We start from the raw sequence: 226,509 nt of genomic DNA, 5'->3' as shown, positions 1-226,509 counted from the left end.
TCAAGCACGGCGAGGGTCGCTTCCGCCACACCATCGCGTCCCAGCTCAAGGCCGCGTTGCTCCGCCTGTCACCGCGTGCGAAGTGGACCGCAGCAGGACGACGAGCCGCCGAGGTGCTCAGCTCGTTCGCTGTCTCCGTCAACTCCGAGGGAACCTGGTCACTCGGCTGGGATGTCCCCGCCGCAGAGGGCCTTGCCGATCACGGCGATCTGGGCATGGACCTCGCGGATGTCCTGGTGGCGGTCGGAGAAGCAGCCGCCGAGCAGGGCGAGGGCATCGTCCTGCTCATCGACGAGGTCCAGTTCCTCGATTCGACGCAGCTCGAGGCGCTCATCCAGGCGATCCACAAGACCGTTCAGCGGAGCCTCCCGGTCACGTTCGTCGGCGCGGGTCTCCCTCAGATCGCAGAACTCGTCGGAGACGCGAAGTCGTACGCCGAGCGGCTCTTCAAGTTCCCCCGTATCGACTCGCTCGACGACGAGGATGCCAGAGCCGCCCTCACCGAGCCGGCCGCCACGGAGGGCGCGGTGTACGCGGATGACGCCGTCGACCTCGCCGTCGAGATCACGCGCGGCTACCCGTACTTCATCCAGGAGCTCGGTTACCAGGTATGGACGATCGCGAAGAGCGGCCGGATCTGGAGAGAGGATGTCGAGTTGGCGAGGGACGCCTACGAGGCGAAGCTGGACAGCTCGTTCTTCCGCGTCCGCCTCGACCGCGCCACGCCCCTGCAGACCGCCTACATGCGGGCGATGGCTGAGCTGGGGCCGGCGCCGCAGAAAGCCGGCGATGTCGCCCTGCTGATGAGCCGGACCTCGACGCAACTCGGACCGACTCGCGCGGAACTCATCGAGATGGGCCTCCTCTACACCCCTGAGCACGGCTACGCGGCCTTCACTGTGCCCGACTTCGACCGCTTCATGAAGCGAGCCGTCCCCACGCTCGAGGTGCCCGCCGTCGGCGCGCGACGTCAGCGGCGCCCCTCCGTCTGAGCACGCCGCCTCGATCCATCCGTCGAAGACGGCCCGTTCGAGCACGAGAGCACGGTGCTTTCGTGACGGATCGATCCCACCGACAGGGTGACGAGGCGCCGCGCGAGAAGCCGCCCTACGCCGGCGCCCCGATCGTCGAGTCCTCGTAGTCCTCCGTCAGCCCGTGGGGCGTCTTCTCCCACTTGTGCGGGCTGAAGACGATCTGCCAGGCCGCACGCCAGGCCGAGATCGAGTGCAGCACCCAGTAGACGGGGTTCAGCACCGCGAAGGCCGCGACCCGCCAGTTGTAGCGCTTCCACGCCGCGATCCCCGACACCACGATCATCAGAGCGTTCGAGAACAGCATGTTCGTGGTGCCCGCGACGATCAGCCACTCCGGGATGTCGAGACCGAGGAACTGCACGCCGATGTAGGTGATGATCGTGAAGCCCAGCACCAGCGGGTACAGGAGGAACGCCACCGGCGTCCCCATGATCAGCGCGACCAGGCTCAGCGTGCCGAGGATCCCGTTGACGCGGAACCAGCGCACGGGGTGCCGCGTGTTCACGCCCGCGGTCATCATGTAGCCCTTGATCCAGCGGGTGCGCTGCTTGATCCACGCGGGGACCTCGGCGCACGCCTCCTCCCAGGTGTTCGAGTCGACGACGCCCACGCGGTAGCCGTGCGCGGCCACGCGGAGGCCGAGGTCGGCGTCCTCCGTGACGTTGTACGGGTCCCAGGCGCCGAGCTCGCGCAGCACGCGCGTCTCGAAGTGGTTGGAGGTGCCTCCGAGCGGGATCGGCAGGTGCGACTGGTCGAGGCCGGGCAGCATCGCGCCGAACCAGTGCGCGTACTCGACCGCGAACATCCGGGTCAGCACGTTGTAGTCGGCGTTGAAGTAGCTCAGCGCGCCCTGCAGGCACACCAGCTGCTTCTGCGACGGGTCCACGTGCCGGCGCTCGAACTCGTCCTCGCGGAACAGCCGCACGCACTTGCGCAGCTGGTCGGGGTCGGGCCGGTCCTCGGCGTCGTAGATCACGACGAACTCGCCGCGGGCGAAGCTGAGGCCGTAGTTGCACGCGCGCGGCTTGGTCTGCGGGCCGCCCGGCGGCACGATCACCATGCGCACGTACTCGGGCGGGTTCATCCGCCGCACCGCGCCGATCGTCTCGTCGTCGTCGGCCTCGAGCAGCACGAGCACCTCGAGCTTGGCCTTGGGGTAGTCGAGCGCGCCGAGGTTCACCAGCAGCTTGCTGATGATGTTGGCCTCCTTGTAGGCCGGGACGAGGATCGTGTAGATCGGCAGCTCGTCGTCGGTCATGCGCGGAGGCGACACCGCGAGACCGCGGCGGCCGCGCTCGAGCGCCACCTCCTCCTCCCATGCCGTGACCGAGCTCTTGTTGAGCGGCGCGCGGAGCCCTGCCAGGGCCTTGAAGGCGATGTTCATCAGGAACAGCAGATTCGCGGCGGCGAGCACGATCACGAAGGTGATGCTCGGCGCGAGCACGACCCCCACGATCACCACGGCGGCCAGCACGAGCGGGGTGACGACCTGCCAGCGCCGCAGCCCCGACTTGGCCGACTCGTCGCCGCTCTCGACGGCGAGCGCGTCGGCGGCACCGAACAGCAGCGCGGCGCGGCAGGCGTTCTCGACCGCCATGAAGATGTCCCAGTCGGTGGTCGTGCGCACCGTGATCCGGGAGACACCCATCAGCTCGCGCGCGCGCGCCAGCACCGTCTCGGTCGGCGGCACCGAGGTGGCGATCACGCCGGTGCCGTCCTCGAGCACCCGCCAGGGCACCCAGCCCTCGTCGACGAGGGTGATCGGGCCGATGCGCGCGAGGGTCTTCGCCTCCGGGGGCTCCTCGACCAGGTCGACCATCGGGGCGTCCCACTGCTCGGCGAGCGCCGCGTACATCTCGCGCCGGGTGACGGCTCCGTCGATGATGAGGTGCCGGCCGAGCAGGCCGCCCTCGCGGGCCTGGCGGCGCAGCGCCTCGTCGAGCTGCTCCCGGCTGATGAGCCCGCGGTCGAGGAGGATCTCGCCCACGCGTGCCGTCGTCGTCGCCATGCTCAGCCTCCGAGCCGCTCGTAGATCACGTAGATGCCCTGCGAGAACACGGGCCGGTAGCGGGTGTCGAACGAGGAGTCGCGCGTGATCGCGTCGTAGACGAGGTCGGCGACGCCGGTCTCGGAGAGCTCGGGGGCGTCGGCGGTGGTCACGAACACCCACTTCGCGTGCGTGTAGGGCGCGGCGAGGGCCTCGTCGAAGAGCTCGCCGGCCGAGCGGTTGTAGTACTCCGAGAGCGGGATGCCGATCTCGGGCAGCAGCGCGTTGCCGGCGGCGCTCTCGTCGATCAGGACTCCTCCGCCGTCGTAGTTCTCACCGAGGAAGCGCGCGGCGGCGGTCGCGCCCGACGCCTCCTTGAGTCCGACGTAGCCGCTCGCCTCGGCGATCACCGCGTTGCGGTCGAGGTCCTGCGCCCACCACGCGGTCTGCGCGCCGAGCAGCACGAGCACGAGACCCAGGGCACCGGCGCCCACCCGCGGGAGGCGCCGCAGCGCGTCGACGAGCACCGCCGCGAGCACCGCGAGGAACGGCAGCACCGACAGCGCGTAGCGGTTGTTCCACCAGTTCGTCGGCAGGGTCTGGTCGTTGTTCATGTGGGTCTGGCCGAGGTAGAGGCTGAGGAGCGAGAAGGCGTACGAGACGATCATCAGCCAGATCACGAGGGCGTCGTCCGAGATCCCGCGGCGCCAGGCGAGCACGAGCGCTCCGGCGATCCCGAGGGCGACCGTGACGAGCCCCGAGGTCTCGAGCACCGCCCAGTTGTACGACCACAGCGTCAGGCCGGCGTTGCCCTGGTAGGCCAGCAGCCCCGCGTCGGCGACCGCCTTCTGCAGGTTCGCGGCCGAGTACTGCCCGTTCATGAACTCGAGCGGATTGCTGTAGACCGCGAAGTTGTAGACCAGCCACCAGACGATCGAGACCAGCGGCAGCACCCCGAACGCGCTCGCCATCTTGATCGCGTACCGGAGCGACCTCTTGCGGCGCCACGCGACGATCAGCACCACGAGCGTGCCGCCGAACACGAGCACCCAGCCCTCGTAGCGCGAGAGCGTCGCGGCGGCGGCGGGCAGGCCGCAGAACACCATCATCTCGCCGGCCATCAGCGTGCGGCGGCTGGTCACCCAGTGCGAGAGCCCCGCGAAGCAGCCGACCATCGTGACGATGAGCACCGGCTCCGTCATCGCGGTGGAGAACGCGTAGAGCACCCCGGGGTTCGCGATCACCAGCAGCACGGCGGTGATGCGCCCCGCGCGGAGGTGACCTACGCGCGCCGAGATCCGGTAGACGCCGCAGGCGGTGCCGGCCAGGCAGATCATGCCGAGCAGGCCCGCCGCCCAGCCGGTGTGCCACAGCCAGAGCGACTGCACGAACGGGATGAGGATGAGGCTCGGGACGGGCAGCCAGACCGTGCCGAGCTGCGTGAATCCGGGCGCCTTCGAGTCGAAGATGCGCCGCGAGATCGCGAGGTGGCTCTGCGTGTCGGCGTAGGCGAGGTTGATGCCGGAGGAGGTGGTCACCAGGCACGCGGCGAAGCCCACCAGGAGCGACACCACCAGCACGACGACCGTGCCGGGCACCTGCCGGCCGGTGACAGGCTGCCCGAGCCGGTCCCAGGCGCGCAGCCACCACCGGCGGGCCGCGGGCGGCGCGACCGGAGTGGCGGCGATCGTGCTGGTCACGGCGTGCTCAGTCGGAGGAGGCGGGGCGCGCCGGCGGAGTAGCCGAGGGGTCGGCCGCGTGCTGGCCGTGCGGTGCGGAGTCCGGCTCCTGGGTGGCGCGCTCCTGCGCGTCGACGTAGGCCGCGACCCGGCGTGCCCGGCGACGGCGGGCGATCCAGCCGAGCAGGATGAGCAGCCCGATGACGACGACCGCGACGACGAACCAGATCGCGTACGACGAGTAGTCGTCCTTGACCTCGTCCTGCGGCGTGATCTCGTTGCTGTCGATCTGCACGGGCTCGGTCGCCACCGCGCCGGTCACGGCGAGGTTGCCCGAGAGCGAGGTCCAGCCCTCCTCGGCGGCGAACGCGCCGATCGAGGCCTGCAGGGCGGAGGAGGCGGTCGCGTCGCCGTCGGGGCTCCAGCCGCCGAGCAGCACGAGATCGCGGCCCTCGGTCGTGAAGGCCTCGAGGGCCGCGTAGGGCGCCTCGGTGCCGACTCCGTAGCTCAGGCTCGAGGAGTCGATCGCGGTGAACTCGGCCAGGCGCAGCGGGGTCCGCAGCGCCTCCGCCTCCTCGGCGCCGGCCGCGACGACGAGGCCCGAGCGGTCGGAGTCGACGAAGTCGTCGAGGCCGACGACCGAGACGGCGAGCGGGGTGGAGTCGACCCGCTGCAGGGCGGCCACGAGGTCGCCCGCGCTGCGGAGTGCGTCGGCGCCGGTCGCCGACTCGCCGAAGGCCACGGCGAGCTCGCCGCCGAAGGCCTGCGGGAAGCGGCCGAAGCCGGGCTCGGCCGACTCGCCGCGGACCCCGGTGACGGTGGAGGAGGCTCCGTCGACGAAGAACTCGATCGGCACGGAGTCGGCCGAGCCGATGCAGAGCCCGTCGCTGTCGCGGACCGCCGAGAGGCGCACCGACAGGCCGTTCGAGGATCCGAGCTGGCCGGTCGGGACCGACAGCTCCATGTCGACGGCGGTGTCGGCGCCGAGGACGCTCGAGCCGATCAGGAAGTCGTTCCAGTAGACGTTGGCCGTCGCCGTGATGCCCTCGGGGATCGCGGAGTGCGTGCCGACCAGCTCGAGGTCGACCGCGGAGACGGGGCCGCCGAACGCCGACTGCGTGATGGTCGTGTAGCTCGCCGCCGCTCCGGTGCTGCCCAGCGCGAGGCGGTCGGCGCCGAAGTCGGCAAGGGTGTGCTCGAGCGAGCTCGACGGCACGACCTTCTGCGCGAGGCCGGTCGTGCTGGCGCTCGAGGCGAGCCCGCGGTACTCGCTGCCGAGCGCGGCTCCGGCGGCGGCGAGGTCGCCCGAGGCGCCGGTGAGCGTCAGGACCGGCGTTCCGCCTTCGTCGCTGATCGACGTGACGACGTCGCCGTCCGCCGCTTCGAAGCGCACGATGCGGCCCTGAGCGGCGTCGAGATCGACGATCCCCTCGGTCGCGCCGTCCTCCGCCACGGTGATCGCGACACCGGAGGAGGGGTAGCGCGCGGCCAGGGAGGCGGCGGCCGACAGCCCCGCGGCGCGCAGGGAGTCGTCGGCGGCGTCGGGCACGACGATCGAGACGTCGGTGACCGAGTCGCCGAAGAAGTCGGCGACCGTGGTGGGCGCCGCGGCGACGCCGTCGCCGACGATCCCGACGTCGGAGACGGTGAGCGAGCGGCCCTGCACCTCGCAGAGAGCGCCGGCCGAGCCGGTCGCCCCGGTGAGCTGGAAGCCGATCGCGAGGACGCCGTCGACCGCGTCGCCCGGCTGGAGCGGGACGTCGAGCCGGGTCGCGGTCGCCGCGTCGATCGTCTGCACGGTGCGACCCGACACGATGACCGCGAGCGAGCCGCTCAGCGGCTCGAGCGCCTGGAGCGTGGCGAGCACGCGGGTGGGGGTGACGCCGTCGGCGACCGGGAGGGTCAGGTACTCGAGCCCGGCACCGGCGGTGACGGTGAGGGTCGAGGGGCTGGCGGCGGCCTGCACGACGGCTCCGGTCGCCGGGTCGACGAAGTCGGCCGCGGAGGCGCTCGACGCGGCGCCGAACACGAGGACGGCGCAGAGCGCGGGGGCGGCGACGGCCGCGAGAGCACGCCGGTGCAGGGAAGGAGAGGGCATGGAGCGACGATCCGATCGGCATACGGGAGAACGGGACGGCCGTCACTCGAGGATGGAGTCGAACGGTCGTGCCCGGGCCTCGGCGCGAGCCGTGGAATCGGCTCCGACGCCCCGTTCTGGCGTCAGTCTAGGGAGTGCAGGGCGACCGAGCCGGTCGTCAGCAATCGGTGCTCCGCCCCCGTCCGAGTGTCAGGACGACCGAAGACGTACCCCTGCACATCGGTGACTCCGAGCCCGCGGAGGAGGGCGATCGTCTCGAGGTCCTCGGCCCCCTCGACGATGACGCGCACCCCCGTGGCCACCGCGTACGACTGCAGTGCCCGGACGAGCTCGCGCTTGCGGACCTCGGTCGCGAGCCCGGTGATCAGGGCCCGGTCGAGCTTCACGATGTCGAGCGGGAAGGTCGCCACCGACGCCGCGGAGGAGCCCAGCGCGCCGTAGTCGTCGAGCGCGATCAGCACTCCTCGGTCGCGCAGGCTCTGAGCGTGCCGTCGCAGGTCGTCGGTCGCCGTGTCGAGGGTGCGCTCGTTGAGCTCGATGCAGAGCTGCACCCCGGGGAAGCGCCCGGGCATCTCCGCCAGGTGATCGCCGAGCCGCTCGGGCGCCAGCTGCTCGAGGTCGACGTTGACCGTCATGCACTCGATGCCGACCCCGGTGTCGCGGAAGCTCTCGGCCGCGGCCATCGCCTTCTCGACGACTTGCACGGTGAGGTCGTCGAGGAGGTCGAGCTCGCGGACCTTCTCGATGAGGTCGGGCGGGGCGATCCGGCCGACGACCGGATCCTCGAGCCGCACCAGCGCCTCGAACGCCCAGATGCGGTTGCTCGCGAGCTCGACGATCGGCTGGTAGGCGACGTCGAGGGTGCGGTCGCGGACGGCTCGCGACGCCGCCTCCCGCACCGGATCGGCGACGACCGAGGTGACGTCGATGGCGCTCGCGCGCTCGCGGCCGGAGCGGCCCCTCCCCCGCTTGAGCGCGAGCATGCTGCGATCGGCCTCGATCACGATCGTCGACGGATCGAGCTCCTCGTGCGCCGAGAACGCGACTCCGACGCTGACCACCGGCGCCAGCGTGTCACCGCCGACCGTCGCGGTCGCGCTGACCGTCTCGACCAGCGCCTCCGCGCGCCGGCGCGCATCCGCCGCCGAGCGAAGACCCCGCAGGATCAGCACGAACTCGTCCCCGCCGATGCGGGCCGCGAAGCCGCCCTCGGCGGTGGACTCGGCCAGCCGCTGACCCACCAGGCGGAGCATCTTGTCGCCGACGTGGTGCCCGCGTCCGTCGTTCAGGTCCTTGAAGTCGTCGAGGTCCATGAAGAGCACGGCGATGCCCTCGAACGGCCGGCGGTCGCGGTTGTAGGTCGCGAGGGCCGACTGGAACGCCCGCTGGTTCGGCAGACCCGTGAGCGGGTCGCGGTCGACGTAGCGGCGCAGCGACTCCACGTCGTCGCGGGCGCCGAGCGTGTCGGTGCCCATGTGCGCGAGGGCGTCGAGGATCTGCTCGTCCTCGGTGCTGAACGGCACCGGGCTGAGGCGCTTCGAGGCGACGACGTAGCGGGTGCGGCCGCCGGGCACCAGCATCACCGAGCCGATCTCGCTGCCCGAGGCCGGCTCGTCGCGCACCTCGATCCGGTCGGCCTCGATCGACGTCCGCGCGTGGGCGACGAGGGCGCCCTCGGCCTGCGAGACCCCGCCCCACGGCAGCTCGAGCGCCGCGTCCAGGACGCCGGCGAGCCGCCTCCGCACCCGCCGCACCTCGATCCGCTTCGCCACGCTGAAGACCAGCGCGCTCACGACGAGCAGCAGGAGGGGGCTCTGCTCGATCGCCGGGTCGCCCGCCATCGCCGGGACCACCACGCTGTCGAGGAACCAGACGGCGGTGCCGAGCACCCAGAGCAGCGCGATCATCAGAGCGACCCGGCGCGGCACGAGCGCGCTCGTCCCGACCTCCCAGTCCAGGCCCCAGCGCCCGCGCTGGCGGAGGACGTCGACGAGCAGGATGACCAGGACGAACACGACGGTCGCCGGCAGCAGCGCGAGCGGTTCGCCGATCGGGCCCCGGAGCAGATCGAACACGTGCAGGTGGGCGTCCGCGGCGAGCGCCCCGAGACCCGTGATGTAGAACGCGATCGGGACGCTGCGGGTCTGCACCAGCTGGACGACGAGCGACGCCGCCGTCCACACTCCGAGCAGGCGCAGCGGATCCACGCCCGGCTGCACGACGACCAGCAGCGTCACCGTCAGCCCCACCACGGGCATCCCGGAGCGACGGCCGAGCGGGATCCGGAGCGCGGCGGTGAGCGCGACGGCCACGCCGAACGCGACGACGAACGCCCAGCTGAGCGGCGGCGTGATGATCAGCAGGCGGGCCGAGTTCGCGATCAGCGCGAGTGCGAACGCCCCGAGCAGCCCGGCGATCACGACGTCGAGGGGCCGGAGCCCGTGGGTGCGCTGCATGGGGGCATGCTAGGGCCTGCCGAACGCGATTCCACCTGCTCCGCTCGGCCCGATCTGCGGCGTCTCGGGCTCGATCGACCTCGGGCGGCGGCCGATGCCGACATTCTGTGCAGCGCGAACGCCCCTGTCCTAGGGTCTGTACAGGTCGGGTGCGGACGCATAGTGAGGCCATGCCCCTTCTCTCCGTCGCCGCTGCCGAGCTCACTCGCCGCGGCCTCTTCGCCGCCCCCCTCGGCGCCACCCTCGCCACCGCCGATCCCGACGCCCCCGTCCTGCACTCCGAGATCGCCGCGCCCAGCGGGGTCGCGGGGCTCGACGCCTCCGGTCTCGTGCCCGTCGCGCAGCTCCCCGAGGCGGTGCGCACCGACTCCGGCGAGCGCCCCGTCGCCAAGGGCGAGCTCGTCTACAACGTGCAGGACTACGGTGCGACCGGCGACGGCAGCACCGACGACCTGCCCGCGATCGACGCGGCGATCGACGCCGCCCTCGCCACCTACGGCGGCGTCGTCTACTTCCCCCGCGGCATCTACCGCATCGCCGGATCGATCGGCCGTGCCAGCGGGCTCTCGAGCATCGCGTTCCGGGGGGCGGGCGAGCTGTCGACGCGCATCCGCTCACTGACGAACGCGCCGGTGGTCACCGGGGCCTTCTCGGCCTGCCGCTTCGACAACCTGATCCTCGACGCGAACGGTCTGGGCGGCGCGTGCGTCTCGGCGCACCTCGACAAGACCGTGCTCGACTCGCTGCAGCTCTACGGCTGGACCGACTACGGCATGCGCCTGAACGACGGCACCTTCGGCGACCTCGGGCTGCTCAACCGCATCCAGCGCTGCAGCATCGACCAGTGCACGGGCACCGGCATCTGGACGGGCTACCGGATGATCGACTCCTGGATCGTCGAGAACAACATCGGCGCCTCCTACGCCGACCTCTCGATCGAGGGCGGGCCGATCCGCATCCTGGGCAACCACCTCGACGGCTCGCCGCAGATCAACATCGAGCTGCGCGGCAACCGGCGCGTGACGATCGCGAACAACATCATGGAGGGGGCGCGGCGCCAGTCCCTCGTCTACACGATGCCGCCGTGGCTGACGGAGGATCTGGCGCAGATCCAGATCGTCGGCAACGCGATCAGCAACGGAGGCAAGGCCGCCGCGAACACGTACCCCGCGATCGCGATCACCGGCGTCTCCTCGGCGGCGCGCACCGTGGGCTTCAGCATCACCGGCAACATCTTCGCCTGCGAGGACGCGGGCGCCGGCTGGACGCACTGCGTCGAGGCCGTGAACGCGCGCGCCGTCTCGGTGCTGGGCAACCAGTGGGCGACCGGGCACATGAACGCGAAGCCCGTGCGCGCGGTGGGCAGCACGGCGTACGAGGTGATCGGCAACCACGGCGACAACGCGGTACGGACCACCTGAGCGCGGCCACCTGAGCCGTCGCGGCCAGAATCGAGGGGTGCCCCTCCTCGTCTCCTCCGCCGGCCCGCGCCGTGGCTGACGCCCGCGGCGGCGTCGCCTCGCTCGAGCGCCACCAGATCGCCTGGTACCTCGGTGCAATCGCGGCGGGGCTGGCGCTCGGGCTCCTCCTGCCCGGGGCGGCGCGGCTCGACGTCGCGATCACCCCGGTGCTGGGGCTGCTGCTCTACGCCACGTTCCTCGCGGTGCCGTTCGGCTCGGTGCTGCGCGCGTTCCGCGACGGGCGCTTCCTGAGCGCCGTGCTGCTGGTGAACTTCGTCGTGGTGCCGGTCGTCGCCCTCGCCCTGTCGCGGTTCGTCGCCGAGGAGCCGGCGCTGGTCTTCGGGGTTCTGCTGGTGCTCCTCACGCCGTGCGTCGACTACGTGATCGTCTTCAGCGGTCTCGCGGGCGGGGCGGCGGCGCGGCTGCTGGCGGCCGCGCCCCTCCTGAACCTGGTGCAGATCCTGCTGCTGCCCGTCCTCCTCCGCGTGATGCTGGGAGCGGAGGCGGTGGCCGCGGTCGAGATCGGCCCGTTCGCCGAGGCGTTCCTGCTGCTCATCGTCCTGCCGCTCGTGGCGGCGGCGGCGACCCAGGCGCTCGCGGCGCGGACGGCGGTGGGGCGGCGGATCGAGGGCGCCGTGCAGGCGGCGATGGTGCCGCTGATGGTGGCGACGCTCCTCACCGTCGTGGCGTCGCAGGCGGGCGCGGTCGGAGCCGCGCTGCCCCGACTCGGGGTGCTGGTGGCCGTCTACGCCGCCTTCGTCGTGGTGATGACGGCGATCGGAGTCGCAGCGGGGCGGATCGCGCGCCTCGACGTCCCGGCGCGGCGGGCGCTGCTGTTCAGCGGGGTCACCCGCAACTCGCTGGTGGTGCTCCCGCTCGCGCTCGCCCTGCCTCCGGCGCTGGCGCTCGCTCCGGTGGTCGTGGTGACGCAGACCCTCGTCGAGCTCGTCGCAATGGTGGCGCTGGTGCGCCTGGTGCCGCGCCTCGTGCGGTGACCCCCCGGCGGGCGGTCGCCCCGATCAGCGCCGCGGCGCGGGGCGCGCGACCAGCACCAGCAGGCCGGCGACGGCGATCGAGGCGGCGACCACCGCCTCCGTCCACGGGGTCGTGTCGTACGACTGGTAGTTCATGATCATCGGAGCGATGGCGAAGGCGGCCAGCAGGTAGCCGGGCAGCGTGGCGCCGAGCAGGAACACGGCGGCGACCGCCGCGAACGGTGACTCGGTGGCCCAGAGCAGTGCCAGAGCGACGAGCGCGACGGCCGGGATCGTGCTGAGCACCAGCTGCAGCCCGACGTTCTGCAGGGGCGTCGGAGCACCGAGGACGCCCGAGACGAGGGCGTGCAGCCCGAGCAGGCCGAACGAGACCGCGACGAGGAGCGCCAGGAGACCCGCGACGCGGCCCCGCGGGGTGAACGCGCGATGGGCGGCGAGCACTCCGAGCGCGAGCAGGATCGTGCCGATCCCGTGGAGCTGTGCCGCCGACCCGACGTTCTCCCACGGGTCGGCGGGGAAGGAGTAGTCGAAGCGGTGGTCCTCGATCGTGCTGTCCTCGCGGGCCGAGCCGTCGGCCGCGACCACCCAGCGCTCGATCGAGGCGAGGAGCTGGAGCACGGCGGAGGCGAGGAGCAGCCCGGCCGCGCCGAGCGCCCAGCGCCGGCGCAGGGCGAGGGGTCGAACGGCGACGCTCGTCATGCGGCCAGGCTACGGGCGGGCCGCCGGAGCGGCGGTGAACACCCGGCGAACGCGCGACAGCTCGCGCCCGTGGTGTGCCACGGTGTCGGCATGACCCGACTCGACGCCTCCGCGACCGCTCACGTCGACGCGATGGCGCACCCCCGGCGCGAGCAGATCGAGGCTGTGCGGGAGGCGGTGCTCGCCGCCGACGACCGGCTCGTCGAGTCGGTGAAGTGGAACGCGCCGAGCTATTCGATCGGCGCGCACCTGGTGACCCTGCGCCTCCGGCCCGGCGACCGCGTCGAGGTCATCCTGCACCGCGGAGTCGCGCCTCGCGCCGACGCCGTCGCGCCCGTGCTCGACGACCCCCGCCTCGACTGGCGCGCCCCCGACCGCGCCGTGCGAGCCCTCGCACCCGAGGAGGACCCGCGCCTGCTGACCCCCCTCGTGCACCAGTGGCTCGCCGCGGTCGCCCCGCGTGCCGAGGGAACCCCTGACCGTCGAGACGGCCAGGAGTAGCGGGCCCCCTCGACGGTTCGGGGTTCCCTCGACGACCGGGCGCCGGCGCCGCGCCCGATAGCGTCGAGCGGTGAGCACCCGCACCCTCGACCGCAGCATCCTGCGCCTGGCCGTCCCCGCCCTCGGCTCGCTGGTCGCCGAGCCGCTGTTCCTGCTCACCGACTCGGCCCTGGTCGGGCACCTCGGCGCGGTGCCGCTCGCGGGCCTCGCCCTCGGCGGCGCGGTGCTGCAGACGATCGTCGGGCTGATGGTGTTCCTCGCCTACAGCACGACGCCCCGGGTCGGCCGCGCGCTCGGCGAGGGCGACGAGCGCCGGGCGGTGGCCGCCGGGATCGACGGCGGCTGGCTCGCGCTCGCCATCGGCGCGGCGATCGCGGTGGTCGGTGCGATCCTCAGCCCGGTGCTCATCGGGCTCTTCGGCGCGGAGCCGGCGGTGGCCGAGGCCGGGGTGCGCTACCTGTCGGTCAGCATGGCCGGGATCCCCGCGATGCTCGGCGTCTTCGCCCTCACCGGGCTGCTGCGCGGGTTCCAGGACACCCGGACGCCGCTGGTCATCGCGGCCGGCGGCTTCGCGCTCAACGCCGGCCTGAACGCTGTGCTGATCTACCCCGCCGGCCTGGGGATAACCGGGTCGGCCCTGGGGACAGTGGTGGCGCAGTGGGCGATGTTCGCGGCCTACGCGGGAGTCGCCGTGCGGCTCGCCCGGCGGGTCGGCGCGCCCCTGCGGCCGCACCTCGCGGGGCTCCGCTCCTCCGCCGGCTCGGGCGGCTGGATGCTCCTGCGCACGGCGAGTCTGCGGGCGGCCATCCTGCTCGCGGTCGCCGTCGCCTCGGGGCTCGGGGCCGAGGAGCTCGGCGCGTTCCAGGTCGCGATGACGGTCTTCTCGACCGTCGCCTTCGCGCTCGACGCGGTCGCGATCGCCGCCCAGGCGCTGCTCGGCCGACTCCTCGGTGCCGGGGCTCGCGACGAGGCCCGCGCGGTCACGAAACGCTGTGTGACCTGGGGAATCGGTGCCGGAGTGGTGCTCGGCGCGGTTGTAACCCTCTCGAGCGGTTACCTGCCGTTCGTCTTCTCCAGCGATCCGGAGGTGCTCCGCCTGCTGCCCGCGGCCCTCGCGGTCGTCGGCCTCACGGCTCCGCTCGGCGGCTACGTCTTCGTCCTCGACGGGGTCCTGATCGGCGCGGGGGACGGCCGCTACCTCGCCCTCAGCGGCCTCGTGAACCTCGCGATCTTCGCTCCCCTGGCCCTTCTCGCGCCCTCCGCACCCGCGGAATGGCGCCTCCTGGCCCTGTGGATCGCCTTCGCGCTGGGCTACCTGGGCGCCCGCGCGCTGACCCTCGGACTCCGCGTCCGCAGCGACGTCTGGCTCCGCTGACCCGTCGAACAGAGTTTCGAACAGGCTGTGGACAGACCTGTGGATAACTTCCCGACCAGCTTCGGTGGATCGGCCTTCTGCCCGGGCGCTCTGACGGACGTGGATCTCGATACGCCCGCTGCGCGGGCTACTCGATCAGCGAGCGAAAAGGCCCCCCGCCATCAGCCTGCTGGTCGAGTAGCCGCCGCAGGCGGCGTATCGAGACCCACCCGCTTCGGTGGATCGGCCTTCTGCCCTGGCCTTCTGGCGGACGTGGATCTCGATACGCCCGCTGCGCGGGCTACTCGATCAGCGAGTGGAAGGCCCCCCGCCATCAGCATGCTGGTCGAGCCCGCAGCCGCCGCAGGCGGCGTATCGAGACCCACCCGCTTCGGTGGATCGGCCTTCTGCCCTGGCCTTCTGGCGGACGTGAATCTCGATACGCCCGCTGCGCGGGCTACTCGATCAGCGAGTGAAAGGCCCCCCCGCCATCAGCCTGCTGGTCGAGTAGCCGCCGCAGGCGGCGTATCGAGACCCACCTCCCTACGAAGACCCCCCGCCGCCCCCTCGCGGCCCCGCGCTCGTGTTCCCGCGGTGGAACACCGCACGGAAGCGCACCTCGTCCGCCGCCTCGCCCGCGAGCAGCGCGATCACGGAGCGCCCGGCGGCCCGCCCCTTGTCGACGGCCGGCTGCACCATGGTCGTCAGGTCGTACTCCGCGGCGAGCCCCGGAACCTGCACCCCGTCGAACCCGAGCACCGAGACGTCCTCCGGCACCCGCAGCCCGAGCTGCTCGGCGGCCAGGATGACCCCGGCGGCGAGGAGGTCGCTCTGCGCGATGACCGCGGTCGGCGGCTCCTCCGCACCGAGCAGCACCCGCCCCGCCGCCACGCCCTCATCCACGGTGCTGGCGGCCGCGGCCACCACCTCGACCTCGGCGAAGACGTCGTGAACGCCCGCCAGGCGGTCGACGGCCGTGACGCTCGAGCTCGAGCGCCAGTCCTCCGGGATCGGGCCGCGCCGCCGATCCTTGGCGAACGGCAGGGCGACGGAGGCGACGCGCTCGTGGCCCAGCGCGCGCACGTGCTCGGCGAGGGTGCGGCTGGCCTCGCGGTTGTCGAGCGACACCACGGCCGCACCGAGCTCGGTGAAGCCCTCGACGACGACGACCGGCACGCCGCGCCGCCGCAGGATCGCCAGCGAGTCGTCGACCGACGGGCTGCAGCCGACGAGGATCATCGCGTCCACCGGCGCGGTCGACAGCAGCCCCGCGCCCTCCTCGGTCTCGGTCAGGAGGAGGATGCCGGCGCCCGCCGCACCCAGCACGTCGGCGATGCCGTCGAGCATCGCGATCTTGATCGGGTCGCGGAACGCGTGCAGCAGCCGCTCGTCGACGACGACGCCGACGATGCCCGAGGTGCCCTTCCGGAGCGAGCGCGCCCGCGGGTCGGGTCCGCCGTAGTCGAGCTCGGCCGCCGCCCGGAGCACCCGCTCCTTGGTCGCGGCCGACACCGGCCCGGCTCCGCTGAACACGAGCGACGCGGTCGACGCCGACACTCCGGCGTGCGCCGCGACCCGCGCGAGAGTAGGGCGCGCGGGTCGGGTCCGCCGCGCCTCCGGGCCGCTCGACTCCACCTTGCTCGACTCCACGCTGCTCCTCGACGGGTAGGCGGCCGGCGTCTCCTTGACCGGCCCAGGGGGTTCCGGATAGCTTAGACCGACCCGGCTCGAATCGATTCGACAACGGGTCGCTCCGTCTTGCGGGGACCGGGACAGCACCGGGCCCGGCCCGCTCCCAGGAACACCGGTCATGACCTCCACCGCCGCCCTCACCCGCCCCCAGCTCGTCGCCTGGCGCAACGCCGTCTTCACGATCTTCGTGCTGAGCGGAGTGTCGATCGCGACCTGGGTCTCGCGCACGCCCGCGATCCGCGACGAGCTCGAGCTGTCGACGGCGGGCGTCGGCGTGCTCATCCTCGCGATGTCGATCGGCGCGATCGTCGGCCTCACCTTGTCGACCGCGATCATGGCGCTGATCGGAGCACGCCGCGGCATGGTCGCCGGCCTGACGATCTGCGCATCCGGCCTCGCGATCCTCGGCGTCGCCGCCGACTCGCTCGGCGCGCTCCCCGTCGCCTTCGCGGGGATGGCGCTGCTCGGCTTCGGCAACGGCGCGGTCGACGTGATGATGAACGTCGAGGGCGCCGCGAACGAGGCGGCCTTCGGCAAGACCCTGCTGCCCCTCTTCCACGCCTTCTTCAGCCTCGGGACCGTGCTGGGCGCGCTCCTCGGCGCCGCCGCCTCCGCCCTCGGCATCCCCGTCGCCGTGCACCTCGTCACGATCGCCGTGGTCGTGGTCGCGACCGCCTTCCTGGCGATCCGCTTCGTGCCGGTCCGCGACGCCGATGTCGCCCCCGACGCCGTCAGGGCGCCGGTGCGCGAGCGCGTCGCCGACTCGATCGGCGTCTGGCGCGACACCCGCCTCGTCCTCATCGGCCTGATCATGCTCGGCATGGCGTTCGCGGAGGGATCGGCCAACGACTGGCTGACCCTCGCGATGGTCGACGGCCACGGCGCCGACATGACCACCGCCGCCGTCGTCTTCGGCGTCTTCGTCGCCGCGATGACGGTCGGCCGCGTGATCGGCGGCCCGGTGCTCGACCGCTTCGGCCGCGTGCCCGTGCTGCGCGGCTCCGCGATCCTCGCCGTCGTCGGCATCCTGCTCTTCATCCTCGCTCCGGTCGACGCCCTCGTGATCGTCGGAGCCGTCGCCTGGGGACTGGGCTGCTCGCTCGGCTTCCCGGTCGGCATGTCGGCGGCGGCGGAGGGGCCCCACTCGGCCGCGCGGGTCAGCGCCGTCGCGACGCTCGGCTACGTCGCCTTCCTCGTCGGGCCTCCCGCGATCGGCTTCCTCGGTCAGGAGTTCGGCATCCTGAACGCCCTGTTCCTGGTGCTCGCTCTCGTCGCCGTGGCGGGGGTCGCCTCGCCCGCCGCGCGCAGCCGTCGGATCCGCGACACGGCGCCCGCATGAGCGACCCCGGACTCGAGCCCTGCCGCGTCGCCCTCGTCACTGGCGCCAACCACGGCATCGGCGCCGCGATCGCCGAGCGCCTCGCAGCCGACGGACTCGCTGTGCTGGTGGCCTACCTCGCCGAGGAGATCCCGGCGCACGAGCCCGAGCGCCAGCGCATCGCCCACCGGGCCGACGGCGAGCGGGTCGCCGAGCGGATCCGCGCCACCGGCGGCCGCGCGCGGGCCGTGTCCGCCGATCTGCGCGACGCCGCCTCCGCCGCCCTGCTGTTCGACGCGGCGGAGGAGTCGCTCGGCCCGGTCGACGTGCTCGTCAACAACGCCACCGGCTCCCTGATCGACACCTTCCGCGCCCGCGACGCCGACTGGATGGGGCGGCCGCAGCGCCGGGTCACCGCCGACAGCATCGACCGCCAGTTCTCGGTCGACGCCCGAGCGGGTGCGCTGCTGATCGCCGAGTTCGCCGAGCGCTTCGAGCGCCGCGGGGCCCACGGCGGACGGATCGTGTCGCTCACGTCCGGGGGCGAGCGCGGCTTCCCCGGCGAGGTGTCGTACGGCGCCGCGAAGGCGGCCCTGGTCGACTACACGATGTCGGCCTCCCTCGAGCTCGGCCCGCTCGGGATCACTGCGAACGCCCTGCACCCCCCGGTCACCGACACGGGCTGGGTGACCGACGACGTCCGCTCCGCGGTCGACGCCGACGACCGCTTCTTCGACGTCGCCCGCCCCGACGAGGTCGGCGACCTCGCCTCCTTCCTCGTCTCCCCCGCCGGCCGCCGCGTCACCGGCAACGTCATCCGCATGGCCTGACGCCCGCCCCCGGGATCACCTCCGGCTCGCAGAACCACCTCCGGCTCGCAGAAACGCGTTCGGCTCGCAGAAACCCGCGATTCCCGCGAGCCGAACGCGAATCCGCGAGCCCGACATCCCCCGCGCACCGGGACCGCGCCGCCAATAGGCTCCTAGGCACAGCGGAGGGGGACGCAGTGCGATTCGAGGCGCGTGACGGAGCGACCCTCCACGTCGACGAGCACGGCACCGCCGACGGCCCACCGCTGATCGCCGTCCCCGGCGGGCCCGGCCGGCACCCCGACTACCTCGGAGCCTTCGCCCCCGTCGCCGCCGCCCGCCGCATCCTCGTGCTCCACCCCCGCGGCGTCGGCCTGTCGGCCTCGACACCCGCGAGCTCGTTCGCCGCCCTCGCCGACGACCTCGAGGATCTCCGCGCGCACCTCGGCGTCGACTCCGTCGATCTGATCGCGCACGCCACCGGATGCCGCTCCGCGCTGGTCTACGCGGCCCGCGCCCCCGAGCGGATCGCGCACCTGCTGCTGATCGCCCCCGGGACGGCCTGGCTCGGCATCGACGGCGACGACCGCGTCGCCATCGCCCGGCGCCGTCGCCGTGAGGAGTGGACCGAGGCGGCGATCGACGCGCTCGTGTCCGGCGACACGGAGCGCGATCCGGACCGCCGCCTCGCGCTCGTGCGCCGCGCCGCTCCCCTCGGCTGGTCGACCTGGGACGATGGCGCCCGCGCCCACGAGAGCGCCGCGCGCTGGTACCCGGAGGCGTTCGCAGCCTTCCCCGCCACGATCGACGCCCCAGCGCTCCGCCGCGCACTCGCGCAGGTCGCCTGCCCGGTCGTCGTCCTCGGCGGCGAGGACGACGCGCTGGCCGGCTCGACGCCGCTCGGGGAGCTCGCCGCGCTCTTCCCGCACGGCAGCCTCGCCTGGATCGAGTCGTGCGGGCACTACCCCTGGGTCGAGTCGCCGGCCGAGTTCGCGATCGCCCTCCGCGCCTCCCTGGCCGACGCTCCCCCGTCGCCTCCCCTCGGCCGACGCCGGTCGACACCCGGCCAGGAGTGACGCGGCGTCTATCCTCGACGAGTGCGCCTCGTCATCGCGCGCTGCTCGGTCGACTACTCCGGCCGCCTCAGCGCCCACCTCCCCCTCGCCACCCGCCTGCTGCTGGTCAAGGCCGACGGCAGCGTCCTCGTGCACTCCGACGGCGGCTCGTACAAGCCGCTCAACTGGATGAGCCCGCCCTGCACGCTGATCACCGGCGAGCCCGACGATGCGGCGAAGGAGGCGGGTGTCGTCGAGCAGTGGACGGTCGCGCACAAGAAGACCGGCGATGCGCTGATCGTCTCGATCCACGAAGTCCTCCACGATTCCGCTCACGAGCTGGGCATCGATCCCGGGCTCGTGAAAGACGGAGTGGAGGCGCATCTGCAGCGCCTTCTCGCCGAGCAGATCGACCTTCTCGGCGAGGGGCACACCCTGGTCCGCCGCGAGTACATGACGGCGATCGGACCGGTCGACATCCTCGCTCGGGATTCCCGTGGCGCCGCTGTCGCCGTCGAGATCAAGCGCCGCGGAGAGATCGACGGAGTCGAGCAGCTCACCCGCTATCTCGAATTGATGAACAGGGATCCGCATCTCTCGCCGGTCACCGGAGTCTTCGCCGCACAGGAGATCAAGCCCCAGGCGCGGACTCTCGCTCAGGATCGCGGAATCCGCTGCGTGGTCCTCGATTACGACACCATGCGCGGCGTCGACGACTCGCACACGCGACTGTTCTGATCCCCCGCTGATCGGGCGTATGGAGATCCACCCGCGTCAGAAGGCCAGGGCAGAAGCCTCATCTGCACAAGTCGATGGGTCTCGATACGCCCCTGCGGGGCTACTCGACCAGCGATCTTGCGCTTTCTCTCGGAGAAGAGTCCTCCCGCGGGCGGCTCCGTCCTCGCTGATCGAGTAGCCCGCGCAGCGGGCGTATCGAGATCCACGTCCGCCAGAAGGCCGGGGCAGAAGCTGATCTGCTGACGCTGGTGGGTCTCGATACGCCCCTGCGGGGCTACTCGACCAGCATGCGGGGCGGCAGACGGGCGTGCTCTTCTCGCACCGCTCGAACGAGACGCGTCTGGCAGACGAAAGGCCCCCGCGAGAGATATCGACGGGGGCCCTCTGCGAAGCGGGAGAGGCGGCCTACTTGTGGGCCGCCTGGTACGCGGCCTGGACCTCGGCGGGGATGCGGCCGCGGTCGGAGACCTGGTGTCCGTTGGCGTTGGCCCACTCGCGGACGGCCTTGAGCTGCTTGGGGTCGCTCTTGGACGCGGTCGCGACGGAGGAGGCGGCAGCGGGGCGCGATCCGACGCGGCGAGCGCTCGAGACGAACTTCTCGAGGGCCGAGTGCAGCGCGGCGATGTTGTCGGGGCCCAGGTCGATCTCGTAGTTGGCTCCGTCGACGCTGAATCGAACGGTTCCGCCTTCTCCCGAATCGATAGGGGTGCCATCGATGTCGTCGACGAGCGTGATCTTCTGTGCCACTTTTTCCTCCAGTGTGTGTCGGATCCGAGTCGCGTCGGATCCGGCGTGTATCGGATCCGGTGCATTCTCGGATCCGGTGTCTTCTTCTGACCGGGTGCATTCCGGACCCCGGTGTGTTCTCAGGCTCGATGTGCATCCGGATCCGATGTGCGACTGTCCGCGAGTATCGGACAGGCTCGTATCGAAGGGGATCGAACCCGAAAGGGAACGGACCCGCGGATCCGACCGTGATGAGCATCGGATCGATGAAGACGTTACCCCTTCTTCTGTCGATCGTCACGCTTATCGGCATCCTCCGACGTCTTTCAGTGCATTCGAAGGGTGGATATCCATGACAATGCCTCTCGAGACGGCCTGATTCTCGGAGGTCGCCGTCAACCGTCGATTACCGCGCTCATTCGAGCGGCATGAGATGCGACCCCCGATAGCGTGGAGTCATGACTCCGAGAGGCGGACCCCCCGCACGTCCCCTGAGGCCGGGCCCCGCCCGCAATGCCCCCGCGAGGGAGGCGCTCGAGGCGCTGGTCGCCGAGCCGACCCGCGAGGGAGTGACGCGCCTGCTCGACGCGTGCCTCGCCGGCTCGCTCGTCGTCGACGTGACCGGATCGCAGCCGGGCGGCGTCCCGCACGTGCGCACCGTCGCCACCACCACCGGCGAGCAGGTGCTGCCCCTCTTCACCTCGACCGACGAGGTGCGCGCCGCCGTCCCCCGGCAGCAGCACCCGCGCGTCCAGATGCTGGTGCTGCCCGGACGCGACGCCTTCGCCCTCATCGACACCGCCGACTTCGTGGCCGTCCAGCTCGATCCGGGCTCCCTCGCGCAGGTCATCACGCGCTCGTTCATCGAGGACGCCCTGCGCGCCGAGCCCTGACACGCCGCCGACATCGAACGCCCGTAGAGTGTCAGCCCGGCGGAGCAGCGTCGGAGTCACCGCGTCCCTCGAGGTCAGGAGCCCGCCATGTCCGACACCACTCTCGCGCCCGCCGGCCACGACGGCACCGCGGCGAAGACCTGGTCGTGCATCCTCTTCGACCTCGACGGCACGATCACCGACTCGGCGCCCGGCATCACCGGCACGCTCGTCGACACCTTCGTCGAGCTCGGCCGCCCGGTGCCCCTGCCCGTCGAGCTGCTCACCTACGTCGGACCGCCCCTGCTCGACGCCTTCCGCGAGCTCGGCGGCATGAGCGTCGACGAGGCGCAGGCCGCTCTCGCCGTCTACCGCCGCCGCTACAACGCGGGCGGACTCTTCGACTCGAGCGTCTACCCCGGCGTCCCCGAGATCCTCGCGCGCATCGCCGAGGCGGGCATCCCGCTCTCGCTCGCCACGTCGAAGCCGGAGTCGGCGGCCATCCGCGTCCTCGAGCACTACGGACTCGCGCAGTACTTCACGATCATCTGCGGCGCATCGGAGGACGAGGTGCGCAGCGCGAAGGCCGATGTCGTCGAGGAGGCGCTGCGCCGCCTCCGCGCGCTCGACGTCGATCTCTCGTCGCCCGTGATGGTCGGCGATCGCGAGCACGACGTGCACGGCGCCGCCGCGCACGGCATCCCGACGATCATGGTCGAGTGGGGCTACGGCTCCCCTGTCGAGGCCGTCGGCACCATCGCCCTGGTCTCCGAGCCCCGCGAGCTCGAGAACCTCCTCCTGCCGTGAGCCCCGTACGATGAGGGCATGACTGGTCTGGGCGTCGTCCTCTCGTTCGTGCTCTTCCTCGGCGGGATCCTCGTTCTCGGCAACTCGTTCCTGCTGCCCGACATCGCCGGCTTCCTCTTCTTCGGCGGGATCCTGATGATCTCGGCGTCGCTCGCGCTCGCCTTCCACGTCCTGCCGAAGTCGCAGTAGCTCCGCTCAGCCGAGCGTGCTCGCGTCGAGGTTGATGACCGAGCCGATGTAGACCGCGGTGCCGGCTCCCGCGATCGTCGGATTCATCCGCAGGAGCTGCTGCACCGGGATGCCGAAGCGCTGGGCGATGTCGAAGAACGTGTCGCCCTGCACCACCGTGTAGCCGACGATCTCGCCCGCGCCGTCGCGCGTCGGCTCGCCGCCCGCGCCGGGCACCGCTCCGTTGTCGACCGCGTAGGCCGTCTCGGGGATCTCGGGCACGGGGTTCGGAGTGATCGTGACGGTCACCTCGGGGACCGGCACGAAGACGGTCGCGGTCGACTGCGGCAGCGCGGCGGTGACGGTCGGGTCGGGTGTCGGCGTCGCCGTGGCGAAGACGGTGACCGTGACCGTCGGAGTCGGGCTGGGCGCGGAGCAGCCGGCCAGTGCCGCGGTGACGGCGAGGGCGACGGCGGCGCCTCCGAGTGCTCTGGTGCGCATGGCGTGCCTCTCGCGGCGCCGACCCCAGCGCACCCGTCCACCTTAGGAGATCCGGCCCCGGGTCTATCGTCGGAGTCGTGACCCCGCAGGAGCTCGAGAACCTCGCGCATCTGCGGCGCGCCCGCGACCTGATCGACCGCGAGTACGCCCGTCCACTCGACGTGCCGACGATGGCGGCGCGGGCTCTGATGTCCCCGTCGCACTTCGCGCGGTGCTTCCGGGCGGCCTACGGCGAGACTCCGTACAGCTACCTGATGACGCGGCGCATCGAGCGGGCGATGGCCCTGCTGCGCGCCGGGGCGAGCGTCACGGACGCGTGCCTGGCGGTCGGCTGCACGTCGCTCGGCTCGTTCAGCGCGCGGTTCACCGAGATCGTGGGCCGCTCCCCCTCGGCCTACCGCGACGGCCCGCACGACGCCGTCGAGGCGATGCCCGCCTGCATAGCGCGCTTCCGGACGCGACCGCTGCGCGCGGCCGCGGCGCCCGCGCGCTGACACGACTACCTGCAGTGCATGCCCTCCATGCCCTCCTCGCTGATCGAGTAGCCCGCGCAACGGGCGTATCGAGATCCACGTCCGTCAGCAGGCCGGCACAGACGCCTGACCTGCTGACGCCGGTGGGTCTCGATACGCCCCCTGCGGGGCTGCGGGCTCGACCAGCATGCATTGCGCCTTCCCCCCCTCCGCATCGAGCAGGACCGGAGAAGCGGCGCGTCGGACGCGCGGCATAGAGTCGCCGCCATGAGCATCGAGTTGCAGTACGTGAACATCACCGTCACCGACGTCGACGAGTCGATCGCCTTCTACGGCGACGCCCTCGGCCTGGACGTCGTCATGGACGTGGCGAACGGAGGCTTCCGCTGGGTCACTCTCGGCAGCGACGCGCAGCCGGGCCTCGGCCTCACGCTCTCCGTCCCGCACGCCGGGCGCTCGCAGGCCGACGGCGACGCCCTCCAGGAGCTCCTGACGAAGGGCGTGCTGCCCATGCTGGTCTTCCGCGCGAGCGACCTCGACGCGACCTTCGAGTCGGTGCGCGCCTCCGGAGCAGAGGTGCTGCAGGAGCCGATCGAGCAGAGCTGGGGCCCGCGGGACTGCGCGTTCCGCGACCCGTCCGGCAACATGGTCCGCGTCTCGCAGGCCTAGGCGCGCGGCTCGGGCAGGATCCGCAGGCCCCCGCCGCCGTTCGCCGCGTCCATCAGGGCCTCGACCCAGGTCGGGTTGATGGTCGGCTGGCGGCTGCCGGCGAAGTGGAACTGCAGCGCGATGTTCGGGTTCATCCAGAAGGAGTGCCGCCCCCGCGCGCCCTCGGGCATCGAGTCGAGGGTCAGGCTGAAGCGCTCGTCGCGCCGGAACTTCGCGTAGACGACGATCTGGAGGTGGGCGAGGGTCCGGTCCTCGATCTCGATCACGGCCGGCGGAGTGCCGTAGAGGAATTGACCCATGGGGCCAGCCTATATCTAGTCCGACTCTTTACTAGCTTGTCTAGCTAATTCTCGGTCTCGGATGCTTCCTCGGCGTCGATCTCGTCGACCGCCGAGCTCATCCGACGGAGGAAGTTCACCACGGCCTCGGCCTCGCGCGCGTCGAGGTCCTCCGCGATCTCGAGCATCCGCCGATGCATCTGCTTGAGCGTCGCACGCACCTCCTGGTCGCTGTCGGGCGTCGCCTCGACGACGATGCCGCGGCGATCGGTCGGATGCGGCTTCCGGACGAGGTGGCCGCTGCGCACGAGCCGGTCGATCAGCACGGTGGTCGACGCCGACGAGATCGAGAGGTGCGTCGCGAGGTCCTTCGCGCTGACGACGACTCCGCCGCGCTGCTGACGCAGCAGGAACTGGACCGCGATCAGGTCGGTCTCGCCCATCGCCATCTTCTCGCGGGTCCGGCGCCGCATCGAGATCTCGGACACCCGGTAGGTGCGCATCGCGCTGAGCACCTCGACAGCGCGCCGCGTGGACGACTCGTCGGGATACCAGTACCCCGCGCCGCTCCTGGCCGTGGTGTCGCTCATCCGCTCATCCTAGACGCGAGGCCGATCCGGGACGCGGGCGGGGGCGCGCCGCCTACCCTGGAGCGGTGACCGCCACTCTCGTCGCCAAGGGCCTCTCCGGAGGCTATGCGCACCGCACCCTGTTCGACGGACTCGACCTCACGGTCGCTCCGGGAGACGTCGTCGGCGTGGTCGGCGCCAACGGAGCGGGCAAGTCGACGCTCCTGCGCATCCTCGCCGGCGAGATCCCTCCGCTCGAGGGCACCGTCGTGCTCGCGCCGGGCGACGCCTTCGTCGGCTGGCTGCCCCAGGAGCACGAGCGCCGCGACGGCGAGACGGTGGCCGGCTACATCGCCCGCCGCACCGGCTGCGCGGAGGCCTCGGCCGAGCTCGACACCGCCGCCTCCGCCCTCGCCGAGCCGGACCCCGACGGGAGCATCGCCGACCGCTACGCGCTCGCGCTCGACCGCTGGCTCGCGAGCGGCGCGGCCGACCTCGACGAGCGGACGCCGGTCGTGCTCGCCGACCTGGGGCTCGCCTTCGGGGAGCCGGGCGTCTCGGCCTCCTCGACCATGACCTCGCTGTCGGGCGGCCAGGCGGCGCGCGTCGGCCTCGCCGCACTGCTGCTCTCGCGCTTCGACATCGTGCTGCTCGACGAGCCGACCAACGACCTCGATCTCGACGGGCTCGAGCGGCTCGAGGCGTTCGTCCGGGGGCTGCGCGGCGGAGTGGTCCTCGTCAGCCACGACCGCGAGTTCCTGGCGCGCAGTGTGACCCGGGTGCTCGAGCTCGAGCTCGCCCAGGGCACGAACTCGGTCTACGGAGGCGGCTACGACGCGTTCCTCGAGGAGCGCGAGACCGCGCGGCGTCAGCGGCGCGAGAAGTACGAGGAGTTCGCCGACACCAAGGCCGACCTCGTGTCGCGCGCGCGGACCCAGCGCGAGTGGTCGAGCCAGGGCGTGCGCAACGCGATGAAGAAGTCGCCCGACAACGACAAGATCCGCCGCAAGGCCTCGATGGAGTCGAGCGAGAAGCAGGGCCAGAAGGTGCGCCAGATGGAGAGCCGCATCGCGCGCCTCGAGGAGGTCGAGGAGCCGCGCAAGGAGTGGCAGCTCGCCTTCACGATCGGCTCGGCCCCGCGCTCGAGCTCGGTGGTGTCGACGCTCAACGGCGCGGTCGCACGGCGGGGCACGTTCACCCTCGGTCCGGTGTCGCTGCAGGTCGACGCGGGCGACCGCATCGGCATCACGGGGCCCAACGGCGCCGGCAAGTCGACGCTGCTCTCGCTGCTGCTGGGGCGGTCGGTCCCGGAGGAGGGTGGCGCGTCGCTCGGCGCGAGCGTCGCGATCGGCGAGATCGACCAGGCCCGCGCGATGCTCGCCTCCGACGTGCCGCTCGCCGACGCGTTCGAGGCGCTCGTGCCCGAGTGGCCGACCGCCGAGGTGCGGACCCTGCTGGCGAAGTTCGGGCTGAAGGCCGACCACGTGTCGAGGCGGGTCGGCGAGCTGTCGCCGGGCGAGCGGACGCGGGCGGCGCTGGCGCTGCTGCAGGCGCGCGGCACGAACCTCCTGGTGCTCGACGAGCCGACGAACCACCTCGACCTGGCCGCGATCGAGCAGCTCGAGCAGGCGCTCGAGGCGTACGAGGGGACGCTGCTGCTGGTCACCCACGACCGGCGCATGCTGGAGACGGTGCAGCTCACCCGCCAGTGGCGCGTGGCCGACGGCCTGGTGACGGAGGCGTAGCCCGCCGATTCCGCAGAAGTCGTCGTACTCGAGTGCCGAGCACGACGACTAGTGGAGACTCGCGCGGCGACCGGGCGCCTTCAGAGCGACGCGGCGCGCGACTCCAGCAGGGCGCGGGTGCGGTCGTTGCCGGCGAGGGAGGCGGCCGTCGCGAACTCGGCGCGCGCCTCCGCCCGCCGCCCGAGACGCAGCAGCAGCTCGCCCCGCACGCTCGGGAGCAGGTGCGAGCCCCGCAGCGCCCCCTCCGACCCGAGGCGGTCGACGATCAGCAGCGCGGAGGCGGGACCGGTCGCCATCGACACGGCCACCGCGCGGTTGAGCTCGACGACCGGGCTCGGCGCCACCCGCCCGAGGACCTCGTAGAGCAGCACGATCCGCTCCCAGTCGGTCTCGGCGACACTCGGCGCGACCGCGTGGCACTCGGCGATCGCCGCCTGCAGTCCGTAGGCGCCGCGTCCCCGGCCCACGCGATCCGCACGGAGGAGAGCCGCACGGCCGCGAGAGATCTGCGCGCGATCCCACCGGGTGCGGTCCTGATCCTCGAGCAGCACGGGCGACCCGTCGGCCGCGGTGCGCGCCGCGAATCGCGACGCCTGCAGCTCCATCAGCGCCACGAGCCCCAGCACCTCGGGCTCGCGCGGCAGGAGCCCCGCCAGCACGCGCCCCAGCCGCAGCGCCTCGTTCGCGACCTCGGTCCGGAGCCAGCGATCACCGGAGGTGGCGGCGTACCCCTCCGTGAAGATCAGGTAGACGACGCCGAGCACCGCGTCGAGCCGCGCCCTCCACTCCGACGGCTCCGGCACCTCGAACGGCACGCCGGCCGCCGCCAGCGACTTCTTGGCCCGGACGATGCGCTGCTGCACCGTCGCGACCGGGACGAGGAACATCCGGGCGATGACGTCGGTGCCGAGTCCACCGACGAGGCGCAGCGTGAGGGCGATGCTCGCCTCCCTCGACAGCACCGGGTGGCAGGCCGTGAAGACCAGTCGCAGGACGTCGTCGTCGATCGGCTCCCAGGTGTCGTCGACGCCCTCCTCGAGATCGCGGGCGAGGAGGCGGTAGCGGTCGTCGAGCGCGGCGCGGCGCCGCCAGCCGTCGATCGCGCGGCGCTTCGCGACGGTCGTCAGCCAGGCCCCGGGACTCCGCGGCACCCCCGACTCCGGCCACTGCTGCAGCGCCTCGACGAGCGCCTCCTGGGCGAGGTCCTCGGCCTGGCCGACATCACCCGTGGCCCTGGCGAGCGTCGCCACGATGCGGGCGCTCTCGATGCGCCACACCGCGGCGACGCTCGCCCGGATGTCGTCCATCTCAGTCGCGGGCGGCCTGCTCCTCGCGCCAGCCCGCCTCCTTCTGCACGAACTCGTTGTCGGCGAAGTCGGCGAAGTCGCTCTCGTCGGTCACGCGGCGCACCTCGAGCTTGTTGCCGGGGACGAGCGGGCAGCGCAGCGCCCACTCCTTCGCCTCCTCCTTCGAGGAGACCTGGATCATCCAGAAGCCGTTGAACAGCTCGTGGGTCTCGCCGTAGGGGCCGTCGGTGACGGCGGGCGGCTCCGAGGCGAAGTCGACGACGAAGCCAGTGGTCGCGACGTCGTCGGCGAGGCCGTCGCCCGCGAGCAGGATGCCGGCCTTCATCATCGACTCGTTGTACTCGCCCATCCTCGTGATGATCTCGTCGAAGGGGATGGCCGCGTAGGCCTCCTTGGCGGCGTCGGTCGCGCGCATGATCAGCATGTACTTCATGGGGTTCTCCGTCTGCTCAGTGGGGCGCTCTCTGCGCCCTCCTACTCTGGCGTCGAACGGCGCAGGCGGATATCGACACCGGTGCGGACATCCGGCGCGCGAGTTCGGCTTCTCGGCTCGAGACCCACCAGCGTGCGAGCGATCGATCCGTCGAAGACGCACCGTGTCACGGGTCGTTCGTGACGGATGGACGTGACCTCAGGCGCGTGGCCCTCCCTCGCTGATCGAGTAGCCCGCGCAGCGGGCGTATCGAGATCCACGTCCTTCAGAAGGCCGGGGCAGAAGACTGGGCTGCTGAAGCTGGTGGGTCTCGATACGCCCCTGCGGGGCTACTCGACCAGCATCGGGCGCCTACTTCTTGGCGCGCACCGGGCGCGCGGCGCGTGCCGCGCTGTTGCGCGCGATGGCGGCGCGGACGAGCGCGGTGAGCGCCTCCTCGTCCAGCGCGTCGCCCTCGGCGAACTCGACCGAGCGGCGCTGGTTGCCGCCCAGCTCGCCGTTGAAGATCCCGGCGGGATCGGGCAGCGACGCCCCGTACATGAAGCCGAGCTTCACCTTGGTCTTGAAGATGTTGCCGACGACGAGGATCCCGTCGAACTCCCAGACGGGCGCCCCCATCCACTTCCACTCCTCGACGATGCCCGGATCGGCCGCGAGGATGACGCGCCGCGCCTCGGCGAGGAGCGTTCCGCGCCAGTCCGGGTGCTTCGCGATCAGCGCGTCGATCTCTTCGGGAGGCGTCAGCGCGTCAGGACTCTCGTCGGTCGTCATGGGCTCAGGTCTACCGCATCCGCCCGCTCGCCCGCCGCCCCGAACGACGACCGCCGCACCTTGCCCGCGTCGCTGCGCAGCGGCTCCCGCACCATCCGCAGCGCGCGGAGGCGGCGCTCGCGCCCCAGCCGCGCGTTCGCCGACGCGAGCAGCTCGCCACCGTCGACCACGGCGTCCCCGACGTCGACCACCGCCTCGATCGCCCGCCCCAGATCGTCGTCGGGCACGCCGAACGCGACCGCACCGCGCACGAGAGGGTGCGCCTCCAGTACCCGCTCGACCTCGATCGGGTACACGTTGACCCCGCCGCGCAGGATCAGGTCGTCGGCGCGGTCGAGCACCCACAAGTACCCGTCGGCGTCCACGCGGCCGACGTCGCCGAGCGTGTCCCAGCCGTCGGAGGTGCGCGACGAGGCTCCCCCGAGGTAGCGGTAGGCGGGGTCCCCGCGGTGCATCCAGATCCGCCCCGTCTCGCCGACGGCCGCCTCCGATCCGTCGTCGCGCAGGATCCGCAGCGTGGTCCCGCCGATCGGCCGCCCGACGCTGCCGGGGCGCTCCAGCCACTCCTCGCCGCGGATCATCGTGAGCCCGTTCGACTCGCTGCCCGCGTACACCTCGACCACCCGCGACGCCCCGAGCCAGTCGATCAGCGCCCGCTTGTCCTCGGGCGGGCACGGGGCACCGAGGTGGAGCACCAGCTCGAGCGACGAGACATCGCAGTCCGCGCGGTCGCAGAGCAGCAGCCGCCGGATCGTCGTGGGCACGAGCAGCGTCCACGTCACGCGGTGCCGGGCGATCGCCTCGAGCACCCGTCGCCCGTCGAAGCGCGGCAGGATCACCAGCGTCTGCCCCGTCATCAGCCCGCGGAAGGCGTAGGTGAAGGTCGCCGAGTGCATCAGCGGTCCGGCCACGAGCTGCACCCCCGCGAGCGGCAGGAACGCGGCGACCGGCGCCTCCGGATCGAGCAGCGCCGGCCCGCTCGCGAGCACGACCTTCGGCCGTCCGGTGCTGCCGGAGGAGGCGGGTGCCTTCCACGACGCGGCCCAGCGGTCGTCGAGGGGCTCGTCCGACCCCTCCGGCCGCCAGTCGCCCGGGCGCCACGGCACGGTCGCGGAGGCGGCGCCGACCACCAGCGCCGGCGCCGCCACCTGCTCGACCGCGGCGCGCTCCTCCGCTGACAGCTCGGTCGAGACGGGCTGCGGAGTCGCGCCCGCCTTCCAGATCGCGGCGCAGACGACGATCGCGTCGAGCGAGTTGGGGAGCGACACCGTGACGAGGTCGTCGGTCCCGACCCCGAGCTCGCGGTAGGCGCGGGCGAGACGGTTGCTCGCGCGGTCGAGCTCGCGGGCCGTGAGCGATCCCTCGTCGGCGATCGCGACGATCCGGTCGGGGTCCTCGGAGGCGAGGCCGGAGAGGATGCGCGAGATCGAGCGTCGGGTCACCGGGCCGCCAGCTCCTCGTAGAACCGCACGTGCGCCGCCGCCACGTCGTCCCACGAGTGCGAGAACGCCAGCGCACGCCCTGCGGCACCACCGGCCCCGCCGTCGAGCGCCGCCTCGAGAGCGTCCGCGAACGACTCCGGATCGCCGCCGTACCGGACCGCGTCGCCGAACACCTCGCGGATCACCGGCAGCTCCCTCGCCACCACCGGCACCCCCGCGGCGAGCGCCTCCATCGCCGCGAGTCCGAAGCCCTCCTTGACCGAGACGAAGCCGAGGGCCGAGGCGCCGGCCACGAGCGGGGCGAGCCGCTCCTCCGGGATCGTCCCGAGGATCGTCGGTGACATCCGCAGCGACGAGACCCGCCGATCGAACTCGGCCCGGTACTCCCGGTAGTCGAACAGCGTCTCGCCCCCGCCGAGCACCAGCGCCACCTCGCGCCCGCGCGACCGCAGCAGCGCCCATGCCTCCAGCAGCTCGATGCTGCCCTTGCGCGGCTCGATGCCGCCCAGCGCCAGCACGTACGGCCCGAGCTCGTCGCGCCAGGCCGCGGTCAGCGGGTCGGAGGCGGCGGCCGCGAACCGGGCCGCGTCGACTCCGTTCGGGATCACGGTCGCGTCGCGACCCCAGCCCGCCCGCACGTCGGAGGCGACCGCCGCGGAGACGCAGAGCAGCGCCCGCGGCAGCCGCACGGCCCGGTCGTGGCAGTCGCGCAGCTGCGGCGTCGTGAAGTCGTCCAGGTGGTGCACCGTCCGCACCGGCGCGAGGCCCGCGGCGAGCGCCGCGTTCGCCGAGATGCAGTCCTGCGCGTGCACGAGCCCGCTCTCCCCGCGCAGGGCGAGAGCCATCGCGTCGATCGAGCGCACGATCCTGTCGCCCACCGACTCCTCGTCGACGGAGACGAAGGGCACCACCCGCACGGTCACCGCCGGGTCGACCCCGCGGAAGAAGGAGGCGTCACCGCCCCGGGCGAGCGTCCACACGGTCACGTCGTGGCCGGCCCGCGCGAGGGCCTCGGCCAGCGCCAGCGTGTGCACGACCCCGCCGCGGGGCCGGGTCGAGTAGGTGAGCAGGGCGACGCGCATCAGACCCGGTACGCGTGCTCCGCGCGATCGCGGAGGTGGTTCATCGTGCGGCGGGCCCGGGCAACGGAAGCCGAGATGTCGGCCGGGGCCAGCGCGAGCCCGCCCTTCGCCCAGGTCTTCGCGATGATCTCGCCGGCCGGGTCGACGACCTTCGCCTGCCCGAGGAAGCGCAGCCCGCCGAGCACACCCGTCTGGTTCGACGAGACGAGGTAGACCTGGTTCTCGGCGGCGCGAGCGCAGTCGTAGAGGTCGAACAGGTGCGCCTGGCGGTCGTTGCGGATCCGGTCGGAGCGATCGGTGACGCTCGCGGGCCACGCGCTCAGGCAGGCCAGCACCTCGGCCCCGTCGAGGGCGAGCGAGCGCGCCGACTCGGGGAAGGTCTTGTCGAAGTCGATCAGCATGCCCAGGCGGCCGACGGGCGAGTCGAAGGAGGCGAACGACGAGCCGGGCAGGTACGCCTCCGATTCACCCAGCGGCAGGTGCACCTTGCGATGCGTGCCGATCACGCGGCCGCCCTGCACGCAGACGGCCGTGTTGTAGCGGAGGTCGCGACCGCCCTCGAGCGCGCGCTCGGAGATGCCGAAGCAGACCGTCATGTCGCCCGCGAGCCCCGCCACCGCAGCGACCTCCGGCCCGTCGAGCTCGACGCTCGGCGGCAGGTCGTCGGGGCCGGGATGACGCATGTCGAGCAGGTAGCCGCCCAGGGTCGCGTCGGGCAGCACCAGCAGGTCGACGGAGCGCTCCCGCGCCTGCGCGATCATGCCCGGGAGCTTGGCGAGGGTGCGGTCGAGGTCGCGACCGAAGTGCGCCGCGACCGCCCCCATCACCGTCTCCGCCATGCGCCGAGGCTACCCGGCGAGGTCCGACTCGAGACGCCGTCCGACCCGCACGCGGCGGATCTCCGACGCGAGGTGCTCGGCATCCCGCGCGATCGCCTCGAAGCGCCCCGAGCCCCAGGTGTGCAGCCACGGCAGCCCCAGGAACGAGAGCCCCGGAGTGCTCGTCACCCCGCGCTGGTGGGTCGGGTGCCCGGCGCCGTCGAAGACGCCGATCTCGACCCAGCGGTAGTCGGAGCGGAAGCCGACCGCCCAGATCACGCTCGTGATCCCCGCTGCGGCGAGGTCCACCGACTCCACCTCCGCGGAGGGGCGCCAGACAGGCTCGTAGCGCGCCTCGAGCGGGGCGTCGATCCCACGGGCCGCGATGAAGCGGTCGATGTCGTCCTTGATCGACTCGGCGACCGAGTCGGCGTAGTCGAGCGACGCCTCCGCCGTGGGGGCGAAGCGGAGAGTCGACCCCTCGACCGAGGCGAGCCGGCCGTAGAGATGCATGCCGTCGCGGGCGAACGCGCGGAGGTCGATGTCGCGACCGCCTCCGCGCCCCGTCACGTAGTGGTTGGTCGACTCGCGCTTGGTGAGCCCGCCGACCTGCGCGTGCACGGGGATGTCGTAGACGCCCATGTCCTGCAGCCACGCGACGCAGTCGCGCCCCCGGTAGAAGCGGGCGACGCGGGGAGCGCTGCCGAGGGCGAGGTGCACGTCGCGGCCGGCGAGGAAGAGGTCCTCGGCGATCTGCGCACCCGACTGCCCGGAGCCGACGACGAGCACGCCGCCCGGAGGCAGCGCCTCGGCCGAGCGGTAGTCGGCCGAGTGCAGCTGCACGACGTCGAGCGGGAGGCGCGACGCGACGGCCGGAAGCACCGGACGGTGGTAGCCGCCGGTCGCGATGACGACCTGGTCGGCCGTGATGCTGCCGGCGCTCGTGACCAGCTCGAAGCCTCCTCCGGCCCGCTCGCGCAGTCGGGAGACCTCGGTGTGCTCGGCGATCGGGGCGTCGAACGTGGCGGCGTAGCGCCGCACCCACGCGTGCACCTCGTCGCGGGTCATGAAGCCGTCGGGGTCGGGGCCGTCGTAGGGGTAGCCCGGGAGCCGGCACTGCCAGTTCGGAGTGACCAGGGTGAACGCGTCCCAGCGGCGGTCGATCCAGTCGTGGCCGATGGTGTCGCGCTCGAGGACGAGGTGGTCGACCCCGTCGTCGGTGAGGTGGCGGCTGAGCGAGAGGCCGGCCTGGCCGCCTCCGACGACCGCGACCTCGACGTGCATCCCGGGCGCGATCACGGTCGCACCGGATCCATCGCCAGCACCCGCACCGTGCCGCCGTCGAAGCGCCGCGCGGTCTCGACGATCTCGCTCCGCTGCTGCATCGCCGAGGTGCAGGCGAAGCCGAACTTCTCCTGCACCCGGGCGGAGGCGATGTCGAGCGCTTCGCTCGAGCGGGCCACGAAGTCCTCGACCGGGTACTGACCGCCGGCCGCGAGGAAGTCGTGCATCACCAGGCTCGGCGAGTAGCAGCGCTCCTCCGTGCCGTCGGGCCAGCGGACGTGGAAGGTCATCTCAGGCATCGATCAGCCCTCCCGTCCACTCACGGGCCAGGTCGTAGGCGTCGGGCCGGCGGTCGCGGAGGTGGAACATCCCGCCGCGCATCGCCTCGAACGTGCCGCGCACATCGATGTCGGCGACGGCCATTCCGGCGCCGAGCAGGGTGGTGGCGAGGATGTTCCCGCCCGGATCCACGACCTTCGCGTTGCCCACGTAGCGGAGCGATCCGAAGGTGCCCGACTGGTTCGACGCCAGCCAGAACACCTGGTTGTCGAGCGCCCGGGCGATGTCGAACTGGTTGAAGCGGTACGTCCAGCGGTCGTCCTGCAGGTTCTCGGCGGTCGCCGTGCGCGCGGCCGGCCAGGCCGAGAGAGAGGCGATGATCTCGGCGCCGTCCAGCGCCATCGAGCGCGCCGCCTCCGGGAAGGCCTTGTCGTAGCAGATCTGCAGCCCGACCCGGCCGACGGGGGTGTCGAAGGTGCCGTAGCCCGGGCCCGCCGAGTACGACATGTGCTCGCCCAGCGGCTGGTGCACCTTGCGGTAGCTGCCGTAGACCTGCCCGCCGTCGAGCAGAGCGGCCGCGTTGTAGCGAGTCTCGCCGTCGTCGTCGAGCTCGCAGAAGCCGATCGCGACCATCAGATCGCCCACGATCTCCTGCACCCGGGCGAGCTCGGGCCCGTCGACTCGGATCGCCGGCGGCAGCGAGCGCGACGTGGTCTTCACCGTGTCGCCGTGATTGCCGAGGGACGAGAGGTAGCCGCCGATCGCGGCCTCGGGGAGGACGAGGAACTCGACTCCCCGCTCCCGCGCCTCCTCGGCGAGCTGGGCGATGAGCGCGTAGTTCTGATCGAGATCGCGGGTGAAGTTCGCCGCGACCGAGCCGACGCGAGTCATCGGGCTACAGGTTGTAGGTCGAGTTGATGATCGCGCCCTTGCGGGCGTAGTGGATCAGCGCGTCCTGCACGTCGAGCGGGTGGCAGGGGATGCAGCCCTCGATCAGGTCCTCCTCGCGCAGGCCGTGCAGCGCCATGCCGAAGCGGCAGACGAATACGCGGTTGCCCTCGTTGATGAAGGTCTCGATGGCGTTGTTCAGGTTCTGCTCGCCCGGGAACCCGGAGTCGCCGACCGTCGGGAAGCCGCGGGTCGCCATCGCGTTGATCGTGCCGGGGCCGTAGAAGTACAGCGCCGACTCGTAGCCCTTGCGCGCGGCGCGGGTGGCCTGCAGCACGGCGACGAAGCTGACGGAGGACTCGTGGGCGATGCCGTGCACGAGGGTCAGGTACGACTCCCCCTCCTCGGCCTGGTAGTCGGGGAACACCTTGGTCGAGCCGTAGAGGTTGCTGCCCTTGGGGAGCGACGGGTGCGCGATCTCGCCGCGCGACTTCTCGATGTTGGCGCTGACCTGGTCTTCGATCTCCTGCGAGACGGACATGTGGTTCCTCCTGTTTCCGGGTCTTTCCGGGTCGCCGATGAGACGGCGGGCGAGTGTGCGGGCTCCGGCGGGAGGCGCTGAGACGACGCGAAGAACGTCCGCCGGATGGAGCGGTGGTGCGGAGTGGAACGTCACCAGTCAACGGGCGGTGTGTTTCGGTGTGGTTTCGTCCGGAAGAAGCTCGTGTGACGCCGGTTCCGTAACCAGACCGCGTTCCGCTCGACATCGAGCCGAAACACGGCGTGCCTTGAATGGGAGGCGAGACGAACGCATCGACATCCCGGCCGCATCCCCCGCGGCCCGTCAGGCCGGCCACCGCCGCGCCATCAAGGAGTCAGCCGTGACCGATCTCACCCTCCGCACCCGCGTCGACATCGCCCTGCAGGGCATCCGCGTCGAGGCCCCCGTCCACCGCGAGGCAGGCGCCGGCCCGAGCGACGACGGGCACGTGATGCTCGGCGGCCTCGGTGCCGCCATCCCCATCAACCCGACGAGCCCCTACGTCGTGCGCGGCGACCGCCTGCTGCTCGAGGGCGCCGACATCGGCCTCGACGTCACTCCGGTGCGCCGCCCCCGCTTCTACGACCTCGAGACCGCCGACGGCGTCTCGTACGAGAAGATCGCCCGGCTGCACGGCCGCGACATCCTCGCGACCACCGTCGTGCAGACCTGCATGCGCTACGACGAGGCCGAGCGCTGCCGGTTCTGCGCGATCGAGGCCTCGCTCGAGGCCGGCTCGACCATCGCGGTGAAGACCCCGGCGCAGCTCGCCGAGGTCGCCGAGGCGGCGGCCCGCCTCGACGGGATCAGCCAGATGGTGATGACCACCGGCACGTCCAAGGGGCGCGACCGGGGAGCGACCCACCTCGCCCGCTGCGTGCGCGCGGTGCTCGAGGCGGTGCCGGGCCTGCCGATCCAGGTGCAGTGCGAGCCTCCGTCGGACGTCTCGGCACTGCAGGCCCTGAAGGACGCTGGCGCGGTGTCGATCGGCATCCACGTCGAGTCGATGGACGACGAGGTGCGCCGTCGCTGGACCCCCGGCAAGGCGCGCGTCACCCTCGACGAGTACCGCTGGGCGTGGCGCGAGGCGGTGCGGATCTTCGGCCGCAACCAGGTCTCGACCTACCTCCTGGTCGGCCTCGGCGAGGATCCCGACGAGCTCGTCGCGAGCGCGCAGGAGCTGATCGAGATGGGCGTCTACCCGTTCGTGGTCCCGTTCCGGCCGCTGCGCGGGACGCTCGCGACCGAGGTCGACCACGTGCTGCCTCCGGCCGGCTCGCTGCTCGAGTCGGTGAGCGCGCGGGTCGCCTCGCTGCTCATCGCCGCCGGGATGCTGAGCACCGGGCAGTCGGCCGGATGCGCGGCCTGCGGGGCGTGCGGAGTGCTCAAGACGGCCGGCGCCTGATGCAGCTGTCGATCCTCGAGGGGGTGCGGCGCGCGCCGGCCTTCACCGTGATGCGGGCGGAGGAGCGCGAGCTCGCCGCGTACCGTGCGCTGCGGCGCGAGGTCTTCGTGGCCGAGCAGGGGCTCTTCGCGGGGAGCGACGCCGACGACATCGATGACGACCCGCGGGCGATCGTGCTCGTCGCGGTGACCGCCGAGGGTGCGGTGCTGGGAGGCGTGCGGCTCGCGCCGGTCGCATCGGGCCGCGATCTCGGCTGGTGGACCGGCAGCAGGCTGGTGGTGTCGCGGGAGGCGCGCGGCGGTGCGGGGATCGGCGCGGCTCTCGTGCGTGCGGCCTGCGCCGAGGCGGAGGCGCGAGGCGTCCTGCGCTTCGAGGCGTCGGTGCAGGAGCGCAACGAGGTGCTCTTCCGCCGGCTCGGCTGGGAGCGGATCGGGGCGCTGACCGTCGCCGGCACTCCGCACGTGCAGATGCGCTGGCCGCTCGACCGGCTCGATCGCGCGGCGCGGGCGGCGAAGTCGGCGCTCGGCTCCCTCCTGGCGCCGTTCGCGGCCGGTGGCGGCCTCGGCGGCCCGGGCTTCGTCGGCGACGACGGCGCACCCGTGCCCGGCACCGACATGGTGGCGGTCTGCGACGCGATCATCCCCTCGATGGTCGAGCGGCACCCGGAGTGGGCGGGCTGGTGCTCCGTGCTGGTGAACGTGAACGACCTCACCGCGATGGGCGCGACCGGCGTCGGGCTGCTCGACGCGATCGGCGCCCGCGACGCGGCCTTCGCCGCGCGGATGGTCAGCGGCATCCGCGACGCGGCCGAGGCCTGGGGGCTGCGGGTGCTCGGCGGTCACACTCAGCTCGGGGTCCCCGCGGCGCTGAGCGTCACGGGGCTCGGGCGCACGACGGCGCCGGTGCCCGGGGCGGCGGCGCTCGGCGACGAGCTCTCGGTGACGGCCGACCTCGCCGGCGGCTGGCGACCGGGCTTCGCGGGAGCGCAGTGGGACTCGACCTCGGGGCGCGGCGGCGAGGAGCTGCGGGGGATGGCCGCCTCCGTGGGTCTCGCGCGGCCCCGGGCCGCGAAGGACGTCAGCATGGCCGGGCTCGTCGGCACGGTCGGCATGCTCGCCGAGGCGTCGGGCGGAGGCGCGGTGCTCGACATCGCCGCGATCCCGGCCCCGCCGTCGGCGGGCCTCGGCGATTGGCTCGCCTGCTTCCCCGGCTTCGCGATGATCACCGCCGACCGCCCCGGCGAGGGCCGGATGCACACCCCGCACACGACGACCGCCGCCGTCGGCCGCGTCGTCCCCTCGCCCGGCGTCCGCCTCCGCTGGCCCGACGGCGCCGAGACCGTCGCCGTCGCCGGCCCCGTCACCGGCCTCGGCGCCGCCTGACCCCCTCCCCTCCGAGGGAACCGGTTCTCGCCGAGACACCGCATTCTCAGCGGTGTCTCGCGCAGAACCGGTTCCCCCGGCGAGACCGCGCAACCCCGCGACAGCTCCGGGCCGATGCGCGCAGAGTGAGCATCGAGCCCGCTGACCGCGGGCGGCATCGACGGAAGGAAGACCCCATGGTGGATCTCGGAGGCCTGGCAGACAAGGCCAAGAACCTGGCGAACAGCGACAAGGGCGAGGACGTGACCGACAAGGGTCTCGACGCGGCCGGAGACGCCGCCGGGAAGGCGACCGGCGGAAAGTTCGACGACAAGATCGACGGAGCCGAGCGCGCGGCGGACGGACGCATCGGCAACGAGTGAGCCCCCTCGGGGGAACCGGTTCTCGCCCGGACACCGCCTGCTGAGCGGCGTCAGGGGCAGAACCGGTTCCCCCGCGGGCTAGGCCAGCGCGTCCAGCAGCGCGAGCACGACCGCGGCCGAGCGGTCGGCCGCGTCGTCGACGTGCGCCTCGAACTCGCCCGGCGCGCACAGGTCCGAGATGCCGCGCACCGAGACGAACCGCAGCCCGTGCACGTGTGCCGTCTGCGCGAGCGAGACCGACTCCATGTCGGTCGCGAGCGCTCCGGAGAAGTGACCGCGCACCCGCTCGACGTGATCGCCCGAGACGAAGGTGTCGCTCGACACGATCAGCCCGCGGCGGACGACGACCTCGGGCACCGAGACGTCGGTGGCGAGCGCCGCGGCATCGCCGGAGTAGCGCTCGGGCATCCCCGGCACCTGCCCCATCGCGTAGCCGAAGGCCCGCGCGTCGGCGTCCGTCTGCACGTACTCCTCGCCGATCACCACGTCGCCGACGCGCACCTCGGCGCCCAGCCCCCCGGCCGAGCCGGCGCTGATCACCAGCGGCTCGTCGCCGAGCGTGCGGAGGATCGCCGCCGTCAGCCCGCCCGCCGCGTTGATGAGGCCGACACCCGTGCGCACCAGCACCACGTCGTGGCCGCCCAGCTCGAGGTCCCACTGCAGCGCGTTGCCGACGCTGCGCGGCTCGGAGGCGGCGGTCGCCTTCGCGAGGAAGGGCTCCGCCTCCTCGTCCATCGCGACCAGGATGATCGCCTCGCTCACGCGGTCACCGTCTCCCACTCATCGCGGCGCGAGAGGAAGGTGCGCGCCGCCTCCTGAGCGCCCTCGAGCGAGTGGTTCGCTCCCCAGCCGCACTGCGTGTCGTTGGCCGCGGGCACTTCGTCGGCCTCGGTGATGTCGCGGAGGGTGTCCTCGACGAGCGAGAGCACCTCGGCGAGCTCGGGCTCGCCCTGCAGGATCAGGTAGAAGCCGGTCTGGCAGCCCATCGGCGAGAAGTCGATGACCTTGTCGGAGTGGTTGCGCGACTTCTCGGCGAAGAGGTGCTCGAGCGAGTGCACGGTCGGCATCTCGAGGTGGGAGGCGTTGGGCTGGGTGAAGCGCACGTCGTACTTGACGAGGTGGTCACCCGCCGGGAGCGTCTTGGCGTCGGCGAGGCGCACGTACGGCGCGGCGACGGTGCGGTGATCCAGGTTGAACGACTCGACGTTCATGCGCGGCTGTTCCACGGTGCTCTCCTTGTTCGGCGGTGCCCCCATCATCCTCCGCCCGCCTGCCCGCTGCTCGAACAGCGCCGGAGGCGGCGTATCGAGTGGCGAGGGTGAACTCGGCGCGCATCGCCCTCCATGCTGGTCGAGTAGCCCCGAAGGGGCGTATCGAGACACACCAGCGTCAGCAGATCAGCCTTCTGCCCTGGCCTTCCGACGGACGTGGATCTCGATACGCCCGCTTCGCGGGCTACTCGATCAGCGAGAGAAAGGAGCCCGCGCTCACTCTCCCGGCACGAACCGGTACCCCATCCCCGCCTCCGTCAGCAGGAACCGCGGGTGCGCCGGGTCGGGCTCGAGCTTCTTGCGCAGCTGCGCGAGGTACAGCCGCAGGTACCCGGTGTCGGTGACGTGCGCCGGCCCCCAGATCTCGTCGAGCAGCGAGCGCCGGGTCACGAGCTTGCCCGCGTTCCGCACCAGGATCTCGAGCACCTGCCACTCCGTCGGCGTCAGTCGCACGGAGGCGCCGGCCCGCGTCGCGCTCTTCGCCACGAGGTCGACGGTCACCTCCCCGATCACCACGAGCGGCTCGCCGTCGGCCGGCTGCACGCGCCGCGACAGCGCCCGGATGCGCGCCAGCACCTCGTCCATCGAGAACGGCTTCGTCACGTAGTCGTCGGCTCCGGCGTCGAGCGCGCCGACCTTGTCGGCCGCCCCCGTCCGCCCCGACACCACCAGGATCGGCGCGCTCGTCCAGCCGCGCAGCGCGTGGATCACCTCGACCCCGTCGAGCCGCGGCATGCCCAGATCGATCATGTAGAGGTCGGGATGCTCGTCGATGGCGCGGTTGATCGCCTCCGTGCCGTCGCCGGCCGTCACCACCTCGTAGCCGCGCGCGGTCAGCGTGATCCGCAGCGCGCGGAGGATCTGCGGGTCGTCGTCGGCGATCAGGATCTTCATGCGGCTCCTCCCGAAGCGTCTGCGACACCGGAAGCCGAAGCGATCGGCAGCTCCACCACCATGGTCAGCCCGCCGCCCGGGGTGTCCTCGGTCTCGAGCGTCCCGCCCATCCCCTCGGTGAACCCCTTCGACAGCGCGAGCCCGAGCCCCAGCCCGGTGGTGTTGTCGTCGTCCCCCAGCCGCTGGAACGGCACGAAGATCTCCTCCCGCCGCGCAGGTGCCACCCCCGGCCCGTGGTCGACGATGCGGATCTGCGCGGTGCGGCCGAAGGCGCTGGTCGACACCCGCACCCGCGTTCCCGGAGGCGAGTAGCGCACCGCGTTCGCGAGCAGGTTCACCACCACCCGCTGCAGCAGCACGGCGTCGGCGAGCACCGGCGGGCCGTCGAGGTCGAGATCGAGGTCGACCTCGCCCGGTCCGAGCCCCAGCTCGTCGAGCGCGGGCAGCACGACGTCCGCCGCGTCGAGCGGCGCGAGGGCCACGGCGAGCGCCCCCGCCTCGAGCCGCGTCACGTCGAGCAGGTCCGTGACGAGCGCGGCGAGGGTCACCAGGCTCTCGTCGGCGGTCGCGAGCAGCTCCTCGCGGTCGCGGTCGCTCCACTCGACGTCCCTCGAGCGCAATCCGCTGACCGCCGCCGTGGCCGCCGCGAGGGGCCGCCGCAGATCGTGGCTGACCGCCGACAGCAGGGCGCTGCGCACCCGGTCGGTCTCGGCGAGCGGAGCCAGCGAGCTGGCCGTCTCGGTGAGTGCTTCGTTCTCGAGCACCGAGTCGAGCTGCGCCGCGACGACCTGCAGCAGGCGCCGCTCGCTGCCCTCGAGCTGGCGTCCGTGCAGCTCGAGCACCGCGTTCGCGCCGACCGCGATCCGCACGGGCTCCGCCTCCGGAACCGGCTCGCCGTCGACCGCGACCACCGCGCCGTCGCGCAGCAGCCTCACCCCGGTGAGCCCGAACGCCTCGCGCGAGATCTCGAGGATCGCCTGCAGCGCCCCCTGCCCGCGGATGACGCCGCCCGCGATCGTCGCGAGCAGCTCCGACTCCGCACCCGATCGCTTCGCCGCCCGGGAGCGCCGCGCCGCGCGGTCGACCACCGCGCTCACCAGCGCCGCGTTCAGCACGTAGAGCACGAGCGCGAGCGCGTGCAGCGGCTCGTCGACGGTGATCGTGTAGAGCGGATCGACGAAGAAGAAGTCGAGCGTCAGACCCGAGAGCACGGCCGCGAACAACGCGGGCCAGACGCCGCCGACCAGCGCGACGAGCACCACGAGCAGCTGGTACGAGAGCACATCGCTCGTGATCGATTCGTCGCTCCGGAGGCTCGACAGCAGCCAGGTGACCAGGGGGCCGCCCACGAGCGCCAGCGCCGTGCCGGCGAGCTTGCGGCGGAGGGTCAGCGCGCCGTCGAGCCGCGGCAGCACCGCGCTGCGCCCGGCCGCCGAGTGGCTGACGATGTGCACGTCGATGTTGCCGGACTCGCGGATCACCGTCGCGCCGATGCCCGGCGTGAGCGCCGAGGCGAGGCGGCTGCGGCGGCTGACGCCCAGCACCAGCTGCGTCGCGTTCACCGACCGCGCGAACTCGACGAGGGTGCGCGGCACGTCCTCTCCGACGACCTGGTGGTAGCTGCCGCCGAGCGACTCGACGAGCGCGCGCTGCGCCTCGAGCACGTGCGGGCGCGGGGTCCGCAGCCCGTCGGGCGTGACCACGTGCACGGCGAGCAGATCGCCACCGGAGGCTCGCGCGGCGATCCGCGCACCGCGGCGCAGCAGGGTCTCGCCCTCGGGCCCTCCGGTGAGCGTCACGACCACGCGCTCGCGCGCCTCCCAGGTGCTGTCGATGCCGTGCTCGACGCGGTAGTCGCGGAGCGCGCTGTCGACCTCGTCGGCGAGCCAGAGCAGGGCGAGCTCGCGGAGCGCTGTCAGGTTGCCGAGGCGGAAGTAGTTCGAGAGCGCGGCGTCGATGCGCTCGGGCGGATAGACCCGGCCGTCGGCGAGGCGGTCGCGGAGCGCCTGCGGGGCGAGGTCGACGACCTCGATCTGGTCGGCCGCCCGGAGCACCGCATCCGGGATCGTCTCGCGCTGGGGCGCCCCGGTGATCGCCTGCACGACGTCGTTGAGCGACTCGATGTGCTGGATGTTGACGGTCGAGAAGACCGTGATCCCGGCGTCGAGGAGCGCTCGCACGTCCTCCCAGCGCTTCTCGTGCACCGACCCCGGGGCGTTGGTGTGGGCGAGCTCGTCGACCAGCGCGACCTCGGGGCGGCGGGCGAGCACCGCCTCCAGATCCATCTCGTCGAGCACGACCCCGCGGTGCTCGACCGTGCGCCGCGGGATCACCTCGAGCCCCTCGACCATGGCGGCCGTGGCCGCACGGCCGTGCGTCTCGACGACGGCGACCACGACGTCCCGGCCCTCGGCGGCGAGCCGGCGGCCCTCCTCGAGCATCGTGTAGGTCTTGCCGACGCCGGGCGCGGCCCCGAGCAGCACGCGCAGGCGGCCCTTCGTCATGCTCCGGCCCCCACTTTCGGCTCGCGGGATCGGCTCCGGCTCGCAGGATCGCGGCGTTCCGACGAGCCGAACGCGATTCTACGAGCCGGAGGTGCTCCGAGGGCTGCGCTCACAGCCGCGCGAGCGCCAGGTTCAGCTCGAGCACGTTCACCGTCTCGTCGCCGAGGACGCCGAGGTCGCGGCCCTGCACCGACTCGGCGACGAGCGCGCGCACGCTCTCCTCGGGCAGTCCGCGCGCCTCGGCGACGCGGGCGACCTGCAGCTCGGCGTAGGCCGGGCTGATGTGCGGGTCGAGCCCCGAGGCGGAGGCGGTCAGCGCGTCGGCGGGCAACTCGGCCGGGTCGACCCCGTTGAAGTCCGCGATCGCCGCCCGGCGCTCCTCGATCGAGGCGACGAGGTCGGGGTTCGAGGGCCCGAGGTTCGAGCCGCTGGACGCGCTCGCGTCGTAGCCGTCGCCGGCCGCGGAGGGCCGCGACTGGAACCACTCCGGCAGCGGGTTCCCATCGGCGTCCGTGAAGGACTGGCCGATGAGGGAGGAGCCGACGGGCGAGCCGTCGACGGTGAGCATCGAGCCGTTCGCCTGGGAGGCGAACGCGACCTGCCCGAGGCCGGTGACGGCGAGCGGGTAGACGACTCCGAGGGCGACGGTGAGCACGAGCATCGCGCGCAGCGCGACTCCGTACTGGCGGAGGCCCGAGCGGGTGGGATTCATGGGGGTTCTGCTTTCCGAGGAGGGTCTAGAAGCCGGGGAGGAGGGCGACGACGAGGTCGATCAGCTTGATCCCGATGAAGGGCGCGATCACGCCTCCCAGCCCGTAGACGAGGAGGTTGCGGCTGAGGATCTTCGAGGCGCTCAGCGCCCGATAGGCGACGCCGCGCAGGGCCAGCGGGATGAGCACGACGATCACCAGCGCGTTGAACACGATCGCCGAGAGGATCGCGGAGGACGGCGAGTGCAGCTGCATCACGTTCAGCACCGCGAGGCCCGGGAACACACCGGCGAACATCGCCGGGATGATGGCGAAGTACTTCGCCACGTCGTTCGCGATCGAGAACGTGGTGAGCGCCCCGCGGGTGATCAGCAGCTGCTTGCCGATGCGCACGATGTCGATGAGCTTCGTCGGGTCGGAGTCGAGGTCGACCATGTTGCCGGCCTCCTTCGCGGCCGACGTGCCCGTGTTCATCGCCACGCCGACGTCGGCCTGCGCGAGCGCGGGGGCGTCGTTGGTGCCGTCTCCGGTCATCGCGACGAGGTTGCCGCCCTCCTGCTCCTTGCGGATGTAGGCGAGCTTCTGCTCGGGCGTGGCCTCGGCGAGGTAGTCGTCGACCCCGGCCTCCGCGGCGATCGCGCGAGCCGTGAGCGGGTTGTCGCCCGTGATCATCACGGTCCGGATGCCCATCGCGCGCAGGTCGGCGAAGCGCTCCTTGAGCCCCTCCTTCACCACGTCCTTCAGGTGCACGACGCCGAGGATCCGGCCGGCGCCCGACGCATCCTTCACGGCGACGACCAGCGGCGTGCCTCCGCTCTCGGAGATGCGGTGCACCTGCTCGTCGAGCTCGGCGGTCGCGCGCGCGTCGGCCTGGAGCCAGGCGGTCACGGCCGAGCCGGCGCCCTTGCGGATCTGCGAGCCGTCGGCGAGGTCGAGCCCGCTCATCCGGGTCTGCGCGGTGAACGGGACGACGACGGCGTCACCGGTCTCGGGCCGCAGCCCCGCGAGGTCCACGATCGACTTCCCCTCGGGAGTCGGGTCGCTGAGCGAGGAGGCGGCGGCCGCTCGCAGCAGCTCGCCGCGGTCGGTGCCGCCCACGGTCACGAACTCGGTCGCGCGCCGGTTGCCGTAGGTGATCGTGCCGGTCTTGTCGAGCAGAAGCGTGGTCACGTCGCCCGCCGCCTCGACCGCGCGACCCGACATCGCGAGCACGTTGCGCTGCACTAGCCGGTCCATGCCGGCGATGCCGATCGCCGAGAGCAGCGCGCCGATCGTGGTCGGGATGAGGCAGACGAGCAGGGCGACCAGCACCGGCACGCTGACCGGAGCCGCTGCGTACGAGGCGATCGGGTTGAGCGTCAGCACGACCACGACGAACACGATCGAGAGACTCGCGAGCAGGATGTTCAGCGCGATCTCGTTCGGCGTCTTCTGCCGCGACGCTCCCTCGACCAGGCCGATCATCCGGTCGACGAAGGTCTCGCCCGGCTTCGACGTGATCCTCACGATGATGCGGTCCGACAGCACCCGCGTGCCGCCGGTGACGGCGCTGCGGTCGCCGCCCGACTCGCGCACGACCGGCGCCGACTCTCCGGTGATCGCCGACTCGTCGACGGAGGCGATGCCCCAGACGATGTCGCCGTCACCGGGCACGAGGTCGCCGGCCTCGACGACCACGTGATCGCCGAGCTGCAGATCGGCCGAGGAGACCTCGCGGACCTGCGCGTGCATCGCGGCTCCGTCGCCGGCCCGGTACTCGAGCAGACGGCGGGCCTTGGTGCTGGTGCGGGTCTGCCGCAGGCTGTCGGCCTGCGCCTTGCCTCGCCCCTCCGCCACCGACTCAGCCAGGTTGGCGAAGAGCACGGTCAGCCAGAGCCAGATCGCGATGCCCCAGGTGAACGACGCCGGAACGGGCGCGCCGCCCGACTCCTGCGCCCCGCCGAGGAACGGCTCGGCGATCGCGAGCAGCGTGGTGAGCGCCGCACCGACCTCGACGAGGAACATCACGGGGTTCTTCACCATCAGGCGCGGGTCGAGCTTGCGGAACGCGCCGGGGAGCGCCGCGGTGACCTGCTCGAGGCTGAACGCCGAGGCGCCCCGCCTCGGGGCCCGCACGGGAGCCGGGCTTTCGAGTGTGCTGGTCATGGGGGTTACTGGAGTCCTTCTGCGAGGGGTCCGAGTGCGAGCACGGGGAAGTAGGTGAGTGCGGTGACGATCACGGTGACGCCGACCAGCAGGCCGACGAACTGCGGCCGGTGGGTGGGCAGCGTGCCCGCGGTCGACGGAGTGGTGCCCTGCCTGGCGAGCGAGCCGGCGAGCGCCAGCACCATCACGATCGGCAGGAAGCGGCCGAGCAGCATCGCGACTCCGAGGGCCGTGTTGAACCACGGGGTGTTGGCGGTGAGCCCCGCGAACGCCGAGCCGTTGTTGTTCGCGGCCGAGGTGAAGGCGTAGAGCACCTCCGAGAGGCCGTGCAGCCCCGGGTTCCAGATCGAGGTGCTCTCGACGTCGGCCCGCACGGCGGGGATCGCGAAGCTCAGCGCGGTCCCGGCGAGGACGAGGGTCGGCGTGATCAGGATGTAGAGGCTCGCGAGCTTGATCTCGTAGGGGCCGAGCTTCTTGCCCAGGTACTCCGGGGTGCGCCCGACGAGCAGCCCGCCGATGAACACGGCGAGGATCGCCAGCACGAGCATCCCGTAGAGGCCGGAGCCGACGCCGCCCGGGGCGACCTCGCCGAGCATCATGTTGAGCATCGGCAGCATGCCGCCGAGCGCGGTGTAGGAGTCGTGCATCGAGTTGACCGCGCCGGTCGAGGTCAGCGTGCTGGTCGCCCCGAACAGGGCCGAGCCGGCGATGCCGAAGCGCGTCTCCTTGCCCTCCATCGCGCCGCCCGCGGCCTGCGGAGCCGCACCGCTGCCCGCGAGCTCGAGGAGCGTGAGCGCCGTCAGCGAGACGACGAAGATCGTGGCCATCGCCGCGACGATCGCGTAGCCCTGCTTCGCGTTGCCGACCATCCGGCCGAAGGTGCGCGGCAGCGAGAACGGGATCGCCAGCATCAGGATCACCTGCAGCGCGCTGGTCCACGCCGTGGGGTTCTCGAACGGATGCGCCGAGTTGGCGTTGAAGAAGCCGCCGCCGTTGGTGCCGACCATCTTGATCGCCTCCTGCGACGCGACCGGACCGCCGGGGATGCTCTGCGTGCCGCCCGTGATCGTGGTGACGTCGGTGAATCCGCCGAAGTTCTGGATCACCCCGCCGGCCAGGAGGAGGACCGCCGAGATCACGGAGAGGGGGAGCAGCAGGCGGAGCGTCCCGCGGGTGAGGTCGACCCAGAAGTTGCCGATCGAGGCGCTGTTCCGGCGGGCGAAGCCGCGCACCAGCGCGATCGCGACGGCGATGCCGACTCCCGCCGAGACGAAGTTCTGCACGGCGAGGCCGAGCAGCTGCACCGAGTAGCCCATCGTCACATCGGGCGAGTACGACTGCCAGTTCGTGTTGGTGACGAACGAGACCGCCGTGTTGAACGACAGCCCCTCGGGGATCGCGGGGAACCCGAGCGAGTAGGGCAGAAGTGCCTGGGCGCGCTGCAGCGCGTAGACGAGGAGCACGCCGATGAGCGAGAACGCGAGCACCCCGCGGAGGTAGGCGCTCCAGCTCTGCTCGGCACGCGGGTCGACGCCGATGACGCGGTAGAAGCCGCGCTCGACGGCGAGATCTCTGGTCGTCGTGTAGATGTGCGCCATGTAGTCGCCGAGCGGGCGGTGGAGGAGGACGAGGATCAGGGCGACGGAGGCGACCTGCAGGATCGCGAGGAAGGTGTCCATCAGAAGCGCTCCGGCTTCACGAGGGCTGCGACGAGGTACCCGATCGCGCCGATCGCGAGGATCGCGGCGAGGGAGTCGAAGACGATCATTCGACGTCCTCGCTGATCGCCGCGCGAGGGCCGGAAGCGCGCGGCGTGGGCGCGAGCTTCTCGACCCCCTTGGCGATGACGCCGACGAGCGCGAAGACGGCGAGGACGCCGATCACGTAGACAAGGTCGAGCACGAGAACTCCATCCGGGGGCGGAGGACGCCCTCGAGTGCGGAGGCGTCCGACCGGCCCACGGCGAGTGCGGGGCCGGCACGAGTCCTGATGCAACACCCGCCGCCGGCGCCGCGGAGGGGTCCTAACGCCTTCCATACGCGTCGCCCGTCGTCCCTCACGGTCTCCTCACGGAGACGCGTCCGCGCGCGCGGCGACCGCCTGCTCCGAGCCGATCGATCCGTCGAGGACGGGCCGTCCGCGTCGCTGACACGGGCCATCTGCGACGGATCGATCGCCTCGACCACCCCGCTCAGCGCGCCGGCGGCTGATCAGGGCGTGGAGCGAGCCGACCGCGCAGGCTGCGGGCGCCCTATCCTCCTGCCATGAGTGTGACCGCCGGCTCCACGCGCGTCGTCCGTCCGGCCCCTCGGTCGCAGACCGATCGACTCGTGGTTCCCGATGCCCTGCGGGGCATCGCCATCGTCGCCATGCTCATCGCGCACGCGATGCCCCTCGTACCGAGTCTGCGGACGGGAGCGATCGGCTTCGTCGCGGGGAACGTCAACGACCTCGCCTCGCCGCTCTTCGCCCTCGTGATGGGGATGTCGGCCGCACTGGTCCTCGCCCGGCCCGGCGCCTCCGGCCGTCGGGTCGTGCTGCAGAACCTCGTCCGCGCGGCGATCCTCATCGGACTCGGACTGTGGCTGAGCACCTGGGCGACGTGGATCGCGATCGTCCTGGCCTTCCTCGGCGTCACGCTCGCGATCGGGACGCCGATCCTCCTCCTCCGCTCCCGCGTCGTCGCCGCGATCGCGGTGGTGATCGTCGTGGTCGGCGCACCGCTGAACGCCGCCGTCGCCGCCGCGGCCGATCCGCTGGTCCTGTACTCGCCGACCCCGGCGGGCTACGCGCTCAACTGGCTCTTCACCGGGCCGAACTACCGCGTGACGAACCTGCTGCCCTTCTTCCTCCTCGGCGCGCTGCTGCTGCGCCACGGCTTCCGGCGCGACCGCCTCCTCGCCGTGCTCGCCGTCGTCGCCGTGCTCGCCTATCCGATGCGACCGCTCCTCGAGCGGGTGACGGGCATCGACTCCGTCTCAGGGAGCCACCTCGACACCCTGCACGACCTCGGGCTCGTCCTCGCCGTCTACGTGGCCGTCGTCCTGCTCACGACCGTCCGAGCCGCCCCCCGCGCCGCGATCGAGGCCGGCCTCGTGCCCTTCCGCGCGGTCGGGTCGCTCTCCCTCTCGGTCTACGTGCTGCAGGTCGCCGTCGTCGCCGCACTGGCGGGCGCCGGCTACGGATATGCGGTGGACACACCCTGGGCCTTCGCCGTGCTGGTGCTCGGGGTCTGGCTCGCGGGAGTGCTGTGGTGGCGCTTCTGCGGTACCGGTCCGATCGAGTGGGTGACCGGCAGGCTCACCCGGCTCCTCGTGCGGTGATCGGTGCTCGACCCGGGTCCTCGGGCACGATGCAGGACGGGGCGGTGAGCGGAGGCCGCGCGGCGCGCCGGGCGACGCTCAGCGCGGACGGTGCAGGTGGCGCAGCTCGGTGCGGGAGCTGACGCCGAGCTTGCGGTAGACGGTGCGGAGCTGGGTCTTGACCGTGTTGACGCTCACCCCGAGAGCGGCGGCGATCTCGCTGGTGCTCTCGCCGGCGGCGGCGTGCTCGGCGACGGCCCGCTCGCGACGGCTCAGCGCCGTCCCCGTCGCGCGCTCGAAGCCCTCGCTGACGATCGTGAGGCGCTCGGACACGTCCGCGGCACCCAGCTCATCGAAGAGCACCGCGACCTCGCTCCGGAGCTCGGCGGGGAGGAACGCGAACGGGTAGTAGTAGCGGTGAGCGTGAGCGATTCCCACCGCCTCGGACAGGAGCTCGGAGCGCTGCGCGGCGTCGCTCGTGGCGATCGCGGTCGCGATCAGCGATGTGACGAGCACGCGGGGTCGGGAGCGGTCCACGCCCAGCAGGGGGGCGGCGAGCTGCAGCGCGGCGCGCGATCGGCCGGCGCGCGCGAGCCGCGCCGCGTGGACGGCGGCGGGGAACTGGCGGAGGAAGTGGGCGGACGCCGTGGGGCGGTCCGTGGTGTCCGGCCGCCCGAGCTCCTCCGCTCGCGCCGAGAAGAGCAGCCGCGAGATCCGGATGTACGCGACGTTGACGGAGTCGGTCCTCTGGGCCTGCGGGAGATCGGCGACGAAGGTGTCCAGCTCGTTGCGGAGCATCCGCGCGGCGTGCGGGTCTCTGATCGCGGTCGCGCTGGTGAAGAAGTACGCCGCCCAGTGCAGCGACCTCGCGAAGCTGCCGACCCCGTCGAAGAAGTCCGCGGTGGAGGGGAGCAGCTGGGCGGTCCGGACCAGCGAGGTCGCGAAGCGCGCCTGGACCGAGAAGTCGGGCTCCCACCAGTCGCCGGGGCGCTCGGGAGGTCGCTTGTCGAGCCAGGTCTGCGCGCTGGCGATGCGGCCGTGGAGAGCGTGCAGGTAGGCGATCGCGCCGGCGGAGGCACGCTGCATCATCCTGTGCCCGACACTGGCCGCCCAGTCCCAGCTCTCGACGTAGTCGAGGACGGCGGCGTCGAGCTCGCCCGCGTGCTCGAGAGCGAGACCCCACTGGTAGTGGAACTCCGCCAGGGCCCCCGCGAGCGGCGAATCGGACTCGAGCGGCTGCCGGCGACGGAGCTCGTGCGCCGCCGTCACCAGGCGCACGACGTCCGCGCCCGCGCCGGCGAAGCGCGCGGCGGCGATCCGAGCGGTCAGGAGGGCGAGGCGGTCGATGGCGTCGCCCCGGGTCGCCTCGGTGAGGACCAGCCGGTACCCGGCGGAGAGGTCGGGGCCGCCGAGCATCCGCAGGACGTACTCCCGCCCGAACCGCAGCCGGGGATGGCCGTCCAGGATCGGATCGGGGAGCGTCTCAAGGACTGCGAGGAGCTCCCGAGGAGCGTCCTGCAGCAGCTCGACCCAGGAGCGGCCGAGGATCTCGACCACCGTGTCCCACTGCTCGGCGGAGGCGGCCGCTCGCAGGCGGTCCTTCGCGAGGAGGTCGACCGGTTCCATCGACCCAGTGTCACCCGAGGAGGGCTCAGCTGTCTCGCCCCCAAGGTGCCGGATGCAGGGAGATGCGGCACGGGGAGGCGCGGCAACGGACCGGACGATGCTGGAGCCGGCCGGCGCCGTGGAGCTACCCTGGCGGCGTGCGCTCGCGGACCCGCCGCGGACGCCGGAGACTCCGACCCTCCGCCCGACGCGATCACAACCGTCGACGCCCACGGCGCCTCCGCCCGAGACCCCGCGAACGGAGAAGCCCGTGGCCGACTTCAACGAGATGATCATCGACGAGTTCCGCGCGAACGGCGGCACCGTGACGACGGCCGGCTTCGGCCGCAGCCTCGTCCTCGTGCACCACGCCGGCGCCCGCTCGGGCGAGGAGCGCGTCGCCCCGCTGATGGCGATCCGCACCTCCGACGACGTCTGGCTGATCGCCGCCTCCGCCGCCGGCGCCCCGAAGCACCCCGCCTGGTTCCACAACCTCATCGCGCACCCCGACACCGAGATCGAGACCCCCGACGACGGCCTCGTGCCCGTGCGCGCCCGCGTCCTGGAGGGCGACGAGCGCGACGCCGGCTGGGCGCGCTTCACCTCCGCCTCCGACGGATTCAAGGACTACGAGCGCAGGACCACCCGCGTGATCCCCGTGGTCGAGCTCACCCGCCGCTGACGCTTCCCGCTCGGCCGCAGGGCACCGCCGACGGATCCGTGCCGAACCGGCGTCGCGCGCCTCAGCGGAACGGGACCGGCACCGCGTCCGGAGTCGACCAGCGCAGCGCGATCCGCTCGCGGAACCCGCCGCGGCGCAGCTCCGTCTCGAGCGCGTCGATGACGAGGGGGAGCAGCGTCCGCCGCTCCACGAGCACGTCGAGCACCATCGCGGCACCTTCGGTCACGAGCACCGACCCCACCTCGGGCACGACAGCGATCCACTGACGTGCGCTCACCTGCACGTTCCGATGCCCCCGGAGGCGCCGCAGCAGCTCGGAGGAGACACGCGCGTCGAGCGCAGACACATCGGCACGGAGGGCGATCATGCGCCCATGGTCGCCGCCCCCGGCGTCCCCGCGGTGAACGCCCGCCCCTCTCCCGATGTCCCGGAGCCGTCCTCCACGAGACACCCCTGGCAGCGAGGGAACCCCGGACCATCGAGGGGGCCCGCCGTACCGGGCGGCTCCGACGGTCCGGGGTTCCCTCACCCGGCCGCAGGGCAGCTCCGCGAACGACGAAGCCCCCGACCGGATGTCCGATCGGGGGCTGTCGTCTGCTTCTGAGAAGCACTGGTGCGCGAGGGGGGAGTTGAACCCCCACGCCCTTTCGGGCACACGGACCTGAACCGTGCGCGTCTGCCTATTCCGCCACTCGCGCTCACCACGGCACCGAAGCACCGACGAGAAAGACTAGCACCCCGGCGCGCCCAGCCCCGCATCTCCGGCTCGCAGAACCGCGTTCGGCTCGTCAGAACCCTCGATTCCCGAGAGCCGAACCGGTTTCCACGAGCCGAACAGGCCCCCGACCCCCGAGCACGTCCAGACCCGCCCGCCACCCACGCACACCCGAATCCACCCCGAGGAGCCCGCATCCAGAGCATCCCAGTAACATGCCCGTAGCCGTGCGCGGCACAGACCAGAGGGGCGCACCGACTCCCCGATCCGATCGTGACCGCCGCGAGGCGATGAACCGGAAGAAGACCGTGGGCATACTGGACAACTTCGAGAAGGGGCTCGAGCGCGTCGTCAACGGCGCTTTCGCGAAGACCTTCAAGTCGGGGCTGCAGCCGGTCGAGCTCGCGTCGGCTCTCCGGAGGGAGCTCGACACCACCGCCGCGATCGTCAGCCGCGACCGCATCCTCGTGCCGAACAGCCTCACCCTGCGCATGTCCACCGCCGACCTCGACCGCATGGAGCGGATGGGCTCGACCCTCATCGACGAGCTCACGACCGTCGCGACCGAGCACGCCAAGAAGCAGGGCTTCCGCTTCTCCGGCCCCATCGACATCTCCCTCGCCGCCGACGCCTCGCTCAGCGACGGGATGGTCGAGGTCGACTCCCGGAGCGTCAAGGGCACCGTCGCCTACTCCCCCGTCCTCGACATCGACGGCAAGCGCTACCCGCTCACCAAGTCGCGCACCGTGATCGGGCGCGGCAGCGACGCCGACATCACCGTCGACGACTCCGGCACCTCGCGCAAGCACGTCGAGATCCTCTGGGACGGCTCGCGCGCCCAGGTGCACGACCTCGGCTCGACCAACGGCTCCAAGCTCGACGGCAAGCCCGTCACCCAGGCCCCGCTCTCGCCCGAGCAGACCATCTCGATCGGACGCACGCGGATCGTCTTCCGCATCGTCCAGGGCGGCGCACCCGCGCGCGCCCCCCGCGCGTCCGGTCACGCCGGGCGCTCCTCCGACGGATTCTGGGACGACCGGCTATGAGCGAGCTCACCCTGTTCGTGCTGCGCATCGCGTTCCTCGCGCTGCTGTGGTTCTTCGTGTTCGGCATCGTCTACGCGCTGCGCTCCGACCTGTTCGGTCAGCGGGTGCGCAAGCTGCCCGCCGGCGCCGCTGCACCGGCCGGGCAGAGCGACGCGCCGTTCGTCACCGCGGCTCAGCCCGTCGTCGCTCCCGCCCAGCCGGCTCCGGCACCCGCTGCCCCCTCCGCGAGGCGCACCCGCGAGGCGCAGGCCGAGCGCACCGATTCCGGAGGCGTCGCGACGGTCCACACGGCGCAGCGCCTCGTGATCACCTCGGGCCCCAAGCGCGGCACCGAGCTCGAGCTCAACGGCGAGCCGCTCACGATCGGCCGCTCCTCCGAGTCGACCCTCGTGATCCGCGACGACTACACGTCGACCCATCACGCGCGCCTCCTGATCTGGAACGACGAGTGGATGATCCAGGATCTCGACTCGACCAACGGCACCTATCTCGACGGCCGCCGCGTGGGCGCGCCCACCAAGGTGCCGCTGAACACCCCCGTCAAGGTCGGCACGACGACCTTCGAGCTGCGGCGGTCGTAGGGCGTGTCTTCCACCCGTGAGGGCACCGCGGCCGACGGTGCGGTGCGCGAGAGCGCCGCCGTCTCGCACGTCGGCCGCATCCGCTCCAACAACCAGGACTCGGGCTACGCCGGGCGGCAGCTCTTCGTCGTCGCCGACGGCATGGGCGGTCACGCGGGAGGCGACGTCGCCTCCTCGATCGCCATCAAGCGCATCGCCGAGGCAGACCGGCGCTACGCCTCCACCTACGAGGCCGAAGCCGAGCTCAAGCGCACCCTCCTCGCCGCCAATACGATGCTGGCCGACGCCGTCGTCGACCACCCCGAGCTCACCGGCATGGGCACCACCGTCAGCGCGATCGTCCGCGTCGGCGAGTCCGTCGCCATCGCGCACATCGGCGACTCCAGGATCTACGTCCTCCGCGAGGGAAAGCTCGAGCAGGTCACCACCGACCACACCTTCGTGCAGCGCCTCGTCGACTCGGGCCGCATCACCGAGGAGGAGGCGATGACGCACCCCCGCCGCTCCGTCCTCATGCGGGTCCTCGGCGATGTGCACACCAACCCCGAGATCGACACGCTCACGCTCGAGACCGAGCCGAACGACCGCTGGCTGATCTGCTCCGACGGCCTCTCGGGCGTCGTCCCGCACGACGAGATCCAGAAGGAGCTCTCGCGCGACGAGTCGGCGCAGCAGGTCGCCGACCGCCTGATCCGCGACAGCCTCTCGCACGGGGCTCCCGACAACGTGACCGTCGTGATCCTCGACGTCCCCGGCGCGAACGACACCGCGCGGGTGCTCGAGCCGACTCCCGAGCCCGTGATCGTCGGGTCCGCCGCCGCGCCGACGCCCCTCAGCACCGACGACTCGCAGACCCGGATCCGCATCCCCGGTCTCCGCCTGCACACCCGCGCCCCCGCGGCGCAGGGCCCCACCCACTTCGAGCCCGCCTCCGAGGACTACCTCGACGAGCTCATCGAGGAGGACCGCCGGCGCCACCTCCGCCGGCGGATCACCTGGCTCGTCGGGCTCTCGCTGGTGCTGATCGCCGGATTCCTCGGCGTCCTGCTCGCCTACGACTGGACCCAGTCGCGCTTCTACGTCGGCACCGACGGCGACACCGTGATCATCTACCAGGGCATCCAGCAGTCGGTCGGCCCGCTCTCGCTCTCCTCGGTCAAGGAGGACACCGGGATCCCGGTCGACTCCCTCCGCGAGTACGACGTCGAGCAGCTCGAGCAGACCATCAGCGCCGACTCGTACGCGGGCGCGGTCGACATCGTCGAGCGCCTGACGGATGCGAACGGAGCACCGTGACCGCCGCCGCGACGACCGACGCTCCGAAGCGCGAGCGCCCCCGCTTCCTCAAGCAGCGCCTGCGCAACCTCGAGCTGCTCCTCCTGATCGGCGCGTGCCTGATCGACGCGTCCGCGATCCTCCTGGTGCAGCTCGGCGCCCTCGGAGCGATCGACACCACCCTCGTCTCGCTGGGCGCGGGGCTCTCGGCGCTGGTGCTGATCGTGCACGTGGTGCTGCGCTTCGCGGCTCCGGATGCGGATCCCTTCCTCCTCCCGATCGCCACGGTCCTCAACGGCCTCGGCGTGGCCGAGATCTACCGCATCGACATCGCCGACGGCGCGACAGGCTGGGAGTCGGTGGCCGTCCGCCAGATCATCTGGAGCGCCCTGGCGATCGTGGCGGCGATCACGGTGCTGCTCGTCATCCGCAATCACCGGATCCTGTTCCGCTACACCTACGTCGCGGGGTTCGCCGCGATCGTGCTGCTCCTGCTGCCGCTCCTGCCGTTCATCGGCAAGGAGGTCAGCGGCGCCCGCGTCTGGATCGGCATCGGCGACTTCTTCAGCTTCCAGCCCGGTGAGATCGCGAAGATCGCCCTCGCGGTCTTCTTCTCGGGCTACCTCGTGCGCAACCGCGACTCGCTCTCGATGGTCGGGAAGACCTTCCTCAAGATGCGCTTCCCGCGCCTGCGCGACCTCGGACCGATCCTCGTGGTCTGGGCCGTCTCGATGGCGGTCATCGTCTTCCAGCGCGACCTCGGCACGGCGCTGCTCTACTTCGGCCTGTTCCTGGTGATGCTCTACGTCGCCACGGGCCGCACCAGCTGGGTGCTGATCGGCGTCGGCCTCTTCCTCGGCGGCGCGATCCTCGCCAGTCAGACCCTCGGCTACGTCGGCAACCGCTTCGCCAACTGGCTCGACGCCTTCTCCTCCGACCGCTACGGCGCCGATCCAGGAGGCAGCTACCAGCTCGTGCAGGGCCTGTTCGGCCTCGCGCACGGCGGGCTCCTCGGCACCGGCCTCGGGCAGGGCATGCCCGACATCACTCCCGTGCCGCAGTCGGACTACATCATCGCCAGCCTCGGCGAGGAGCTCGGTCTCGCCGGTCTCTTCGCGATCTTCGGCCTCTACCTGCTCCTGGTGTCCCGCGGCTTCCGGATCGGCTTCGCCGGGCAGGACGACTTCGGCCGTCTGCTCGGCGTCGGGCTGTCGTTCGTCATCGCCCTGCAGTGCTTCATCGTGATCGGAGGCGTCACCCGCGTCATCCCGCTCACCGGCCTCACGACGCCGTTCCTCGCGGCCGGCGGCTCGTCCCTGGTCGCCAACTGGATGATCGTCGCCGTGCTGCTCCGCCTGTCCGACACAGTCCGCAATCAGCCCCGTCTGGTGGTGTGACCCGCGATGAATCGAGAACTCAAGCGCGTCAGCCTCGTCGTCCTGACGATGTTCGTCGCCCTCTTCCTGTCGACGACCACCATCCAGGTGCTGCAGGCCGACACCCTGTCCGAGGACTCCCGCAACACCCGCACCCTCTACGAGAGCTTCTCGACCGAGCGCGGCGCCATCCTCGTGGGCGGCCAGCCGATCGCCTCCTCGACGCCGTCCGACGACCTCTACAAGTTCCAGCGCCAGTACGCGAACGGGCCGCTCTACTCGGCCGTCACCGGCTACTTCACGCTCAACCAGGGCACCACCGGCATCGAGCGCTCGCTCAACGACTACCTGTCGGGCACCTCGAACTCGCAGTTCTTCGACGAGATCGACAACCTCGTCTCGGGGCAGGACCCGAAGGGCGCCTCCGTCGAGCTCTCGATCGACCCGGTCGCCCAGCAGGCGGCCTTCGACGCCCTCGGCGACGACACCGGAGCCGTCGTCGTGACCGAGCCGGCGACCGGCCGCATCCTCGCGATGGTCTCCAAGCCCACGTTCGACCCCTCCGCGCTGGCCTCGCACGACACCGACGACGTGCTCGCGGCCTACGCCGCCCTCAACGACGACGCGTCGGAGCCCCTCGTGAACCGCGCCATCGGCGGCTCGCTCAACCCGCCCGGCTCCGTCTTCAAGCTCGTCGTCGCCTCGGCCGCCCTCGAGTCGGGCCGGTTCACCCCCGACTCCAGCTTCCCCAACCTTCAGGCCTACACGCTGCCCGGCACGAGCACGCAGGTCACGAACTCCGGAGGCGGTCTCTGCGGTTCGGGAGACACCGTCACGCTCGCGACGGCCGTCTCGCTCTCGTGCAACGTGCCCATGGCCGAGATGGGCGTCCAGCTGGGCGCCGACGCCATCCGCGGGCAGGCCGAGAAGTTCGGCTTCGACACCGAGCTCGAGATCCCGATGTCGGTCGAGGCGAGCACCTACCCCGAGACGACGGACGACGCCCAGACCGCGCTCACCGCCTTCGGCCAGTACGAGGTGCGGGCGACTCCGCTGCAGATCGCCATGGTCTCGGCCGCGATCGCGAACGGCGGCGAGGTGATGCAGCCGAACCTGGTCGACGTCATCCGCTCGCAGGATCTCAGCGTGCTGCAGCAGTTCGAGGAGAAGTCCCTCGGGCGGGCCGTGAGCCAGCAGACGGCGGACGCCGTGAAGGCCATGATGGTCGCCAGCGTCGAGGGCGGTGCGGCGACGAATGCAACAATAGGGGGCGTCACAGTGGCCGGTAAGACCGGTACCGCCGAGAACGGCGGGGACGACCCGTACACCCTCTGGTTCACCGGATTCGCGCCTGCGGACGACCCGCAGTACGCCATCACCGTCCTCGTCGAGGACGGCGGGGGGCTCGGCCAGACCGGGTACGGCAACCTGATCGCCGCACCCATCGCACAACAGGTACTAGAGGCGGTGCTGAACAAATGAGACCCACTACAGGGCTCACCTTCGGGGGACGCTACGAGCTGCAGTCCCGGATCGCCATCGGCGGCATGGGAGAGGTGTGGCAGGCGACCGATCTCGTGATCGGCCGCACCATCGCGATCAAGATCCTGAAGGACGAGTACCTCGGCGACCCGGGCTTCCTCGAGCGCTTCCGCGCCGAGGCCCGCCACGCCGCACTGGTCAACCACGAGGGCATCGCCAACGTCTACGACTACGGCGAGGAGGACGGCTCCGCCTACCTCGTGATGGAGCTGGTGCCCGGAGAGGCGCTGTCGACCGTCCTCGAGCGCGAGCGGGTCCTCTCGACCGACAAGGTGCTCGACATCGTCGCGCAGACCGCGCTGGCGCTGCACGCCGCGCACGCCGCCGGGCTCGTCCACCGCGATGTGAAGCCGGGGAACCTGCTGATCACGCCCGACGGCCGGGTCAAGATCACCGACTTCGGCATCGCCCGCATCGCCGACCAGGTCCCGCTGACGGCGACCGGCCAGGTGATGGGCACGGTTCAGTACCTGTCCCCGGAGCAGGCGAGCGGCCAGCCCGCCTCCCCCGCCACCGACATCTACTCGCTGGGCATCGTCGCGTACGAGTGCCTGGCCGGGCGCCGCCCCTTCACGGGCGAGTCGCAGGTCGCCATCGCGATGGCCCAGATCAACGACACCCCGCCCGAGCTGCCGGTCACGGTCGCCGAGCCGGTGCGCAACCTCGTCTACTCCTGCATCGCCAAGAAGCCGGCCGACCGCCCCGCGACCGCGGCCCACCTCGCGCGGGCCGCGCAGGCCCTCCGCTCGGGCGACGTGCGGGGCGCCGCCGTCGCCGTGCCCGCCGTGCTCGGAGACCTGCCGTCCACGCAGGCGACCACGGTGCTCCCGTCGGCGGGCGGCACCACCCAGGCGACGACCGTGCTCCCCTCGAACGCGACGACGGCGATGGGCGCGGGCGCTCTCGGCGCCGGAGCCCTCGCCGGAATCGACGAGCCGCAGGACGTCGTCGACGAGCCGCGCAAGCGCAGCCCGTGGACCTGGCCCCTCATCGCCCTGATCGTCATCCTCGCGGTGGTGATCGCCGGCACGATCTTCGCGTTGACCACCGGTGAGAGCACCGAGGCCCAGCCGACGCCGACCGTCTCGCAGACCCCCGTCCCGTCCGAGACGCCGACGCCCACTCCGACTCCGACGCCCACTCCCACCGCGAGCACCGTCGTCATCACCGAGAGCGACTACGTCGGCCGTCCGTTCGACGAGGTCGAGGCCGAGCTCGAGGCCCTGGGCATGGGAGTCTCGAGCGCCGACGGTCCGAGCGCCCCCGCGGAGGATCAGGTGGGACTCGTCCAGAAGGTCAACCCGACCGCCAACGTCCCGAAGGGGACGACCATCACGGTCACGGTCTACACCGCCGTCGCCACCCCCGACGCCCCGACCGCCGTCCCGACGGTGACTCCGGCGGCCGCGAGCATCGACGCGGGCGACACCTTCAACGTCACCTGGAGCAACTACAACCAGTGCCCGAGCGGCACCTCGGTGACCGGCTACCGCGTCACCGCGACCGGTGAGGGCGCCGCGGTCACGAGCACCAACCCCTCGAACTCGACCACCGCCGCCATCCAGGCCGGCCCCGCCGCGGGCACCATCGACGTCACCTACACCGTGATCTGCGGCGAGACGGAGTCGGCCGCCTCGCCGACCCTCACCGTCACCGTCGTCGCTCCCGCCCCCACCCCGACGCCGTCGGCCACGTCGAGCACTCCCACCTCGACCGGCACCCCCGACGAGTAGCCGGCGGCATGCCGCCCGAGCAACGGGCGACCACCATGCCGCCCGAGCAACGGGCGACAAGCATGCTGGTCGAGTAGCCCGCGCAGCGGGCGTATCGAGACCCACCTCCCTCCTGGACCCCGCCCTGCACCACTCCCCCGCCGCGCCCCCGGCGGATCCGCCGGGCCCCGAATGTACACTTGCCGTGGCTCCCCGGGGGGGTCGGGCCGAACGGATGGACAGGGGAGCGTGCGCGTGACGGATGAGGGTCGCCTGATCGCTGGTCGCTACCAGGTCGGGCCCCGGCTCGGTCGCGGCGGGATGTCCGAGGTCTACCTCGGCACCGACACGCGTCTCGGCCGCACGGTCGCGATCAAGGAGCTGAAGCTCTCGCTCTCGTCCGACTCCGCGTTCCGGCTGCGGTTCCGCCAGGAGGCGCAGGCCGCGTCGCGCATGTCGCATCCGACCATCGTCCGGGTCTTCGACGCCGGCGAAGAGGTGACGATCGACGACAACGGCTCCGAGAGCCGCCGTCCGTTCATCGTGATGGAGCACATCGAGGGCCGCCTGCTCAAGGACATCATCGCGGAGGGTCCGGTGGATCTCGACGAGGCAGTCCGCATCACCGAGGGCATCCTCACCGCCCTCGAGTACTCGCACCGCGCCGGAGTCGTGCACCGCGACATCAAGCCCGGCAACATCATGATCACTCCGTCGGGGCAGGTGAAGGTGATGGACTTCGGCATCGCCCGCGCCGTCTCCGACTCGGCCGCGACCGTCGCGCAGACGACCGCCATCCTGGGCACCGCGGCCTACTTCTCCCCCGAGCAGGCGAAGGGCGAGCAGGTCGACGCCCGCAGCGACCTGTACTCGGCGGGCATCGTCCTCTTCGAGCTCCTCACCGGCCGCGCACCGTTCCGCGGAGACACTCCGGTCGCCGTCGCCTACCAGCACGTCAGCGAGACCCCGCCCGCCCCCAGCTCGATCAACCCCGCGGTCACGCCCGCGCTCGACGCCGTCGTCGCGCGCGCGCTGTCGAAGGACCGCTACGAGCGGTTCCAGGGTGCCGCCGAGTTCCGCGACGACCTGGCCGACGCCGCGGCGGGCCGCCTGCCCGACCACCGTCCGATCGACGAGCTGACCACCTCGCTCTTCGCGGCGCGCAGCCAGGGTGGGATGAACGACTCCGAGCTCGCCCTGCGCCAGCTCGCCGAGGACAACTCGATCGTGCGCACGCAGCGCCGGCCGCCGGTGCTCTGGATCTGGTCGTCGATCGTCGTGCTCGCCGTCATCGTGGCCGCGCTCGTGATCTGGGTGCTCACGCTCCAGCCGACGACGACCCTCCCGTCGCAGTCGCGCGAGGTCCCGGCGCTCGTCGACACCAGCTACGACAGCGCTCAGTCGACGCTCACGGCACTCGACCTCGTGCCCAGCCAGCTCACCGAGTACAGCGACTCGGTGCCCGCGGGCGAGGTGACGCGCACCGACCCCGGCTCGGGGACGATCGTCGCCCCCGACACCGTCATCCGCGTCTACGTGTCGCAGGGCCCCCAGCCCGTGGCCGTCCCCGGCACGGCGGGGACCGCGCTCAGCGACGCGATCGCCACGCTGACCGGAGTCGGTCTCGTCGAGGGCTCGCAGACCCGGCAGAACTCGCCGACGGTGCCCGCTGACATCGTGATCTCGACCACTCCGAGCGCCGGGCAGGAGGCGGCCCCCGGATCGCCCGTCGACCTGGTCGTCTCCTCCGGCTCCGTGACCCTGCCCGACCTGGTCGGCCAGTCGTTGAGCAGCGCGCTGGCGACCCTCGAGGGCGAGCAGCTGCAGCTCGAGGGCGTCGAGGCGCCCGACGAGACCTGCGACTCGGTGCGCGCGAATCCGCCCATCACGTCCCAGTCGCTCCCGCCGGGAGACGTGCCGCAGGGCTCGACGATCACTCTCGGGTACTGCGCGGGCTGACCGCCCGCTGCCGGCCGAGGGTCGTCAGGCGCGTCGGACGGTGCCGGCGGGGCTCGTCAGGCGCGTCGTGCGTCCGAGAGAGCCGGCGCCAGGCGCAGCACGTTGTCGTGCGCCACGGACTCGCCGGGCAGCGCGGCGCGGCTGCGGATGTCGCTCGGGGTCATGCCCTCGCGGCGCTTCAGCGCCCTCCGCAGGTGATCGGCCGACGAGAAACCCGAGGCCCCCGCGATCGTCTCGAGCGAGATCTCGCGGGGCCGACGGCGCAGCAGCTCGACCGCACTCGCCACCCGTGCGCGCTCGATCTCGCTCGCCACGGTGGTACCCGCGTCCTCGAACAGCCGCTGGAGCGAGCGCGTCGACACGTTGACGGCGTCGGCCACCGCCTCCGGGGTGCAGCGCGGGGTGCGGTGCGTCCGATCGATGACGGTCCGCGCGCGCCCGAGGGTCGCCGCGCGGACGCTGGTCGTGCCCGGCTGCGTGCCGACGGCCGTGAGGTAGGCGCTCACCAGCATCTGCTTCACGACGTGCGCGAAGCCGCCGATCTCCGATTCGCTCGGGAGTCCGGCTCCCGCATCGGCGGCCATTGCGAAGGCGGTCGTGAAGGCGAAGGCCGCCCGGGTCGAGCGCGCATCGGGATCGAGCGCGTACAGGCCCGACTCCGTGTCGAAGCCGTAGCGGCGCATCTCCTCGCGGCGGATCGAGAGCTGCAGCAGGGTGACCGGAGTGGTCGCCTCCGTCGTGAAGGTCGTCGCTCCGGGCTGGTACGAGATGGATCCCGGGCGCAGGAGCACCGTCCGCTCCGGTGCGACCATCCGCACGAAGCCGTCGATGAGGAACACGAAGTTCAGCACGGACGTGTCATCGGCGCCCCAGGTGCCGCGCAGGATCCGCAGCGGCGAGACCGAGACGACCGTCGCGCTGAGCTCGCTCGAGGCGAAGCCCGATCCGCTCATGCGCGGGACGGTACCCGGCTTGACGACGATCCTCGGACCGAGAGTCTCGAGCTCCCGTAATCCCGAGTACGACCAGGAAATCGAGTCCACCATGTGATCTCCCGAAAAGTCTGTGTATGCGGTCAGCCCCCTGCCGACGCCCTCTGATTATGCAGGGAGAGAGCGCTCTCCTCTCCGCCACATGTCCGTCAGATCGCGACACCAGCTTGGGGGGCATCATGACGGTTCGGATGTGTGCGGCCGCGATTCGACGCTGATTCGGACCCTGATGCCCACCACCCATAGCGCTCCGGTGGCGAGATCCGCATCAACCCTGACGCAGATATCCTACCCCCGTTCGAGTCACGTGGCGCAAGCGATCGACTCGACCTGCTGGTCGCGAATAGCCGGGCGATGAGAATCGCGTTCGCACCGGAATCGTCCCGCGATGAGCAGAACCGCTCGATGTGGATCCCCTCCAGCGCGAGTGGCCTCAATGCGTCGACTCAGACCGCGGAGACCTCGGCGAGCCAGTTGCCGAGCAGCAGTCGGCCGCCCTCCGAGAGCACCGACTCGGGGTGGAACTGCACGCCGACCACCGGCGCCGTCCGATGCCGGAGTCCCATCACGACCCCGTCGGCGGTGGCAGCGGTCACCTCGAGCTCGGCGGGCAGAGACGATCGCTCGACCGCGAGCGAGTGGTACCGCATCGCCGAGAACCCGGAGGCCATGCCCGCGAAGAGCGGATCGCCCTGGTGCAGGACGGCCGACGTGCGGCCGTGGAACAGCTCCGGTGCCTCCGACACGGTGCCACCGAGCGCGTGCGCGATGACCTGGTGACCGAGGCAGACGCCGAGCAGCGGACGACCCCGCTCCACAGCGTGGTGCACGAGGCCCACCGAGCCGGCGACGTCGCCGGGTCTCCCCGGCCCCGGCGACAGGAGCACCGCGTCGACCCGCTCGGCACGCACGGCGTCGCCCGGTGCGAGGTCGGCCGCCTCCACGACCTCGACCTCGGCGCCCAGCTCGCGCAGGTATGCGACCAGCGTGAAGACGAAGCTGTCGTAGTGGTCGACCACGAGGATCCGGGTCATCCCGCTCGCCGTCACTCCTGGACGGTGACGTTCTGGTCGAGCACGATCGACTGCACCCAGGGGAACACCCACTCGGCCAGCGCAACGAGCACGAGCACGAGCAGCACGAGCACGAGGAGCAGCCGGACCCACCAGGGACCGGGGAGGACACGCCACAGCGCCGCGTACACGATCAGCCCTCCTCGGCCAGCGAGGCCGCGATCTCGGCCGGAGCGCCGGCCGATCGGGGCTGCCACGACTCGAAGACGCCGTAGGCGATGATGCGCTCGGCCGTCGAGTAGAGCGGGTTGCAGCTCGTCAGCGTGATGAGCCGATCGGTCGGAGCGACGTCGGACGCCCACGGCACCGGGTCGATGACCTGCACATCGGACGGCTGCACGTACTCGAGGTTGCGGAACCGGTAGGTGTACCAGCCGTCGGCCGTCTCGATGTAGATGGCGTCGCCCAGCTGGAGCTCGTCGATGAGGTGCATCCCGCCCCCGTAGGCGCTGCGGTGGGCGGCGAGCGCGAAGTTGCCCGCTTCGCCCGGCATCTGCGTGCCCGGGTAGTGGCCGATGCTGCCCTCGTCGAGGACGTTGGCCGCGTCGATCCCCTCGGCGATCGTGCGCACCCAGCCCTCGCCGTACCGGGGGATGTAGAGGTTGCCGAAGGAAGTGTCGATCGCGGCCGCGGAGGCGACGACCGGGGCTCCGAAGTCGACCGGCGCCGCCTCGGCCGGCGCGCTCGGCGCGGGCACGGGATCCGCGGCGGCCCAGCCGTCGCGCAGCTCCGCCGCCTCGGAGGTCTGCTGACCGGCGATCACGGCGTCGTTCCACCACAGCTGCCAGCCGAGGAAGAGGAGCACCAGGACGCCCGCCGTCATGAGCAGTTCGCCGACGACGCCGAAGAACGAGAGGCGACGACGCGGACGGGCGCTCCTGCGCCGCGCGCGCGGGCGGAGAGGAGCCGCCTCGGGCTGCTGGTCGGACATGCGATGAGTCTAGGCGGGCGTCGTGAACCCCCGGTCGGGCCGGACGGGCCTGTGGACAGCTCTCCACAGGTCCCCCTCAGGGCCCGCGCTCCCGGTCCGCGGCCCCGGGCCGGTACAGTGGTCGGCATGGCACGAGCGACGAAGAGCCCGAAGCCCGAGCGCGACGAGGCCCGGACCGGAGAGCCGACCCCCAACCCGGTCTGGTTCAAGCCGGTGATGTTCGGCTTCATGCTGCTCGGCCTCGCCTGGATCATCGTCTTCTACGTGAGCCAGGGTGTGCTGCCGATCCCCGATCTCGGCAACCTCAACATCCTGATCGGCTTCGGGATCGCCTTCATCGGCTTCCTGATGACGACCCGCTGGCGCTGACCCCGCCTCCCGCGTGAACGACGCCCCGTCCGGCCCGCCGACGGGGCGTTCGTCGTCCGTGGCGCGACTCCGCGCGGCCGGCTGCGTCTTCGCGGAGGAGGAGGCGGAGCTGCTCGGGGAGGCGGCCCCCTCCCCCGAGGTGCTCGATGCGCTCCTGCGCCGGCGGGAGGCCGGTGAGCCGCTCGAGCAGATCCTCGGCTGGGTCGCCTTCCGGGGCCTGCGCATCCCCGTCGCGCCCGGCGTCTTCGTGCCGCGGGTGCGGACCGAGTTCGTCGTCGACACGGCCCTCTCGGTCCTGCCGGGCCCGACGGCGGAGGTGCTCGACCTCTGCTGCGGCGCCGGGGCCATCGGCCGGTCGCTGCTGGAGGAGCGCCCGGGCCTCCTCCTCCGCGCGGCCGACCTCTCCCCCGCTGCGGTCGCCTGCGCCCGCCGCACCCTCGGCGATCTCGCACCGGTGCACCAGGGCGACCTCTTCGACGCCCTGCCCGACTCCGATCGGCATCGCCTCGACCTCGTGGTCGTGAACGCCCCCTACGTCCCGACCGATGCCATCGCGCTCATGCCTCCCGAGGCGCGCCTGCACGAGCCGGCGGAGTCCCTCGACGGCGGCCCGGACGGGCTCGCCCTGCACCGCAGGATCGCGTGGGAGTCGCTCGACTGGCTGGCTCCGCGGGGCGGCGTCGTCATCGAGACCAGTCGCGAGCAGGCGGAGGCGAGCGCCGATGCCTTCGCCTCCGTCGGCTTCACCACCGGGATCCGGTGGGACGACGATCGCGACGCCACCGTCGTGGTCGCCCTGCTCGAGCGAACTACACGCGTGTAATTATCCCCAGGTGTGGAATCTCCTGTGGAGAACTCCCATGGCGCCCCGCAACGGGCGGACGGAGGGCGGATCGCGCCGCATCGCCGCAACGACGGCGCTCTCTCCGGGCCACTGCGGGAGCCGCGCGAATCACACCGGCGTAGTTCTCCCCAGTGTTAACAACTCTGTGGATAACTCCGTCCACAGCTGTGAGCGCGCGCTGTGGACGACGCTCACGAGCCCCGCGGGATAACCGGATCAAGCGGTGTCGGCCGCGATCCGGGACGCCTGAGCCGCGTCAGGCGAGGACATACGCAGCCGCGGACACCGCGACGAGGCCGACGCCGATCAGCCCGACCAGGAGGTTCTGGGTCCGGCGCTGCGAGCGCTGCCGGGTCCGCGTGTAGACGAGGCCGATCAGGGCGCCGGCGACGAGCCCGCCGACGTGCGCCTGCCAGGCCACGTTCATCCCGGGCAGGAAGCCGATCACGAGGTTGAGCCCGACGAGCACGAGGAGTTGCGACGCCTGTCCCCCCAGATGCCGGAGGATCACGAGGTACGCGCCCATCAGGCCGAAGATCGCTCCGGAGGCGCCGAGCACGGGGGTCAGCGGGTTCGACAGCAGCAGCACGCCCACCGATCCCGCGAAGCCGCTGAGCAGGAACAGGGTGAGGTAGCGACCGCGGCCGAGCATCCGCTCGAGGGCCATGCCGAACACCCACAGCGTGTACATGTTCAGAACCAGGTGGAACGGGATGACGAAGAAGAGCGACGTGCTGTGCAGGAACACCGAGGTCAGCATGCGCCACGGCTCGAAGCCGGCGCCGAAGCCCGGCAGCGTGTAGGCGGGGGCGTAGAGGAGACCGCCGATGACGGTGTTGCCGACGAAGGGCAGGATCTCGAGGATCCAGACGACGATGCAGAGCGCGATGATCGCGTAGGTGACCGTGGGCTGGTCGGCCCGGGTCATCGCGCGCACGCGCGAGACGAGCGGTCCGCGGGTGCGCGGGGCGGAGGCGCGCTGCTGCGCCATGTCGTCGGGGCAGATCACGCCGACGGGAGCAGGCGTCTGGCACTCCCCGCAGATGGTGCGGCCGCAGCGCTGGCAGCGCACGAAGCTCTGCCGGTCGGGGTGGCGGTAGCAGGAGTAGGCGCTGCTCGGCGGGACCTGGGTCACGAACGTGCCTCCGGTGAGAACGAGGGCCGGGCCCTGACGGACCCGGCCCTCGAGAGGTTGGTGGATGAGGCGATCAGGCCTCGGTGATCTCGACGCTCTCGATGACGACGTCGTCGAGAGGCTTGTCGCGACCGTCGGTCGCCACGGTCGAGAGCGACTGCACGAGCTTCTTGGACTCCTCATCGGCGACGGCACCGAAGATGGTGTGCTTGCCCTGCAGCCACGTCGTCGGAGCGACGGTGATGAAGAACTGCGAGCCGTTCGTGCCGCGGCCCGCCTGCTTGCCGGCGTTGGCCATCGCGAGGATGTAGGGCTCGGTGAAGTCGAGCTCGGGGCTGATCTCGTCGTCGAACTGGAAGCCGGGGCCGCCGATGCCCTGGCCGAGCGGGTCGCCGCCCTGGAGCATGAAGTCGGGGATGACGCGGTGGAACACGGTGCCGTTGTAGAGCGGCTCCGTGGTCTTCGCGCCGGTGGCGGGGTGGGTCCATTCGATCTCGCCGGTCGCGAGACCGACGAAGTTGCGGACCGTCTTGGGAGCGTGATTCCCGTAGAGGTTGACGACGATGTCGCCCTTGTTGGTGTGGAACGTCGCAACTGCGGTGTGCAAAGGCATGGGTGGATTCTCGCACAGCGCGTATGTAGGGCTCCGCAACGCCCGGTGTCAATGCGCTGGGTGCGCGATGCGGACGCCGCGTGATGAGTGGCAGTATTGACGCGTTCGCTGCTCGTAGCCGATGGAGGACCAACATGGGTCTGTCACGTAAGCACAAGAAGGACCTCAAGCGTCTCCGGAAGAACGCTGAGGCGGTCTGGAGCGAGCAGCAGGAAGTGCTGGCGCACGCCGCCGCTGTTCTCGAGAAGAGCCGCCGTCACGCGACCAAGTACGCGAAGAAGGAGGTCGTGCCCCTCGTCAAGGACACGTACCAGTCCCGCGTCCGGCCCGTGTACGACAACGGCGTCTCGGCGGTCGAGGGCACGTACTCGTCCGCCCGCGACGCCTACAAGCACAAGGTGCTGCCGACCTTCGCCGCTGTCGGCGGCACCGCCGCGGCCGCGTTCGAGGCCGCGAAGGACTCGAAGAACCGCGCGAAGCTCGCCGAGATCTCGAAGGCGCGCTGGGAGGAGCTGACCACTCCCCCGAAGAAGAAGAACACGGCCGGCACCGTCTTCGCCATCGGCGCCGCGCTCGTCGCGGTGGGTGGCATCGGCTACGCCGTCTGGCAGACGTTCCGTGCCGACGACGAGCTGTGGGTCGCCGAGGACGAGCCGGCCAGCGCCGCGCAGTCCCCGGCGTCGACCGCGTCCTGATCGACGGACTCCGGGCCGGATCTCGCACAGCGAGGTCCGGCTCTTCCGTCTGTCCGGCACCTCCTCGCACCGGGGTTAGGCTTCCGTGATGGACATCCGGGTCGCCGCGTACGGCGTGATCATCGACGGTGATCGCATGCTCCTCGCTCACTGGAGCCAGGGGCCCTGGGAGGCGTGGACGCTCCCCGGCGGCGGGATCGACGAGGGCGAGTCGCCCGCCGACGCCGCCGTACGGGAGATCTTCGAGGAGACGGGCTTCCACGCCGAGCTCGAGGCTCTGATCGGAGTCGACTCGCACGTCATCCCCGCGCACCGCCGCAGCGTCCCCGAAGCGGGCCCGCTCCACGCGATCCGCGTCGTCTACCGCGCCCGCATCGTCGGGGGCGAGCTGACCCACGAGGTCGACGGCTCGACCGACGCGGCCGCCTGGTTCCCGCTCCCGGAGGTCGACGGCCTCGAACGCGTCGAACTGGTCGACGTGGCGCTCGGGATGAACGAGGCCTGGCTCCTCCGCTGACCACTCGGGGAATCGCAGGGCCGATCGCGGGGTTCCCCTCAGTGTGATCATCGAGCTGTACACCTCCGCCTTCTGCGGCGCCTGCAACGCCGCACGCGCGGTCCTCGAGCGGGCCGCCGAGCTGGTGCCGTCGGCCGAGATCCACGAGTTCGACGTCGCCTTCCATCCCGGTCGGGCGGAGGCGGCCGACATCCGCTCGACCCCGACCGTCGTCGTGCTCGACGCGGAGGGTGCGGCCGTGTTCCGCGCCGAGGGCGCCCCCTCACTCCCCCAGGCGCTCTCGGCCCTGGCACTGGCGCTCCCGGCCGCAGGGTGATCCCGGGCCGTAGGGTGACCCCGGGAGGTCTCATGCGGCACGGCATCACGGGCGGAGGAGTCGCTCTCGCGGCGGTGGCGGCTCTCGCCCTCTCCGGATGCGCGACCGAGCCCGCCTCGACCGCGACGGTCGGGATCGGGCGCGGCGGCCAGTACGGGCAGGTGCTCGGCGTCGTGGTGGTCTGCTCCGGCCTCGTGAGCGGTCTCGATCTCGCGGCCGACGACCGCGCTCCGCTCGTCATCGGGGACGGGCTGCGCAGGATCACGCGCTGGGTCTCCCCCGCCGCCGTCACCGAGCTCGGCGCGACGGATCTGGTGGGCCGCACCGTCTGGCCGGCCGACACGGTGATCGACCGCTTCGCACCGGGCGTCGACTACTCCCTCGGTGCGTGGGCCGAGGACGAGTCCGTGGTCGCGCGCCGGGTGGTCTTCACCTCCGAGCAGTTCGACACCCTCTCGGTCGGCGAGATCATCATCGGCGACATCCGCGACGGCACCGCCGAGACGGTCTCCGTCGAGGCCTTCCTCGGCGCCGCCTGCGAGCAGGCCTGACGGCGCCCTAGCGCAGAGAACTCCGAACGCATGTCGAAGGCTGGACGCGCAGGGTTGAACAAGGCGGCTGCATGATCAACCGAGTGGACGCGGAGCAGCGGGAGCGCGCGGCCTCAGCGGCGTGGGAGGTTCTCGCGGCGCTGGACGCGTTCGCTGCACGCGCGAGACGTCGGCACCCGGGCGACTGACGCCCGTCCTGAGGAATTCGCCGATGACGGCGGAGATGTGGAGCCTGGGAGAATCGAACTCCCGACATCCTGCTTGCAAAGCAGGCGCTCTACCAACTGAGCTAAGGCCCCGTGCAGACCGGTCGCGCGGACCGGAGTGCTCTCCCGCCAGATGGAGGCGAGAGGCGGAATTCGCGTGCCAGCGAATTCCGGCAGCCGACGCGACCCGCTCCATGGGAACGGGCCACCTCGACAAGCCGACCGCGGATCGCCGCGCGAGGAGCGGCGATCACAATTGGCTCGGGTGGGGGTACCAGGACTTGAACCTGGGACCTCTTCATTATCAGTGAAGCGCTCTAACCGCCTGAGCTATACCCCCGAAATGGCCAGATGAGACTCTACCTGACACGGAGTCAGAATCCCAATCGGCCGCTTCGACCGTGCGTCTTACTGGTTGGTGAAGCCGACCAGCAGGCCGCCGGTGATCTTGACGCTGAGGTTGTAGAGCAGCGCGATGATCGCACCGAGGGCGGTGGTGACGATCGTGTTGAGCACGGCGACGACGACCGCGAAGCCCATGATCTGGGGCAGCGAGATGATCGTGTTGAGATCGAACGCCTCCGCGCCGGCGATGTCCTGCACGAGGCCGTTGACCTCGTCGAACACGCCCGTCTGCGCGAGCACCGTGTAGACGAGGTAGACGACGACGATCGTGATGATCGCCAGCGTCAGCCCCAGCAGGAACGACAGCTTGACGGCCGACCAGAAGTCGACGTAGACGAGCTTGAGTCTGACCTGCTTCGCCGCCGGGCTCTTCGCGGACTTCTTGGCGAGCTTCTCGGCGACGCTGCTACTCATCGGCGGACCCATCCTCCTCCGACACCGTGTGGGATTCGGAGGACGCCACTGCGGCGTCGGGATCCTCGTCCTGGGCGTCGAGATTGCGTTCGGTGTTCTTGGCGAGTGCGATGATGCGGTCGTCCTCAGCGAATCGTGCGAAGACGACTCCCATGGTGTCGCGACCCTTGGCCGGTACCTCGGCCACGGCAGAGCGTACCACCTTGCCGCTGGCGAGCACGACGAGCACCTCGTCGTCCTCTCCGGTGATGATCGCGCCGACCAGGTCGCCGCGCTTCTCCTCGAGCTTGGCCACCTTGATGCCCAGGCCGCCGCGCCCCTGGAGGCGGTACTGGTCGACCGCGGTGCGCTTGGCGTAGCCGCCCTCGGTGACCACGAAGACGTAGCCCTCGTCGCTCACGACGTTGGCGTCGAGCAGGCGGTCCTCGCCCCGGAACGACATGCCCCTCACTCCGGAGGTGGAGCGGCCCATCGGGCGCAGCGCCTCATCGGAGGCGGTGAAGCGGATGGACATGCCCTTGCGCGAGACGAGCAGCACGTCGCTGTCGTCCTCGACCAGCAGCGCCGAGACCAGCTCGTCGCCCTCGCGCAGCTTGATCGCGATGATGCCGCCGGAGCGGTTGGTGTCGTACTCGGACAGGGCGGTCTTCTTCACCAGTCCGTCGCGCGTGGCGAGCACGAGGTAGCGCGCCGCCTCGTAGTCGCGGATGTCGAGGATCTGCGCGATCTGCTCGCCCGGCTCGAGGGCGAGCAGGTTGGCGATGTGCTGGCCCTTCGCGTCGCGGCTCGCCTCCTGCAGCTCGTACGTCTTGGCGCGGTACACGCGTCCTGTGTTCGTGAAGAACAGAAGCCAGTGGTGCGTGGTGGTGACGAAGAAGTGCTCGACGATGTCGTCGGCCTTCAGCTGCGCCCCGCGCACGCCACGACCGCCGCGGTGCTGCGCGCGGTAGGAGTCGCTCCGGGTGCGCTTGAGGTAGCCGCCGCGGGTGACGGTGACGACCATCTCCTCCTCGGGGATCAGATCCTCGACGCTCATGTCGCCGTCGAAGCCGAAGAGGATCTCGGTGCGGCGGTCATCGCCGAAGCGGTCGACGATCTCGTCGAGCTCCTCCGAGATGATCGTGCGCTGGCGCTCCGGGCTCGCGAGGATCGACTTGTAGTCCTCGATCTCGGCCTGGATCTTGTCGTGCTCGTCGACGATCTTCTGGCGCTCGAGCGCGGCGAGGCGGCGCAGCTGCATGTCGAGGATCGCGCGGGCCTGGACCTCGTCGATCTCGAGGAGCTCCATCAGGCCGTCGCGCGCCTCCTCGACGGTGGGTGAGCGGCGGATGAGGGCGATGACCTCGTCGAGCGCGTCGAGCGCCTTCAGGTAGCCGCGCAGGATGTGGATGCGCGCCTCGGCCTCGTCGAGGAGGTACTGCGTGCGGCGCACGATGACCTCGACCTGGTGGTCGACCCAGGCTCGGATGAATCCGTCGAGCGAGAGCGTGCGCGGGATGCCGTCGACGATCGCGAGCATGTTCGCGCCGAAGTTCTCCTGCAGCGGGGTGTGCTTGTAGAGGTTGTTCAGCACGACCTTGGCGACCGCGTCGCGCTTGAGAACGACCACGAGTCGCTGACCGGTGCGACCGGAGGTCTCGTCGCGGATGTCGGCGATGCCCGAGACGCGGCCGTCCTTGACCAGCTCCGCGATCTTGATCGCGAGGTTGTCGGGGTTCACCTGGTACGGCAGCTCGGTCACGACGAGGCAGGTGCGACCCTGGATCTCCTCGATCGAGACGACCGCGCGCATCGTGATCGAGCCTCGACCGGTGCGGTAGGCGTCCTGGATGCCGCGGACGCCGAGGATCTGGGCGCCGGTCGGGAAGTCGGGACCCTTGATGCGCTGGAGCAGCGCCTCGAGGAGCTCCTCGCGCGACGCCTCCGGGTTCTCGAGCGCCCACTTGGCGCCGGCCGCCACCTCGCGCAGGTTGTGCGGCGGGATGTTCGTCGCCATGCCGACCGCGATGCCGACGGAGCCGTTGACGAGGAGGTTGGGGAAGCGGGCGGGGAGGATCGCCGGCTCGCGCGTGCGGCCGTCGTAGTTGTCCTGGAAGTCGACGGTGTTCTTGTCGATGTCCTTGACCATCTCGAGGGCCAGCGGAGACATCTTCGTCTCGGTGTACCGGGGCGCCGCCGCACCGTCGTTGCCGGGGGAGCCGAAGTTGCCCTGCCCGAGCGCGAGGGGGTAGCGGAGACTCCAGGGCTGCACGAGGCGAACGAGCGCGTCGTAGATCGCGGAGTCGCCGTGGGGGTGGAACTGGCCCATCACGTCGCCGACGACGCGCGAGCACTTCGAGAACGCCTTGTCGGGGCGGTAGCCGCCGTCGTACATGGCGTAGATCACGCGTCGGTGCACGGGCTTCAGGCCGTCGCGCACCTCGGGCAGCGCACGACCCACGATGACGCTCATCGCGTAGTCGAGGTACGAGCGCTGCATCTCGAGCTGGAGGTCGACCGGCTCGATCTTGTCGTGCCCGTGGATCACGACACCGGTCTCGGTGACGATGTCCTCTCCCTCGGAGGGGCCGGTGGGGGTGGTGGGTTCGTCTGCCATGAGTCTTTTCTCTTACTCGGCGGGGAGCTCGGGTGTGATGTGGGCTCGCGCTCGAGAGCGGCGGGCTGGAGGACGTCCAGGTCTCGATACGGCCGCTAGCGGCCTACTCGACCTCGACATTTGTCGGTTATCGCAGTGCGATAACCGATCAAATGTCGAGAAACCGCACGTCCTTCGCGTTTTTCTGGATGAAGGAGCGGCGGGACTCGACGTCCTCGCCCATCAGGGTCGAGAAGATCTCGTCGGCCGCGGCGGCGTCGTCGAGGGTGACCTGGAGGAGGGTCCGCGTCGCGGGGTCCATCGTGGTCTCCCACAGCTCCTTGTAGTCCATCTCGCCGAGACCCTTGTAGCGCTGGATCCCGTTGTCCTTCGGCATCCGCTTGTTGGTCGCCGAGCCGTGGGCGAGCAGGGCGTCGCGCTCGCGGTCGCTGTAGACGTACTCGTGCGGCGAGTTCGACCACTTGAGCCGGTAGAGCGGCGGCTGGGCGAGGTAGACGTAGCCGAGATCGATCAGCGGACGCATGTAGCGGAACAGCAGAGTCAGCAGCAGCGTCGTGATGTGCTGGCCGTCGACGTCGGCGTCGGCCATCAGGATGATCTTGTGGTACCTGGCCTTGTCGGGGTTGAAGTCCTCGCCGATGCCGGCTCCGAAGGCCGTGATCATCGCCTGCACCTCGTTGTTGCCGAGCGCCCGATCGAGGCGGGCCTTCTCGACGTTGAGGATCTTGCCGCGCAGCGGCAGGATCGCCTGCGTCTCGGGGTTGCGGCCCTGGACGGCCGAACCGCCCGCCGAGTCGCCCTCGACGATGAAGATCTCGGAGATCGACGGGTCCTTCGACTGGCAGTCCTTGAGCTTGCCGGGCATGCCGCCGCCCTCGAGGAGGCCCTTGCGCCGCGCAGTCTCGCGGGCCTTCCGCGCGGCCATCCGCGCCGAGGCGGCCTGGATCGCCTTGCGGATGATGTCCTTGGCCTGGTTGGGGTTGCGGTCGAACCAGTCGGCGAGCTGCTCGCCCGTGACGCGCTGCACGAACGCCTTCGCCTCGGTGTTGCCGAGCTTGGTCTTGGTCTGGCCCTCGAACTGCGGCTCGCCGAGCTTGATCGACACGACGGCGGTCAGGCCCTCGCGGATGTCGTCGCCCGAGAGGTTCTCGTCCTTCTCGCGGAGGAGGTTGTTGGCGCGGGCGTACTTGTTCACGAGGGTGGTGAGCGCCGCGCGGAAGCCCTCCTCGTGGGTGCCGCCCTCGTGGGTGTTGATCGTGTTCGCGTAGGTGTGCACGCTCTCGGTGTACGCCGTGGTCCACTGCATCGCGACCTCGAGCGAGATGCGGCGCTCCTTGTCCTCGGTCTCGAAGTCGATGATCTCGGAGTGCACGAGATCGGACTTCTTGAGCGAGTTGATGTACTCGACGTAGTCGACGAGGCCCTTCTCGTAGAGGAAGACGTCGTTGCGGGGGCCGGACGTCTCGTCCTCGCCCTCGCCGTCGAACTCGACCTCGTTCTCGTCGGTGAGCGCGATGCGCAGGCCCTTGTTGAGGAACGCCATCTGCTGGAACCGGGCGCGGAGCGTCTCGTAGTCGAACTCGACGGTCTCGAAGATGCCGGCATTGGGCCAGAAGGTGATGGTGGTGCCGGTCTCGTCGCTCGCCTCGTCGTGGCTGAGCGGCGCCTCCGGGACGCCGTCGGCGAAGGTCATGCGGTAGACGCCGCCCTGGCGCTTCACCGCGACCTCGAGCCTGCTCGAGAGCGCGTTGACGACGGAGGAGCCGACTCCGTGCAGACCGCCCGAGACGGCGTAGCCGCCTCCGCCGAACTTGCCGCCGGCGTGCAGCACGGTGAGCACCAGCTCGACGGTCGAGATGCCCTCGGTGGGGTGCATGTCGACGGGGATGCCGCGGCCGTTGTCGGCGACCGTGACGCCTCCGTCGGCGCGCATGACGACCTCGATGTTGTCGCAGTAGCCCGCGAGCGCCTCGTCGACGGCGTTGTCGACGATCTCGTAGACCAGGTGGTGCAGGCCGCGGGGACCCGTCGATCCGATGTACATGCCGGGGCGCTTGCGCACGGCCTCGAGACCCTCGAGGACCTGGATCTGGTTCGCGCCGTAGTCACCGGAGGACTTGGTCGACATGCCGGAGGAGGGGCTGGCGGAGCCGGTCGCGTCCAGGTCGTTCGTGGCGGGTGACGTGGAGTCGGTCGGCTCGGGTGTCATAGCTGTGGAGTTCTCCTCTGACGGTCCGACGCGACGCATCCGATGCATCGGATCGCAAGATCTTGCGGACGGGCGTCGCTGCGGTTCGGCGGCCCTCCATTCTACCTCGGAACGGGGTCGGCTCGAGGCGCTGGACGGCGATCTGACGCGCGATTTCTCGGCGGCCGACCGAAAATGCGTCCTCAGCCGTAGGTATCGCGCGGACCACGCCCTGGAATCGACCTGGGGCCCTTTTTCCAGTTCGGGACGTCGGGGCCCTGGAAACGGATCGCCGAGATGCCCGCGTCGGAGTAGTTCACCGCGATGTGATTCATGATCTCGATCCGCATCAGCCGCAGCTGCGTCGACCAGGCCGTCGACTCGCACGCCACGGTGAGCACGCCGTCGACGACTCCGAGCGGAGTCGAGTGCTTGGCCGTCTCCTCGCCCGCGATCGCGGTCCACGACGAGATGAGGTCGCCCTGGGCCAGGGGAGCGGTCCAGCCGAGCTTCTTCGTGAGGCCGTCGAGGACGTCGCCGAGATCGTGCGGGTCGCGGCCCTTGCCGAAGGGGACGGCGTCGCCCTTGGGCTCCGCGCGGTCGACCGTCTTGCGGACGCGGCGCGGTCCGTCGCCGCCGAACACCTCCTTGAGGTGGCGGTAGACCCGCGCGGCCTCGGAGTCGGGGGCCGGCGCACCGCGGCGGAGCGCCTCAGCCACGGTCGGGCTCCCCGGCGGCGGGTGCCTCGGCGGCGTGCGCCGGCTCCTCCTCCGGGACGACGATGCTGCCCGCCTCGATGCGCACCGTGTGCGCCGCCAGGTCGGCGGGGACGTCGTCGAACACGGCGGCGGTGATCAGCACCTGCTCGTAGTCGGCCACCACCGAGGCGAGCCGCTCGCGACGGCGGGCGTCCAGCTCGGCGAACACGTCGTCGAGCATCAGCACCGGATCGCCCATCGGCGAGTCGCGCCGGAGCAGCTCGGCGGCCCCCAGCTTGAGGGCGAGTGCGAACGACCAGCTCTCGCCGTGGCTCGCGTAGCCCTTCGCCGGCAGGTCGTTGAGCTCGAACTGCACGTCGTCGCGATGCGGACCGACCAGTGAGACACCTCGGTCGAGCTCGCGACGTCGCACCGAGGCCAGCGCGGTCGCGAATCCCTCAGCCAGAACCCGCCCGTCGGTCGCCGTGGGGGAGTCGGCCGCGTCGAGCGGCTCGCCGTCGTCGTCGACGGCTCCCTCGATGCTGAGTCGTGAGCGGAGGAGCGGACGCTGGTCGGCGCCGGCGACGGCCTCGTAGGCGCCGCGGACCGGACCGCTCAGCTCGTCGACCAGCGTCAGGCGCGACTGCATGATCTCGGAGCCCAGGGTGATCAACCGCTCGTCCCAGATGTCCAGCGTGCCGAGCTTCGACGTGTCGCGGATCCCGGTCGCGCGCGCCGACTTGAGGAGCGAGTTGCGCTGTCGGAGCACGCGCTCGTAGTCGGCCTGCACCGCGCTCATCCGGGGAGAGCGGAGGACGACCAGCTGGTCGAGGAACCTGCGGCGGGCCGAGGGATCGCCGCGGATCAGGAGCAGATCCTCCGGAGCGAAGAGCACGCTCGAGAAGAAGCGCGGCAGCTCGCGCGGCTTGATCCCGCCGCGGTTGATCTGCGCACGGTTGGGGGAGGAGCGGTTGATCTGCACCTCCGCCAGCAGCTCGCGGTCGGCGTTGCGGAGTCGGGCGCGGATCACCGCGCTGTCGCGGCCCGCGCGGATCAGCGCCTGATCGGTCGAGACCCGGTGCGAGCCCAGCGTGGAGAGGTAGCCCAACGACTCGACGAGGTTCGTCTTGCCCTGACCGTTGCGCCCCACGAACAGGTTCGGCCCCGGCACCAGCCCCACATCGACGGAGGCGTAGTTGCGGAAGTCACTCAGCGCCAGCTGCGTCACATGCACGCGCCCACCTCCTCCACTGCTCCGCCGCCCGCGACCCTCTGACTCCGATGGGTCTCGATACGCCCGCTGCGCGGGCTACTCGACCAGCATGCAGTGAGCAGCTGGTCTGCGAAGGTCGGCGAGACACCTCCGCCTGACGATGATCCTCAGGAGTAGGCGGCCGTAGGCCCGCCGCCGCCGTGAGAGCATCCTGTGCCTCACGGTGGCGGCGGGCCGCAGGTCGCCGTCCGGAACCGGCTCTACGCGGCGCTACCGCTTCGAGAAGCCGACCGCCGTGAGGCCGGGCAGGGACCGGCCTCACCCGTCGATTGAGCTCCGCTCAATCGACGGCTTTGACCGAGTGCCCGCCGAACTGGTTGCGCAGCGCCGCCACCGCCTTCATCGCGGGGGAGTCCTCCTGGCGGGAGACGAAGCGGGCGAAGATCGAGGCGCTGATCGTGGGCACCGGGACGGCGTTGTTGATGGCCTCCTCGATGGTCCAGCGGCCCTCGCCCGAGTCCTGGACGAAGCCCTCGATGTTCTTGAACTCCGGGTCCTGCTCGAGGGCGCGGACGAGGAGCTCGAGGAGCCAGGAGCGGACGACGGTGCCGCGCTGCCACGCCTTGAAGGTGCCGGTGACGTCCTTGATGATGTCGTCGCGGGTCTCGAGGAGCTCGTAGCCCTCGGCGAACGCCTGCATCAGCGCGTACTCGATGCCGTTGTGGACCATCTTCGCGTAGTGGCCGGCTCCGACCTCTCCGACGTGGACGAAGCCCTCCTCGCGGGGGCCCTCGGGGCGCAGCGCGTCGAAGACGGGCATGGCGTACTCGACGAGCTCCTTCGGGCCGCCGACCATCAGGCCGTAGCCGTTCTGGAGTCCCCACACACCACCGGACACGCCGGCGTCGATGTAGTGGATGCCCTTGGGCTTCAGGAGCGCGTCGTGCTTGAAGTCCTCGGTGAAGCGGGAGTTGCCCCCGTCGATGACGAGGTCGCCCTCGCTGAGCTTCTCGGAGAGGTCCTTGACGACCGCGTCCGTGATCTCGCCGGCCGGGACCATGACCCAGACGATGCGCGGTGCGGGGAGCACCGCGATCATCTCGTCGAGCGAGGCGGAGTCGGTCACGTCGGGGTTGCGGTCGTAACCGGTCACCTCGACGCCCTTCTCACGGAGGCGGGAGCGCATGTTGTCGCCCATCTTGCCGAGTCCGACGAGTCCGATGTGCATGGTGAACCTTCCTGGAGTTCGATGTCCGGCGGGCGGGCGCTCGTCGGGAGCCGTTCGGTCGCGACGTTGCGAAGGGGGAGTGTGCGGGCTGCCGATCAGTGCGGCGGCGGGGTCAGCGCAGCAGCAGGTTGGGCTGCAGCAGGTAGCGGTAGCTGTCGGTGCCCGGCTGGTCGCGCGAGGTCTGGGCGGTGATCAGCACGGGGCCGGGCTTGTTGGGGTTCTCGGTCTTCGTGAACGCGATGCGCACGAACTCCGAGTGCACGGCCGCGAGCCCGTCGAGCAGGAACTGCGGCTTCAGCGACACGACCACATCAGTGCCGGTGACGATCGCATCGATGGTCTCGGAGGCCTGCGCCTGCTCCGACCCGATGGCCTCGAGGGTGAGCCCGTCACTGCTGAAGCTGAAGCGCAGGGCGGCCTCGCGCTCGAGCACGAGCGAGACGCGCCGGGTGGCCTCGATGAGGTCGCTGGTCGACATGACCGCGTAGTTCTCGACGGACGCGGGGAAGAGGCGCTTGACCGGGGGGAAGTTGCCCTTGATGAGCAGCGACGTCACGGTCTTGCGGTCGGCGGTAAAGGCGATCAGCTCGCGCTCGTCGCGGTTGGTGATCGCGACCGAGACCGTGCCGGAGTGGCCGAAGGTCTTGCCGACCTCCTGGAGAGTGCGCGCGGGCACCAGGGCGGTCAGCGGCTCGGCGGGGGCCGGGTTGTCCCCGTTGTCCCAGTCGATCTCGCGGACGGCGACCCGGTAGCGGTCGGTCGCGACGAGTCCGATCGTGTTCTCGGTGATCTCGAGCTGCACGCCGGTGATGACGGGTGTGACGTCGTCGCGGGAGGCGGCGACGGCGACCTGCGAGATCGCGGCCGCGAAGGCGTCGGCCGGCACGAGACCGGTGGAGGCGTCGATCTCGGGGATGCTCGGGTACTCCTCGACGGGCATCTGCAGGAGCGTGAAGTGCGCCGAGCCGGCCGAGACGTGCACGCGCGACTCGTCGGTCGAGATGCGAACGGGAGCGTTCGGCAGGCGGTTCGCGATGTCGGCGAGCAGACGGCCGGAGACGAGGACGGTACCGGTCTCCTCGACATCGGCGGCGATCTGCGTCTGGGCAGAGACCTCGTAGTCGAACGAGGAGAGCGTCAGCCCCTCGCTCGTCGCCTCGATGAGGATGCCCGAGAGGATCGGCAGCGTCGTGCGCTGCGGGAGCAGCTTGACCGCGAAGGACACCGCCTCGCTGAAGACGTCGCGGTTGGCTTGGAACCTCACAAGTGCACCCCTGACGAGTCGTGGACGAAGACCGACGCCCATCGTACTCGTCAGCCTCGCCGCGCCCGGAAGCGGGGGGAGGGCACCGCCCGATGCGAGGTCTGTGGAGAGGTTGTCGTTCGCCCCTCATTAAAGAGAGAACTGCGTTAACAGTGTTAACACGTGTGGAAACTGTGGAAAACCCTCGGGGCCCCTACTCCGGCGGGCGATGCGGACCTTTCCTGTCTGTGGAGGGAGTGTGAGCGGGCCCGTGGACGCTCTGTGGAGGGATCTCGGCCGGGTCGCGGCATTCCACAGGGGAGGCGCTCGAGCGCACAGATCGGAGCCGGTTGTCCACAGTTATCCACAGGTTGCTCACACGTGTGGAAATCGACGGAATCCGTTCGATTCAGCGAACGCCGACGGCGCGGCGAGCGTGCCTAGGGCTCCTGAGACCTCGCGCGAGCTCGCTGGTCGAGTAGCCCCGGAGGGGTGTATCGAGACCCACCAGCGTCAGCAGAGGGGGCTTCGGCCTTCGCCTTCTGGCGGACGTGGATCTCGATACGCCCGCTGCGCGGGCTACTCGATCAGCGAGGGAGGGGACGACCCGCCTGCGAGCTCGCTGGTCGAGTAGCCGCCGAAGGCGGCGTATCGAGACCCACCAGCGTCAACAGAGGAGGCTCGAGCTCATACGGCCCCTGCGCGGGCTGCGGGCTCGACCAGCAGGGTGCAGGCAGCGGACCCGCAGCCCCTGCTCCCGAGGCCTAGCGGTTCGTCTTGATGCGGGTGGTCAGCTCGGTGACCTGGTTGTAGATGCTGCGGCGCTCCTTCATGAGCTCCGAGATCTTCTTGTTGGCGTACATCACGGTCGTGTGGTCGCGGTTGCCGAACAGCTGGCCGATCTTGGGCAGCGAGAGGTTCGTCAGCTCGCGGCAGAGGTACATCGCGATCTGACGCGCCGTCGCCACGGCCTGCGAGCGCGAGGAGCCGTAGAGGTCGTCGACGGTGAGCTTGAAGTAGTCGGCGGTGTGGTTGATGATCTCGACCGGCGAGATCACGTTGTCCTCGTCGAGAGTGATCAGGTCCTTCAGCACCGTCTGCACCAGCGACATGTCGACCGGAGTGCGGTTCAGGCTCGCGAACGCGGTGACGCGGATGAGCGTCCCCTCGAGCTCGCGGATGTTGCTCGACACCTTCGACGCCATGAACTCGAGGATGTCGTCGGGCACCAGCAGCTTCTCGCTGACCGCCTTCTTGCGGAGGATCGCGATGCGCGTCTCGAGGTCGGGAGCCTGCACATCCGTGATCAGACCCCACTCGAACCGCGAGCGCATGCGGTCCTCGAAGCCGGTCAGGGCCTTCGGGGGCAGGTCGGACGTGATGACGACCTGCTTGTTGTGGTCGTGCAGCTGGTTGAAGGTGTGGAAGAACGCCTCCTGCGTCTCGGCCTTGCCCTGCAGGAACTGGATGTCGTCGATCAGGAGGATGTCGACGTTGCGGTACCGGCCGTGGAAGGCGTTGCCCCGGTTGTTCGCGATCGAGTTGATGAAGTCGTTCGTGAACTCCTCGGAGGAGACGTAGCGCACCCGGATGCCGGGGTAGAGACTCATCGCGTAGTGGCCGATGGCGTGCAGGAGGTGCGTCTTGCCGAGCCCCGAGTCGCCGTAGACGAACAGCGGGTTGTAGGCCTTCGCAGGGGCCTCGGCGACGGCGACCGCCGCGGCGTGCGCGAAGCGGTTGGAGCCTCCGATGACGAAGTTGTCGAAGCTGTACTTGGGGTTCAGGCGGGTGTCGGTCGCGGGGACCGTCCGGAGCTCCTCGACGACGCGAACGGGGGTGACCGCTGCGGAGGAGCCGGTGATCGGCTCGAAGGGGTTCATCGACTCCGACGACGGCGAGCTCATCGGCTCGTGCTCGATGTCGGGATTCACCACGAAGGCGAACGTCGTGACGCCGAAGGAGTCGTCGAGCGTCCCGATCGCGCTCAGCAGCGGCACGCGGACGCGCTGCTCGAGCATCCCGCGGGTGAACTCGTTCGGCACCTCCAGGTAGAAGGTGCCGGCCATGATGCCCTTGGGCTCCACCAGCGAGACGAAGCCGTACAGGGGTGCGGTGATCCGCTCGTCCTTCGAGAGGGCTCCGAGGATCACGTTCCACGCGTCGACCATCGACGTGTCGTCTGCCATCTGTCCTCGGTCCTCGTCGCTGTCGTGGTCCCGGTGTCGCCCGGTTCGTGGTGTCGCTGTTCCGGTGCCGCCCGGGGACCCTCGGTCGATCGCGGAGGCCCGGCTCGTCCGGCAGGATCTCGTGCTCGACGCGGTCGCGCGCAGGGCTGTGCCGCAGTGCTCGGCTCGACCGGTGCGGGGCTCGATCCATGCACAGGGTTATCCACGGGTCGGAGCGGACGCCAGCGCGGACGCGGGTCGTGGCCGTTCGTGCCTGTGGATAACTGCGGCTCAACACGGTAACGAACGGAGCCGACGGGAGACAAATCCACCACAGCGACACCCGCGTGTCAATGCGCGGAACGCGCCGCGGGACGTGCAGAATCGAGGATTCGCCCGCACCACATTTGACCGACGGGAGTGCAGGCCGTAGTTTTAATCAGTTGACGCCTGCCCGGGGTCGCGCGCCCGATCCACACGGATCGTGCCGAGTCGGAATCGGGCACCCCCCTCTTCCCGGGAGACCGGAGCCCGCGCCCCGGCGTGCGGCCCCGTTTCACTCGCGGAACACGTACGTGGAGATTGAACTATGAGCAAGCGCACCTTCCAGCCGAACAACCGTCGTCGCGCCAAGAAGCACGGCTTCCGTCTTCGCATGCGCACGCGTGCCGGTCGCGGCATCCTGAGCGCTCGTCGCGCCAAGGGCCGCACCGAGCTCTCCGCGTAGAGCCAGCTATACCGTTCAGCGGTGCTGGCCAGAGCGAATCGCATCGTCCACGGAGGCGAGTACCGGACAGTCGTCCGTCGCGGTGTGCGGTCCACGGGACCGCACACCGTCACGTATGTCCGCAAGACCTCCGGGTCCTCTCCTGCGCGGTTCGGATTCATCGTGGCCAAGACCGTCGGCTCGGCCGTCACCCGCAACACCGTCCGCCGCCGCCTCAAGGCGGTGGCGTTCGAGATGGTGGGAGCCACCGCTCCCGGGACCGAGATCGTGATCCGCGCACTGCCCGGCAGCGCCGACGCACCCTGGGCGGAGCTCCGTCGCGAGGTCGTCGGTGCGGTGTCCCGGACCGCGCGGCCGGCGGGGGATCGATCATGACCGCGGCTGCCGCTCCGGCGCAGACCCTCTCGCGGCCCTCGCGACTGCGTTCTTCACGACTGCGTTCTTCACGTCTGGCGTGGGGACTCCTGCTGCTGCCCCGGAACATCGGGATCGCACTGCTCCTCGTGTACCGCGCCGTCGTCTCGCCGCTCTACGGCGACGTCTGCCGCTACTACCCCTCGTGCTCCGCGTACGCGCTGCAGGCGATCCAGCTTCACGGGCTCGTCCTCGGCACGGTCCTCGGGGCTCGTCGCCTCCTCCGCTGCCACCCGTGGGCCGCCGGCGGCGTCGACGACGTACCGACCTCGATCCCCCTGCACCGACCGGCCCCCGGCCGAACCCGCTTCGCCGTGACGCGATTCGGATTCGTCGCGGGCCCTCGAAAGGACTGACCCCCTCCCATGGACCTCCTCGGCACGATTCTCTGGCCCCTCAAATGGGTGGTCGAGCTGATCCTCGTCGCCTTCCATCAGCTGCTGACGATCATCGGCATGGAGGCCGCGGCGGGCATCACCTGGGTGCTGTCCATCGTGGGCCTGGTCCTCGTGATCCGCGCTGCGCTCATCCCGATCTTCGTCAAGCAGATCAAGAGCCAGCGGCGGATGATGGAGGTCGCTCCGCAGCTGAAGAAGATCCAGGACAAGTACAAGGGCAAGCGCGACCAGCTCTCCCGCGAGGCGATGTCCCGCGAGACCATGGAGCTCTACAAGAAGACGGGCACCAACCCGCTCGCGTCGTGCCTGCCGCTGCTGATCCAGATGCCGATCTTCTTCAGCCTGTTCTCGGTGCTGAACGACGCCCAGCGCAGTGAGCGCGGCGTCGGACCGCTCGACGCCGTTCTCGCCCGCCAGTTCGGCGAGGCGAACCTGTTCGGCATCGCCCCGCTGCACCAGTCCATCCAGGGCGCCCTCCAGGAGGGCGGCCAGGAGCTCGTCGTCATCATCGCCGTCGTCATGGTGGTGCTGATGACCGCGTCGCAGTTCATCACGCAGCTGCAGATCGTGTCGAAGAACATGTCGCCCGAGGCCAAGGCCTCGCCGACGTTCAAGCAGCAGCGCATCCTGCTCTACATCCTCCCCCTGGTCTTCGCCTTCTCGGGCTTCGCGTTCCCCCTCGGCGTCATGTTCTACTGGCTGACCTCGAACATCTGGACGATGGTGCAGCAGTTCATCGTCATCCGGAACATGCCCACCCCGGGCAGTGAGGCCGCCAAGGCCCGCGAGGAGCGCCTCCGCCGCAAGGGCAAGCTCGTCGAGGAGACGAACGTCGCCGGCGAGACGACGCTCGTCGAGAAGAAGGCCGTGCAGCGCCAGCAGCCCGTCAGCAAGAGCCGCGCCAAGAAGCAAGCCGGAAAGTAGCACCGCCATGACCGATTCGACGCAGACCTTCGACGCGACGCAGGCCGCCGCGGAACCCGCTGAGGCGCCCTCCGAGCAGCCGGAGTCGACCCTGTCGCAGCTCGAGGACGAGGGCGATGTCGCCGCGGACTACATCGAGGAGTTCCTCGACATCTGCGACCTCGACGGCGACATCGACATCGAGGTGCGCAACGGACGCGTGTACCTCTCGGTGACCGCCTCGGGTGACACGAACCTCCGGGTGCTGTCGCGACCCGATGCCGTGCAGGCCCTGCAGGAGCTCACCCGCCTCGCGGTGCAGACCAAGACGGGCGCGTTCTCGCGCCTGATCCTCGACATCGGCGGGTCCCGTGACGCCCGAGAGGCCGAGCTCGCGCAGCTCGTCGACCGGGCCATCGAGCGCATCGAGGAGGGCGCCACGTCGGCCTCCCTGCCCCCGATGTCGTCCTACGAGCGCAAGCTCGTGCACGACATGGTGGGCGAGCGCGGCTTCGTGTCGGAGTCGCGCGGCGAGGCGCGCGAGCGCCACACCGTCATCACCCGCGGCTGACCGCCGTGGAGCCGACTCTCGAGCCGGAGCCCGCGGCAGCCGCCGTCATCGCGGGGGACCGCCTGCCGCTCCTGCGTCGCTACGCTCTGGCGCTGGCGGAGCAGGGCGAGGAGCGCGGCCTGATCGGTCCGCTGGAGCTCCCCCGCCTGTGGACGCGGCACGTGCTCAACAGCGCCCTGGTGGCCCCTCTGCTGCGTCCGGGTCTCGTCGGTGATGTGGGAAGCGGGGCGGGGCTTCCGGGCGTCGTGCTGGGCATCCTGCGCCCCGACGTGCGATTCGTGCTCATCGAGCCCATGGAACGTCGCGTCGTCTGGCTCCAGGAGCAGATCGATTCCCTCGAACTCGAGAATGTCTCGGTTCTGCGTGCTCGCGCCGAAGAGGTGGCGCTCGCCCAGCCGCTCGACCAGGTCACGGCCCGGGCGGTGAGCGCGCTGTCGAAGCTCATCCCGCTGACGGCGCCACTGCTGCGCCGCGGAGGGGAGCTGGTCCTCCTCAAGGGGGTCAACGCCGAGAAGGAGATCGGTGCTGCGGAGAAGCAGATCCGACGGTTCCGACTCTCGGCGCCCGAGGTGATCGTCCTGGGTGACGGCGTGCTCTCCGAGGTGACGAGAGTCGTCCGAGCTACAGTGGGTTGATCGCCCCGGCAGCATGCGAGATCACCTGGATCCCTGGCGCCGGCAGTCGCGGTACTCCCTCTGATTGAACTGCCGAGCGAAGGTTTCACGTGAAACATCCCGATCCTGCTGGACTGCCTGGCGGATTCGACTCCTCGACTCCTCTTGCTCGCGAGATCGCCGACATGACCCGCCGGCGTGCGCTGCTCAATGCGCAGCCGCTGCCGAAGCCGGAGTCGACGCGCGTGATCACCATCTCGAATCAGAAGGGCGGGGTCGGCAAGACGACGACCACCGTGAACCTCGCTGCAGGTCTGGCGCGTGGCGCGGCGAAGGTCCTCGTGATCGACCTCGACCCGCAGGGCAACGCCTCCACGGCGCTCGGAATCGAGCATCGAGCCGAGACGACGAGCGTGTACGACGTGATCGTCAACGACACGCCGCTCGCCGAGGTCGTGCAGAAGAGCCCGGAGTTCGACACGCTCTACGGAGTGCCGGCGACGATCCACCTCGCCGGTGCCGAGATCGAGCTGGTCTCGCTCGTGGCCCGGGAGCAGCGCCTCCGCCGAGCCCTCGACCGCATGCTGGATGCGATGGAGGAGCCGTTCGACTACGTCTTCATCGACTGCCCGCCGTCGCTGGGGCTGCTGACGATCAACGCCTTCGTCGCGGCGCGCGAGGTGCTGATCCCGATCCAGTGCGAGTACTACGCGCTGGAGGGCCTCAGCCAGCTGCTGAAGAACATCGACCTCATCGAGCGGCATCTGAACCCGAACCTCGGGGTGTCGACGATCCTGCTGACCATGTTCGACGGACGCACCAACCTGTCGCACCAGGTCGCGGCGGAGGTGCGCGAGCACTTCCCGAAGGAGGTGCTGAAGGCCGTCATCCCGCGCAACGTGCGGATCTCGGAGGCGCCGAGCTACGGGCAGAGCGTCATCAGCTACGACCCGCAGTCGTCGGGCTCGCTCGCCTATCTCGAGGCAGCTGCGGAGATCGCCCGACGCGGTGCACCGTCCACTCACACGACCGCTACCGAAGGGGAGGCCCGCTGATGGCTGCAAAGCGAACCGGACTGGGCCGAGGGATCGGCGCACTCATCCCCACCGGAGACGACACCCGCGCGCGGCCCGTCGATGTGTTCTTCCCGGATCAGAACGCGGGGACGACCGAGTCGGACGCGCTGCTCGAGGTTCCCGGCGCTCGTCTCGCACGGCTGCCGCTCGATGAGATCGTGCCGAACGCCGCGCAGCCGCGCTCCGTCTTCGATCAGGACGATCTCGCGGAACTGATCCACAGCATCAGCGAGTACGGAGTGCTGCAGCCGATCGTGGTGCGTCCGATCCAGGGACGCGATGGTGCGAAGTACGAGCTGGTGATGGGGGAGCGGCGCTTCCGGGCGTCGAAGGCGGCCGGGCTGTCCACGATTCCGGCGGTGGTCAAGGACACAGCCGACGAGAACATGCTGCGGGACGCTCTTCTCGAGAACCTGCACCGTGCCGAGCTCAATCCGCTGGAGGAGGCGTCGGCGTACCAGCAGCTGCTGAGCGACTTTGGCATCACCCAGGAGGCGCTCGCGACGCGTTTGGGACGCTCTCGTCCGCAGATCTCGAACACGTTGCGCCTGCTGCGTCTCCCGGCCGACGTGCAGGCCCGCGTGGCTGCCGGCGTGCTCAGTGCCGGGCACGCGCGGGCGGTGCTGTCCCTCGAGGATGTCGAGGCGATGCGGCGACTCGCAGACAAGATCGTGAACGAGGACCTGTCGGTGCGCGCGGCAGAAGCGGCAGCAGCGCAGATGAAGGCGCCCCGCGCCTCGAAGCGCGAGCCGGCGGAGGAGCAGGGCGGGCACGCAGGCCACCTGAGCTCGGTCGCGGACCACCTCGGTGACCGGCTGAACACGCGGGTGAAGGTCACGCTGGGGGCGCGTAAGGGCCAGATGGTCATCGACTTCGCGAGCATCCAGGACCTGAACCGCATTCTGTCCGAGATCGGCGAGCCGACCGAAGTGTCGCTGGCCCCCTGATGGGATGTTTCACGTGAAACATCGACGGCCCTACGCCTTGTCTGATTCCTTGGGCCCGCATCTGGAGGTGGTCAGGCGCGTCGTCGCGCAGCCTGGCTCCGAGCGGTACTGGTCGTCCTTCAGGGGCATGACCTTTCCGGTGACATCGGCCCTCGAACGGTCGGTTCTGTTCTCGCGGGTCGAGTAGCCCGCGCAGCGCGCGTATCGAGATCCACGTCCATTAGAGGGTGGGGTGGAGGTCTCGCCTGCTGGAGCTGATGGGACTCGATACGCCCCTGCGGGGCTACTCGACCAGCATCGGGGGGGCTAGCGCGGTCTTGCTCGCATTCGACATCCCGCCAGGCGCGGACGATCGGTAGCGGCATCGCCGCTCAACCCGTCCGCGCCGGATACTCGCCCACCGGTGAAGAGCTGTGACTTGTCATGCCGCCGGGGGGAGCAGATCCGGTTGGTCGATGGAGCGGCGATCGAGGAGCTCTGCGCTGAGCGACTTCGTGAAATGTTCGGAGGTCGCCAGGCGTCGTCGTACCGTTGCTGATCGAATAGCCCGCGCAGCGGGCGTATCGAGATCGACCAGCGTCAGAAGCTCAGGGCCGACAACTGATCTGCTGACACCGGTGGGTCTCCTAGGAGAAGTCACCCACGTGTGTGGCCCTGCCTCGCTGATCGAGTAGCTCGCGCAGCGGGCGTATCGAGATCCACGTCCGTCAGAAGCCGAGGTCAGAAGCCTGATCTGCTGAAGCTGGTGGGTCTCGATACGCCCCTGCGGGGCTACTCGACCAGCAGGGGAGGCGACCAGCGCGGACTTTTCCCTCCCCACGGAGACGCGACGCGACTTCGCCGCTCGATACGCCCCTTCGGGGCCACTCGACCAGCATTCGGTGTCTCCCTACCCGCTGGAGTTGGGGGTGGCCGGCACGCCCACCGGACGCCGGACGCCGTCAGGCTGACGACCAGCGGCTCACCGGCTGTCTCAGCCGCGCTGATCTACGAGGCGAGATGTTTCACGTGAAACATCCGGGCGTCAGCGGGGTGAGACAGCCAGCTTGGCGAGGGTCGAGTAGACGTCGCCGAGGTAGCGGCCGGACGCTTCGATCGCCTGGGGGACGAGGGAGGTCTCCGTCATACCCGGCAGGACATTGGCGTCGAAGAACCAAGGGAGCCCCGCGTCGTCGACGATGAAGTCGACGCGGGAGAGGTGGCGCAGGCCGAGGAGCTCGTGGATGGCGACCGCGACGCGGGCGACCTCGGCGAGTACCTCCTCCGACAGTCGGGCCGGTGTGTAGAACCGGGTCTCTCCCGCGTTGTACCGCGCTTCGAAGGTGTACCGGCCCTCCACGGGCTCGATCTCGACGGGTGGGAGCGCGAACGGTCCGTCTCCGAGGTCGAGGACGCCCACGGCCACCTCGGTGCCAGCGACGAGCTGCTCGATCAGAACGACCTCGCCGTAGGTGTAGGCCTCGACCATCGCACGGGGGAGCTGGCCCGACTCCGAGACGATGCTCACTCCTTGTGCCGACCCGCCCTGCGCGGGCTTCACGACGAGCGCGCCGGGCAGGTGCGCCTCGACCTGACCGAGGATCCCCGGCGCCCCCAGCTCGCGGAAGGTCTCGCGGGGGAGGGTGACGCTCCGAGGGGTAGCGAAGCCGGCGCGGCCTACCAGCGTCTTCGCGGTCGGCTTGAACCATGCGAGGCGCGCCGCGTCCGTCCGCGACCCGACGTAGTCGAAGCCGGCGGCCTCGAGCAGCCCGAGCAGCGCGCCGTCCTCGCCGCTCGCCCCGTGGACGGCCGGCCAGACGACATCGGGCCGGCGCTCGAGTAGGAATGTCAGCAGACCGGCGTCCGGCTCGCGGAGGGTGACCCTGTGGCCCATGCTCGACAGGCGGTCGGCGACGCGGCGCCCCGATCGCAGCGACACGTCGCGCTCGTGGCTGATCCCTCCGCTGATCACGACGACGTCGAGAGTGCGATCGAGGACAGAGAAATCAGTCATGACCAGGCCTTTTGTGATTCGGAGTCGGCGGCGGCGGACACGTCAGGAGACGTTCGGCGGAAGAGCGCTGTCGCGCTGCTCGATGTCGGCGTTCGCCATGGAGCCCGTGCCGGCGAAGGTCGACAGCAGGTCGAGCTCGCCGTTGATGACGGTGGCGAGACGCCGGATGCCGTCTCCGATGCGCTCCGGAGTCGGATAGCAGAACGACAGGCGGATGTTCTGACGCCCGTCCCCGTTGCCGTAGAAGGCGGTGCCGGGCGTATAGGCGACGAGTTCCTTCACGGCGCGGGGGAGCATCGCCTTCGAGTCGAGGTTCTCGGGGAGGGTCAGCCAGACGTAGAAGCCGCCGTTGGGGTTCGTCCACGACAGTGACGGGAGGTGCGTCTGCAGACCGCGCAGCATGGCCTCCTTGCGCTCGCGGTAGACGCCTCGGAAGGTGTCGATCTGGCCGCGCCAGTCGGCGGTCTCGAGGTACTTCGAGATGACCAGCTGGCTGAACGACGACGGGCTGAGCACCGCGGCCTCGTTGGCGAGGATCAGACGCTCGCGGATGGCGTGAGGAGCGAGTGCCCACCCCACGCGGAATCCGGGGGCGAGGGTCTTGGAGAACGTGCCGAGGTAGATGACGCCGTCCTCCTCGAGGGAGCGCATCGCCTTCGGCGGGACGTCTTCGAAGTAGAGCAGGCCGTACGGGTTGTCCTCGAGGACGAGGATGCCCTCGGACTTGCAGATCTCGAGGATCTCGACGCGGCGCTCCCACGAGAGGGTCACTCCAGCGGGGTTGTGGAAGGTCGGGATCGTGTACAGGAACTTGATCGTCTTGCCGGCGGCGCGGACGCGGGCGATGTGCTCGCGGAGGGCGGCCGGGATGAGGCCGTGCTCGTCCATCGGCACGTGCTCGATCTGTGCCTGGTAGGAGCGGAAGATGACCATCGCCGTGACGTAGCTGGGGCCTTCCGACAGCACGACGTCCCCGGGGTCGAGGAAGAGCTTGGACACGAGCTCGAGGGCGTGCTGCGAACCCGTGGTGACGACGATGTCGTCTGCACTGGCGGAGATGCCCTCGAGGGCCATGACGTCGAGGATCTGCTCGCGGAGGACGGGCACACCCTGTCCGGAGCCGTACTGCAGTGCGACCGGGCCCTGCTCGCGCATGACGGACTCGATCGCGCCGGTGACGAGGTCCTGGGGGAGTGCGGAGACGAACGGCATGCCTCCGGCCAGGGAGACCACCTCGGGGCGTGACGCGACGGCGAAGAGGGCTCGGACCTCGCTGGCGGCCAGGCCGGCCGTGCGCTCCGCGTAGGAGTTGTACCAGGGGTCGAGATTGGTTCCGCGGTTGGTCACGATGGGTTCGCTTCGCTCGGTGGACGGGGTACCCGGGACGGGTTCCGGGTCTGTCCACTGTACCGGCCGGGTCCGGGAGCGGGCGGGGAGGGCGGGGCCACTCGGGACGTGGTGGATCGGGGGGGTCTGCAGGGAGGTGGGTCTCGATATGCCGCCTGCGGCGGCTACTCGACCAGCAGGGAGAGGGTGACTGGTTCGCTGATCGGGTAGCCCGCGTCAGGACATCGGGGCAGAGGCCGGAGCTGCTGGAGCGGGTGGGTCTCGATATGCCGCTTGCGGCGGCTACTCGATCAGCAGGGAGAGGGTGACTGCTTCGCTGATCGGGTAGCGCGCGTCAGAACACCGGGGCAGAGGCCGGAGCTGCTGGAGCTGGTGGGTCTCGATATGCCGCCTGCGGCGGCTACTCGACCAGCAGGGAGAGGGTGACTGCTTCGCTGATCGGGTAGCCCGCGTCAGGACATCAGGGCAGAGGCCGGAGCTGCTGGAGCTGGTGGGTCTCGATATGCCGCCTGCGGCGGCTACTCGACCAGCAGGGAGAGGGTGACTGTTCTGCTGATCGAGTAGGCCGCACAGCGGTCGTGTCGAGATCCATCCCCGTCAGAAGGTCGGGGCAGAAGCCGGAGCTGCTGACGCTGGTGGGTCTGGGTGCGTGCGACCACGCACTGTCCGACGTTTCACGTGAAACGGAGCGGGATGCACGAAGCCCCCGCGTCCCGGAGGGCGCGAGGGCTTCGGTGCTGATCAGGAGATCAGAGGAAGGCGGCGAGGTCGGCCTCGAGAGCCGGCTTCGGCTTGGCGCCGATGACGGTCTTGACGACCTCACCCTTCTGGTAGACCTTCATCGCGGGGATCGAGGTGATCTGGTACTTCGCGGCGGTCTGCGGGTTCTCGTCGACGTTCAGCTTGACGATCTCGATCTTCTCGCCGTGCTCGGCCGAGATCTGGTCGAGGATCGGCGAGACCATGCGGCAGGGGCCGCACCACTCGGCCCAGAAGTCGACCAGGACGGTCTTCTCGGAGTCGAGGACGTCGGCCTGGAACGATGCGTCGGTGACGCTCTTCGCGGTGGACATAGCGATTTTCTCCTTCGTGAGCCGGTCGTGCCGGCTCCAGTGGTGGGTGACGGAAGGGTCAGAGAGCGAGTAACTCGGCGTGCGGCGTGCCCTCGGTCGAGGCGGTGCCGTCGGCGAGCGAGGCCAGGTAGTGCTCCGCGTCGAGGGCGGCGACCGTGCCGGAGGCGGCGGCGGTCACGGCCTGACGGTAGGTCGGGTCGATCACGTCGCCCGCGGCGAAGACGCCGGGGACGGAGGTCTGGGACGACCGGCCGACGACGGCGATGTTGCCCTCGCTGGTCAGGTCGAGCTTCCCGTGCACCACGTGGGTGCGCGGGTCGTTGCCGATCGCGATGAAGAGGCCGTCGAGGTCGAGGCGCGACTCGGTGCCGTCGACCGTGTTGCGCAGCTTCACTCCGTTGACGTGGCTCTCACCGGTGATGCCGATGACCTCGGAGTTGTAGACGAACTCGATCTTCTCGTTGTCGAAGGCGCGCTTCTGCATGACCTTCGAGGCGCGGAGCGAGTCCTTGCGGTGGATGATGTAGACCTTCGCCGCGTGCTTGGTGAGGAAGGTCGCCTCCTCCATCGCCGAGTCGCCTCCGCCGACGACCGCGATCGTCTTGCCCTTGAAGAAGAAGCCGTCGCAGGTGGCGCACCACGAGACGCCGTGTCCCGACAGGCGCTCCTCGTCGTGCAGGCCGAGCTTGCGGTAGGCGGAGCCGGTGGCGACGACGACCGTCTTGGCCTCGATGCTCTCGCCGGAGCCGAGGTGCACGGTCTTGACCTCGCCCTCGAGATCGAGCGAGGTGACGTCGTCGTAGAAGGTCTCGGCGCCGAACTTCTCGGCCTGCGCCTGCATCGCCATCATGAGCTCGGGGCCGAGGATCCCGCTGGGGAAGCCCGGGAAGTTCTCGACGTCGGTGGTGTTCATGAGGTCGCCGCCGATCTCGACGGAGGAGGCCACGACCACCGGGTGCATGTCGGCGCGGGCCGCGTAGATGGCGGCGGTCCAGCCGGCGGGGCCGGATCCGATGATGACGATGTCGCGCACGGCAACTCCTCGAGGTCTGTGCTGAGCGGTGGCGGGTCTAGATCACCTCTCGGTGATCGACGGGGCGCGGACCGGTCGCTCGGTCTGTCCGCGGCTCCGAGGTCTACAACACATCCTAGGTGGGGGCTATTCCGCCCGGGTCGGCGCACTCGGGTGGCGGTCAGGGTCGAATCGGACCCTCCGTGACGGGATCTGGGATAGTGCCTCTGACCGGGGAATTCTCGGAGGCGGCGACGGAGCGTCCCGGGCGCCCGACTCCGTGCCGAGAGACGTAGACGGTGACGGCGGCCGCAGAGGCGAACACGCCCGTCATCACCACCACGTAGAACACCACCGCGACCAGGCCGCCGGGGATCAGGGGCGGGTCGGCGAGGCGCGGGTCGAGGAAGGGGTACGGGTACCAGATCTGCTCGTGCTTCATCTGGTCGTAGACCAGCGGCGCGCGGACCATCGTGTAGACGAACCAGGCGACCGGGAACACCAGGATCCCGGGGACGACGGCCCAGGAGAGGCGGCGGCGCCCCGGGGCGAACAGCCAGTCGAGGATGAGGGCCAGGGGGGCGACGACGTGCATGACCTCGTTCGTCCACTCCTGGGGCGCTCCGGCACCCGTGACCACGGTGCCGCGCAGGAGCAGGTTGTAGACGACTCCGATGACGACCATGTAGCTGACGGTGCCGGCGCGCAGCCAGGCGAACCAGCGGGGCTCGGGGATCGCACCCCGTGCGAGGACCACTGCGCCCATCAGGAGCACCACCACGGCCAGCAGGCACGTCTCGACGGTGATGTAGCTGAAGAAGTTCACGACCAGCGTGGTGCGGTCGCGGAAGCGCGCCTCGACCCAGAAGGAGTACGAGTCGACGAAGCTCGTGACGGTCGCGGCCAGGACGGCGATCGCGACGATCAGACGGAGCAGGACGAAGGTGGAGCGCATCGTGCCTTCCGGGTCGGCGGGGGAGAGGCGGCACTGCCGGAGACGCGCCCACCCTTCCACGTCGGGCGCGACGGCGCACCCTCTCCCGGGTGACCACTCAGGGTCGCGGCGGTCAGCGCCCGAGGCGACGGAGGAGGGGCGCGGCCATCGCGCGCAGCTCGGGCACCTTCAAGACCCAGAGGACGCCGAAGTAGACGAAGGCCATCGCGGTGCCGATGGCCGCCATCGAGACGAGCGGCTCGAGGTATCCCGACACCGCGAACCCGCCCGGTCGGGTTCCGCCGAGCAGCACGAGCACCCCGAACCCGGCCGCGCCGGCGGGCACGGCGGCGAGGAGACAGAGGAGCAGGCGGACGACGATGCGCTTGCCGCCTCGCCCGCCGAGCCTGCGTCGGAGGAGCAGCGCCGCGACGAGCGCCTGGACGGCGATGCCCAGCGACGTCGACGCCGCGATGCCGACGGCGACGCGATCGGCGGGGAGGCGGACGACGACGAGGTATCCGGACACGGCGATGACGACCTGGATCACGGTGAACACGAACGGACGCGCTCCGTCGCTGAGGGCGTAGAACGCGCGCTGCATGATGGCGGTCGACGAGAACAGGGGCAGGACGACCACGTAGGCGACGGCGATCATCCCGATCGCCTGGGCGTCCGCGAACGTGTCGGTGAAGACGGAGCCGAAGGGGACCGCCACGACGATGATCGCCGCCGCGGCGAAGACCAGCATCATCTGGACGAGGCGGACGGAGGTGGAGACGTCCGACCGGAACTCCTTCATCTCGCCGCGGGCGGTGTGGCCGCTCATCTTCGTGAAGTAGGCCATCGCGATCGAGATGGCGATGACGGAGTGCGGGAGCATGAAGATCAGCCAGGCCTTCTGAAGGGCGGCCGCGGACGGGCCCTCTCCGGAGGCCGTGGACGAGACCTGGCTCTCGACGATCCCGGCGCCGATGGTGAGCAGGACCGTGGCGAACGACCACAGCGACATCCGCCCGGCGGTGCCCAGGCCGACCCCGCGGAAGCGGAAGTCGGGCCGGTAGCTCAGGCCGACCCTCCGCCAGAAGAGAATGAGGAACAGGGACTGCACGACGATGCCCAGCGTCGCGCTCCCGGCCAGGAGGGCGACCATGGCGGGCGTCCACGAGTCGACGGGGCGGTTGCCCTCGGGATCGGCGCCGAAGACGACCATGAAGGCGACCAGCCCGGCGATGGCGACGACGTTGTTGAGGACCGGAGCCCAGGTGAAGGGCCCGAACGATCCGCGCGCGTTGAGCACCTCGCCGAGGATCGTGAAGAGCCCGTAGAAGAACACCTGGGGGAGGCACCAGAAGGCGAAGGAGACGGCGAGCTCGTACTGCTCCGGGCCGTAGCCCGGTGCGTACAGGCGCACCAGCAGGGGTGCGACCAGGGTCGCCGCGATCGTCGTCGCGAGGAGCAGTCCGAGCGCGAGGGTCAGGAGGCGGTTGATGTAGCTCCGGCCACCGTCGGCGTGCAGACCGGCCCGGACGATCTGGGGCACGAGGACCGCGTTGAGCGCCCCGCCCGCGATGATCGAGTAGATCGTGTTCGGCAGGAGGTTCGCCGTCGTGAAGGCGTCGGCACCCGGTGCGACAGCGGCGCCGATCGTGTTGGCCATCACGATGGACATGACGAAGCCGAGGACTCGCGAGACCATCGTGCCGGAGGCGAGGACGGCGCTCGCGCGTCCGAGGGAGAAGCTAGCCACGCGGGTCCGTTCGTTCGTCGTCGAGGCCGGGCTGGACGGCGAGCGGTGCGTTCGGGTCCTCCTCCTCCTCGACCGGGTCGCCGCGGCGGCGGCGACGGATGTTGCGGAGGATGCCGGCGCCGAAGACGACGACGAGCACGATGCCGAGCACGAGGGTCCCGACCGTCTCCCAGTCGGCGCGGACGCTCGTGAGCACGCTCGTGGGCGTGCCGATCGCCGTGCCGTCGAGGGAGGTGAGCTGCATCCGGAGGCTGGTCTCGCCGTTGCCGACGCGGGCCTTCACGGGGATCAGCACCCGGCCCTGCGAGCGGGCGTCGATCATGGTGGGCTCGACCGACGCCTCGTCGATGTCGAGCACGGCGTTCGAGGTCGAGGCCTGGATGCGCACGGAGACCGGCCAGGGCAGGTCGTTGCGGACGTAGACCGGGATGCTCGAGTCGCGGGAGACCTGCGTGACGCTGTCGGCGGCCTCGATGGTCACGGAGGCGAGGGTGGAGTCGGCCAGCTCCTCGCTCGCGGTCACCGCCTCGCCCCAGCCGGACGCGTCGCCGCGCCAGGTGACGGCGAGCAGCGCCAGGAGGTCGTTGCGACGCTTGCCGCTCAGCAGCTCCGGCTCGGTCAGGACCGCGGAGAAGGACTCGACGCGGGCGGCGGCCGTGAGCAGGTCGGAGACGTCCGCGAGGCGCTCCTCCGACTCCGGAGCGTCGACGACGGTGACGCCCTCGGTCGCCGGGGCGGTCAGGGCGACGGCGAGCGAGGTGCCCTCGGCCCAGGGCAGGCCGTCGATCGCGTCGAGAGTCTGCGAGAGACGCGCTCCGTCGATTGCCGCCCCGCGGTCGAGGGCGAGGACCACGTCGGGGGTCTCTCCGTCGCGCTGCACCTGGGCGAGGCCCGCCGTGATGGCGGTCATGCGGGAGCGCCACTCCGAGTCGGTGGGCGCGTCGACCGCCTCGTCGAGGGCACTCGAGAGCGCGCTGTCGGCGACCACGACGTCGTGACCGTCGATGCCCGCGGTGGTCAGCGTCGACACGGAGGAGGGGATCGCCAGGTTGGCGGACGAGACGACCGTGCGGGTCATTCCGCTCGTGGCATAGACGTCGAGGTCGGCACCGCGGACCGTCAGATCGTCGGGCCAGGCGACCGAGCCGATCGTGGGCGACCAGTCGAAGGCGGTGAGCGACTCCGTCGTGGGGCGGGGCGGCCGGTCCTCCCCTTGCTGCGGAGCGTCGGCCGAAGCGGTGGGGCTCGGGGTCGCGGTGCTCGGCGGATCGGCGAAGAGCGTGCTGTCGATGCCGTAGTCGAAGGAGGTCGGCGTCAGCAGGGTCGACAGGCCCGCCTGCGCCTGCGCGGCGACGTCGGCGTCGGCGTAGGGCAGCGCGAAGACCTCGTTCGGGGCCGACTCGAGCCTGTCGAGCCAGGCGCGCGCCGACTCCGGAGCGCTGTCGCCGAGGATCCGGATCGACGCGAGGATGCGCGGGTCGACTCCGATCGTCACGGCGCGGCCGAGCACGGAGTCGAGCTGGCGGGAGAGGGTGCCCGTGCTCTGCGTGTAGTCCTGCAGGGTCTCGGCCGGGATCAGGCCGTCGGAGGTGTCGGGCACGGTGAGTGGGACGAGCACGCTCACTCCGGTCTCGCGCTCGGCGGGGAGCCCTGCGGTCAGCTCGACGGCGCTGCGGGCGGTGGCCAGCGTCCCGCCGGGGCTCGTGACGGTGACGGCGACGGCGTGCGAGCCGAGCGCGGCGGGGTCGGCCGAGAAGGGGACCGCGGCCGCGGGGATCGTCAGGGTGACCTGGGCCGAGCCGGAGGGGAGGAGCCGGATGTCGGCGCCGTCGCCGGCCGGCGAGCCCTCGTCGTCGCTCTCGCCGTCGAGCCAGGCGTCGAGCTCGGCGCGCGAGTCGAGGGTGTCGGAGTCGAGAGTGACGTCGACCCGGGCGCCGTCGATCGACTCGGTCGTGCCGTTGCGCACCGAGACGGAGAGCTGGAGATCCTGGCCCGGGAGCCAGACGCCGTCGTTCGCCGCCCCGACGGTCGCGGTGACGGTGGTGCTCGCTGCGGGCGACTGCTCCTGGGAGGGGTGGGGAGTCGGCTCCTGGGTCGTGGCGAGGGCCGGGGAGGCGAGGCCGATCAGAGCGATCGACAGAGCGGCAGCGCCCGCTGAGCGGAGGAGCTGCGCGGCCGCGGGCCGTCGTCGCGGGCGTTCAGAGGTGAGGACGCGCCGATGCATCGAACTCACTCGGCCTCCATGCGGGTGATTCTACGGGCAGGCCCCCGTCGGCCAGGCGGTGCGTTCTCCGGAGGGGCGTCCCGGGCTTGTAACCTGGGTGTGCGGTTACCGCGCCGTTCCGCGGATCCGAGCCGGTCGCGAGACACCCCCGCCGACTAGGATCGTGCGAATGCACAGCGTCCAGACCGCTCTCGAGACCCTCCGCGCTCTCGCCGCGACGCCGACGGTGGCCCGCCTCGCGGAGGCGTTCGCGGCGCAGGGACACGAGCTCGCGCTGGTGGGCGGCCCGGTGCGCGATGCCTTCCTCGGTCACGGGGTGCACGATCTCGACTTCACGACCTCGGCGCGACCCGACGACATCGTGGCCGTCGTCGCTCCGATCGCCGAGGCGCACTGGGACATCGGCCGCGCGTTCGGCACGATCGGCGCCCGCGTCGCCGGCGAGACCGTCGAGATCACGACCTACCGCAGCGACAGCTACGACGGGGTGAGCCGGAAGCCCGAGGTCGAGTTCGGCGACTCGCTCGAGGGCGACCTCGTGCGCCGCGACTTCACCGTCAATGCGATGGCGCTCCGGCTGCCCGAGGTGGTGCTGGTCGACCCCTCCGGCGGGGTCGAGGACCTGCTGGCGGAGCGGTTGCGCACGCCGTCGCCGGCCGAGCAGTCCTTCGGCGACGACCCGCTGCGGATGCTGCGCGGCGCGCGGTTCACCTCGCAGCTCGGCTTCCGCACGACGGACGAGGTCGAGTGGGCGATGGCCGAGCTCGCAGGCCGGATCGAGGACGTGTCGGCGGAGCGGGTGCAGGAGGAGCTGCGCAAGCTGCTGGCGACGCCCGCGCCGCGCGCCGGGCTGGAGCTGCTGGTCGACACCGGTCTGGCCGGTTACTTCCTCCCGGAGCTGCCCGCGCTGCGGCTCGAGCAGGACGAGCACCACCACCACAAGGACGTCTACGTGCACAGCCTCACCGTGCTCGAGCAGGCCATCGAGCTCGAGGAGGAGCGCCACCCCGGCGCCGCACCCGACGTGGTGCTGCGGCTGGCCGCTCTGCTGCACGACATCGGGAAGCCGGCGACCCGGCGCCTCGAGCCCGGAGGCGTGGTCAGCTTCTACCACCACGACGTCGTCGGCTCGAAGCTGGCGACGCGGAGACTGCGCTCGCTCAAGTTCGACAAGCAGACGATCACCGAGGTCTCCCGGCTGATCGAGCTGCACCTGCGGTTCTTCGGCTACACCGAGGGGGCGTGGACCGACTCCGCGGTGCGCCGCTACGTCACCGACGCGGGGCCTCTGCTGGAGCGGCTGCACATCCTCACCCGCGCCGACGTGACCACGCGCAATCGCCGCAAGGCCGAGCGGCTGGCCCACGCCTACGACGACCTGGAGCACCGCATCGCCGAGCTCGCCGAGAGGGAGGAGCTCGCGTCGAAGCGACCCGACCTCGACGGGACGCGGATCATGGAGATCCTGTCGCTCCGGCCGGGGCCCGAGGTGGGGCAGGCGTACCGGTTCCTGCTCGAGCTACGGCTCGAGGAGGGGCCGCTCGGCGAGGAGGAGGCCGCGCGCCGACTGCGCGAGTGGTGGGCGACGCGGTCCTGATCGCCGCCGCGGTCCATCCGATCCGCTGTCGCAGGACCGGGCGCGTCGGAGGGGTCGGATGGTAGGGTAGTCAGGTTGTCCATGACCAGACGCACTCGCGTCCGCGGGAGTGGACAGATGCTACATACCCTCCTGTCACGGAAATACCGTGGCCGTTCAGTCCGAAGGAGGTGGGTTAGTGACGCATCAGTACGAACTCATGGTCATCCTGGATCCCGAGATCGATGAGCGCACCGTCGCTCCGAGTCTCGACAAGTTCCTCAACGTCATCCGCACCGATGGTGGATCCATCGACAAGGTCGACGTCTGGGGCCGCCGTCGTCTGGCGTACGAGATCAACAAGAAGTCCGAGGGCATCTACGCCGTCGTCGACTTCACGTCGACCTCGGCCGCCGCGAACGAGCTCGACCGTCAGCTGAAGCTGTCGGAGGCCGTCATGCGCACCAAGGTGCTGCGTGCAGAAGAGGGCATCGCCCAGGTCGCCGCCGCCAAGAAGCTCGCCGACGAGAAGGCCGCCCGCAAGGCTGCCAAGGCTCCGGCCGCTCCCAAGGCGTAGCGCTCATGGCCGGCGAGACGATCATCACCGTGGTGGGCAACCTCACGGCCGACCCCGAGCTGCGGTACACGCAGGGCGGGCTCGCGGTCGCGAACTTCACCATCGCCTCCACGCCCCGCACCTTCGACCGCCAGGCGAACGACTGGAAGGACGGCGAAGCGCTGTTCCTCCGGGCCTCCGTCTGGCGCGAATTCGCCGAGAACGTCGCGGGAACGCTGACCAAGGGCAGCCGCGTCGTCGCGACCGGCCGCCTGAAGCAGCGCTCGTACGAGACGAAGGAAGGCGAGAAGCGCACCAGCATCGAGCTCGAGATCGACGAGATCGGCCCCTCGCTGCGCTACGCGACCGCACAGGTCACGCGCGCCAGCGGTGGCGGCGGAGCCGGTGGCGGACGCGGACAGGTCGGCGGCGGTCAGGGCGCGAGCCAGGGCGGTCAGGGCCAGGGCGGCTTCGGCGGCGGCAACCAGGGGGGCTCCGGCGGCAACGCGGGAGGCAACCGCGGTGGCCAGGCCGAGGAGCCGTGGGCCCCGAGCGCACCCGCCGGTGGCGACGTCTGGAGCACGCCGGGCAGCTACAACGACGAGACGCCGTTCTGAGCCTCCGGCTCGGACGCGCCCTCACCTGAATCACGCCTCGATCGCCTCGCGCTGTAGCGCCGGGCGACCAGGGGGCGAACCAGAATCTCAAAGGAAACCACTATGGCTGGAAAGAGCAGCGGCGACCGCCGCAAGCCGATCCGCGGCAAGGGCGCGAAGAACGCAGCCCCCGCGAAGTCGGTCCGCGTCGGCGTCATCGACTACAAGGACGTCCCGACCCTTCGCAAGTTCATCTCGGAGCGCGGGAAGATCCGCGCCCGTCGCATCACCGGCGTCTCCGTCCAGGAGCAGCGCCTGATCGCCCGCGCGGTCAAGAACGCCCGTGAGATGGCGCTCCTGCCCTACGCCGGCAGCGGAAGGTAGGCAGCGCTATGTCCAAGGTCATCCTGACCCACGAGGTCGACGGTCTCGGCTCCGCCGGCGACGTCGTCTACGTCAAAAACGGGTACGCCCGCAACTACCTCATCCCGCAGGGCTTCGGCGTCGCGTGGAGCCGTGGCGGCGAGAAGCAGGTCGAGCAGATCAAGACCGCTCGTGCCGCCCGCGAGCACAAGACCATCGAAGAGGCTCAGCACACCAAGCAGGTCCTCGAGGCCAACCGGGTGAAGCTGACCGTCAAGGCCGGCAAGGACGGGCGCCTCTTCGGCTCCGTCAAGACCTCCGACGTCGCGAACGCGGTCGCGGCGGCCGGCTTCGGCGATCTCGACAAGCGCAAGATCGTGATCTCCAACGCGATCAAGACGATCGGCGAGCACGAGGCCGTGGTGCGTCTCCGCGACGACATCCAGGCCACCGTCAAGCTGCAGGTGGTCGCGGCCAAGTAAGGCCGCGAGAACGCCGCGAAGGGCGGTGCGGCAGGGCTTCCGGGTCCTGCTGCACCGCCCTTCGTCGTTCCGTTCTCCACAGCTTCATCCACATACACCCTTTCCGGCGGACAACCTTCAATGTGGTCTGGAGACTCTTTTCCACACACAGCTGTGGAAAGCGGTTAATGCCTGGTCAGCGCCCGGAAAAAACTTCGTCGGCCCCTCGATTCCCACAGGGTTGTCCACATGTTGCCCACAGTGGATGCGGCGTTTCCCGCGATCTGTCCACAGCTCTCTCCACAGGCCGGTTTGACCGTGGCGACGGGCGGTCCGTAGGGTGGCGCAGCGCCCCGCGAGGGGAGCGGGACGAGCGTTCGCGTGCTCTGTCGGAGGTCGCTGGTATACCTGACCCGACGGCGCGGCCGAGACGCCCACCCGCCCCGCGAGGCACCCGACAGGAGGAGGCGAAGGCATGACGATCGCGCACCTGGCGGTTCCCGGCTCGGACGGACGAGACGGACGTGGCGATGCTCCGCGCTCGAACGAGCGGACGCCTCCGCACGACCTGCTCGCCGAGCAGTCGGCACTCGGAGGCATGCTGCTCTCGAAGGACGCGGTCGCCGACGTCGTCGAGAGCGTCAAGGCGAACGACTTCTACATCCCCAAGCACGAGATCGTCTTCGAGGCGATCCTCGCGCTCTACTCGCACGGCGAGCCGACCGACGTCATCGCCGTCACCGACGAGCTCACCAAGCAGGGCGAGCTGCAGCGCGCGGGCGGTGCCGACTACCTGCACTCGCTCACCGCGATGGTGCCGACGGCGGCCAACGCCGGCTACTACGCGTCGATCGTGGCCGAGCGGGCTCTGCTGCGCCGCCTGGTCGAGGCCGGCACCCGCATCGCGCAGATGGGCTACCAGGGCGAGGGCGAGGTGCTCGACCTGGTCAACACCGCGCAGGCCGAGATCTACAACGTCACCGGCTCCGAGACGGCGGAGGACTACGTCCCGCTGACCGACGCCGTGACCGTCGCCATCGACGAGATCGAGGCCGCCGCGCACAAGGACGGCGCCTTCACCGGCGTGCCCACGGGCTTCGCCGACCTCGACGACCTCACCAACGGCTTCCACCCCGGCCAGATGATCATCGTCGCCGCGCGACCCGCGCTCGGAAAGTCGACCCTCGCGCTCGACTTCGCCCGCGCGGCCGCCATCAAGCACAACATGGCCACGATCTTCTTCTCGCTCGAGATGGGGCGCAGCGAGATCGCGATGCGCCTCCTCTCGGCCGAGGCCTCGGTGCCGCTGCAGCACATGCGCAAGGGCACGGTCGACCAGCGCGACTGGACGACCATCGCCTCGACTCGCGGCCGGATCAACGACGCGCCGCTCTACATCGACGACTCGCCCAACCTGACGCTCGTCGAGATCCGCGCCAAGTGTCGCCGGCTCAAGCAGCGCATCGGGCTCAAGATGGTCGTCATCGACTACCTGCAGCTGATGACCTCGGGCAAGAAGGTCGAGAGCCGTCAGCAGGAGGTGTCGGAGTTCTCCCGTGCCCTCAAGCTGCTCGCGAAGGAGCTGCAGGTGCCGGTCATCGCCCTCTCGCAGCTGAACCGAGGCCCCGAGCAGCGCGCCGACAAGCTCCCCGCGATCTCCGACCTCCGCGAGTCGGGCTCGATCGAGCAGGACGCCGACATGGTGATCCTCCTGCACCGCGAGAGCGCCTACGAGAAGGACAACCCGCGCGCGGGCGAGGCCGACCTGATCGTGGCCAAGCACCGCAATGGACCGACGCGCACGGTGACCGTCGGCTTCCACGGCCACTTCTCGCGCTTCGCCGACATCCCGGCGGTCTAGGCCGCGTGGCCGATCCGATCGACGACGTCCCTCTCGACGGGGAGTCCATCCGCCTCGGGCAGTTCCTGAAGTTCGCGGGGATCCTCGACTCGGGCGGCGAGGTGAAGGAGGCCGTCGCGGAGGGTCTCGTGACGGTGAACGGCGAGGTGGACCGGCGTCGCGGACGGCAGTTGGCGATCGGCGATGTCGTCCGGTTCGGCGGGCGCGGGTTCCGCGTCGGCGCCTGACGCTCGCGTTCGACAATGTCAGCCCAACGAACAGTTCCGCGCGACATGTCAAAGTTTTCCGTTTTGACGGACATGTCCTGTAGATGTGCTGTCGTTGCAGGAGCGCGTCGGATCGACCACTCAGGTCAGTCAGCGGGCCAGTTCAGTCGTTTCCGTCGCAGGCCCGACGGCGAGAGGGAGAACACGAAAGGCGGGCTGACCTTCGCAATCCTGTCGATGGCGGCAGCATGCTCGAGGCAGAGATCACCCATCTGCTCGGCGGTGAGATCTCCGCGAGCGAGGGTGATCACTCGGGCGTCGTGCAGGTAGACGGCCCTCGCTTCCAGGGGCCGTGCCGCGATCATGTGGTCCTTCGCGAGGAGGACGAAGCCCGCTCGCGTCCCTTCACCGATCCACTCCTCATCGGGCATCGACTGCGCCCGTTCGTCGCCGAAGTACTCGGCGAGTGTGGTCACGTCCCAGCCTGCCTCGCGGAGTCGGGCGACCAGCTTTCGCTGGCCGAGAGATCGGTCCAGGAGCAGCCGGGGCGCAGGCACGTCACGCAGCCTGGATGATCAGCGATCGCAGCTCGCGACGCTCGAGGCCGAAGTCATCGCCGACCTCGGCCAGGGGCTCGCCGGCGCGCACCCGGCTGAGCACGTCCTCGACACGGACTCCGAGGCGGGCGATGGTCGGCTGGCCTGCGTTCCTCAGCGGGTCCACGACCACATCGACGCCCTCGAAGGTCGGGAGGGTGATCAGGCTGACGTACCCGTCGCGATAGCTGATGCTCCGCAGGAACTCGTGGACGACCTCCCTGAACACGCCCTGCTGATTGCGCACGACGACGAGGTCTCCCTCGCCGTTCTCGAACAGGATCTCGGCACCGTCGGTCATCAGACGTTGACTGAGGAGGGCGTTCTCCAGTCCGATACGGTCGCGCAGGACGTCGATCGCCGGTCGGATCCTCGCCATCGGGAGGCCCGCTCGACGGAACGACTCGATGATGTAGCCCTCAGCGAGCGCGGTGAAGGGGACCGTCACGCCGCGTCCCTCTCTGACTCCCGTCAGCAGCGGAGCGCTGTGCCCCCACTCTCCTTCGTGCCGTTGTCTGAAGCGGTGCCCGTGTGCCCAGCGCGTGAACGAGCTCGGCGGCGCCTGGATGATCCGGGCCGCCTCGCCCTGCGAGTAGATCGGCGTGACGTACGCGAGATCGAGAGCGGCCGGTGTTTGCATGCAAACAGGGTACCCGTGGGAGCGTGAGCTCGGGCGGTGGCGGGAGATCTGGCGCGTGAGGGGACGGTGTGACGGGGGAGCCCGGCCGCGGGTGCCGCCGGGGCCACGTTTCGAGTGCGTTTCGCCAGGGGGTGTCCGGTGCGGGCAGCGGGCGATCGCGGGTGGCGGTGGTGAAGCGGCGGGGCGCCCCGCGGTGCCGCGGCGGCGAGGAGTCGCGGCGGGAAAGGGCTGGTCAGCCCAAGTAATGGTCAGCGACGCCGCTGATCGGAGGCGGCCGGTGTCGGTTCGCTGCGGCGTGTCCGCAGAGGTCCCGGACGGGCGCGAGAGCGGCGCGGAGCCCCTCCTGAGCACCGTCGGGGTGGCTTAACAGCAGCGAAATCCAAGTGTTCGACGGTGTTTACCGCTCGCCCGGGAACGGGGCCGAGCGGGCGGATACATTCGCAAGCAACCCGGAACGGGCCGGTGAGAGTCCGGTTCCCACCGCCCCGGGCACACTGCTCCGGGCGGCCGCCCCCACCTCTGCGGCACGCTCGCATTCCTCGCACCGCCTCCTGCACGCCCCGACCCGGAGGGCTCCTGCGCCATGCCCTCCCGCGCCCGAAGGACTGCCATGTCACCCGCACCCCACCGCCGCGCCGGCTGGATCGCCATCGCGATCACCGGCACCCTCCTGCTCGCCGGCTGCTCCAACGGCGCCGTCGCGAGCTCCGACTCCGCCGACTCCGGCGAGGGAGTCGCCCACGCCACCGCGCAGATCGAGGCGGCCAGCGTCGATCCCGAGTTCACCTTCGAGGCCGAGCCGTTCGCCATGTCGGGGATCGCCGGCAAGACGATCTTCAACATCCCCAACTCGAGCGCGGTGCCCTACATCACCGCCGTCGACGAGGAGGGGGCGGCGGTCGCCGAGTCGTACGGAGCGACCTGGGTCGAGTACACCAACCAGGGCACGCCGAACGAGCACACGGCCGGCATCGACCAGGCGATCTCGCAGGGCGCCGACCTGATCCTGCTCTCGCAGGGCGTCAACGGCGAGCTCATCATCCCCGCGCTCGAGCGGGCGCAGGCAGCGGGCATCCCCGTCGTCATCAGCCACACCTACCAGAACGGCGACGAGCTCCCCGAGGACCTGCAGCCGCTGATCGCCGCGCAGATCACCGCCCCGTTCAACGAGTCGGGCGCGCTCAACGCCGACTGGGCGATCAAGGAGACGCAGGGCGAGGGCGACATGCTGATCATCACCTCGGCCGAGGTGCCGCCCTCGGACGGCATCGTCGCCGCGATGCAGGCCGAGTTCGACGAGTACTGCCCAGGCTGCTCCGTGAAGGTCGTCAACGTGCCGGTCGCCGACTGGGCCACCAAGATCGCCACGACCGTGCAGTCGGAGCTGCAGGTGAATCCGAACCTCGACTACGTGCTCCCGGTCTACGACTCGATGACGCTCTACGTCGAGTCGGGCGTCACCGCCGCGGGCAAGGTCGGCTCGGTCTTCACCTCGTCCTTCAACGGGACCCCCGACGTGATGAAGATCATGCAGGAGGGCGACGTCCTCACGATGGATATCGGCGAGAACGTGCAGTGGCTCGCGTGGGCGACCCTCGACCAGGTCGGCCGGGTGCTCACCGGCGCGCCGATCGTCGAGGACGGCAACCAGGAGACGCCGCTCAAGGTGTTCACGAAGGACAACGTCGACGAGGCGGGGACGCCCCCGGTCGCCGGGCAGGGCTACGGCGACGCCTACGTGGCCGGGTACCAGGCCCTCTGGGGACTGCCGGAATGACCGCCGAGCCGATCGTCTCGATCCGCGGGCTGACCATGCGCTTCGGCGGTCTGACGGCTCTCGACGGTGTCGACCTCGACATCCGCCCGGGACAGGTGCACGCGCTGCTGGGCGAGAACGGCTCGGGCAAGTCGACGCTGATCAAGGTGCTCTCGGGCACCTACGCTCCCGAGCCCGGCGGCCGGATCGAGGTGCGCGGCCGTGCGGTGCCGCTGCCGGTGCCCGCGGGGTACTTCCGCCGCCTGGGCATCAGCTTCGTCCACCAGGATCTCGCGCTCGTCGGGCAGCTCAGCGTGGTCGAGAACCTGCGGCTGGCGAGCGTCGTCGCCGGTCGCGGGCCGTTCATCCGCTGGGCCGCCGAGCGCCGGGCCGCCGCCGAGCTGTTCGAGCGCTACGGAGTCGGGATCGACCCCGCTGCGACGGTCGACTCGCTGACCGATACGCAGCGGGCGCTCGTCGCGATCCTCCGCGCGGTGTCGGAGCTCGGCGAGAGCCGGACGCTGCTGGTGCTGGACGAGCCGACGGTGTTCCTGCCCAAGGAGGACGCCGATCTGCTGTTCCGCGTCGTCTCGGATCTGGTGCGCGACGGCGGCATGTCGGCGCTGCTGGTCTCGCACGACATGGCCGAGGTGCTCGAGCACGCCGACCGGGTCACGGTGCTGCGCGCCGGCCGCGTCCAGGCGCACTGCGACACCGCCACGACCACGGCCGACGAGCTCGTCTCGCTGATCGTCGGCCGGGGTCTCGAGGCGCCGGCACGGTCGACGGCGCTCCTCGCGGGAGGTGCGCCCGTCGTCACGGTGCGCTCGTTGACCGCAGGAGTGGTCGACGGCCTCGACCTCGAGGTGGCGCCGGGCGAGATCCTCGGAGTGACCGGCCTCGCCGGCTCGGGGGTCGAGGACGTGCTGCCCGCGCTGTACGGCGCGATGCCCGCGACCGGGAGCCTCACCCTGCACGGCTCGACCACCGACCTCTCGCTCGCCGACCCGCGCACCTCGATCGCGGCGGGCACGGTCTACGTGCCCGCCGACCGGAAGACCCAGGGCGGAGTCGGCGGCCTGAGCGTCGAGCACAACGTCTCGCTCCCGGTGCTCGGGCGCCTCCGCGGGATGCTCGGGCTCTCGCCCGCCCGCGAGAGCGAGCTCGCCCGGCGCCTCACCACCGAGTACGACGTGCGGCCCGGCGATCCGTCGGCGCTGTTCGGCACCCTCAGCGGAGGCAACCAGCAGAAGGCCGTGCTCGCGAAGTGGATGCAGGACGAGCCGCGACTGGTGCTGCTCCAGGAGCCGACCCAGGGCATCGACGTCGGCGCCCGCGCGGCGATCTTCTCGATGCTGCGGCGCTCGGCGGAGTCGGGGGTCGCGATCGTCTGCGCCTCGACCGACTACGACCAGCTCGCCTCCGTCTGCCACCGCGTGGTCGTGCTCGCGCACGGCCGGGTCCACGACGTGCTCGAGGGGGATCGCCTCGACCGCGACGCCATCGCCTCGGCCGTCGTCGCCAGCCTCGTCGAGCCCGCCGAGCTGCTCGTCGGCGCGGGCGCCGCCCCCTCCTCCGCCTCGCGCACCGTCAAGGAGACCGCCTGATGTCCACCACCGTCGACCGCCCCGTCGAGACCGTCCTCCTCCGCCCGAGCCGCCCCCGGTTCGCCTGGGCGCACACCGAGCGCTACGCCCTGCTGGGCGCGTGGGGGGTCATCGTGATCGCCTTCAGCATCGCGCTGCCCGACACGTACTTCACGCTCGGCAACCTGCAGAACGTCTTCGGCTCGCAGTCGGTGCTGCTGATCCTCGCCCTCGGCTTCCTCTTCCCGCTGACCGCGGGCGAGTTCGACCTGTCGGGCGCCTCCACGATGTCGCTCTCGGCCATGACCGTCGCGGTGCTGAACGCGCAGATGGGCCTGCCGCTCGGTGTCTCCCTCCTCGCGGCCGTCGCGGTCGGGATCACCGTCGGCCTCGTCAACGGACTGCTGACGGTCGCGTTCAGGATCGACTCGTTCATCGTCACCCTCGGGACCTCGACGCTGATGATCGGCCTCATCCAGTGGATGAGCAACGCCTCGTCGGTGACGGGCGTCGACTCGGCGCTGGTGCAGGCGACCGTCGGCTGGCGCGGCGTGCTCGGGCTGCCGCTCGCGTTCGTCTACGGCCTCGCCGCCACGCTGATCGTGCTGGTCGTGCTGACCTCGACCCCGGTCGGCCGCCGACTGCTCTTCGTCGGCATGGGCCGCCAGGTCGCCGAGCTCAGCGGTCTCAACGTGCGGCGCCTGCGCGTCGGCGCCTTCGTCGGGGCGGGCCTCACGGCGAGCGTCGCGGGGATCGTCTACGCGGGCACGCTGGGCGGCGCCGACCCCTCGTCGGGCCAGTCGTTCCTCCTGCCGGCCTTCGCCGCCTGCTACCTGGGTGCGACGGCGATCCTCCCTGGGCGCTTCAACGCGATCGGCACCTTCATCGCGGTGTACTTCCTCTTCTCGGGCGTCGTCGGGCTGCAGATGCTCGGCGCGCAGAACTTCGTGCAGCAGCTCTTCTACGGCGGCGCCCTCATCGTCGCCGTCGCGGTGTCGCAGACGATCCGGAGGCACGCCGTCCGCTCGGCCGCGCAGGCCGCGGCGAAGGCGCGCACGACGACTCCGGCCTGACCCCCTCCCTCCGAACCCCCACGGCCTCGGCCGACAGACGAAAGAAGGACCTCATGGACATCGGCGTTTTCATCCCGATCGGCAGCAACGGCTGGCTCATCTCGACCACCTCGCCCCAGTACAAGCCCTCCTTCGATCTCAACCTCGAGATCGTGCAGAAGGCCGAGGACTACGGCTTCGACTTCGCGCTCTCGATGATCAAGCTGCACGGCTTCGGCGGCCCGAGCGAGTTCTGGGACTACAACCTCGAGTCGTTCACCCTGATGGCCGGCCTCGCGGCGCGGACCGAGCGGATCCGGCTGTTCGCGACCACCGCCGTGCTGACGATCCCGCCGGCGATCGCGGCGCGCATGGCCGCGACCGTCGACTCCATCTCCCACGGGCGCTTCGGCCTGAACCTCGTCGCCGGCTGGCAGAAGGTCGAGTACGACCAGATGGGCCTCTGGCCCGGTGACGCCGTGCACTTCGAGCGCCGCTACCGCTACCAGACCGAGTACATGCAGGTCATGAAGGAGCTGTGGGAGACCGGCGAGTCGAACTTCCAGGGCGAGTTCTTCACGATGAAGGACTGCGTGATGAAGCCGCAGCCCACCTCGCACATCCCGATCGTCTCGGCCGGGCAGAGCTCGGCGGGCATGGAGTTCGCGGCGACCTACTCCGACTACAACTTCTCGATGGGCGTCGGCGTCAACACGCCGACCGCCTACGCCCCGCAGAACCGCGCCCTGATCGAGGCGGCCGAGAAGACCGGCCGCGACGTCGGCGCCTACGTGCTCTTCATGGTGATCGCCGCCGAGACCGACGAGGCCGCGCAGGAGAAGTGGAAGCTCTACAACGACGGAGTCGACCACGAGGCGATCGCCTGGATGAGCGGCCAGGCGGCCGCCGACGTGAACGCGGAGAACGGCAACACCGCCACCCGCATCGCGCTGCCGGAGGGCGCCGTGAACATGAACATGGGCACCCTGGTCGGCTCGTACGAGTCGGTCGCCCGCATGCTCGACGAGGCCGCGTCCGTCGAGGGGACCAAGGGGATCATGCTCGTCTTCGACGACTTCCTCGAGGGCATGGACGACTTCGGCCAGCGGATCCAGCCGCTCATGGCGACCAGGAACGCGGTGGTGCCGGCATGAGCGGCGCCCCGGTGCTGAACGTGGTGGTGGTGCAGTCGGGCGAGACCCCCGCCGACCACGGGGCGGCGGTGGACGAGCTGCTCGCCCTCTTCGAGGAGGCCGCTGCTCCCGACGTCGACCTCGTGGTGTTCCCCGAGCTCGCGACGACGCCGTACTTCTGCGGCGGGCACAACGAGGAGCACCGCTCGTGGGCCCAGTCGGTGCCGGGGCCCGACACGGAGCGCTTCGCGGCGGCGGCCCGCCGGCTGGGCACCGGCGTGGTCTTCGGTCTGTACGAGGACGCGGGGGACGTGCAGTACAACTCCGCCGTGATGATCGACGCCGCAGGCGAGCTCGTCGTCGGCACCGACCTGCACGGCGACCCCGTGCCGAGCTATCGCAAGACGTCCATCCCGACGAACGCGCTCTCGGCGGTCGACGAGAAGCACTTCTTCGCCTCGGGCACCGGGCCGGTGATGTTCGACGCCTTCGGCACCCGCTTCGGGATGCTGATCTGCTACGACCGCTCGTTTCCCGAGTACTGGCTGGCCTCGCGGGCGGCGGGAGCGGAGGTGATGCTCGTGCTGATCTCGTCGATGGGGTTCCGCGAGACGCTGTTCACCCAGGAGCTGCAGGTGCGCGGGCTCGAGACCCAGACCTGGATCGTCGCGCCGAACCGCGGGGGAGAGGAGACGGTCGACGGACGCACCGTCAGCTACTTCGGCCGCTCGTGCATCGTGTCGCCGCGCGGCGAGCTCGTCGAGACGGCCCCGCCGCACACCGCCGGGGCGATGATCGCGGCGAGTCTCGACGTCGCCGAGGTCGCGGAGGCGCGCGCCGCCTTCCCGCTCGGCACCGATCGCTCGCCGGGCGTCTTCCGCTACCTCGCCGAGGTGCACGCGGCGCCCGACCTGGCGACGGTGTGAGCGGCGTCTACGAGGCGGTGCTGGCGTCGATCGCTCCGCAGCTCGAGAGCGCTCTGGAGGCGAGCCGAGCGCGTCCGCTGCCCGCCTCGCCGAGCGCTCTGGCGGCCGAGCCGGGGCACAGCGCTCAGCTGTTCGACCGGCTGCTCGCCGAGGCGGTCGCGGGCGCCCGGATGGCGCCGGAACCGCGCGCGATGGAGCCGGCGGAGCCGTTCGATCCGGTGGGCGCGGGTGTCGAGCAGCTGCTCGCGGCCTTCGCGTCCGGGCGCTCGACTCCGACCGCGGTGCTCGAGGCGCTCGCTCCGCTCTGGGTCGCCGACGGCGTCCGGGCGGATGCCGTGCTGCGGCTGATCGACGGGGCAGCGGAGGCGGCGGCCGAGAGCACGCGCCGCTGGGCCGACGGCTCCGCGCGGGCGCTCGAGGGCGTGCCGTTCGCGGTGAAGGACATCATCGACGTCGAGGGCGCGATCGTGACCAGCGGATCGCTGCAGACCGGCGACCGCGTGGCGCCGGCCGACGCGACCGCGGTGGCGCGCCTCCGAGCGGCGGGGGCGATCCCCGTCTTCATGGCGGCGACGACCGAGTTCGCCTGCGGCGGCCCCGTGAGCCGGCGCTACGGCGCGGTGCGGAACCCGTGGGATCCGCTGCGCTGGACCGGCGGCTCCTCCACCGGCTCGGGCGCGGCCCTCGCGGCGCGCCTCGTGCCCCTCGCGCTGGGCAGCGACACCGGTGGATCGATCCGCGTCCCCTCCGCCCTCTGCGGCACGACCGGCATCAAGCCGACCTACGGTCTCGTGCCCCGGACGGGAGTCGCGAGCCTCTCGTGGACCCTCGACCACGTGGGCCCGATGGCCCGCTCGGCGCGCGACCTCGCGCTCGCGCTCGCCGTGCTCGCGGGGCCCGACGGAGTCGACCCGGTCGTCCCCGCGACGATCCCGCCCCTGGCGCTGGACGACTCCGTGCTCGAGGGCCTTCGGATCGGCGCTCCGCGCGGCTGGTTCGTGGAGCGGGTCGACCGCTCGGTGCTCGACGCCTACGAGAGCGCCCTCGACACCCTCCGCGGCCTCGGCGCCGAGATCGTCGACCTCGAGCTCGAGGGGATCGGCGAGGCCGACTCCGAGGGCTGGACCGTGTTCTACGGCGAGCTGGCCTCGAACCAGGAGGCGAACGCCGCGCGGGCCGAGCTCTTCGACGACGGCACCCGGGCGCGCTTCGAGCTGAGCTCCGTGCCGTCCGCGGCCGACTACCTCCGCGCGCTCCGCCGACGCCCCCTCGTGCAGCGCGACGTGCTCGAGCGGATGGACGCGGCGCGGGTCGATCTGCTCGTGACCCCGGGCGTCGGCGCGACCGCCCCGCTGCTCGCCGACCTGACGATGTCGGTCGACGGAGAGCGCTTCAACCTGCACGAGGTGATCCCGCGCAACACGCGGGTGTTCGACTACCTCGGCTTCCCGGCCCTGATGATGCCCGCGGGCTTCGCCTCCGACGGACTGCCCGTCGGAGTGCAGCTGGTCGGGCGCCCCTGGTCGGACGGACTCTGCCTCTCTGCGTGTGCCGCCTTCCAGGACGCGACCGCGCACCACCTGCCGACCCCGCCGGGTCCGCCGACGAAGGGCTCTTCGCATCACTAGCTCCACCCCCGACCCCGAGGACGTCCAGCGCACCGCCTGGAAGATCCTCACCACCTCGAGCCTCAGCGTGGTGCTGGTCTTCCTCAACTCCAGCGCGCTCGTGATCGCCCTGCCCGACGTCAGCCGCGATCTGGGGGCGACCGGCACGCAGTCGAGCTGGGTGCTCCTCGCCTACATGCTGAGCACGACGACCCTGATCCTGGTGTTCGGGCGGATCGCCGACATCGTCGGGAGGCGCCGGCTCTACATCGCCGGGATCGTCGTCTTCCTGCTGGCCTCGCTGGCGTGCGGCCTCGCTCCGAACGCCGGGTTCCTGATCGCGGCGCGCCTCGTCCAGGGAGTGGGAGCGGCGTCGATCGTGACGAACACGACCGCCCTGCTGACCGACGCGTTCCCGGAGCGGACGCTCAGCGTCGGTCTCGGTCTGAACGCGACCGTCGCCGCCGTCGGCCAGGTGGTCGGGCCGCTCGCGGGCGGGCTCGTCACCGAGACGCTCGGCTGGCGCTGGATCTTCCTCGCGGGGATCCCGATCAGCCTGCTCAGCCTGGTCTGGTCGCTGCGCGTCGTCCCCCGCCGCACGACGCCCCGCTCGAGCGAGCGGCTCGACCTGCTCGGGGCGCTGCTCTCGATCAGCGCGGTCGGGGCGATGGTCGCGGCGGTCTCGATCGGCGGATCCGCGGGCTGGACGTCTCCGCAGCTGATCGCGGTCGCCGGCGGGGCGGTGCTGCTGGCCGCCTGCTTCGTCTGGAGTCAGCGCTCGGCGACGCATCCGCTGATCGATCCCGAGATCTTCCGCGACCGGGCGACGATCACGCTCTACGCCTCCGCGGCGCTCTGCGCGCTGAGCAGCTACGCGATGATCCTGCTCGCGTCGCTGTCCTTCCAGGCCGTCGACGGACTCTCGGCGCTCGACGCCGCGGTGCGGATCCTGCCGGCCCCGATCGGGACGACGCTCGCCGCCGTGGCCGCCGGCGTGCTCGCCCGGCGGTTCGGAGCGCGGTCGCTCGCGACCATCGGCATGCTGCTCATCGCGGCGGGCGCGGGAGTCCTCGCGTTCTCGCTCTCGGCGCCTGGCGGAGGCTGGATCACCTCGGCCGCTCTCGGCGCGGTCGGCGCGGGCATCGGCACCTTCATGACTCCGAGCACGTCGGCCCTGATGTCGCGGGTGCCCGAGCGGAGGCGCGGCATCGCCAACGCGATCCGCGCGGCTCTGCAGAACGCCGGCTACCTCTTCAGCACGGCCATCGCGCTGGCCATCGCCACCGGGGGGCTGACGCTGGCCCAGCAGGCGGCCGCCTACGACGGGTCGCTGAGCGACCTCGCCGGCGCGGATGTGCAGACCTTCGTCGCGGGCATCCGCACCGCCGTGCTCACCTTCGCGGGGCTGGGTCTGCTCGGAGCGCTCGTGACGGCCTTCGGGCCGCGCGGAGGGATCGCTCCGGTGGCGGCCGTTCCGTCGCGGTCGTGACCGCGCCTCCTCCGCCCCTTCCACTCCCTCCCGATGAGAACGGACCACCCGTGACCCCCACCACTCCTGACGCCGCCGATTACGCCGCGGCGGGCCTCGCCGGGCACCTCGCGCCCGGCACGCGGACGGCGCTCGTCGTCGTCGACCCGGTGCGCGCGTACACCGATCCCGAGTGCGCGCTCTACGCCGGCGTCGAGGAGCCGGTGGAGCGGATGCGCGAGCTGCTCGCGGCCGCGCGGGCCGCTGGCGTGCACGTCGCGGTCACGACCATGTCGCTCGCGGCCGACGGCTCGGACGCGGGAGTGTTCTTCCGCAAGGTGCCGGCGCTCGCCGCCTACCTGCCGGGGAGCCCGTACGGCGCGTTCATCGAGGGGCTCGAGGCCCTGCCGCAGGACACGCTGGTGCCCAAGCAGTACCCCAGCGCGTTCTTCGGGACCTCCCTCGCCTCCGGTCTGCGGGCGCGCGGGATCGACACGGTGATCCTCGCCGGGCTGTCGACGAGCGGCTGCATCCGCGCGACGGCGACCGACGCGATGCAGCACGGCTTCGTGCCGATCGTGGTGCGCGAGGCGGTGGGCGACCGGCTCGCGAGCGTCCACGAGGCCAACCTGTTCGACATCCAGGCCAAGATCGGCGAGGTGTGGCCGCTCGAACGGGTGCTCGAGCTGTGGAGCCCGTCCGCTGAGTAGGCTCGCGCTCATGACCGACCCCCGGCCTGCGCCGCCCGCCCCCGCGTGCTGGACCGACCCCCTCCCCGACTCCGCGATCGGCCGCGGGTACGTCGGCTTCCACCGCCGCTCGGACGCGGCCCGGCAGGTCTCGGACCTGATCCGGGCCGACATCGTCGCGGGCCGGTTCGAGGGCCCGCTGCCGTACGAGTGGGAGCTGCTCAGCCTCTACGAGACCACGCGGAACGTGCTGCGGGCCGCGCTCGCCCTCCTGAAGGAGCAGCGGATCATCACCCGCGCGCCCCGCTCCGGCACCTTCGGCGTGATGCCGGTGGCCTCGGTGAGCCTCGCGCGGACGGCCGAGGACGTCACGGTCTACGGCGACTCGACCGCGGGCGACAGCGGGGAGTCGCCGCACCTGAGCTTCGTGAACCTCACGGTGCAGCTCGTGCGCGCCCCCGAGACGGTGCGCCGCAATCTCGAGCTGGTCGACGAGCGCGCGTTCTTCATCGAGTCGCTGATCTCGTTCGACGGCGTCCCCAGCCGGCTGCGCACGAGCTGGGTGCCGTTCGAGCGCTTCCCGACCCTGCTCGACACTCCGCTGGTCGGGAACCTGCCCGACTCGATCGCCCGGCTGCACGGCGAGCGGGGCCAGGCCCGGCGGCTCCGGCTCAGCGCGGTGAACGCGGACGCGTGGACCGCCGACCTGCTCGACATCGCGCCGGGGATGGCGATCTTCCACATCGAGCGGCTGGTGTGCGCCGCCGACGGGACGCCGCTGGACTACGGCTTCTCGCGCTACCGGGGCGACCGGTCGGTGATCGACACCTTCATCATCTGAGAGGCGGTGCCGGGAGTGTCCGTCATGCCGGGGGCGCATCATGAAGGCGTGGGGGATTCGGACGACAGGGAAGAGGAACGATGCAGGTAGGCATTCACTTCATGAACTTCACGCTCCCGGGCGGCAGTGCAGGGATCGCTCCGATCCTCGGAGCCACGGCGAGGACGTCGGAGGACGTCGGCTGCGAGTGGTTCACGCTGATGGACCACTACTTCCAGATGGAGCAGTTCGCGACGAGCGAGGACCCGATGCTCGAGGGGTACACCTCGCTGGGGTTCGTCGCGGGACGCACGGAGCGCCTCCGACTGGGGCTGCTCGTGACCGGAGTGACGTACCGGCACCCGGGGCTGCTCGCGAAGATCGTGACGACGCTCGACGTGCTGTCGGGCGGGCGGGCGATGCTCGGCATCGGGGCGGCCTGGTACGAGCGCGAGCACCTCGGGCTCGGAGTGCCGTACCCGCCGCTCAAGGAGCGGTTCGAGCGGCTCGAGGAGACGCTGCAGATCTGCCGGCAGATGTGGAGCGATGACGACGGGCCGTTCGACGGGACGCACTATCAGCTGGCCGAGACGCTGAACCACCCGGAGCCGATCCAGCAGCCGGGCCCGCCGATCCTGATCGGGGGCGGCGGCGAGAAGAAGACGCTGCGGCTGGTCGCCGAGTACGGCGACGCGTGCAACCTGTTCGCGATCGGTGCGGAGGGGGTCGCGCACAAGCTCGACGTGCTGCGGAAGCACTGCGACGACGTCGGGCGCGACTACGACTCGATCACCAAGACGATCATCGGCGGCGGCGACCCGATCGGCGATCCCGACGGATTCGTGCGGGCGATGGAGGAGTACGCGGCGCTCGGGATCTCGCTGGTCGAGCTGTCGCCGCAGGGGCCGGACCCGGAGGGGTACGTGGCGCAGCTGGGCGAGGGCGTGATCGGGCGGCTCGGGGCTCTGGGCTGACGCGCGGGGGCGCGCTGCCGGCGTGCGGCGGGCCTCCGGAGTGACCTCCGGCTCGTGGAATCCGGTTCGGCTCGCAGGAATCAGCGGTTTCTGCGAGCCGAACGCGGTTCTGCGAGCCGGAGGTGCGGGTTTCGCGAGCCGAACGCGGTTCTGCGAGCCGGAGGTGGTCAGAGGGACGGCGGGCAGCCGCAGGTCTCGCCGACGACGAGGGTCGTGGGCAGCAGGACGTGGCGGGGGCCGGCGCCGGTGGCCGACTCGTCGAGGAGCTCGAAGGCGATGCGCGCCATGTCGCGCACGGGCACGGCGACGGTCGTGACGCGGACGCCTCCGAGCAGCGCCTCGCGGATGCCGTCGAAGCCGACGATCGCGAGCTCGGCGGGGACGTCGATCCGCTCCTGGGACGCCGCGCGGAGGAGGGCCAGGGCGTGCTCGTCGGTCGTGGCGAAGACGGCGCGCGGCCGCTCGGAGCGGAGGACGTGCCGCAGCTCCTGCTCGGCTGAGACGCGGTCCATCGGTACCCGGTGCAGGCGGCCGTCGACGCGGCCTCCCGCCTCGGTGACGGCCTCGGCCCAGTAGCGGGCGCGGAGGCCGGAGGGGCCGAAGTCGTCCGGTCCGGTCACGCAGTGCACGTCGTCGTAGCCGTGCGCCAGCAGGTGGGCGACGGCGGATCGGGCGCCCTGCTCGTCGTCGAACACCACGCTCGGCTCGGCGTCGGTCGGCGGGGCGGAGTGCAGGAAGACGCGGGGGGCGGAGTCGGCGGCGCTCGCCGGATCGATCGTGACGAGCAGGGTGCCGGCCGTGCGGAGGTCGGCGAAGGTCCGCTCGTAGCCGCGCTCCACCTCCGGGTCGTACTCGGTGTTGCCGAGCAGCGTCAGCAAGGAGCGGCTGCGCGCCTCGTGCTCGACGTGGCGCGCCAGCTCGCCGAAGAAGGCGTTCGAGGAGTCGGGGACGAGCACGCCCACGAGGTTCGAGCGGCCGACGCTCAGCGCCTCGGCCAGGGAGTTGCGGCGGTAGCCGAGCTCGTCGATCGCCTCCTCGACGCGGGCGCGCAGCTCGCTCGAGACCGGGCGCGGGCCGTTGTTGACGACGTAGCTGACGACGGTGGCCGAGGTGCCCGCGGCCCGCGCGACATCGGCGAGGGTGGGGCGCCGGGGCCGGGGGGACATCCGGTCAGCCTAGGACACGGCCGAGGGGGGCGGATCGGGGGTCGGGTACATCACGTCACACCCCCCGAAAGAGTCACGCAGTAGGCGACATTCGCGGAATCGCTGGAAATCCGCTCGCGTCGTGACCCGACGTACCTTTACCCGGACCACTCCGCGTGCTTACCCTGCGATCCACTCACCTCGGGTGTACGGGCTCACGCTGACGTGAGCAGATCGCTGGCCTTGCATGCCGCACATGTCCGAACGTCATCCGTCCGATCGCGCCACCGGGCGTCTACGTCGGCTGCATCGAGCTCGAGGAGCCGTCGCGGCGACTGCGGGTATCGCGGTCCTCGCCGTCGGGTTCATCGTCGGCTCGCCCGCTCAGGCGGCGACGGCACCGGACCTCGGCACGGCGGGCGACTTCTCGGTGCTGGGCGGCTCGACCGTGACCAACACGGGACCCACCGTGCTGCCCGACGACCTGGGTGTCAGCCCGGGCACGGCGATCACAGGGTTCCCGCCCGGCATCGTGAACGGGACGACGCATGCCGCCGACGCCGTCGCGATCCAGGCTCAGTCCGACCTCGTCATCGCCTACGACCAGCTCGCTTCGCAGGCGCCCGACGACGACATCGCCGGCGACCTCGTCGGCCGGACGTTCCTGCCCGGCGTCTACAAGTCCTCCGGCCCGATCGGGATCACCGGAACGGTGACGCTCGACGCGCAGGGAGTGCCCGGGTCGATCTTCGTCTTCCAGGTCGCGAGCGCTCTGACGACGGCGACCGCCAGCTCGGTGTCGCTCGTCAACGGCGCTCAGGCGTGCAACGTGTTCTGGCAGATCGGGAGCTCGGCCACCCTCGGGACCGCCTCCAGCTTCTCGGGCTCGATCCTCGCGCTGGCGTCGATCACGGTGACGACCAGCACCACCGTCGACGGGCGGGCGCTCGCGCGGAACGGTGCGGTGACGCTCGACAGCAACCGGTTCGTCTCGTCGGCCTGCACTGCGGCGCCGGAGCCGACCGTGACTCCGACTGTGACTCCGACTGTCACGCCTACGGTGACGCCCACGGTGACTCCGACCGTCACGCCTACAGTGACCCCGACGGTGACGCCGACGGTGACGCCGACGGTCACGCCTACGGTGACTCCTACGGTCACGCCGACCGTGACTCCGACGGTCACGCCTACGGTGACTCCTACGGTCACGCCCACGGTGACCCCGACCGTCACGCCTACGGTGACTCCGACGGTCACGCCTACGGTGACTCCGACGGTCACGCCTACGGTGGCTCCGACCGTCACGCCGACCGTGACTCCTACGGTCACGCCGACAGTGACGCCTACGGTGACCCCGACTGTGACTCCTACGGTCACGCCCACGGTGACCCCGACTGTGACTCCTACGGTCACCCCCACCGTGACTCCGACGGTCACGCCGACAGTGACGCCTACGGTCACCCCGACTGTGACGCCCACGGTGACTCCGACTGTGACGCCCACGGTGACCCCGACTGTGACGCCGACGGTCACGCCGACCGTGACGCCGACAGTGACCCCGACGGTCACGCCCACCGTGACTCCGACGGTGACGCCCACTGTCACCCCGACTGCGACGCCCACGGTGACGCCGACCGTCACCCCCACGGTGACGCCGACGGCCACTCCCACCGCGACGCCGACGGTCACCCCGACCGCCACGCCGACGCCGCGGCCGACCGTGACTCCGACGGCCACGCCGACCCCGACCGCCACCCCGACGCCGACCGCCACCCCGACGGCCACGCCGATCGTGACGCCGACGCCGACCGCCACGCCCACCAGCACTCCGACGGCCGTGGCGCCCGTCTCGACGCCGCGACCGACCGACTCCACGACGGTCCCGGTCCCCGGACACGGACCTCAGGGACCGCGTGCCGGCCTCGCCTCGACGGGTACCGACGGCGCGAGCATGGCGATGACGGGCTCGGCCGCGATCATGGTCCTGCTCGGCGGCGCGGCACTCCTACTGCTGGCCCAGCGCCGAGGACGTGAGAAGCACCTGAAGGGCTGATCGCAGCCGTGACGGAGGCGATGCGCCGGGTTCCCGAGGGGGCCCGGCGCATCGCTGTGTGCGGGGGAGGCGCTGCGGGCCTTCTGCGCGAGGCACCCTCCCTCGCTGATCGAGTAGCCCGCGGAGCGGGCGTATCGAGATCCACCCGCGTCGGAAGGCGAGTGTGAAGCCGGATCTGCTGACGCTGGTGGGTCTCGATACGCCCCTGCGGGGCTACTCGACCAGCGAGCTTGCGGGGGTCTCCTAGAAAGGAGGACCTCCGGCGGGTGGTCCCCTTCTGCGCGAGGCCCCCCTTCCTCGTTGATCGAGTAGCCCGCGCAGCGGGCGTATCGAGATCCACCAGCGTCGGAAGGCGAGGTCGGAAGCCCGCCGAATGTTTCACGTCGCCGTAATAAACAGGCGGCCGACCGAAATACGGCGCGAGTATGGTCGCACGCTAACCGCTTAGACCACCGCCGAGACACCGAGCGGACCACCGCGCCGATCGGGCGCGCGAGTCCCGACCCCTGGAGCGCCGATGCCCGTCACTCTCACCCCGCCGCGCCGCGAGCGCGAGCGCTCCCTGCTGCAGGCGGCGCCGCCCGCCGACGCCTCCGCGTCGCGCGTCGTCTCGGCCGTCGCGCGCGCCTCCTGGGCGCAGGCCGTCGTGCGAGCGACCGCGAGCGCCAGCAACCTCTCGTTCGCGCAGACCCGCATCGCTGTGCTCGGCACCGGCCCCCTCGCCGACGAGCTCGCGACCCGCCTCGCGGCGATGGGCGCCCGCGTCGTCGTCGTCGGCGACGACCCCGTCGCCCTGCTCGAGTTCGCGCAGCGGGGCCTCGCGGTCGCGACAACGGAGGCGGCGCGCCTGGGCGACGCGGTCCTCGCGTTCGCCACGGGGGAGCTCGCCGCGCCCGTCACCCCGGACGCCCTGGGGACCGGCGGCCCCCTCCTCCTCGTCGACGCGGGCGAGACCGAGCCCGCCGTCGTCGCGGTCACCGACCCCACCTCGGGGCGCGTCGGGATCGCCCGGCTGATCGAGGCCGACCGGGAGGCGTTCCTCCTCGTCGCCCGCGAGATCGCCGACGGATCGACCCGACGCACCCGCGAGAGCCTCGGTGCGCGATTCGCGACCGCCCTGCAGACGGTGACCGCCGAGGATCCGGCGGCGTCGCCCGACGACCTCCACCGCCGCGCCGACCGCGCCCTCGCCGAGGAGCTCCTCCGATGAGCATCCGCGACGCCTCGCTCTGGCAGCAGGGGCAGGACAAGATCGACTGGGCCGCGCGCTTCATGCCGGTGACCCGCGGAGTCGCCGGGCAGCTCCGCGAGAGCGGCAGCGTCCGCGGGCTGCGCATCGGCCTCGTCCTGGTGCTCGAGCCCAAGACCGCGACGCTGGCGCTCGAGCTCGCCGCCGCCGGCGCCGACGTGAGCGTGATGTGCGGCGCTTCGAACACCCACGACGACACCGCCGCGGCGCTGCAGCACGCCGGGATCGCCGTCTTCGCGCGGTCCGACGCGAGTGCCGCCGACGACCGGGGCTTCGCGCTCGCGCTGCTCGATCAGCGGCTCGACATCCTGGTCGACGACGGCTCCTCCGTGACCCGGCTCGCGCACACCGACCGCCCCGCGGCCTTCGACACGCTGCGCGGCGCGACGGAGGAGACCACCAGCGGGCTCCGTCCGCTCCGGGTGATGGAGCGCGAGGGGGCCCTGCGCATCCCCGTGCTCGCCGTCAACGACGCGCGCTGCAAGACACTCTTCGACAACCGGCACGGCACCGGGCAGTCGACGCTGCTGACCATGCTCGATCTGCTCGCGACTCCGCTCGACCGCGCGCACGTCGTGGTCGCCGGCTTCGGCCCGGTCGGCCGCGGAGTCGCGCAGCACGCCCGCGCGCTCGGCGCCCGCGTGACGGTGTCGGAGGTCGACCCCGTGCGCGCTCTCGAGGCGGTCTTCGCCGGCTACGACGTCGACGCCCTCGAGAGCGCCGCCTCGACCGCCGACCTGCTGATCTCGGCGACCGGCATCGCGCACACGATCGACGTCGAGCACCTCCTCGCCCTGCCCGAGGGCGCGGCCGTCGCGGTCTCGGGCGGTGTCGCGCAGGAGATCGCGATCGACGCAGCGCTCGCCGCCGGCGCGACCCGCGAGAGCATCGGGCACGCGCTCGAGAGCTTCCGCCTGCCGAACGGCCGCTCGATCGTCGTGCTCGACGACGGCGGCTGCATCAACTGCACCGCCGGTGAGGGCAACCCGATCGAGATCATGGACATCTCGTTCGGAGTGCAGGCGGCGGCGATCGACGTGCTCGCCCGCGAGTCCGGGAGCTTCGCGCCCGCCGTGCACCTGCTGCCGCCCGAGGTCGACGACCGCGTCGCGCGCACCAAGCTCGCCTCGCTCGGCGTCGCGATCGACCGGCCGAGCCCTGCGCAGCAGGAGTTCCTCGGCAGCTGGTCGTCGACCGGCCGACGTGCCGTCCCGCGGCGGGAGGGCACGCGCTCGTGACCGAGCTGCTCCGCCTCGAGAACGTCGGCGTGACCTACCGCAACGCGCAGCAGCCGTCGCTGGTCGACGCGACGTTCTCGGTGGCGAGCGGCGAGATCGTGCTGGTCGCGGGCCCCTCCGGCTGCGGCAAGAGCACGCTGCTCCGCGTGCTCAACGGGCTCGTCCCGCGCTCGTACCGGGCGGAGGTGACCGGCCGCATCGAGGTCGAGGGGCGCGAGGCGACTCCGCTCGCCCTGCGCGACATCTCGGAGGTGGTCGGCACACTCCTCCAGGACCCGGCGAAGCAGGTGGTCGGGCACAGCGTGCTCGCCGAGATCGCGTTCGGCCTCGAGAACCGCGGCACCGCGCCCGCCGAGATCCGCGAGCGCGCGCACCGGGTCGCCGAGCGCCTCGGGCTGACCCCGCTCCTGCGCACCCCGCCGCACGAGCTGTCGGGCGGGCAGCTGCAGCTGGTCGCCTTCGCGGGGATCCTGGTGCTCGAGCCGCGCGTCATCGTGATCGACGAGCCGCTGGCGAACCTCGATCCCGACGCGGCCGACGTGCTGCTGCGGGCGGTGCGCGCCTACGTCGACGGAGGCGGTGCCGCCGTCATCGTCGAGCACCGCGTCGACGAGGTGCTCGCGCTCGACCCCGACCGGGTGGTCTACCTCGAGGAGGGGCGGGTCGTCTACTCGGGCGACGTCGCCGGGTTCCTCGAGGTGGCGTCCCCGGAGTCGGTGAAGCTGCCGTTCTCGGCGCTCCTCGCCCGCGACCACGGCGACGAGGACACCTCCGTCGAGGTTCCCACCAGCGTTCCGGGCGAGATCGCACGCCTCCACTTCGAGGGCGCCGAGCTCGGCTACGGCGCGCGCACCGTGGTCGCCGCCGTCGACCGCCGCTTCGAGGCGGGGGAGCGCGTCGCGATCCTCGGCCGGAACGGCGCCGGCAAGTCGACGCTGATGCGCGCCGCCGTCGGCCTCGTCACCCCGCGCCGCGGCCGCGTGCTGATCGACGCGCGCCCCGTGCACGAGCTCAGCGCCGCCGAGCTGGTCTCGACCTGCGGCTACCTCTTCCAGAACCCCGGGCAGGCCCTCTTCAGCGAGTCGGTCGAGGCCGAGCTCGCCTTCGGTCCGCGCAATCTCGGGGTGCCGGAGGAGGAGATCCCCGCGATCGCCGACGCCGCGCTCCGAGCCGTCTCGCTGCACGACGTCCCCGACATCATGAAGCGCCCGCCCCGCACGCTCTCGTTCGGGCAGCAGCGCCGCCTCGCCGTCGCGCTCGCCCTCACGCTGCGACCGCGGACCCTCATCCTCGACGAGCCGACGGCCGGGCAGGACGAGCGCTCGTCGCGTCACTTCCTCGACGCCGTCTGGGCCATCGACGGGATCGACAGCGTCTACTTCATCACCCACGACGTCGACATGGCGCTCGCCCGCGCCGACCGCATCGTGGTGGTCGACGGCGGCGGGATCATCGCGGACGCGACTCCGGCCGAGATCGTGCACGACGCGGCGCTCTGGCACGTGCCGGGCGCCGAGGCGGAGCAGCCCCGCGCGGTGCTCCGCGAGACCGACTTCGTGCGCGCCGCCCGGCGCCACGGACCCCCGAGCGGGCGCCTCCCCCGCCCGCTCGACCTCGCCCGGCGCCTCCGCCGTGCCGAGCAGACCCCCCTCGAAAGGACGCACCCGTGACCGCCTCCTCCACCGCCGCGAAGACGGGCCCCTGGGCCGTCTCGTCGCGCACCATCGTCTTCGGCGCCGTCGGCGCTGCGCTCTACGGCGCACTCGGCGCCCTGAGCTTCGTCATCCCCGGCACGATGATCTCGATCCGTCCCGCGATCGCGATCATCCCCTTCGTGGGCCTGCGCTTCGGCCCGGTCGCCGGCTTCTTCACCGGCGCCGTCGGCAACGCGATCGTCGACCAGATCATGGGCTACGGCTTCCTGACCTACTGGAACTGGAGCATCGCGAACGGTCTCGTCGGCCTGCTCGCCGGCCTGATCGGCTACTACGCGAAGGAGCCGCGCACCACCGGCAAGCAGGTCGTCTGGGCCGCCGCGATCGCGGTCAGTGCCGTCGTCGTGGGCCTGCTCTTCACGATCACCGACTGGGTGTTCCTCGGCCAGACCTTCGAGTACTGGTTCTTCGGCTCGTACCTGCTCGCGATCCTCGCCACCGGCATCACCGCGGTGATCCTCGTCCCCGTGCTCGACCGGGTCTGGAAGCCGCTCCAGAACCTCGCCGGACGCTGACGGGCGCGCGAGATGGAGGTATCGCCTCGGTATCTCGGCGGTGACTCCTTCCTCGGCCGACGGGATCCGCGCGTGCTGATCCTGGTCCCGGTGATGTTCGTCGTCGCCGCGAGCCAGGTGCGCGATCTGCGGTGGATGGCGGCGCTGCTCGTCGTGGCGCTGGCGTACTACTTCAGCGCGCGGATCCCGTTCCGCGAGGTCCGGACGAACTGGGCGGTCGTCGCCGTGTTCGTCGTGGTCTTCGCGGGGATCAACGGACTCATCGTCGGTGCCACGAGCCCGGGTGAGACCGGCGCGACCCTCTTCACGGTCCCGCTGGTCGGGCTGCCGATCACGGAGGGGGCGGTGTCGTACGCGGTGAACCTGCTGCTGCGCTTCATCACCCTGGTCGCGGTCGGCTTCCCGCTGGCGTTCGCGATCCGGCCCGGCGATCTGGCGGTCGCCTTCGCTCGGCTCGGGCTGCCCGCGCGCTTCGCGTACGGCATCGACCTCACGTTCAAGTTCCTGCCGAGCGCCGCGGCGAACCTGCAGGAGACCGCCGCGGCGCAGCGGCTGCGCGGCTACGAGCGGTCGGCGACGCGCAACCCGGTGCGCCGCCTCCGCGAGATCGCGCCGCTGATGGTGCCGGTGACGATCACCTCGTTCGTCGATGCCGAGGACACCGTCGACGCCCTCGACCTGCGCGGCTTCGGCACGGCCAAGCGCACCTGGCTGCGCGAGATCCGCTACACCCCGGCCGACTGGGTCGTGACCGGAGTCGCGGTGCTGCTCGCCGTGGCCGCGAGCGTCGCGAGCATCGCCGGTCTCATGCCCTCGGCGTGGCTGCCGTGAGCGCGGTGCTGCACCTCGCCCCGTGGGTGCTGCCCGTCGTGGGCGAGCCGATCCGGCGAGGCGGCGTGCTCGTGCGCGGCGAGCGGATCGTCGCGGTCGGCACGGGCGACGAGCTGCGCGCGCTCGACCCCGGCGCGACGGTGACGGAGTGGAGCGGCGCGATCGTTCCGGGCCTCGTCAACGCCCACTCGCACCTCCAGTACACCTGCATGGCGTCGGTGGGCGCCGGACGCTACGACGGCTTCGAGGACTGGTCGCGCGCGTTCCAGGTGGTCTACGAGGAGCCGCACGACTGGGGAGCCTCGGCGGCCGCCGGCCTCGAGATCGCGGTCTCGACCGGCACCACGGCCATCGCCGACATCGTCACCGACCTGGATGCGCTCGGCGTGCTCGAGGCGGGCGGCGTGCACGGGATCGCCTACTGGGAGCTGATGAGCCTCCTCGAGGACGACTGGCGGGGGAGCGGCCGCGCGATCACCGCGGAGCTGGTGCGCACCTCCGGAGTCACCCGCATCGGCCTGTCGCCGCACGCGCCGTACTCGCTCGACACTCCCGTGCTGAGCGATCTCACCCCGCTGTCGCAGGAGCTCGGCGTGCGCCGGCACCTGCACCTCGCCGAGTCGGCGTGGGAGGCGGAGTACACGATGCACGGTCGCGGCGACCTCGCCGAGCAGTGGCGGCGCTGGGGCTACGACGGGTTCCACCTGCTGCGCAACGGAGGCAGCGCCCTGCGCCCGGTCGCCTACGCCGAGACGATCGGCGCGCTCGGCGACGACGTGCACATCGCGCACGGGATCTACGTGGACGCGGACGACCGCGCCACACTGCGCCGCACGGGCACCTCCGTCGCGCTGTGTCCGCGCTCGAACGCGGTCATCGGGCTCGACGAGGCCCCGGTCGCCGACTACCTGCGCGAGGGCAACGCGATCGCAGTGGGCACCGACTCGCTGTCGTCGACTCCGTCGCTGGATCTGCTCGGCGACGTGGCCGAGCTGTACCGAGTCGCGCGGGCGCAGGGCTACGCGGAGCGCGACCTGCACCAGCGGCTGCTCACGGCGGCGACGCTCGGCGGGTCCGTGGCGATGGGGGAGGCGGAGTCGTTCGGCACGCTGGTGCCGGGACTGCTCGCCGACTTCGCGGTGCTGGGCATCGACGGCTCTTCAGCGGACGACGTGGTCGCCGCGATCGTCGAATCCGGCGAGGGATCCGCCCTCGCCACGATCATCTCGGGGGAGGTCCGATGGCAGAGCTGACGAACGAGGTGGTCGACCGGCTGAGCGTCGACGGCCGGGTGCTCGAGACGGTGCGCCGCCCGGCGCTCGCCGTATCGATGGGGCTCGAGCCGCATCCCGAGGGCGGCTGGTACCGGCGGACGTGGGAGTCGCCGGAGCGGGTACGGCTCGTGGGGGCCGACGGCTCGGTGCGCGAGCGGCCGGCGGCGACGCTGATCGTGTTCCTCCTGCCGGCGGGGGAGTGCTCGGCGTGGCATCGGGTGTCCTCGACCGAGAGCTGGATCTGGAACGGGCCCGGGCGGGTGGCGCTGCAGTACGGCGGCCTCGGCACTGAGCCGGTGGACGGCGAGACGGTGGTGCTGGGGTCTGCCCACGAGGGGCTGCCGGTGCAGGCCGTGGTTCCGGCGGATGTGTGGCAGCGGACGCTGCCCTCGCGCGACGACGCGGTGGTGAGCTGCATGGTGTCGCCGGGGTTCGACTTCGCGGACTTCTCGATGCCGGAGTAGGGGCTGACGCGCCGGCGAGTCGTGGGTCGCGAGCAAGGCGGGTACGAGCACTCGCGGGCGGGAGCGGTCGACGTTCAGCAGTGGCGCCGCGACTCGGAGAGCGACCCGGCTCCTGCCGGCGCGCGCCGGGCGCACCGCGGTGACGACGGCAGGGAACCGGCGCAGGAGCGACAGCGGAGGGCTGGAGCTGCGACCTCGCCGGGTGGGGACTCTCGAGCTCAGCTCAGCTCGGATCGGCTTGGTGGAGGTGCCGGAGTTCGGCGCGGGAGGTGATGCCGAGTTTGCGGTAGACGCTGCGCAGTTGCGTCTTGACGGTGTTGACGCTGACGGAGAGCGCGGCGGCGATCTCGGTGCTGCTCAGTCCGTCGGCGGCGTGCTCTGCGACCAGGCGCTCGCGGGGGGTCAGCGTCGCGGGGAGGAAGCGCCCTTCACCCTCGGGTGCTCGGAGTCGTTCGGCGACGTCGGTGTCGCCGAGGGCGTCGAGAAGGCGTGCTGCTTCGGCGCGGAGGTCCGGCGGGAGGAAGGCGAAGGGGTCGAAGTGCTGGTGGGCGTGTCCGACGAGTGCGGCTTCGGTGAGCAGATCGTGGCGGCGGGGAGTATCGGTGGTCGCGATGGCGGTGGCGAGCAGAGCGGGCACGAGAATGCGGGGACGGGAGCCGTCGACGTCGAGGAGGGGCGCGGCGATCCGGAGAGCGAGGCCGGCCTTGCCGTACCGGGCGAGGCGCATGGCGTGGACGGCGGCGGGTGCCTGGCGCAGCAGGTGCGCGGTCGTGGTGGGCCGGTCGAGGAGGTCGTGGTGGCCGAGCTCGCACGCGCGGGCCGAGAGCAGCAGCCGCGTGAGGTCGACCTGGGCGGTGTTGACGGGGTCGTGTCTCTGGCCTGGGGGCAGGGAGGTGAGGAAGGCGTCGAGGTCGTTGCGGAGGCGGCGTGCGGCGTGGGGTTCTCGGCAGGTGATCGCGCGGACGAGGAACGCGGATGCCCAGTGCTGGATGAGCTCGTGCGCGTCCACGCTCTCGAGCAGGTCCTGACGAGGAGGCGGGCGCAGCTGCGCGGAGAGGATCAGCGACTCCGCGAGCTGCGCCTGCAGGCAGTAGGCGGGCTCCCACCAGTCCTGGGGTGTGGACGGGGGGATCTTGTCCAGCCAGGTCTGTGCCATGGCGATGCGGCCGTGGAGGGCGTGCACGTAGGCGAGCGCGCCCCCGGCGGCGCGCTGAATCATCCGGTGCCCGACGGTCGCGGCCCAGTCGAAGCTCTCGACGTAGTCGAGCAGCGCACCCTCGAAGTCACCGGAGCGCTCGAGCGCGAGGCCCCACTGGTAGAGCATCTCGGGCAGGGCGCCTGCGAGCGCGGGGGTCGACTCGATCGACTGCCGTCGGCGCAGGTCGTGCGCGATCGCGATCAGGCGGATGACGTCGTCACCTGATCCGGCGGCTCGCGCGGCGATGATCTGCGCGGTCAGCAGGGCGAGCCTGTCGATGTCGTCAGCGGGATCGGCGGTCGTGGTGATGAGGCGGTAGGTGGAGGGGGAATGCTGCCCGGTGAGCATCCGGAGGTGCTCGCGTGCGAACCGCAGCCGCGGCCGGCCGTTCAGGACCGTACTCGGTACCTGGTCCAGGGCGGCCAGCAGTTCGTCGGGCAACTCCTGCAGCAGCTCGACCCAGCTCCGGTCGATCATCGCGACGACGGCGGCCCAATCCGCGCCCGAGGTCGCGGCCCGCAATCGCGCCGCTGTCGCTGACTGGTCAACCGGATGCATGAGGCCAGTCTCACTGAAATCAGTCGCCCGAACGCGGGACGGAGTCACTACTCGGTCAACCCGGATGAGGGGGATTCCTTTTCCGGCGGACCCAGGAACACCGGGTCGGATGCCGGAGTGACGGGCACCGCGAGAAGAGGAGGAGGGACCTGACGAGTGTCAGGTCCCTCCTCGAGGTGCTTCAGACGGCGACTAGGCGCAGGCCTCCGCGACGTAGGTGAGGTAGTCGGCGGGTGTGGATTCGCTGTGCTGGGCGTCGGCGGAGGTGACGTCGGAGGCGATGACGTTGTCGCCGTAGTAGAGGTCTCCGTTGGGGGCGAGGTAGGAGGCCCAGCCGACGACGGTGGAGCCCGCCGGGACGCTGGGGCTGGCAGTCGGGGTGCCGAGGGGCTGGCCCGACCTCCGGTAGGCGACTCCGTTGGAGACGTAGGTGACGAAGTCCTGGGAGGTCGCTGCGTCGTGCTGCACGCTGGCGGAGCTGACGTTGGAGGCTATGACGTTGTTGCCGTAGTAGAGGTCGCCGTTGGGGGCGAGCCAGGTGGTCCAGCCGACGACGGTGGAGCCCGCAGGCACGTTGGCGTAGGCGGCCGGGGTGCCGAGGGGTTGGCCCGACCTCGTGTAGGCCACGCCGTTGGAGACGTAGGTGACGAGGTCCTGGGAGGACGTTGCGTCGTGCTGCACGTTGGCGGAGCTGACGTTGGAGGCGATGACGTTGTTGCCGTAGTAGAGGTCGCCGTTGGGGGCGAGCCATGTGGTCCAACCGACGACGGTGGAGGCTGCCGGGACGTCGGGGCTGGCAATCGGGGCGCCGAGGGGCTGGCCCGACCTTATATAGGCGACGCCGTTGGAGACGTAGGTGATGAAGTCCTGGGCGGTGGCCTGGTCGTGCTGGACGTCGGCGGAGGTGACGTTCGTCGCGATGACGTTGTTGCCGTAGTAGAGGTCGCCGTTCGGGGCGAGGTAGGACGTCCAGCCGGCAGTGGTGGCGTCTGAGGGAACTGATGAGTACGTGGTGTTCCCTCCGTCCGACGTGTAGGTGTGTGCGACGGTGACGCGAGGAACCGTGACGGGCGCGGTGTCGGTGAGGGTGCCGGAGGAGGCGTTGAAGGTGGTCGCGCCTCCGCCGATCGGCACCGTGATGTCGGGCAGCGTGATGGTGCCGTTCGCGTCGGCGGGTGCCGAGTAGGTCGTCGAGCCGCCGGCGAAGGTGTAGCCGTCGGTGAGGGTGACGCTGATCATCTCTCCGGCGGCCGGAGCAGCGCCGTCGGTGGTGCGTCGCACCTGCACGCCCGAGATGGTGCCGCACGCGACGCCGGAGTAGCTGGGCTGGGTGAACGCCAGCGTGGGCTGGTTGGACGCGGCGGAAGCCGGCGTCGCCACCGCCATCGCGACGACGGGGATCGTCCAGACCGATCCCTGCACGATCGTGCGTCGGCCGACTCCGTCGGGGTTGGGGACTGTCCAGTCCTCACCGATCTTGATGTCTCGATTGGGCGTGTCGCGATGGGTCACTGTCGTCTCCGTTGGGATCTGTGGGAAGGGAACGGACAGATCGTGACGGAATCTCGCGAATTTCCTGACGATTCTTCTGGTATTGGACCGCAAATGGCCGATGCGCTGGTCCGCTTCTGGCCTTTTGCGAGTTCGCGCGGAGCGCACTGATTGACTTCTCACCTGAGAGGCGCCTCGACCGACTGGTGGTCGATCAGGACCCGACGCGCTCCTCACGAAGGAGTGCCGCTATGCCTGCATCTCCAGTGACCTCCACGTCGCTGCGCGGCTCTGCTGGCTCGAAGTGGTTTCTCGAACGCGGGGTCTCGGTATCCGATTCGGAGGGATTGCAGCTCTACGCGAATGAGATGCTCGACGCGAGTACTCGGCTCACGCGAGTCTGGCACAGCAGTATCACCGCCGATGTTCACGTCGAGAACATCAAGTCATCGCTCATCTTCCTTCAGATCGAAGGTGTATCGATGGTGGAGCTGGAGGAATGGGAAGGGCCGAGAGAGCTCAGGCCGGGAGGCTTCGCTGTCTTCCCTCTCGACACGAAGTTCACCATGCGATCGGAGAGCGAGATCGCCCGGTACGAGACCGAGTTCGATCTCGAGGATCTTCCGCCATCACTCCGGGAGTTGGTAGCGCCCGGCTTCATCGAGAACGAACCGCTCCCCGGCTACCGTCAGCTGGTCGTCAGCGCTGCGAGCAGCGCACTGGGCTTCGGGCTCGCACCCGCAGAAGCGGGCTTCTCGCATTTTCTCCGCGGGTTCACCTCGTTCTTGACGGCGCTTCTCGTTCAGACTCTCGAGGACCGCCGCGCAGAACGACCTGACAGGGTCGCCCAGCTGTACGACTCGGCTCTCGGCGTGATCGAGCGCGAGTTCAAGGCTCCGGACTTCACGGTGGCCGATCTGGCGTCCGCCGTCGGGGTGTCTCCGCGCTATCTCCGTCGAGTATTCGCTCAGAAGGGAACCAGCCCGAAGTCCGTTCTGCGAGAAGTGCGTCTGAAGGTGGCCGACGAGTACTTGAGTGCTGCAGAGAACGGCGCTCGGATTCCTCGAGAGGTGATCGCCCATGTGTCCGGATTCGGTGACGCGCGGGCTCTGCGCCGAGCCCTGGAGCAACACGGTCGACGGCTGGATGACGTCGCATCCGACGACGAAGAAAATCCGATGCGCAGATGAAGACGTGTCGGCCGCGAAATGGCGGAAGCCTATAGGGAGAACTGTGTTACCGAAGGTTCTCGCCGTATTCGCTCCCTTCATTCGGGCGGCGCGGTCGGTCTACTGCACGTCAGTCGCTTCGATCTCGAGCCGGTGGCGATGTCATCGCTGGTGCGGGCCGGAATCACCCAGCTGTCGCGATTGCCATCGATCACCGGAAATCAGCTCTTGCCGAGATCATGGGGCTCTCATCGCTCGAAGCCCGCGGCGAACCAGCGAGCTTCATCGACGGCCGCATCCACCTGCCGCAGACCCGGGTGCTCGGGGCGTACGGCGAGCAGCTGCCGCCACTGTCCAGCACCCCGCGATCGCAGGGCACCGGGGTGCTCATCCAGAGACGGCTCGAGTGCTCCCGCGGACGATGAGGGAAGCGGGGACCGTGTGCGTCCAGGTGTCACCGTAGGGATTCTCGAGGCGGTGGTGCGCCACGTCGATCGCGAGGGCTGCCATCCGCTCGGGATCGGGATGCACGCTGGTGAGGTCGACGAAGGGCAGTCGGGCGACGCTGCTGTTCTACTCACTCTCGGACGGCGCGACCGCACGGCGTGAGCTCCGCGTCGACGCATTCTCTCGGCGGCGCGGGCGACGAGCCTTAACGGGGGGTCCGCCCCGCCCCGCCCCCCTGCCACGCTGAGCCCGATACCTCGCGCCTCCGCGCGGGCGCACCTCCTCGGGAGTACACAGTGGCCTTCACGGCGATCCGCGGCACGTTCCTCGACTTCATCGACGACCCGTGGAAGCACGTGGGGAACGAGGAGGCGGCGACCCGGTTCCACGCCGACGGGCTCCTCGTGCTCGAGGACGGCATCATCGTCGACTTCGGCCCGTACTCCGAGCTCTCGGTGAAGCACGCCGACGTGCCGGTCACCGAGATCGCCGACCGGATCATCGTGCCGGGCTTCATCGACGGCCACATCCACCTGCCGCAGACCCGGGTGCTCGGGGCGTACGGCGAGCAGCTGCTGCCGTGGCTGCAGAAGTGGGTGTTCCCCGAGGAGCACAAGTACGCCGACCGCGACTACGCGCTCGAGGGCACGACGCACTTCTTCGACAACCTGCTCGCCTCCGGAACCACCACGGCGCAGACGTTCACCACGGGCAGCCTCACCTGCAACGAGGTCTTCTTCGAGGAGGCGGCCAGGCGTAACATGCGGATGATCGGCGGCCTCACCGGCATCGACCGCCACGTGCCGGAGTACTTCGCGAACACTCCCGAGCAGTTCTACGCCGACAGCAGCGCCCTCATCGAGAAGCACCACCGGGTCGGGCGCAGCCTCTACGCGATCACGCCCCGCTTCGCCTTCGGCGCCTCCGAGGAGCTGCTCGAGCAGTGCCGGCGCCTGAAGGAGGAGCACCCCGACGTCTGGATCAACACCCACATCTCCGAGAACCCGGCCGAGATCCACGGCGTGCTCGCGCTGCACCAGGACTGCCACGACTACCTCGCCGTCTACGAGAAGTACGACCTCGTCGGACCGAAGTTCACCGGAGGGCACGGGGTCTGGCTCTCGAACGACGAGTTCCGGCGCTTCTCGCGGTCGGGCGCCTCCGTCGCGTTCTGCCCGTCGTCGAACCTCTACCTCGGCTCCGGCCTCTTCCGCCTGGGCCGGGCGACGGATCCCGAGCACCGCGTGCTGCTCAGCCTCGGCACCGACATGGGCGGCGGCAACCGGTTCAGCCTGCTCAACTCGCTCGAGGACGCCTACAAGGTGGGCATGCTCAACAACACGATCCTCGACGGCAGCATCGTGCCCAGCGAGATGGACCTCGCGGAGTCGGAGCGCAACAAGCTCTCGCCCTACCGCGCCTTCTACTCCGTCACGAAGGGCGGTGCGGAGGCGCTGCGCATCGACGATCTCGTCGGCAGCTTCGACATCGGCAAGGAGGCCGACTTCGTCGCGCTGGACTGGACGGCCGGGCCCCCCGCCTCCGCCTGGCACCAGAGCCTCGCCCACGACGGCGGCGAGCTGACCCAGGACGCGGTCCGCGAGCTGCTGTTCGGCATCATGATGGTCGGCGACGAGCGCGCCGTCGATCAGACCTGGATCATGGGCGAGCTCGCCTACCAGAAGGCCTGACGGTGGCCGATACGACCGCCGTCTCGGCTCCCGTCTCGCTGGTCGCGCACCGACGCCTCGCCGAGGCGGACTACGCCCGCTACGAGGCGTGGCAGGAGTCGGTCGGCGAGCGTCTCCAGGGTCGGCCCGGCTTCCTCGGCCGCGAGGTCCTCCGCCCCGATCCTCCGCACCAGGTCGACTGGATCGTCGTCGAGCGCTTCCGCGACCGCGACGCCGCTCGCAGCTGGCTCCAGAGTCCCGAGCGCGCGAGCCTCCTCGAGGAGATGGCGGGCGTGCTCGTCGGCAACGACTCGGTCCACCTGTTCACCGAGGAGGCGAGGCACCCCGCCGAGGCCGCCTCGGTGCTGATCACGAGCCGCGTGGCGCCGGACGACGAGGCCGCCTTCCTGGCCTGGCAGCGCCGAATCTCGGCGGCGGAGTCGCACTTCGAGGGCTTCGTCGGGCACCGGGTCGAGCGGCCGATCCCGGGCGTGCAGGACGACTGGGTCGTCGTGCTGAGCTTCGACACGGAGGCGGACCTCGACCGCTGGATCGAGTCGCCGGAGCGCAGGGCGCTGCTCGCCGACGGGGCGGCGTACAACCAGCAGCTCTCGCTGACCCGGGCGAGCTACGGCTTCGGCTTCTGGGCCGGCCGCGACAAGCCGGTCCCGGACCCGGTGTTCAAGAGCAATCTGCTGGTGCTGCTGATGCTCTACCCGATCGTGTTCCTCTGGGGCTACTTCATCGCCGACCCGCTGTTCGCCGCGCACGGCGTGCCGTTCTGGCTGTCGCTGTTCATCGGCAACGTCGTCTCGACGCAGCTCCTCGGCTGGATCTTCGTGCCGTGGGCGTTCCGCAGGTTCAGCTGGTGGACCGCGCGGGGCCGTCCTGCACGGGTGTACGTCGCGGGGTACGCGATCATCGCGGGCTGCTACCTGCTGTCGATGGCGCTCTACGCGTGGCTGCTCGCCCTGCGGGGCTGACCGGGGTCGTTCGTCAGCCCGACGACTCCCGCGGCACCAGCCGCACCGGCATCGAGCGCACGCCCGCGGTCGCGCGGCCGTGGATCGCGTGCGACAGCTCCTCCGCGGCGGCGCGTCCCAGCGTCTCGAGCTGCATGTCGATGCTGGTCAGCGGGGGGCGCGCGGCCTCGACGAGCAGGTCCCAGTTGTCGAAGCCGACGACGGCGACGTCGCGCGGCACCGACCGGCCGGTCTCGCGGAGGTGGTCGAGGGCGCCGCGCGCGATCTGGTCGCTCGCGCAGATCAGGGCGTCGAGGTCCGGATGCGCGTCGAGCAGAGTCTCGGCGCACTGGCGGCCCCAGCTCTCCGACCACTGGCCGTAGAGCACGTCGCCGCCGACGAGCGGCAGGCCCGCCTCCGTCAGCGCCTGCTCGACCCCGCGGGCGCGGTCGTGCGCGGCGGAGTAGCTGGGCTCGCCGTTGATCAGCGCGATGCGCCTCCGCCCCCGCTCGATCAGGTGGCGGGCGGCCAGTACCCCGGCCAGCGCGTTGTCGGGCGTGAACGACGAGTCGCGCTCGTCCTCTGAGGGCGCGTAGGCGTAGACCACCGGCACCGGGATCGTCGCGGTGATCGAGGGTCGCGGGTTCGTCGTGCGGCCGAGCACGACGATCCCGTCGACGCGCTTGGCCAGCAGGTTCTTGATGTGGTGCTGCTCGCGGACGGAGTCGCCGCGGGCGTCGCAGAGGAACACCGAGGTGGAGCCGGCGCCGAACGCGTCCTCGGCGCCGAGCAGCACCGGCAGCACGAAGCGGTTGTCGAGATCGTTGGTGAGCATCCCGATCGTGCCGGTGCGGCGCGAGTTGAGGGCCTGCGCGAACGGATTGGGCGTGAACGACAGGGCCGCTGCGGCGTCGAGCACGCGCTGGCGCGTCTCGGCGCGCACCTGGTCGCGGCCGTTGAGTGCCTTCGACGCGGTGGCGATCGAGACGCCGGCCTCCCGCGCGACGTCGGACAGCGTGATCGTGCCCGCGGGCTTGCGTGCGGCGATGGCGTCCCCCGTCCCTCGGGCGCCGAAGAGCGCCGGGGTCCGATCCTCGCACAGATCCGAAAAGACCGAAAACGACATTCCTCTCGACATCACATCCGCCCTGTGTCTAGTGTGAACCCGCAGAAAGTAGTTTCGGTCCGGCTCACGGTCCGGACCAGGCACCGACACCCGTCAATGACGAAGGGAACATCCGCGATGAAGAGGAAGCACGCACGGGGCCTCGCCGCCGCCGTCCTGCTGGGAACGGCCGCGGCCGCGCTGACCGGCTGCGCGAGCGGTTCAGGAGGCGCCTCCACCGACGCCGCCGGCGGCACCTACACGTTCTGGGACCCGTACCCCCAGTTCGACGAGACCTCCGACTGGGCGAAGCTGATCGACGCGTGCGGCACCGAGGCGGGTGTCACCATCGAGCGCACCGGCTACGACACCACCGACCTCACCAACAAGGCGCTGCTCGCCGGGCAGCAGGGCAACTCGCCCGACCTCCTGCTCGTCGACAACCCCGTGGTCTCCACGCTGGCCGAGTCGGGCATCCTGACCACCACCGCCGACAACGGACTCGACACCGGCGACATCGACGCCAACATCCTCGCGGCGGGCGAGATCGACGGCGACACCTACGGGGTGCCGATCGGAGCGAACACCCTCGCGCTGTACTACAACAAGACCGTCCTCGCGACGGCCGGCGTCGACGTCGCCTCGATCACCGACTGGGCGAGCCTCACCGATGCGCTCGCGAAGGTCACCGCCTCCGGAGGCAAGGGCATCACGTTCTCCGGCATCGGCACGGAGGAGGGCAGCTTCCAGTTCCTCCCGTGGTTCTGGGGCTCGGGCGCCGAGCTCACCGAGCTCGACTCGCCCGAGGCGGTCGACGCCGTCTCGCTCTGGACCGACTGGGTGCAGAAGGGCTACGCGCCCAACTCCGTCATCGGCAACACCCAGACCACCAGCTGGCAGGAGTTCGAGACCGGCGAGTACGCGTTCGGCGAGAACGGCACCTGGCAGCTCGCCAACGCGAAGGCGTCGGGCATCGACTACGGCATCCTCTCCATCCCGGCGAAGGACGGCGGCTCGGCCCCCGCACCGACCGGAGGCGAGTTCCTCACCCTCCCGGTGCAGGACGACACCGCCCGCTACGAGACGTCGACGGCGATCGCCGAGTGCCTCACCTCGACCGACAACCTCGTGACGACCGACAACACGCTCTCGTACATCGCGCCGACCGCCGACGCGCAGGAGGCGCAGGTCGCCGAGAACGCCGACCTCGAGCCGTGGGTCACCGCCGTGCAGGCCGCGAAGGGCCGCACCTCGGACAACCTCGGCACGAAGTACCCGCAGATCTCGGAGCAGCTCTGGGGCGCGGTGCAGAACGCGCTCAGCGGCTCGCAGTCGCCCGAGGACGCCCTGAAGGCCGCGCAGTCGGCCGCGGAATCCGCCACGAAGTGATCGACGACCGCCGGGGTCGGTGCCTCGATGGATCGCCCCGGCGATCCGGTGCCGTCGGCAAGGAGAGACCATGACCACATCACTCGAGACGACGCGGCTGCTCCGCAGCGGTCCGCCGCCCGCCGTGTCGGCGATCGAGACGCCCCGCCGGCGGAGGCGACCCGAGGCCGGGCAGCTCGTCGCCTGGGCGTTCCTCGCCCCGCTCGTCGTCTACCTGCTCGTCTTCTACGCGTTCCCGCTCTACCGCAACCTCGAGCTGAGCCTGAAGGACTACACGGTCCGCTCGTTCGTGCAGGGCGACGCCGCATTCATCTGGTTCGACAACTACATCCGGGTGTTCCAGGATGCGACGTTCGGCCCGGCGCTGCTGCACACGGCGGTCTTCACCGGGGTGTCGATCGCCTTCCAGTTCACCCTCGGGCTGGCGCTGGCGGTCTTCTTCTACCGCCGGTTCCCGCTCGCGACGACGCTCCGGGCGCTGTTCCTCGTGCCGTGGCTCCTGCCGCTGATCGTGTCGGCGTCGACCTGGTCGTGGATGCTGAACAGCGACTCCGGCATCGTGAACGCCTTCCTGGAGTCGTTCGGGATCGGCCAGATCAACTGGCTCACCTCGCCGACGACCTCGCTGATCGCGGTGCTCATCGCGAACATCTGGATCGGGATCCCGTTCAACCTCGTGATCCTCTACTCCGGTCTGCAGAACATCTCGCAGGACCTCTACGAGGCCGCCTCGCTCGACGGCGCGACCGGAGCCCAGCAGTTCTGGCGCATCACGCTGCCGCTGCTGCGCCCGGTCTCGGCGATCACGATCCTGCTCGGCCTCGTCTACACGCTGAAGGTGTTCGACATCATCTGGATCATGACCAAGGGCGGGCCGGCCGACTCGTCGACCACGCTCGCGACCTGGACCTACCAGCTCGGCTTCGGCTCGATGCTGCCCGACTTCGGACCCGCGGCGGCGGTCGGCAACCTGCTGATCGTCCTCGCGCTCGTCTTCGGCCTCGTGTACATCCGCGTCCAGCGCAAGCAGGCCGACTCGTGACCGCGCGGCGCCCCTGGTGGCTGACGCTCGTGGGCATCGTCCTCACCGCGATCATGCTGTTCCCCGTCTACTGGATGATCAACGTCTCGCTCACTCCGACCGGGTCGATGCGCAAGGATCCGCCCGACTGGTTCCCCTTCTCACCGACCTTCACGGGCTACCAGGCCGTCGTCAGCGAGCAGCTGCCCTACCTCGGCACGAGCCTGATCGTGGGACTCGGCACCGTGCTGCTGACCGTGGCGATCGCGGCGCCGGCCGCCTACTCGCTCGCGAAGCTGCGACCGCGCGGCGGGCGAGGACTCTCCTTCGTCCTCCTGATCGCGCAGATGATCCCGGCGATCATCATGGCGATGGGCTTCTACGCCATCTACCTCAACCTCGGGCTGCTCAACTCGATCCCGGGCCTGATCGTCGCCGACTCGACCATCGCGGTGCCGTTCGGCGTGCTGATCTTCACGGCGTTCATGTCGGGGATCCCCGACGAGCTGACCCAGGCCGCGCGGATGGACGGCGCGAGCGCGTGGCGCACCTTCACCTCGGTGATCATGCCGATCAGCCGCAACTCCGTCGTCACGGTCTCGCTCTTCGCGTTCCTCTGGGCCTGGTCGGACTTCATCTTCGCCTCGACCCTCGACAGCGGCGGCAGGCTCCAGCCGATCACGCTCGGCATCTACAAGTACATCGGCAACAACAACCAGGAGTGGAACTCGATCATGGCGACCGCCGTGGTCGCCTCCATCCCTGCCGCCGTCCTCCTCGTCGTCGCTCAGCGGTACGTCTCGGCGGGTGTCACCGCCGGTGCCGTCAAGGACTGATCCGCTCTCTTAAGGAGACTCCCGTGCCCACCACCGTCACGACCGCCCTCGGCGGACCCGTCGCCCCGACCCGCAGTGCCCTTCGGCCGCTGCGGCAGGACGAGATCCGCCTGACCGGCGGCTTCTGGAAGCACTACCAGGACCTCAACGCGCAGGCGGTGATCGGCCACTGCCTCTCGTGGATCGAGCGGGTGGGCTGGTCGGGCAACTTCGACCGCGCCTCCGCCGGCACTCTGTCGACCGAGGCGGGAGGCGACCAGCACGCGGGCATAGAGTTCGTCGACTCGGAGGTCTACAAGCTGCTCGAGGCGATGGCATGGGAGCTCGGCCGCTCGGCCGACCCCGAGCTCTCCGAGCAGTACGAGGCGATCGTTGCGCGCGTCGCGTCGGCGCAGGAGGCGGACGGGTACCTGCACACGAGCTTCGGCCGGCCAGGGCAGCCTGCGCGCTACTCGAACCTGGAGTGGGGGCACGAGCTCTACTGCTTCGGGCACCTCATCCAGGCGGCGGTGGCACGGTTGCGCACCGGGCACGACGACCTGCTGCCCGCGGTTGCGCGGAGACTGGCCGACCACGTCTACCGGGAGTTCGGGCCGGAGGGGCGCGTCGCGGTCTGCGGGCACCCCGAGATCGAGCCGGCGCTCGCCGAGTTCGCGCGCGCCACGGGCGAGGGGCGCTACCTCGAGCTCGCCCGGCTCTTCGTGGAGCGCCGAGGCACCGGCACGCTCGGGTCGATCCCGTACGGGCCCGAGTACTTCCAGGACGACGTGCCGGTGCGCGACGCCGACGTGCTGCGCGGGCACGCGGTACGGGCGCTGTACCTCGCCTCGGGCGCCCTCGACGTGGCGGTCGAGACGGACGACGCCGAGCTCTCGGCGGCCGTGACCCGGCAGTGGGTGGCGACCGTCGCGCGCCGCACCTACGTCACCGGCGGGATGGGCTCGCACCACCAGGACGAGGCCTTCGGCGCCGACTACGAGCTGCCGCCGGACCGCGCCTACGCCGAGACCTGCGCGGCGATCGCCTCGAACATGCTCAGCTGGCGCCTCCTGCTGAGCTCGAACGACGCGCAGTACGCCGACCTGATCGAGCGCACTCTGCTGAACGCGGTGCTGCCCTCGACTCGCGAGGACGGCCGCGCCTTCTTCTACACGAACACCCTGCAGCAGCGGGTCGACGGAGTCGCGCCCGACGAGTCGGTCGAGACCGACCGCGCCCAGTCGAGCCTCCGGGCACCGTGGTTCTGGGTGTCGTGCTGCCCGACGAACGTGGCGCGGACGCTCGCGAGTGTCGAGCTGGGCTTCGCCACCGCGACGGAGGAGGGGGTGCAGCTGCACCAGTACGGCTCGTACCGGGTGAGCACGGGCGGCGTCGTGCTCGAGGTCGAGTCGGAGTACCCGAGTGACGGCGAGGTCGTGGTGCGCGTGCTCGAGGGGTCGAGTGTCGCACTGTCGCTGCGCATCCCTCCGTTCGCGCGCGGGGCGGCCGTGCTCGACGGTGCACCCGTCGATCCGCGGCTGACGGTGGTGGACGTCCAGGTCTCGGCCGGTGACGTCGTGCGGCTGTCGCTGCCGATGGCGGCCCGGTTCGTGACTCCGCACCCCCGGATCGACGCGGCCCGTGGCCAGATCGCGGTGGAGCGCGGGCCGTTCGTGCTCGCCCTGGAGTCGGTCGACCTGCCCGACGGCCTCGACACGGAGCACGTCGTGCTGGACGCCTCCGTCGAGCCGGTCGCGACGGCGGACGGAGCGCGCGTGACGGTGGCGCGTCGCGAGGCCCCGGCCGACGGCTGGCCCTACGACGTCTCCGCTCAGTCCGGAGAGCGCTTCTCGGCCGAGCTCCGCCCCTACTACCGCTGGGCGAACCGCGGCCCCTCCACGATGCGCATCTGGACACCGACGACCTGAGGCGCTCCTCCGTCACCGCCAGCCCGCTGGTCGAGTAGCCCCGCAGGGGCGTATCGAGACCCACCAGCGTCAGTCGATGAGGCTTCTGATCTCGACTTCTGACGCCGGTGGATCTCGATACGCCCGCTCCGCGGGCTACTCGATCAGCGAGAGGCGGCACAACGCTCACGACAGCAGCGCCGCTCCCGGGGGAACGGCGCTGCTGTCGGCGGGTGCTAGGCGTCGGTGCGGGAGTCCGCGTCCGCCGCGGTCTCGACGGGCGCGCCCTCGACCGTGGCGCGGTCGCCCTTGTCGCGGTCGCCGCGGGTCTTCAGGAGGCTCGCGATCGTCGCGACCGCGATGGTCGAGCCGATGAAGGTCAGCGAGAACCAGATGGGGATCTCGGGCACCCACAGCAGCGGCTGGCCGCCGTTGATGAAGGGGACCTCGTTGACGTGCAGCGCGTGGAAGACGAGCTTGACGGCGATGAAGCCGAGGATCACGGCGAGGCCCTGGCTGAGGTAGACGAGGCGCTCCAGGAGTCCGCCGATGAGGAAGAACAGCTGACGCAGACCCATCAGGGCGAAGGCGTTGGCGGTGAAGACGATGTACGCCTCGTTGGTCAGACCGTAGATGGCGGGGATCGAGTCGAGCGCGAAGACCAGGTCGATGAAGCCGATGGCCACGATGGTCAGGAGCATCGGGGTGACGAAGCGGCGGCCGTCCTTCTTCACGGTGAGCTTGTCGCCGTGGTACTCGTCCGTGACGGGGAGGATGCGGCGGACGAAGCGCATGAAGGCGTTGTTCGACGGGTCGCCGTGGTCGCCCTTGATCTGCTGGTAGGCCAGCACGAAGAGCAGGGCGCCGAACAGGTAGAAGACCCACGAGAAGTTCTCGATCAGTGCCGCGCCGACGGCGATGAAGCCGCCGCGCATGATCAGCGCGATGACGATGCCGATCATCAGCACCTTCTGCTGGTAGATCTTCGGCACCGCGAAGCCGGCCATGATGATGAGGAAGAGGAAGAGGTTGTCGAGCGACAGCGCCTTCTCGGTGAGGTAGCCGGCGAAGTACTCGCCGCCGAAGCCCCAGCCGGAGACGATGCCGATCCCGACGCCGAAGAGCAGCGCGAGACCGATGTAGAACGCCGACCAGCGCGCGGACTCGGCGATGGTGGGCTCGTGGGGCTTTCGCACGTGGGCGAAGAACTCGTAGACGAAGAACGCGATCGTCACGGCGATCGTGATCAGCCAGACGGCGGGGGTGACCTGCACGGGGTACTCCAAGGGGTGGTCGACACGGGACCAAGGTCTCCTCCACTCCGGCCGACGACCTCGTGGAGGTGGTGGCGGAGCCGATGGCCCGGGACGCTCTGTCGCGTCCGTAGTGACGGGCTCACCGCAGTCGGGAGTACTCCCCTTGCTGACAACGACCCTACTAAGGGGAGCGGACCCTCCGACTGGGAGAAGGCCGAGAGCCCGGTCGCCCGCGACCTCCGTGCGTCACCCGAGCAGCGGCCGGGGGTCGAACGTCACCCGGATGCGCGTGATCAGACCGTCCTCGACGTGACTCCAGTTGACGGTCGGGACCGGCGGAGTCGTCGCCGTGTGCAGATCGAACCAGGTCATCGCGTCGGCGCCGTCGACGACGCGGGCGTGCAGCACGAGGTCGGTCATGATCGACTCCGCCATGCCGCGCAGGCCCGCGAGGCACTCGTCGATCCCGGAGGCGGTGCCCAGGACGCCGACGAAGTCGACGTCGGGCGCGAGCACGGTGCGGAGGCGGTCGAAGTCGCGGTCGCGCCACGCGTCGAAGTAGACGGTGGCGGCGTCGCGGGTGGCGTCGCGCTGAGCGGCGTCCTGCTGGTCCATGGCGGTGTCCTTCCGGTCGATGCCTCCAGCCTGCGCGTCGCTATCGCATCGGTCCAACATCTGATCAGGATGCGACCTATCATCGGGACTGATGGAACTGCACCAGATCTTCTACGCGATCTCCGTCGCCGACACCGGGTCGTTCACGGCGGCGGCGGCGCGTCTCCACGTCAGCCAGTCGGGGGTCAGTGCGCAGGTGCAGAAGCTCGAGCGCGAGCTGGGGGCGGCGCTGTTCGACCGCACCTCGCGGCGCATCTCGGTGACGGCCGAGGGCGAGCGGCTGCTCCCGGCTCTCCGAGCTGCGGCGGCGTCCGTCGACGGAGTCCGGGCCGCGGCCGACGAGCTCCGCGGCCTCGTGGTCGGTGCCGTGCGCCTCGGAACCGTCGCGGGCCTCACCTGGCCGGACCTCTTCGACGCGATCGCCGCGGTCCACTCCGCGCACCCCGGCATCGACCTGCGCCTCGTCGAGTCGACCTCGGACGACCTGCTCGCCCGCGTGCGCTCCGGCGACCTCGACGTCGTGGTCGCGGGGTGGACGCCCGGTCCTCCCGACGGTCTGGAGTCCGCGACGATCGTCGACGACGCGCTCGTCCTCGCCGTGGCGGAGGGGCACCCGTGGGCGGCACGCGGGTCGGTCCACCCCGGAGAGCTCGCCGACGCCGACCTCATCACGCTGCCGCCGGGCACGGGAGCGCGGGTCGCCCTGGAGGCGTCGCTCGCGCGGGCGGGTCTCCGCGTCGCTCCCCGGTGGGAGGTCGCCTCGCCGGTCGCCCTCGGCGCCCTCGCCGCTCGCTCGCTGGGCGTCGCCGTCGCGAGCGAGTCGACGCTGGCCGACGCGCCGGAGCTGGTGATCCTCCGCCTCGAGGACCCCGAGGCGAGGTCGCAGCTCGGGGTCGCCTGGCGGGCCCGCCCCGGGTCGGCCGCGCGTGCAGTGCTGCAGGAGCTGCTGCCTCCGGAGCCCCGGTAACGCGGCCGTCAGTGCACGATCGCGAGGAGTGCCGACTCGACACTTCTCGCCCTCGTGACCGCGCCGGAAGGGCGGGAGTCGGCGAACGGATCACCCGCGCCCTCGCCGGCTCCCCTCCGTTCGGCACTTCTCGCCGCACAGGCGGCATCGAAGCGGCGAGAAGCGTCCCCTGGTGCAGCGCGCCAGACACGCGCCGCGTCACACGGGTACGCACGCGGGCGGCCTCGGGGCGCTCGTGGCTAGCGTGACACCATGCCTGTCATCCCCACCTCCCACGCCGGCAGCCTGCCGCGCACGCCCGCGCTGATCGCCGCCAACGAGGCCCGCCGCATCGCCGACGACGGCTTCACCCTCGAGCGCACGCCCGAGTTCGACGAGCTCCTCGCGGGCGCCGTCGACGAGCTCGTCCGCCGCCAGGAGGCGGTCGGCATCACGATCCCGGGCGACGGCGAGTTCGGCAAGGCCATGTCGAGCGCGGTCGACTACGGAGCCTGGTGGTCGTACTCGTTCCAGCGGGTGGCCGGCCTGTCGGTGACCGAGGAGTCGATCTTCAGCTCGCAGCCCGTGCGCTCGGAGCCGGGTCGCGTGCGGCTGACGTCGTTCCCGGACCGCCGCGACTGGACGCTCTTCCGCGACGCCTACTCCGACCCCGGAAGCGGCATCTCGACCGGCAGGACCGCGACTGCGTTCCCCTCGACCACCGGCCCCCTGAGCTACATCGGCCAGGAGGCCGTGGCGACGGACGCCCGGAATCTGCGCAGGGCGCTCGACGACGCCGGCATCGCCGACGGCTTCATCACCTCGCTCTCGCCGGGCAGCGGCGCGCGCATCCACAACGCGCACTACGCGAGCGAGGAGGAGCACATCTGGGCGTGGGCGGAGGTGCTGCGCGAGGAGTACCGCGCCGTGATCGACGCGGGCCTGATCCTGCAGATCGACGACCCCTCGATCGCCGAGAACTGGGACCAGATCAACCCCGAGCCGAACCTCGAGGACTACCGCGCCTTCACCCGCATCCGCGTCGAGGCGCTCAACCACGCGCTGCGCGGGCTGCCGCAGGACCGCATCGGCTTCCACCTCTGCTGGGGCAGCTGGCACGGACCGCACACCACCGACATCGAGTTCAGGCACATCGTCGATCTCATGCTCGAGATCGACGCGGGCTCCTACTCCTTCGAGGCCGCGAACGCCCGCCACGAGCACGAGTGGCGGGTGTGGGAGGACGTGGCGCTGCCCGACGGCAAGGTCATCGTCCCCGGAGTCGTCGGGCACGCCACCAACGTGGTCGAGCACCCCGAGCTGGTCGCGCAGCGCCTCGAGCGCTTCGCCTCCGTGGTCGGCCGCGAGCGCGTGATCGCCGCGACCGACTGCGGGCTCGGCGGCCGCATCCATCCGCAGATCGCCTGGGCGAAGCTCGACTCGCTGGCCCGCGGCGCCGAGATCGCCTCCGCGCACCTCTGGCGCTGACCGAGGGAACCCGCTCCCGTCGAGACAGCCGCGGAGAGGTGGCGGCCTCGACGGGTCGTGGTTCCCTCGGCGGCGTCAGGCGCCCAGCGGGTAGCGGGTGGCGTCGCCGGCCGCGAACGTGAACCAGACGGCGTCGCCGACGGCGAGGTCGAGGGCGGCGACGGTCCCGGGGGCGAGGTCGGCGGCGAGCTCCGCCGCGCGCACGCGCACCGCGTCGCCGCGGGGCTCGATGTCGGTGACGACTCCGGGGAGCACGTTGTCGGCGGAGGAGCGCGACGTCGCGACGCTCACGCGGCCGGGGCTGACGGCGATCGCCGCGCGGCGACCCTCCGCGATGCGCTCGCCGGGGGAGGCGACCACGATCCCGGAGTCGGTCAGCAGGCCGGACTCGCCGTGAGCCGTGCCGGTGAGCAGGTCGAGGCCGACCAGGTTCGCTGTGAAGGGCGTCGTCGGGCGGTCGAGGACGGCGCGGGTCGGGCCCGAGTCGACGACGCGCCCTCGCTCGAGCACGACGACACGATCGGCCAGGGTGTAGGCGTCGAGGACGTCGTGGGTGACGATCACGGCGGTCCGGTCGGCGAGCACCTCGCGCAGCAGCCGCCGGAGCGCGGGGGCGACCGAGACGTCGAGAGCGGCCATCGGCTCGTCGAGCAGGAGGAGCGCGGGGTCGGCGGCGAGGGCCCGCGCGACCGCGATCCGCTGCGCCTGGCCCCCCGAGAGCTGGGCCGGACGGCGGGCGGCGAGGTCGGAGGCGCCGACCCGCGCGAGCCACTCGTCCGCGCGGGCGCCGGCGGTCGTCCGCGGTGCTCCGCCGCTCCGCGGGCCGAAGGCGACGTTGTCGCGGGCGCTGAGGTGCGGGAAGAGGAGGGCGTCCTGGGCGAGCAGCGCGACTCCGCGGTCGTGCGGCGGACGCCACCGGCTCGGGCCGCGGGCGGCGAGGTCGAAGAGCACCCGGCCGTTCAGCGTCGCGCTCCCCGCGTCGGGCACGAGCAGCCCGGCGAGCACGCTCAGGAGGGTCGACTTGCCGGCTCCGTTCGGCCCCAGGATCGCGACGGTCTCGCCCTCGTCGATCGAGAGCTCCACGTCGACGCCGCGGGCGGCGAGAGCCGCGGTGAACTCGAGCATCACGCGCGAGCCCGAGTCTCGCCGACGCGGTGGGCGAGTGCGACGACCGCGACGGCGAAGACGACGAGCACCAGCGAGAGCGCGACGGCCGTGTCGGGGCTCGTCTCGCGCTGCAGGTAGATCTCGAGCGGGAGGGTGCGGGTGACCCCCTGCAGCGATCCGGCGAAGGTGAGGGTCGCGCCGAACTCGCCGAGCGCCCGGGCGAACGACAGCACGGCCCCCGACACGAGAGCGGGCAGCACCAGCGGCAGGGTGACGCGGCGGAGGACCGTGGTCGGCCGCGCGCCGAGGGTCGCCCCGACCGCCTCGAAGCGGGTGCCGACCGTCCGCAGCGCCCCCTCGAGGCTGAGCACGAGGAACGGCAGGGCGACGAACGTCTGCGCGAGCACCACTGCGGTGGTCGAGAACGCGATGCTCACTCCGAGCACCTCCAGCGACTGCCCGACCAGCCCGCGGCGCCCGAACGTGTAGAGCAGGGCGATGCCGCCGACCACCGGCGGCAGCACGAGGGGCAGCAGCACGAGGGCGCGCAGGATCCGCTGGCCGCGGAAGCGCGTGCGGGCCAGGACGATCGCCATCGGCACGCCGAGCAGCAGGCAGAGCAGGGTGGCGGTGAGGGAGGTGCGCAGGCTCAGCCCGAGCGCGTCCAGCGAGGCCTCGGAGGTGATGAGCGGCAGGAACTCGGCCCAGTTCACCCGGGTGATCATCGCCGCTAACGGCAGCACCACGAAGGCGCCGCCGACGACCGCGACGGCGATCAGCCAGCGGGGGACCCCGAGTCTCACGGCGCTCCGAACCCCGCGGTCTCGAGCACGCCGCGGCCGACCTCGCCGGTCACGAAGTCGGCGAACGCCTGCGCGAGGGCGGGGCTCGCCGACCCGGCCACGGGGGCGATCGGGTACGTCGTGACCGCCTCCGCCGCCTCCGCGAACTCGATGCCCTCGACCGCGTCGCCCGCCCCCCGGACGTCGGTGACGTAGACGAGCCCGGCATCCGCCTCGCCGCTGGTCACCTTGCCGAGCACGTCGGTGACCGACGACTCCTCGCTCACCGGCGAGAGCTCGACTCCGGTCGCTGTCTCGACCGCCGTGGCCGCGGCTCCGCACGGCACCTGGGGGGCGCAGACGACGGTCCTCACGCCCGCTCCGGCGAGATCGGCGAAGGAGGCGATGCCCGCCGGGTTGCCCGGCGGCACCGCGATCTCGAGCACGTTCGTCGCGAAGTCGACGGGGGCGGAGGCGTCGACCAGGCCGCCGTCGGTCAGCTTCGCCATGTTCTTCTCGTCGGCGGTGGCGACGACGTCGGCGGGCGCGCCCTCGGTGATCTGGGTGACGAGATCGGAGGAGCCGGCGAAGGTCAGGTCGACGGTGACGCCCGGGTTCGCGGCCTCGAACTCGTCGGCGAGCTCGGTGAAGGTGCTCGTCAGCGAGGCGGCGGCGAAGACGGTGATCGAGCCTCTCGGGTCGCCGTCGGTGGCGGTCGGAGTCGCTGTGCTGCACGCGGCGAGGCCCAGGGTCGCGGCGCCGGCGAGCACGACCGCGGCGATCGCCCTGGCGCTCACGCCTTGCCGCCCGGGGTCTCGATGATGACGGTCGTGGCCTTCACGACGGCGATCGCGATCGAGCCGGGCTCGAGGCCGAGCTCACGGACGGCCTCGCTGCTCATCAGCGACACGATGCGGTGCGGGCCGCACTGCAGCTCGACCTGCGCCATGACGGTGTCGGCGACGATGCCGGTGACCACTCCTACGAGCCGGTTGCGGGCCGAGCGGCCGATCTCGGACGGGTCGGCGGGGAGGACGGCGTTCTTCCGGGCGAGCTCGGCGACGGCCAGCGCGTCGACGACCCCGCGGCCGGCGGAGTCCTTCTCGCTCGCGAGCACGCCGAGATCGATCCATCGTCTGACGGTGTCGTCGCTGACACCGAGGAAGTGCGCGGCGTCCCTGATCCTCAACTGCGGCATGGAAACGAGTCTAGCTCCGCATCCGCGGAGAGGATGCGATCGCACGAACACCCGGCGTTCCGGGGGCGGACGCGTGCTGTTCGCTCCGCACTCGTAGAGTCCGTCGCGTGGAACGAGTCGTGGAGCCCGAGGCGGTCGTCGTCCCCGTCGCCGCACTCGTGCTCGCGAGCGGCGCGGCGGTGGCGCTCGGAGCCGCACCGCTCATCGCGGGAGTGGAGCCGCTCTTCGCGCTCGCCTGGCTGATCGGCTGGACCCTGGTGGTCTGGTCGGCCGTCCTCGGCGGAGGCTGCGCCGTGCGGCTCGTCCTCTGCGCCCGCTCGAGGAGCCCGGTGCTCCCGCTCGAGGTGGCGATCACCGTCGCGGCGCTGGCGCTCGTCGTGGCCGTCGTCGCGGTGCACCCGCTCTTCGGGAGCGGGAGCGGGACCGCCTAGGCGGCGACGCGGTCGTTCGCGTCGGCCAGCAGCGCGACCGAGCGCAGCCGCGCCTCCGTCGCGAGCGACGCGTGGGCGACGATGACCTCGTCGACCTCGGCCGTGCGGGCGAAGTCGGCGACGTAGTCGGCCACCTGCTCGCCCGTGCCGACCCCGGTGTAGGTCGTCATGCTCGCCACGTGCGCGCCGATCGGGGCGCTCAGCAGGGCGTCGAGCTCCTCGTCGTCGAAGGTGCGGTCGAGCGGGATCTGACCGCTCTGGCGCAGCAGCATCATCAGGCGGGCGCGCTTCATCTCGGCGAACTGGCGCTGCGCGTCGTCGGCGTCGTCGGACGCGATCGCGTTCACTCCGGCGATCACGTAGGGCGCGTCGAGCTGCTCGGAGGGGCGGAAGCCGCTGCGGTAGGCGGCGACGGCCTGGTGCAGCGCATCGGGCGCGAAGTGCGAGGCGAAGGCGTAGGGCAGGCCGAACGCGGCGGCGAGCTGCGCGCCGAAGAGCGAGGAGCCCAGGATGTAGAGGGGCACGCGGGTGCCGGCGCCGGGGGTGGCGCTCACGCCGGCGACGCGCGACTGGCCGGCGAGGAACGCCTGGAGCTCGAGGACGTCCTCCGGGAACCGGTCGGACGACTCCGGGTCGCGGCGGAGCGCACGGAACGTGGCCTGATCGCTGCCGGGAGCACGGCCGAGGCCGAGATCGATGCGCCCGGGGTGCAGGGTCTCGAGCGTGCCGAACTGCTCGGCGATCTGCAGCGGCGAGTGGTTCGGCAGCATGATCCCGCCGGACCCGAGCCGGATCGTCGAGGTCTGCGACGCGACGTGGGCTATCAGCACCGAGGTCGCGCTCGACGCGATCGACGCCATGTTGTGGTGCTCGGCGTACCAGACGCGCCGGTAGCCGCTCCGCTCGGCCTGCTGCGCCAGCGCGACCGAGGCCGCGAAGCTGTCGCGCGCGGTCTCTCCGGGGGCGATGGGGGCGAGGTCGAGGATCGAGAGGGGAACGCTCATGTGAGAGGCAACGCGCCGGGGGCTCTCCGTGTTCCCCGGCGCGTCGCCCCGTGCTCAGCCGAGGCGGGTGCTCGCCATGCCCCCGTCGACGTCGAGGACGGTGCCGTGCACGAACGACGCCTCGTCCGAGACCAGGAAGCGGACGGCGAGGGCGATGTCGACGGGGCGGACGGGGACGCCGGCCGGGGTCCCCGCGGTCATCGTCGCGAGGACGTCGGCGTCCGCCGCGTTCCCCGGGGTCGAGGTCGCGCCGGGTGCCACCGTGTTCACGCGCACTCCGCGGGGGCCGAACTCGGCGGCCCAGGTGCGGGTCATCTGCTCGATCGCCGCCTTGGAGCCGGTGTACGCGGCGCCGAACGGGATGCCGACCCGCGACATCCAGGAGCCGATGTTGACGATCGCGCCCGACCCGCGCTCGGCCATCGCCGGGGCGAGTGCGGCGACGAGGACGTGCGGCACGCGGATGTTCGTGGCCAGCACCGCCTCGAGATCGGCGTCGGCGAGGGCCGCGGTCGGCCCCACCGGGTAGACCCCCGCGTTGTTGACGAGGATGTCGACCCGGCCGCCGAGCACGCTCGTCGCGTCCCGGGCGAAGGCGCGGAGGGCGTCGTGGCCGCCCGAGAGGTCGGCGGTGACAGCGTGCGCTGTCCCGCCCGCGGCGGTGATGCCGTCGGCCACCGAGCGGGTGCGCTCGGCGCTCCTGCCGGTGACGACGACCTCGGCACCCGAGGCGGCGAGGACGCGGGCGACGGCCTCGCCGATCCCGCTGCTGGAGCCGGTGACGATCGCCGTGCGGCCGGCGAGGCGGGAGTCGAGGGGGAGGGACTGGAGGATCTGCTCATTGGACTGCATGGTCCATTCGTAGCACACCTCTGGACCGAACGGTCCACTCAGCTAGGCTGGCGGCATGGAGCAGACGACGCTGACCGAGCGGGGGCGCCTCACCCGGCAGCGGATCATCGAGGCCACGGGGGAGCAGATCCTCGCCACGGGCATCGGCGGGACGACCCTCGACGGCGTGCGCGCCGCGACTCTGACCAGCAAGAGCCAGCTCTTCCACTACTTCCCCGGCGGCAAGGCCGAGCTCGTGCGCGAGGTCGCGCAGTGGGAGGCGCGCCAGCTCCTCGACGCTCAGGAGCCCGAGATCCACGACCTCGGCTCGTGGGAGTCGTGGGAGCGCTGGCGCGTGCGCCTGGTCGAGTACTACATCGGCCTCGGCCGGTGGGCCTGCCCGATCGGGTCGCTGGCGAGCCAGGCCGCGATGGTCGACGCCGAGCTCGAGGCGGGCATCGCCCGGACGATGCGCGACTGGCGGGGCCTGCTCGCGGCGGGGGTGCGCCGGATGCAGGCCGCCGGATCCGTCGACGGGTCGGCCGATCCCGAGCGGCTCGCCGCGGTGATCCTCTCGGCCGTCCAGGGCGGGCTCGTGCTCAGCCAGCCGGAGCGGTCGGCGTGGCCGCTCGAGGCGGCGCTCGACAGCGCACTCGCGCCGCTGCACGGAGTCGCGGCCCGGTGAGCCGATCCGACTCCGCAAAAGTTGCGGTAGTCGCGCTCGACTACCGCAACTTTCGAGGAGTCGGGGGTTCTCGTGACCGCCGCAGACCGCCGCGGCTCCGTCAGAATGATTCCGCGGCCGGACGCCCCTGTCCGACGCGGGCGACGACGCACGAGCAGGAGCCGACGATGGCCGAGTTCCACCCCGATCTGCGCGATGCGCGCTTCCTCCCGCGGTTCTCGTTCGGCCCGCGGATCGTCAGGGCGATCAACCGGCTGCCCGCACCGCGCCGGCGCGCACCCGAGGATCTGCGGATCGACGATCTGCGGGTGCCCGGACCCGAGGGGGCTCCGCCGGTCGGCATCCGCATCTACCGTCCGCGGTCGCTGCGGGGTGCCGCTCCGGCGCTCGTCTGGGTGCACGGCGGCGGGATGGTCATCGGCAACCACCTGATCGACGAGGCGTCCAGCATCGACTTCGCGCGGACGCTGGGCATCACCGTCGTGTCGGTCGACTACCGCCTCTCGCCGCAGCACGTCGCTCCGGCCGCAGTGGAGGACGTCCACGCCGTCATCACGTGGCTCCTCGAGCACGCGGAGGGGCGCGGAGTGGACGCCACGCGGGTCGCGATCGGCGGGGCGAGCGCGGGCGGCGGTCTGGCGGCGGGAGTCGCGCAGCTCGTGCGCGACCGCGGCGAGGACTCCCTCGCCTTCCAGCTGCTCGTGTATCCCATGCTCGACGACCGCACGGTGCTGCGCACCGACCTCTCGACCGACGGCGTCCGGATGTGGACTCCCGGCAGCAACCGGTTCGGCTGGACGTCGTACCTCGGTCACGCCCCGGGGCCGGTCCCCGCCTCCCCCTACGCGGCGCCCGCTCGCCGGGACGACCTGACCGGTCTGCCCCCGGCCTGGATCGGCGTGGGCAGCCTCGACCTCTTCCTCGACGAGGACGTCCGCTACGCCGAACGGCTCCGGGAGGCGGGGGTCGCGTGCGAGCTCGAGATCGTCCCGGGTGCGTTCCACGGCTTCGACGCGGTGATGCGGACGAAGGAGGTCTCGCGACGGTTCTGGCGGAGCCAGGCCGCCGCCCTCGAGGGCGCGTTCGGGCCGGCGGCGAGCGACTGAGGGCACCCACTCCGCAGAAGTTGCGGTAGTCGCGCTCGATTACTGCAACTTCTGAGGAATCGAGGGCGCGCTCAGCGGCGGTGCAGCAGCTTCGCGCTGATGCCGGCCAGAGCGGCGCCGATGATCGGCGCCAGGAGGAACACCCAGACCTGCCCGAGGGCGTCCGGGCCGGCGAAGACGGCCGCGGCGATCGAGCGGGCCGGGTTCACCGAGGTGTTGCTGATCGGGATGCTGATCAGGTGGATGAGCGTGAGGGTGAGTCCGATCGCGAGCGGCGCGATCGCCTTGTACTCGCTCTTCGCGGTGACCGAGAGGATCACTCCGACGAACACGGCCGTCAGCACGACCTCGGCGAGGATCACCGCGCCCAGCCCGAAGCCGCCGGGCGAGAACGCGCCGTAGCCGTTCGAGGCGAATCCGGAGTCGCGGGCCGCGGCGAGGTAGCCGGCCGGTCCGTCGGCCGCGATCAGCGCGACGGCCCCCGCTCCCGCGACGCCGCCGACCAGCTGGGCGACGAGGTAGCCCGGGATGTGCCGCCACTCCGTGCGCCCCGCGATGGCGAAGCCGATCGAGACGGCCGGGTTGAAGTGGCCGCCCGAGATGTGGCCGACCGCGTAGATGCCCGTCATCACGGTGAGCCCGAAGGCCAGGGCGACGCCGAGGAATCCGACGCCGAGCGCGTTGGTCGAGTCCGGGAACGCGGAGGCGAGCACCGCGGTGCCCACGCCTCCCGCGACCAGGAGGAACGTGCCGAATGCCTCGGAGGCGTAGCGGGCGGCGGCCGAGTACTGCTCGGCGTGCTGCGTGCGCTGCTCGCTCGTGGTGCGGGTGTCGGGTGTGGCGGGCATGACTGTTCCTTCTCGGGTCCGGGTGGGTCGGCCCGGCGACGGGCGCGGGCACCGGGACACTCCAGCACCGCCACCGCCCGCGGCCGCCCACCGCCCAGACGCCTCCCGGCCGGGCCGTGACGACGCGTCGCTCTCCGGCCACCGGCCGCTCGCTGAGCGGCCAGGATCCGCGAGGCGTCGCGCGTCAGCCCGGGCCGTCGGCGCCGCAGACCTCGACCAGCGGTCCGTCCAGGCGGAGCAGCAGCCGCACCCCACGGGAGGCGCCCCGCGGCAGCGCGGCGGTGCGGACCGCCGCCGGGGTCAGATCGAGTCGCGACGGATCGGCGGGCAGGCGATGAGCGTCGGCGTCGTGGGCGACGCCGACTCGAGGCCGAGCAGCAGCCTCACGCCGGCGGCGCCGAGCTCGTAGTGCGGGAGGGCGACGGTGGTCAGGGGAGGCCGCAGGTGCGCGGCGATGACGTCCTGGTTGTCGAAGCCGATGACCGCCATGTCCTCGGGGATCCGAAGGCCGCGCTCGCGCAGACCGTCGTAGAGCCCCATCGCCACCCGGTCGTTGTGGCAGAAGACGGCGGTGGCCTCGGAGGCGAGGACCGCGGCGGTCGCCGAGTAGCCGCCCTCCTGCTCCGGAGCCGCCGGGAACACCAGCGACTCGTCGAACGGGATGTTCGCGCTCGCCAGGGCGGCCCGGTATCCGGCGAGCCGACCGGTCTGGGCGGGGGAGTCCGACGTGGTGTTGAGGAAGGCGATGCGGCGGTGGCCGGCGGCGAGCAGCTCCTCGGTCGCGGTCCGCCCGCCCTGCTCCTCGTCCGGCACCACGGCGAGCAGTCCGCTGCCGACGGCGAAGCAGTCGACGAGTACCGTGTCGGTCTGGTGCAGCGCGTCGGGCACCACGATCTCGCGGTGGTACCAGCTCGAGTAGAGGATCCCGTGCACCTGGTGCTCGAGCATCATGGCGATCGCCTCCTGCTCGACGGCGGCGTTGCCGTCGGTGTTCGCGACGAGCAGCACGTAGCCGTGCCGCCACGCCTCGTCCTGCGCTCCGTGGATGATCTGGCCGGCGAAGGGCGTCGTCGCGATCGCGTCCGCGACCAGCCCGATGAAGCGCGAGGTGCCTTGCGAGAGGGTCTTCGCGAGGGCGTTCGGGCGGTAGCCGAGCCGGGCGACCGCCTCCTGCACGCGCTGCCTCGCGTTCTCGCCGATCCGGGCGCCGGCCTTGTCGTTGATGACGTGCGAGACGGTCGCCACCGACACGCCGGCGGCCTTCGCGACGTCGCGCATCGTGACGACCGAGCCGTTCCGCGGGTTCTCCGAGGTGCTCATCCCTTGGTCGCTCCGCTCTCGAGTCCCTGGATCATGGCCTTGTTCAGAACCAGGAACACCAGGAGGAGCGGAGTCACCGTCACGCACACGGCCGCGAAGGTCGCGGTCCAGTCGGTGTTGCCCATCGCTCCGATGTAATTCTGCAGGCCCAACGGGATGGTCTTCAGCCCGTCGGAGAGCACGAAGGTGTTCGCGAAGATGAAGTCGTTCCAGATGAAGATGCTGTTGACGAGCACCACCGTGATGATCGTGTTCACCGACAGCGGCGACGTGATCCGGAGGAAGATCCGGTACGGCCCGGCGCCGTCGAGCGACGCCGCCTCGTACATCTCGGCGGGGATGTACTCGTAGAACGACGAGAAGAGGTAGACCGCCATCGGCAGCGCGAACGCCGCGAGCGGGATGATCATCGACAGGTGGGTGTCGAGGAGCCCGATCCGCGAGTAGTCGATGAACAGCGGGACGAGCGCGATCTGCACCGGGACGATGATCCCGAGCAGGAACAGCCCCCGCACGACCCGGCTGAAGCGGAAGCCGAGGACCTGCAGCGCGAAGGCCGCCATCATGCCCGCCACCACGATCAGCACGCTCGCGCCGAGGGTCACGATCAGGCTGTTCACGATGTTCAGGCCGAGGTTGCCGCTCGCGAACGCACGGGAGTAGTTCTCGAGAGTCACCTCGGAGGGGAGGGCGAAGGGGTTGCCGCCGGCGAAATCGGCCGCCGTGCGGAAGCTGGTGAGGAAGAGCCAGGCGAGCGGGTACACCTGCACCACGACGATCAGCACGACCGTGACGGTCAGCAGGGTGCGCTGGAGTCGCGCCCGCGGCGGCCGCGCGGGCCTCCGGCGCGCAGCGGGCGGCGCGGGTGGGCGCCGGTCGACCGGACGAGTGAGGACGGGGGTGGTCATGAGTCGTCCCTTCGACGCAGGAGCAGGAGGATGATGCCGACCGCGACGAGGCACTCGACGACGATGAAGACCGAGATCGCGCTCGCGTAGCCGTAGTCGGTGTGCACGAAGGCGGTCTTGTACATGTAGGTCGTCAGCAGCTCCGACGACTGCCCGGGGCCGCCGTTGGTCAGGAGGTACGGGATGTCGAAGCCGCGGAGGGCGAACGTGGTCGCCATGATCGTGGTCGTGATCCAGACGGGCCGGATGTAGGGGAAGCGCACCCTCCAGAACAGCTGCCACCAGGAGGCGCCGTCGAGGCGGGCCGCCTCCTCGAGCTCGCGGGGGACCGCGAGCAGGGCCGCGTAGATGATCAGCATGTAGAGCCCGGTGAACCGCCAGCCCTCTGGGATCGAGACGGCGGCGAGCACGGTCGAGACGTTCGAGAGCCAGGCGGTCTGCAGCCCCTCGAGCCCGATCCAGCCGAGGGCCTGGTTGAGCAGGCCGAGCGGCTCGAGCGAGTAGATCCGCTGGAAGAGGATCGCGATCGCGACGGTCGAGATGACCGCGGGCAGCAGGTAGAGGGTCTTCACGAGCTCGCGCGCCCGGGGGAGCGCGGTGAGCAGGCTCGCGACGACCAGTGCGCCGCCGAGCTGGAGAACGAGGCAGATCGCGAGGTAGCCGAGCGCGTTCCCGAACGACGTCCAGAAGACGTCGTCGCGGGTGAGCATCTTCACGTAGTTGTCGACACCGACGAACGCCATGTCGGTGATGCCGTCCCAGCGGAAGAAGCTCAGGACCAGGGACTGCACGATCGGCAGCAGCACCGCGAGGCCGTAGACGGCCAGCGGAGGGACGAGGAAGACCAGCACCGAGAGGCGCGATCGGCGGGGCAGCATCGAGGCCGCCCGGGGCCGGGACGGGCGCGTGCGCACCGTCCCGGCCGGGGCGAGATCAGCCATCGCTGTTCTCCGCCAGGGCGGCGTCCATCGTCTCGATGAACTCGTCGGGAGTGGTGTCGCCCTGCACGAGCAGCGTCAGCTCCTGCTGGAGGCGGGTGTTCGTGGCCGGGTCGAGCTGCGTGTCCCAGGGCATCGCGATCGCTGTGCCCACCGAGTCGGCCTGCTCGACCGCGCGGGTGTAGAGCGGAGTCGCGTCGGCAGGGATCGCGGTCGCCGCCGACGTCGTGGGCGAGAGAGCGCCGGTCGCCGCGTAGACCTCGGGGTAGCGCTCGAGGGCGAAGGCGAGGAAGTCGCGGACCAGCGGATCGAACGTCTGCGTGTTCACGGCCATCCCGATCCCCGACGGGGTGACGTACTCGTCGTCGGCGGTGACGGCTCCGTCGACGGTCGGCAGGGTGAAGTAGTCGACGGAGTCGCGGACCGCCGGATCGAGCGCTTCGGTCGCGAGGTTGCTCAGCTCCCAGGTCCCCGTGTTGTAGACGGCCGCCTTGCCCGAGGTGAACAGCGCCTGCGCGTCGGCGTAGCCGGTCGACGAGAAGCCCTCCTGGAAGCACCCCGCCTCGCCGAGTGCCGACAGCCACTCCGCTGCGGCGCGCCCCGCCGGATCGGCGAAGGACGCGTCGCCGTTCTTGAGGTCCTGCACGTACTCGGGGCCCGCCAGACGGAACGGGTAGTAGGCCATGTAGCGCTCGAGCGGCCACTGGTCCTGCCCGTCGAGCGCGATGGGGGTGATCCCCTTCGCGCGGAGGCTCTCGCACATCGCGGGGAAGTCGTCGAGGGTCGCGGGGACCTGCACGCCGGCCTCGTCGAGCAGCGCCTTGTTGTACCAGAAGAACTCGAGCTGGAACTCGAACGGCACCATGCGGAGGGACCCGTCGTCGAACCGCTGGTAGTTCAGCGCCGCCTCGCGGTAGTCGCCGGACATGCCCAGATCCTCGAGCAGGAGGTCGATGTCGACCATGCGGCCCTGATCGGCGAGCTTCTGCGCGAACGGAGTCGCGTCGGTGTCGAACAGCTCGGGCAGCTTGTTCGCGGCGGCGAGCGTCTCGTACTTCTGCACGTAGGACGGCCGGTCCGGCGTGGTGATCAGGTTGAGGGCGAAGCCCGGGTGGTCGGCCGCGTACTCGTCGGCGATCTGCTGCATCGCCGTGATGACGCCTCCGTCGGCCGGGCGGGAGAGGAGCCACGAGATCTCGCGGGGGACGATGTCGCCGGCGGGATCGACGTCGGACGGGTCGACGGCGGCGGTGCTGCCGGCGCAGCCGGTCAGCGCGAGGGCGAGGGCGGCCGAGGCCGCGGCGAGGAACGAGGCCTTGCGCCTGTGGGTGGTCATGATCGGAATCTCCATTGATCGATGTGCGGGTGAGGTCAGGACGTGGAAGCGAGGAGCGCGTCGGCGCTCCGCGGGTCGGGGAGGCGCTCGCTCCTGGGTGCGAGGGCGAACGAGTCGACGGTGATGCGCCCCTCGCCGACGAAGACGCCGACGCGGCCGCTCGGCCGGTCGTAGAGGCGCGTGCTCAGCACCACGGAGTCGTCGAGGGTCGCGACGCAGAGATCGCCGTCGACGATCACGTCGAGCGTGTGCGCGCCGGGGTCGAGTCGGCACGGCCGCTCGAGCTCGACGGCGAAGGGCACGTCGCCCGAGATCTGCCACTGCTCGGTGCCGGTCGTCCGGCGGGGCCAGCGGTCGAGGACGAGTCGTCCGCGGCGCGGCTCGAGACGCAGCACGTAGCCCTCGTCTCCGTCGGCGCTCGCCCGCAGCACGACGCCGCACTCGGTGGTGCCCTCGCCGATGTCGAGTCGGGCGACGAGCCGGAACGAGCCGGGCGTCTCCTCCGGGGACAGGAGCTGCGCGTAGCCGTCGGGCGCGTCGAGGACGGTGCGGCCGGTCAGCTCGGCGGGCGTCTCGAACGTCGCGCGCAGCTCGGGTGCGGGGTGGAAGGCCAGCGTGCCGTCGAGGCGCTGCTCGGCCTCGATGACCGCGAGCGTCCCGGCCCACTGCCACGCCCCGTCGTCGGCCGAGCCCTCCCGGGAGGCGATCCAGCCGAAGAAGAAGCGCCGCCCGTCGCGCTCCGCCGACTTCGCGGCGTAGAACGCCCGACCGTCGATCGTGTCGTGCTCGGGGACGAGCCAGGGCCCGCTCGGATCGCGCGCCATCCGGTAGCGCGTGGTGAAGGCGTCGCTGAACTCGGAGGAGACGAGGTACCACCACTCGCCCCACTGGAACACCTCGGGGCACTCGTGGGCGATGTAGCGGCGGGGGTCCCAGAACGGCTCGGCCGGCTGCCACGTGATGAGGTCGACGGAGGTGCACTGCGCGATCACGCCGCGGCGGCGTGCCGGGCCCTCGGCGTGGCGGGCGGTGACGAGCATCCGCCAGAGCCCCGCCCGTTCGTCGCGGAACACGAAGGGATCGCGCCAGTCGCCCGTCTCGTAGCCGGCGGTCGCGCCGAAGGTGTGCATCGGATGCCGCTGCCAGGTGCTCATGCCGTCGCCGCTGGTCGCGTGCGCCACGACCTGGAGTGCTCGGCCGTCGTCGCCGAGCCGGTCGGGATTCTGGCCCGTGTAGAACGCGTGGTGCACGCCGTCGGAGTCGAGCACGATGCTGCCGGTGTAGATGTTGTGGTCGGCGGCGGACGGCCCGCCCGAGGCGATCGCGACGCCGGCCTCGGCGAACTCCACGAGATCGTCGGTGACGATCCGGTGCCAGGGCATGCCCTCTCGCGGCAGTGCGCGCGTCTCGTGCAGATAGAAGAGGTGGAACTCGCCGTCCTCCTGCCAGGGGATGACGTCGCCCACCCAGGCGCCCTCAGGCCGGTAGAACCCTCGCTGGTCCATGATCACTCCGCTGTGTCTGCTGCCGATGCAGTACTGGTTAATCGGTTACGCAGACTGTAACCACTGCTCGCGCAATTGATCAAGCGGTTAATCAACCCGTTCTCGGATCGTTTCCCCCTCACCGGTCGGGACGTTCAGCGGCGTCCACGACCTTCGGCGGCGGCAGCCGGCCTCCGCTCACACGCGAAAACCCATCGCACTTCGGCAAAGAGAGCGCTCTCACAAAACTCTTGACCTCGCCGCACACTGCTCCGTATGCTCACAGCACACCTCGTGAGAGCGCTCTCACCAACGCGACGCAGCCGCGTGAGAGCGCTCTACCGAAGTGCCCTGACACCCATCACGAAGGAGTGACCGTGCACGCATCACCACGCACCAGGATCGCCACGGCGATCGCCGGTGCCGCCTCTCTCGCCCTGCTCGTCACCGGATGCGCATCCGGATCCGACGCCGCGGAGGGCGGCGACGTCGAACTCACCGTCACCACGTTCAACGCCATGGGGTTCGACGACCTCTACGCGGAGTACGAGGAGGCGAACCCCGGCATCACCATCGTGCCGAACAACATCGACACCGGCGGCAACGCCCGCACCGACGCCTTCACCAAGCTGGCCGCCGGCTCCGGGCTCGCCGACGTCGTCGCGATCGAGGAGGGCTGGCTCGGCTCGATCATGGAGGTCTCGGACCAGTTCGTCGACCTGCGCGACCACGGCATCGAGGACCGCAAGGCCGACTGGGTCGACTGGAAGTACGAGCAGGCCACCGACCCCGAGGGCCGCGTCATCGGCTACGGCACCGACATCGGCCCCGAGGGCCTCTGCTACAGCACCGCCGCCTTCGAGGCGGCAGGGCTCCCCACCGATCGCGCGGCCGTCGCCGAGCTGCTCGGCGGCGCGGACGCGACCTGGGAGGACTACTTCGCGGCCGGCAAGCAGTACCACGACGCCACGGGCAAGGCCTGGTACGACCACTCCGGATTCGTCTGGAATGCCATGGTCAACCAGCTCCCCGAGGGCTACTACACCGCCGACGGCGAGCTGAACATCGAGGGCAACCCCGAGCTCGAGGAGCGCTGGGCTCAGCTGACCGACGCTGCCGGCTCCGGACTCTCGGCCGCGCAGAAGGCCTGGGACTGGAACAAGGGCAAGTCGTTCACCGACCAGACCTTCGCCACCTTCGTCTGCCCCGCGTGGATGTTCGGCACGCTGAAGAGCAACGTCGAGGCCGGCGGCGGCGACGCCGCGGACACCGGCTGGGACTTCGCCGACGTCTTCCCCGGAGGTGCGGCCAACTGGGGCGGCTCGTTCCTCTCGGTCCCGACCCAGTCGGAGCACCCGGCCGAGGCCGCGGCGCTCGCGTCGTGGCTCAGCGAGCCCGAGCAGCAGCTGAAGGCGTTCGAGGCGGCCGGTCCGTTCCCGAGCACGATCGCCGCGCAGGAGGAGCTCGCCTCCGCCGCCACCCCCGACCCGTCGCTGAACGACTCGCCGACCGGTGAGATCCTCGCGAAGCGCGCCGAGGGAGTCGTGGCTCAGTACAAGGGCCCCGACGACTCGCTGATCCAGGAGAACGTGTTCGGCCCCGTCCTGCAGAAGGTCGACCGCGGCGAGCTCGACGGCGACGCCGCGTGGGCCGAGGCGCTCACGCTGCTCGACGAGCTCGTCGACTGACCCACTCCCTCCGCTGAGCGGGCTCCGGTCGCGACCGACCGGAGCCCGCTGAGCCTCTCCGACTCGAGGAAGGCACCGTCGCCATGACGAGCACTCTCACTCCGCCGGTCACGGCGACGCCCCCGGCGGGCAGGCGTCCGACGCCCCGCCTCCCGCTGACGTTCCGCCAGCGCGCGAGCCGCTTCGACGTGAAGGCCTCGCCCTACCTCTACATCTCGCCGTTCTTCCTGCTCTTCGCGATCACGGGTGCGTTCCCGCTCGTCTACACGCTCGTCGTCTCGCTCTACGACTGGCAGCTGCTGCAGGGTCAGGGCGACTTCGTCGGGTTCGGCAACTTCGCGGCCGTGCTGGGCGACCGCTTCTTCTGGAACTCGATCGTCAACACGCTCAGCATCTTCCTGCTCTCGACGATCCCGCAGCTCGCCGTGGCCCTGCTGCTCGCGGCCGCCCTCGACCAGTCGCTGCGCGCCCGCACCTTCTGGCGGATGAGCGTGCTGCTGCCCTACGTGGTCTCGCCCGTGGCGGTGGCGCTGATCTTCTCGAGCATCTTCGGCGATCAGGACGGGCTCGTGAACAACCTCCTCGGCCTCGTCGGCATCGCTCCGATCGAGTGGACGAACGACCGGCTCGCGAGCCACGTCGCGATCGCCTCGATGGTCAACTGGCGCTGGACCGGCTACAACGCCCTGATCCTCCTCGCCTCGATGCAGGCGGTGCCGCGCGACCTGCACGAGTCCGCCGCGCTCGACGGCGCGAGCACGTTCCGCCGCTTCACCTCGATCACGATCCCGAACATCCGCCCGACCCTGATCTTCGTGATCATCACCGCCACCATCGGCGGCCTGCAGATCTTCGCCGAGCCGCGCCTCTTCGACGTCTCGAACGCCGGCGGCATCGGCGGCTCGGACCGGCAGTTCCAGACCACGGTCCTCTACCTGTGGGAGATGGCGTTCTTCCGCCAGAACTTCGGCGAGGCGGCGGCCGTCGCCTGGCTCCTCTTCCTCCTGATCGTCCTGATCGGGCTCGTCAACTTCGCGATCTCGCGGCGGATCGCCTCCGTCGAGAACCGCGTCGTGTCGAAGCGGAGGCAGCGCAGGGCCACCGCGGACGAGATCGCCGCCACCGACCCCCTGCTGACCTCGACCGGCCTCGGCCAGAAGGCGAGCGAGCGATGACCGCCCCCGCCACCACCGCGCCCTTCCCCGTCCGCCGTGGCCTGCGCCGCCGCGGAGCCGGCCGCGTCGACCGCCCCGGCTTCCTCACCTACGGGCTGCTGAGCGCCTTCATCCTCGGCTCGACCTACCCGCTCTGGTGGTCGTTCGTGGTCGCCAGCGGCTCGAACTCGACCCGCGCCGAGACCCTGCCGCTGATCCCGGGCGGGAACTTCCTCGCGAACGCCGCCACGGTGTTCACGGCGATCCCGTTCTGGACCGCACTGCTGAACAGCGTCGTCGTGTCGGGCATCATCACCCTCTCGGTCGTCTCGTTCTCGACCCTGGCCGGCTACGCCTTCGCGAAGCTGCGGTTCAGGGGTCGCGACGGGCTGATGATCACCGTCATCGCCACGATGGCGATTCCGACGCAGCTGGGCATCATCCCGCTGTTCATCCTGATGCGGCAGCTCGGCTGGACGGGGTCGCTCGGTGCGGTCATCGTGCCGACCCTGGTCACGGCGTTCGGCGTGTTCTTCATGCGCCAGTACCTCGTCGACGTCATCCCGGACGAGCTGATCGAGGCGGCGCGCGTCGACGGAGCGAACCAGTTCCGCACCTTCCTGACCGTGGCGGTGCCGGCAGCGCGACCGGCGATGGCGATCCTGGCGCTCTTCACGTTCATGATGGCGTGGACCGACTTCCTCTGGCCGCTGATCGTGCTGAGCCCGACGAACCCGACGCTGCAGACCGCGCTCGCGCAGCTGCAGTCGGGCTACTACGTCGACTACTCGGTGGTGCTCGCGGGCGCGGTGCTGTCGATCGTGCCGCTGCTGGTGCTGTTCGTCCTGGCGGGCAAGCAGCTGATCGCGGGCATCATGGGCGGAGCCGTGAAGGGCTGAGCCCGTCGCCGGGGTGCCTCCGGCTCGCGGAAAGTCGTTCGGCTCGCAGGAACCGGCGGATTCCGCGAGCCGAGGACGGTTCTCCGAGCCGAACACGGCCGGGCGGGGCCGTCGACCAGCGAGTGGCCTCCGGAGTCGCGCCGGCCCGCCGACCCTGCTCGGATAACCTCGGATCCCGACCGAGAGGCACGCATGAGCAACGATCCCGCACCGTCCGCGCCCACTCTCGAGGCCGTCGCCGCCCTCGCCGGAGTCTCGCGCGCCACGGTCAGCCGCGTCGTGAACAACTCCCCCCGGGTCAAGGAGGAGGCGGTCCGCGCCGTCCGCAGCGCCATCGACCAGCTCGGCTACGTGCCCAACCTCGCGGCGCGCTCGCTCGCCAGCCGCCGCACTCGGGCCATCGCGCTCGTGGTGCCGGAGTCGACCGCGAAGGTGTTCGCGGATCCGTTCTTCGCCTCGGTGGTGCAGGGCGCCGCGCTGCGACTGGCCGAGACCGAGTACACCCTCAACATCGTCATCGCGTCGGAGGCGACCCCCGAGAAGACGCGGCGCTACCTGCTCGGCGGCAACGTCGACGGCGCCCTCGTGGTCTCGCACCACAGCGGCGACCACTCCTACGCGCGCACCGCCTCCGCCCTGCCGATGGTCTTCGGCGGCCGCCCCCTCGTCGACGAGAGCGACGGCTACGTCGTCGACGTCGACAACGTCGCCTCCGCCCGGTCGATGGCCGAGCACCTGCTCGGTCTCCCCAGGCGCCACCCGGCGATGATCGCCAGCAGGCAGGACATGCCGGCCGCCATCGACCGCCTCGCGGGCTGGCGCTCGGCCGTGGTCGCGGCGGGGCTCGACGACTCGCTGGTCGAGTACGGCGACTACTCCCTCGACGACGGGGCCGCGGCGATGACCCGCCTGCTCGACTCCGGCCGCCCGATCGACGCGGTCTTCGCCTCGAACGACCAGATGGCGGCGGGCGCCCTGACCGTGCTGCGGGCCCGGGGCATCGCCGTGCCCACGGAGGTGGCGCTCGCCGGGTTCGACGGCGACACCTTCGCGCAGGCCGGCGACCCGCCGATCACCACCATGCGCCAGCCGACGACCGGCTTCGGCGCGACCATGGCGGAGGTGCTGGTCCGGGTGCTGTCCGGCGAGGACGTCCCGCAGACGACGATCCTCGAGACCGAGCTGCTGGTGCGCGGCTCGACGGTGGCGGGGGCCTGAGGCCCGGGCCCGCTCAGCACGGCTGCGCGGCGCAGCCGGTCAGTCGGGGCGCGACGAGCCGTCCGTCGGCCACTCCGCGTACCACTCGCTGTCCTCCGCGACCTGCTGGTCCTCGAGGCGGACGGGGTGCGACAGCAGCTTGCTCCGGCGCGACTCCATCTCGGCGACGGTAGCCGCGTCGCCGGGCAGCGACTCCGGGCCCTCGGCGCTGTCGGCGAAGAGCTGGCTCGACGGGCCGACGAGCATCTCGGCCTCGTCGTCGGCGCCGTCCTCGGTGAGTCCGGCGAGCATCACGGTGTCGGAGGCCTGGGCGAGGGCGAGATCGCGGGCGTAGGCGAGCAGGGCACGGGAGACGGCGTCCCCGATGAGGATGCTGCCGCCGGCGTATCGGAGACGTTTCATGCAGTCAGCTTCCGTTCTGCTCCCGGGGGAGCACGAGGGGGTTCCGGTCCGGCGGACGCGCCGCTACGGGCTCACAGGGCCGCGGTGCGGGAGGGCTCCTCGCTGATCCGGAGGCCGGACGCGGTGTACGAGTCCTGGAGGAGGCGGCGCACCCAGTCCGCGTTGATCGTCGGCGCGCGGCCCCCGTGGAACTTGAAGCGGAGCGGGATCGCGGGGTGCAGCCAGAGCGAGGTCCGGCCGCTCCCGCTCGCGGTGGAGTCCCTCCACGAGAAGTAGAAGGCCTCGTTGCGGCCGAGCTTCGCGCCGATCACGACCTGCAGATGCGCCAGCAGGCGGTCGTCGAAGTCGGCCTCGAGCGTCGAGTCGTAGATGAGTCGTCCCAGGGGGTCCCCCGCCGTCGGGTGCACCGCGGAGGATGCCGGCCGCACGAAGGGATCGCGCGGATGGTGACCTCGAACCTACGCGTGTCTGGCCGATGAACGAGTGCTTCCTGAGAGATCTACGCGTACTTGACGAGAGTGGGTTGGGCGTGCAGTCCCCCCGGCGTCGCGGCGTCCTGGGACGACGAAGCCGCCCGACCCCGGTGAGGGGCGGGCGGCTCCGGGGTCGTGCGAGTCGACTCAGTGGTCGTCGCGCTCGATGCCACGGGTGCCCGACTTCGCGAGACCGCGGCTGACGAGGTAGCCGACGGTCACGAAGGACACGTACATCCAGGCGTTGTCGGCGCCGAAGCCCTGTCCGTCGTCACCGTTGTCGGTGACGGCAGCGGCGACGAGGATCGCGATCGAGATGAGGAGGAAGGCCCAGAACTCGGTGGTCTTGAGCGAGGCCTTGGTCTCGGTCGCGACGAGGCGGGTGGGGGTGGTCTGGGAGTTGGTGGTCGTCATGGTGCTCTCCATCGGTAGGGGCAGATGGACGGTGTTTCCGTGAGGCGCCGCGGTGGCCCCTCTCTGCTTGCGGTGGCAAACCTACGATGCGCTCCACCCTGGCTGAGAGAGGGTTGACAGTTCGCGGGGAGAGAACGGCGCGTGGCGCGATGCGACGGGTGGCGCGTTTCGGTCGAGGCAATCCCGGACCGTCGAGACCGCCCTGAAGAGCTGGCTCCCTCGACGGTTCGGGGTTCCCTCGAGGAGCGGGTGGGTGGCGCGGGTCAGCGGGCGACGGCCTGCGGGGCCTTGGCGGCGGAGGTCAGCAGGGAGGCGCCGGCGACCACCACGAGGACGACGATCATCGCGCCGCGCAGGCCGTAGTGCTCGCCGAGGAAGCCGAGCAGCGGCGGCCCGACGAGGAACGCGACGTAGCCCGCGGCGGCGACCGCGCCGACCGTGGTGGTGGGGTCGTCGCTCTCGCCCGCGGCCGACAGGGTGACCGGGAAGCCGAGGGCCGCTCCGAGTCCCCAGAGCAGCACCGCGAGCCCGGCGACGACGACGCTGTCCGAGAAGACGACGAGGGCGATCCCGACCGCCGAGACGAGGGCGCTGACGCACAGCACCGCCGGCTTGCCGAAGCGCGCGAGCAGGGGCTCGCCCGAGAAGCGGCCGATGGTCATGGCGAGTGCGAAGCCGGCGAAGACCAGCGAGCCGATCGTTGCGCTGGCGCCGTGGCCGTCGACCATGATCAGCGGCAGCCAGTCGCCGGCGGACCCTTCCGCCAGCGCGAGCGCGAGGACGATCAGGCCGAGGAACACGATGCGCCGCTGCTTCCAGACCGCCAGCTGGGCGAGGAGCCCGGGGGAGCCGGCGCCGCCCGACTCCTGCCGCCCCGTCGTCGCCGGGATCTTCGGCACGGCCCAGACCATCGCGGCCAGGGCGAGGGCGGAGACGACGAGCAGGTGGATCCAGACGGGGAACGCGATGGCCGTCATGGCGATGCCGGCGAGCGCGCCGATCACCGAGCCGAGGCTGTAGCAGCCGTGCAGGACGGGCAGGATCGACCGGCCGGACGCCTGCTCGATCGCAGCTCCCTCGATGTTGATCGCGATCTCGGCCAGGCCGAAGCCCGCGCCGACGCCGACCAGCCCGACGAACACTCCCACGCCTTGACCGAGGCCGGCCGTGGAGGCGAGGAGGGCGAGGCCGGTGACGAAGGAGGCGCCTCCGATCACGATGGGCCGACGCGCCCCGAACCGGCGCACCAGGGCCGCCGAGCAGAGGATGCCCGTCATCGAGCCGACCGAGATGCCGAAGAGGATCAGACCCATCTCGGCGGTGCTGGCCTGCACGAGGTCGCGGACCGCCGGGGTGCGCACGATGAACGACGCGAGGCCGATGCCGATCGTGAGCATGAAGGCGTAGATCGCGGCCCGGCGACGGCGGAGCGGGGCCGACAGTGCCGGCCGGGCGGGGGTCCGGGCGGCGTCGACACTCATGCTCCGAGCCTACGGGGAGGCGCCGACACGACGGGCGGCGGCACCCGAGCCGGAGGTGCTCCCGGAGGCGCTCAGCGCTCCAGCCCTGCCGGCTCCCGCAGTGCCGCGACGACGCGGTGGCGCCCCGGGCCGAGCGGCCGCGCCTCCGCCCCCTCGAGGTCGAGCACCGCGGAGGCGCCCACCGGCACCTCGACCTCGACGCTCAGCTCGTCGCCCGCCAGGGTCCACGCGATCGATGCCCGACCGTAGGGAGTGAGGTGCGCGGCGCTCGCCGAGGTCAGGCCGCCGCCCGGCCGGGGCCGGAACAGGATCGAGCGGTACCCCGGCTCGGCGGGCGAGAGCCCGGCGACCACGCGGTGCAGCCAGTCGGCCACGGCGCCGAGCGCGTAGTGGTTGAACGAGGTCATCGTGCCGGGGTTCACGGTGCCGTCGGGGAGCTGGCTGTCCCAGCGCTCCCAGATCGTCGTCGCACCCTGCGTCACGGGGTAGAGCCACGACGGGCACTCGCGCTCGAGCAGCAGCGCGTAGGCGCGCTCCGTCCAGCCCGTGCCGGTGAGGGCGTCCGAGACGATCGGAGTGCCGACGAAGCCGGTCGCGATGCGGTTGCCCGCCGCGGCCACCAGCTCGGCGAGGCGAGCGCCGGCGGCCGGACGCAGCGACTCGGGGATCAGCTCGAACTCGAGGGCGAGGGCGTAGGCGGTCTGGGCGTCGCTCGTCATCCGGGCGTCGTCGCCGACGTAGCGGGCGACGAAGGCGTCGCGCACCTCGGCGGCGAGGGCGAGGAACCGTGCGGCATCCGCCTCGTGGCCGAGCACGCGGGCCGTCTGCCCCAGTCGGCGGGCGGAGTGGGCGAAGTACGCGGTCGCGACGAGGTGGCGGTCGGTCTTCGCGTCGGCCGGGTCCTGCGGCGGAGCGTCGGGGTCGAGCCAGTCGCCCAGCTGGAACCCCTCGTCCCAGAGCCGCGACGGCCCGGCGAGCCGCTCGACGAGCTCGACCCACGCCTTCGCGCTGTCGTACTGGGCCGCGAGCACTCCGGTGTCGCCGAAGCGCTCGTAGAGGGTCCACGGGACGAGCGCCGCCGCGTCGCCCCACGCCGCTCCGGGTCGCAGGGGCGTCCACATCTGGTGGGCGGGGATCACCGGCACGTACCAGGGCACCGTGCCGTCGGGCAGCTGCTCGGCGGCCACGTCGCGCAGCCACGACGAGAGCATCCCCGAGACGTCGAAGAGGAAGGAGGCGGTCGGCGCGAAGACCTGGATGTCGCCCGTCCAGCCCACCCGCTCGTCGCGCTGGGGGCAGTCGGTCGGGATGTCGACCATGTTGCCGCGCATGCTCCACAGCACGTTCTCGTGCAGGCGCTCGACGAGCGGATCGGAGCAGGTGAACCAGCCCGTGCGCTCGAAGTCGGTGTGCAGGACTCGCGCCACGACGTCGCCCGTCGCGACGGCGGCCTCGAGGTCGCCCGGCCAGCCGTCGACCTCGACGAAGCGGAACCCGTGGAAGGTGAACCGCGGCTCCCACTCCTCCGACTCGCGCCCCGCGAGCGTGTAGACGTCGGTCGAGCGCGCGTCGCGCAGCGGCCGCGTGTACAGCTCGCCGTCCTGCATGATCTCGGCGGTGCGGAGGGTCACCGTCGCACCGCGCGGGCCGCTCACGCGGATCCGCATCCGGCCCACGAGGTTCTGCCCGAGGTCGAGCACGGAGCGTCCGCTCGGCGTGCTGAGCACCGCGACGGGGCGCACCTCCTGCGTGCAGCGCACCGGCGGGCCCTGCGGCGCGACGAGGGTCGCCGGGTCGCGCTCGGCGAGGGCGACCGGGCTCCAGGCGGAGTCGTCGAAGCCGGGCGAGGACCACCCGTCGCGCTCCTCGCGGGCGTCGTGCACCTCGCCGTCGTAGTTGCCGGCGACGAGGATCGGGCCGGGGGAGGCGCGCCACGAGCCGTCCGTGGCGACGGTCTCGCGTCGTCCGTCGGCGTAGACGATCTCGAGCTGCGCGATCAGCGACAGGTCGGTGCCGTAGAGATTGCGGAATCCGCCGCGCCAGCCGAGGCGACCGCGGTACCAGCCGTCGCCGAGCCACGATCCGATCGCGTTCTCGCCCGCGACGAGGGCCTCGGTCACGTCGTAGGTGTAATAGCGCAGGCGGCTCTCGTAGGCCGTCCATCCGGGCGACAGGGTGTCGTCGCCGACGCGCGCCCCGTTGAGCTCGAGCTCGTACATCCCGTGGGCGCTGGCGTAGAGGCGGGCGGAGGCGACCTCGCCGTCGACCGTGAAGACGCGGCGCACCAGCGGGGGCCGGCGGTCGCTCTCGGGATCCTCCGGCCAGGAGGCGCCGACCGGCGCGGCGACCCAGTCCTCGGGCTCGAGCAGGCCCGCCTCGACGGGAGTGGGCCGGCCCCAGGGGGCGTCGTCCTCGCCGCGCCCGAAGACCCGCACCCGCACGGCGACGCGCTCCCGGCTCGTCAGGGGAGTGAACGGCCAGGGCACGAGCACCGAGTCGGTCGAGGCGACGCGTCGGCGCTCGACGGAGCCGTCCGCGTCCCTCCGCTCGACCTCGTACGACTCCTGCCGCCAGTCGTCGCCCGCGCGGCTCGTCCACGACAGACGCGGCCGGCGCTCGCCGATGCCGAGGGCCGCGCGGTGGTGCTCGATCCGGGGGGAGGAGGGGATGGCCACCGGAGCGCCTCATTCCTGCTGGGGCGGCGCGGGATGCTCCCGAGCGCCGACGGAGGTCGCGACAGGTCGCTCCGCCGACTCGGCGTCTCGACTCTGACACGTTTCAAGTGAGCGCCACTATAGCCGCACGACGGCCTGTTGACACGTTTCAAAATGCGGGACAGGATGGCAGGGCCCGAGCGGGAGCCCGGTGCACCACAAGGATGTGGACCGGACGACGTTCCGGCCTCGGACCCAGGAGAGCGACGATGGCGCGATCACCTCGAGTGGCCCTGGTGGGCACTCTCGACACCAAGGGCGACGAGTACGCCTGGATGGCGGAGCGGCTCACGACGCTCGGAGTCGAGGTCGTCCTGGTCGACGTCGGGATCGGCGCCCACCGCGGACCGACCGCCGACGTCACGGCCGCCGAGACGGCCCGCGCGGCGGGCACCGACCTCGATGCGCTCCGCACCGGAGGCGACCGCGGTGCCGCGATGACCGCGATGGGCGAGGGCGCCGCCGTCGTGCTCGACCGGCTGCAGCGCGAAGGGCGGCTCGACGGCGTCCTGGCTCTCGCCGGCAGCGGAGGCACCTCCATCGCCGCCCGCGCGATCCGCGACCTTCCCCTCGGGCTGCCGAAGCTGCTCGTCTCGACGATGGCCTCCGGCGACGTCTCGCCCTACGTCGGCGCGAGCGACGTGACCATGACCTACAGCGTCGTCGACATCGCCGGCATCAACAGCCTCTCGCGCGAGATCCTCGACAACGCCGCGGGCGCGATCGCGGGGATGGCCGCCTCCTTCGCCGCTCGCCGCGAGGCGCCGACCGAGGAGACGGGCCGCCCGCTGATCGCGGCGACGATGTTCGGAGTGACGACCCCCGCGGTCGACGTCGCCCGCGCCCGCCTCGACGAGCTCGGCTACGAGGTGCTCGTCTTCCACGCGACAGGGTCGGGCGGCCGCGCCGTCGAGGCCCTCGCCCGCTCGGGGCACCTCGCCGGCGTGCTCGACCTGACCACCACCGAGCTCGCCGACGAGCTCGTCGGCGGAGTGCTGACCGCCGGGCCCGAGCGGCTCGAGGCCGCGGGTCGCGCGGGCCTCCCTCAGGTCGTCAGCCTCGGCGCCCTCGACATGGTCAACTTCGGACCGCGCGAGAGCGTGCCCGAGCGCTTCCGCGAGCGCCTCCTCCTCGTGCACAACCCCACGGTGACGCTGATGCGCACCACCGCCGCCGAGAGCGCCGAGCTCGGCGCCCTGATCGCGCGGAAGCTCGTGGCGGCGACCGGGCCGACGGTCCTCGCCGTGCCGCGCGGGGGAGTCTCGGCGATCGACGTCCCCGGCGGAGTGTTCGCCGACTCCGAGGCCCTCGCCGCTCTCCTCGAGGCGGCCCTCGCGGGAGTCGCGGGGTCGCACGTGCAGGTGATCGACTCGCCGCTCGCCATCAACGACCCCGAGTTCGCCCGCGCCGCCGCCGACGCCCTCGACGCGCTCCTGGGCGCGCCGCGACCCGAGAGGATCTGAGATGGACCGCACGACCGCACTCGCCCGCCTCCGCGCCACCATCGACGCGCGCCGACCCGTCATCGGGGCCGGAGCCGGCACCGGCCTCTCGGCGAAGGCCGCCGAGGCCGGGGGCGCCGACCTGCTCATCATCTACAACTCCGGCCGCTACCGGATGGCCGGCCGCGGCTCGCTCTCGGGCCTGCTGGCCTACGGCGACGCCAACCAGATCGTCGTCGAGATGAGCCGTGAGGTGCTCCCGATCGTCCGCGACACTCCCGTGCTCGCCGGCGTGAACGGCACCGACCCGTTCCGGCGGATGGAGGTGTTCCTCGACGAGCTCGCGCGGCTCGGCTTCGCCGGGGTGCAGAACTTCCCGACGGTCGGGCTCTTCGACGGAGTGTTCCGGCAGAACCTCGAGGAGACGGGGATGGGCTTCGACCTCGAGGTCGACATGATCCGCCTCGCCGCCGAGCGCGACCTGCTCACCGCGCCGTACGTGTTCGACGTCGAGACGACGGTGGCCATGACGGAGGCGGGAGCCGACGTGATCGTGCCGCACATGGGCCTGACCACCAGCGGCACCATCGGCGCGCAGACCGCGCTCACGCTCGAGGAGTCGGCCGCGCGGGTGCAGGAGATGCGCGACGCCGCGGTCGCCGTGAATCCCGACGTCATCGTGCTCTGCCACGGCGGGCCGATCGCCGAGCCCGCCGACGCCGCGTACATCCTGCAGCACACCCACGGGGTCGCCGGCTTCTTCGGCGCCTCCTCGGTCGAGCGCCTGCCCACCGAGCGGGCGATCCGCCAGCAGCTCATCGACTTCACCGCCATCCCGATCGACTGAGGAGACCACCGTGTCCACTACTCCCCCTCCCACCTCCGCCCAGGCCGGCCGCCGCCCCGACGAGGTGCCCACCAGGGTCTTCGACTGGGGCACCATCAAGTGGCTCGTCACCCCGCACCTCGACGGCCCCGTCGGCCTGACCACCGGCGAGGTGATCATCTATCCGGGGCAGGGTCACGACCCGCACGCGCACCCCGGCGAGGAGGAGGTCATCTACGTGATCTCGGGCGAGGGCGAGCAGACGGTCGGCGACGGCCCGGCCTTCCCGATCCGCGAGGGCGACGCCCTGCACATCCCCCGCGACACCGTGCACTCGACCTACAACACGACGTGGAGGCCGCTGCGCCTCCTCGTCGTCTACACGCCCGGCGGCGCCGAGACCGGACTCGACACCCTGCCCGGCGCGCGGATCCTCGAGCCCGGCACCGCCCCGCGCTGGTCGCAGGCCTGATGCCGGTCTACGAGCCCGGCTCGTGGCTCCATCCCGGTGATCGCCCGGACTGGTGCGCGATCGGCACGATCGGCCGCTTCGCCGTGCCGCTCGAGGGCGGCCGCTTCGACCGGCACCACCACGACGATCACGAGGTCTGGTTCTTCGCCGAGGGCAAGGGCCGGATCCTGGTCGACGGCGCCGAGCGCTACGTGCAGGCCGGCGACATCGTCCTCACGCAGGCGGGCGACGTGCACGACATCGTCGCCGTCTACGAGCCGATCCGCGGCTTCTTCACCGAGACCGGCCTGCTTGCCGGCGGTCGCACCGGGCACCTGCACGCCGACGAGGCGGACGCGGCCGGACACGAGGTCCCGGCCCTCCCTCTGCCCGCCGACTTCCCCCTACGCTGACCCGGTCCGCACCCCTCCTCCTCCTGACAGGATCCCCATGCGCATCGCCGTCACCGGCTGCTCCGGCACGCTCGGCACCGCGACCCTCGAGCGGCTGCTCGCCGACGGCCACGACGTGATCGGCCTCGACCGGGTGCCGCCCTCGGTCGCGGTGCCCTTCACCCGCGTCGACTTCACCGACTACGGCCAGGCCCTCGACGCCGTGCTGGGCGTCACCGCGCGGCACAGCGGAGTCGACGCGATCGTCCACCTCGCCGCGATCCCGGTCAACGGCCTGGTCCCGGATGCGACCACGTTCCACTCGAACATGACGGTCTCGTTCAACGTGTTCCACGCGGCGCTGCGGGCAGGGGTGCAGCGGATCGTCTACGCCTCGAGCATCACGGCGATGGGCTTCCCCTTCGTCGAGCCGCCGGCGTCGCTGCCGCTGACGGAGGAGGGGGGCGACCGCGCCAACAACACCTACGGCCTCGTGAAGATCCTCGAGGAGGCGATGGCGAAGCAGCTCGTCCGCTGGGAGGGGGAGTGCTCGATCACCGCGCTGCGCTTCACCAACGTCACGCGGGCGGGCGAGTACCGCCGCTTCGTCGAGCGCGCCGGCGACCCGGCGTACCGCCGCGATCTGCTGTGGAGCTACATCGACGCCCGCGACGGCGCGAGCGCGATCGCGCGGGCGCTGGAGGTCGGGAGCCCGGGCTTCGCGGTGTACGACATCGCGGCATCGGACACGGGGTCGACGATCCCGTCCGCCGAGCTCGTCGCGGGGGCGTTCCCGGAGGTGCCGCTGACGCGGGCGCTGGAGGGGTTCGAGACCGTCGTGTCGATCGACCGGGCGCGCGCGGGGCTCGGGTGGGAGCCGGTGCACCTGTGGCGCGGGGAGGCGGAGCTCGAGGGGGCGCTCTGAGGGGGGCCGCCACCTCCGGCGGCGGAGTCCGGTCGAGTCCCGCCCGGCGGCGGATTCGACGGAGGGGAGGGTGCCGACCGCCGGATCCGAACAGAATGAAACGAATACGATTCTGCACCGCGGGTCGGACTCGAATCGGATGTCGGTCGAGCTGATCCGGCGATCCGCGTGCCACGGCGCGACGATCCTCCCCTGGCACCGGCAGGGCGCGCGACAGCGAAGTGATTTCGCGCCACCGCCGTCACCCGGGCGGGGCTATGAGGTCTCGTCCTCATGTCCTTCGTCTCTCGAACCTCGGCCGTCGTGCGTCGCACCGCGACCCGGCTGCCGCGTCCGCTGTCCTCGCCCCTCCTCTGGCTGGTCGCCGCCGTGGGCGCTCTGTACGCGGTCCACGCCCTCAGCCGGTACCGGCAGTTCCTCACCGCGGGCTACGACCTCGGCATCTTCGACCAGGCGGTGCGCGCCTACTCGCGGTTCGAGGCGCCCACGTCGGCGCTCAAGGGCATCGACGCGAACCTCCTGGGCGATCACTTCCACCCGATCCTCGTCGTCCTCGCCCCGCTCTACTGGCTCTGGGACGATCCCCGCACCCTGCTCCTCGCCCAGGCCGTGCTCGTGGCCGCTGCCGTCGTACCGGTCTGGCGCTTCTCGCGACGGCGGTTCGGGAGGCTCGCTGCGATCGCCGCGTCCTCGGCGCTGGCGTTCGGCTGGCCGATCCAGAAGCTGGTCGACTTCGACTTCCACGAAGTGGCCTTCGCCGTCCCGCTGCTGGCCTGGGCGATCGACGCGCTCGACCGCCGCCGCGATCGCGAGCTGCTCGTCGCGCTGGCGCTGCTCCTCCTGGTGCGCGAGGACATGGGAGCGCTGGTCGCCTGCGTCGGAGTCCTCTACGCCGTCCGGCGCCGCCGCCCCGCACGCGGCGCGCTGATCGCCGCCGGAGGGCTCGTGGCCTTCGTCCTGATCGTCAAGGTCGTCATCCCGGCCATCGCCGGCAGGGACTACGGCTACTGGGACTACTCCGTCTTCGGCACCGACATGGCGTCGTCGATCGCGACGGTGGTCGCCGATCCCGGTCTGACGCTGACGACCTTCTTCACACCCCTGGTCAAGACGCAGACCCTGCTCGCACTCCTGGCGCCGCTGCTGCTCCTGCCGCTGCTGTCGCCGATCTCGCTCCTGGCGCTGCCGATCCTCCTCGAGCGCTTCCTCGCCGATCGTCCGGCGCTGTGGTCGGCCGACTTCCACTACAACGCGCCGGTCTGGGTGATCCTCTGCTTCGCCGCCGTCGACGGTCTCGCCCGTCTCCGGAGGCTCCTCGCGCGACGGCCGGCGGCGATCAAGAGGGTCCCGGCGCTCGCTCTCGTGCTGCTCGCCGCGGTCCCCCTCCTCGGGTCGACGGCTCTCGCACCGCTCACCGCAAGGATGTTCCCACTGTCGCGGATGGTGACGGGAGACGCCTTCCGCTGGGACGCGCACATGCGCGATCAGGCCGCGATCCTGCGCCTCGTCCCGCCGTCGACCTGCGTGATCTCGGACGACCGGATGGCCTCGCACCTGACCCGCACGAACCGGGTGACCATCCCGAGCATCGACGGACCCGTGCCCGACTACTACCTCCTCGACCTGTCGCAGCCGGTGCCGTCATCGACGGACGAGGGCTGGACGTCGAGGGACGTGCTCGGCCTGGCCCAGGAGGCGGGCTACCGGCTGACGGAGCGGCGGGGATCGATGGTGCTGCTCGCGGCGGGCGACGGCGCGGAGCCGTCGCCGGGCTGCGCGCGCTGAGCGGGCTCCGGGCGAGACGCCGAGAGGGTGCGGACCGCCGTCGCAGCCCGCACCCTCTCCCGACCGCGGCGCGATCAGACGCGGCAGCGCCAGCCGCTCGCGCTCTGGTTGACGACGACCGCGACGGCGCTGGGAGAGACCTGCTGCTTGCAGGCCAGCGCGACGTTCACGCCGACCAGGCCGGCTCGCGTGCCGCACCGCCAGCCGTCCCAGCGGTTGTTGATGTTCGTCGCGAGGCTCGGAGAGCCGGTGCCGCTGGCCACGTTCTGCGCGCAGTACTGCGCGATGCTGACGTTGTAGTCCGCCGCCTGGGCCGGTGCGGCCGCCGCGATCGAGACTCCGCCGACGAGTGCGAGTGCTGCACCAAGAGACGCCAGCCGCTGCGAGATCTTTCTGTCCATGGTCTTCATCGTGATGTCCTCTGTGTCGAGTGAACGCGGTCCGGAGGCCCCGGATGCACCGCTGGTCCCTTGATACGGCGGGCGATACGTTGTGGGGGAGAAGCCCCTCGGGAGGTCCCATGCCCCGGCCGCGTCATCCGCTCGGTCCCGCGCAGACGCCGATGCAGCAGTTCGGTCGTGAACTCCGTCGATGGCGGGAGGCGCGGGGCCTCAGCGTCGAGGAGCTCGCTCGAGTCGTCGGCAGGGACAGGCGGACGATCACCGGCGCGGAGGAGGGCAGGGACTGCCCGTCGGAGCGGGTCATCCACCACCTCGAGGAGCAGCTGCGCAGCGGCGGACTCCTCCTCTCGCACTACGACGCCGTCCTCGCGGCGAGGCGGCGCGAGAAGCTGAACCGCTTCGAGGCTCCGAGCGGCATCTCCCCGGAGGCGTCGATGGACGATGCGTCCGAGTTCGTCGGGGAGACCGTCGCCGATGGGACGATCATGGCCCCCGGCCAGCACTTCGAGAAGAGCTGGACGATCCGGAACGCCGGGTCGGTGCGGTGGAGCGGCCGGCTGCTCAGCCGGGTCGGCATCGCCGCCAGTCCGGGACTCATCACGACGCCGCGCTCCTTCGAGATGCCCGACGTCGACCCGGGCCACGAGCTCCACGTCGTCATCCCCTGCGTCGCGCAGTACGTGCAGGGGACCAGCATCGCCGCCTTCAAGATGACCGACGCCGAAGGACGCCTCTACTTCCCCTTCACCCGGTACTCCGTGGGGCTGCAAGTGCAGGTGACCGTCGTCGAGCGGTTCGAGCCGGGGTCGAACGCCTGATCGTCGTCGGTGCCGACGGAGGAGAGCGCCTGGATCGATGCCCACGGACGGCGAAGGGTGCGAGCCCCCGAGGGAGCCCGCACCCTTCCGGATCACGCGAGGATCAGCAGGCCTGCCCCGCGCATCCTTCTGGCGACCGCCACCGCGACGTTCGGCGCCGGAGTCGATGCCGGGAGCGCCGCCTGGACCTCGGTCGCGGGGATGATCGAGAACGGCGTGAGCGCGATCCTCGCCGAACTCGAACCGCCCTCTCTCCGCGGTGCGTCGGCGAACTCGACGCGGCTCCTCCGGCGCGCCCACGTGATCATCCGCGCCCGCCACCGCGACTCCGCGTTCTCGCCGCGCGCGCTGGCGACCGAGCTCTCGGTCTCGACGAGCGGACTGTACTTCGCGTTCTCGGAGACGGGGGTGACCCCCGCGCAGGCCATCCGCTCGGCGCGCGCAGCGTCGGCTCGGGCGATGCTCGACCGTCGACGGTCACCGGCGCAGCTCGACCTCGACGAGGTCGCAGAGCTGGCGGGCTTCTCGACGACGGCGAAGATGGTGGCGGCACTGCGAGCTTCGTAAGGCGGCAGCGAGGTGAGGACTTGCAACGTGACCAGGGGCGTCACCATCCGTGCATACCGCGACGGCACCGACGGTCCGTCTCGCCGATCTCCCCTCCGCATCACGGAGTGTCCATGTGTGTCAGTTCGATGTGACGATCACCGCGATGAGAGCTTCCACGGCTCCGCCGCACGGGGCGGCGGCAGTGATGGGCGGTGCGGAGCAGCCGTCATGCCATTACGCTGACGATCTCTTCGCGGCGTTCAGCAGGCGCGAGCGATGTACGAGATGTACGCAGCCGAGCTGGTTCCGTCGTTGGAGAAGGGCGAGTAGCTGATGACGTTCTCGGCGACGAGCGTTCCCTGCCCGGGGATGTAGAGCTTGCCTGAATCGGTCAGGGCTGCGCGGCTCGAGGACCTGTCGGCATCGACCGAGACGAAGGTCTCCGACAGGGAGTTGACCGGGTCGGAGGTGGTGGTCCCGGTGCTCGTGTTGTAGAGGAAGACGTCGCCACTCGTCGTCGTGTAGGTGACGTAGGCGACTCCGTTGGCGGCGTAGGGCTGGTAGGACGTCACGTTGTCGGCGACCTTGGTGCCCGTTCCCGGGATGTAGAGCGCTCCGTTGTTCGTCAGGGCCGCTCGGCTGCTCGATTCGTCGGCTTCCACCGACACGAAGGTGAGGCCCGGGAGGTTGTCGTTCGTCGTGACTCCCGTCGACACGTTGTAGAAGTGGACTGTGCCGTTGGAAGTGACATAGGTGATGTACGACGTGCCTCCGTTGGTGTAGGGCGCGTAGGAGATGACGTCATCGGCGACCTTGGTGCCCGTTCCCGGGATGTAGAGGGCTCCCGTGTCCGTGAGTGCGGCCCGGTGGGAGCCGGTGTTCCCCTCGACCGAGACGAAAGTGCCCGACACGGTGTCCGTGGTCGAGGCTCCCGATGAGACGGTGTAGTTGTGAACCTTGCCATCGGAGGTCACATAAGTGATGTAAGGGGCCCCGTCCGAACCCGCATAAGGCGAGTAGGAGATCACATCACTGGCGACCAGGGTGTTCTGGCCCGGGATCAGGAGCTGCCCGTCGCTGCTGAGCACCGCGCGGTTCGAGGCGTCGTTCGTGTCGACCGACACGAGTTCGAGGCCTCGGGCGTTGACCGCATCGGAGGTCGTGACACCAGTGCTGACGTTGTAGAGGAGCGACTTGGCGGGGGCCGCCGTGGAGCTGACCGGCGCCGTGGTCGCCAGCGTTCCGGAGGTCGCCGAGAAGGCGCTGTCACCGCCGCCGGCGGGGACCTCGATGTCGGGGAGGGTGATGGTGCCGTCCGCGCCGGAAGTGGCGGAGAAGGTGGTGGACCCGTCCGAGAAGGTGTAGCCGTCGCTGAGGGTGACGCTGATCAGTTCGCCGGGAGCGGGCGTCTGTCCGTCGGTGGTGCGCTTGACCTGAACGCCGGAGATCACTCCGCAGCCGGTGCCGGAGTACGAGGGCTGCGTGAACGCGAGGGTCGGCTGGTTCGAAGCGGCTGCCGCGGGCGTCGCCGCGGCGACCGCCACGACCGGGATCGTCCAGGCGGCTCCCTGCACGATCGTGCGGCGCTGGACGCGGCCGTCGCCGTCTCGGGCGATCCAGTCGAGCTTCGTGGCGTCGTTCTCGTTCGGCTTGCTCATGCGTGGTCCGTCTTTCTCTCATCGGGAGGGGAACGAGTGAGAGAGTCTCGGATCGGGCTCGACCTGTCCGGTCCCTCCGCAGAGGAGTAGCGGTGATCGGGCCACATCCGTAGCGGTTCGCGCCCGACCTCCGGCTCCGCGGGTGGCCGGTGCTTGAGTGTCCGGGTGACGACGACATCGCGGCAGAACCCACCCTCGGCGGCACCCGGCACGCGGAGGATCCTCGGTGCGCATCGGGGTGTCGTGCTGCAGGGAGCGGCCGCGCACTCGTGGTTCGACGGCGCCGGCTTCGCGGTCGAGCACGGGCAGTACCACCTGGTCACCGACGTCCTCTCGACGCCGGAGTCGCGGCTCGCCCGGGTGTGGCACACCGGTGGCCGGATGACCTCGACGGATCGGCCCACCGCGCTGGTGCTGCTCCAGCTGGAGGGCACGTCGGCGGTGACCGTCGACGGGACGAAGCGCATGCTCGGGCCCGGCGCGATCGCCTATGCGGCACCCGGGACGGCCCTCACCCTCAGGAGCGACGACCCCGTCGCGCGCGTCGAGCTCGAGAGCTCCGGCCTCGCCCTCCCCCCTCGGACCCGGGAGGCGATCGAGCGCCGGGTCGTTCTCGACGGCACGGGCGGCGCCTTCGCGAGCGTCCTCATCGCGACCGTCAACACGGCTCTCAACAGCGCGATGCAGCCCGATGACGCCGGCTTCGCCGCGTTCCTCCTCGGTCTCGGTCACCTCACCGCCGCGACGCTCACCGACGCCTCCGGGAGCCACGACGGCCCGAAGACCCTGCGGCGCCAGGACATCTACGAGCAGGCCCTGGCGGTGATCGCGCGCGAAGCCCCGGACCCGGACTTCACGGTCGCCGGCCTGGCGCAGGCGCTCAACGTGTCGCAGCAGTACGTCCGTGTGGTCTTCGCGGTGCATGGGGCGACGGCACGCGACGCGATCCGCGACGCGCGCGCCGACCTGGCTCGCTCCTACCTCCGGGTGAACGGCAGCCATCCCGTCTTCACGGCAGCGGAGGCGGCCCACCTCTCGGGGTTCCGGTCGGTCGGCACGATGCGGGCGGCGCTGCGCACGGAAGGGTGAGGCCCGCCTCGAGCAGGAGACGGGAGATCCTGAAACCGTGCGGTGCGGTCGGCTCCACTTCAGGGGGAGCGAGCGTCGCACCCGTCGATGGCGCCCGCGCCGCGGAGGAGCCCGGATCTGTCGCCCGACCTGATCGCACCGTCACGATGATGCTCGCCGATCAGGAGCGGTCATCCCCAGATCGCGGAAGTGGTCCTTGAGCGCGCGCGCTCCCGGGAGCCCGACCCGGCGCGCCACCCGATCCCAGTCGGCGCGGGTCGCTCCCGGGGCCGCCGCCAGCAGTTCTGCGGCGGCCCGCGCCCGAGTCAGTCGGAGCATCCGGTGCGGCGTGGAATCGACGGTCGAGAAGGCGCGCTGGAGCTGCCTCTCGCTCACGGACAGTTCGTCGGCGAGGCGTGCGACGGAGAAGCGGGGGTCCGCGAATCCCGCCTGGATCAGCCTCCGCGCGCGCAGGAGGAGACGTCGATCCGCAGCGCCGATATCCGGCATCACATCTCGTCCGGACTCCTCGAGGAGATCAGTGACGAGAGATTCGAGAGCGCGGCGGTAACCGCCGCTGAGAGGTGTCTCGAGAGATCCGACTCCTGTCAGGATCTCGTTCACGAAGACCGATATCGCTCGAATTCCCACCCTGTTCGACTCGATGGTCACCGGCCCCTGCAGAAGAGTCGGAGTGAACCTCTCAGTGAAGGCCTCACCGAGCTCGACTTCGATGGTCGCGACCTGTTCCGTGCTCTTCGTCCTGAATGTCTGCGAGGTCAGTGCTATCACTGCCTGCCCTCGACCGAGAGCCGTTTCTCCGGGCGGAAGAAGCAGTTCGAGAAGGCCGTCCGTCACTGCCGTGAACGATATCGCAGAAGAGGATGAACCGCCGTGCACCGTCTCGCTCGGACCGCGCGAAAGGCGGGCGAGAGCCATATCCGGAGCGCGATAGGCGTCGGCGAAGAGCCGGATGTCGGCATTCCACTCCACCAGAGCGAATCCGCGGTCGCTGAGCCAGGAGACTGCCTCGGAATCAGTGAGGACGACTCTCTGCTCCAGGGTCACCAGGGGGCTGCGCAGCATTGTTCCTCGTACTCGGATCGGCTCCGAGCACTCAACCATGTCCGCACTGATCCGCATCCGCACGGAAAGCCGACATCGCCTGCACGGAAAGCCGACAGAACACGCGGATTCCCCCTTCGAGAACGGTGCCGAGAGCGAGGATCGGTCGCGTTCACGCTCCCGACTATCGAAGGAATCCCATGACGAAGAACCCGACGACACGCGACATCCCGATCTCCGAAGGCTGGTCGATCCCGAACGAGAACGGCGTCGGCCGTCGGACTCTGGTGAAGGGCGCCGCGTGGTCGGTCCCGGTCGTCGCCGTCGCTGTCGCCGCACCGATGGCCGCGGCGTCGAACACCCCGACGTGCGCCGACCAGAACACGAACCTCCACGCCTCCGGCAACGGCTTCAACGACGGCGCGAACGGGGCGAACTCGAGCGGACAGCACAACGACTGGCTCGTCTTCGACGCCGGCTCCCCGCTGTTCAGCGACCTGTACCTGCAGAACACCGGTGACACGACGATCACCCGCATCCAGGCGGCGACCAGCCTCGAGATGAACGCCCACGACTCGACCGCGGCGACCGGTGGTGCCCTGATCCTCTCGGACGGGACCGTCATCGGCCCGACGACGACGATCCCGGTGTACCAGCAGGGCGGGCTGCGCTGGGTGTTCACCTACGTCTTCAGCGGCTTCTCGCTCGCGCCGGGGCAGACCGCGACCTTCCGGACGAGCTACACCACGTCTTCCACCCCGCGGGCGGACTACATCGAGGCCCGTCCGTACCAGGTCGCCCGGGCGACCGAGATCCTCTGCGCCGGCGCCCCGGTCACGCCGACCGAGAGCAACGCGGGCGACAACGACGCCCAGAACGCGACGGGGTACTACGTGCACGGCTGATCCCGCAGCGCCGACAGCGGAGGCGCGCCCCCGCGGGGACGCGCCTCCGCGTCGTCCGCGGCTCGCGACGCGGCGTCACTCGGGCCGGAGGCGGCGGTGCAGCCGGACGAGCTCGGCGCGGGTCGAGACGCCGAGCTTGCGGTACGCGCTGCGCAGCTGGCTCTTCACGGTGTTCTGGCTGACGCCGAGGGCGGCGGCGATCTCGGGCACGCTCGCGCCGGCGGCGGCGTGCTCGACGACGATCCGCTCTCGGGCGGTGAGGGTGGCGAACCCGGCGGCGAGGGGCATGACGCGCTGCCTCCGCAGGTGCGCGGCTGCCTCGGCGCGGAGGTCGTCGGGGAGCGTGGTGAACGCGGAGTAGGACCTGCTGGCGTGGGCGACGCCCACCGCCTCCTCGAGGAGGGCGCTGCGCCGATCGCGGGCGTCCGTCGCCAGGGCCGTCGCGAGCAGAGCGAGCACGAGGATGCGGGGCCGCGATCCGTCGACGCGCAGCAGCGGCTCCGCGATCTGCCGGGCGAGCCCGTGCCGGCCGAGGCGGCCGAGGCGGACGGCGCGCACCGAGGCGGAGAGCCGGCGCAGCACGCCTCCGGCGGTGGCCGCTCGGAGGCGGACCTCGGGTGGCGAGCGGTGAACCGGTTCCATGCGGCCAGTGTCGCCCGCGCTCCCCTCTCCGTCTCGACGGGGTGCGGATCCGGCAGCTCGGGGTCAGTCGAAGCGGCGGCCCGCCGGCAGGGACGGCAGCAGGAAGAGGATGACCAGGAAGACGACTCCGGCGATCGGGATGAACACCGCGAGGATCCAGAGCCCGCTGCGGTTCACATCGTGCAGCCGCCGCCAGATCAGCGCGAGCGACGGGATCAGGGTGGCCAGGCTGATGATGCCGGCGAGGACGGCGACCCAGCCGGTCTCGTAGGCGGCGGCGTTGCGGAACGGCGCCAGCACCAGCTCGAAGCCGGACTGCGATCCGTCGAGCAGCCGGAGCAGCACGGTGAGGATCGTGCCCGCGAGGACCATCCACCAGTACTCCGCGCGGCTCGCACGCCCGCGGAAGGTGGCGTACTTGGCGAAGAAGCGGCGGAGGGCGGCGCTGGCCGGTGCGCCGTAGTAGGGGAGCGAGAGCGGCGGCTCATCGGTGCGCGGGCTCATCGGGTGCGTCCTGTGCGGCACTGGGACGAGGCGGTCGGCGTGATCGCGGTCATCCCTCGACGCTATCGCGGCGCCGCGGGCGGGGCGTCGGCCGCCAGGGGGAGTCCGCGCCCGGGTCGCGAGCCCCTAGGGGTGAACGGGCCGCAGCTGCTCCTCGGCGATCGGGAACGGCACCGAGGAGTGCAGGTCCGTCGCCCTGGTGTCGCCCCAGTCGTCCTTCGTCACGCGGACGGCGTCGGGAGAGACCTCGGCGATGCGGACGCGCAGCCACGATCCGTCGTCCGGACGCAGCTCGTGCGGGTCGGCGAGATAGCTCAGCCCGATCCCGTCGAGGGTCCTTCGGCGACCATCCACTCGACGACTCCGGTGCGTCGTCGCCCGAGCAGGTCGATCACGACGAAGCCGTCGGGCGCGGGCTCCGTCCAGCCGAGTCGCTCGCCGTCGTCGGAGCGTCGGTGCTCGATCCAGTCCTTCTCCATGCAGGCGAGAGTAGCGATCGTCGTGCCGCGAGGTGTCCGGCCGATCGTGTCCCGCGGATCGAATCGGGTGTGCTGCGCCGTCCGATCGCGCCGGCGCTGCGAGACCGCGGCCTGCTGCGCGTCGAGCGCTCGGTCTCAGCCGGCGGAGTCGGCCGCCGGACTCGCGGACCGAGAAGCCCGCTGGCCGAGGGCGGCGGAGACGCCCTCCCGCGCGTCGCGGAGAGCGAGCGTCCGCTCCTCGGCGGAGAGGCGGGCGGGGCTGTGCGTGATGACCGGTGGCAGGACCTCGTAGCCGACGAACTCGAGCATCCCGCGGTGGATGTGGAACAGGAACGACCGCATGTCGCCGTAGCCGTCGGCGGCGTCCGGCGCGAACTCCGGCCCTCCTCCTCCGGTGGTGAGGAGCAGGACGGCCTTCCTGCCGCGCATCCCGCCCTCGGCGAAGATCCCGTGCTCGCCGCCGAACGTCGCGCCCATCACGAAGACCCGGTCGATCCAGCCCTTCATGATCGCCGGCATCGAGAACCACCACAGCGGGAACGAGAGCACCAGCAGATCCGCCCGCATCAGTCGATCGAGGTGGGCCTGCACCGGGTGCCCGAGCGCCCCGGCGGTCACCGCGGTCATCTGCTCGGCCTGCGGCTTGAAGTAGTCGGCGTCGCGCGCGAACTGGTCGCGATGCAGGACCGGATCCCAGTCGTCGGAGTACAGGTCGAGGCGCTCGACCTCGAGACCGTCGGCGCGCAGGTGCTCGGTGACGGCGTCGGCCTGGGCGGTGGAGAAGGAACGGGGCTCCGGGTGGGCGTGGACGATCAGGGCGCGGCGCACCGGAGCGGTCGTCAGTGAGTCGGTCATGACTTCAACATATCGACGATTCGCGATATGTAGCTAGATCGAGGACTGCAGGCGCTTCATCAGATCGTCGACCTCGGTGCCGTTCCGGCGGTAGTGCGTCCACTTGCCCACGCGGGTCGACCTCACGAGGCCGGCGCGCTCGAGGGTCCCCATGTAGGTCGAGATGGTCGACTGCGCGAGGCCGGACTTCGCGGCCAGGTGGGTGACGCAGACGCCGAACTCGGCGCGGTCGGCGATCGGCTCGTAGTCGTCGAAGGAGGTCTCGGGGGAACGCAGCCACTCCATGATCTGCAGTCGCGTCGGGTTGCCCAGCGCTTTCAGAATCTCGACGAGCCCGGTGTCCATCGCTCGATTCTCCTCCTCCCGGCGGCGTGCCTCGGCGTCGCCGCCCCCTTCGATCCGTCGCAGAGGCACCGTGCTGCTCGATGACACGGGTGTTCCGTGACGGGTCGAACGCCTCCGGGCCTTCCGTACACTGGCGGGCGGCCTCGACGTCCCTGACGAGGGGCGAGGCCGACAGGGGGAGACGATGACCACGAAGGAACGCGGTGTCCGGCACGGGCGTCTCCGACCCCGCTCCGGTGCCCGCACGCTGCTGCTCGGCGTGGCGGCGTGCCTCGGAGTCGTCGCGGTGAGCGGATCCTCCCTCGTCGCGATCGCGACGGCGAGCATCAGCCGCAACGTGACCGACAACGCGGTCGATCTGGGCGTCGCGCCCGCCGAGGAGCCCGAGGCGCCGCAGCTCGGCGCCATCGAGGGCGGCTTCAACGTCCTCGTGGTCGGGACCGACAACGATGCGACCCAGGGCGACCAGTTCGGGGAGCGCGACGACACGCTCAACGACGTCAACATCCTGCTGCACGTCTCGGCCGACCACCGCAGCGCGACGGTGATCAGCTTCCCCCGCGACCTCATCCTGGACAGGCCGGAGTGCACCGACCCGGAGACGGGCACGGTCACGGAGGCCGAGAGCGGCGTCCCGCTCAACTCCGCGTTCCAGTACGGCGGACTGGCCTGCGTGAACGACACCGTGCAGCAGTTCACGGGTCTCACCGTCCCCTACGCCGGCTGGGTCTCGTTCAACGGAGTCATCGAGATGAGCAACGCCGTCGGAGGCGTGCCGATCTGCCTCGCCGGGCCGATTCTCGACACCGACTCCGGGCTCGACCTGCCCGCGGGCACGAGCACCGTCTCGGGCGCGACGGCGCTCGCCTTCCTCCGCACCCGGCACGGCGTCGGCGACGGCAGCGACCTCAGCCGCATCTCCTCGCAGCAGCAGTACCTCGCGTCGCTGATGCGCACCGTCCGCTCGGCCGACACCCTCTCGAACTTCCCCGCGATGTACGGCCTCGCCCAGGCGGCGTCGTCGAACGTGCACCTCTCCACCACGATGACGAGCCCCGCGACGATGATCTCGCTGGCCCTCGCGCTCAAGGACGTCGACCTCTCGTAGATGGTCTTCGTGCAGTACCCGGCGCTCGACGACCCGGACTACCCGGGGAAGGTGGTTCCCGACACCGTGCTGGGCGCCGAGCTCATGGCCCGCGTCCTCAGCGACGAGCCGGTCACCCTCGAGTCGGCCGCCGAGGAGGTGCCCGTCGCGACGGAGGCGCCGGTCGCGGAGGAACCGGCGGCCGGCACGCCCGCGCCGGAGCCGCTGTCCGCTCCCGGCCAGACCGCGGCGGAGGAGACCTGCGCGGTCCCGTCGGAGTGATGCCGGCTCGGCGGTCCGTCCGGGGAATCGGCAGCGCCGAGCCTGCCGCTCGATCGGTCGAGCCGCACAACTGAGGCTGAGAGATGCGAAGTCCCGAGAATCCTCGCATTCGGGCTCACCAGCCTTACCTCTGCAGACGTTTCCCGTGAGCCGCGGCCGAATCGCGTGGATCGAGTTCGATCCACGACGACGCAGGCCCGCGGCCGTCAGGCGCAGCGGGCGAGGTGCTGCTTCAGGTCGGCGCGGGTCGGGCTCCGCAGCGTGGACTCTGTCCGGGCAGCACTCCGCGCCCGTGCTCGGGCCGTCGCCCGTGTGTCAGTGCCGCGGAGCGAGGGCACCCGAGATCAGGGTCTGCACCAGGGCGCCGGCGTCGTAGCCGGGGTCGCCGGCCGCGCCGATGCAGAGATTCCCCACGCCCCGCAGCAGGGCGTACCCGTCGAGGGCCGGATCGTGTCCGATGCCGGCGCGTGCCGCATCGAGCAGCGAGCCGAAGACGGGGACCAGCCGGTCGACGAAGTAGCGGTGCAGCGCGTCCGATCCCGCGCTGTCACCCTGCAGGGCGCCGGCGAGCCCGTGCTTGGTCACGAGGAAGTCGACGAACATCGCCACCCACGCGCGCAGCGCCTCCTCCGCCGTCGAACTCTCTGCGAGGAGGCGCGGCCCCGCTTCTGCGCAGGCCTCGACCTGGTGCCGGTACACGGCGACGACCAGCTCCGGCCGCGTCGGGAAGTGGCGGTAGACGGTGCCGACGCCGACGCCCGCCCTCGCGGCGATGTCGCGGACCGGGGCGTCGACTCCCGACTCGACGAACACCTGCGCCGCCGCGGCGAGCAGGGACTCCTGACTCCGGCGCGGCCGTCCGACGGGTCGGGGCGGCGCGTCGGGCGACTCTCCGGTCACGGCTCCTCCTCAGCGGGCCTTGCGTTACGGAACAATGATCCGTAACGTTTGCGGAGCGACGCTCCGATAACAATCCTGCCAGAGCGCGCCTCCCGGGAAGGACCCACCATGACCTCATCGACCCTCGACCGCGTCCTCGGGACGGGGGCTCCGGTCGTCTCGGTCGCCCCTGTCGCCCTCGCCGCGCCGGATCGGCCGGTGCCGCTCGAGGTGCGGATCTCGGCGCCGGTGACCGGCACCGGCCTGCCCGTCGTCCTCTTCTCGCACGGCAACGGCTGGAACCTCGACGGCTACGCGCCCCTCACGGCGTTCTGGGCCTCCCGCGGCTTCGTCGTGATCCAGCCCACGCACCTGGACTCGCGGCGGAACGGCTTCGGCTTCGACCACCCGGTGTTCCCGAGCATCTGGACCGAGCGGATCGCCGACCTCACCCGCATCCTCGACCAGCTCGACACCGTCGAGGCCGCCGTCCCGGGCCTCGCCGGCCGGATCGACCGCAGCCGCGTCGCCGTGGCCGGGCACTCCTGGGGCGGTCAGACCGCGCAGTCGCTGCTCGGCGCGCGCATCCTCGACGACGCCGGGCAGATCGGAGGGGACATGTCCGACAGCCGCGTCACCGCCGGCGTCCTCCTCGCCGCGACCGGTCTCGCCGGCGACGACCTCGCTCCGTTCGCGCAGGCGAGCTTCCCCTTCATGCGCCCCTCGTTCGACGAGCTGACCACGCCGACCCTCGTCGTCGCCGGTGACCGCGACCAGTCGCGGATGTCCCGCCGCGGACCCGACTGGTTCACCGACGCGTACACGCACAGCCCCGGAGCCACCGACCTCCTGACGCTGCACGGAGCCGAGCACTCTCTCGGCGGCATCGTCGGCCACGAGGTCGCCGAGACCACCGACGAGAGCCCCGAGCGCGTCGCCGTCATCCAGCGACTGAGCACCGCCTTCCTCCGCACCGCCCTCGGCGTCGACCCCGACAGCTGGGCCGCCGCACGCACCGCCTTCCGCAGCGGCACGGACCCGATCGGCCGCCTCGACAGCAAGTGAGCACGACCTCGCCCGGAGCCTGACGGTGGCGGGCGACCCGAGCGCGCCCTGACGCCGGATCGGTCAGCCGGCCGGGAGGCGCACCGACACGCGGAGGCCGCCCGCCGGGCGCGGGGTCAGGGTGAGCAGCCCGTCATGCGCGGCGACGATGCTCTGGGCGATGGCCAGACCCAGGCCGACGCCCGAGTGGTCGGCGCGGATGCGGGCGGTCCCGCGCTGGAACGGCTCCGTCAGCGTCGAGAGCGAGACCGGGTCGAGCCGAGCGCCGGTGTTCTCGACGACGAGGACGGCGGAGCTCCCGTCGACGGCCGTGCTGATGCGCACCGTCCCGCCGTCGGCCAGGTTGTGGACGATCGCGTTGTGAAGCAGGTTGACGGTCAGCTGCAGGAGCAGCGACGGCGAGCCGGTGGTGGGGGCGACGCCGCCGGCGACCTCGAGGGCGACGCCGCTCCGCTCGGCCAGGGGGAGCAGTGTCTCGACCGCCTCGTCCGCGAGGAGCGACAGGTCGGCTCCCTCGCGGGCGAACGAGCGCTGGTCGGCACGGCTGAGCAGCAGCAGCGCCTCGACGAGGTCGATCGCGCGGGAATTGACGGTGCGGAGGCGGGCGACCAGCGCGTCGACGTCACGCTCCGGGTCGCTGCGGGCGACGTCGAGGAGCGTCTGCGTGATCGCGAGCGGCGTGCGCAGCTCGTGCGAGGCGTTCGCCGCGAACCTCCTCTGCTCGGCGTCGTGCGCCTCGAGGCGCTCGAGCATGGCGTCGAAGCTGTCGGCGAGCTGGCGGAACTCGTCCTGCCGCCCGGGGAGGGCGATGCGGTGCGAGAGGTCGCCGGTCGCGGCGACCCGGGTGGCGCCGGTGATGCGGTGCAGCGGAGCGAGCATGCGCCCGGCGAGGAACCAGCCGCCGACCAGACCCAGGACGAGCAGGAACCCGAGCGCTGCGACGGCAGCCGGCGCGAAGGCGCGCACGAGGTCGTCGCGCCCCGGACTGAAGAGGCCGCACCCGCACGCTCATCCCCGGCGGCCTAGGCATCCGCGCCGTCCCGATCGCGCTCGATGCGGTAGCCGACTCCCGGCACCGTGCCGATCAGCCAGGGCTCGCCGAGGCGCTTACGGAGGGAGGAGATCGTGATCCGGACCGCGTTCGTGAACGGATCGGCGTTCTCGTCCCAGGCCCGCTCGAGCAGCTCCTCGGCGCTGATCGTCCCGCCCGCGGCTCCCATCAGGACCTCGAGCACGGCGAACTGCTTGCGCGTGAGGGCGACGCAGCGGCCGTCGCGATGCACCTCGCCGCGGAACGGGTCGAGGCGCAGCCCCGCGATCTCGAGCGTCGGCGGTCGGCTGTGGGCGCGCCGGCGGTCGAGCGCACGGAGGCGCAGCACGAGCTCGCGCAGCTCGAACGGCTTCGTCAGGTAGTCGTCGGCGCCGAGCTCGAAGCCCGACGCCTTGTCGTCGAGTCGGTCGGCCGCCGTCAGCATCAGGATCGGGATGCCGCTGCCCGAGGCGACGATCGCCCTGGCCACGTCGTCGCCCGACGGACCGGGGATGTCGCGATCGAGCACCGCGATGTCGTAGGAGTTGATGCTCAGCAGCTCGAGGGCGGTGTCGCCGTCGCCCGCCAGATCCGCGGCGATCGCCTCGAGCCGGAGCCCGTCGCGGATCGCCTCCGCCATCAGGGGCTCGTCCTCGACCACCAGCACACGCATGCGACCGATGCTACGAGCCGCGGTGTTAAGGGGGGCGTATCCGACGGCGGGGCGCTGCGCGCGCTCACCCGAGCGCGATGTCGGCGCCCGCCGGCCTCCCCGTGCTGGTCGAGTAGCCGCCGGAGGCGGCGTATCGAGACCCACGTCCTTCAGCAGATCCTGCTTCTGCCCTCGCCTCCTGGCGCTGGTGGATCTCGATACGCTCGATACGCTCGCTGCGCGGGCTGCGGGCTCGATCAGCGAGGGAGGGGGCCTGCAAGCAGGAGCTCACCTCGGGGCCGCAAGCGGGAGCTCGCCTCCGTGGAGGGGGCCGCCAGCTCGCTGGTCGAGTAGCCGCCGGAGGCGGCGTATCGAGACCCACCTTCTTCAGCAGATCCTGCTTCTGCCCTCGCCTCCTGACGCTGGTGGATCTCGATACGCCCGCTGCGCGGGCTGCGGGCTCGATCAGCGCGGAGTGAGCCAGGAGCAGGTCGTCCTGATGCCTCAGGCTCTCCTCGGGCGGAGAAGCGCCTGACCGGCTCGTCAGTCCTCCTCCACAGGTGCTCTTCGGGGTCCGGTCTTCCGGTTCGGGCGGTCGGGCCGGTTGTGTGTCGGTGGTCCCTGCTTCAATACGGGTATGGATGGTTCGGGTGGGGTCGAGACGGTGGAGGCGCGGCGCGATGCGGTCGCGTCGTTCACCGATCTCGCGGCGAGCCTCGGCCGCTCCTCCGCCGGGCTGCTGCTCGTGCGGGCCGCGGCGCTGCACACGGCGTACCGGGTGGCGATCACGATCCCGGAGTCGTTCGCTCGCGGCGGCCGGCTGTCGCGCGGTGAGGCGCACGATCTCGTGGAGCGCTCGATCCGGGCCGAGCTGGCGGTCGGGATGGGGATGTCGGAGCGGGAGCTGACCTGCGCGCTCGAGCAGGCGACCGTGCTCATGGAGGATCTTCCGCGCACCCGTGCCGCTCTCGCGGGCGGCGGGTTCGTGTGGAAGAGCGTCGAGGTGATCTGCGCGGCCGCGAGCACACTGCCTCCCGCCTCGCGTGCCGCATTCGACGAGCGGGCGGCCGGCATCGCTGTCGGTGTCACGGCGTCGCAGTTGCGGCGGGCCGTCGGACGGCTGCGCGATGAGCTGCACGACGAGCCGCTGGCGACTCGTCATGCGCGGGCTCGGGCGGATCGGGGCGTGTGGGTGAGCCCGGAGATCGACGGGATGGCGACGCTCTGCGCGCTCCTCCCGGCGCCGGTCGCGATGGGGGCGTTCGACCGCATCGACCGCATCGCGCGGACCCTGCGAGAGGGGCCCGACGGCACCGCGCGAGGTGGTGCCCAGAGCGGCGGTGACGAGCGCACGCTCGCGCAGCTGCGCGCCGACGCACTCGCTGAACTGCTGACCGACGGCGACATCGGCGGCACGACACCGGTCGGCGACGGGGACGGGACTGCGCCGACGTTCGTCTCGGGAGTACGCGCCGAGGTGCGCCTCACGCTCGCCGCGAGCACCGCCGCGGGTCTCGACGAGGCTCCCGCGGATCTCGACGGCTACGGCCTCGTTCCCGCCGACGTCGCCCGCGAGCTCGTGGGAGCCGCCGCCTCCTTCACGCGGATCCTCACCGACCCGGACACCGGGACGATCGCATCGGTCGGGCGCACCCACCGCGTCCCACCGCCCCGGATGCGCCTGCACCTGAAGCTGCGCGACCGCACGTGCCGGTTCCCCGGCTGCACCCGCCCCGCGTCCACATCGGAGGCCGACCACACGATCGAGTGGCGCAACGGAGGCGAGACCTCCCTCGAGAACCTCGCCTCGCTCTGCACCGGTCACCATCACGTCCGCCACGGCGACCGCTGGACCTACGTCCTGCATCCCGACGGCACCGCCGACTGGACCACTCCCACCGGACGTCGCGTCAGCACCCGGCCGGCCGTGCTCCCGGGGCGACCGCCGGATCCGCCCCCACGACCACGATTCGCGGACACGCCACCACCGTTCTGACCCCCGCAGGGGCGTCTCGAGCGAGAGTCGCGGTCGCCGCCTGTATCGTCCGCGTCTCCGAAATCTGCGACGGCGAGGCAACATCCGCCCCGATGAAGTGGGTCCTGCACCGCCGGTCCGACCGGTGGACGCAGGAAAGGACGATCCATGACCCAGCAGAACTCTCGACGGCGCCGCGCGGCACTCACCGCCGCCGTGCTCGTCGCGACCCTCGGCCCGGCCGCCTGCGCCGCCGCCGAGCCCGATGTGCCGGGCGGCTCCGTGGATCCCAGCGCCACCTCCGACGGCCGCACCGCCGACGACGGCGTTATCGCCGACGGCGAACCGGTGTCGATCCTCGACGGTGACCTGCCCGCCATCGCCGGCCTCGACCCGGCACTGCGCTCCGCGGTCGAGGCGGCCTCGGACGCGGCGGGCGCGGACGGCGTCGAGATGGTCGTCACCTCCGGATGGCGGAGCGCCGACTACCAGCGGGCGCTCCTCGACGACGCCGTCCACGAGTACGGCGGCTACGAGGAGGCGCGCCGGTGGGTGAGCACTCCCGAGCTCTCGGCGCACGTCACCGGCGATGCCGTCGACATCGGCGACACCGACGCGAACAGCTGGCTCAGCCAGCACGGCGCCGACCACGGCCTCTGCCAGACCTACGGCAACGAGATGTGGCACTTCGAGCTGGCGACCGAGCCTGGCGGTGAGTGCCCGCCGCAGAAGCAGGACGCCGCAGGCTGACCGCTTGGTTTGATAGTGATAATCCTTATCGTTAGGGTGATGCCGAGAAGAACGCTCCCTCGTCAGAACGGATCCCCCTGTGCCCGCTGCCGCCACCGTCGAAGACCTGACGGTCGTCGGAGACCGCAGGACGCTCCTCCGGAACGTGAGCTTCGAGGTCGGAGTCGGCGAGCGCGTGGCCCTGCTGGGGGCGTCGGGCTCGGGCAAGTCCCTCACCGCGGCGGCCGTGCTCGGTGCGCTCCCGCCCACCTTCTCGATGTCGGGCAGCGTCTCCCTCTTCGGTCGCCCGGTCGTTCCCGGCCGCACCCCGCCCGCGGGACTCGTCGCCGCCGTCTTCCAGGACTCGTCCCTCGCGCTGAACCCGTTCGTGACCGTCGGGCGTCAGCTCGTGTCCGTCCTCCGGGCGCACCGAGACCTCGGTCGGCGAGAAGCGGCGGCCGCCGTGACGGAGGTGCTGCACTCCGTCGGGATCCAGGATCCTGAGCGGGCGATGCGGGGCTTCGCTCCTGAGCTGTCGGGCGGTCAGCGCCAGCGGATCTGCATCGGCCTCGCCCTGCTGTGCGGCGCGCGACTGCTGGTCGCCGACGAGCCGACCACCGCTCTCGACGTCGTCACGCAGGCGCAGGTGCTGCGCGTCCTCCGCGAGTACGGCGCCGCCTCCGACGCCGCGCTCCTCTTCATCACGCACGACCTCGCTGTCGCGTCGATCCTCTGCACCAGGGCGGTCGTGCTCGAGCGGGGCGCGGTGGTGGAGGCCGGTCCGATGGCCGACCTCGTCGCGGCCCCCGCTCATCCCTTCACCCGCTCGCTCGTGGACGCGGCGCGCTCACTCGTCCGAGAGGACGCCGCCTGATGCTCGCGGCCGACGGGATCACCCACCGGTACCGCCGCGGCCCCGCGCAGCCCGCCCTGTCTGCGGTCTCCTTCTCGGCCGCCCCGGGGGAGAGCGTCGGCGTCGTCGGCCGATCGGGATCGGGCAAGTCGACGCTGCTCACGATCCTCCTCGCGCTCGAGCGGCCCTCGGAGGGCGGAGTCGCTCTCGACGGCGCGGCGGTCCGCCCCGGATCGGTGAGGCGGCTGCGCTGGTTCCGGCGCCGGGTGCAGTACGTCCCCCAGGAGCCGGGCTCGACCCTCGAGCCCCGCATGACGGTCGCCCAGCTCGTCCTCGAGCCCCTCCGGCGGCTCGATGTCCCCGGCGAGCACCGTCGACTCGTCTCCGCAGCCCTCGACGACGTGGGCCTCCCCGCCGCGATGCTGAAGCGCCGCCCCGGGGAGCTCTCGGGCGGGCAGGCTCAGCGCGTCGCCCTCGCCCGCTCGATCGTCAGTGGCCCCGAGTACCTGCTCGCGGACGAGCCGGTGAGCGGGCTCGACCTGCCGCTGCGCGACCGGGTCCTCGAGCTGCTCCGGGAGCTGACCGAGCACAGGTCGCTCGGGCTCGTCTTCGTGTCGCACGACCTCGACGCCGTCGCCCGGCTCTGCCGGCGCTGCGTGGTCCTCGCCGACGGCCGCATCGTCGAGGAGGGCGCCACGGCCGACCTCCTCCGGCGCCCCGAGCACCCGGCGACGCGGGAGCTGCTCGACGCCGTCCCCGTGCTGCTGGGCGTCGACCGCTGATGGCGGTCGGGCCACGGAGGCGGCGCACCACCGCCCCGCTCCCGGCGCTGTTCGCGAGTCAGGCGCTCTTCAACCTCGGGTTCTTCGCGGTCGTCCCCTTCCTCGCGATCACGATGCGCGACGACCACGGCCTCGGCGGCGCCGCGGTGGGGCTGGTGCTCGGCGTCCGCGCGTTCAGCCAGCAGGGCCTCTTCCTGCTCGGCGGCCTGCTCCACGACCGCTACGGCGCCCGCACCCTCATCGCCCTCGGCTGCGCCGTCCGCGTCCTCGGGTACCTCGCGCTCGCGTACGCCTCCGATCTGACGGGCTTCGTGATCGGTGCCGTGCTGACCGGACTGGGCGGCGCGCTGTTCTCACCCGCCCTCGACGCGCTGGTCGGAGCGGCCGACGCCCGCGCGAGTCCGACGAGACCGGAGGGGCGCCCGTCCCTGTTCGTCGGTCTCCTGCTCGTCGGCGAGGTCGGAGCCGCCCTCGGCCCGCTGGTCGGGGCGATGCTGCTCGGCGTCGGTTTCTCGGCGACGGCCGGAGTCGCGGCCGCGCTGTTCGCCGTCGTCGGCACCGCGCTCTGGCTGCTCGTCCCGAGTGGAACGCCTCCCGCGCCGGCGAGGACCACCGCCGGCCGCCCCTCCTTCGATCGTCGGTTCGTCGTGTTCGCGGCCCTGTTCGGCGTCAACCTGCTCGCGTACAACCAGCTCTACCTCGGTCTCGGCTTCGAGGTCGCCCGGGTCGGGGGCGACGCCGCGTCGATCGGCCTGGTCTTCCTCCTCCTGTCCCTGCTGACCCTCGCCGGCCAGTGGCCCCTCGGAGTCTGGGCCTGGCGTCTCGGCGCCGGCCGCGCGCTCACGCTGGGCTTCGGCGCGATCGCCGTCGGATTCGCCTCCCTCGCGGTCGCCTCCGCGCACCCTCCGCAGCCGGGACGGGAGCTGCTGCCGGCGATCGCGATGACCGCGCTCCTGGCGCTCGGTCACATGCTCGTCGGGCCCGTCGCCCTCGGGCTCGTCCCGCGCTTCGCAGGCTCCCGCCCCCTCGGCGCCCACTACGGACTGCTGGCCACCTGCGGCGGACTCGCCGTTCTGGGCGGCAGCGTCGCGCTCGGGCCGCTGTTCGACGCCGACGCCTTCCCGCTCGCCTGGTCGCTGCTCGCCGCGGCCGCGCTCGTCTCCGCGCTCGCGCTTCCGCGACTGCTCCCTCACTCCGACTCCCGCACCATCCCCTCCCTCCCTCTCGTCACGGAAAGACACCATGCGCCCTAGGCTCCACCGGACCCTCGCCCTCGCCGCCACCGCCTCGGCGGTCGCACTCGCCCTCACGGGCTGCTTCTCCGGAGGTGCGTCCTCCGCCGACTCCTCCGACGACGCCCGTCTCCGTCTCGCGATGCTCCAGCCGCCGCGCTCGGGGCTCTCGCCCCTGAGCGACGACGCCTTCAAGCTCTCCCGCTGGAGCACGGCCGAGACCCTCGTCACCCTCGACGACGTCGGCGACGCCCAGCCCGCGCTCGCGACGGAGTGGGAGCAGACCGACCCGACCACGTGGACCTTCCGCCTCCGCCCCGACGTCACGTTCCACGACGGCACGGCTCTCACCGCCGAGCAGGCCGCCGCGTCGCTCACCGCGGCCGCGACCGCGAGCCCGAAGCCGCGCATCCTCGACGGGGTCGAGCTCACCGCGACGGCCGACGGCGACTCCGTGCGAGTGGTCACGGCGGAGGCCGACCCGCTGATCCCGCAGCGCCTGTCCAGCCCTCAGCTCGCGATCCTGGCGGCCTCGGCCTACGGGGCCGACGGAGTCGTGGATCCGATCGGCGCGGGAACCGGGCCCTTCGTGCTCACCGCCGTGAACGGGACCTCGACCGCCACCCTCGACCGGTACGAGGACTACTGGGGCGACGAGGCCGCCGCGAGCGGGATCGACGTCTCCTTCGTCCCCGACGGGACGGCCCGGGCCGCCGCCCTGCGCACGGGCACCGCCGACATCGTCGAGGCGATCCCGGTCGGCCAGGCGGCGCAGATCGACGACGACCTCCTGCACGAGGTCCCGATGCCGCGGACGAACACGCTCTACCTGAACACCGCCTCCGGGCCGTTCGCGGATCCCGCCGTCCGGGCCGCGGCGCAGGCCGCGATCGACCGTGCCGCGATCGTGGATCTGGTCTACGAGGGCCGCGCCGACGTCGCCGACGGGCTCCTCGGGCCGGCGATCGAGTGGGCCGCGGACCTCCGGGACGACCCCGCCTACGAGAGCGTGCTCGCGACGCGCGCGACTCCCGCCGAGGTCGCCGGCACCACGATCACGCTGGGAACGTTCACCGACCGCGCCGAACTGCCCGAGGTCGCCGTGCAGCTCGAGCAGCAGCTGGAGGCGGCGGGCTTCACCGTCGAGACGGACGTCCGCGAGTACCAGTACATCGAGGCCGACGCTCTGGACGGCGCGTTCGACGCCTTCATCCTCTCCCGGGCGACCGTGCTCGACTCCGGCGACCCCGGTGCCTACCTCTACAGCGACTTCGCGTGCGACGGCTCCTTCAACCTCTCGCAGTTCTGCGACCCGCAGGTCGACTCCGCCCTCGACGCCGCCGCGGTGCTCCCCGCCGGCGACGAGCGCCGTCGCGCGCTGATGCAGGTCGAGGCGCTGATCCTCGCCGAGGACGCCGCCGTGCCGATGCTGCACGAGCGCGTCATCCAGGGTGAAGGAGAGGGAGTCGCGGGCGCCGCGCGCGACCCGCGCGAGCGCGCGCTGATCACCGGCGACACCCGCGTGGCGCGGCGGTGACCCGCGGGTGGGCCGCCACCCTCGTCGGCGTCTCGCGGACCGTCGCGATCGCCGGGGTGGTGCTGCTGATCGGCGTACTCCCGTGGCTGTCGGGACGCAGCCCCGAGTACACCGTCCTCCGCGCTCGCTACGCCGACCTCGAGGCCACCCCGGAGGCACTCGCGTCCGTGCGGGCCGAGCTCGGGCTCGACCGCGGGCCCGTCGCGGTCCTCCTCGACTGGGCGGCCGGCCTCCTCCGGGGCGACGCGGGGACCTCGTGGGTCAGCGGCCGGCCGGTGCTCCCGGGAACTCTCGAGGCGCTCTCGGTCTCCCTCACCCTGATGGGCTTCGCCGTGGTCGTCGCGGCGGTGATCGCCGCCGCCCTCTGCCTCCCGACCCTGCGGTCGGGCCTGCGGGGGCGGCAGGTCCGCGGATCCGGGGTGCTCGGCGCCTCCCTGACCGCGCTGCCGGAGTTCCTCCTCGCCTCCGCCCTGCTCATCGTCTGCTCCGTGTGGTTGCGCTGGCTCCCGCCGTACGGCTGGGCGGGGCTCGAGTACGCCGTCCTGCCCGCGCTCGCCCTGGGGATCCCGGCCGGCGGACTCGTCGGCCGTCTGCTCTCGGACGCGATCGCCTCGAGCTTCGCCGAACGATGGGTGATCACTTGGCGGATGGCCGGACTGTCCCGGCGGCGGGTCGGTGCGGCGGTGCTGCGCCGGGCGCTCCCCTCCGTGCTGAGCCAGATCGGCCTGGTCCTGATCGGCCTGACCGGAGGCGCCGTCGCCGTCGAGCAGGTGTTCGCGATCCCCGGGCTCGGCCGAGCGATCCTGGGGGCGGCGAGCACGCAGGACATCCCCGCGCTGCAGGCCGGGATCCTCGCGCTGCTCGCCGTGGCGGTCGTCGTCGGGGCCCTGGTCGGGCTCTTCCGCCGACTCCTGCTCGGATCCGCGCTGCGGCTGGGGTCCCTCCCCGTCCCGGATGCGCGGGTCGCGCCCCGACCGCGCGACCTCCTCGTCCCGCTGGTCGCCGCGGGCTCCCTCGCCGTCATCGTCGCCGCGGGCCTGCTCCGCGACCCCTTCACCTCCGCGCACTCCCGACTCGAGGCACCCTCGAGGGCGCTGCCCTTCGGAGCGGACGCCAGCGGCCGCGATCTGCTCGGCAGGGTCGGGCACGGAGCGCTGACGACGCTCGGAGTCGCGCTGCTCGTCGTCCTCGTCTGCGTCGTCCTCGGCATCGCGATCGGCCTGTTCCCGCACGCGTCGACCGGCCCGCTCGAGGTCGCGAACGCCGCGCCGCCGATCCTGGCCGGCATCGTCGTCACCGCACTCTGGGGCCCCTCGATCGAGGGAGCGGCCGTCGCCGTCGCGGCCGTCAGCTGGGCGCCGCTGGCCGCCCACACCGGCTCCCTCGTGCTCGAGGCGAGAGCGCAGCCGCACATCCGCATCCTGCCCGTCCTCGGTGTCGGACCGGTCCGCACGACGCTCCGCTACCTCGTCCCCGCCGTCGTCGGTCCGGTCCTCCGGCACGCGATGCTGCGCCTCCCCGGGATCGCGCTGACGCTCGCCGCCCTCGGCTTCCTCGGCCTCGGCAGCGATCAGCCGACACCCGAGTGGGGCCTCATCCTCGCGGAGGGGAGCGGCTATGCGGAGCGGGCGCCCTGGGTCGTCCTCGCCCCGGCGTCGGTGCTGGTGCTCGCCGCGGTGCTCGCGGTGTCGCTCGCGTCGTACGACTGGTCGGCACGGCCGGGTCTCGGACGGCGGGCCTCGGAGCCGCCGGGCGGTCGGACTCAGCGCGTTCCTGCGGCGTCGTCCTCGAGGAGCTGAACGTAACCGCTCTGGGCGATCCTCCGCGCTCAGTCGGCCTCGACGAAGACGATCTCGCCCAGCGGATTCGTCCACGTCATCTCGCCGCCCGAGCGCGCGACGGAGACGGGCTCGCTGAGAAGGCCGCTGACCAGTGCGCCCGCCTCGTCGCGGGGCGGCTCGCAGGCCACGAACGTGGTCGAGAGCCGGGTGACCGTGAGGACGCCGTCGTCGAGGCGGAAGGGACCGGACTGCGTGTTGCAGCCGTCGTCGATCGTGAGTCGGTCGCCTCCGTCCCTGGTGATGACGAGGAGGATCGAGGCGGCCGGGTCGGTGACGGCGTCGACGAGCGTGCCGGAGAGCGAGGTGCTGCGGTACTCGCCGGGCTCCAGCTCCGCGACCGTCGTCGGTGTCGGAGCCTCGCGGTCGGCGGTGCATGCGACCAGCGCTGCTGCCAGCGAGCCGGCCGTCAGGAGGAGCGCGGTCGTGCGGCGACGGGACATGCGGACCTCCGAGGGCGAGTGCGCTGGTCGTTCCGGGAGTCAAGCACGGGGGTCGGGCGGGCGCCAGCGGCCGGAGGCGGCACCGGCCCGCTCACACCGTGCTGCGGTCGGCCTCGGCCGGCGTCGGCTCCTCGGTGGCGTGCGAGTCGGTGAGGGACAGCGACCCGATGGTCGCGATCACCCCGACGAGGACCGCGACCACGATGTAGATGATCCGCTCGCCCGTGAAGAAGGTCTGGACGAGGTCGGAGCTCCACGCGCCCGCGGGGAGGGTCTTCGTGACCAGCGCGGCGACGAGGGTGCCCACGACGGCGGTGCCGAGGCTGGTGCCGAGCTCCTGGGAGGTGTCGTTGAGGGCGGCGCCGATCGAGGTCCGGTTCTCGTCCATCGCCTCGACGAGAGCGACCGCGCAGATGGTCATGATCGTCCGCAGCCCGATCGTGAGGAGCACCATCATCGCGGCGATCGCGAGGTAGCCGTGCTCCACCGCCCAGGCCATGCCGAGCAGCGCGCCCACCAGGAGGCCGGTGCCGACGAGGCAGGCGAGGCGGTGGCCGAGCCGGGCGGCGAGCTGCTCGGCGATCGGAGTCGCGGCGATCATCGTGACGATGACGGGCAGGTTCGCGAGGCCGGCCTGCATCGGGCTCCAGCCGTACGCGTACTGGAAGTGCAGGATCAGACCGAACAGGACGCTGGCGAAGGCGACCGAGGCCGCGAGCTGCGTGAGGGCCGCGCCTCGGACGGGCCCGGTGCGGAAGATCGCGAGGTCGATCATCGGCGAGGCTGCGCGACGTTCGCGGAGGATGAAGCCTCCGATCGCGGCGACCGTGCCGAGGGCGCAGGCGAGGGTGACGGGCGCGAGCCAGCCGTCCTGCACTCCGCTGGTGAGGGTGTAGCAGCCGAGCCCGATCGCGGCGACGGTGAGGGCCGCGCCGGGCAGGTCGATCCGCTCGGAGGTCAGGTCGGCTCGACGGTCGGCCGGCACGCCGACGCGGACGCCGATCCAGGCGATGAGGGCGATCGGCGCGTTGATGACGAGGAGCCACTGCCAGCTGAACTGGCCGAGCACCGTCCCGCCCAGGATCGGCCCCAGGACGAACCCCGACATGCCCACGATCATCACGATCGTGATCGAGCGCATCCGCAGCTTCTCGTCGTCGAAGAGGCGGAAGATCAGCGACATCGTGACGGGGGCCATGGCCGCCGCGGCGCACCCGAGCGCGGCGCGCAGCGCGATGAGGTGGCCGATGTCGGTGACGAGGACGACGGCGAGGCTGATCAGTCCGAAGGCCGTGAGGCCGATCAGCAGCACGCGGCGCCGACCGAAGCGGTCTGCGGCGGATCCCGCGGTCAGCAGCAGCCCGCCGAAGGTGAGGGAGTAGGCGCCCGTCACCCACTGCAGTCCGGCCGTCCCGCTGTCGAGCGAGCGACCGATCGTCGGCAGGGCGATCGAGAGCAGTGTGTTGTCGACCATCTCGACGAAGAAGGCCAGGCAGAGCGCAGCGAGCGGGAGCGCCGCGGCGCGCAGCGAGGTGTAGGCGGGGGGCTTGGCGGGGCTGATCGTCGGCGTGCTCATGGCGGGCCTTCCTCTCGAACGCCGTACGACTATCGGACGGCGTTCGATAATTTAGAACGCCGTTCGATAACATGCAAGACATGTCTGCAGATCGAGCGAACGAGACCGGGCGCTCCGGTGCGCCGCCCGCGCGAGCCCGGGGACGCCAGCGGGCGTCGCACTCGCTCGACACGGTGCTGGCGGAGGCGATCGCGATCCTCGACGAGTCGGGGGAGCCGGCGCTGACCTTCCGGGCTCTGGCGGCGCGCCTCGGTGGCGGAGTGGCGAGCATCTACTGGTACGTCGGGAGCCGCGACGAGCTGCTCGACCGGGCGACGGAGGAGGTGATGGGCCGGGTCCTCGAGGACAGCGAGCCGCTCACCCACGGCTCCGACCCGGTCGCCAACCTGCGCGCGCTCGCCCTCGCGCTGTTCGACGAGTTCGTCCGCCGGCCGTGGTTCGGGCAGTTCATGCTCCGCAACAACGGGCTGCAGGCCAACTCGATGGCCATGCACGAGCGGATCGGCCAGCAGCTGATGCGGCTCGACCTGACGCCCCGGCAGCGCTTCCACGCGGCGTCGTCGATCGTGAGCTACGTCGTCGGCGTCGCCATCGACCTCGCGCAGCCGCCGCCCAAGGAGTTCCTCGAGAGCGGGATGGACCGGCTGGAGTTCCTGGCCGCGTACGCCGACCGCTGGCGGGCACTCGACCCCGAGGAGTTCCCCTTCCTGCACCAGATCGCCGACGAGATGGCGACGCACGACGACCTCGACGTGTTCCGCTCCGGGCTCGACCTGCTGCTGGCCGGGCTCCGTCTGCAGGCAGGCCTCCCGCCGGCGCCGTGAGTGCTCCCCTCGGCGAAGGGCCGGGGCCCGGAGTCAGTCCTCCGGGTCGACCACGAGCCCGACGCCGCCGCCGCGGCGCACGGGTTCGGCGACCGCGGTCATCCGCCCCGAGGCGTCGACCTCGATCGCGGCCACTGCGCCGATCTCCGCGGCCGACGTGAAGGTGTCGCCCGAGGGCGTCAGCTGCTGCCCGAAGGGGGCGAGGTCGTCGGCGTAGGCGTCGATGAACGCGGGCTCGGCCGAGGTCGAGGCGGTGTTGCGCTGCGACGCCCGGGGCGCGGCCACCGCCTCCGGGAGCGTCATGCCGAGGTCGATGCGGTTGACCAGCGTCTGCAGCACCGTCGTGATGATCGTCGCGCCTCCGGGCGATCCGACGACGAACTTCACCTTGCCGTCGTCGAGCACGATCGTCGGCGACATCGACGAGCGCGGGCGCTTGTCCGGCTCGATCCGGTTCGGGTCGCCGTCGACGTACACCGTGGAGAAGTCGGTGAGCTCGTTGTTGAGGAGGAACCCGCGTCCGGGGACGGTCATCGCCGACCCTCCGGTCTGCTCGATCGTCAGCGTGTAGGAGGCGGCGTTGCCCCACTTGTCGACGACCGAGAGGTGGGTGGTCGAGATGTTCTCGGTGTCGGGCTGCTCCGCGGCGAGGGCGGTCGAGCATCCGGAGCCGTCGAGCGCGCCGGCGGCGACCGGACGGACGGACGCGGTCGTCGGGTCGATCGTGCAGTCCCGCGAGTCCGCGAACTCCTGGCTGAGCAGCGTCTCGGTGGGCACGTCGGTGAAGGCGGGGTCGCCGACGTAGGCGCCCCGGTCGGCGAAGGCGCGGGCCGACGCCTCGAGGTAGAGGTGCAGGGCGCTGCCGGTCCCCTCGGCGCCGAGGTCGTGGTTCTCGAGGATGTTCAGCGCCCCGCCGACCGCGATCCCGCCCGAGGAGGAGGGCGCCATGCCGTAGACGTCGAGCCCGCGGTAGGAGGCGTGGGTGGGGGCCTGCTCGACGACCGAGTACGCGGCGAGGTCGGCCTCGGTGAGCGTGCCGGCCGGCGCGGGGAGCGTCGAGTCGGCGGCGATCCGCGGGTTCTGGACCGTGTCGGCGATCTCGCCGGCCAGCGCTCCCTCGTAGAACGCGCTCGGCCCGTGGATCGCGATGCCGGCCAGCGTCTTCGCGAGATCGGGATTGCGGAAGGTGCTGCCGACTGTCGGGGCGTCACCGCCGGGGAGGAACAGCTCGGCCGTGTCGGGGAACTGCTCGAACCGCTCGAGGTTGTCGAGCGTCTGGTTGCGGAAGGTCTCGTCGACCCGGAAGCCCTTCGCGGCGAGCGCGACCGACGGCGCAAGCACGGCCGCGAGCGGCAGGGTGCCGAAGCGGTCGACCGCGGTGTCCCAGGTCGCGACGGTGCCGGGGACCCCGACCGAGACGCCCGACGACACGAGCTCCGGAGTGAAGGGGTAGGGCTCGCCCGTGGCGGGGTCGATGAAGGCGTCCGAGGTGATGCCGGCCGGTGCGGTCTCCCGACCGTCGATGGTGCTCATCGCGCCGGAGGCCGCATCGAAGTAGACGAAGTACCCGCCACCGCCGATACCTGCGCTGTAGGGCTCGGTCACACCGAGAGCGGAGGCCGTCGCGACGGCGGCGTCGGCGGCGTTGCCGCCGAGCCTCAGCACCTCCAGGCCCACGCGGCTCGCGCTCGCGTCGACCGACGAGACCGCACCGCCGGAGCCGACCGAGGTCGAGGGCGAGATCAGCGGGCCACCGAGGGCGCCGCGGACGTCGTCGGGCGAGAGGTTCGGGAAGCCGGGGATCGGCCTCTCGAGAGCGGAGGCGGGCGCGGCGCCCGCCACCCCGAGAGAGACGACCGCGACGAGCGCGAGCGCGATCCGTCGGAGACCGGGTGTCGTGGCCATGGGGTTCCTCCGTCGGAACTCGTGGGGTGCGGAGCGGGTTCCCCCAACCTAGGGGCGCGCCGGGTCAGCGGGCTAGCGGACGGAATGTCACGTTCGACGGCCACATGGGCTGCGGTCGCCGCGGTCCGTCGGCTAGGTTCGCGGTACGCGACCCGACGCGGATGGACGGAACCCGGCCGGCCACGATCGTCGGCGCGCCGGAACGCGGTGACCCATGGACGCTCGACGACGCCTGCTGGTCGTGGCCGGAGCGGTCGCGGCGGTGCTCGTGGCGGGCGCGGTGGTGCTCGATGCGACGGCGGGGAGCCCGGGCGACGCGTCCGGGAGTCGCCCGATCGCCGGGAGCGCGACTCCGGCCGTCTCTCAGGCTCCGCCGGCGACCGGTGCTGCCTCTCCCGGCGGCCTCGCCACCGTGACCCCGTCGACCCCGTCGACCCCGGCGGCGCTCGCCGCGGAGCCCGACCCCGAGGCTCCGCTCGAGGTCTCCGGGCCGGCGCCCGTCGAGACCGGGCTGCCCGCCTCGGCCCCCCGCGCGGCGCTGATCGCGCTGCCGCTGCCGGCCGCCGCGAGCTCCTCCGGCGCGGTGGTCGACGGCTATCCGTCGGCCGTCGTCGCTCCGGTCCCCGGCTCGATCGTGGCCTCGAGCTCGGTCGAGCCCGCGGGCGACGTGCTGCGCTCGGGTCTCACGGCGACCGTCGCCCTCGACGCGGAGCAGATCACCGAGCACTACCGGGATTCGCTGGCAGCGCAGGGCTTCACCTCGGCGGCCGTCGAGGCTCCCGACGGCGGCTCCGCCACGCTCTTCACCGCGGGCGAGGACACGGTGAGCCTCTCGGTGACCCCGACCGGCACGCCCCGGATGAGCTACTCGCTGCTGTCCGTCCTGCACGCCCCGAGCGGAGGCTGAGAGGTGTACATCTCGCTGTCCGACCGGCCGGAGGGCCCCGCGGAGCAGCCGGCGCGCGCCTCCGGTCCCGCGCGGGTCGCCCCGGCCGTGATCGCCCTGGGCGTGGTGAGCCTGTTCACCGACATCTCGTCGGAGTCGACCGCGGCGATCCTGCCCTTCTACATCACCGCGGCGCTGGGGATGTCGACGCTCGCCTACGGCTTCCTCGACGGCCTGTACCAGGGCGTCAGCGCGTTCGTCCGGATCGGCGCCGGCTGGACGGCCGACCGCACCGACCGGCCCAAGCTCGTGGCGCTCGCCGGCTACGGCCTGTCGATGCTCGCCAGGCTGGGGCTCCTGGCGGGGAGCGGGCCCGCCGCCCTCACGGCCGTGGTCGCCGTCGACCGCGTCGGCAAGGGGATCCGCACCGCGCCGCGGGACGCGATGATCTCGGCCTCCTCCGACTCCGCATCGCTCGCGCGCTCCTTCGGCGTGCACCGGATGCTCGACACCGTCGGGGCGACGATCGGGCCCCTCCTCGCCTTCGTCGTGCTCCTGCTCGTGCCGGACGGCTACGCGACGGTCTTCGTGGTGTCGGCCGCGTTCGCGACGCTCGGAGTGGTCGTCCTGCTGCTGTTCGTCCCCGACCTGCGGACGCGCCCCGCCGGTGGCCCGGCCCGGGCCCGGCTGCCGTGGCGTCGGCTGTGGGATCGACGCCCGCGCCGCCTCCTGCTCGCGGCGGGCCTGCTCGGCGTGCTGACGGTCGGCGACGGCTTCGTCTACCTCGTGCTGCAGAGTCGGAGCGGCTTCGCGGCGCAGTGGTTCCCGCTGCTGTACGTCGGGACGAACGCGGCCTACCTCGCCCTCGCGATCCCGTTCGGGCGCCTCGCCGACCGCTGGGGCCGGGCCCGGATGTTCGCCGCCGGCCACGTGCTGCTGCTGGCCGTGTACGTGCTGGCCGCCTCGCCCGCCTCCGGACTGCCCGCGACCCTCGCCTGCCTGCTGCTGCTCGGCGCCTTCTACGCGGCGACCGACGGAGTGCTCGCCGCGGTCGCCGGGGCGAGCGTGCCCGTCGAGATCCGGGCGAGCGGGATCGCGGCCGCCCAGACGGTCGTCGCGGTGGCGCGCCTGATCGCGTCGGTGGGCTTCGGGGCGCTGTGGCTGTGGCTCGGGCGGGAGGGCGCGATGGTCGCCGTCGCCATCGCGCTCGTGGCCGCGCTCCCGGTGGCGGTGCTGCTGCTGCGCGACCGGTTCGCGGAGGCGGCGCGATGACGGAGGAACGCGCCTCCCGCCTCTCGGAGCGCACGCGCTGGATCGTCGCCGTCACCGCGGCCGTCGCCCTGCTCGGCGGCGCGGCCGCCTACGGCGTGGGTGCGTGGCAGCGGTTCGAGGCGCGCTCCTCGGCCGACTCCGCCGTCGCGGTCGCCACCGGCGCGCCGGCGGACGGCGATCGGATCGTGTTCCGCAACACCGCGAGCGGGCAGGGCTACGGGATGGTCGCCTCCGTGCCGCTGGCGGATCCGGGAGCCGCCCGTGCGATCAGCGACCGGGCCTGCGACCGGGTGGCAGCGACCGCCGAGACCCAGCTGTGCCTCCGCACCGACCGCGGCGTGCTGACGACCTTCGAGGCGGTGCTGACCGATGCCGACGGAGCGATCCTGCTCGAGTGGCCGCTGCCCGGCATCCCCAGCCGGGCGCGGATCGGCGACGGGATGCTGAGCACGACCGCGTTCGTCACCGGCCACTCCTACGCGCCGACCACATTCTCGACCCAGACCGTGATCCGCTCCCTCGACCCGGCGGTCCCCGACCCGGGCGATCTCGAGTCCTTCGCGCTGAGCGTCGCCGGCCAGCCGCTGACCGCCGTCGACCGCAACCTCTGGGGAGTCACCTTCGCCGACGACGGCGACACCTTCTACGCGACCGCCGCCTCGGGATCCCGCACCTGGCTGGTGCGCGGCAGCATGGCGGCACGGGCGCTGACGGCGATCCACGACACCGCGGAGTGCCCGTCCCTCTCGCCCGACGGCACCCGGATCGCCTACAAGAAGGACGCCGGCGGCGCCGTGCCCGACTGGCGCATCGCCGTGCTCGACCTCGCCTCGGGCACCGAGACTGTCCTCCCGGAGGAGCGCAGCGTCGACGACCAGGTGGTCTGGCTCGACGACGGCACGCTGCTCTACGGCCTCCCGCGGGAGGACTCGCCCGGCGACACCGACGTGTGGTCGATCGCGGTCGACGGCGGAGGCGCGCCGGAGCTCTACCTGGAGCACGCCTGGTCGCCGTCGGTCGTGCGGGGCTGAGGGCGGGCCCTCAGACCGGCGACGACACCTCGGCCAGGCGCATCGTGCCGCCCGCCTGCGCGGCGAACGCTCGCGCCGTCGCAGCGATCGTGCGCTGCATGACGCGCACCGCGGCGGTCGGCGCGAGGTCGGCCGGGCGGGCGAGGCTGATCGTGCGGGTCAGGTGGGGCCGGTCGGGCTCCTCGATGCGGATCGAGCGCAGGCCCGGGCGGCCCTGGAGCACCATCGCAGGGACGACCGCGATGCCGAGGCCGCGCTCCGCGAAGCGCAGCACCGCGTCCATCTCGGCCCCCTCCAGCACGACGTCGGGTGCCAGGCCGGCCGCCGAGAACGCGGCGTCGGTCGCTCGGCGCAGGTCGTAGCTCGAGTTGAAGGCGATCTGCGGGAGGCGGGCCACGGCCGCCAGATCGAGCGCGTCGCCGTCGGCCAGGGGCGGCTCCGTGGTCGACGAGACCACGACGAGCTCCTCGACGAGCAGCGGAGTCACGGTGAAGGCGCCGCCGATCGCGGCGGTCGAGGTCGTCACGAGCGCGAGGTCGAGCTCGCCCCGCGCGAGCCGGTCGAAGAGGCTCCGCGAGCCGTCCTCGGCGAGGTGCAGCTCGATGGCCGGATGCGCCGCGTGGAACGCGTGCAGCACCTCCGCGACGAGGCTGATGCAGAGGGTCGGAGTCGCACCGAAGCGGACCCGGCCGCGCTCGAGTCCGGCCAGCTCGGCCAGCTCGCGGCGCACCGACTCGGCGTCGGCCAGCATGCGGCGGGCGAGCGGCAGCAGGAGCTCGCCGGCCGGGGTGAGGCTGCTGCCGGCGCGCGCTCGGTGGAACAGCTCCGAGCCCAGATCCTGCTCCAGCGACGCGATCTGGCGGCTCAGCGACGGCTGTGCGAGATGCAGCTCGTCGGCGGCACGGGTGAAGCTGCCGAGGCGCGCGATCTCGACGAAGCCGGTCAGCTGCTCGAAGTTCATATCCATAGCCTAATCGCATGGTTCATAGCCGAAATATGCATTGGAGTAATCGAACAGCGCTGCCTAGCGTGGGGGGATGAGCACTTCACAGACCACCACGGAGCGACGGATCTCCACCTCCGTCCTCGTCATCGGCACCGGCGGCTCCGGCCTCCGCGCCGCCATCGAGCTGGCCGAGGCCGGGGTCGACGTCCTCGCGCTGGGCAAGCGCTCGAAGTCGGACGCGCACACCTCGCTCGCCGCCGGCGGCATCAACGCCGCCCTCGCCACGATGGACCCCGACGACAGCTGGCAGCAGCACGCCGCCGACACCATCACCGAGTCGTACCTGCTCGCGAACCCGCACACCGTCGAGATCGTCACCTCGAACGCCGCCCGCGGCATCCAGGACCTCGAGCGCTACGGCATGCCGTTCGCCCGCGAGGACGACGGCCGCATCTCGCAGCGCTTCTTCGGAGCGCACACCTACCGCCGCACCGCCTTCGCCGGCGACTACACGGGCCTCGAGATCCAGCGGACGCTGGTCAACCGCGCCGCGCAGCTCGAGATCCCGATCCTCGATACCGTCTACGTCACGCGCATCCTCGTCAACGACGACGGAGCCGTCTTCGGCGCCTACGGCTTCGACCTCGTCGACGGCACTCGCTACCTCATCCACGCCGACGCGGTGATCCTCGCCGCCGGCGGCCACAATCGCATCTGGCGCCGCACCTCCTCGCGCCGCGACGAGAACACGGGCGACTCGTTCCGCCTGGCCGTCGAGGCCGGCGGGCGCCTGCGCGATCCCGAGCTGGTGCAGTTCCACCCGTCGGGCATCATCGAGCCCGAGAACGCGGCCGGCACGCTGATCTCCGAGGCCGCGCGCGGCGAGGGAGGCATCCTCCGCAACGGGCTCGGCGAGCGCTTCATGGGAAAGTACGACCCCGAGCGTCTCGAGCTCTCGACCCGCGACCGGGTCGCGCTCGCCTGCTACACCGAGATCAAGGAGGGCCGCGGCACGCCGAACGGCGGAGTCTGGCTCGACGTCTCGCACCTGCCGCGCGAGACGATCATGACCCGGCTCCCGCGCGTCTACCAGACGATGCTCGAGCTGCAGATGCTCGACATCACGAAGGAGCCGATCGAGATCGCCCCGACGGCGCACTACTCGATGGGCGGCGTCTGGGTCCGCTCCGAGGACCACAGCACCGACGTCCCCGGGCTCTACGCCATCGGCGAGGCGTCCAGCGGTCTGCACGGCGCGAACCGCCTCGGCGGCAACTCGCTGATCGAGCTGCTCGTCTTCGGCAGGATCGTCGGCCAGGCCGCCGCGGACTACTCCGCGTCTCTGACCGCGCAGACCCGTTCGGCGGCGTCGGTGCAGGTCGCTCGCGATGAGATCGCCGACCTGCTCGCCGCCGACGGCGAGGAGAACGTGCGGGCGCTGCAGCGCGCGATCCGCAACACGATGACCGAGCACGCGGGAGTCGTCCGCGACGAGGCGGGCCTGCTCGCCGGACTCGCCGAGCTGGACGCGATCGAGGCGCGCATCGCCGACATCGGGATCCACCCCGACATCGCCGGGTTCCAGGACCTCGCGCACGCCTTCGACCTCAAGTCGGCCGCGATGGCCGCACGGGCCACCCTCGACGCAGCGCTCGAGCGCCGGGAGAGCCGCGGCTGCCACAACCGCAGCGACTACCCCGACATGGACCCGGCCCTGCAGGTGAACCTCGTCTGGTCGCCCAGCACGGGGATCACCCGTGAGGAGATCCCCGCGATCCCGGAGGAGATCCAGGCCCTCATCGGCGAGGTCGCCACCGCGGGCAAGCTGCTCGAGTAGCCGAGGGCCGCGTCATCCGCCGAGGGTGACGCGGAGGATCCTCTCGTCGCTGTTGTTCGCGATGCTGTCCTTGTCCCCGCTGTTGGAGGTCGTCATCCAGAGGCCGCCCCGCCCGTCGGGCTCGACGGTGCGCAGGCGGCCGTAGGTGCCGATGAACGACGCGGTGGGGGTGGCGAGGGTGTCGCCGACGATCGGGGCTCGGTAGAGGCGGGTCCCGCGGAGGCACGCGATGTAGACGACGTCGCGCACGACGCTGAGGCCGGAGCAGGAGCCGGCGCTGGTCGGGTAGGTCTGCTTCGGGGTGATGAAGCCGGGCGTGCTGCAGGTGCCCGACGTGCCTTCGCAGGCCGGCCAGCCGTAGTTGCCGCCGCGGACGATGAGGTTCGTCTCGTCCATCACGCTGTTGCCGAACTCCTGCTCCCAGAGGCGTCCCTGCGAGTCGAAGGCGAGCCCCTGCGGGTTGCGGTGCCCGTAGCTCCAGACGGCGTTGCCGAAGGGGTTGTCGGCGGGGATGCTGCCGTCGGGGTCGATGCGCAGGATCTTGCCGCTGAGGGAGGAGAGGTTCTGGGCGGTGGCGGTGTTCTGGCCGTCGCCGGTGCTGATGTAGAGCTTCCCGTCGGGGCCGAAGCGCAGCCGTCCGCCGTTGTGGTACTTGTTCCGCAGGATCCCGGAGGCGAGCACCTGCGTGATGCTCGTGTCGAGGCGGTCGCCGACGAGCTTGAGGCGGATGACCCGGTTGTCGGTGGGGGAGGTGTGCATGACGTACAGCCACTGATCCGTCGCGAAGGTCGGCGACACCGCGATGCCGAGGAGGCCGCCCTCCCCGTCCGTGCTCTGGACGTTCGGCACCGTGCCCAGGGTGGTCGTGACACCCGTGGAGGGGTTCAGCCGGACGATGTCCTGCGCGTCGCGGCGGGAGTAGAGGACGCTCCCGTCGGGGGCCGTCGTCAGGCCCCAGGGGATGTCGGTGTCGGTGGCCGTCTGGGTGACGGTGCAGAACGCGGTGCTGCAGGCCGCGCCGGTGGTCACGGCGGCCGCGGCGCTGCGGCTGGAGGTGTTGCCCTGCGCATCGACGGCCGCGACGGTGTAGGAGTAGGCGGTGCTCGCCGTCAGGCCGCTCTCGGTGAAGGTCGTGGCCGGTGCCGCCGTGCCGGCGCCGGTGACGGTCCCGACCTGGGTCGAGCCGCGGAAGACCGTGTAGCTGCGCACTCCGACGTTGTCGGTGCTGGCGCTCCAGGTGAGGGTGACGGCCGTGCCCGATGCTCTCGCGGTGAGGCCGGTCGGGCGGGTGGGCGCCTGCGTGTCGACCGTGCACTGCGGCACTGAGATCGCGACCGTGCCACTGGCCTGGGAGATGTTGCCGGCGGCGTCGCGGGCGTTCACGTACAGCCCCCACTGCGCACCCGGAGTCAGGTCGATGCCGGTCGAGGTGACGTTCCCGGCGACGGCCTTCATGAACTGACCGTCGTGGTAGACGTCGTACCCGGTCACTCCGACGGCATCGGTGGACGCGGTCCACGAGAACGTCGCCGTCCGGCAGGCGAGGTTCGCGACCCGCGGGTTCGTCGGGGCGGACGGGGCGGCCGTGTCCGCCGCGGGCGCGGTGGTCCGCCACTTCTGCCAGTCGCCGCCGCCGCAGGTCGCGATCTGCACCGAGGAGCGGTTCGCCGTCTTCCGGTCCTTGACGCTCAGGCAGAGGCCCGACCCGACTCCGCGAATGGTGCCGTCGCTCTCGAACCGCCACTTCTGCCAGTCCCCGCCCACGCAGTCGGAGATCTGCGCGTCGGCGCCGGCCGTCGTCGCGCGGCCGCGCACCTCCAGGCACTTCGCGCCGCCGTACACGGTGATCTCACCGCTCGTCGCGATCGTCCAGTTCTGGTTGGCGCCCTTGTTGCAGTCGTAGATGACCACCACGGTGCGATTCGTGGTCGACGCGTTCGGGACGTCGAGGCACCGCTTCGACGCGACTCCGATGAGCGGGGCGGCGACGGGGGCTGCCACTGCCGCCGTCGTCGGTGCGAGCGCCGCGTGAGCGGGAGCGCCCGAGACGAGGAGCGCGGCCGCGAGAACGGCGACCGAGAGACTGCGGCGGATAGTGAAACGCATCAGCGGGTTCCTCTACGTGCGAAGCGAGCCGGGCGCCTGCACGACTCGCCCGTGTGCTGACCCTCGCACTCGGCCCGACGCCCCACAACGGGTCACCCGTGCCATCTCGGGCGGGAGGTGCCCCCCGAATGGGTGAAGTCCGTCACTCGCCGCCAGGGGGACGTCGTCTGCGGCCACGGCGGGGTGGCGAGGATGACCACGGGCTCTCGCCGAGGCAGCAGACGCTTCCCGCACGTCAGCTGAACCCACAACCTCGCGCGACCCCGCGTCGCTGGTCGTTCGAGGCCAGCACGCTTCCGGGTGTGCCGGGCTCCCGAGTGCGGAGATGGCCTTCCGCGGACATCTCGCGAGGTTGCTGACAGGGATCAACGACTCCGCAGCTAATCCTCGGGCGTAGACATGCTGGAAGCGTTGCGGGAGCTCGGTGTCCAGAAAAATTGGATCAACGTCCAGAGCGCGAAGGTGAGAAGAGCCGTGAGGCCAACTAGAACCCACGCCACAATCTCAAGTCTTTCTAGTTTTATTTGACCGAGAAGGGCGCCCGCGAGACCGAGGGTCGATGCAGTGAGTATACCGGCGATGCCGCGAAGCAGCGATCTTGCGGCTCTGGTACTCGTAAGGGTAAGGCGTCTATTCGAACCGATCGCCCTCGCCTTTCTGCCCGATAAATGGACTTGTACCTGCATGTCCAGTGCTTGAAGCATCGATCGAGAATCCTGAATGTACAGCACGACCTCGTCGTAGACAGTCGGGTCGTGGAGGTAATCAGCGCGAGCTTGATCGATGCTTCTTGCAACGTTCTTGTCTTTGGCATTTTTCACAATAGGCGAGTCGGCATATATGAAGATGGCGACCGGATCATACGCACTGAACTCTTCGCGCAATCTAGTAATGATGTGAGAGTCTCTAACTACAAGAAAAGCGACATCTGCTTTGTTGAGCGCCTCATGGACCGAAGACGCCCGCAATCCATAGCGGTAGCCCCCATACTCGTACTGGAGATCGCCTAGCTCTATAAGTTGGAACGACTCGAGTGAGATAATTTCTAGGTCCGAGTGCGTAACGTCCTCATTCGGACGTCGGAGCCGCGTGGATAATTTTGGGACCACGGCCCACCGCTTTCGTTCAAGAAAGGCGATTAGGTCGGACTTCCATACGCCCGACATACCATCAATCAAAAATAGCCGCTTCATGCGGCCTCCGCTCGCCCTCGCTGTTTGATGAATTTCGCCGGCGTTCCTGCAACTACTGTAAATGGTGCTACGTCAGAAGTGACCACTGCTCCAGCGGCTACGACGGCCCCATTGCCGATAGTTACCCCTTTCAGAATGGACGCATGAGCTCCAACCCAAACGTCGTTCCCAATTGAGATTGGTGCTGATCTGTGACCCTGGTCTGAAATCAGATCACGTCTACTGTCGAACTTGTGATCACCACTGTTGATGATGACGTAAGGTCCGATCAGACAGTCATCACCGATCGATATTGATGTCCTAGCTGTGATGAGAGTTCCTCGATTAATATAAAGGTTCCGGCCAACCGATACATTTTCGGGAAACTCAAAGATGGTAAATTGACTTATGTCAAGGTTCGCACCGGACGACTGGAGAACTCGAGACCAGTAAAGGCTCCGTAGAAAACGAAAAGGACGAATTCCCGGAAGTGAGCTCACGACCTCGCTGAAAGGGGAGCTGCGCTGCTGTCGGGTGGTGGTCGTACCGGGCATGTTCGTAAGAGTATGGGATCGACGACTTAGCGTCGATGTTCAGCTCAGGAGGTGACCCGCTTCCCCTGGCGTCGCTTGAGATGGGATGGCCCAATCTCCGGCTGTCGGGGATCCTGCGGGCGACCGTTCCGCTCGCTTTGAAGTGGCGCGCTTGCGCTCGCGTCCCGCGACTGCCGGGTTGCGGTGGGCGCAAACGTCCTTGACGATGCGAAAGGCGACGCGCTTAAAGCTAGGCCTGCAGCCCGCGGCACATTGGGGTTGGCGGAGCGCATAGCGAACGCCGGGACGCCGCAGATTCCAGAGACGCGCTCACCCTCGCGTTGCGACTAGAGGCCATACGCTGTCCCGCCCCCCTACCCCCGCGCCTGGAAGTACACGTCCACGAAGTAGTTCGTGCTGTTGTACGCCGCCGTCGGCATCACTCCGCCCGACCCGTAGCGGTACACCCCGTTCGGCGCCGACGCCGTGGTCAGCGCCCCCGCCGTCACCGGCGACGCGAGCCCCGCCGGCGTCGCCGAGTAGTACCCCGCCGGAGCCAGGTAGGACACCGTGTACCGCGCCCCCGGCACCAGCTCCACCGGCGACGCGAACGCCGCGCTCTGCCAGCCGCTCGCGGTCTCGCCGGTGAAGGTCACCTGGGCGAGGCGCGTGCCGGAGGCGTCCCACAGCGATCCGACGTGCGTGCCGGTGTTGCGGGAGCCCTTGTAGAAGGCGATGCCGGTCGCGCTGCCCGCTGCCGAGGCGGTGAAGCTCATCCCCACCTCGACCGAGGAGGAGTCCTCGGCGGAGGCGGTCGTGGGAGTAGCGCCGTCGAACAGGCGCGTGCCCGCAGGAGTCGGGGTCGCAGGAGGAGGGGTCGCCACCGACGGTACGAACGCGACGTCGACCAGGTAGTTCGTGGTCGAGCGCGACGAGGCGAAGCCGGTGCCGTACGTGTAGGCGCCGGAGTCGCTCGCCGTGACGAGCGGGCCGCGGGTGCCTCCGGAGCCGAACCCGTTGACCGTGGCGGAGTAGCTCCCCGTGGTCGTCGTGTAGGCGGCCACGTAGTCGGTGCCGCCGGTCACGGCGACGGGAGTGGCGAACGCGACCTCCTGCCAGCCGCCCGTGCTCTCGCCGACGAACGTCGCTCGGCCGATCTCGGCGCCGGTGTCGGCGTTCGACAGCGTCCCGACATGGGTGCCGGTGTTGCCCGGGCCCTTGTAGAAGCGGAGGCGGGTGACGGTGCCGTCGACGGTCGGGGCGAAGCGAACGCCGAGGGTGATCGGGGTGCCCTCGGCGACCTGGGCGATGCCCGGGGCCGCGGAGTCGTCGAAGAGCCGGCAGGGGCAGACCCCCACGACGGCGTCGGGCGCCTGGGTCGTGAAGGTCCAGCTGCCGCCGGCCGTCACGGCGCCGCCGGAGGTCGCGGTGCCCGCGAGGGTGGCGGTGTAGGTGGTCGACGCCGCGAGCGGGGCGCTCGGCGTGAAGGTCGCGGTGCGGGTGGTGGCCGCATAGGCCGTGCTGCCTGCCACGGTCGCGCCGGAGGCTGTCTTCAGGGTCATCTTCACCGAGGCCGACGTCACCGCCTTCGAGAAGACTCCGGACACGGTCGTCGACGGCGCGACGCTCGACGAGCCGGCGAGCGGCTTCTGCGACGCGACGCTCAGGGGCGTCGAGTCGACCGTGCTGTAGACGGCGTCGACGTAGTAGTTGCCCGCGCGGTAGCTGTCGGCGGGGAAGCCGCCGGTGGTGCTGTAGAGCCCCGCCGGCTCGGCGCCGAAGCCGCCGGCGACCCGCAGCGGGGCGGCGTCGTAGCCGGCGCTCGCCCAGAACCACTCCGCCGCCGAGTAGCGGCCGGTCGTGGTCGTGTACGAGACGACGTACGGGGTCCCAGCCGTCACGGCGACGGGCGAGGCGAACGTGCCGGTCTGCCATCCGCTCGCCGTCTCGTTCGCGAAGGTGAGGGTGCCCAGCTGCTGGCGGTCGAGGTTCCAGAGCGCGCCGGTGTGCGTGCCGGTGTTGGCCGAGCTCTTGTAGAAGCGCACGCCCTGGATGAATCCGTCGGCGGTCGGCGTGAAGCGCAGCCCGAGGGTGACGGCCGTGCTGTCACCGGAGTCGATGGTCCTGGGCACCTCGGCGCCGAACACGCTGGCCGTGCCGGTGATGGTGACGGTGCGGCTCACCGCGGTGCCGATGTTGGCGCTGTCGTCGACCGCGCGCACCCGGATGGTGCCGGTGCCCGAGCCGTGCAGCACGTAGCTGTAGGTCCACGACGTGGTCCCGGAGGCGGGGTGCCAGGTGGCGCCGTCGGTCGAGACCTCCACGCCCGCGACCCGTCCCCCCGAGGCGTCGGCCGCGGTGCCCGAGACCGTCACCATGCTGCCGTTGGCCTTGCTGGTCGTGCCGGAGGGAGTGGTGATCGAGACGGTGGGGCGCGTGGTGTCGGTGCTCTTCGTCGCGGCGACCAGGCCGGTCATCAGCGTGGTGGGCTGCACGCCCATGTCGGCGAACAGGTTCACCTGCGCCTGCTGCATCCGCACGTCGGCGGGTGCGCCGTCGCCGTCGTGCTCCTGGTCGAGGCCCCACGACCACTGCACGGAGCCGGCCGAGAAGACCAGTGCGCCGCTGGCGGCCTTGTAGAGGGTGAGGTTGTGCCGGGTGGTGCCCGGCGCGACGGTGTTGCCGAAGTCCTGCAGGTACTCCGTGACGGCGCCGGTCGTCGTCGAGAGCCGGACCAGGCCCGGCGGTCGCGCGCCGTTGTCGACGTCCTCGTTCGACTCGTAGCCGATCGTGTGCGGCGCGAGGGCGGCGCTGGTGCCGGCGGCGAGGTTCGCGAGCGAGGTGCTGCGCCAGAGCCGCAGCTTGCCCTCGGCGGCACTCACCGTCACGGGCAGGTCGGAGTAGTTGACCATGTAGAGCGTGCCCGCGAGGCTGTTCTCGGGCTGCCCGCCTCCGTTCGCCACCGAGGCGAAGCGCGGGTCGCGCATGGTGCCGGTGGATTCGGCGGCCGGGTCGGTCTTGGCGTTCGCCCAGGTCTCCTTGTAGGTGACGAGGGTGCGGTAGTCCGCGCCGCCCGCGGTCGGCGAGGGCTCGTAGCGGGTGCGCCAGTAGTTCTCGTTGCCCGAGAGGAACTGGAGGTGGACGCCGGCGTCGCGCGCAGCCGTGACGTTCGCTCGCTGGGCGCCCGACCAGTACTCGTCGTGGCCGACCGAGAGGAAGGTGCGGTGCTGCTTGAGCGCTGAGCCGAAGCGGTCGGTGTCGATGCCGCTGAAGTAGCTGACGTCGTAGCCGTTGCGCTCGAGGAAGCGCACCAGCGGGTACTCGTTGGCGAAGTAGAAGTCGCGGCCCGCGTTGTCGCCGCGCGTGGTGACGGGGCGGTTGTAGCTCAGCTTGTAGGCGCGGCCGTTCGCGCCGCCGCTGTAGAAGTTGGAGCCGCCGTAGGTGTTGTAGGCCTGCCACGAGGTGTCGGAGGTCTGGAAGAGCACGGCCGAGGTGCTGGCGGTGTCGCGCACGACGAAGGTGATCTGGCTCCGCCCGCCCGTGTCGGCGCGGGTGAGCAGGGCGACGTAGACGCCCGACACGGCGGTGCTCGGCACGTCCCAGCCCGCCGAGACGGCCCAGGTGCCGCAGTCGTACAGCTCGGTGGTGACGTCCGAGAGGCACTGCGGCTGGCTCTGCGGGAGGGCTGCGCTCGGGCTCACGGAGGCGATGAGCCGCGCGCCCTTCCCGGCGTACCAGCCGGTGCGGTAGATGTCGACGGAGTAGGCGGCGGCGTCGGTGTCGATCTTGAAGTCGACGCGCTGGCCGACGTTCACGCTGATGTCGGTCGCGTAGCCCTGGATCGACGGGTCGCCTGCGCCCGCGACGTCCCACACCGACGGATCCGCGCCGGGCCTGGAGTTCTCGCAGACGATGGCGTTCTGCCCGGCGGCGCACGGGGTCTCGGCGCTCGCCGAGGGGACCACGGCTCCGATGACGACGAGCACGACGGCGGCGGTGGCCGCCAGGAGCGAGGCGCGCAGGCGGCCGAGTCCGCGGCGGGCGGCGGGCATCAGCGGTGATCCCGGCGGCAGGGGGTGCGGGAGGGCGCGGGAGGGGTCCATGAGGACGGCCTTTCGAACAGAGCACTCTCGACGTCGGGTGCCGCGAGAGTCGGTGCCACGGCGGCGTGCGAGGACGCGCCGTGCTCGGCGCGCACGAGGAGCCCAGGAAGCTCCCGGCTGGGCCGACGACGGAGGGGGAGACCGACGAGAGGACCGGGAAGCCGAACGAGTAGAACGTACCGGAGGAGACGAGTGCGGTGGTGCTCAGACCGGCGACGCATCCGTTCAGAGCCTGCTCCCCTTCGTTCTCCGGCCTCGGCGAGGGGCGCCTGGGGCTCTAGGCGCTCCCCACGCGGAACGTCAGCTCGAGCACCGCGTCCTCGAGCGGCACCCGGTACCGCTCCGGCAGAGCGGGCCCGCACGAGGCGCTGCCGACGCCCTGCTGACGCACGTCGAGGTTCAGCACGACGACTCCGGAGTCGCGCAGCTCGTGCGGGTGCCCCGCCGCCGCGAGCGCGCCGCTCGACCAGCGCCGGGCGGTGAAGTCGAAGCCGGTGCCGCTCACCTCGAGCGTCGGCAGCCCGCCGCCGGTGAGCGCGAGCCGCCGCGTGCCGACGTGGTTGCCGTTCTCCTGCGGCACGACGTACGGCGTCTGCAGCGCGTCGATGCTCGAGGCGAAGCGCCCGAAGCGCACGGCGTCGAGGGTGTCCACGTACGACTCCCCGGGGCCGTGGCCGACCCAGTCCGCGTCGGTGTAGGCGCCCGGCAGCGTGAGCCGCAGCCCGAGGCGCGGCGGGGTCACCGAGTGGTGGCCGTGCGGGGTGTCCTGCCACGCGCCGACGAAGGAGAGGTGCGCGGAGAGGTGCACCGCGTCCTCGTCGGCGGTCCAGACCAGGCGGCTGACGACGGCGAGGGTCTCGGTCGCCGGGCCGCTCCGGGTGGTCACGGTCACGGAGGCGTCACCGCGGTCGACCGCGATGGTGCGGTGCAGCACGCGGTCGAGGCCCACGGCCGTCCAGCTCGCGGCGAGGGCGTTCAGCGTCCCCTGCCCGCGGTCGTTCTCGGTGGGCGCGCGCCAGAGGTCGACGAGCGGACCGCCCACGGGGATCCCGCCGAGGGTCGTGAGCCGCCCCGTCCGCTCGTCGAGGGCGGCGTCGCCGAAGCGCAGACCATCGGGCGCGACCCGCGTCGCGGTCCCGCGGGTCGGAGGCGCCGCCGCGTCGATCCGCTGCCCCCACGCCACCTCGTGGCCGGCAGGGGCCCAGGGCGTCGCCTCCGCGAGCTCGGCCGTGACGGTGAGCACGCCGGCGGGCGCCGCGAACGGCACCTCGACGACCCCGCGCGGTGGCACGGTGGGGATCTCGAGCACTCCGGACGCGCCGCCCTCGACGCTCCACCGCCAGCGCAGGGCCGCCGTGTCGACCACGTCCTGCCGGTTGCGGACGGTGATCGCCGCCTCCGACACCGTGATCACGACCGGGGCGTACGCCCGGGTGACCGAGGCGAGACCGGGTGAGGGCGTGCGGTCGGGGAACAGCAGGCCGTCGATGCAGTAGCTGCCGCCGTTGGGGGCGGAGTCGATGTCGCCGCCGTGCCGGAAGTACTCGGAGCCGTCGGGCGCCGTCGCGCGGAAGCCGTGGTCGATCCACTCCCACACGAATCCGCCGACCATCCGCTCGCTCGACTCGAGGAGGCGCTGGTACTCGTCGAGCGAGCCCGGTCCGTTGCCCATCGCGTGCCCGTACTCGCAGAGCACGAACGGGAGGCGGCGCCGGCGCACGTCGTCGGGCGAGCCGGCGACCACGCCCTCGGGAGTCGGCTCGCGCCGCTCGGCGATCGCCTCGAGCGCCTCGAGCGCGAGGTACATCGCCGACGAGAAGTCGGAGTTGCGGAAGCTCGGATCCCGCTCGTAGTGGATCGGCCGGCTCGGGTCCAGGGAGCGCACCACGCGCTCGAGCTCGTCGAAGGCCTCGCCGACCCAGCTCTCGTTCGCGAGCGACCAGATGACGATGCTCGGGTGGCTCCGGTCGCGGGCGACCATCCGCGTGATCCGGTCGACGAGCGCATCGCGCCACTGCGGGTCGGTCGGCGGGTTCCCCTCCCACCCCGCGTAGATGAAGCCGTGGGTCTCGATGTCGCACTCCTCCATCACCCAGAGGCCGAGCTCGTCGCACAGCCGGAGGAACGCGGGGTGCGGCGGGTAGTGCGAGGTGCGGACGGCGTTGACGCCGGCCCGCTTCATCAGCTCGATGTCGAGGCGCATGGTGGCCTCGTCGAGGGCGCGCCCGCGGTCGGGATCGTGCTCGTGCCGGTTCACTCCGCGCAGGCGCACGGGCGCGCCGTTCACGGTGAAGACACCGTCGCGGATCAGCACCGTGCGGAACCCGACGGCGAGCTCGATCCGCTCGCCCGCCACTTCGAGGGTGCCGCGGTAGAGGCGGGGCGACTCGGCGCTCCAGGGCTCGACCGGCAGCCGTGCGGTCTCGCCCGCCGCGAGCTCGAGGCCCAGCTCGGGCAGCCGGACGACTCCGGGCACCGCTCCGCCGTCGGCGTCGAGCGCCCGTACGAGCAGCGTGCCGATGCCGTCCGCGTAGTCGGCGGTGACGACGACATCGTCGGCCGCGCCGTCGGGGCGGTGCAGCAGCTCGACCTCGCGGAAGATCCCGGGCAGCCACCACATGTCCTGGTCCTCGAGGTAGCTGCCGGAGGACCAGCGGTGCACGCGGACGGCGAGGACGTTCCCGCCGCGGCGGAGCGCCTCCGTCACGTCGAACTCGAACGGGAGGCGGCTGCCCTTCGAGTGGCCGAGCGGCCGGCCGTTCAGCCACGCGGCTCCGCACGAGTCGACGCCCTGGAACCGCAGGACCGTGCGGCCGTCGACCGGCCAGTCGTCCGGCAGGTCGAAGCGGAGGCGGTGGTCGCCGGTCGGGTTCTCGTCGGGGAGGTGCGGCGGGTCGAGCGGGAACGGGTACGCGGTGTTCGTGTAGAGCGGGTCGCCGTGCCCCTCGAGCACCCAGTGCGAGGGGAGGCGGAGGAGGTCCCAGCCGGAGTCGTCGAGGTCGACGCCGGCGAATCCCGGCCCGGTCCCCTCCGCGGTCGGCGCGAGCCGGAACCGCCACTGCCCGTCGAACCGCAGCCGGGGCGCGTCGCTCGGCACATCCGCCCGGGGCATGCGTCGCCCGCGCCCCGGCGCCGGGTCCTCCCAGTACCGGGTGCCGGGCATCAGCCCTTGACCGAGCCGGCGGCGAGGCCGGCCATGATCTGCTTGTTGAGGAAGAGGTAGAGCACGAGCATCCCGAGGATGTTGATGCTGATCGACGCGAACAGCGGTCCGTACTGCGTCGATCCGTACTCGTCGCTGAAGTTCAGCAGGCCCACCTGCACCGTCGCCAGCTCGTCGTTCGTGGTGAACGTGAGCGCGATCAGCAGGTCGTTCCAGACGGCGAAGAACTCGACGAGCGCGATGGTGATGATCGCGTTGCGCATCATCGGCACGCCCACCCGCCAGAACGCGGTGATCATGCTCGCGCCGTCGATCGCGGCGGCCTCGAACACCTCGCGCGGGATGGCCCGGAAGTAGGCCGTCATCAGGAACACCGTCAGCGGCAGCCCCATCACGGTGTACGTGATGATCAGCGGCCAGAGCGAGTTCGTCAGCCCGGTCCGGAAGTACACGGTGAACAGCGGGACCAGGATCATCTGGCCGGGGATCATGATGCCCGCGATGAACAGCAGCAGCACCGTGTTCCGGCCCTTCCAGACCAGGATCTCGAGGGCGAACGCGGCCGCGACTCCGAGCACGATCATCAGGGCGAGGGAGGGGACCGTCACCAGGACGCTGTTGCGCAGGTTGGTCGCCAGGTCGCCCTCGGTCAGCGCCGAGACGTAGTTCGAGAAGTCGAGGCTCTGCGGCAGGGCCCAGGTGGGGTTCGAGAAGAACTCGTTCTGCGTCTTGAACGAGCCCATCACGATCCAGAAGATCGGGTACGCCTCGACGACCACGAGGATCGCGATCAGCACGCGGCCGATCCAGCGGCGCGTGCCGCGGCCGATGCGGCGGGCCTGACGGTGCGGCCCGGCGGGCACGGAGGGCCGGGACGCCGGGCGGGTGAGAGTCGAGGTGGACACCTCAGGCCTCCTTCGTGTTGTCGCGGCGCGACGAGCGGAAGATGAAGAGGGTGACCAGGAAGCACATGATCGTCAGCACCAGGGCGATCGTCGATCCGTACCCGTAGTCGGAGTAGCTGAAGACGGTCCGGTACATGTAGAGCGTCAGCGGGGTGGTCGAGCTGCCCGGTCCGCCGTTGTTCAGCGCGAGCAGGGTGTCGAACACCTTGAGCGTGTTGTTGAAGCTGAAGATCACGGAGGAGAGCAGCACCGGCAGCGAGAGCGGCAGCACGATCGAGCGGACGAGGCGCCACCCGGTCGCGCCGTCGATGCGGGCCGACTCGAGCGTCTCCTCCGGGATGTCGACGAGGCCGGCGTAGAGCAGGATCGCGAAGAAGCCCATCGAGCGCCACAGCTCCATGCCCACCGCGACGGCGAAGGTGCCCTCGGCGGTCGCGAACCAGTCGACCCCGTCGAGGCCGAGGAAGCCGAGACCCGCGTTCACGGGCCCCTCCTGACCGCCGACGGCGAACATGCTCTTGAACAGCAGCGCCACGGCGACCGTCGGCAGCACGGTCGGGAAGAACACGACGGTGCGGACGAACGCCGACGAGTTCTTGAGGACGAAGACGTAGAGCAGGGCCAGCGCGTAGCCGAGCACGACCTGCCCGACCGTGATCACCAGCGAGTAGCGCACGGTGAACCACAGGGCCTCGAGGGCCTGCGGATCCTGGAAGAAGCGGAGGAAGTTCGCGCCGCCGGCGAACTCGAATCCGCTCAGCGGGTTGCCGGTGAAGAAGGTGAGCCCGAGCGACCAGAGCACCGGGACGAGCTTGATGAGCGTGTAGACGGCGAGTGCTGGCCCCAGGAGGATCAGGATCGCCTTCTTGTCACCGAGAACGCTGTTCACGGGAGTCCTTTCGACGTGCGCGCACGCGGGGAGAAGAAGGAGGAGCGGGCGGGCCGGGGGAGGGATGAGCCCCCGGCCCGCACCGCAGCGGTGCCGGGCCTGTGGAGCCGGTCTACTGGGCCTGGTCGAGGTCGGCCTGGAGGGCCTTCATGTAGTCCTCGGCGCTCATGCCGCCCGAGACCAGCAGCGAGACGTTGGTCTGCGCGTCCGAGGTGGTCTTCGCGTCGAAGAGGGCCTCGAACCAGAGCACGGTCTCGTCGGCCTCGTTCACGTACTCCTGCACGGTGGTGGTCAGCGGCGGGACGTCGGTGACCTCCTCGTTGATCGCGAAGCCCGAGATGACGCCCTGGTTCTGCAGCACGCTGGAGCCGTAGTTCTCGGCGATGCAGCTGAGCCAGTCGCCCACTCCGTCGCTGTAGGCCTTGGTCGAGGTCGCGGTCGCCGCACCGGCGTTGGCGGGCCACTGGCTGCTGTCGCCGGCGCCGCCCTCGACGTCGGGGAAGGGCAGGAAGCCGACGTTCTCCTCGCCGATCTGGTTCTGCGCCGGGTCGTTGAGGTTGGCGAGGAACCAGGAGCCGTTGTAGGTCATCGCGGCCTCGCCGGTGAGGAACTGCGCGTTGGCGGTGTCGGTGTCGCGCGAGGTGACGCCCTCGCCGAACAGTCCGGCGCGGCCGAGGTCGGCCACGGCCTGGGCGCCCTCGACGTACTCGGCGTCGGTGAGCTTCGCGTCACCCGACTGGACGTCCTTCATGGCGTCGGGGCCGACCGAGCGGAAGATGTAGTTGCCGATCAGGCGGGTCAGCGGCCAGCCCTGGCTGCCGGCCTCGGTGAGCGGGACCACTCCGGCGGCCTTGAGAGTCTCGAGCGCGGTGACGAGCTCGTCCCAGGTCTTCGGCTCGGTGATGCCGTTGTCGGCGAGGATCTGCTTGTTGTACCAGATGCCCTCGACGTTGTACTGGAACGGCAGCGACACCATCCCGCCGTAGACCGAGGTGATGGTCGAGCGCGCGGCGGGCAGGATGTCGTCCCACACGCCCAGCTCGGTCAGCTTCTCCTCGTAGTCGACGATCAGGCCGCCCTTGCCGAGGTCGCCGTCGGGGCGGACCTGCGCGGTGCCGGCGACGAAGGACGTCGGCAGGGCGTCCTGGCTGGCGAGCAGCGTGATCTTCTGCACGACGTCGGCCTGCGCGACCGTCTGGTTGTCGAGGGGCATGGCCTCGTTCTCGGCCGAGCAGACGCCCTCGCCGAGGGTGGTCAGCTCATCGCGGATGATCGAGTTCTCGGCGGGGGTGAGCACCGAGAAGGAACCGGCGCTCGCGGACTCGGACGAGCCGCCGCCGTCTCCCGAGGCGCAGCCGGTGAGCAGCAGCACGGCGGCTCCCGTGCCGGCGACCAGGCCGGTGAGAGCACGGCGGGATCGACGTCGTTCGCAGGGGCGTGAAGAGCGGGACACATTTCCTCCTTGAAAGGTGCGGGAACGTTTGAAACGTTACAATCTGCGAGGCTAGCCACGGCGCCTGGCGGTGTCAAGAACGATCGGCGGATCGATGTCGAAGCGATTTCCCGCGGGAGCACCGACGTTGCGCTTCGTCTGTCGGAAAGTTTGACACGTTTCAAAAAGTGCCGGACGATGGAGTCGTCGTACGGGCGGAGCAGCCCGAGCGCCGCAGGTGCGGTGCACGGCGGGGATCGGAGAGCATTCGCATGGAACTCGACGGGCGACGCGCCCTGGTCACCGGGGGCGCGGGAGCGCTCGGACGGATCATCTGCCTCGAGCTGGCGCGGGCCGGTGCCGACGTGGTCGTCGTCGATCTCGACGGTGCCGGAGCGGAGGAGGTGGCCCGCTCCGTCCGCGAGCAGGGGCGCGCCTCCCGCGCGGTCGCGGTCGACCTCACCGACTTCGACGCGGTGCAGAGCGCCCTCGGCGCCGTCATCGAGGAGGACGGCGCGATCGACGTCCTGGTCAACGGCGCGGGAGGCGGCGCGGTCTCGTTCTTCCACGAGATGACCGAGCAGACCTGGCGCACCCAGATCGAGCGCAACCTCGACACGGTCTTCGCGGTCACCCGCGCGGTGCTCCCCGCGATGCTCGAGCAGCGCTCGGGGCGGATCGTGAACATCGCCTCCGTCGCCGCGGTCGCCGGCGGGCGACTGGTGCGCGGGGCGACCGCCTACGCCGCCGCCAAGGCGGGGGTCGTCGGTCTGACCAAGGCGCTCGCGATCGAGGTGGCCGACCAGGGGGTCACGGTCAACGCTCTCGCCCCCGGGGCGCAGCGGACGCCGGGCCGCGACAACGACACTCCGGAGCGGCGCGAGGCGCTGCTCGCGCAGATCCCCTCTCGACTGCTCGGCGAGCCGCAGCACCTGGCGCAGACCATCGTCTTCCTCGCGTCGCCCGCCGCCGTCAACATCACCGGAGTGATCCTGCCGCTCGACGGCGGACACTCGATCTAGAAGGGCCGCCCGATGAACCCCACCCCGGATCCCGATCGCCTCGCCCGCGGCAGGGTCGCCTTCGACGCCGTCTACGGCGAGGGGAAGGCCGACGGCCTGATCGCCCTGCAGGCCGGCCGCGCCCAGGACCTCGCCCGCTACGGCCTCGAGTTCAACTTCGGCGACATCAACTCGCGCCCCGGCCTCACCCTCCGCGAGCGCGAGCTGATCACGCTGGGCGTGCTGACCGCGCTCGGCGGAGTCGACGCCCAGCTCCGCGGGCACACCCGCGCGGCGATCAACACGGGGGCCACCGCCGAGGAGGTCGTCGAGGCCGTGATCCACACGGTGCAGTACGTCGGCTTCCCGCGGGCGCTCAACGCGGTGAAGGTCGTGTCGGAGGCGCTCGTGGAGCACGGGGTCGCGCTGCCGGAGCCGCTGCTGCCGGAGTAGCGGGCGGCGGAGTCGCGCCCGCTCGGATCGCGTCTGCCGGGGTCGCCCGGTGTCGCGTGAGAGCATCGAACCCCGTCCGGCGGCACGCCGGGGCACCGGAGAGCACCAGGAGGCAAGGATGGCGAAGGTCGGCATCCGCGACGTCGCAGCCGCGGCCGGCGTCTCGATGGGCACCGTCTCGCACTTCCTGAACCACCCGGCCCGCGTCTCCGACGAGAAGGCGAAGCGGATCCAGGAGGCGATCGAGTCGCTCGGATTCGTCCGCAACAACGCGGGCCGCCAGCTCCGCCTCGGGCACAGCTCGACCATCGCCTACATCGCCCCCGACGTCTCGAACCCCTTCTTCGCGATGATCGCCGAGGGAGCGGAGCGCCGGGCCGCCGAGCTGGGCCTGTCCCTCTTCCTCGCCAACTCGGGCGGCGAGAAGGGTCGCGAGGACGCCTACCTCGAGCTCTTCGAGGAGCACGGGGTCCGCGGGATGCTGGTCGCCTCGCACGGCTCGATCGAGGACCGCCTCGCCGCCGTCCGCTCCCGCGGGACGCCCACCGTGCTCGTCGGCCGCCGCGCGCAGTCCGAGACCCAGCCCTCCGTCTCGGTCGACGAGGTCGTCGGCGGCCGCCTCGCCGCGGAGCACCTGCTCGGACTCGGCCGGCGCCGCCTCGCCTTCGTGGGCGGACCGCTGTCGATCCAGCAGGTCGGCGAGCGCCTGTCGGGCGCCAGCCGCGCCGTCGCCGCGGTGCCCGGCGCGACGCTCGAGGTCATCGACGTCGAGCACCGCGTCATCGCCGAGGGCCACGAGGTC

General features: G+C 71.2%; 210 protein-coding genes, 3 tRNA genes and 2 pseudogenes (2 of these 215 running past the window's edge). 110 read left to right on the top strand and 105 right to left on the bottom strand.

Translation table 11 applies throughout. The features are described from left to right. On the top strand, positions 1-992 hold the 3' portion of the coding sequence (locus GRS96_RS03140) for an ATP-binding protein (RefSeq protein ID WP_159855962.1). It extends 235 nt beyond the left edge of the window; 992 of the gene's 1,227 nt are visible here — the last part of the coding sequence; its start codon lies off the left edge, out of view; the stop codon is at positions 990-992. 115 nt (positions 993-1,107) lie between these two features. Here the strand turns inward: GRS96_RS03140 and GRS96_RS03135 are convergent, their stop codons facing one another. From GRS96_RS03135 to GRS96_RS03120, 4 genes are all read right to left on the bottom strand, one after another. After that, positions 1,108-3,042 (bottom strand): glycosyltransferase, encoded by a 1,935-nt coding sequence (locus GRS96_RS03135; RefSeq protein ID WP_159855964.1) that lies wholly within the window; start codon positions 3,040-3,042, stop codon positions 1,108-1,110. Between the two features lie 2 nt (positions 3,043-3,044). Then, positions 3,045-4,721: an ArnT family glycosyltransferase gene (locus GRS96_RS03130; protein WP_159987701.1), complete on the bottom strand. Its 1,677-nt coding sequence runs from the start codon at positions 4,719-4,721 to the stop codon at positions 3,045-3,047. Positions 4,722-4,728: 7 nt separating this feature from the next. Beyond that, on the bottom strand, positions 4,729-6,798 hold the full coding sequence (locus GRS96_RS03125; RefSeq protein ID WP_159987700.1) for a hypothetical protein: 2,070 nt from the start codon (positions 6,796-6,798) through the stop codon (positions 4,729-4,731). 122 nt (positions 6,799-6,920) lie between these two features. Further along, the gene (locus tag GRS96_RS03120; protein WP_159987699.1) at positions 6,921-9,254 is read right to left on the bottom strand and encodes a bifunctional diguanylate cyclase/phosphodiesterase; all 2,334 of its coding nucleotides are present in this window, start codon (positions 9,252-9,254) and stop codon (positions 6,921-6,923) included. Between the two features lie 170 nt (positions 9,255-9,424). Here GRS96_RS03120 and GRS96_RS03115 point away from each other — a divergent pair, with 170 nt between their 5' ends. Together GRS96_RS03115 and GRS96_RS03110 are read left to right on the top strand one after the other, a co-directional pair. Then, positions 9,425-10,675: a glycosyl hydrolase family 28-related protein gene (locus GRS96_RS03115; protein WP_159987698.1), complete on the top strand. Its 1,251-nt coding sequence runs from the start codon at positions 9,425-9,427 to the stop codon at positions 10,673-10,675. Between the two features lie 71 nt (positions 10,676-10,746). Continuing rightward, complete coding sequence (locus GRS96_RS03110; RefSeq protein ID WP_159987697.1) at positions 10,747-11,709, top strand: bile acid:sodium symporter; 963 nt, start codon at positions 10,747-10,749, stop codon at positions 11,707-11,709. Positions 11,710-11,733: 24 nt separating this feature from the next. Here GRS96_RS03110 and GRS96_RS03105 read toward each other — a convergent pair whose 3' ends face one another. Next, a complete protein-coding gene (locus tag GRS96_RS03105; RefSeq protein WP_159987696.1) occupies positions 11,734-12,408 on the bottom strand; it encodes a hypothetical protein in 675 nt (224 codons plus the stop codon). 90 nt (positions 12,409-12,498) lie between these two features. Here GRS96_RS03105 and GRS96_RS03100 point away from each other — a divergent pair, with 90 nt between their 5' ends. Beyond that, positions 12,499-12,909 carry a DUF1801 domain-containing protein gene (locus tag GRS96_RS03100; RefSeq protein ID WP_159987695.1) on the top strand — a complete coding sequence of 137 codons (411 nt, stop codon included), beginning with the start codon at positions 12,499-12,501 and terminating at the stop codon, positions 12,907-12,909. A gap of 70 nt (positions 12,910-12,979) precedes the next feature. Then, positions 12,980-14,284, top strand: a complete 1,305-nt coding sequence (locus GRS96_RS03095) for an MATE family efflux transporter (protein WP_159987694.1) — start codon at positions 12,980-12,982, stop codon at positions 14,282-14,284. Between the two features lie 522 nt (positions 14,285-14,806). On the opposite strand, the gene GRS96_RS03090 is transcribed toward GRS96_RS03095, so the two are convergent. After that, the gene (locus GRS96_RS03090) at positions 14,807-15,913 is read right to left on the bottom strand and encodes a LacI family DNA-binding transcriptional regulator (protein ID WP_235021926.1); all 1,107 of its coding nucleotides are present in this window, start codon (positions 15,911-15,913) and stop codon (positions 14,807-14,809) included. 160 nt (positions 15,914-16,073) lie between these two features. Between GRS96_RS03090 and GRS96_RS03085 the strand changes: the two genes are divergently transcribed. From GRS96_RS03085 to nucS, 4 genes are all read left to right on the top strand, one after another. Next, the gene (locus tag GRS96_RS03085) at positions 16,074-17,294 is read left to right on the top strand and encodes an MFS transporter (protein WP_159987693.1); all 1,221 of its coding nucleotides are present in this window, start codon (positions 16,074-16,076) and stop codon (positions 17,292-17,294) included. Beyond that, a complete protein-coding gene (locus tag GRS96_RS03080) occupies positions 17,291-18,103 on the top strand; it encodes an SDR family NAD(P)-dependent oxidoreductase (protein WP_159987692.1) in 813 nt (270 codons plus the stop codon). The genes GRS96_RS03085 and GRS96_RS03080 overlap by 4 nt, the downstream gene beginning before the upstream one ends. A gap of 176 nt (positions 18,104-18,279) precedes the next feature. Next, entirely contained in the window at positions 18,280-19,158 is an 879-nt protein-coding gene (locus GRS96_RS03075) for an alpha/beta fold hydrolase (RefSeq protein WP_159987691.1), read from the top strand. Positions 19,159-19,179: 21 nt separating this feature from the next. Next, positions 19,180-19,875: an endonuclease NucS gene (gene nucS, locus GRS96_RS03070; protein WP_159855990.1), complete on the top strand. Its 696-nt coding sequence runs from the start codon at positions 19,180-19,182 to the stop codon at positions 19,873-19,875. A 405-nt stretch (positions 19,876-20,280) separates the two neighbouring features. Here nucS and GRS96_RS03065 read toward each other — a convergent pair whose 3' ends face one another. Continuing rightward, positions 20,281-20,622 carry a histone-like nucleoid-structuring protein Lsr2 gene (locus GRS96_RS03065; RefSeq protein WP_159855992.1) on the bottom strand — a complete coding sequence of 114 codons (342 nt, stop codon included), beginning with the start codon at positions 20,620-20,622 and terminating at the stop codon, positions 20,281-20,283. A gap of 437 nt (positions 20,623-21,059) precedes the next feature. Here GRS96_RS03065 and GRS96_RS03060 point away from each other — a divergent pair, with 437 nt between their 5' ends. The 3 genes from GRS96_RS03060 to GRS96_RS03050 all read left to right on the top strand — a co-directional run bounded on the left by GRS96_RS03060 (position 21,060) and on the right by GRS96_RS03050 (position 22,469). Further along, a complete protein-coding gene (locus tag GRS96_RS03060) occupies positions 21,060-21,494 on the top strand; it encodes an SseB family protein (RefSeq protein ID WP_159855994.1) in 435 nt (144 codons plus the stop codon). Between the two features lie 87 nt (positions 21,495-21,581). After that, positions 21,582-22,280, top strand: coding sequence for an HAD hydrolase-like protein (locus GRS96_RS03055; RefSeq protein ID WP_159987690.1), 699 nt, complete (start codon positions 21,582-21,584; stop codon positions 22,278-22,280). A gap of 18 nt (positions 22,281-22,298) precedes the next feature. After that, positions 22,299-22,469 carry a hypothetical protein gene (locus tag GRS96_RS03050; RefSeq protein WP_159855998.1) on the top strand — a complete coding sequence of 57 codons (171 nt, stop codon included), beginning with the start codon at positions 22,299-22,301 and terminating at the stop codon, positions 22,467-22,469. Positions 22,470-22,475: 6 nt separating this feature from the next. Here GRS96_RS03050 and GRS96_RS03045 read toward each other — a convergent pair whose 3' ends face one another. After that, on the bottom strand, positions 22,476-22,949 hold the full coding sequence (locus GRS96_RS03045; protein WP_159987689.1) for a LysM peptidoglycan-binding domain-containing protein: 474 nt from the start codon (positions 22,947-22,949) through the stop codon (positions 22,476-22,478). A gap of 77 nt (positions 22,950-23,026) precedes the next feature. Between GRS96_RS03045 and GRS96_RS03040 the strand changes: the two genes are divergently transcribed. Continuing rightward, on the top strand, positions 23,027-23,443 hold the full coding sequence (locus GRS96_RS03040) for a helix-turn-helix transcriptional regulator (protein ID WP_159856000.1): 417 nt from the start codon (positions 23,027-23,029) through the stop codon (positions 23,441-23,443). 246 nt (positions 23,444-23,689) lie between these two features. After that, positions 23,690-24,091 carry a VOC family protein gene (locus GRS96_RS03035; RefSeq protein WP_159856002.1) on the top strand — a complete coding sequence of 134 codons (402 nt, stop codon included), beginning with the start codon at positions 23,690-23,692 and terminating at the stop codon, positions 24,089-24,091. Here the strand turns inward: GRS96_RS03035 and GRS96_RS03030 are convergent. Continuing rightward, complete coding sequence (locus tag GRS96_RS03030; RefSeq protein ID WP_159856004.1) at positions 24,088-24,390, bottom strand: DUF7882 family protein; 303 nt, start codon at positions 24,388-24,390, stop codon at positions 24,088-24,090. The two genes, GRS96_RS03035 and GRS96_RS03030, sit on opposite strands and share 4 nt — an antisense overlap. Positions 24,391-24,434: 44 nt before the next feature. Then, a complete protein-coding gene (locus GRS96_RS03025; protein ID WP_159856006.1) occupies positions 24,435-24,959 on the bottom strand; it encodes a MarR family winged helix-turn-helix transcriptional regulator in 525 nt (174 codons plus the stop codon). Between the two features lie 65 nt (positions 24,960-25,024). Between GRS96_RS03025 and GRS96_RS03020 the strand changes: the two genes are divergently transcribed. Next, positions 25,025-26,683, top strand: coding sequence for an ABC-F family ATP-binding cassette domain-containing protein (locus GRS96_RS03020; RefSeq protein ID WP_159987688.1), 1,659 nt, complete (start codon positions 25,025-25,027; stop codon positions 26,681-26,683). Between the two features lie 80 nt (positions 26,684-26,763). On the opposite strand, the gene GRS96_RS03015 is transcribed toward GRS96_RS03020, so the two are convergent. From GRS96_RS03015 to GRS96_RS02970, 10 genes are all read right to left on the bottom strand, one after another. Next, positions 26,764-27,990: an RNA polymerase sigma factor gene (locus tag GRS96_RS03015; protein ID WP_159856010.1), complete on the bottom strand. Its 1,227-nt coding sequence runs from the start codon at positions 27,988-27,990 to the stop codon at positions 26,764-26,766. Position 27,991: 1 nt separating this feature from the next. Further along, positions 27,992-28,423, bottom strand: coding sequence for a YciI family protein (locus GRS96_RS03010; RefSeq protein ID WP_159856012.1), 432 nt, complete (start codon positions 28,421-28,423; stop codon positions 27,992-27,994). Between the two features lie 351 nt (positions 28,424-28,774). Further along, positions 28,775-29,194, bottom strand: coding sequence for a DUF1801 domain-containing protein (locus tag GRS96_RS03005; RefSeq protein ID WP_159856013.1), 420 nt, complete (start codon positions 29,192-29,194; stop codon positions 28,775-28,777). Further along, a complete protein-coding gene (locus GRS96_RS03000; RefSeq protein WP_159987687.1) occupies positions 29,191-30,636 on the bottom strand; it encodes an AMP-binding protein in 1,446 nt (481 codons plus the stop codon). The genes GRS96_RS03005 and GRS96_RS03000 overlap by 4 nt, the downstream gene beginning before the upstream one ends. After that, positions 30,633-31,718: an MSMEG_0565 family glycosyltransferase gene (locus GRS96_RS02995; RefSeq protein WP_159987686.1), complete on the bottom strand. Its 1,086-nt coding sequence runs from the start codon at positions 31,716-31,718 to the stop codon at positions 30,633-30,635. Before GRS96_RS02995 ends, GRS96_RS03000 begins: the two co-directional genes overlap by 4 nt. Next, positions 31,718-32,557: a carbon-nitrogen hydrolase family protein gene (locus GRS96_RS02990; protein ID WP_159987685.1), complete on the bottom strand. Its 840-nt coding sequence runs from the start codon at positions 32,555-32,557 to the stop codon at positions 31,718-31,720. Before GRS96_RS02990 ends, GRS96_RS02995 begins: the two co-directional genes overlap by 1 nt. A gap of 9 nt (positions 32,558-32,566) precedes the next feature. Next, positions 32,567-33,835 carry an MSMEG_0569 family flavin-dependent oxidoreductase gene (locus GRS96_RS02985; protein WP_236553550.1) on the bottom strand — a complete coding sequence of 423 codons (1,269 nt, stop codon included), beginning with the start codon at positions 33,833-33,835 and terminating at the stop codon, positions 32,567-32,569. Next, complete coding sequence (locus GRS96_RS02980) at positions 33,832-34,119, bottom strand: MSMEG_0570 family nitrogen starvation response protein (protein ID WP_159856021.1); 288 nt, start codon at positions 34,117-34,119, stop codon at positions 33,832-33,834. The genes GRS96_RS02985 and GRS96_RS02980 overlap by 4 nt, the downstream gene beginning before the upstream one ends. After that, entirely contained in the window at positions 34,112-34,990 is an 879-nt protein-coding gene (locus tag GRS96_RS02975; RefSeq protein ID WP_159987684.1) for a carbon-nitrogen hydrolase family protein, read from the bottom strand. The genes GRS96_RS02980 and GRS96_RS02975 overlap by 8 nt, the downstream gene beginning before the upstream one ends. Positions 34,991-34,994: 4 nt before the next feature. Beyond that, entirely contained in the window at positions 34,995-35,528 is a 534-nt protein-coding gene (locus GRS96_RS02970; protein WP_056039940.1) for an MSMEG_0572/Sll0783 family nitrogen starvation response protein, read from the bottom strand. 340 nt (positions 35,529-35,868) lie between these two features. Here GRS96_RS02970 and GRS96_RS02965 point away from each other — a divergent pair, with 340 nt between their 5' ends. The 3 genes from GRS96_RS02965 (at position 35,869) to GRS96_RS02955 (ending at position 38,677) form a co-directional block, all read left to right on the top strand. Next, positions 35,869-36,933, top strand: a complete 1,065-nt coding sequence (locus tag GRS96_RS02965; protein WP_235021930.1) for an MSMEG_0568 family radical SAM protein — start codon at positions 35,869-35,871, stop codon at positions 36,931-36,933. After that, positions 36,933-38,315 carry an MSMEG_0567/sll0787 family protein gene (locus GRS96_RS02960; protein WP_236553549.1) on the top strand — a complete coding sequence of 461 codons (1,383 nt, stop codon included), beginning with the start codon at positions 36,933-36,935 and terminating at the stop codon, positions 38,313-38,315. The genes GRS96_RS02965 and GRS96_RS02960 overlap by 1 nt, the downstream gene beginning before the upstream one ends. Before the next feature lie 176 nt (positions 38,316-38,491). Next, on the top strand, positions 38,492-38,677 hold the full coding sequence (locus GRS96_RS02955; RefSeq protein WP_159856029.1) for an Rv0909 family putative TA system antitoxin: 186 nt from the start codon (positions 38,492-38,494) through the stop codon (positions 38,675-38,677). A 78-nt stretch (positions 38,678-38,755) separates the two neighbouring features. Here the strand turns inward: GRS96_RS02955 and mtnN are convergent, their stop codons facing one another. The 9 genes from mtnN to GRS96_RS20440 all read right to left on the bottom strand — a co-directional run bounded on the left by mtnN (position 38,756) and on the right by GRS96_RS20440 (position 48,103). After that, entirely contained in the window at positions 38,756-39,439 is a 684-nt protein-coding gene (gene mtnN / locus GRS96_RS02950; protein ID WP_235021933.1) for a 5'-methylthioadenosine/S-adenosylhomocysteine nucleosidase, read from the bottom strand. Next, on the bottom strand, positions 39,436-39,888 hold the full coding sequence (locus GRS96_RS02945; RefSeq protein WP_082499043.1) for an S-ribosylhomocysteine lyase: 453 nt from the start codon (positions 39,886-39,888) through the stop codon (positions 39,436-39,438). Before GRS96_RS02945 ends, mtnN begins: the two co-directional genes overlap by 4 nt. A gap of 276 nt (positions 39,889-40,164) precedes the next feature. Beyond that, positions 40,165-40,842, bottom strand: coding sequence for a response regulator (locus GRS96_RS02940; protein ID WP_159856031.1), 678 nt, complete (start codon positions 40,840-40,842; stop codon positions 40,165-40,167). Continuing rightward, entirely contained in the window at positions 40,839-43,346 is a 2,508-nt protein-coding gene (locus GRS96_RS02935) for a sensor histidine kinase (RefSeq protein WP_159987682.1), read from the bottom strand. Before GRS96_RS02935 ends, GRS96_RS02940 begins: the two co-directional genes overlap by 4 nt. A gap of 109 nt (positions 43,347-43,455) precedes the next feature. Beyond that, positions 43,456-44,058 (bottom strand): potassium-transporting ATPase subunit KdpC, encoded by a 603-nt coding sequence (kdpC, locus tag GRS96_RS02930; RefSeq protein ID WP_159987681.1) that lies wholly within the window; start codon positions 44,056-44,058, stop codon positions 43,456-43,458. Between the two features lie 25 nt (positions 44,059-44,083). Beyond that, positions 44,084-46,201, bottom strand: a complete 2,118-nt coding sequence (gene kdpB / locus GRS96_RS02925) for a potassium-transporting ATPase subunit KdpB (protein ID WP_159987680.1) — start codon at positions 46,199-46,201, stop codon at positions 44,084-44,086. 5 nt (positions 46,202-46,206) lie between these two features. Continuing rightward, positions 46,207-47,880 (bottom strand): potassium-transporting ATPase subunit KdpA, encoded by a 1,674-nt coding sequence (gene kdpA, locus GRS96_RS02920; protein WP_159856039.1) that lies wholly within the window; start codon positions 47,878-47,880, stop codon positions 46,207-46,209. Next, the gene (locus GRS96_RS02915) at positions 47,880-47,969 is read right to left on the bottom strand and encodes a potassium-transporting ATPase subunit F (RefSeq protein ID WP_159856041.1); all 90 of its coding nucleotides are present in this window, start codon (positions 47,967-47,969) and stop codon (positions 47,880-47,882) included. Before GRS96_RS02915 ends, kdpA begins: the two co-directional genes overlap by 1 nt. Then, positions 47,966-48,103, bottom strand: coding sequence for a hypothetical protein (locus GRS96_RS20440; protein WP_204162021.1), 138 nt, complete (start codon positions 48,101-48,103; stop codon positions 47,966-47,968). Before GRS96_RS20440 ends, GRS96_RS02915 begins: the two co-directional genes overlap by 4 nt. A gap of 362 nt (positions 48,104-48,465) precedes the next feature. Between GRS96_RS20440 and GRS96_RS02905 the strand changes: the two genes are divergently transcribed. Beyond that, complete coding sequence (locus tag GRS96_RS02905) at positions 48,466-49,524, top strand: acyltransferase family protein (protein ID WP_159987679.1); 1,059 nt, start codon at positions 48,466-48,468, stop codon at positions 49,522-49,524. Between the two features lie 78 nt (positions 49,525-49,602). On the opposite strand, the gene GRS96_RS02900 is transcribed toward GRS96_RS02905, so the two are convergent. Then, entirely contained in the window at positions 49,603-51,129 is a 1,527-nt protein-coding gene (locus GRS96_RS02900; protein WP_159987678.1) for a helix-turn-helix transcriptional regulator, read from the bottom strand. 250 nt (positions 51,130-51,379) lie between these two features. On the opposite strand from GRS96_RS02900, the gene GRS96_RS02895 reads away from it, so the two are divergent. Then, a complete protein-coding gene (locus GRS96_RS02895) occupies positions 51,380-51,790 on the top strand; it encodes a nitroreductase/quinone reductase family protein (protein WP_204162020.1) in 411 nt (136 codons plus the stop codon). A gap of 61 nt (positions 51,791-51,851) precedes the next feature. Here the strand turns inward: GRS96_RS02895 and GRS96_RS02890 are convergent, their stop codons facing one another. Together GRS96_RS02890 and GRS96_RS02885 are read right to left on the bottom strand one after the other, a co-directional pair. Next, positions 51,852-52,157, bottom strand: coding sequence for a hypothetical protein (locus GRS96_RS02890; RefSeq protein WP_159987677.1), 306 nt, complete (start codon positions 52,155-52,157; stop codon positions 51,852-51,854). Between the two features lie 244 nt (positions 52,158-52,401). Further along, positions 52,402-52,488 (bottom strand) — tRNA-Leu (locus tag GRS96_RS02885). Positions 52,489-52,813: 325 nt separating this feature from the next. On the opposite strand from GRS96_RS02885, the gene GRS96_RS02880 reads away from it, so the two are divergent. From GRS96_RS02880 to pknB, 7 genes are all read left to right on the top strand, one after another. Next, complete coding sequence (locus GRS96_RS02880; protein ID WP_159987676.1) at positions 52,814-53,551, top strand: FhaA domain-containing protein; 738 nt, start codon at positions 52,814-52,816, stop codon at positions 53,549-53,551. Then, the gene (locus GRS96_RS02875) at positions 53,548-54,132 is read left to right on the top strand and encodes an FHA domain-containing protein FhaB/FipA (RefSeq protein WP_159856053.1); all 585 of its coding nucleotides are present in this window, start codon (positions 53,548-53,550) and stop codon (positions 54,130-54,132) included. The genes GRS96_RS02880 and GRS96_RS02875 overlap by 4 nt, the downstream gene beginning before the upstream one ends. Positions 54,133-54,135: 3 nt before the next feature. After that, positions 54,136-55,428 (top strand): Stp1/IreP family PP2C-type Ser/Thr phosphatase, encoded by a 1,293-nt coding sequence (locus tag GRS96_RS02870; protein WP_235021934.1) that lies wholly within the window; start codon positions 54,136-54,138, stop codon positions 55,426-55,428. Continuing rightward, positions 55,425-56,804, top strand: a complete 1,380-nt coding sequence (locus GRS96_RS02865; RefSeq protein WP_159856055.1) for an FtsW/RodA/SpoVE family cell cycle protein — start codon at positions 55,425-55,427, stop codon at positions 56,802-56,804. Before GRS96_RS02870 ends, GRS96_RS02865 begins: the two co-directional genes overlap by 4 nt. A 6-nt stretch (positions 56,805-56,810) precedes the next feature. Continuing rightward, positions 56,811-58,265, top strand: a complete 1,455-nt coding sequence (locus GRS96_RS02860) for a peptidoglycan D,D-transpeptidase FtsI family protein (RefSeq protein WP_159856064.1) — start codon at positions 56,811-56,813, stop codon at positions 58,263-58,265. Continuing rightward, positions 58,262-60,058 (top strand): protein kinase domain-containing protein, encoded by a 1,797-nt coding sequence (locus tag GRS96_RS02855; protein ID WP_159856066.1) that lies wholly within the window; start codon positions 58,262-58,264, stop codon positions 60,056-60,058. Before GRS96_RS02860 ends, GRS96_RS02855 begins: the two co-directional genes overlap by 4 nt. Before the next feature lie 234 nt (positions 60,059-60,292). Further along, positions 60,293-61,996 carry a Stk1 family PASTA domain-containing Ser/Thr kinase gene (gene pknB / locus GRS96_RS02850; RefSeq protein ID WP_236553548.1) on the top strand — a complete coding sequence of 568 codons (1,704 nt, stop codon included), beginning with the start codon at positions 60,293-60,295 and terminating at the stop codon, positions 61,994-61,996. 56 nt (positions 61,997-62,052) lie between these two features. On the opposite strand, the gene GRS96_RS02845 is transcribed toward pknB, so the two are convergent. The 4 genes from GRS96_RS02845 to GRS96_RS02835 all read right to left on the bottom strand — a co-directional run bounded on the left by GRS96_RS02845 (position 62,053) and on the right by GRS96_RS02835 (position 64,992). Continuing rightward, positions 62,053-62,949 carry a helix-turn-helix domain-containing protein gene (locus GRS96_RS02845; RefSeq protein WP_159856068.1) on the bottom strand — a complete coding sequence of 299 codons (897 nt, stop codon included), beginning with the start codon at positions 62,947-62,949 and terminating at the stop codon, positions 62,053-62,055. Between the two features lie 485 nt (positions 62,950-63,434). Beyond that, positions 63,435-64,022, bottom strand: coding sequence for an anthranilate synthase component II (locus GRS96_RS02840; protein WP_159856069.1), 588 nt, complete (start codon positions 64,020-64,022; stop codon positions 63,435-63,437). 11 nt (positions 64,023-64,033) lie between these two features. Further along, positions 64,034-64,192: a hypothetical protein gene (locus GRS96_RS20435; protein WP_204162019.1), complete on the bottom strand. Its 159-nt coding sequence runs from the start codon at positions 64,190-64,192 to the stop codon at positions 64,034-64,036. A gap of 2 nt (positions 64,193-64,194) precedes the next feature. Further along, complete coding sequence (locus GRS96_RS02835) at positions 64,195-64,992, bottom strand: class E sortase (RefSeq protein ID WP_159856071.1); 798 nt, start codon at positions 64,990-64,992, stop codon at positions 64,195-64,197. A 126-nt stretch (positions 64,993-65,118) separates the two neighbouring features. On the opposite strand from GRS96_RS02835, the gene GRS96_RS02830 reads away from it, so the two are divergent. Both GRS96_RS02830 and GRS96_RS02825 read left to right on the top strand, forming a co-directional pair. After that, positions 65,119-65,361 (top strand): cell division protein CrgA, encoded by a 243-nt coding sequence (locus tag GRS96_RS02830; protein ID WP_159856073.1) that lies wholly within the window; start codon positions 65,119-65,121, stop codon positions 65,359-65,361. A 58-nt stretch (positions 65,362-65,419) separates the two neighbouring features. Then, the gene (locus GRS96_RS02825) at positions 65,420-66,184 is read left to right on the top strand and encodes a putative protein N(5)-glutamine methyltransferase (protein WP_159856075.1); all 765 of its coding nucleotides are present in this window, start codon (positions 65,420-65,422) and stop codon (positions 66,182-66,184) included. Positions 66,185-66,461: 277 nt separating this feature from the next. Here GRS96_RS02825 and GRS96_RS02820 read toward each other — a convergent pair whose 3' ends face one another. Both GRS96_RS02820 and GRS96_RS02815 read right to left on the bottom strand, forming a co-directional pair. Continuing rightward, positions 66,462-67,340 (bottom strand): rhomboid family intramembrane serine protease, encoded by an 879-nt coding sequence (locus tag GRS96_RS02820; protein WP_235021937.1) that lies wholly within the window; start codon positions 67,338-67,340, stop codon positions 66,462-66,464. A 73-nt stretch (positions 67,341-67,413) separates the two neighbouring features. Beyond that, positions 67,414-67,953, bottom strand: coding sequence for a peptidylprolyl isomerase (locus tag GRS96_RS02815; RefSeq protein WP_159987674.1), 540 nt, complete (start codon positions 67,951-67,953; stop codon positions 67,414-67,416). A 134-nt stretch (positions 67,954-68,087) separates the two neighbouring features. On the opposite strand from GRS96_RS02815, the gene GRS96_RS02810 reads away from it, so the two are divergent. The 4 genes from GRS96_RS02810 (at position 68,088) to GRS96_RS02795 (ending at position 70,032) form a co-directional block, all read left to right on the top strand. Next, complete coding sequence (locus GRS96_RS02810) at positions 68,088-68,648, top strand: hypothetical protein (protein WP_159856081.1); 561 nt, start codon at positions 68,088-68,090, stop codon at positions 68,646-68,648. Between the two features lie 88 nt (positions 68,649-68,736). Beyond that, positions 68,737-69,165: an NUDIX hydrolase gene (locus GRS96_RS02805; RefSeq protein WP_159856083.1), complete on the top strand. Its 429-nt coding sequence runs from the start codon at positions 68,737-68,739 to the stop codon at positions 69,163-69,165. A gap of 43 nt (positions 69,166-69,208) precedes the next feature. Next, a complete protein-coding gene (locus GRS96_RS02800) occupies positions 69,209-69,481 on the top strand; it encodes a glutaredoxin family protein (protein WP_159856085.1) in 273 nt (90 codons plus the stop codon). A 32-nt stretch (positions 69,482-69,513) separates the two neighbouring features. Further along, positions 69,514-70,032 (top strand): hypothetical protein, encoded by a 519-nt coding sequence (locus GRS96_RS02795; RefSeq protein ID WP_159856087.1) that lies wholly within the window; start codon positions 69,514-69,516, stop codon positions 70,030-70,032. Positions 70,033-70,258: 226 nt separating this feature from the next. On the opposite strand, the gene GRS96_RS02790 is transcribed toward GRS96_RS02795, so the two are convergent. The 10 genes from GRS96_RS02790 to dnaA form a co-directional block, all read right to left on the bottom strand. Continuing rightward, a tRNA-Ala gene (locus GRS96_RS02790) sits at positions 70,259-70,331 on the bottom strand. A 173-nt stretch (positions 70,332-70,504) separates the two neighbouring features. Next, positions 70,505-70,578, bottom strand: a tRNA-Ile gene (locus tag GRS96_RS02785). Positions 70,579-70,646: 68 nt separating this feature from the next. Beyond that, positions 70,647-71,057, bottom strand: coding sequence for a DUF3566 domain-containing protein (locus GRS96_RS02780; protein WP_159856089.1), 411 nt, complete (start codon positions 71,055-71,057; stop codon positions 70,647-70,649). Further along, positions 71,050-73,653, bottom strand: coding sequence for a DNA gyrase subunit A (gene gyrA / locus GRS96_RS02775; protein WP_159987673.1), 2,604 nt, complete (start codon positions 73,651-73,653; stop codon positions 71,050-71,052). The genes GRS96_RS02780 and gyrA overlap by 8 nt, the downstream gene beginning before the upstream one ends. Positions 73,654-73,801: 148 nt before the next feature. Continuing rightward, entirely contained in the window at positions 73,802-75,781 is a 1,980-nt protein-coding gene (gyrB, locus tag GRS96_RS02770; RefSeq protein ID WP_235021953.1) for a DNA topoisomerase (ATP-hydrolyzing) subunit B, read from the bottom strand. A gap of 263 nt (positions 75,782-76,044) precedes the next feature. Continuing rightward, positions 76,045-76,560 carry a DUF721 domain-containing protein gene (locus GRS96_RS02765; protein ID WP_159987672.1) on the bottom strand — a complete coding sequence of 172 codons (516 nt, stop codon included), beginning with the start codon at positions 76,558-76,560 and terminating at the stop codon, positions 76,045-76,047. Beyond that, the gene (gene recF / locus GRS96_RS02760; RefSeq protein WP_159987671.1) at positions 76,553-77,773 is read right to left on the bottom strand and encodes a DNA replication/repair protein RecF; all 1,221 of its coding nucleotides are present in this window, start codon (positions 77,771-77,773) and stop codon (positions 76,553-76,555) included. Before recF ends, GRS96_RS02765 begins: the two co-directional genes overlap by 8 nt. A 319-nt stretch (positions 77,774-78,092) precedes the next feature. Further along, positions 78,093-78,980, bottom strand: coding sequence for a phosphogluconate dehydrogenase (NAD(+)-dependent, decarboxylating) (gene gnd / locus GRS96_RS02755; RefSeq protein WP_159856099.1), 888 nt, complete (start codon positions 78,978-78,980; stop codon positions 78,093-78,095). A 112-nt stretch (positions 78,981-79,092) separates the two neighbouring features. Further along, entirely contained in the window at positions 79,093-80,244 is a 1,152-nt protein-coding gene (gene dnaN, locus GRS96_RS02750; RefSeq protein ID WP_159987670.1) for a DNA polymerase III subunit beta, read from the bottom strand. A gap of 743 nt (positions 80,245-80,987) precedes the next feature. Next, positions 80,988-82,289, bottom strand: coding sequence for a chromosomal replication initiator protein DnaA (gene dnaA / locus GRS96_RS02745; protein WP_442966631.1), 1,302 nt, complete (start codon positions 82,287-82,289; stop codon positions 80,988-80,990). 688 nt (positions 82,290-82,977) lie between these two features. On the opposite strand from dnaA, the gene rpmH reads away from it, so the two are divergent. The 8 genes from rpmH to GRS96_RS02705 all read left to right on the top strand — a co-directional run bounded on the left by rpmH (position 82,978) and on the right by GRS96_RS02705 (position 88,038). Continuing rightward, positions 82,978-83,115, top strand: a complete 138-nt coding sequence (gene rpmH, locus GRS96_RS02740) for a 50S ribosomal protein L34 (protein ID WP_056010217.1) — start codon at positions 82,978-82,980, stop codon at positions 83,113-83,115. A gap of 21 nt (positions 83,116-83,136) precedes the next feature. Further along, the gene (rnpA, locus tag GRS96_RS02735; protein WP_159987669.1) at positions 83,137-83,490 is read left to right on the top strand and encodes a ribonuclease P protein component; all 354 of its coding nucleotides are present in this window, start codon (positions 83,137-83,139) and stop codon (positions 83,488-83,490) included. Next, positions 83,487-83,885 (top strand): membrane protein insertion efficiency factor YidD, encoded by a 399-nt coding sequence (yidD, locus tag GRS96_RS02730; RefSeq protein WP_159987668.1) that lies wholly within the window; start codon positions 83,487-83,489, stop codon positions 83,883-83,885. Before rnpA ends, yidD begins: the two co-directional genes overlap by 4 nt. A 9-nt stretch (positions 83,886-83,894) precedes the next feature. After that, entirely contained in the window at positions 83,895-84,851 is a 957-nt protein-coding gene (yidC, locus tag GRS96_RS02725) for a membrane protein insertase YidC (protein WP_159856109.1), read from the top strand. Between the two features lie 7 nt (positions 84,852-84,858). Continuing rightward, the gene (locus GRS96_RS02720) at positions 84,859-85,401 is read left to right on the top strand and encodes a Jag family protein (protein ID WP_159856111.1); all 543 of its coding nucleotides are present in this window, start codon (positions 84,859-84,861) and stop codon (positions 85,399-85,401) included. Between the two features lie 5 nt (positions 85,402-85,406). Further along, positions 85,407-86,036, top strand: a complete 630-nt coding sequence (rsmG, locus tag GRS96_RS02715; protein ID WP_159987667.1) for a 16S rRNA (guanine(527)-N(7))-methyltransferase RsmG — start codon at positions 85,407-85,409, stop codon at positions 86,034-86,036. Between the two features lie 89 nt (positions 86,037-86,125). After that, on the top strand, positions 86,126-87,070 hold the full coding sequence (locus tag GRS96_RS02710; RefSeq protein ID WP_442966577.1) for a ParA family protein: 945 nt from the start codon (positions 86,126-86,128) through the stop codon (positions 87,068-87,070). Beyond that, positions 87,070-88,038 (top strand): ParB/RepB/Spo0J family partition protein, encoded by a 969-nt coding sequence (locus GRS96_RS02705; protein ID WP_159856117.1) that lies wholly within the window; start codon positions 87,070-87,072, stop codon positions 88,036-88,038. The genes GRS96_RS02710 and GRS96_RS02705 overlap by 1 nt, the downstream gene beginning before the upstream one ends. A gap of 1,024 nt (positions 88,039-89,062) precedes the next feature. Here GRS96_RS02705 and GRS96_RS02700 read toward each other — a convergent pair. The 7 genes from GRS96_RS02700 to GRS96_RS02670 form a co-directional block, all read right to left on the bottom strand. Continuing rightward, the gene (locus GRS96_RS02700) at positions 89,063-90,031 is read right to left on the bottom strand and encodes a D-alanine--D-alanine ligase family protein (protein WP_159987666.1); all 969 of its coding nucleotides are present in this window, start codon (positions 90,029-90,031) and stop codon (positions 89,063-89,065) included. Between the two features lie 42 nt (positions 90,032-90,073). Continuing rightward, positions 90,074-91,378, bottom strand: coding sequence for an aminotransferase-like domain-containing protein (locus tag GRS96_RS02695; RefSeq protein WP_159856121.1), 1,305 nt, complete (start codon positions 91,376-91,378; stop codon positions 90,074-90,076). Positions 91,379-92,127: 749 nt separating this feature from the next. Continuing rightward, on the bottom strand, positions 92,128-92,451 hold the full coding sequence (gene trxA / locus GRS96_RS02690) for a thioredoxin (RefSeq protein WP_056039828.1): 324 nt from the start codon (positions 92,449-92,451) through the stop codon (positions 92,128-92,130). Positions 92,452-92,509: 58 nt separating this feature from the next. Next, the gene (gene trxB, locus GRS96_RS02685) at positions 92,510-93,484 is read right to left on the bottom strand and encodes a thioredoxin-disulfide reductase (RefSeq protein ID WP_159987665.1); all 975 of its coding nucleotides are present in this window, start codon (positions 93,482-93,484) and stop codon (positions 92,510-92,512) included. 160 nt (positions 93,485-93,644) lie between these two features. Then, positions 93,645-94,418, bottom strand: coding sequence for a Pr6Pr family membrane protein (locus GRS96_RS02680; protein WP_159987664.1), 774 nt, complete (start codon positions 94,416-94,418; stop codon positions 93,645-93,647). Positions 94,419-94,530: 112 nt separating this feature from the next. Then, complete coding sequence (murJ, locus tag GRS96_RS02675) at positions 94,531-96,147, bottom strand: murein biosynthesis integral membrane protein MurJ (RefSeq protein ID WP_236553547.1); 1,617 nt, start codon at positions 96,145-96,147, stop codon at positions 94,531-94,533. Beyond that, a complete protein-coding gene (locus GRS96_RS02670; RefSeq protein WP_236553674.1) occupies positions 96,140-98,371 on the bottom strand; it encodes a DUF6049 family protein in 2,232 nt (743 codons plus the stop codon). The genes murJ and GRS96_RS02670 overlap by 8 nt, the downstream gene beginning before the upstream one ends. Positions 98,372-98,540: 169 nt before the next feature. On the opposite strand from GRS96_RS02670, the gene GRS96_RS02665 reads away from it, so the two are divergent. From GRS96_RS02665 to GRS96_RS02635, 7 genes are all read left to right on the top strand, one after another. Next, entirely contained in the window at positions 98,541-99,968 is a 1,428-nt protein-coding gene (locus GRS96_RS02665; protein WP_159987662.1) for a CCA tRNA nucleotidyltransferase, read from the top strand. A gap of 178 nt (positions 99,969-100,146) precedes the next feature. Then, positions 100,147-100,524, top strand: coding sequence for a 30S ribosomal protein S6 (gene rpsF / locus GRS96_RS02660; protein ID WP_056039816.1), 378 nt, complete (start codon positions 100,147-100,149; stop codon positions 100,522-100,524). Between the two features lie 5 nt (positions 100,525-100,529). Then, positions 100,530-101,120 carry a single-stranded DNA-binding protein gene (locus GRS96_RS02655; protein ID WP_159987661.1) on the top strand — a complete coding sequence of 197 codons (591 nt, stop codon included), beginning with the start codon at positions 100,530-100,532 and terminating at the stop codon, positions 101,118-101,120. Between the two features lie 102 nt (positions 101,121-101,222). Beyond that, positions 101,223-101,483 carry a 30S ribosomal protein S18 gene (rpsR, locus tag GRS96_RS02650; RefSeq protein WP_056039813.1) on the top strand — a complete coding sequence of 87 codons (261 nt, stop codon included), beginning with the start codon at positions 101,223-101,225 and terminating at the stop codon, positions 101,481-101,483. A gap of 8 nt (positions 101,484-101,491) precedes the next feature. Next, the gene (rplI, locus tag GRS96_RS02645; protein WP_159987660.1) at positions 101,492-101,944 is read left to right on the top strand and encodes a 50S ribosomal protein L9; all 453 of its coding nucleotides are present in this window, start codon (positions 101,492-101,494) and stop codon (positions 101,942-101,944) included. A gap of 454 nt (positions 101,945-102,398) precedes the next feature. Continuing rightward, positions 102,399-103,784 carry a replicative DNA helicase gene (dnaB, locus tag GRS96_RS02640; protein WP_159856135.1) on the top strand — a complete coding sequence of 462 codons (1,386 nt, stop codon included), beginning with the start codon at positions 102,399-102,401 and terminating at the stop codon, positions 103,782-103,784. A 5-nt stretch (positions 103,785-103,789) separates the two neighbouring features. Further along, entirely contained in the window at positions 103,790-104,011 is a 222-nt protein-coding gene (locus GRS96_RS02635; protein WP_159987659.1) for an RNA-binding S4 domain-containing protein, read from the top strand. A gap of 125 nt (positions 104,012-104,136) precedes the next feature. Here GRS96_RS02635 and GRS96_RS02630 read toward each other — a convergent pair whose 3' ends face one another. Next, positions 104,137-104,547: a DUF5615 family PIN-like protein gene (locus tag GRS96_RS02630; protein ID WP_159987658.1), complete on the bottom strand. Its 411-nt coding sequence runs from the start codon at positions 104,545-104,547 to the stop codon at positions 104,137-104,139. A 1-nt stretch (position 104,548) separates the two neighbouring features. After that, positions 104,549-105,226 carry a DUF433 domain-containing protein gene (locus tag GRS96_RS02625; protein ID WP_159856141.1) on the bottom strand — a complete coding sequence of 226 codons (678 nt, stop codon included), beginning with the start codon at positions 105,224-105,226 and terminating at the stop codon, positions 104,549-104,551. Positions 105,227-105,836: 610 nt separating this feature from the next. On the opposite strand from GRS96_RS02625, the gene GRS96_RS02620 reads away from it, so the two are divergent. The 10 genes from GRS96_RS02620 to GRS96_RS02575 all read left to right on the top strand — a co-directional run bounded on the left by GRS96_RS02620 (position 105,837) and on the right by GRS96_RS02575 (position 117,237). Continuing rightward, on the top strand, positions 105,837-107,003 hold the full coding sequence (locus GRS96_RS02620; protein ID WP_159987657.1) for a sugar ABC transporter substrate-binding protein: 1,167 nt from the start codon (positions 105,837-105,839) through the stop codon (positions 107,001-107,003). After that, complete coding sequence (locus tag GRS96_RS02615; protein WP_159856145.1) at positions 107,000-108,589, top strand: sugar ABC transporter ATP-binding protein; 1,590 nt, start codon at positions 107,000-107,002, stop codon at positions 108,587-108,589. The genes GRS96_RS02620 and GRS96_RS02615 overlap by 4 nt, the downstream gene beginning before the upstream one ends. Then, positions 108,589-109,641: an ABC transporter permease gene (locus GRS96_RS02610; RefSeq protein ID WP_159987656.1), complete on the top strand. Its 1,053-nt coding sequence runs from the start codon at positions 108,589-108,591 to the stop codon at positions 109,639-109,641. The genes GRS96_RS02615 and GRS96_RS02610 overlap by 1 nt, the downstream gene beginning before the upstream one ends. 53 nt (positions 109,642-109,694) lie before the next feature. Continuing rightward, a complete protein-coding gene (rutA, locus tag GRS96_RS02605; RefSeq protein ID WP_159987655.1) occupies positions 109,695-110,774 on the top strand; it encodes a pyrimidine utilization protein A in 1,080 nt (359 codons plus the stop codon). After that, positions 110,771-111,679 carry a carbon-nitrogen hydrolase family protein gene (locus GRS96_RS02600; protein WP_159987654.1) on the top strand — a complete coding sequence of 303 codons (909 nt, stop codon included), beginning with the start codon at positions 110,771-110,773 and terminating at the stop codon, positions 111,677-111,679. The genes rutA and GRS96_RS02600 overlap by 4 nt, the downstream gene beginning before the upstream one ends. Then, positions 111,676-113,307 (top strand): amidase, encoded by a 1,632-nt coding sequence (locus GRS96_RS02595; protein WP_204162017.1) that lies wholly within the window; start codon positions 111,676-111,678, stop codon positions 113,305-113,307. The genes GRS96_RS02600 and GRS96_RS02595 overlap by 4 nt, the downstream gene beginning before the upstream one ends. Before the next feature lie 70 nt (positions 113,308-113,377). Beyond that, a complete protein-coding gene (locus GRS96_RS02590) occupies positions 113,378-114,775 on the top strand; it encodes an MFS transporter (RefSeq protein ID WP_159987653.1) in 1,398 nt (465 codons plus the stop codon). 50 nt (positions 114,776-114,825) lie between these two features. Beyond that, positions 114,826-115,464, top strand: a complete 639-nt coding sequence (locus tag GRS96_RS02585; protein WP_159856155.1) for an isochorismatase family protein — start codon at positions 114,826-114,828, stop codon at positions 115,462-115,464. A gap of 10 nt (positions 115,465-115,474) precedes the next feature. Beyond that, on the top strand, positions 115,475-116,284 hold the full coding sequence (locus GRS96_RS02580) for a GntR family transcriptional regulator (protein ID WP_159987652.1): 810 nt from the start codon (positions 115,475-115,477) through the stop codon (positions 116,282-116,284). An 80-nt stretch (positions 116,285-116,364) separates the two neighbouring features. Further along, positions 116,365-117,237 (top strand): LLM class F420-dependent oxidoreductase, encoded by an 873-nt coding sequence (locus GRS96_RS02575; RefSeq protein ID WP_159987651.1) that lies wholly within the window; start codon positions 116,365-116,367, stop codon positions 117,235-117,237. A 167-nt stretch (positions 117,238-117,404) separates the two neighbouring features. Here GRS96_RS02575 and GRS96_RS02570 read toward each other — a convergent pair whose 3' ends face one another. Further along, positions 117,405-118,403 (bottom strand): LacI family DNA-binding transcriptional regulator, encoded by a 999-nt coding sequence (locus GRS96_RS02570; protein ID WP_159987650.1) that lies wholly within the window; start codon positions 118,401-118,403, stop codon positions 117,405-117,407. Between the two features lie 235 nt (positions 118,404-118,638). Between GRS96_RS02570 and GRS96_RS20590 the strand changes: the two genes are divergently transcribed. The 8 genes from GRS96_RS20590 to GRS96_RS02530 all read left to right on the top strand — a co-directional run bounded on the left by GRS96_RS20590 (position 118,639) and on the right by GRS96_RS02530 (position 127,721). Continuing rightward, a complete protein-coding gene (locus tag GRS96_RS20590; RefSeq protein ID WP_159987649.1) occupies positions 118,639-120,435 on the top strand; it encodes an ice-binding family protein in 1,797 nt (598 codons plus the stop codon). Positions 120,436-120,952: 517 nt separating this feature from the next. Beyond that, positions 120,953-121,645 (top strand): hypothetical protein, encoded by a 693-nt coding sequence (locus tag GRS96_RS02560; RefSeq protein WP_159987648.1) that lies wholly within the window; start codon positions 120,953-120,955, stop codon positions 121,643-121,645. Further along, a complete protein-coding gene (locus tag GRS96_RS02555) occupies positions 121,642-122,922 on the top strand; it encodes an adenosylhomocysteinase (protein ID WP_159987647.1) in 1,281 nt (426 codons plus the stop codon). The genes GRS96_RS02560 and GRS96_RS02555 overlap by 4 nt, the downstream gene beginning before the upstream one ends. Beyond that, the gene (locus GRS96_RS02550; RefSeq protein WP_159987646.1) at positions 122,919-124,592 is read left to right on the top strand and encodes an ABC transporter ATP-binding protein; all 1,674 of its coding nucleotides are present in this window, start codon (positions 122,919-122,921) and stop codon (positions 124,590-124,592) included. Before GRS96_RS02555 ends, GRS96_RS02550 begins: the two co-directional genes overlap by 4 nt. After that, positions 124,589-125,152: an ECF transporter S component gene (locus GRS96_RS02545; protein ID WP_159856171.1), complete on the top strand. Its 564-nt coding sequence runs from the start codon at positions 124,589-124,591 to the stop codon at positions 125,150-125,152. Before GRS96_RS02550 ends, GRS96_RS02545 begins: the two co-directional genes overlap by 4 nt. Before the next feature lie 72 nt (positions 125,153-125,224). Continuing rightward, positions 125,225-125,983 carry an energy-coupling factor transporter transmembrane component T family protein gene (locus tag GRS96_RS02540; protein ID WP_159856173.1) on the top strand — a complete coding sequence of 253 codons (759 nt, stop codon included), beginning with the start codon at positions 125,225-125,227 and terminating at the stop codon, positions 125,981-125,983. Continuing rightward, the gene (locus GRS96_RS02535; RefSeq protein ID WP_235021939.1) at positions 125,971-127,236 is read left to right on the top strand and encodes an amidohydrolase family protein; all 1,266 of its coding nucleotides are present in this window, start codon (positions 125,971-125,973) and stop codon (positions 127,234-127,236) included. The genes GRS96_RS02540 and GRS96_RS02535 overlap by 13 nt, the downstream gene beginning before the upstream one ends. Beyond that, positions 127,224-127,721 (top strand): cupin domain-containing protein, encoded by a 498-nt coding sequence (locus tag GRS96_RS02530; protein WP_159856175.1) that lies wholly within the window; start codon positions 127,224-127,226, stop codon positions 127,719-127,721. The genes GRS96_RS02535 and GRS96_RS02530 overlap by 13 nt, the downstream gene beginning before the upstream one ends. A gap of 223 nt (positions 127,722-127,944) precedes the next feature. Here GRS96_RS02530 and GRS96_RS02525 read toward each other — a convergent pair whose 3' ends face one another. Together GRS96_RS02525 and GRS96_RS02520 are read right to left on the bottom strand one after the other, a co-directional pair. Beyond that, on the bottom strand, positions 127,945-129,477 hold the full coding sequence (locus GRS96_RS02525; protein WP_159987645.1) for a helix-turn-helix transcriptional regulator: 1,533 nt from the start codon (positions 129,475-129,477) through the stop codon (positions 127,945-127,947). A gap of 192 nt (positions 129,478-129,669) precedes the next feature. Continuing rightward, positions 129,670-130,989, bottom strand: coding sequence for a hypothetical protein (locus tag GRS96_RS02520; protein WP_159987644.1), 1,320 nt, complete (start codon positions 130,987-130,989; stop codon positions 129,670-129,672). Between the two features lie 230 nt (positions 130,990-131,219). Here GRS96_RS02520 and GRS96_RS02515 point away from each other — a divergent pair, with 230 nt between their 5' ends. Next, on the top strand, positions 131,220-132,158 hold the full coding sequence (locus GRS96_RS02515; RefSeq protein ID WP_159856181.1) for a helix-turn-helix transcriptional regulator: 939 nt from the start codon (positions 131,220-131,222) through the stop codon (positions 132,156-132,158). 366 nt (positions 132,159-132,524) lie between these two features. On the opposite strand, the pseudogene GRS96_RS20885 reads toward GRS96_RS02515, so the two are convergent. Further along, a pseudogene (locus GRS96_RS20885) lies at positions 132,525-132,695 on the bottom strand (substrate-binding domain-containing protein); the annotation flags it as partial. Positions 132,696-132,880: 185 nt separating this feature from the next. On the opposite strand from GRS96_RS20885, the gene guaD reads away from it, so the two are divergent. Both guaD and GRS96_RS02500 read left to right on the top strand, forming a co-directional pair. Continuing rightward, positions 132,881-134,275: a guanine deaminase gene (guaD, locus tag GRS96_RS02505; RefSeq protein WP_159856185.1), complete on the top strand. Its 1,395-nt coding sequence runs from the start codon at positions 132,881-132,883 to the stop codon at positions 134,273-134,275. Positions 134,276-134,277: 2 nt separating this feature from the next. Continuing rightward, positions 134,278-135,237 carry an antibiotic biosynthesis monooxygenase gene (locus GRS96_RS02500; RefSeq protein WP_159987643.1) on the top strand — a complete coding sequence of 320 codons (960 nt, stop codon included), beginning with the start codon at positions 134,278-134,280 and terminating at the stop codon, positions 135,235-135,237. A gap of 13 nt (positions 135,238-135,250) precedes the next feature. On the opposite strand, the gene GRS96_RS02495 is transcribed toward GRS96_RS02500, so the two are convergent. Beyond that, the gene (locus GRS96_RS02495) at positions 135,251-136,342 is read right to left on the bottom strand and encodes a LacI family DNA-binding transcriptional regulator (RefSeq protein WP_159856189.1); all 1,092 of its coding nucleotides are present in this window, start codon (positions 136,340-136,342) and stop codon (positions 135,251-135,253) included. A gap of 117 nt (positions 136,343-136,459) precedes the next feature. Between GRS96_RS02495 and GRS96_RS02490 the strand changes: the two genes are divergently transcribed. From GRS96_RS02490 to GRS96_RS02475, 4 genes are all read left to right on the top strand, one after another. Further along, positions 136,460-137,710 (top strand): sugar ABC transporter substrate-binding protein, encoded by a 1,251-nt coding sequence (locus GRS96_RS02490; protein WP_159856191.1) that lies wholly within the window; start codon positions 136,460-136,462, stop codon positions 137,708-137,710. Positions 137,711-137,780: 70 nt separating this feature from the next. After that, positions 137,781-138,752: a carbohydrate ABC transporter permease gene (locus tag GRS96_RS02485; RefSeq protein ID WP_159856193.1), complete on the top strand. Its 972-nt coding sequence runs from the start codon at positions 137,781-137,783 to the stop codon at positions 138,750-138,752. After that, complete coding sequence (locus tag GRS96_RS02480) at positions 138,749-139,567, top strand: carbohydrate ABC transporter permease (RefSeq protein WP_159987642.1); 819 nt, start codon at positions 138,749-138,751, stop codon at positions 139,565-139,567. The genes GRS96_RS02485 and GRS96_RS02480 overlap by 4 nt, the downstream gene beginning before the upstream one ends. A 23-nt stretch (positions 139,568-139,590) precedes the next feature. After that, positions 139,591-141,474, top strand: a complete 1,884-nt coding sequence (locus GRS96_RS02475) for a glycoside hydrolase family 127 protein (RefSeq protein ID WP_159987641.1) — start codon at positions 139,591-139,593, stop codon at positions 141,472-141,474. Between the two features lie 215 nt (positions 141,475-141,689). On the opposite strand, the gene GRS96_RS02470 is transcribed toward GRS96_RS02475, so the two are convergent. Together GRS96_RS02470 and GRS96_RS02465 are read right to left on the bottom strand one after the other, a co-directional pair. Beyond that, complete coding sequence (locus GRS96_RS02470) at positions 141,690-142,727, bottom strand: TerC family protein (protein WP_159987640.1); 1,038 nt, start codon at positions 142,725-142,727, stop codon at positions 141,690-141,692. Positions 142,728-142,955: 228 nt separating this feature from the next. Next, on the bottom strand, positions 142,956-143,324 hold the full coding sequence (locus GRS96_RS02465) for a nuclear transport factor 2 family protein (protein WP_159856209.1): 369 nt from the start codon (positions 143,322-143,324) through the stop codon (positions 142,956-142,958). A gap of 91 nt (positions 143,325-143,415) precedes the next feature. On the opposite strand from GRS96_RS02465, the gene GRS96_RS02460 reads away from it, so the two are divergent. Together GRS96_RS02460 and GRS96_RS02455 are read left to right on the top strand one after the other, a co-directional pair. After that, complete coding sequence (locus GRS96_RS02460; RefSeq protein WP_159987639.1) at positions 143,416-144,291, top strand: LysR family transcriptional regulator; 876 nt, start codon at positions 143,416-143,418, stop codon at positions 144,289-144,291. 252 nt (positions 144,292-144,543) lie between these two features. Then, the gene (locus tag GRS96_RS02455; protein WP_159987638.1) at positions 144,544-145,758 is read left to right on the top strand and encodes a cobalamin-independent methionine synthase II family protein; all 1,215 of its coding nucleotides are present in this window, start codon (positions 144,544-144,546) and stop codon (positions 145,756-145,758) included. Between the two features lie 75 nt (positions 145,759-145,833). Here the strand turns inward: GRS96_RS02455 and GRS96_RS02450 are convergent, their stop codons facing one another. From GRS96_RS02450 to GRS96_RS02435, 4 genes are read right to left on the bottom strand one after another with little or no spacing between them, the layout of a single operon-like run. Further along, entirely contained in the window at positions 145,834-146,883 is a 1,050-nt protein-coding gene (locus GRS96_RS02450) for a sulfate/molybdate ABC transporter ATP-binding protein (RefSeq protein ID WP_159987637.1), read from the bottom strand. Beyond that, positions 146,883-147,668, bottom strand: coding sequence for an ABC transporter permease (locus tag GRS96_RS02445; RefSeq protein ID WP_236553546.1), 786 nt, complete (start codon positions 147,666-147,668; stop codon positions 146,883-146,885). Before GRS96_RS02445 ends, GRS96_RS02450 begins: the two co-directional genes overlap by 1 nt. Next, positions 147,665-148,444 (bottom strand): molybdate ABC transporter substrate-binding protein, encoded by a 780-nt coding sequence (gene modA / locus GRS96_RS02440; RefSeq protein WP_159987636.1) that lies wholly within the window; start codon positions 148,442-148,444, stop codon positions 147,665-147,667. The genes GRS96_RS02445 and modA overlap by 4 nt, the downstream gene beginning before the upstream one ends. After that, positions 148,441-148,845 (bottom strand): TOBE domain-containing protein, encoded by a 405-nt coding sequence (locus tag GRS96_RS02435; protein WP_159856219.1) that lies wholly within the window; start codon positions 148,843-148,845, stop codon positions 148,441-148,443. Before GRS96_RS02435 ends, modA begins: the two co-directional genes overlap by 4 nt. Positions 148,846-148,952: 107 nt before the next feature. Here GRS96_RS02435 and GRS96_RS02430 point away from each other — a divergent pair, with 107 nt between their 5' ends. Continuing rightward, entirely contained in the window at positions 148,953-149,276 is a 324-nt protein-coding gene (locus GRS96_RS02430; RefSeq protein WP_159987635.1) for a hypothetical protein, read from the top strand. Here the strand turns inward: GRS96_RS02430 and GRS96_RS02425 are convergent. Further along, positions 149,273-150,280 (bottom strand): LLM class flavin-dependent oxidoreductase, encoded by a 1,008-nt coding sequence (locus GRS96_RS02425; RefSeq protein WP_159856223.1) that lies wholly within the window; start codon positions 150,278-150,280, stop codon positions 149,273-149,275. The two genes, GRS96_RS02430 and GRS96_RS02425, sit on opposite strands and share 4 nt — an antisense overlap. A gap of 54 nt (positions 150,281-150,334) precedes the next feature. Next, positions 150,335-151,132, bottom strand: coding sequence for an SDR family NAD(P)-dependent oxidoreductase (locus GRS96_RS02420; protein WP_159987634.1), 798 nt, complete (start codon positions 151,130-151,132; stop codon positions 150,335-150,337). A gap of 55 nt (positions 151,133-151,187) precedes the next feature. On the opposite strand from GRS96_RS02420, the gene GRS96_RS02415 reads away from it, so the two are divergent. Then, the gene (locus GRS96_RS02415; RefSeq protein WP_159856227.1) at positions 151,188-151,796 is read left to right on the top strand and encodes a TetR/AcrR family transcriptional regulator; all 609 of its coding nucleotides are present in this window, start codon (positions 151,188-151,190) and stop codon (positions 151,794-151,796) included. A gap of 167 nt (positions 151,797-151,963) precedes the next feature. Next, the gene (locus GRS96_RS02410; protein WP_159987633.1) at positions 151,964-152,902 is read left to right on the top strand and encodes an alpha/beta hydrolase; all 939 of its coding nucleotides are present in this window, start codon (positions 151,964-151,966) and stop codon (positions 152,900-152,902) included. 71 nt (positions 152,903-152,973) lie between these two features. Here the strand turns inward: GRS96_RS02410 and aqpZ are convergent, their stop codons facing one another. The 6 genes from aqpZ to GRS96_RS02380 form a co-directional block, all read right to left on the bottom strand. Next, a complete protein-coding gene (gene aqpZ / locus GRS96_RS02405) occupies positions 152,974-153,750 on the bottom strand; it encodes an aquaporin Z (protein ID WP_159987632.1) in 777 nt (258 codons plus the stop codon). A 300-nt stretch (positions 153,751-154,050) separates the two neighbouring features. Further along, a complete protein-coding gene (locus GRS96_RS02400) occupies positions 154,051-155,070 on the bottom strand; it encodes a LacI family DNA-binding transcriptional regulator (protein WP_159856233.1) in 1,020 nt (339 codons plus the stop codon). Further along, on the bottom strand, positions 155,067-155,978 hold the full coding sequence (locus tag GRS96_RS02395) for a carbohydrate ABC transporter permease (protein ID WP_159856235.1): 912 nt from the start codon (positions 155,976-155,978) through the stop codon (positions 155,067-155,069). Before GRS96_RS02395 ends, GRS96_RS02400 begins: the two co-directional genes overlap by 4 nt. Continuing rightward, positions 155,975-156,856 (bottom strand): carbohydrate ABC transporter permease, encoded by an 882-nt coding sequence (locus GRS96_RS02390; protein ID WP_159989214.1) that lies wholly within the window; start codon positions 156,854-156,856, stop codon positions 155,975-155,977. The genes GRS96_RS02395 and GRS96_RS02390 overlap by 4 nt, the downstream gene beginning before the upstream one ends. Before the next feature lie 55 nt (positions 156,857-156,911). Beyond that, the gene (locus GRS96_RS02385; protein ID WP_159987631.1) at positions 156,912-158,252 is read right to left on the bottom strand and encodes an ABC transporter substrate-binding protein; all 1,341 of its coding nucleotides are present in this window, start codon (positions 158,250-158,252) and stop codon (positions 156,912-156,914) included. Positions 158,253-158,287: 35 nt separating this feature from the next. Further along, complete coding sequence (locus GRS96_RS02380) at positions 158,288-159,757, bottom strand: GH32 C-terminal domain-containing protein (RefSeq protein ID WP_159987630.1); 1,470 nt, start codon at positions 159,755-159,757, stop codon at positions 158,288-158,290. 356 nt (positions 159,758-160,113) lie between these two features. Here GRS96_RS02380 and GRS96_RS02375 point away from each other — a divergent pair, with 356 nt between their 5' ends. The 4 genes from GRS96_RS02375 to GRS96_RS02360 all read left to right on the top strand — a co-directional run bounded on the left by GRS96_RS02375 (position 160,114) and on the right by GRS96_RS02360 (position 164,695). After that, positions 160,114-161,424, top strand: coding sequence for an ABC transporter substrate-binding protein (locus tag GRS96_RS02375; RefSeq protein ID WP_159987629.1), 1,311 nt, complete (start codon positions 160,114-160,116; stop codon positions 161,422-161,424). 83 nt (positions 161,425-161,507) lie between these two features. Then, positions 161,508-162,599, top strand: a complete 1,092-nt coding sequence (locus GRS96_RS02370; protein ID WP_159987628.1) for a carbohydrate ABC transporter permease — start codon at positions 161,508-161,510, stop codon at positions 162,597-162,599. Next, positions 162,596-163,477, top strand: a complete 882-nt coding sequence (locus GRS96_RS02365; RefSeq protein ID WP_159987627.1) for a carbohydrate ABC transporter permease — start codon at positions 162,596-162,598, stop codon at positions 163,475-163,477. Before GRS96_RS02370 ends, GRS96_RS02365 begins: the two co-directional genes overlap by 4 nt. 192 nt (positions 163,478-163,669) lie before the next feature. After that, positions 163,670-164,695, top strand: coding sequence for a LacI family DNA-binding transcriptional regulator (locus GRS96_RS02360; protein ID WP_159987626.1), 1,026 nt, complete (start codon positions 163,670-163,672; stop codon positions 164,693-164,695). Between the two features lie 39 nt (positions 164,696-164,734). Here the strand turns inward: GRS96_RS02360 and GRS96_RS02355 are convergent, their stop codons facing one another. From GRS96_RS02355 to GRS96_RS02335, 5 genes are all read right to left on the bottom strand, one after another. Next, positions 164,735-165,097, bottom strand: coding sequence for a hypothetical protein (locus tag GRS96_RS02355; RefSeq protein ID WP_159987625.1), 363 nt, complete (start codon positions 165,095-165,097; stop codon positions 164,735-164,737). Positions 165,098-165,168: 71 nt separating this feature from the next. Beyond that, entirely contained in the window at positions 165,169-165,525 is a 357-nt protein-coding gene (locus GRS96_RS02350) for a DUF7882 family protein (RefSeq protein ID WP_328612389.1), read from the bottom strand. A 192-nt stretch (positions 165,526-165,717) separates the two neighbouring features. Beyond that, complete coding sequence (locus GRS96_RS02345) at positions 165,718-165,984, bottom strand: hypothetical protein (RefSeq protein WP_159856250.1); 267 nt, start codon at positions 165,982-165,984, stop codon at positions 165,718-165,720. A gap of 263 nt (positions 165,985-166,247) precedes the next feature. Continuing rightward, a complete protein-coding gene (locus tag GRS96_RS02340) occupies positions 166,248-167,465 on the bottom strand; it encodes an MFS transporter (protein ID WP_159987624.1) in 1,218 nt (405 codons plus the stop codon). A 71-nt stretch (positions 167,466-167,536) separates the two neighbouring features. Further along, entirely contained in the window at positions 167,537-170,140 is a 2,604-nt protein-coding gene (locus tag GRS96_RS02335) for an alpha-L-rhamnosidase (RefSeq protein ID WP_159987623.1), read from the bottom strand. A 248-nt stretch (positions 170,141-170,388) separates the two neighbouring features. Here GRS96_RS02335 and GRS96_RS02330 point away from each other — a divergent pair, with 248 nt between their 5' ends. From GRS96_RS02330 to GRS96_RS02305, 6 genes are all read left to right on the top strand, one after another. Next, positions 170,389-171,642: a Tm-1-like ATP-binding domain-containing protein gene (locus tag GRS96_RS02330; protein ID WP_159987622.1), complete on the top strand. Its 1,254-nt coding sequence runs from the start codon at positions 170,389-170,391 to the stop codon at positions 171,640-171,642. A gap of 1 nt (position 171,643) precedes the next feature. Continuing rightward, on the top strand, positions 171,644-172,468 hold the full coding sequence (locus tag GRS96_RS02325) for a phosphoenolpyruvate hydrolase family protein (RefSeq protein WP_159856258.1): 825 nt from the start codon (positions 171,644-171,646) through the stop codon (positions 172,466-172,468). Between the two features lie 10 nt (positions 172,469-172,478). Then, positions 172,479-172,919 (top strand): cupin domain-containing protein, encoded by a 441-nt coding sequence (locus tag GRS96_RS02320; protein WP_159856260.1) that lies wholly within the window; start codon positions 172,479-172,481, stop codon positions 172,917-172,919. Continuing rightward, positions 172,919-173,311: a cupin domain-containing protein gene (locus tag GRS96_RS02315; protein WP_159987621.1), complete on the top strand. Its 393-nt coding sequence runs from the start codon at positions 172,919-172,921 to the stop codon at positions 173,309-173,311. The genes GRS96_RS02320 and GRS96_RS02315 overlap by 1 nt, the downstream gene beginning before the upstream one ends. Positions 173,312-173,348: 37 nt before the next feature. Further along, on the top strand, positions 173,349-174,215 hold the full coding sequence (locus GRS96_RS02310) for an NAD-dependent epimerase/dehydratase family protein (protein WP_159987620.1): 867 nt from the start codon (positions 173,349-173,351) through the stop codon (positions 174,213-174,215). Between the two features lie 273 nt (positions 174,216-174,488). Next, a complete protein-coding gene (locus GRS96_RS02305) occupies positions 174,489-176,000 on the top strand; it encodes a DUF2079 domain-containing protein (protein WP_159987619.1) in 1,512 nt (503 codons plus the stop codon). 74 nt (positions 176,001-176,074) lie between these two features. Here the strand turns inward: GRS96_RS02305 and GRS96_RS02300 are convergent, their stop codons facing one another. Further along, positions 176,075-176,401 (bottom strand): hypothetical protein, encoded by a 327-nt coding sequence (locus GRS96_RS02300; RefSeq protein ID WP_159856360.1) that lies wholly within the window; start codon positions 176,399-176,401, stop codon positions 176,075-176,077. A gap of 119 nt (positions 176,402-176,520) precedes the next feature. On the opposite strand from GRS96_RS02300, the gene GRS96_RS02295 reads away from it, so the two are divergent. Both GRS96_RS02295 and GRS96_RS02290 read left to right on the top strand, forming a co-directional pair. Continuing rightward, a complete protein-coding gene (locus GRS96_RS02295; protein ID WP_159987618.1) occupies positions 176,521-177,219 on the top strand; it encodes an NBR1-Ig-like domain-containing protein in 699 nt (232 codons plus the stop codon). Positions 177,220-177,276: 57 nt separating this feature from the next. Further along, positions 177,277-177,786 (top strand): helix-turn-helix domain-containing protein, encoded by a 510-nt coding sequence (locus GRS96_RS02290; protein WP_159856270.1) that lies wholly within the window; start codon positions 177,277-177,279, stop codon positions 177,784-177,786. A 242-nt stretch (positions 177,787-178,028) separates the two neighbouring features. Here GRS96_RS02290 and GRS96_RS02285 read toward each other — a convergent pair whose 3' ends face one another. Then, positions 178,029-179,426, bottom strand: coding sequence for a hypothetical protein (locus GRS96_RS02285; RefSeq protein WP_159987617.1), 1,398 nt, complete (start codon positions 179,424-179,426; stop codon positions 178,029-178,031). Between the two features lie 165 nt (positions 179,427-179,591). Between GRS96_RS02285 and GRS96_RS02280 the strand changes: the two genes are divergently transcribed. Further along, positions 179,592-180,515 carry an AraC family transcriptional regulator gene (locus GRS96_RS02280; RefSeq protein WP_159987616.1) on the top strand — a complete coding sequence of 308 codons (924 nt, stop codon included), beginning with the start codon at positions 179,592-179,594 and terminating at the stop codon, positions 180,513-180,515. Between the two features lie 141 nt (positions 180,516-180,656). Here the strand turns inward: GRS96_RS02280 and GRS96_RS02275 are convergent, their stop codons facing one another. Then, positions 180,657-181,580, bottom strand: coding sequence for a helix-turn-helix domain-containing protein (locus GRS96_RS02275; RefSeq protein ID WP_159987615.1), 924 nt, complete (start codon positions 181,578-181,580; stop codon positions 180,657-180,659). A gap of 179 nt (positions 181,581-181,759) precedes the next feature. Between GRS96_RS02275 and GRS96_RS02270 the strand changes: the two genes are divergently transcribed. Continuing rightward, on the top strand, positions 181,760-182,464 hold the full coding sequence (locus GRS96_RS02270; protein WP_159856278.1) for a hypothetical protein: 705 nt from the start codon (positions 181,760-181,762) through the stop codon (positions 182,462-182,464). Between the two features lie 75 nt (positions 182,465-182,539). Here the strand turns inward: GRS96_RS02270 and GRS96_RS20585 are convergent, their stop codons facing one another. The 6 genes from GRS96_RS20585 to GRS96_RS02245 all read right to left on the bottom strand — a co-directional run bounded on the left by GRS96_RS20585 (position 182,540) and on the right by GRS96_RS02245 (position 185,289). Then, positions 182,540-183,106, bottom strand: a complete 567-nt coding sequence (locus tag GRS96_RS20585; RefSeq protein WP_159987614.1) for a helix-turn-helix transcriptional regulator — start codon at positions 183,104-183,106, stop codon at positions 182,540-182,542. 63 nt (positions 183,107-183,169) lie between these two features. Then, positions 183,170-183,610 carry a DUF805 domain-containing protein gene (locus GRS96_RS02260; protein WP_159987613.1) on the bottom strand — a complete coding sequence of 147 codons (441 nt, stop codon included), beginning with the start codon at positions 183,608-183,610 and terminating at the stop codon, positions 183,170-183,172. Between the two features lie 126 nt (positions 183,611-183,736). Beyond that, positions 183,737-183,964, bottom strand: a complete 228-nt coding sequence (locus tag GRS96_RS20580; protein WP_236553545.1) for a hypothetical protein — start codon at positions 183,962-183,964, stop codon at positions 183,737-183,739. Beyond that, entirely contained in the window at positions 183,925-184,089 is a 165-nt protein-coding gene (locus GRS96_RS20575; RefSeq protein WP_236553544.1) for a hypothetical protein, read from the bottom strand. The genes GRS96_RS20580 and GRS96_RS20575 overlap by 40 nt, the downstream gene beginning before the upstream one ends. Positions 184,090-184,224: 135 nt before the next feature. Then, positions 184,225-184,944, bottom strand: coding sequence for an NAD(P)H-dependent oxidoreductase (locus tag GRS96_RS02250; protein ID WP_159987612.1), 720 nt, complete (start codon positions 184,942-184,944; stop codon positions 184,225-184,227). Positions 184,945-184,977: 33 nt separating this feature from the next. Further along, positions 184,978-185,289 (bottom strand): ArsR/SmtB family transcription factor, encoded by a 312-nt coding sequence (locus tag GRS96_RS02245; RefSeq protein ID WP_159856288.1) that lies wholly within the window; start codon positions 185,287-185,289, stop codon positions 184,978-184,980. A 184-nt stretch (positions 185,290-185,473) separates the two neighbouring features. On the opposite strand from GRS96_RS02245, the gene GRS96_RS02240 reads away from it, so the two are divergent. Then, positions 185,474-186,397, top strand: coding sequence for an LCP family protein (locus GRS96_RS02240; RefSeq protein ID WP_159987611.1), 924 nt, complete (start codon positions 185,474-185,476; stop codon positions 186,395-186,397). Further along, complete coding sequence (locus tag GRS96_RS02235) at positions 186,398-186,658, top strand: hypothetical protein (protein ID WP_159987610.1); 261 nt, start codon at positions 186,398-186,400, stop codon at positions 186,656-186,658. 315 nt (positions 186,659-186,973) lie between these two features. Here GRS96_RS02235 and GRS96_RS02230 read toward each other — a convergent pair whose 3' ends face one another. Beyond that, positions 186,974-187,558, bottom strand: coding sequence for a TetR/AcrR family transcriptional regulator (locus GRS96_RS02230; protein WP_159856292.1), 585 nt, complete (start codon positions 187,556-187,558; stop codon positions 186,974-186,976). Positions 187,559-187,666: 108 nt separating this feature from the next. Here GRS96_RS02230 and GRS96_RS02225 point away from each other — a divergent pair, with 108 nt between their 5' ends. Beyond that, positions 187,667-188,602 carry an alpha/beta hydrolase family protein gene (locus tag GRS96_RS02225; RefSeq protein ID WP_159856294.1) on the top strand — a complete coding sequence of 312 codons (936 nt, stop codon included), beginning with the start codon at positions 187,667-187,669 and terminating at the stop codon, positions 188,600-188,602. A gap of 63 nt (positions 188,603-188,665) precedes the next feature. On the opposite strand, the pseudogene GRS96_RS02220 reads toward GRS96_RS02225, so the two are convergent. Both GRS96_RS02220 and GRS96_RS02215 read right to left on the bottom strand, forming a co-directional pair. After that, a pseudogene (locus GRS96_RS02220) lies at positions 188,666-189,598 on the bottom strand (sensor histidine kinase); the annotation flags it as partial. Between the two features lie 26 nt (positions 189,599-189,624). After that, a complete protein-coding gene (locus tag GRS96_RS02215; RefSeq protein ID WP_159856298.1) occupies positions 189,625-190,305 on the bottom strand; it encodes a response regulator transcription factor in 681 nt (226 codons plus the stop codon). A 616-nt stretch (positions 190,306-190,921) separates the two neighbouring features. On the opposite strand from GRS96_RS02215, the gene GRS96_RS02210 reads away from it, so the two are divergent. The 7 genes from GRS96_RS02210 to GRS96_RS02180 all read left to right on the top strand — a co-directional run bounded on the left by GRS96_RS02210 (position 190,922) and on the right by GRS96_RS02180 (position 199,191). Next, positions 190,922-192,280, top strand: a complete 1,359-nt coding sequence (locus GRS96_RS02210; protein WP_159987609.1) for an HNH endonuclease signature motif containing protein — start codon at positions 190,922-190,924, stop codon at positions 192,278-192,280. A gap of 147 nt (positions 192,281-192,427) precedes the next feature. Continuing rightward, positions 192,428-193,009: a M15 family metallopeptidase gene (locus tag GRS96_RS02205; RefSeq protein WP_159987608.1), complete on the top strand. Its 582-nt coding sequence runs from the start codon at positions 192,428-192,430 to the stop codon at positions 193,007-193,009. A gap of 79 nt (positions 193,010-193,088) precedes the next feature. Continuing rightward, positions 193,089-193,862, top strand: coding sequence for an ATP-binding cassette domain-containing protein (locus tag GRS96_RS02200; RefSeq protein ID WP_159987607.1), 774 nt, complete (start codon positions 193,089-193,091; stop codon positions 193,860-193,862). Next, positions 193,862-194,623, top strand: coding sequence for an ABC transporter ATP-binding protein (locus GRS96_RS02195; protein WP_159987606.1), 762 nt, complete (start codon positions 193,862-193,864; stop codon positions 194,621-194,623). The genes GRS96_RS02200 and GRS96_RS02195 overlap by 1 nt, the downstream gene beginning before the upstream one ends. Next, positions 194,623-195,876, top strand: a complete 1,254-nt coding sequence (locus tag GRS96_RS02190; protein WP_159987605.1) for an MFS transporter — start codon at positions 194,623-194,625, stop codon at positions 195,874-195,876. Before GRS96_RS02195 ends, GRS96_RS02190 begins: the two co-directional genes overlap by 1 nt. Beyond that, positions 195,866-197,392 (top strand): ABC transporter substrate-binding protein, encoded by a 1,527-nt coding sequence (locus tag GRS96_RS02185; RefSeq protein ID WP_159987604.1) that lies wholly within the window; start codon positions 195,866-195,868, stop codon positions 197,390-197,392. Before GRS96_RS02190 ends, GRS96_RS02185 begins: the two co-directional genes overlap by 11 nt. Further along, positions 197,389-199,191 carry an ABC transporter permease subunit gene (locus tag GRS96_RS02180; protein WP_159854906.1) on the top strand — a complete coding sequence of 601 codons (1,803 nt, stop codon included), beginning with the start codon at positions 197,389-197,391 and terminating at the stop codon, positions 199,189-199,191. Before GRS96_RS02185 ends, GRS96_RS02180 begins: the two co-directional genes overlap by 4 nt. A 29-nt stretch (positions 199,192-199,220) precedes the next feature. On the opposite strand, the gene GRS96_RS02175 is transcribed toward GRS96_RS02180, so the two are convergent. Next, positions 199,221-199,673 carry an META domain-containing protein gene (locus GRS96_RS02175; protein WP_159854908.1) on the bottom strand — a complete coding sequence of 151 codons (453 nt, stop codon included), beginning with the start codon at positions 199,671-199,673 and terminating at the stop codon, positions 199,221-199,223. Between the two features lie 91 nt (positions 199,674-199,764). Further along, a complete protein-coding gene (locus tag GRS96_RS02170; protein ID WP_159854910.1) occupies positions 199,765-201,249 on the bottom strand; it encodes an MFS transporter in 1,485 nt (494 codons plus the stop codon). Between the two features lie 80 nt (positions 201,250-201,329). On the opposite strand from GRS96_RS02170, the gene GRS96_RS02165 reads away from it, so the two are divergent. Further along, the gene (locus GRS96_RS02165) at positions 201,330-202,073 is read left to right on the top strand and encodes a TetR/AcrR family transcriptional regulator (RefSeq protein WP_159987603.1); all 744 of its coding nucleotides are present in this window, start codon (positions 201,330-201,332) and stop codon (positions 202,071-202,073) included. A gap of 33 nt (positions 202,074-202,106) precedes the next feature. Here GRS96_RS02165 and ggt read toward each other — a convergent pair whose 3' ends face one another. Then, the gene (gene ggt, locus GRS96_RS02160; RefSeq protein ID WP_159987602.1) at positions 202,107-203,978 is read right to left on the bottom strand and encodes a gamma-glutamyltransferase; all 1,872 of its coding nucleotides are present in this window, start codon (positions 203,976-203,978) and stop codon (positions 202,107-202,109) included. A gap of 214 nt (positions 203,979-204,192) precedes the next feature. On the opposite strand from ggt, the gene GRS96_RS02155 reads away from it, so the two are divergent. Genes GRS96_RS02155 through GRS96_RS02145 form a run of 3 tightly spaced genes read left to right on the top strand, consistent with a single transcriptional unit; the run spans position 204,193 to position 207,167 of the window. Further along, positions 204,193-204,885: a hypothetical protein gene (locus GRS96_RS02155; protein ID WP_159854916.1), complete on the top strand. Its 693-nt coding sequence runs from the start codon at positions 204,193-204,195 to the stop codon at positions 204,883-204,885. Positions 204,886-204,888: 3 nt separating this feature from the next. Then, complete coding sequence (locus GRS96_RS02150) at positions 204,889-206,136, top strand: MFS transporter (protein ID WP_159854918.1); 1,248 nt, start codon at positions 204,889-204,891, stop codon at positions 206,134-206,136. Further along, positions 206,133-207,167, top strand: coding sequence for a TolB family protein (locus GRS96_RS02145; RefSeq protein WP_159987601.1), 1,035 nt, complete (start codon positions 206,133-206,135; stop codon positions 207,165-207,167). The genes GRS96_RS02150 and GRS96_RS02145 overlap by 4 nt, the downstream gene beginning before the upstream one ends. Before the next feature lie 10 nt (positions 207,168-207,177). Here GRS96_RS02145 and GRS96_RS02140 read toward each other — a convergent pair whose 3' ends face one another. Next, positions 207,178-208,134: a LysR family transcriptional regulator gene (locus tag GRS96_RS02140; protein ID WP_159854922.1), complete on the bottom strand. Its 957-nt coding sequence runs from the start codon at positions 208,132-208,134 to the stop codon at positions 207,178-207,180. Positions 208,135-208,204: 70 nt separating this feature from the next. On the opposite strand from GRS96_RS02140, the gene GRS96_RS02135 reads away from it, so the two are divergent. Next, positions 208,205-209,950: an L-aspartate oxidase gene (locus GRS96_RS02135; protein WP_159987600.1), complete on the top strand. Its 1,746-nt coding sequence runs from the start codon at positions 208,205-208,207 to the stop codon at positions 209,948-209,950. 12 nt (positions 209,951-209,962) lie between these two features. Here GRS96_RS02135 and GRS96_RS02130 read toward each other — a convergent pair whose 3' ends face one another. The 8 genes from GRS96_RS02130 to GRS96_RS02095 all read right to left on the bottom strand — a co-directional run bounded on the left by GRS96_RS02130 (position 209,963) and on the right by GRS96_RS02095 (position 224,274). Further along, positions 209,963-212,056 carry a PQQ-dependent sugar dehydrogenase gene (locus GRS96_RS02130; RefSeq protein WP_159987599.1) on the bottom strand — a complete coding sequence of 698 codons (2,094 nt, stop codon included), beginning with the start codon at positions 212,054-212,056 and terminating at the stop codon, positions 209,963-209,965. A 380-nt stretch (positions 212,057-212,436) separates the two neighbouring features. Further along, positions 212,437-213,249 (bottom strand): hypothetical protein, encoded by an 813-nt coding sequence (locus GRS96_RS02125; protein WP_159987598.1) that lies wholly within the window; start codon positions 213,247-213,249, stop codon positions 212,437-212,439. Further along, complete coding sequence (locus GRS96_RS20880; RefSeq protein WP_159987597.1) at positions 213,246-213,782, bottom strand: acyltransferase; 537 nt, start codon at positions 213,780-213,782, stop codon at positions 213,246-213,248. The genes GRS96_RS02125 and GRS96_RS20880 overlap by 4 nt, the downstream gene beginning before the upstream one ends. A gap of 353 nt (positions 213,783-214,135) precedes the next feature. Continuing rightward, positions 214,136-217,864: a DUF4082 domain-containing protein gene (locus GRS96_RS02115; protein ID WP_236553543.1), complete on the bottom strand. Its 3,729-nt coding sequence runs from the start codon at positions 217,862-217,864 to the stop codon at positions 214,136-214,138. 277 nt (positions 217,865-218,141) lie between these two features. Further along, positions 218,142-221,027: a glycoside hydrolase family 2 TIM barrel-domain containing protein gene (locus GRS96_RS02110; protein ID WP_159987596.1), complete on the bottom strand. Its 2,886-nt coding sequence runs from the start codon at positions 221,025-221,027 to the stop codon at positions 218,142-218,144. After that, positions 221,027-221,932 carry a carbohydrate ABC transporter permease gene (locus tag GRS96_RS02105; RefSeq protein ID WP_235021879.1) on the bottom strand — a complete coding sequence of 302 codons (906 nt, stop codon included), beginning with the start codon at positions 221,930-221,932 and terminating at the stop codon, positions 221,027-221,029. The genes GRS96_RS02110 and GRS96_RS02105 overlap by 1 nt, the downstream gene beginning before the upstream one ends. Position 221,933: 1 nt before the next feature. Further along, positions 221,934-222,821: a carbohydrate ABC transporter permease gene (locus GRS96_RS02100; RefSeq protein ID WP_159854928.1), complete on the bottom strand. Its 888-nt coding sequence runs from the start codon at positions 222,819-222,821 to the stop codon at positions 221,934-221,936. A 112-nt stretch (positions 222,822-222,933) separates the two neighbouring features. Beyond that, positions 222,934-224,274: an ABC transporter substrate-binding protein gene (locus GRS96_RS02095; protein ID WP_159987595.1), complete on the bottom strand. Its 1,341-nt coding sequence runs from the start codon at positions 224,272-224,274 to the stop codon at positions 222,934-222,936. A gap of 251 nt (positions 224,275-224,525) precedes the next feature. On the opposite strand from GRS96_RS02095, the gene GRS96_RS02090 reads away from it, so the two are divergent. From GRS96_RS02090 to GRS96_RS02080, 3 genes are all read left to right on the top strand, one after another. Next, the gene (locus GRS96_RS02090; RefSeq protein ID WP_159854932.1) at positions 224,526-225,275 is read left to right on the top strand and encodes an SDR family oxidoreductase; all 750 of its coding nucleotides are present in this window, start codon (positions 224,526-224,528) and stop codon (positions 225,273-225,275) included. Between the two features lie 12 nt (positions 225,276-225,287). Continuing rightward, positions 225,288-225,707: a carboxymuconolactone decarboxylase family protein gene (locus GRS96_RS02085; protein ID WP_159854934.1), complete on the top strand. Its 420-nt coding sequence runs from the start codon at positions 225,288-225,290 to the stop codon at positions 225,705-225,707. Between the two features lie 118 nt (positions 225,708-225,825). Beyond that, positions 225,826-226,509: the 5' portion of a LacI family DNA-binding transcriptional regulator gene (locus tag GRS96_RS02080; protein ID WP_159987594.1), read on the top strand. 327 nt of this gene lie beyond the right edge of the window; only the first 684 of its 1,011 coding nucleotides appear in the window; the start codon lies at positions 225,826-225,828; the stop codon falls past the right edge of the window.

The sequence above is a fragment of the Rathayibacter sp. VKM Ac-2803 genome, from assembly GCF_009807175.1.
In the GTDB taxonomy this organism is placed as follows: Bacteria; Actinomycetota; Actinomycetes; order Actinomycetales; family Microbacteriaceae; genus Rathayibacter.
This window is presented reverse-complemented; position numbering and strand designations above follow the sequence as displayed.

What these genes read in the sequence shown, in the direction of transcription:
- GRS96_RS02225 (WP_159856294.1), top strand. Translation starts at nt 187,667, where the DNA reads ATGACCTCATCGACCCTCGACCGCGTCCTCGGGACGGGGGCTCCGGTC.
- GRS96_RS02810 (WP_159856081.1), top strand. Translation starts at nt 68,088, where the DNA reads ATGGGTCTGTCACGTAAGCACAAGAAGGACCTCAAGCGTCTCCGGAAG.
- GRS96_RS02380 (WP_159987630.1), bottom strand. Translation starts at nt 159,757, where the DNA reads ATGGACCAGCGAGGGTTCTACCGGCCTGAGGGCGCCTGGGTGGGCGAC.
- GRS96_RS02425 (WP_159856223.1), bottom strand. Translation starts at nt 150,280, where the DNA reads ATGAGCGTTCCCCTCTCGATCCTCGACCTCGCCCCCATCGCCCCCGGA.
- GRS96_RS02955 (WP_159856029.1), top strand. Translation starts at nt 38,492, where the DNA reads ATGGTGGATCTCGGAGGCCTGGCAGACAAGGCCAAGAACCTGGCGAAC.
- GRS96_RS03100 (WP_159987695.1), top strand. Translation starts at nt 12,499, where the DNA reads ATGACCCGACTCGACGCCTCCGCGACCGCTCACGTCGACGCGATGGCG.
- GRS96_RS02990 (WP_159987685.1), bottom strand. Translation starts at nt 32,557, where the DNA reads ATGGCGGAGACGGTGATGGGGGCGGTCGCGGCGCACTTCGGTCGCGAC.
- GRS96_RS02670 (WP_236553674.1), bottom strand. Translation starts at nt 98,371, where the DNA reads ATGCATCGGCGCGTCCTCACCTCTGAACGCCCGCGACGACGGCCCGCG.
- GRS96_RS02395 (WP_159856235.1), bottom strand. Translation starts at nt 155,978, where the DNA reads ATGACCACCCCCGTCCTCACTCGTCCGGTCGACCGGCGCCCACCCGCG.
- dnaA (WP_442966631.1), bottom strand. Translation starts at nt 82,289, where the DNA reads ATGGCCGGCACCTTCTACCTGGAGGTGCCGAACGAGTTCACCCGCGGG.
- GRS96_RS02190 (WP_159987605.1), top strand. Translation starts at nt 194,623, where the DNA reads ATGGCGGTCGGGCCACGGAGGCGGCGCACCACCGCCCCGCTCCCGGCG.
- GRS96_RS02680 (WP_159987664.1), bottom strand. Translation starts at nt 94,418, where the DNA reads ATGCGCTCCACCTTCGTCCTGCTCCGTCTGATCGTCGCGATCGCCGTC.
- GRS96_RS02700 (WP_159987666.1), bottom strand. Translation starts at nt 90,031, where the DNA reads ATGACTGATTTCTCTGTCCTCGATCGCACTCTCGACGTCGTCGTGATC.
- GRS96_RS20585 (WP_159987614.1), bottom strand. Translation starts at nt 183,106, where the DNA reads ATGGAACCGGTTCACCGCTCGCCACCCGAGGTCCGCCTCCGAGCGGCC.
- GRS96_RS02580 (WP_159987652.1), top strand. Translation starts at nt 115,475, where the DNA reads ATGACCGACCCCCGGCCTGCGCCGCCCGCCCCCGCGTGCTGGACCGAC.
- GRS96_RS02960 (WP_236553549.1), top strand. Translation starts at nt 36,933, where the DNA reads ATGCAGCTGTCGATCCTCGAGGGGGTGCGGCGCGCGCCGGCCTTCACC.
- GRS96_RS02915 (WP_159856041.1), bottom strand. Translation starts at nt 47,969, where the DNA reads ATGATCGTCTTCGACTCCCTCGCCGCGATCCTCGCGATCGGCGCGATC.
- GRS96_RS02315 (WP_159987621.1), top strand. Translation starts at nt 172,919, where the DNA reads ATGCCGGTCTACGAGCCCGGCTCGTGGCTCCATCCCGGTGATCGCCCG.
- GRS96_RS02415 (WP_159856227.1), top strand. Translation starts at nt 151,188, where the DNA reads ATGGAGCAGACGACGCTGACCGAGCGGGGGCGCCTCACCCGGCAGCGG.
- rutA (WP_159987655.1), top strand. Translation starts at nt 109,695, where the DNA reads ATGGACATCGGCGTTTTCATCCCGATCGGCAGCAACGGCTGGCTCATC.
- GRS96_RS02210 (WP_159987609.1), top strand. Translation starts at nt 190,922, where the DNA reads ATGGATGGTTCGGGTGGGGTCGAGACGGTGGAGGCGCGGCGCGATGCG.
- GRS96_RS02215 (WP_159856298.1), bottom strand. Translation starts at nt 190,305, where the DNA reads ATGCGTGTGCTGGTGGTCGAGGACGAGCCCCTGATGGCGGAGGCGATC.
- GRS96_RS20575 (WP_236553544.1), bottom strand. Translation starts at nt 184,089, where the DNA reads ATGGAGAAGGACTGGATCGAGCACCGACGCTCCGACGACGGCGAGCGA.
- GRS96_RS02805 (WP_159856083.1), top strand. Translation starts at nt 68,737, where the DNA reads ATGGACATCCGGGTCGCCGCGTACGGCGTGATCATCGACGGTGATCGC.
- rpmH (WP_056010217.1), top strand. Translation starts at nt 82,978, where the DNA reads ATGAGCAAGCGCACCTTCCAGCCGAACAACCGTCGTCGCGCCAAGAAG.
- GRS96_RS03125 (WP_159987700.1), bottom strand. Translation starts at nt 6,798, where the DNA reads ATGCCCTCTCCTTCCCTGCACCGGCGTGCTCTCGCGGCCGTCGCCGCC.
- GRS96_RS02360 (WP_159987626.1), top strand. Translation starts at nt 163,670, where the DNA reads ATGAGCAACGATCCCGCACCGTCCGCGCCCACTCTCGAGGCCGTCGCC.
- GRS96_RS02600 (WP_159987654.1), top strand. Translation starts at nt 110,771, where the DNA reads ATGAGCGGCGCCCCGGTGCTGAACGTGGTGGTGGTGCAGTCGGGCGAG.
- GRS96_RS02875 (WP_159856053.1), top strand. Translation starts at nt 53,548, where the DNA reads ATGAGCGAGCTCACCCTGTTCGTGCTGCGCATCGCGTTCCTCGCGCTG.
- GRS96_RS03015 (WP_159856010.1), bottom strand. Translation starts at nt 27,990, where the DNA reads ATGGACGACATCCGGGCGAGCGTCGCCGCGGTGTGGCGCATCGAGAGC.
- GRS96_RS02455 (WP_159987638.1), top strand. Translation starts at nt 144,544, where the DNA reads ATGCCTGTCATCCCCACCTCCCACGCCGGCAGCCTGCCGCGCACGCCC.
- GRS96_RS02355 (WP_159987625.1), bottom strand. Translation starts at nt 165,097, where the DNA reads ATGAAACGTCTCCGATACGCCGGCGGCAGCATCCTCATCGGGGACGCC.
- GRS96_RS02135 (WP_159987600.1), top strand. Translation starts at nt 208,205, where the DNA reads ATGAGCACTTCACAGACCACCACGGAGCGACGGATCTCCACCTCCGTC.
- GRS96_RS02845 (WP_159856068.1), bottom strand. Translation starts at nt 62,949, where the DNA reads ATGAGCGGATCGGGCTTCGCCTCGAGCGAGCTCAGCGCGACGGTCGTC.
- GRS96_RS02615 (WP_159856145.1), top strand. Translation starts at nt 107,000, where the DNA reads ATGACCGCCGAGCCGATCGTCTCGATCCGCGGGCTGACCATGCGCTTC.
- GRS96_RS02305 (WP_159987619.1), top strand. Translation starts at nt 174,489, where the DNA reads ATGTCCTTCGTCTCTCGAACCTCGGCCGTCGTGCGTCGCACCGCGACC.
- gnd (WP_159856099.1), bottom strand. Translation starts at nt 78,980, where the DNA reads ATGCACATCGGACTCGTCGGACTCGGCAAGATGGGCGACAACATGCGC.
- trxA (WP_056039828.1), bottom strand. Translation starts at nt 92,451, where the DNA reads ATGTCCACCGCGAAGAGCGTCACCGACGCATCGTTCCAGGCCGACGTC.
- GRS96_RS03030 (WP_159856004.1), bottom strand. Translation starts at nt 24,390, where the DNA reads ATGGGTCAATTCCTCTACGGCACTCCGCCGGCCGTGATCGAGATCGAG.
- GRS96_RS02435 (WP_159856219.1), bottom strand. Translation starts at nt 148,845, where the DNA reads ATGCCGCAGTTGAGGATCAGGGACGCCGCGCACTTCCTCGGTGTCAGC.
- kdpB (WP_159987680.1), bottom strand. Translation starts at nt 46,201, where the DNA reads ATGACCAGCACACTCGAAAGCCCGGCTCCCGTGCGGGCCCCGAGGCGG.
- GRS96_RS02295 (WP_159987618.1), top strand. Translation starts at nt 176,521, where the DNA reads ATGCCCCGGCCGCGTCATCCGCTCGGTCCCGCGCAGACGCCGATGCAG.
- GRS96_RS02860 (WP_159856064.1), top strand. Translation starts at nt 56,811, where the DNA reads ATGAATCGAGAACTCAAGCGCGTCAGCCTCGTCGTCCTGACGATGTTC.
- yidC (WP_159856109.1), top strand. Translation starts at nt 83,895, where the DNA reads ATGGACCTCCTCGGCACGATTCTCTGGCCCCTCAAATGGGTGGTCGAG.
- GRS96_RS03050 (WP_159855998.1), top strand. Translation starts at nt 22,299, where the DNA reads ATGACTGGTCTGGGCGTCGTCCTCTCGTTCGTGCTCTTCCTCGGCGGG.
- GRS96_RS02410 (WP_159987633.1), top strand. Translation starts at nt 151,964, where the DNA reads ATGGCCGAGTTCCACCCCGATCTGCGCGATGCGCGCTTCCTCCCGCGG.
- GRS96_RS02400 (WP_159856233.1), bottom strand. Translation starts at nt 155,070, where the DNA reads ATGAGCACCTCGGAGAACCCGCGGAACGGCTCGGTCGTCACGATGCGC.
- GRS96_RS02110 (WP_159987596.1), bottom strand. Translation starts at nt 221,027, where the DNA reads ATGCCCGGCACCCGGTACTGGGAGGACCCGGCGCCGGGGCGCGGGCGA.
- GRS96_RS02855 (WP_159856066.1), top strand. Translation starts at nt 58,262, where the DNA reads ATGAGACCCACTACAGGGCTCACCTTCGGGGGACGCTACGAGCTGCAG.
- GRS96_RS02665 (WP_159987662.1), top strand. Translation starts at nt 98,541, where the DNA reads ATGCACAGCGTCCAGACCGCTCTCGAGACCCTCCGCGCTCTCGCCGCG.
- GRS96_RS02345 (WP_159856250.1), bottom strand. Translation starts at nt 165,984, where the DNA reads ATGACGACCACCAACTCCCAGACCACCCCCACCCGCCTCGTCGCGACC.
- GRS96_RS02975 (WP_159987684.1), bottom strand. Translation starts at nt 34,990, where the DNA reads ATGACTCGCGTCGGCTCGGTCGCGGCGAACTTCACCCGCGATCTCGAT.
- GRS96_RS02155 (WP_159854916.1), top strand. Translation starts at nt 204,193, where the DNA reads ATGGACGCTCGACGACGCCTGCTGGTCGTGGCCGGAGCGGTCGCGGCG.
- GRS96_RS02490 (WP_159856191.1), top strand. Translation starts at nt 136,460, where the DNA reads ATGAAGAGGAAGCACGCACGGGGCCTCGCCGCCGCCGTCCTGCTGGGA.
- GRS96_RS02385 (WP_159987631.1), bottom strand. Translation starts at nt 158,252, where the DNA reads ATGACCACCCACAGGCGCAAGGCCTCGTTCCTCGCCGCGGCCTCGGCC.
- GRS96_RS02390 (WP_159989214.1), bottom strand. Translation starts at nt 156,856, where the DNA reads ATGCTGCCCCGCCGATCGCGCCTCTCGGTGCTGGTCTTCCTCGTCCCT.
- GRS96_RS02170 (WP_159854910.1), bottom strand. Translation starts at nt 201,249, where the DNA reads ATGAGCACGCCGACGATCAGCCCCGCCAAGCCCCCCGCCTACACCTCG.
- GRS96_RS02625 (WP_159856141.1), bottom strand. Translation starts at nt 105,226, where the DNA reads ATGCAAACACCGGCCGCTCTCGATCTCGCGTACGTCACGCCGATCTAC.
- ggt (WP_159987602.1), bottom strand. Translation starts at nt 203,978, where the DNA reads ATGGCCACGACACCCGGTCTCCGACGGATCGCGCTCGCGCTCGTCGCG.
- GRS96_RS03025 (WP_159856006.1), bottom strand. Translation starts at nt 24,959, where the DNA reads ATGAGCGACACCACGGCCAGGAGCGGCGCGGGGTACTGGTATCCCGAC.
- GRS96_RS03010 (WP_159856012.1), bottom strand. Translation starts at nt 28,423, where the DNA reads ATGAAGTACATGCTGATCATGCGCGCGACCGACGCCGCCAAGGAGGCC.
- GRS96_RS02620 (WP_159987657.1), top strand. Translation starts at nt 105,837, where the DNA reads ATGTCACCCGCACCCCACCGCCGCGCCGGCTGGATCGCCATCGCGATC.
- GRS96_RS02130 (WP_159987599.1), bottom strand. Translation starts at nt 212,056, where the DNA reads ATGCGTTTCACTATCCGCCGCAGTCTCTCGGTCGCCGTTCTCGCGGCC.
- GRS96_RS03085 (WP_159987693.1), top strand. Translation starts at nt 16,074, where the DNA reads ATGACCTCCACCGCCGCCCTCACCCGCCCCCAGCTCGTCGCCTGGCGC.
- GRS96_RS02905 (WP_159987679.1), top strand. Translation starts at nt 48,466, where the DNA reads ATGAGTGTGACCGCCGGCTCCACGCGCGTCGTCCGTCCGGCCCCTCGG.
- dnaB (WP_159856135.1), top strand. Translation starts at nt 102,399, where the DNA reads ATGACGATCGCGCACCTGGCGGTTCCCGGCTCGGACGGACGAGACGGA.
- GRS96_RS02285 (WP_159987617.1), bottom strand. Translation starts at nt 179,426, where the DNA reads ATGAGCAAGCCGAACGAGAACGACGCCACGAAGCTCGACTGGATCGCC.
- GRS96_RS02720 (WP_159856111.1), top strand. Translation starts at nt 84,859, where the DNA reads ATGACCGATTCGACGCAGACCTTCGACGCGACGCAGGCCGCCGCGGAA.
- GRS96_RS02560 (WP_159987648.1), top strand. Translation starts at nt 120,953, where the DNA reads ATGCCCGTCACTCTCACCCCGCCGCGCCGCGAGCGCGAGCGCTCCCTG.
- GRS96_RS02465 (WP_159856209.1), bottom strand. Translation starts at nt 143,324, where the DNA reads ATGGACCAGCAGGACGCCGCTCAGCGCGACGCCACCCGCGACGCCGCC.
- GRS96_RS02935 (WP_159987682.1), bottom strand. Translation starts at nt 43,346, where the DNA reads ATGACGAAGGGCCGCCTGCGCGTGCTGCTCGGGGCCGCGCCCGGCGTC.
- kdpA (WP_159856039.1), bottom strand. Translation starts at nt 47,880, where the DNA reads ATGGACACCTTCCTCGCGATCCTGCAGGTCGCCTCCGTCGCCCTGATC.
- GRS96_RS03005 (WP_159856013.1), bottom strand. Translation starts at nt 29,194, where the DNA reads ATGACGACCGACGAGAGTCCTGACGCGCTGACGCCTCCCGAAGAGATC.
- GRS96_RS02365 (WP_159987627.1), top strand. Translation starts at nt 162,596, where the DNA reads ATGACCGCCCCCGCCACCACCGCGCCCTTCCCCGTCCGCCGTGGCCTG.
- GRS96_RS02835 (WP_159856071.1), bottom strand. Translation starts at nt 64,992, where the DNA reads ATGTCCGACCAGCAGCCCGAGGCGGCTCCTCTCCGCCCGCGCGCGCGG.
- GRS96_RS02300 (WP_159856360.1), bottom strand. Translation starts at nt 176,401, where the DNA reads ATGGACAGAAAGATCTCGCAGCGGCTGGCGTCTCTTGGTGCAGCACTC.
- GRS96_RS02705 (WP_159856117.1), top strand. Translation starts at nt 87,070, where the DNA reads ATGGCTGCAAAGCGAACCGGACTGGGCCGAGGGATCGGCGCACTCATC.
- GRS96_RS02575 (WP_159987651.1), top strand. Translation starts at nt 116,365, where the DNA reads ATGCAGGTAGGCATTCACTTCATGAACTTCACGCTCCCGGGCGGCAGT.
- GRS96_RS03135 (WP_159855964.1), bottom strand. Translation starts at nt 3,042, where the DNA reads ATGGCGACGACGACGGCACGCGTGGGCGAGATCCTCCTCGACCGCGGG.
- GRS96_RS02340 (WP_159987624.1), bottom strand. Translation starts at nt 167,465, where the DNA reads ATGAGTGTCGACGCCGCCCGGACCCCCGCCCGGCCGGCACTGTCGGCC.
- GRS96_RS02175 (WP_159854908.1), bottom strand. Translation starts at nt 199,673, where the DNA reads ATGTCCCGTCGCCGCACGACCGCGCTCCTCCTGACGGCCGGCTCGCTG.
- GRS96_RS03055 (WP_159987690.1), top strand. Translation starts at nt 21,582, where the DNA reads ATGTCCGACACCACTCTCGCGCCCGCCGGCCACGACGGCACCGCGGCG.
- GRS96_RS02840 (WP_159856069.1), bottom strand. Translation starts at nt 64,022, where the DNA reads ATGACCCGGATCCTCGTGGTCGACCACTACGACAGCTTCGTCTTCACG.
- GRS96_RS02830 (WP_159856073.1), top strand. Translation starts at nt 65,119, where the DNA reads ATGGCACGAGCGACGAAGAGCCCGAAGCCCGAGCGCGACGAGGCCCGG.
- GRS96_RS02610 (WP_159987656.1), top strand. Translation starts at nt 108,589, where the DNA reads ATGTCCACCACCGTCGACCGCCCCGTCGAGACCGTCCTCCTCCGCCCG.
- GRS96_RS02815 (WP_159987674.1), bottom strand. Translation starts at nt 67,953, where the DNA reads ATGCCTTTGCACACCGCAGTTGCGACGTTCCACACCAACAAGGGCGAC.
- GRS96_RS20590 (WP_159987649.1), top strand. Translation starts at nt 118,639, where the DNA reads ATGTCCGAACGTCATCCGTCCGATCGCGCCACCGGGCGTCTACGTCGG.
- GRS96_RS02795 (WP_159856087.1), top strand. Translation starts at nt 69,514, where the DNA reads ATGCGGCACGGCATCACGGGCGGAGGAGTCGCTCTCGCGGCGGTGGCG.
- GRS96_RS02515 (WP_159856181.1), top strand. Translation starts at nt 131,220, where the DNA reads ATGCCTGCATCTCCAGTGACCTCCACGTCGCTGCGCGGCTCTGCTGGC.
- GRS96_RS02940 (WP_159856031.1), bottom strand. Translation starts at nt 40,842, where the DNA reads ATGAAGATCCTGATCGCCGACGACGACCCGCAGATCCTCCGCGCGCTG.
- GRS96_RS02235 (WP_159987610.1), top strand. Translation starts at nt 186,398, where the DNA reads ATGGTCTTCGTGCAGTACCCGGCGCTCGACGACCCGGACTACCCGGGG.
- GRS96_RS02245 (WP_159856288.1), bottom strand. Translation starts at nt 185,289, where the DNA reads ATGGACACCGGGCTCGTCGAGATTCTGAAAGCGCTGGGCAACCCGACG.
- GRS96_RS02090 (WP_159854932.1), top strand. Translation starts at nt 224,526, where the DNA reads ATGGAACTCGACGGGCGACGCGCCCTGGTCACCGGGGGCGCGGGAGCG.
- GRS96_RS02270 (WP_159856278.1), top strand. Translation starts at nt 181,760, where the DNA reads ATGACGAAGAACCCGACGACACGCGACATCCCGATCTCCGAAGGCTGG.
- GRS96_RS02995 (WP_159987686.1), bottom strand. Translation starts at nt 31,718, where the DNA reads ATGCGCGTCGCCCTGCTCACCTACTCGACCCGGCCCCGCGGCGGGGTC.
- GRS96_RS02195 (WP_159987606.1), top strand. Translation starts at nt 193,862, where the DNA reads ATGCTCGCGGCCGACGGGATCACCCACCGGTACCGCCGCGGCCCCGCG.
- GRS96_RS03120 (WP_159987699.1), bottom strand. Translation starts at nt 9,254, where the DNA reads ATGCAGCGCACCCACGGGCTCCGGCCCCTCGACGTCGTGATCGCCGGG.
- GRS96_RS02530 (WP_159856175.1), top strand. Translation starts at nt 127,224, where the DNA reads ATGGCAGAGCTGACGAACGAGGTGGTCGACCGGCTGAGCGTCGACGGC.
- GRS96_RS02125 (WP_159987598.1), bottom strand. Translation starts at nt 213,249, where the DNA reads ATGAAGCGGCTATTTTTGATTGATGGTATGTCGGGCGTATGGAAGTCC.
- gyrA (WP_159987673.1), bottom strand. Translation starts at nt 73,653, where the DNA reads ATGGCAGACGAACCCACCACCCCCACCGGCCCCTCCGAGGGAGAGGAC.
- GRS96_RS02275 (WP_159987615.1), bottom strand. Translation starts at nt 181,580, where the DNA reads ATGCTGCGCAGCCCCCTGGTGACCCTGGAGCAGAGAGTCGTCCTCACT.
- GRS96_RS02140 (WP_159854922.1), bottom strand. Translation starts at nt 208,134, where the DNA reads ATGGATATGAACTTCGAGCAGCTGACCGGCTTCGTCGAGATCGCGCGC.
- GRS96_RS02330 (WP_159987622.1), top strand. Translation starts at nt 170,389, where the DNA reads ATGGCGCGATCACCTCGAGTGGCCCTGGTGGGCACTCTCGACACCAAG.
- GRS96_RS02945 (WP_082499043.1), bottom strand. Translation starts at nt 39,888, where the DNA reads ATGAACGTCGAGTCGTTCAACCTGGATCACCGCACCGTCGCCGCGCCG.
- kdpC (WP_159987681.1), bottom strand. Translation starts at nt 44,058, where the DNA reads ATGAATCCCACCCGCTCGGGCCTCCGCCAGTACGGAGTCGCGCTGCGC.
- GRS96_RS02655 (WP_159987661.1), top strand. Translation starts at nt 100,530, where the DNA reads ATGGCCGGCGAGACGATCATCACCGTGGTGGGCAACCTCACGGCCGAC.
- rplI (WP_159987660.1), top strand. Translation starts at nt 101,492, where the DNA reads ATGTCCAAGGTCATCCTGACCCACGAGGTCGACGGTCTCGGCTCCGCC.
- GRS96_RS20880 (WP_159987597.1), bottom strand. Translation starts at nt 213,782, where the DNA reads ATGCCCGGTACGACCACCACCCGACAGCAGCGCAGCTCCCCTTTCAGC.
- GRS96_RS02525 (WP_159987645.1), bottom strand. Translation starts at nt 129,477, where the DNA reads ATGCATCCGGTTGACCAGTCAGCGACAGCGGCGCGATTGCGGGCCGCG.
- GRS96_RS02115 (WP_236553543.1), bottom strand. Translation starts at nt 217,864, where the DNA reads ATGGACCCCTCCCGCGCCCTCCCGCACCCCCTGCCGCCGGGATCACCG.
- GRS96_RS02085 (WP_159854934.1), top strand. Translation starts at nt 225,288, where the DNA reads ATGAACCCCACCCCGGATCCCGATCGCCTCGCCCGCGGCAGGGTCGCC.
- GRS96_RS02185 (WP_159987604.1), top strand. Translation starts at nt 195,866, where the DNA reads ATGCGCCCTAGGCTCCACCGGACCCTCGCCCTCGCCGCCACCGCCTCG.
- GRS96_RS02250 (WP_159987612.1), bottom strand. Translation starts at nt 184,944, where the DNA reads ATGACCGACTCACTGACGACCGCTCCGGTGCGCCGCGCCCTGATCGTC.
- GRS96_RS03045 (WP_159987689.1), bottom strand. Translation starts at nt 22,949, where the DNA reads ATGCGCACCAGAGCACTCGGAGGCGCCGCCGTCGCCCTCGCCGTCACC.
- GRS96_RS02165 (WP_159987603.1), top strand. Translation starts at nt 201,330, where the DNA reads ATGTCTGCAGATCGAGCGAACGAGACCGGGCGCTCCGGTGCGCCGCCC.
- GRS96_RS02145 (WP_159987601.1), top strand. Translation starts at nt 206,133, where the DNA reads ATGACGGAGGAACGCGCCTCCCGCCTCTCGGAGCGCACGCGCTGGATC.
- GRS96_RS02325 (WP_159856258.1), top strand. Translation starts at nt 171,644, where the DNA reads ATGGACCGCACGACCGCACTCGCCCGCCTCCGCGCCACCATCGACGCG.
- GRS96_RS02420 (WP_159987634.1), bottom strand. Translation starts at nt 151,132, where the DNA reads ATGCAGTCCAATGAGCAGATCCTCCAGTCCCTCCCCCTCGACTCCCGC.
- GRS96_RS02260 (WP_159987613.1), bottom strand. Translation starts at nt 183,610, where the DNA reads ATGAGCCCGCGCACCGATGAGCCGCCGCTCTCGCTCCCCTACTACGGC.
- GRS96_RS02570 (WP_159987650.1), bottom strand. Translation starts at nt 118,403, where the DNA reads ATGTCCCCCCGGCCCCGGCGCCCCACCCTCGCCGATGTCGCGCGGGCC.
- GRS96_RS02890 (WP_159987677.1), bottom strand. Translation starts at nt 52,157, where the DNA reads ATGATCGCCCTCCGTGCCGATGTGTCTGCGCTCGACGCGCGTGTCTCC.
- GRS96_RS02980 (WP_159856021.1), bottom strand. Translation starts at nt 34,119, where the DNA reads ATGCCTGAGATGACCTTCCACGTCCGCTGGCCCGACGGCACGGAGGAG.
- GRS96_RS03105 (WP_159987696.1), bottom strand. Translation starts at nt 12,408, where the DNA reads ATGACGAGCGTCGCCGTTCGACCCCTCGCCCTGCGCCGGCGCTGGGCG.
- GRS96_RS03060 (WP_159855994.1), top strand. Translation starts at nt 21,060, where the DNA reads ATGACTCCGAGAGGCGGACCCCCCGCACGTCCCCTGAGGCCGGGCCCC.
- GRS96_RS03115 (WP_159987698.1), top strand. Translation starts at nt 9,425, where the DNA reads ATGCCCCTTCTCTCCGTCGCCGCTGCCGAGCTCACTCGCCGCGGCCTC.
- GRS96_RS02240 (WP_159987611.1), top strand. Translation starts at nt 185,474, where the DNA reads ATGACCACGAAGGAACGCGGTGTCCGGCACGGGCGTCTCCGACCCCGC.
- GRS96_RS02900 (WP_159987678.1), bottom strand. Translation starts at nt 51,129, where the DNA reads ATGGAACCGGTCGACCTCCTCGCGAAGGACCGCCTGCGAGCGGCCGCC.
- GRS96_RS02780 (WP_159856089.1), bottom strand. Translation starts at nt 71,057, where the DNA reads ATGAGTAGCAGCGTCGCCGAGAAGCTCGCCAAGAAGTCCGCGAAGAGC.
- GRS96_RS02450 (WP_159987637.1), bottom strand. Translation starts at nt 146,883, where the DNA reads ATGCTCGAGTTCACCGCGGCTCTCGCCGCCCGCGGCGTCGACGTGGAG.
- GRS96_RS02495 (WP_159856189.1), bottom strand. Translation starts at nt 136,342, where the DNA reads ATGTCGTTTTCGGTCTTTTCGGATCTGTGCGAGGATCGGACCCCGGCG.
- GRS96_RS02460 (WP_159987639.1), top strand. Translation starts at nt 143,416, where the DNA reads ATGGAACTGCACCAGATCTTCTACGCGATCTCCGTCGCCGACACCGGG.
- rpsR (WP_056039813.1), top strand. Translation starts at nt 101,223, where the DNA reads ATGGCTGGAAAGAGCAGCGGCGACCGCCGCAAGCCGATCCGCGGCAAG.
- GRS96_RS03080 (WP_159987692.1), top strand. Translation starts at nt 17,291, where the DNA reads ATGAGCGACCCCGGACTCGAGCCCTGCCGCGTCGCCCTCGTCACTGGC.
- GRS96_RS02485 (WP_159856193.1), top strand. Translation starts at nt 137,781, where the DNA reads ATGACCACATCACTCGAGACGACGCGGCTGCTCCGCAGCGGTCCGCCG.
- GRS96_RS02370 (WP_159987628.1), top strand. Translation starts at nt 161,508, where the DNA reads ATGACGAGCACTCTCACTCCGCCGGTCACGGCGACGCCCCCGGCGGGC.
- yidD (WP_159987668.1), top strand. Translation starts at nt 83,487, where the DNA reads ATGACCGCGGCTGCCGCTCCGGCGCAGACCCTCTCGCGGCCCTCGCGA.
- GRS96_RS03035 (WP_159856002.1), top strand. Translation starts at nt 23,690, where the DNA reads ATGAGCATCGAGTTGCAGTACGTGAACATCACCGTCACCGACGTCGAC.
- GRS96_RS02555 (WP_159987647.1), top strand. Translation starts at nt 121,642, where the DNA reads ATGAGCATCCGCGACGCCTCGCTCTGGCAGCAGGGGCAGGACAAGATC.
- GRS96_RS02205 (WP_159987608.1), top strand. Translation starts at nt 192,428, where the DNA reads ATGACCCAGCAGAACTCTCGACGGCGCCGCGCGGCACTCACCGCCGCC.
- GRS96_RS02970 (WP_056039940.1), bottom strand. Translation starts at nt 35,528, where the DNA reads ATGTCCGTCTCGCAGGAGATCGAAGACCAGGTCAGCGCCAACATCGAG.
- GRS96_RS02310 (WP_159987620.1), top strand. Translation starts at nt 173,349, where the DNA reads ATGCGCATCGCCGTCACCGGCTGCTCCGGCACGCTCGGCACCGCGACC.
- gyrB (WP_235021953.1), bottom strand. Translation starts at nt 75,781, where the DNA reads ATGTCGACCAAGTCCTCCGGTGACTACGGCGCGAACCAGATCCAGGTC.
- aqpZ (WP_159987632.1), bottom strand. Translation starts at nt 153,750, where the DNA reads ATGCCCGCCACACCCGACACCCGCACCACGAGCGAGCAGCGCACGCAG.